Consider the following 230,686-nt stretch of genomic DNA (forward strand, 5'->3'; position numbering starts at 1 on the left):
TCAGCAAACCGTTTATGGGGCGTGAAAGTCATTACTTTGGCTTTTTCAGTGCCCAGGGCGACAACATTTTTAAGGTATATCTGGGACGTGACGAAAAGCGTGAGCTGTTATCGGATCAGGTCATCCGCTTTAAAGCATTGCAACAACAACTACAAAAATAGTGATCGGTTTTAGGAGAAAGTAAATGGATCAGCAAGTTAAGCAGGAAAGACTGCAAGGACGTCTGGAGCTGGAAATTCAAGAGTTCCGCCAGGAGCGCTCAACGCTGCAATTGGCGACGGTCGATGCTGATGGGCGTCCAAACGTGAGCTATGCGCCGTTTGTGCAGAACCAGGAAGGCTACTTCATTCTGATCTCGCACATTGCCCGCCACGCTCGCAACCTCGACATCAATCCACAGGTGTCGATCATGATGATTGAAGATGAAAGTGCCGCGAAGCAGTTGTTTGCTCGCAAGCGTCTGACTTTTGATGCCGTGGCCAAAAGTGTTGCCCGTGACAGTTTGTTATGGCAACAAGTGATTGGTCAGATGAAAGCGCGCTTTGGCGAAATCATCGATGGACTCAGCCAGTTGGAAGACTTTACGCTCTACTGCCTAAAACCGGAGAAAGGTTTGTTCGTGAAAGGGTTTGGTCAGGCGTATCAGGTGTCCGGTGATGATCTGGTGGACTTTGTTCATCTGCAGGAAGGCCATCGCAAAATCTCTAACGGCTAAGCGTTTAAACCACATTGTCAGGGGCTGCATTGCAGCCCTTTTTTGTTTCTTTCGCCGGGCCGTTATCTCTTCACCGCTTCCAGCGATTCGAGCTCATTTCTGTGCAGTATGGCGCTGAGCTTCACAATAATGGTGCGTTACGGTCAATAAATCGTCAATTCATGCTTTGAGTTGGTGCAAATTAAAATTAAACAATTCAATAACATAAGAGAATATGACTGCATTACTCATTAAGGAGTAGTGAAGTTGTTTTGAGAGAATATGAAATTCAGCACAGCGTATGGTTTCTCGGTTTTTGGAACAGGCTTTGCATTTATTAATTGAATAATCATACACATGGATGGTGAATTTATGCAGTTAAAGGCAGCGGAGCGAGGATGGCTCCCTTGGCTGGGAAGTACCGGTAAACTGGCGATGCGCAAAGCGTGTTTTATGAATCGTAAACGCGTAGCCTCTCTTGAACAAACCTTTGAAAATATTGCCAATACGCGAGTACAGATCCTCACAACCTGGGCGGAAAACGAGTGGTCTTTTTTACACGATGCGGCGCTCTATCTGGCAACCAAAGCGACGCATGAATACCGCGAAACCCTGCATCGCTTGCTCAAGCGCAGCAGCGATTTTTCTGAACTGTTTATCGTGTCGCCGCAAGGACAGATCATCGACTCCACCTACCCGCCCCAACAAGGCAAGTCGGTCGCTTCGATGCCAGCTCTGCGAGCAGGGCTGACGCAGCCTTTTCTGCATGGACCTTATCGTGACGATGTCACGTTGGCGATCGGCCCGTCGAGCTCATTGTTTCACGATGAAGTGACGCTGATGTTCTATCAACCGCTCCGCAATGACGGCGAACTGATTGGCTGTTTGTGCGGCCGTGTTCCCAATGATGTGATTGGCGACCTGATCCAGCGCGAGGCAGGTCATATCTACAGTGAATCGGGCGACAACTACCTGTTTATGGTGCAGTCGCAATTTGACCCGTCAATTCAACAGGGCGTGGCTCTGTCGCGCTCCCGTTTTGAAGACAACCGTTTTTCCCACGGCGAAAACCTCAAAGAGGGCGTCAATACGCGTTGGGGAGTGGTCAAAGTTCAGCGGCACACCGAATTTGAAATTGTGTTCAACGATCCGGCAACCAACAAATTGCATCCCGGAGTTCGGGAAACGATCAACCACGGCAGCAACTTATTTGTGGAATATCCGGGCTATTCGGACTATCGCCACATTCCGGTCATCGGTAAAGGCGTGACTTTCACCATGCCGGGCTCGGTGGATCGCTGGGGCATGATGTGTGAATCGGATCTGGAAGAGGTGTATCGCCACCGTTCACTGGCGCAAAAGCTTGATCAACAGTTTACCCTGAGCATCTTTACGCCGCTGCTATTCCCGTTTCTGGTCAGCTATTGGTACCCGTTGCAAGAGTGGCAACTGCTGTTTTGCTCGTTGATCATGGGCACGCTTGCAGTCGGAATGTTCCATATGGTGACTTCGCGTCCAATGGCCAAAAATTTGGAAAGCATGACGCAAGTGATGCAGGTGCTGGCGGAAGGCGATGGCAACCTGACCCGACGACTGGATGCCAGCCGATTCAAAGCCGATGAAACGGGCGATTTGGGGCGCTGGACCAACAGCTTCATTGACAGTTTAGAAGGCATCATTAAAGAGCTGGTGTTTGCCAGCCGGGAAGTGCAGAGCGTATCGGAATCGATGTTCCGCCGCAGTCAACTACTGCTTTCGACCAGCGACACGACGGCGACGTCCATCACCGATATGTTGTCACTGGCCGGCATTCAGAGCCAAGAGATCAACAGCGCCAACGATACCGCGAATGAGATGAACCTGTTAATGCAGGAAACCGTAGAAGCCGCGCAACTGGAGTATCAAAAAGCCGCGGAAAGTGCGCAGTCGATCAAAACCATCGTTCAATCTTCCGCGCAAACGGTGAACGAAGTGAACAGCGAAATGCAGAAAATTGGCGGCATAGTCGCGCTTATCACGGAAATTACCGCGCAAACCAATTTGCTCGCTCTCAATGCCGCGATAGAAGCGGCGCGAGCGGGAGAACACGGACGCGGCTTTTCCGTGGTGGCCGATGAAGTGCGGGTGTTGGCGAACAAAACCTCGCAAGCGGCGAACAACATTGGCGAGTTGATGAAAGCCCTACACAGCCAGTCGGAACTGGCGGTGAAATACATGCAGGAAGGGATCACGAACGTCGAAAATAGTACCCAGATCGTGGATGATTCCGCGCGCAGCGAGCAGTTACAGTCATCGGCAACGGGGCTGTTTACGCTGATCCAAGGAATTGCTCGCAACAGTGAAGAGCATCGGCAAACGGCGGATTCTGCTCAGCACACCGTAGTGAAATTGCAGGAAGCGTCATCACAACTGGCGCGGCGGACAACGTTAATGCAAAACTCGCTGCAACGGCTCGATCAATTGGTGGGCCGCTTTGAAGTGAGTAAAGCGTCGTAATATCAATAGGTCAGAAAAGAGAAAAGGCGGGAAACCCCGCCTTTTCTCTTTTCTGTTATTCGGATGTCGCTCGTGGTGAACGGGCCGATTTCTTCCATGGTACGGCGAGCAAAGTGAAGATGCCCAGAGCATAAAACATCGACCAACCTAAACAGATAAAAACACCCGTACACAGCAGCAACGCGATGGCGGCCAACACTTTGGCAAAACCGCTGAGCAACTTGTATGCGGCAAACATTGCCAGCAGGTAAACCAGCACAAAGATGCCGTTAGCCAGTTTAAGGAAAAATTCCAGATCCAGTCCCGACCATTCACCGAACACGCATGAGATCAGCAAAATGATACCCACTATCCAGGTGGCGTGAGCCGGGACTCCGCGGCTGGAAAGTTTGGCCGCGGCGCTGTGCGGGCGATATTCGCGCGCCTGCGCCCATACCATACGAGACAAGCTCTGGGTATAAAGGTTGATGCTGGCAAAGCAGGCGAAAAAGCCAACCAGACTGATCAGAGTGGCTGCTTTGGCACCGAACAGTTTGTCACTCAGCCAGGGAATTGAGGCGCTGTCAAATTGCGGGCTGCCATAAGCGCCGAATTTGAGAATGACCACCGAGCACGCCCAGTAAGTTGCACCGGCAACGAAGCAGCCCACCAGAATCGCGATAGGAAAATCGCGCTGTGGATTCTTAAACTCTTCCCCCATGTGGGCAAAGGCTTCGATGCCGACAAAACACCAGAACATCACGCCCAATGCTGCACCAATCGGCCACAGAGCTGTTTGAGTCAGTGCTGGCATCACCAGATCGTCACGTCCCACATCGCCGATAACGAAAAACGAGGCAACCAGAGCGAAGATACTCAGCGCGATGACCGTCTGCAGACGGCCGGAGGACTTGGTACCGGCCAGATTGACCCCAATCAGCAACGCAACAGTGATCCCCTGTGCTAAAAGTGCATGATTGAGTGGTGCCGGTAACAGTTGCTGTAAAAACCCGGCAGCTAAAGCAACAGCTGCAGGAACGCCTACAGGAATGACGCTAACAAAAAGCCAAGCGACGGCGCGCTCAAGGCGGGCATTAAACGCTTGTCGGACGAAATAGGCTGTGCCACCGGCGTTGGGATAGCGTTTACCCAGTGCGGCGAAAGTCAGGGCAATGGGACAGATGGCAACAAACAGGATAAGCCAGGCCCATAATGAAAACTCGCCAGCGATGCCTGCCGCGATGGCCGGAATCATAAATAAGCCGGTACCCATAAGCGTCGTGGAAAGCTGACCGATACCGGATAGCAGCGTAATGTCTTGTCTGAGTTGTTGCACGTTCTTGTTCCCTGATTTTTATTCTTCTTCCCGGCCTTGATGGCGTTGAACCTGCGGCGGGTTTATGGCTGAAAGGATACTCTGAAGCGCAATGTGATGCAGCTGACAAAATGGCTGGCTTTCACGTCAAAGTGACGCATTTTCTCGGTTTGGCCGTCAAATTGACGGTGAAACTGATTGGATAGTGTGAGAACAAGTGGTCTCGTGTGAAAATTTGTGTCAAATTAGCGAGGAATCAACGGGATAAGTTGGTGGTTTTTCGACGTGGAATAGAGCAGAAAAACCAGTTTGTGTGGAAATAATAACAATGGATAAATTTGACAATCAGATCATCGACTTACTTCGGCGCGATGCCCGTATGTCCGTTAGCGACATCGCCCGTGAAGTCAGTCTTTCCCGTTCTGCCGTGACCGCTCGGATCAAAAAGCTCGAACAGGATAAAGTCATTCTGGGCTATCACGCTCAGGTGGCGCAGCCAGAAAAAAACAACAATGTGTGCGCTTACTTCGCGCTCAAGTTCGATACCTCGGCCAGTTTGCACTCGTGTGAGCGCTATGCTGAAAAGCTGTATCAGATTCCCGGCATCAAGTGGTGCCATGCCATCAGCGGCGAAACGGATTTGATGCTGTATGTGGAAGTGGAAAGCATGGCTGAACTCAATGCCATTCGCGATGAGCTACAGCTCAATCCTCAACTGCGCAATCTGATGACACATGCGGTACTCAAAGAATTTTTTAACACCACTAAGCAGGTCTGAATGAACGCACAACAAGTCGTCGAACACTACTGGCAAGCGATGGCCAGCAACGATTTCTTTGAGGCCAGCCAATGGCTGAGTGAGGATTGTGTGATTCATTGGCCGCAATCCAAAGAGCGCATTCATGGCCGCGATAATTTCGCTCGTATCAATAGCGAATATCCTGCCCATGGACGTTGGACATTCGCGGTTGAGAAGCTGATTGGCAGTGGCGACGAAGTGGTCACTCACGTCCAGGTCAGCGATGGGGTCATTCAAGCCACGGCTATTACGTTCCATACGATTGCCAACGGGCTGATTTGTCGTCAGGTCGAGTTCTGGCCGGATGACTATCCGGCTCCGGAGTGGCGCAAAGCCTGGGTCGAGTATGAATAACATTAACCTCAATCTGCTGCGCTCACTGAAAGTGCTGCTGGATGAGTGTCACGTCAGTCAGGCCGCCTACAAACTCAACATCACTCAGTCGGCAGTCAGTCGCCAGCTCAGCCAATTACGAGAACTGTTTGCAGATCCTCTGCTGGTGCGTGACGGTAACCAGCTGATCCCGACTCCGAAAGCGCTGCAGCTTCAGGCCAAATTAGAACACTGGTTTGTGGAACTGGACGAACTGATGGTGGAAGCTGAGTTTGAGCCTGCGCAGTGGAAAGGGGAGTTTGTCCTTGCTTCCAGTGATTACGTGGCACAGTTTATTTTGCCGGAGATTGTCGAAGCAATGGCCGTGCAGTCACCGCAGGTATCGGTGAAATATTGTCTCTGGCAACCGGATTTGCTGTCACAGATGACCGAATCCGATATTCAACTCGCTTCTACCATGTCGCCGGAGCCGCCGGTTGGCGTCTCCTCCGTGTTGATTGGCGCTGATTACCCGGTAGTCGCGATGCACAATCAGCACCCGTTGGCCGCTCAAACCGAGCTCAGTGTGGAAGATTTGCTCAATTTTGCCCACATCAAAGTGATTGGGGGCGGCGACAAAGATACCTATATTGATCAAGCGCTGGCTAAACTTGGTCACCAGCGCCGCATTGCGCTCAAAGTTCCGTTCTTCTCAGCGGCGTTTCGTTCCCTATGCCTGAGCCAGCATTTGATGGTGGTTCCGGAGCACATTGCCAGCAATCTGCAACATCATTACGACGTCGTCTACAAACGCCTGCCAGTGACGACGCCGCTGCATAAATACTGGTTGTTGTGGCATGCCAAATACGACAATCAGGCTTCCCATCAATGGGCGCGCAACCTTGTCCACGCCATCATGACAGAAACCTCGTATTCGATTGGTTATGACTATAAATCATAGCTTTTATGAGAATTGTTGATTTCAATTGATAGTTAATGCTTGTTAATGTCGTGGCTCCAGTAAGGAGTTTTGTATGACGTTTACCGTTTGGCTTTCCCTTTTCACGATTTGTATTCTTGGCGCGATGTCGCCTGGCCCTAGCTTGGCGATGGTCGCTAAACACAGTTTGGCTGGTGGACGCAAAAATGGTCTCGCAACGGCGTGGGCGCATGCCTTTGGTATCGGGGTGTATGCGTTTATCACGCTGATTGGTCTGGCTGTGGTGTTGCATCAGTCGCCGCTGCTGTTCAAAACCATCAGTTACGCCGGGGCGTTTTATCTTGCTTATCTGGGTTTGAATGCACTGCGCTCAAAAGGCGGCGTGGCTGCGAAGCTGGAATCGGGCGAGAGTGTCAGTGTATGGCAGTCGGCGCGTGAAGGCCTGATGATTTCACTACTCAGTCCTAAAATTGCGCTGTTTTTTATCGCACTGTTCAGCCAGTTTGTCGCGGTAGGTAACGAGTTTTCGAGCAAAGCGCTGATTGTCGTGACGCCGTTTGTGGTCGATGGTTTGTGGTATACCTTCATCACTTTTTTGCTCTCGAGCCCGAGACTGTTGGATAAACTGCGTGCCCGAGCGGTGCTGATTGACCGTTTGTCTGGTGTTGTGTTGATTGCGCTGGCACTGCGAGTCGTGATGACGGTGTGATCTTTTCCGTGGCTTGTTGCTACCTGTATCTGCAAGCCATGTTTTTTATCGCCAAAGAAAAGCCGCTGACAACTGAGTTGTCAGCGGCTTTTGCGTATTAGAATGGCTTATCGGCGTTGGCCTGAGACTTCTTCAAACTCGCCGTCAATCACGTTGCCTTGGTTACCCTGTGCCTGATAGAAAGGGCGGCGTTTCAGTTGCTTTTCCAGACGTTTGCCTGTGATGATGGCTGCGATTGTCAAGGGAATCGCCAGCAACAGGCTGAACATCAAAGCGAAGAATCCGGTGATCAGAGTCAGTGCGGTGACTAGAAATCGATACATGTTCTGCTCCTCTGTGTCATGAGTGGTTACTCTAACCGGGTCAAGATGAATCAAACATGAACAACATTATCCATGTGTTCATCAAGGTGAGAGTCATAATGACACGTATGAGTTATTTGGTTTGTTTTTTAGTAAGTCCAAATGACCTTGCTAAATGTAATGAAAATGATAATTTTCAATAAATTCATATGGATAAAAACTGGCACGTAATATGCCATTAGAGCTTCGGAAAGAAAATAAGCGAGATGAACTCGCATCATAACTCTGGAGCTTCAATATGTTCTGTATTCAATGTGAACAAACCATTCAAACCCCGGTTGCTAAAGGCTGTGCCTATTCTCAAGGCATGTGTGGCAAAACGGCGGAAGTCTCAGATCTGCAAGACGTGCTGGTGTATTCACTGCAAGGTGTCTCTTTTTGGGCGAACCTGGGCCGCGCTTGCGGCGTCACCATCGAAGAGATTGACCAGTGGGCACCGAAAGCGTTTTTCGCAACATTGACCAATGTGAACTTCGACCCGGAACGTATCATCGAATTTGCTCAGTTGTCTCATCAGTACAAACGTCAGTTAGAGCAACAGGTGCGTGCTGCGGCCACGCTGACTGGCTTTGAAATCCCGACTTTGTCGGCGGCGGCGCAGTTTGAACTGCCACAAGATAAGGCGGCGCTGCTGGCGTTTGCACCAACCGCTGCGGTTAACCGCGGCAAAGAGAGCCTGAATGAAGACATTATTGGCCTGCGTCTGCTGTGTTTGTACGGTCTGAAAGGCGCAGCCGCCTACCTGGAACATGCCCGCGTTCTGAGCCAGACTGACGACGCGGTTTACGCCGAATACCATCAGATCATGGCTTGGTTGGGTACTGACCCGACCGACATCAGCGAGTTGCTGAAGACAGCGATGCAAATCGGCATGATGAACTATCGCATCATGGAAATGCTGGATAAAGGTGAAACCGATACTTTCGGCCATCCGGCGCCGTCTCAGGTCAACGTAAAACCTGTCAAAGGCAAATGCATTCTGGTGTCAGGTCACGACCTGCACGATCTGGAAAAAATCCTGCAACAGACACAAGGCAAAGGCATTAACGTTTACACCAACGGTGAGATGCTGCCAGCTCATGGTTATCCTGAGCTGAACAAATACCCGCACCTTGTCGGTAACTACGGCAGCGCGTGGCAGAATCAGCAGAAAGAGTTTGCTAATTTCCCCGGCGCGATTGTGATGACGTCGAACTGCCTGCTGAATCCGAACGTGGGCCAGTATGCCGATCGTCTGTTTACCCGCAGCATTGTCGGCTGGCCCGGTGTAGCGCATGTGGAAGGGGACGATTTCAGCGCCGTTATTGAGTGCGCGCTTGCCCAGCCAGGTTTCCAGCACGATGAAATTGAGCACTACATTACGGTCGGCTTTGGCCGCAACGCACTGATGGCTGCCGCACCAGCGGTGGTGGATCAGGTTAAGCAGGGCAACATCAAACACTTCTTCCTGGTGGGCGGTTGTGATGGCGACAAAGCGGAGCGCAGCTATTACACCGACTTCACCGCACAGGCACCGCAGGACAGTGTGATCCTCACTCTGGCGTGTGGCAAATTCCGCTTCAACAAAAATCAGTTCGGTGACATCAATGGTATTCCGCGCCTGCTGGATGTAGGCCAATGTAACGATGCGTACTCGGCGATTCAGCTGGCATTGGCACTGGCTGAGGAATTTGATTGTGGCGTGAACGATCTGCCGCTGACTCTGGTGCTGTCCTGGTTTGAGCAAAAAGCGATTGTGATTTTGCTGACCCTACTCGCTCTGGGTGTGAAAGGGATCTACACCGGCCCGACTGCGCCGGCTTTCCTGACGCCAAATCTGATGGCGGTTCTGCAAGAACAGTTTGATTTGCGCAGTATCACGACAGTTGAAAACGATTTGGCGACCATTCTCGCCGCGTAACAATACCTGGCCCTGCTTGCAGGGCCTATGAGCAAGAGGAGAAACATATATGTCTGCCTGGGCAGAACAAGACATTCTCGAATTGGTATGCGCGCGTAAATGGGCCGAAACCGCCGATTGTGTCAGCTTTGAGTTGGCATCACCTGATGCGTCTGTTGGGTTTGACTTCAAACCGGGGCAGTTTGCCAGCCTGGGGTTTGATATTGCAGGACAAACCGAGTACCGCGCTTATTCCATCAGTTCAATGCCACAGCAGCCGGTATTACGATTCACTGTCAAACGTGTGGCTGGCGGCAAAGTGTCCGGCCATGTATTGGAGTCGCTCAGTCAGGGGGACGTGATCCGCGTGATGAAGCCGCAAGGACTATTTAACAATGTCGATTGCGTGGCGCGCGATAAAGTGGTGCTGATCAGTGCTGGCTGTGGTATTACGCCGGTCATGTCGATGGCGCGTTCGTGGCTGGAGCAGAGGAATGTGGACATCGACTTTCTGCATGTCGCGCGCAGTTTAACGGAAACGATCTACGCCAACGAGTTGGAGCAACTGGCTCAACAGTATCCGCAGTTTCATCTAAAGCTGCTGCTCAAAGAGGCTGGCAGCACTCAGCATGCGCAAGGGCGATTGGATCAATCCTGGCTCAATACGTTGATTCCGGATTTGCATCAGCGCACGGTGTATCTGTGTGGGCCAGTAGGTTTTATGCAGGATGTGAAGCGCTACCTTGAGGCGCTCGATTTCGATATGCAGCACTTCTATCAGGAGAGCTTTACTCCAACCGTGGCTGAGAACACGCAGGCTTCTGTGGCTGAATCGGTTCGTGTACGTGTCGATGCCTTCGGCGCTGACATAGAAGCGCCCAGCGAGAGTTTGCTGCTTGAAGCGCTGGAAACCGGGCAATTGCCAATTATCGCCGCGTGTCGCAGTGGAATTTGTGGTTCGTGTAAGTGCCGCGTCACCTCGGGAACAGTGCGCAGCCACAGTCAGGAAACGTTGAGTGCTGACGAAATAGAGCAGGGCTATGTGCTGGCCTGTTCAACAGTGCTGGAATCCGATGTAGAAATCGCTCTGAATTAGCTGAAGGCCAGTGACAGCTGGCCTTCACTCTCTTGCGCATTACCTGCCAGATAGTCAACAAATTCACGCGCAGGCAGAGGTTTCGAATAGAGATAACCCTGAATGTAATCCACCCCAAGTTCACGCAAAATGTCGAGCTGTTCCTGAGTTTCAACGCCCTCCACGATCACCTGCATATCCAAGCTCTGCGCGAGTTGTAGCATCGACATCAACAAGTTGTTGAGATGTGGCTCATGCCCCAGATTCTTCACGAATACCCGGTCAATTTTTAATGTATCGAAGTGGAATTGACGCACAAAGTTGAGACCCGAATAACCGGTACCGAAATCGTCTACTAACAAACGGATGCCAGCCTGGCTGAGTAGTTGAAAATTACGCTCAACCATGTTCAGCTCATGGTCGGTAAAATCGCCGTTTTCGGTGATCTCAAACGCGATGTGCTGGGCAAACTTCGAGTTGGTCATTACCCGCTCCACCATGCGATAGGTAAAGGCGACATCACACATCAGGCTACGGTCGATGTTGACACTGACGTATTTTCCCTGCATCAGATTCGGGTTGCGTTCAATCAACTTCAGCGCTTTCTCAATCACAAAGTCAGTCAGTTGTTCGATAAATCCGAGGCGCTCGGCGAGCGGAATAAAAATAGTTGGCGGGATCTGCCCTTGCGTCGGATGATTCCAGCGTAATAACGCTTCACAACCAGTTACCTTCTGCGTTGAAGCCTGAATAATAGGCTGAAAATGAACACTAAACTGTTTGTCTTTCAGTGCATGTAATATTGAGCTTTCCAGGCTCTGTTTCTGTATCACTTTTTTGCGTTTATACAGATATACAGAAAGAATGATGAAATAGACGCACAGTAAGATCCACGCCTCACTATACAAAAAATGAACGTAAGTTTTTGGGGTTAAATAAAATTCTAATACTAAAGGGAATACTTGAGATTTAAATCCTAATGTTTTAATTATCCCATCAGCTTGCTTATTTAAAACTGGGTTATCGTAGATTTTTATATCAAACGGAAGATGATGATGACCAATCATGTTGGTGACAAGTCTCGTCAGATAACGCGGTGGAATCACCATACTGACACCGTTTAAATCATCATCGGCATAGAGATATATCACGGAGTGTGTTTTTGTTATGGCGGTTTTCGTGAACGTCAGAGTTTCATGGGTTGGGGAGGCGACCACACGTTGAAATACCGAGTTATAAATACGTACCGAAGACTCACCTTGTGAGCTGGTGCAATAAATTAATGGCGAGCCATGAAAGATACCGATTTCTTTTGCGTAGTCTGACTTGAAGACAAACTTTCGAAGGTTCTCTGCTACGTTACTACATGGAACGTCTGTATGAACTTGGTCAATCAGGGATTGCGTTTGCTGGCGGGTGTGCTGCAGTGCCTGTTCAATCTGTGAGACTGATTGGTTACCCAAATAATCAAATAATCGATTGCTGTAAAATACGCAGATAAGTGCGTAGATTAATATTGATAAACCAAGCAAAAATATATGATGAATTAATGATTGGCGATTTAACTTACGCAATAAAAACTTAGGAGTTAATTGGGTTGTTAACATACAGTCGTGAATTCCGCCTCTGTCTCACTCTCACGGTGAGAGCGCGATATTCTTAAAGGTGGTTTAACCAGTCAACTTATTGTCATTGATAAATTTTTGACAAACGAGAGATCTGATTAAACGAACTGTCATCTTCGTATATATGGATAAAAGAGTCAATGACTGACCGTATTTTAGCGTATCAGTGAGTACTTATATAAAGCTATTATTGAATATAAATGGAAATAAGAAAATTGATCTGGCTTTAATCGGTTTTAATAAAATATTAATGGTACCAAAATAATAAAAAACGCCCCGGGTTATCCGGGGCGTCAGCGGGTTTTAGATAGAGTTAGTTGGCGCCAACCGTGAGCTCTGCGCCACTGTCTTCTGTTTTAAGGTGCGTTTTGCTATCAAGCAGGAATACACGCTCTGGAGCAATATTGGCTTGGTCCACCAGATACGCTTTCACGGCTTTGGCGCGCTCTTCTGCCAGATTGCCTAACTGGTTTGGCGTGATGTTGGTCGCGTTGACCAGTTGGTTGTAGAGGCCAAGCATTAACGTCGTCTGGATTTGCTCCTTGGTTATTTCCTTGCCTTCTGCACGCTCGGTCAGTTGTTGTTCAACCTTATTGCGTTCTTCACGAATGTTGAGACCCAGCTGCTTTTTGGCCAGTGATTCAACCGCATCGGCCAGTGGCGCTGATTCGGAAATTCGGCTCGCACTGAAATCGGTTGGCAGAGCATCCAGCCCACTTTGCTCCAGCAGTGCCAACTGCACCTGCTTTTCTGCCAGTGCTTTGCTGTCATCCGCTTCAGACACCGATGCCGCGATGCTCAGTTTCAGTCCTGGGCGTGAGTCCAGAGCTTCAGCCAACTTGGTCAGACGTTCCTGCTCATCTTTATCCAGCTCTGTCGCGCCAAATGCAAAGGCTACATGGTTGAGTTCTTCATCGGAACCCACCAGGTTGGCGAGCAGAGAGAATGGTGCTGTGACCGCTTTGACGATGATATTGGTCAGTGCCTTGAGAATGACACTGCCGAAACTGAAATCCGGGTCGTTAACGTCGCCGGACACCTGCACACCCAGATCAATGACTCCATCTTTGTCCTGCAAGATGGCGATAGCCAGTGTCAGTGGCAGGCTGGTCGCCAGATCGGACTCGCTCGGCTTACCCAGTTTGAGCTGGTCGATCACCAGATGGTTGTTACCTTCCAGCTGGTTGTTGTCCAGTTTGTAGTTGAGTGCCAGTGAAAGCTGACCTTTATCGATGTAGTAACCTGCGTAAGTACCGGAATACGGGTTAACGGAGGTCAGTTCAACGCTCTTAAACACTAGGTCCAGATCGAGATACGGTTTTTCAATCAGCGGGTTAATTTCACCTTTGAGTGTGACCGGTGCGTACTTATCGATCTTACCTGCGATGTCGACCTGAGCTTTGGTTCCCGGTGTCGACGAAAGGTGACGAATCGAACCCTGCAGTGACTCAATCCCTGACGCAAAGTTTGGCGTTAATGAGTTGTCCGCGAAATACGCCGAGCCATTGACCAGTTTGATGGCCGCAATGTCGATCGCCAGTGGTTGTTCTTTGGATTGGCTGGTGCTGGCTTTGACGCTGACCGCTTGTTTTTGGCTGCCTGACGCAGGTTTGGCCGCCGGCGCCTTGCTTTCAACGACAATGTTACCTATGTTGGTTCGTTTATCTTTGGCAATCATTACCTTAGCGTAAGGCGCATTGAAGGTGATGGTGTTGATTTTCAGCGCGTTTTTCTGAGCATCGAAATTGAGTGAATCGATGTTCATCGCCTGCCATTTCACCAAAGGTTGGTTCTGTAATGTGTCCCGAATGAGCAGATTATCAACCGATGCCGTACCTTGATATGTTGCTTTACCCTGACTGTCTCCGCTGTAGTTACCCGCAGTGGAAAGCTGACCTTTTGATAAATGCAGATTCACGTAAGGTTTGAGATAAGGTTGCAACTGGCTCAGGTCCAGATCGCTGATCGCGAGCTTGCCTTGTGCACTCAGTGCTTTCGCATCGACGCTGCCTGAGGTTTTGATTTCGCCTCGGCTCTTTTCTGGCTGTGAACGGCTACTTGAGCTCAGGGCCAGTGAGACATCATAATCAATGGGTTGGCTGAGATCGCTGACCACAGCACCCGTGGTAACCGACATCGGGAACACGCGCCAGAAGACGCCATCACTTTGTGCGCTCTCCTTGACGTTGATGTCGGTGTCGGTCATGGCAAATTGGTTCAAACGTACCAACCAGCTTGGCGCAGCGTTGTCTGTTGCATTGGTGCTTGTTTTCGGTGCCGCCACGGATGGCTCTTTCTTCGCCTGTTTCGGCTCGAACAACGTTTGCAGATCCAATCCCTGACGAGTGAATTGTGCATTGACCCACAGGCCTTTCATCTGAATATCGGCAATGTCGACAACCTGGGTTTCACTACTCAGCCCAATGCCGTTGACAGACAGAGAGGGCAGTTTGACTTTCGCTGCTTTACCATCGCTGACGACAAGATTAGTCAAGGAGAACTGACCATCGCTCAGCTGATAGCTCAGCGTATCGGCGTGGTGCGCAGCAAGATAATGAGCGGAGAAGTTGATCGCACCATCAGTCACCGCTGCTTTCATTTGATCAGCGGTAAATGGCCAGAATGGCGGCAGTGTCAGTCCTTTGAGGACGATGTCGCCCTCGATTTCCAATGGCGCCAGTTGGAATTGACCTTTCAGCGACAGCTCACTGTTGTCGACGCCCTGAATGACAAAGTTGTAGTGGTTGGCCGCAGTGGCGAGTTCGGTATTTTTGTCCTGCGCGTTTTGTGGCAGCGTGAGGCTGTATGCCTGACTGTCAAACTGAGACAGGTTCAGGTTCAGGCCGTCGTAGTTCAGATTAGCGCCGGTGACATTATCTTTAAAGTGGAATTTGCCTTGGGCAATCTGAATGTTGCCAATGCGAAATGCCGGGATGGCGGAATCAGCTTCGGAGGTCGCGGCCGTTTCAGGCGGTGTTTGCTGAGTACTCGCCTGCAATGTGTCGACGATATCGCTGAAATTGAAGCGCGCTTGTTCACCAGAACTGAGACGTTGCAGCGCGATTTTCGGACCCGTTAAGGTCACATGATCGACAGTTGGCGTCAGCGAGAACACGCTTTTCCAGAAACTGACTTCGACTTCCAATTGATCAAACTGAGTAAAGGCATCCTGCCCGTTTGCTTCCTGAATCGCAAATCCGTTGATGCGAGCGCGCAGCAGGAACGGGTTGATCCGAACTTCGTTCAGTACAACCGTTCGGCCCAGTTGCTGACCAAGCAGTTCGGGTACTTTAGCTTGCAGCACGGCGGGTGTGATAAGTCCCAGCGTGAGAGCGTACAGCCCATAAGCTGAGAGCGCATAGGTTCCATAGCGCACATATTTGGGTGCTTTCTTAAAGCGTTGAGCAAGATTTGACAAGGCGTTTGGCATATTAGGGGGTGATCCCTTTTATTTTGACTTCAGTGTTTTACCTGCGGGGAAGAAATTTCTGTGTCGTGGATGGTATGGCTGTATTTATTGCATAGCATTCATATGCTTATTGGTGTTGTTTTCGCAGCAGCACGACAATTTCTGCGCCTTTAGGCTTCGTATTAAGTGTATATCCTAACCCGCAACTTTTAAGAAAAGAGCCAGATTTTAGTCAATCTAACGGATTAGAAATATTGCGGGTAAGTGTACCTAAATTTACTGCTGAGGAATAAGAACCAGAACCAAAAAAAATAGGTAACCAGTGGAATAGTGGGGGAAAGTTAAGAAAAAAGGCCGCCCACATCAGGTAAGGGCGGCAAGCACGGGGGTGTGTATGCCGTCAGAAGGGAGTGTCACGAGAGGTATAAGTCGTCACACTCTCATCTTCAGGATTGGTTTTTATTATGTTGTGGAGTCTAAATTTTTACGCTGATGGATAAGTTTTGTAACGAACACCCATCATCTGTTCCATACAGTGAACGACCTGACAGCTGTAGCCAAACTCGTTGTCATACCATACATACAGTACGCAGCGGTTGCCTTGAGCGATGGTCGCAGCACCATCAACCACACCGGCATAGCGAGAGCCAACCAGGTCAGTTGAGACGATTTCAGTCGATTCGGTGTAATCAATTTGAGCCGCTAGTTTAGACTTCAGTGCCATATCACGCAGGTATGCGTTCAGCTCGTCTTTGTCGGTCTCTTTTTCTAGGTTCAGGTTCGCAACGGCCATAGAAACGTTTGGCGTTGGGACGCGAATCGAGTTGCCTGTCAGTTTACCTGCCAGTTCAGGCAGAGCTTTCGCGACGGCTTTTGCTGCGCCTGTTGAAGTCAGCACCATGTTCAGAGACGCGGAACGGCCACGGCGATCGCCGCTGTGGAAGTTATCGATAAGGTTCTGGTCGTTAGTAAACGAGTGAACAGTTTCGATGTGACCCGATACCACGCCATATTTGTCGTGCATCGCTTTCAGCACAGGCGTAATCGCGTTAGTGGTGCAGCTTGCCGCTGAAATGATGGTGTCTTCTGGCTGAATCACGGATTCGTTCACGCCGAAAACAACGTTCTTGATGTCGCCTTTGCCCGGTGCGGTCAGCAGCACTTTCGCCGCGCCTTTTGAACCCAGGTGTTGGCCCAGACCTTCAGAATCACGCCAAACGCCAGTGTTGTCGACAACGAGAGCGTTATTGATACCGTACGCGGTGTAGTCTACGTCTGCTGGAGAGTTCGCGTAGATAAACTGAATGTAGTTACCGTTAGCGATCAGAGCCTTACGTTCGTTATCAATGATGATGCTGCCATTGAATTGGCCATGAACCGAGTCACGACGCAGCAGGCTGGCACGTTTTTCCAGGTCGCCTTCTTTGCCGCCGCGAACCACGATGGCACGCAGACGCAGCGGGTAACCCGGACCACTTTTCTCAATCAACAGACGAGCCAGCAGACGACCGATGCGGCCAAAGCCGTACAGAACCACATCTTTCGGTTCATTCATCACTTCGCCATTCAGCGCGCCTTGCAATGCCGTCGCCAGAAAATCTTTCAGGCCGTGTTCTTCTTCATGAGCTTGCCAGAACTGGTGTGCCATCTGACCGATGTCAACGCGACATGGAGACAGTTCCATCTCAGACAGTTGTTGAAGGATTGGCATGGTTTGTTGCAGAGAGAGGGAGGAGCCAGTGTAGCGGCGAGCAATGCGATGAGTTTTGATGATGTCGATGGTGTCAGCGTTGATCAGTGTTTTACCGAACAGGATCACTTCCACCCCTTTTTGACGATATAGCTGACCGATCAGGGGAGACATAGCTTCAGCAATCGTTTGGCTAGTTTGCCATTCTAGGAGATGTTTCTCTGGACTCATTTTTACTCGGGACCTTTCACGTTTCGTTGAGCTTATTTGTCCATCTGTAGGGGGATGAACAACAGCGGTTTCTGCCCGCAGTTTGGACTGCGTTTGGCATAGGGGGAGTTTGTTATTTTTATGTGGCGGGATTGTAAGGGCTAACTGGTTATTCTGCTAGGAAAAATAATGGCCATATTTTCAGCTTTAAAAGTGTAAATGTGCAGTGGATGTAAATGGTTTCAGTCCGCATTTCTGCGTATTGACAAATCCAAAGCAGCACACTTATTTCGTGCTAATTTTGTTTCATATCTATTTCATTTGTAGGTTTTGCATTATTTGTTTCACAAAACTGTAATCTTTATCAAATTACCCCCTTAAAAGGTAAACGAAATAGCCAGAGAGATGATGTGGGCTTTGGTCTCAATCCCGGTCAGCGGGTTTTGCTCTCTGGTGAAGTGACCACTGATGATATTTTCTGTGCTGTTGACTACTTGCCATTCGCCGTTGATGGCGACATTTGGCACGACGTTGTAGCGCAGGCCGAACAAGTAAGAGTCATTGCTGTATAACTTGCGTCGCTGACCATACTGCGCATAGGGCTGCCATTTGCCAAACTGGCGCGCCAGGCCGACATACCAGTTGGAGTAGAGTTGGTTGTCATAGATGTATTCAGAAAACAGGTGGTAATCACCCAGCGCGTAGTTGATACCCAACGCCAGCAGATCCATATCGTAGTGCGAAATGTTATACGAGCCAGTTTTAAGATCCGCTTCGGCAGTAAGATAAGCAATGCGGAATACGTTATCGTCTTGATACCAGTCCATCGTCAGGCCATAAGCGGAGCTGGCATCCAGCGTGTACTGAGTGTTGTAAAGTCGGTAGTCGTTTTCACTCGGCAGTGCGGCAAAGGTTGAAATACGCAGCTGTGACGCATCGGTCAACATTTTATTCCACTCAAAAGAAGCACCATCGTAGTGCGTGATACCCAATAAACTGTCGTATACATCTTGTGGTGGACGAATCCAAGGATAGGCCACCGATACATAGTAGTATTCGGACATCATAAAGACGGGTAAACGCAGCCGTCCTACTTTGGCGCTATAGGCCCCCCAAGCCGATTCCAGATATGCCCATTCCAGCTCCGGGCTGGAAAAGTGGTCTTGCGGGCGTTTGACGGTTTGTACTGATGTCCGCCATTGATCGTTGATGATCCAATCAAGTTGCAAGCCCAGTGTGGTGTCGCAGTCGAAGCACCATTCGTCATCAATATTGCGATGAACAAAAATGGGTACGGAGGTGTCGGATTTGGTGGCCGATACCGTGCCGAAACCGCTGACCCGAACGTGTTCTCCGACGTTGATCTGACTCATCGCCAATGGCGAGAACAGTAATAAGCCGATGAGAGACGTTGTTTTCATAGTCCTTCCTCACTATCGAAGACATAAATGACGTTGACTGACTCGTTGACCCAACTGGCGGGGACATAGGCGATACCGTTTTTGTTGTGGGTTAGCCACGCCATGATTTCTTCCATACTGCTGCTTTTGGCTTCAAAAGGTGCCTTGCTGCGCCCTGAAAAAGTTTGCCTGGCCCAGATGGCTTGCATCTGTGCCGGGCTTTTGCCGAGCAGTCCATAATAGAACTGCTCACGCAAAGGTGAGCTATGGGGCAGATCCAGCAATGAGATGTTGTATTCATCAATATGGCTCAGGCGACCTCGATACAGCATTTTGACCTGACTGGACTTGAGTGGGGGAAGGTTGGGGTTGAGTGTGACAATAGCATAAGGCTCCGGATACGCAGCGGTGCTCCAGAGCAGAAAAAAGCCTATGACGATAAACCAGACTCGCTTCACCAAAAATGGTTTTCCTTAACCTAACTGACTCAACTTTCTTGAAATTATGGACGCAAACGGTGCGAAGACTGTCTACTCTTTAACCATAGGCTAGCTCTCTTCACAATCAAGGTTTAGGAATGCGCACTGCTTCTCGCTTCTCGATAAAAACTCGCCTGATGCTGCTTTGTTTAGTGCCGATGCTTGTGATTGGTTGGGGAACGTGGAATCTCTTCAGCCAGTTTCAGTCACAATTGTCGTCCTATCGTGTGATCACAGAAAAGATCACCATGCTCAGTCACATCACCAATGTGACGCATCTGATGTATCAAACCATGATTGGTCGCACCAATGGCGATGATATTCAGCCCTATCTTGCGCAACTCGATCAGGAACTGAATGCCGTGAATGGTTTGCTCGATACGCAGGCGTACACAGGGTTGATCGGTAACTCAGAACTGCTGATCAAAAACAACGTAGCAGAACTTAAAAACCTTGCGCGTGAGATTAACTCGGCGTCGGCTTCCAATATGGAAGATTACGGTCAGTGGTCGTTTGATCTGATTTACGAACTGTTGGTGGAAATTCAAAAACGCAGTAATCATCAGGCGCCGTCTGAGATTCATACGCTGGATGTGGTGTATGACGACTTGAGTTGGTTTCTCTACTGGATGCAGCGTGAAGTGTGGTTTATTCGCGGCGTATCGGAAACGGGGAATTTTGATCAGCAGCAGTTGGGTCAGTATTTTCAGATAGCAGAACGGGAACAGCAACATCTGGAGCGTTTTATCGATACCGGTGCCAGTACCGCACAGCTCGATCAAATCGTCAAACTCTTCGCGCAGCAAGATTTCAGACAAGGGGCACTGGTGCGCGATAAAATATTGCATCAGGAGGTGACACCGCAAGAGTTGACCGGATACGTGCAGTCAATTGAGAATCGCCAGGCGGCGGTGCAAAAGCTGTTCATGGGTTTTTCCGACCATCTTTCGCGGCAGATTGAACAACGTGTTACCAGCGATACGCAGCGTATCACAACGATTAGCGCAGGCGTTGCATTGGTCTTCGTGCTGCTGCTGATTCTGGGTCTTGGCACCTTTTATCGCATCTCATCCAAACTCAACCGCATTCTCGACACCATGGGACGTTTGCGCGAGCAACGTGACAGCGCAAAGCAGATCCCGATTGACGGGAACGATGAATTTTCAGATTTCTGTCGCAGCCTGAATCATATTGTGCAGGAAATGCAGGCTCATGAGGCCAAACTGATTCACGCCAAAGAAGAGGCGGTTGCGGCAAACCGCGCCAAGAGCTTCTTTCTGGCTAACATGTCGCATGAGATTCGCACTCCGCTTAACGGCATTATCGGTATGACTGAGATACTGGCCTCCACAGGCCTCAACACGAACCAGAGCGAAGTCTTAGCCGATATTGATACCTCTTCCCATTCGTTGCTGATGCTGCTCAACGACATTCTCGATTTGTCGAAAATCGAGGCGGGCAGTCTTACGCTTAACCCCAACAGCTTCAATTTTTCGGAAATGGTGTATGACACCGTCAACATGGTGAACTCAAAAGCGGTCAGCCAGCATATTGCGTTAAATATTCAGCTCGATCCTGCGTTGCCTGAATTGGTGATTGCGGATGAATATCGGGTGAAGCAGATCCTGATGAACCTGCTCTCTAACGCGGTGAAGTTTACCCAGGATGGTTACGTCAATGTAGAGGTGAACTATCTCGACCAAAGCCCTCCGATGATTCGGTGCAGTGTGACAGATACGGGCAAAGGCATTGAGAAGAGTAAGCTGGCAACGATTTTTGAGCCGTTTACTCAGGAAGATGGCAGCATTACGCGCCGGTATGGCGGCACGGGGCTGGGGCTCGCGATTTGTCACGAACTACTGGAGATGATGCATGGCTCTATTCAGGTTCATTCCACCAAGGGATTGGGCAGCCAGTTTGAGTTCATTATTCCGGTGGATTTGCCAACGGATCAGCCCGCTATCGCGGCCTTGGGCGAATACACGTTGCTGATCAACAACAATTCCAACTATTCCGCGGCGATTCGCCGTGAGTGCCAACGGTTGGGGCTGGATCTGGTCGAAACCAACACGGTTGCTCAGTTGGCTGAAATAGCCTTTACCAGCAGTGTGGTGAACGTGTTGTATTGCTATAGTCTGGCGCAAAGCTGCCGCGCAGATATTGCGGTACTTAAACAGCGTTTTCCACACGCTAAACTCATCATGTTGCAGCACCATCTCTTCACCAATAAAGAAGTGGCTGAACTGGTGAATGGCCGAATCACACTGCCGTTTTTGGGCAGCCGTTTCGAGCGGATGATCCGCATGCCGTTAGTATCCAGCGAAGCGTCGCTTAATCAGGAACGCCCTTTGCTGACGGTCGATGCTGATAGCACCTCCCGCATTCTGATTGTCGAAGACAACCTGATGAATCAGAAAATCGCGACGTTTTTTCTCGAGAAAGCAGGGTTGGAATATGTGATTGTCAGCAATGGTCAGGAAGCGGTGGACATTGTTACTCAGGGCGGCCAGTTCTCTGCGGTGCTGATGGATTGCATGATGCCTGTCATGGACGGATTTACCGCCACGCGCAAAATTCGTGAGTGGGAAGCCGAAAAAGGGCTGAAGAAAATACCGATCATCGCTCTCACGGCCAGTGTGCTGGATGAAGATATCGCTCACTGCTTTGAAGCGGGGATGGATGCGTATTTGCCCAAACCGTATAAGTCAAAGCAGCTATTCGATATTTTTAATGAGCTTGAAGTCGCGTAGGCTCCGGATATTCGATGCGCTCGATGCGTTCAATGAATTGATTCGCAGGGAGCGGTTTTGAATAGTAGTAGCCCTGATATTCGTCGCAGCCTTCAATCGCCAGCAAATGCAGTTGGTTGTGGTTGTTCACGCCTTCGGCCGTAACCACTTTACCCATGTTGTGGCCCAACTGAATGATGGTACGCACCAGCATATGGTCGTCGTGGTTGTGCACGCAGTCATCAACAAACGATTTATCGATTTTCAACACATCAACGGGCAATTGTTTCAGATAGTTCAGGGACGAGTATGCGACACCAAAATCATCGATCGCAATTCGTATCCCCAGCGTACGTAAATCCTGACAGGTTTCACACACGCTCTCCGGTTGCTGCATTAATGTGGTTTCGGTAATCTCCAGTTGCAGTAGTTTCGGATCTAACCCGGTTTCACGCAGGGCTTTGGTCACCACGTGAAAAATATCATCGTATAAAAACTGCACCGTAGAAACATTCACGGCAATACAGATTTCGTGCCCTGCTTGTTGCCAGGCTTTGGCCTGTTTACACGCGGTTTCAATCACCCAGCGACCAATCGGAATGATCTGCTGGCTCTTTTCAGCCACACCTACAAATTCTTCCGGATTGACCAACCCTAAATCGGGATGTTGCCAACGAATCAACGCTTCTGCGCTATGCACCTGGCCTGTAGCAATGTCGACTTTTGGCTGAAAGTAAAGCGCAAGCTGCTGCTTGTCGACGGCGTTACTCAATTCTCTTTCCAGTTGGTAGTTGCGGATCGTTTCGCTGATCAGCTCTTCATCAAAATGCTGAATGATATTTTTGCCCTTTTGCTTGGCGCGCAGCACAGCGATGTCCACATTGCGGCACCAGATGTCGCTGTCGTGCATGGCATCCTCGAACAGGGCAATGCCGATACTCATGGTCATGTGATACGTACGGTTGTTAAGGCTAAAGCCTTTATTGCACGCTTCCAGAATGTAGTTGGCCACCTGATCGGCGTAGAAACGAATATCGAACTTGTCTTTGAGAATGATCGCGAATTCATCGCCGCTCATGCGATAGAGATTCACCCGCGAAAAATCCAGCTCACGCAGGCGTTTCGCCAGTTCCGCCAGCAGCTTGTCACCTTGCTGGTGGCCAAGGCTGTCGTTGATGAGTTTGAAGTCGTCAATATCCAGTTGCAGCAACGCGTAATGTTCCGTGGGATCACGGTGACGCTCCAGCTCTTTGGTTTCGTGGGTAAACGCTTTGCGATTGGCCAGTTGAGTCAGGAAATCGGTCTGGCTGTCGCGGCGATAACGTTCCAGCTGGCGCTGCAGCTTCTGTTTGTAATAGACACCGACCGTGGCAAAGAAGGCGATGGCCGTCAGTTCAAGCGCATCTTCAGTGAATTCGCTGAAAGCTGGCGTTCCCACTTTTTGGTATTGCAGGTAGCTGGCGATCAGCAGGATTGCTGAAGCAAACGGCCACAGTGAACCGGGGTAGAGCACGATGTAGGTCAGGGGGATCAGAAGAAATGCTTCTTCTATCGCATCCAGATTGAGCGGTTCAAAATAGCTCCCCACCAGAATAACGGCAATAGAAGTGATGGACGCCAATGCTTTCAGCCACCGCGGACGGGCAACCAGAGCGATCAGCATACAAACCGGATAGCCATAGTAGTAGTGCACCGCGACGTGATGTTGGGTGAGCAGCGTGTAGCTGATGACGGAAACAGCGAGCAGATACAACAGCGTAATGATAAAACGCGTACCTAATCCTGAAACAGCCTTATTTGACGTTGATGCCATAGAGATCCTGTTTTAGTCGCGCTCGGGCTGCAGAGAAAGCGAGTTGCAGCGAATCGGGTTTATGAATGGAATTGTAGCCCCAGTTTGTCTGTCACAAAGCAGACTCAGGTCAAAACGGCAGACAAACACGGCAAAGTTACCGCTCAGTCTCATTTAAGAGACGGTCAAAAAAACGCTCTTAACTTTTGTTTTAATTCGAAAGATTGAAAAGACAGCGTAGGTAGAAAAATAAAGCCCTCCAAAAGGAGGGCTCATATTATTTGTTGATTTCGCTGATAGGTTGCAGCTCATTAATTGGCAGCCAGTTCACTTTAACCCCTGCCTGCAGGAACATATCCTGACTCACTTTAATTTTGTCGCCCCAGCGCGACAGAAAATCTTCCGACTGCTCCGGACAATGCACGGCAGAAATACCAGTTTGAATGATTTTGGCTGCGCAGTTTGGACAAGGGAAGTGGGTGACGTATATCTCACAACCATCCAGATCTCGTTTCGCGAACAGAATGGCATTCTCTTCGGCGTGCAGTGTCTTGAGATATTTCATGTCACGATCATCAGTATTGGCGCTGTCAGAGATACCGTGTGGATAGCCGTTAAAGCCAACCGAGACGATGCGATTCTGTTTAGTAATGACGGCTCCTACCTGCGTGGAAGGGTCTTTACTCCACGAGCCAACAAGTTCTGCCATTTGGTAAAAGCGTTGTGCCCATTTAGAAATCATGTGGTGGTTTCCTCAACAGAGTTAGCGGTGAGTTTTGTCAGTTATGTGATTAAGATCGGTAATAATATCCTTAATTTAACAGGGTGAGTCTAGGAAAATCTGGCCTTCAGCCGCCAAGACAGCCTGACTGCTTCCTTATTACGCTTTTTAGAGTGAGAGCTCCATCAACTTTTGTGTTCGAGGGACTTTTTGATGACAGGGATGATTTAGGATTGGCTTTGTGCGAGATCTCTTACACATGATGTGAGAGATCGGCGTTTGTAACTATCATCAAAAACGGAAGTTTAACTTTAACGTATTGTAATTATTTACTTTTATTTGATTTGAGAGACTTTCTCAATATCTATCGTGTTGTAAGCCGCTTGCTGAAAATCGCCGATGTCGTAATCTCAAGTCGTCAGCAGGAAGCAGACACGGAACAGGAAAGACCCAAGGACAGGTCATCTTCAGGACGAAGATTCGATTATTCAGGATGAATGGTCGGCATGGAAAGCGAAGGACATTAGCTGGACGCTTGCTAACTAGGATGGTTACAACGGAAGGTCGATGGACAACCTAAAGGATTAAGGCGTAAGTCTGTCAGGATGACGGAAACAGGGACACCGCTAGGACGGCGATGAAACGGAATGCGCTGAAGGATACAGCAGACTATCAAGGAATAGATGCAGGGAGCACCTATTAGTAGCCGGATTGCTGCGAGTAAGAACTGAACCCCACTAAGCGAAAGCTTAGTGGGGTTTTCTTTTATCTGCGCTGACAAAGCGCAACAGTGATTATGGCAAGTTGTCGTAAAGACAATAATCTCGATTGCGTGAGGCGAGAAGGATGAATGATAATGCGCCCATCCGCCTGATTCCGTCAGGCCAACAAAATAAAGAGAGCGATCACTACGTGGAGAAAACCTCTGAGTTTCTGGTTAAAACTTTAAAAGATCACCCTGAACCTTATTTGTCGATTGGCACCTTGCTGGAGCTGCTTAAGCGACGCTCTTATGGCGCGCTGCTGATCATGCTGAGTTTAGCTGGCCTGATTCCTGGTATCTCTTTTTTCGCCGGGTTTGCGATTTTCCTGCTTGGCCTGCAATTGGCTCTGGGTTTTCAGGCCCCACGTCTGCCTCGCATCATTCAAAAACGTAAACTGCACCGTCAGAAAACCATTCGTTTTATTGAAGAGCTTTTGCCTTGGTTTGAACGCATTGAGCATTACATCAAACCGCGTTGGGAACCGCTGTCGAATAAGATGGCTCGTCGTGTCATTGGTATTATTATCTGTGTTCTCGCGGCGGTCGCAGTGCTGCCGCTGCCGTTTGTGAACTTCCCGCCGAACATCGCGATTATCTTTTTTGCACTGGGGATTATTGAGCGTGATGGGCTGTTCTTGATAGTCGGTAGCGCGATCAGTCTGTTTGCGGTGTGGATAGGCTATATTCTGGTTCGTATAGCGATGAACTCGCTGATGTTGGTATTATGACGCCAAGTTCTGGCATAGATGAGTAGTAAAAATGGAAGCACAAGTTAAGTGGGTTGAAGACTTTAAGTTTATCGGCCAGTCACAATCGGGCCATTCTATTGTGATGGATGGCAACGGCGGTGCAACAGCGCCAAGCCCAATGGAGATGGTGCTGATGGCGGCAGGTGGTTGCAGCTCAGTTGACGTGGTGGATGGTCTTAAATCTGCGGGTGAGAAGGTTCGTAGCTGCACGGCTAAACTGACGACAGAGCGTCGTGAAACGGCGCCGCGTCTGTTCACCAAAGTAAACGTTCACTTTGCTGTGTCCGGTGAAAACCTCAGCGAAGAAGTGGTCGCGCGAGTCACCGCCGATTCACTGGAGAAATATTGCTCGGTGTGCCTCATGTTGGGCAAAGGGGTCGAAATGGCCCACAGTTGGGAAATCATCACTGAATAAAAAAGCCGGGCAAAAGCCCGGTTTTTTATTGGGCGGCATTCGCTGTTGCTGCCCGCTTAGCTATGCTTAAAGCACGTTGATAGAAAACTCAGCAAATCATGGCGGTCAAAGGACGAATCACAGAGTGGTATGCAGACAAAGGTTACGGCTACGTTACTCCGGAGGCCGACGCGTTGCGCATCAAATTTTATCAGCAGGATGTGTCTAACTCAGTCGATCTGAAAAGCCACTCAGGACAATAAGTGCGGTTTCGCATTGTTCAGGATGAAGAAGGAAAGCGGCGCGCCACTCACCTTGACGGAGTGCGTGCGTTTCCGTGGTCGTCACTGACCGCCATGTGGTTTTTTGCCGCATTAGTCGGCTGTGTGATCTATTGGGATTATCCGCCGGTTGTTGGTTATTACTACCTATTGGCCAGTATTCTGGTGTGGTTTATTTACGCATTGGACAAACGAGCAGAAAAACGCAGCAAGCCGCGAACCGGTGCATCGGCCGTGCTCTTTTTGTCTTTGCTGGGTGGCTGGCCGGGTGCACTGCTTGGGCAATACCACCTGAACCTTTCACCTCGGTCATTGCTGTTCCAATTGTTCATGTTGTGCATTGTGTTAGGGCACATTGTTTGGCTTATTTGGACGCTGACGCCTAAGGGAATAACGCAGCTACACGCTCTCATCTCAACAATTTCGTCTTTGCTTCTCAAATAGGGGAAAGTCAAACTGTCGGTTTTTCTCTTTTTTCCTGACTAAAAGCCGTTACCCTTTGTGAACTTAGCAAAGGAAAACAAAATGACAGAACGAGAAAAAATGATGGCAGGTCAGGTGTTTGACGGCAACGATCCTTCGATTATTGAGCTCAGCCAGCGAGCGACAGAACTCAAAGTGCGCATCAATCAATCTATCGATGCACAAGAGCGAGGCCGTTTGCAAAGCCAATTGTTTGGAGCTTTCGGCCCGGAAAGTATTGTCCAGCCCCCCTTTCATTGTGAATTTGGTCAGACGATTCGAATTGGTCGTCATACTTTTTTAAATATGAATATCGTCATGCTGGATAACGCTCCGATTACCATTGGCGACAACGTGCTGATTGGACCAAGCTGTCAGTTCTATACCGCTTCCCATTCGTTGGATCATCGTAGCCGTCGCCTTTGGGAAACGGTATGCAAGCCAATCGTGGTGGAAGACGATGTCTGGATCGGCGGCAATGTCGTGATCAATCAAGGGGTGACGATTGGCGCTCGCTCAGTGATTGCGGCGAACTCGGTCGTTAATCACGATGTGCCACCGGATACGTTGGTAGGCGGCACGCCAGCGAGGATTATTCGCTACCTCAAGTCGAGTGAGGAGGCTTCTCTCTTCTGAGGTTTTCCGCTACAGTGCACTTCTCTTCCTGCTAGTATTCGCGGAGCATATCTTGGCACGTCATCGTTATACCCTGTTTGGTGTTGCAGCTATCCTGTTGTGGGGTTGCTTAATGGGGCTGACTCGCACGGTCGCTGAACAATTCGGGCCAATAGGCGGTGCGGCACTGATTTACAGTGTGGCGTCTCTGTTTTTGCTCGGTGTCATGGGCGTTCCCAAGTTTCGCGGTTTCTCACTGCGCTATGTTTTGATCGGCGGTACGCTGTTCGTCAGCTATGAGATATGTCTTGCGTTGGCGCTGGGTATGGCTAACTCGCGCCATCAGGCTCTGGAAATGGCCGTCATCAACTACCTTTGGCCAGCATTAACGGTGCTGTTTGCTGTTCTCACCAGTCGTAAAGCGGTCAGTCTTTGGGTGTATCCGAGTATCGTGTTGGCGTTTGTCGGCGTTGCCTGGACGATTACGGGCGAACAAGGGTTGTCTGTCTCTCTCATCGCCGATAATGTCGCGACGAATCCGCTCACCTACGCGATGGCCTTCTTTGGCGCCATTATCTGGGCGGTTTACTGCAATGTGACCAAGATTATTGCCAACGGTCAGAATGCCATCTGTGTGTTTTTTCTGGCGACGGCGGCGGTGCTTTGGGGCCAGTATGCGGCCAGTGATGAAGGGCCGCTGGTATTTAACGGCACCGGCACCATCAGTTTACTATTGACCGGTATTGTCATGGGGAGCGGTTATGCGCTTTGGAATCTGGCCATTTTGCGCGGCAATATGCTGTTGCTGGCGACCTTATCGTATTTTACGCCAGTGATTTCCACGCTTTTCTCATCGCTGATATTGGGCGTTCTACTGGGCGCCAACTTCTGGCAAGGCGTGGCGATGGTGACGTTGGGTTCACTGATTTGTTGGTGGGTGACCCGTGAACGCGCAGCAGAGAGCAGCGCTACCCATGCGCCGCAAGAATCCGTATGACAAGGCAGTGCACCGCAGCGTTATTCTGTGGCGCAGATGTGGCTATGAATGGGTATGCCGCTGAACGAAATGATTGAGCTCTTTCAGAGTTCTGATCACGTGCAGTTGCTTATGATTTGACTGCACTTGCAAGCGACTCAAAAAATCATCATTCCAGAAATTAGGACAAAGCTTAAGTACCTTATAGCTTTGCCAAGTGCCTTTGAGAACAGAACTGCCATCAGGCCAGCCTTCAGGTTTGACCAATAATCCTTTCAAACAGCGCTTCGTCACCAGCCAATAGCTCAATGCGTAGGGCAGATCGATGTACACCAAAGTATCCGCCGCTTCCAACCGTTCATTGAACGAAGCCAACGGGCCGAAACCATCAATGATCCAACGCTCCGACGCTAAGATTTGTTGATGCGCCTGGTTAAATATTTCGCGATCTGTAAGCGTTCCGTCAGCCTGATAAACAATCGAATCCAACTGATGAAGCGGGATACCTGTAGACTCCGCGAGCGCTTTGCTGAGCATCGATTTTCCGCTACCGGGCTTTCCAAAAACGGCGATTTTATTCATGTGATCTCCTGTGGTGTTGTCAATTCCCACGAGGCAGTGACACAAAACCCACCTCTGAGGGTGGGTTCGACAAATCAAAAGCACAGCACAACCCCACCATTCCTATGGAATGATGATAATTCGTGCGTTGAGGTGTTTCTGATTCGCTTTCATACAATCAATTTCATACATGTGCTGCGGCTTGTCAATGCTAAAGAGGGTATTCACAAAAGTGGGAATAAAAAACCCGCCGAAAGGCGGGTTTGCGATTAGCTTGCGATGTTGACGGTAATCTGCAGTTTCAGCGGCAGTTTCGACAAACGTTTTTCGATGGTATTGCGTGTTTGTTCGATATCTTCTACCAGAATTACTTCGCTGCTGTCTGGGTAAATATCCACGTCGACCCACAGCTCGTGACCGACTTTAGTCACGCCTGCCAGTTCAATGTCCTGTTCCGATTCTTTACCAGCCGCAACCACACTTTGGTCGACGGTTTGACAAATCTCTTTACTCGGTGCCATCAGGAAGATTTCACGCATTGCAGAGCGTAGCATCTCAAATGGTACTTTGATGAAGTAGAACGACATTGCCAGCATCATCATCGGGTCGGCGTATACCGCGTATTTTGCCATTGGCGTCAGAGTCATCAGCCATGCGATAACGAAACCAGCAGTTACGGCTACGCTCAACATGGTGTCCATTTGCCACTGTTTAACTTCAGCGTCAATCAGACCTGATGCGTGACGTTTACCCAGTGATTTCATATACCACCAAGCCAGGCCACAACCTACAACGTTGATGGCACCAAAAGCGGTCGCGACAGACGCATCGACTGGGCGGCCACCAGTAAACATGGAACCGATAGCAGAATACAGTGAATAACTGACGATCAGTAGAATCACAGCACCTTTCACGGCGATTACCGCCGGTTCGAACACTGCGCGGCCAAAAGGAAATTGGGCATCAGATGGTTTTCTGATGTAGCGAGCAGCGACTAGCGACAATAATGTTAACAGTAAACTGACGAGAGAATAGACACCGTCAAACATGATAACCAGTGAGCCTACAAGCAGACCGACAATCAAGCCACCACCCGCAAACATTGACGCAAAAAGAGCTGAGAGGGTCAAGACACGATTTTCGTTAAAACTTGTTCGAGCACACATTTTATTTTTTACCTGTTGGAAACTGAGGATATTTTGGCTGAACGGCGTGGCTTTACAACGACGATTTGCATATTCAACAGGTTAATGTTTGAGCTGTTTTGTTTTATTTATTTAAAATCAATAAGTTGCTTCGTGTTTTTGCTGTCATTATTATTGACGCTGACTGGCTCATTGGCAAGTCGGGCATCCCCAAAGCAAGAATTTAGAAATCAAACAAGTAGTCGCTGATCTTATCGGCGAGCCAAAGCATCGCCGGGTTTTCAGAACTGCCCGCAACGCTAAACATACAAAAATCCTCTTGTGTCAAACCATAGGTGTGGCGAATTACCGCAAGGCGTTGCTCGCGCAAGTGGTGACGAATCAGCGGTTCCGGCAGTACGCCCCAAGCACTTTCCGTCAGAATGGTACTGAGCATGTACTCAAAGCTGGAAAAGCCGATATAACGGCGCGAAAAAGGCTCCAGACTCGAATTGTCTTGTTCATTCAGATACACCATCACCGCTTGCATGGATTTTCGCAGATCTTCGTCTGTTACCCGTTTGATTTTGGTTAGCGGGTGGGTTGCGCTACACACCGACATCATACGGATTTTGCCCAGCGGCTGATAACCGATACGAGGATCGTCCAAACGTTCGTAGTCAACTCCGAACGCGAAATCCACTTGTTGAGTCGCAACCAGGCTTGCAAGATCACCACTCGAGGCAAGCACGATGTTAAACGAGGTATTGGGAAACAGTTTATTGAGTGAATGCGCCAGATCCTGCCACAGTGTATCGGGCAAAGAGTCGTCACGGGCGATCCACATTTCTGCGGCGAACTCATCAGACACTTGTGAACAGGTGCGGCGAATGCGCGTCGCGGTGATCAAGATGCTCTCGCAATCTTTGTAAATCGCTTTGCCAGCTTCAGAGAGGGTGAGGTTATTTCCGGTACGTGCGAACAGTTCCACGCCCAATTCGGTTTCGAAAGCTTTGATTGCCATGCTGAGTTTGGTGCGATTGCACTCCAACTGACGGGCGGCTTCTGAAACCGAACCCGTATTGGCAATGGTGCAGAATGCTTCGATTTGTGACAGGTTCATAGCGTGCTCAACTCAATGAAAGTCTCGGAATCATAAACAATTTTTGTGTGGCTGCCTATCTGCTCTAATAATCGCCAATTGAGCCAAATTCAGATTTTCTTACGCAAGATTGCGTTGTAACTCTATGAACTTCACTTCGTTTTGGTTTAATCTTGGGGAGTTCAAGTTGCCTCAAACCGACGGGTTCACAGAAAATCTATCGATTTTCGGCCATGAGCCAGCCATTTTGAGGTCACTTGGGCAGTTTGCCCGAATACAAGAAGTAACACGGAGGCCATGATGGCACACGACTGGGACGAATACGCAGCGGATTGGGAAAAAGACGAAGCGACAACCGTTTTTGCGCAGAACGTTTTTCAGCAACTGAATAAGCTCATTTCGCTTGAAGGCAAGCATGTGCTGGATTTCGGTTGCGGTACGGGTTTGCTAAGTCAACTGATGTCACCAGTGGCAAAAGATATTGTGGCTTTGGATGCATCCGAAGCCATGATCGAAGAGCTGGATAAAAAAGAGCTGGCCAATGTTGAGCCAGTAGTGGATCACTTAACACGCGGTCTGGTTGCGCAGCACCCGGCATTCCGCAAACAATTTGATGTGGTCGTGGCGTCTTCGGTGTGTGGTTTTGTACCCAACCAGAATGAAGTTGCCGACATCATTTATACCTTGTTGGATGAGGGTGGTTTGTTTGTTCACTGGGATTGGCTGGTGGATGATAACGACCCTGAATTTGGTTTAAGTGAACGTGATGTGGAAACCATGCTGACACAGGCTGGCTTTGCGACGGTCGAAGTGAGCAAGGTGTTTGAAATCAGCACTCCGCAAGGTGTCATGCCAGTCGTCATGGGCGTCGGCAGAAAATAAAAATTTTGTAATCAATCCAAGCCGCTACAGGGTTCCTGTCGCGGCTTTTTTGTTTTCTTAAGTCTCTTAAGTTTCTCTTAAGCTTGCCTCCTTAAGCTCAGTGGGTAAGGCACCACAGAGGGCTTCTCAATGAGAGACTTTTTTCAGGATCATGCACTTGATCTGGCGATCATTGATCGCAACCATCCCAAGCGGGGTGAGGTCGAACACTACATTGCTCAGCGTTATTCGCTGGCGTTTGATGCACGTCTCAATTGCTTTATGCCAACCTTCATGGCGTTGATGGATAACGACCACATTAAGTCTCTGTGTGGTTACCGTGTTGCCAGCGAAGAGGCACTGTTTCTCGAACAATATCTGGATCATCCGGCCGATGAACTGCTCGCTTCGGCGTTCAGTCGTCCGATTGATCGCGCGCAGCTGATTGAATTTGGTCAGCTTGCATCATTTTCCAAAGGTTTTTCTTCACTGCATTTTCTGCTGATGACACAGAAGCTGGTGGAGCAGGGGTATGAATGGTGCATTTTTACCGCCACAGATCCCCTGTACGCCATGATGTGCCGCCTTGGTTTGGATCCGACCATTCTGGCCGAAGCCGATCCGACCCGCATTCCTGATGCCCACAGCATTTGGGGCAATTACTACCAATATCAGCCACGTATTGTTGCAGGCAATCTCAAAGGAGCCCTAGCGCATTTACAGGCTCTGTTTTCCGACCGCAAACATCGTTTAAGCGGAGGTTTTTCATGAACAAGATTTTACAGGCGTTAGTCCAACGCGCAGAGCAGACACCGGATGCCACGGCGTTTACCGGATACAGCGAGCGCACGCAACAAATGGAATCGATCAGTTATCTGAGTTTGCTGGTCAGAGTGCGGGAAGCGGCGGATCAGCTTAGTCGTTTGGCGGCTCATTGTATTGCGCTGAGAGCAGAAAACAGCCTGGACTGGGTCATCGCTGACCTTGCCGCGATGCAGGCGCAGATCCCGTCTGTGCCTGTCCCGATGTTTTTTAGTGATGCGCAGGTCGCGCACACGTTAGAGCAATCCGGTGCGGATGTATTGATCGGAGAGTGGCACAGTTGGCAGCCTGAGCTGTTGGGGCAAATCGAAGGTATGCCACTGTGGCGTAATGAGCATGCGCATGGCGCGCACTGGTTGCCCGGCAGCAGCAAAATTACCTTTACCTCCGGTTCAACCGGGCAGCCGAAAGGGGTCTGTTTAAGCGACGAGCAACTGGCACAGGTGAGTGCCGCGCTGGCTGATTCGATTGCAACCGAAACCTGTTGCGAGAAACATCTGATACTTCTGCCGCTGTCGACGCTACTTGAGAACATCACCGGCGTCTATGTTCCGCTTCTGCTGGGTGCCACCTCAGTCGTGGTTCCGGGACAAGCGGTGGGATTGTCGGGTTCAAGCCAGTTCAATCCGAATCAGTTCGCGGTAGCCCTGAGCCAGTATCAGCCAAATAGCCTGGTTCTGACTCCGGCGTTACTGATGGCGCTTATCCACATTGTGACGCTCAATCCAATGCTGTCACGTTCGCTCAAGTTCGTGGCCGTCGGTGGTGCACGTGTGACACCAGCCTTACTGCAAAAGGCGCAGTCGTTGGGCATTCCGGCCTTTGAAGGCTACGGTTTGTCTGAGTGCGCATCGGTCGTCAGTCTCAACACGCCAAGTGCTCAAAAGCCGGGAACCAGTGGCCGGGTGCTTCCCCATGTGGAAGTTAAAATCGCGCAAGACGGCGAAGTGCTGGTGCGCGGCAACGTGGCGTTGGGCTACATCGGCGAACCCTTCGCTCAGCCTTGGCTGGCAACCGGGGATCTCGGTGAGTTAGATGAACAAGGTTTTCTGACCATCAACGGGCGTAAAAAGAATCAAATCATTACTGCCTACGGACGCAATATCTCACCGGAGTGGCTGGAATCGGAAGCGCAATTGCTCCCTGCTCTGCAAAGTATGGTTGTGGTTGGCGAAGGACAGTTTTCGCTGACAGCGGTCGTGGATGGCAATCAACCTGAAATCGTGGTGCAGAGCATCCACAAACTGAACAACACACTGCCGGATTATGCCCGCATCGGCAAAGTGGTGACGGTCGCCGGGCTCAAGCAGCAGCCGGGGCTGTTCACCAGTAATGGGCGTCCGGTACGTCAACAGTTTGAAAACTGGCTGGCAACACTGCCAGAAAGTGACAACAAAATCGTCACGACCCAGCTCCAGCAATCTTGTTAACGCATTGAATTGAAGCATTAAAGAGGAATACAGGATGAGTGAATTTTTTCAGACATTGAAACAGCAGACCTTAGCGGCGCAGCAAACCATGTTGCAGGCACCGATTTTTGCCCAGTGTGCAAAAGGGGATATCGACCGCGAAACCTACGTTGCGTTTCTGACCCAAGCATACCATCACGTGAAACACACCGTACCACTCTTGATGGCTTGTGGTGGGCGCTTGCCGGAGAAATATGAATGGTTGCGTCAGGCGATTGGTGAGTACATCGAAGAAGAGAAGGGCCACCACGAGTGGATTCTCAACGACATCAAAGCGTGTGGTGCAGATGCAGGTATGGTGCGTGCGAATCAGGCTCAAGGGAGAGTCGGCGCACCGATCGAACTGATGGTGGCTTACCTCTATCACCAGATTGACCGGGTCAACCCGATGGCTTTTTTCGGTATGGTTTGGGTGCTTGAAGGTACCAGTGTGGGCGTCGGTGGTCAGGTGGCGGCGTTGGTCAAGGATAAACTGAATTTGCCGGACAGCGCGATGAGTTATCTGACATCGCACAGCGTGCTCGATCAGGACCACATTCAGCTGTTTGAAGGGTTGATGAACCAAATCACCGATCCGCTGGATCAGCAAGCCATTATCGATTCGGCCAATATGGTGTTTCGCTTGTATGGCGATATGTTGCGTGGCCTGACGCCTGATGCGTTACAGCACGCAGCGTAAGGAGAGAGAGATGAATTTGCAAGGTAAACGCGTACTGCTGACGGGGGCCTCCGGGGGAATTGGTCAGGAGATCGCACACGCGCTCGAAGCGAAAGGCGCATCGCTGGTGCTGGTGGCGCGTAACCGCAACAAACTGGAAGCGTTGAAGAACAGCCTGAATGACCCTGAACGTCATCAGACACTCTGCATTGATTTTCAGCAACCGGACAGTGAAGAGCAGCTCAAAGCGTTCGGGCTTGAGCAGGTGCAAAACGAGCAGCGCATTGATGTGCTGATCAACAACGCGGGCAACAATCAGTTCAGTTTCCTCGCCCAGCGCAGCGCCAAATCGCTGCAAGAGGAGATTCACCTCAATCTGATGACGCCGATTCTGACCAGCCAGTCGGCACTGAATTGGCTGCAAAGACCAGGGATCATCCTCAACATCGGTTCTACGTTTGGCTCCATCGGTTTTCCCGGATATACCACCTACTGCGCGGCGAAAGCGGGCGTGCAGCGCTTTAGTGAAGCGCTGGATCGTGAGCTTGATGGTGCAGGCATTCGCGTGCTGTATTTGGCGCCGCGTGCGACGAAAACCGATCTTAACGATGATCGCGTGACTGAAATGAATCGCCAGTTGGGTAATCACAGCGATGCGCCAAGTGTGGTTGCCAAACACGTGGTCTCTATTTTGGAAGATGAACAGGCGTCGAGATGGATTGGCTGGCCAGAGAAGCTGTTTGCACGCCTCAACCAAATCATTCCCGGAGTGGTGTCAAAATCGATTCGCAAACAGCAGGACACCATTCATCAATACATCAATCAGGTTCACGGTAAATCATGAGGGAACAAACAATGAAACGGAATATGGCAATGTTCGCAGCTGCGCTGACGCTGGGGACTTCTCTTTCGGTATCAGCAGCGAGTGCTGATCCGCTGCTGACTATTCAGAAAAAATGGGCCGTGTGTCAGTATCAGTCCAAAGACAAAGATCATCAGGTTTACTGTCTGGAAAACCTCATCAAACGCAATGAAGAGGCGTTGACGCAGGAGCCGGAGCGCCAGGATCTCAAAGTGTGGCTGGCGATCAATAAATCCTCACTCGCTGGAGCGAAAGGTGGTCTGGGGGCGTTGTCGTTGGTGAAGGAAGCGAAAGTACTGTTGGAACAAGTTATTGAAAAAGCGCCGGAAACGTTAGATGGCTCTGCGTATACCAGTTTAGGTTCGCTATACTATCAGGTACCGGGCTGGCCTATCGGCTTTGGTGATGATGACAAAGCGGAAAAAATGCTGCATAAAGCGTTGGAAATAAATCCGGAAGGTATTGATCCGAATTACTTTTATGGTGACTTCCTGGCTCAGGATGGTCGCAAAGCAGAAGCGATTCAATATCTGATCAAAGCGCAGCACGCGAAGCCACGTCCGGATCGTCCGCTGGCTGATCAGGGCCGACAACAAGAAATTGCCCAAAAACTTGGAGAACTCAATTAGTAATGCGTTTGTTGCTTGTAGAAGATGATGTCCTGTTAGGACGTTCAATGGTGACCTCGTTAAGTCGCCATGGATACACCGTCGATTGGGTTGAGCGCGGTTCCGGTGTGGAAACCGTGCTCAAAACCGAACAGTTTATCGCGGTGATCCTCGATCTCACGCTGCCGGATATTGATGGTCTGGTGGTGCTACGCAACATTCGCCGCGCGGGTTTTACTTTGCCGGTGCTGATTCTGACTGCGCGTGACGACATCGAAGATCGGGTGAAAGGCCTTGATGGCGGTGCGGACGATTACCTGATCAAGCCGTTTGCACTGGAAGAGTTGATGGCGCGCCTGCGGGTACTGATTCGCCGTCAATCGGGCTACTGCGACACGCGCATTGAAGTGGGAGAGTTGTCACTGTCGCTCTCTGAACAGTCGGTCGATTATCAGGGAAACCGACTGAAACTGACCAACAACGAATTCAAACTTCTGGCGTCTCTGATGACACATGCTGGCCGAGTGATGAGCAAAGAGCAGTTGCAACAATCACTGCATGGTTGGGATGAAGGCTCGAGCGATAACGCCATCGAAGTTCACATTCATAACCTACGCAAAAAAGTCTCCAATGAGGTCATCAAAAACATTCGCGGCGTGGGTTACATCATTGAAAAATAATCACGTAAAAGCGTTTTCGATCAAAAAACGCCTCACCATTGCGGTTGTTCTGCTCTCCAGCGGACTCATTCTTCTGTCGCTGTTTTTCAGTTTCAGTGCCTCCCAGCACGAAATCGAAGAAGTGTACGATGCACGCTTGGGGCAATCGGCCAAAATGCTGCTGCTCGGCATGCCGTTCAAGGAAGAAGGGTTGGAAGCCAGACGAGCCAGCCAAATTCTCGATACCTGGATGCAGCGCATCAAAGCGCAGGCTGGAAGTGATGATTCACCTACCACGTTTGGACACCCGTATGAACGCAATATTCTGATTCAGTTCTATCACAGCGGTGAACTGGTGTGGAGCTCCATTCCTGATATCGCCCGCACGGCCCACGACCCACGTTATGCCGGCTTTGGTTATTTTGATATTGATGGCCAGACATGGCGTTATTTCCAATTGCCACTGCCGGATCGTTACCACACCAAGCCTGAATACGTGATCGTGGCGGAAAAGCAGTCGATTCGAAACGAGATGAGCCGCGAACTGGCACTTTCAACTGCACTGCCGCAATTGATTATGATCCCTTGCCTGGCTCTGGTGATGACGTTATTGATCGGCAAGCATTTCCAACCGATTTCCGAACTCAAACGCGCCATTACACAGCGTAATGCCAACAAGCTCGACAGTATCTATGTGTCCAATCCAACGGTGGAGTTATCGCCGCTGGTTGATGCCTTGAACGTATTGCTGACGGAACTGGATCATGCTTGGCAACGGGAGCGACGATTTACCCGCATGGCTGCGCATGAGCTGAAAACGCCGCTCACGGTCCTGCGCCTCAACGCAGAAAACGCATTGTTGAGCCAGAATGAGGATCAGCTCAAATCTGATTTGAACAACATTTTGCGCGGTATAGAGCGTACCGACCGCCTGATTCAACAGCTGTTGATGCTGGCTAAAGTGGAGAGTATTCACGACCTCGCGTTCTCAAGCATTAACCTGACTAAACTTGTGCAGGGTGTATTGGCGGAACTGGTGCCATTTGCGCTGCGTCATCAGCAAGAACTGTCGCTCGATGGTGATGATATCTATGTGCTGGGGGATGAGTCGCTACTGCGCATTCTGTTTACCAATCTGGTCGATAACGCCATTCGTTATTCTGGCCAAGGTTCGCAAATTAAAGTCACGCTGAACGAGGCGGGCGGTGCAGTCAACGTGTGGGTGAGCGACAGCGGCGCAGCGTTAAGCGAAGAAACCCGCGAGAAACTGTTTGAAAACTTCTATCGTGCGAACACCGAAAAAGGCGATGGAGCGGGACTGGGTATGTCGATTACTAAAGACATCGCCAAGCTGCATCGCGGCACGATTGAACTGATGCCACGAGAAAATGAACTCAATACATTCTGGGTAGCGTTGCCCAAAGCCTAGGGCCGCAAGGTTTTTCCAAATCGTAAATTGACTATTTACGTAATTTCACTGTCGGAAAAGTCCTACAATACATACACTGCAAATATGAATTTGGTTATTAAGCAGTTCCCCTGACCATTTTCATACCAGAATCTGTTTATTGACTAACAACTCATGGCTAGGGTTTGAAATAAATAAAAGCAAAAACAGAATAAAAAGGTCAGCATGTGCTGACCTTTTTACTTTTCCCGTATCGCTTGCCGCTGATTAGCAACCGCACTGACCTTTGGTGAGGCGCTTACACAACCACTTCATTGCCTGATCATTCATGCTCGGCTTATTCCATACCAAACTGTAAGCCACCGTTCCGTAGTCAAACGGCAGCGTCTTGTAAATCAACCCTTGCGCCTGATGAGCTCTGTCTGCCCAGTGTTTAGAGCAGGTAAACAGCAGATCCGTATGTTGGCACATGATTGCCGCTGCGCCGAAGTCTGCGGTGGTGACCGCAATCTGGCGTGACTTATGACGCTGAGCGAGATTCTTCTCAAAATAGGGCTCACTGAGCTCCTTATCGAGAATGGCGATGTGTTTGTAAGACAGGTAGTCTTCGGTGGTCATTTCGCCTTGAGCCAGCGGATGGTTGGGATTCATCAGGCACACCATTTCGTCGTCGGCGATAATATGCCAAACCAGATCCTGAGCGTGAGTCGGAGGTTGGCTGATGTCGTGCGGCAAAATCATGAAATCAATCACACCGCGCTGAAGTGCTTCAAATCCGTAATACTCCTTAGAATGGATCGTCAAAGAGAGATTGGGTGAGCATTCGGAAATGATGTTAGCGATGTCTTCGGCGAAGAGTTCGAGCGTGCTCTCACGCATGGCGAGCCGATAGTGGCCGTTATAGAGTTTGGGATCAAAGTTGGCCTGATGAAGAAGACCGTTCATGCTGGATAAAATGCTGTGAACCGCAGGACCCATTTGCAGGGCATAGGGCGTTGGAATCAACTGATTGCTGTCGCGGTAAAACAAGTCGTCATCGAGCAGTTCACGTAACTGAGCGAGGATTTTACTGATGCTGGAGGGGCTGACGCACAGTCGGGCAGCGGTCTGCGTGACACTGCGAGTGCTGAGCATGACGTGCAGTGCCGTCAGGTGCTTTAAACTGAATCTCGATAGATGAATATAATCCATAAAATAAATAAAGCAGTATACGGTGGCGCAAGCATATCATTATTAAAGAAAAATAGAGTAATGAAAAATACTCACGCCAGCATGATATCCGGTTCATCTTGCCCGGTTATGGTTGCTCATTTTCAAAGATCTGTTCGATTTCATGCAGCACCGTCGGGTTGGCAATCGCGCCCAGATTCTTTACCGGTTGTCCTTGCAATGTCTGTTTCACCGCCAGCTCGACCAACTTGCCTGATTTAGTGCGTGGTACCTCACTGACGGGATAAATTCGGGCTGGTACATGGCGTGGCGAGCAGTGGGTGCGCAGTGTTTTGCGAATTTTGTCTTTCAGTTCGTCGGTCAAAAATGCCTTATCGTGCAACTGAACAAACAGGACGATCTCTTCATCGTTGCCTTGCTTTTGGCCGACGGCAATCGAATCGAGCACTTCTTCTAACTGATTGACCTGCTGATAAATTTCCGCCGTTCCGATGCGCACGCCACCCGGATTAAGCGTGGTGTCACTGCGGCCGTAAAAGCGGTAGCCGCGGTGAGCCGTAAGCTCTATCTCATCGCCGTGATGCCAAACGCCAGGATATTTGTCCCAGTATGCGTGGTGGTATCGTTCACCATCATCGTGCCAGAAACCGATGGGTTGGTTGGGAAAACTGTTTCGGCACACCAACTCACCGCGCTGCTGACTCACGGCCACACCTTCGTCATCAAACACCGCGATGTCCATTCCGAGACCGGCTCCCTGACACTCACCGCTGTAGACGGGGGAAATCGGATTGCCCAGAACAAAGCAGCCGCAGATGTCAGTGCCCCCGGAAATAGATGCCAAGTGTAAATCGGCCTTAATGTCGGCATAGACGTATTCAAACTGCTCAGGGTAGAGCACTGAACCAGTTGAGCAGAGCGTTTTCAGCGCGCTTAAGTCATAAAAATCACTGGGTGAAAAGTGACTCTTTTGCAGCGCTTCAATGTATTTGGCCGAAGTGCCGAACAGCGTCATCTGCGTTTCCTGAGCCAGTTCCCACAATACGCTCGGTTGGGGATACATCGGACTGCCATCGTAAACAACCAGAGTCGCGCCGCTCGCCAGTGCGGAGACGTGCCAGTTCCACATCATCCAGCCACAGGTGGTGTAATAAAACACGCGGTCACCCGGCTGAATGTCACAATGCAACTGATGTTCTTTGAGGTGATTAAGCACGATACCGCCAACGGAATGCGCAATGCACTTTGGCTGACCCGTTGTGCCGGAAGAATAGAGAATAAACAGCGGATCGTTAAAACCGACCCGCTCGAATTCGATGCCACGTGGCAGATAACTGGCGAGAATCGCCTGCCAGTCCGAAAATGTGTCATTGAAATCCTGACTGTAAGTACGCTGTTGGAGATACTCAATCTGGCAGGTGTTTTCGATGGAAGGGATCGCTGCGACAATGCTGGCGTTGCGCTCTTCCATCACATGGGTTTTGCCATTGAAGCTGTAGCCATTGCAGCAGAAAAGAATTTTAGGCTGCACTTGGCCAAAGCGCTCCACCACGCTGTCGACACCAAAGTCCGGTGAGGTGGATGTCCAAACCGCACCGAGACTGGTGGTTGCCAGCATGGCAACGATGGTTTCTGGCAAGTAGGGGAGATAACCCGCGACCACGTCACCGCGGCCGACCCCATTTTGAGTCAGCCATTGCTGCACGACAGAAACCTGATCGCACAGTTGTTGCCAGGTCAGTCTGCGGCTCTGGCCATTTTCGTTTTTAAACCAAATAGCCACACCGTCGGGCTGCTGATACGCGTAGGAGAGTAAATTCTCCGCGTAATTGAGTTGTGCCTGAGGAAACCAGATAGTATCGCGAGCCGGTACAAATTCATCCCAACGCGCAATGCCTTCTCCGTGAATGCAGTCACCGCAATACCCGATCACGTCGCAGAATTGCCACACTTCGAGCCAGAATTTTTTCTTATCCGTGACCGACCAACGATGTAACTGCTCATAGGCATCTAAGGCTTCACCCTGCATGTTGATATGGCGGAGAAACTGCTGCAGGTTGGATGATTCAATTCGGTCCTGGCTGGGAGTCCAAAGGGGCGTGGCGTGTGGCATAACATCCTCGATGAGTGTGTGATCTTTTTTTTGTAATGCATCAAGTTTTGACCATTTTTCAGTAAAGTCAAACCTGCGCCCAATAATCAGCTTGCTGATATATAAGCAAAAAAACTGACAATGTAAATAAAATGTTACACTGGTTTTTGGCGGTATTCTGAACAGATCATTGGCAGCCAATTTCGAAGGCGATAGGCTTAATGTAACGGAATTGTTAAGGAGAGGGATGATGACCAAGTATCATTCCAAGCCAGTGAATAGTAAGGGATTTGTCGACTGGGATTCGCAAGAAGATGCCATCTGGCGCGACCTGGTCCAGCGCCAACAATCTGTGATTCGTTCACGGGCTTGTCAGGCTTATCTTGATGGATTGGAAATGCTCAATCTTCCCGTTGATCGTGTTCCACAACTGCCTGAAATTAATGAAGTTCTGATGCGAGAAACGGGCTGGCAGGTTTCGCCGGTCCCCGCACTGATTAATTTTGACCGTTTTTTTGCCCTGCTGGCGGACAAAAAATTCCCTGTTGCGACGTTTCTGCGTAGCCGGGAAGAGTTCGATTATCTGCAAGAGCCGGATTTCTTCCATGAAATCTTCGGTCACTGCGCAATGCTCACTCATCCGGATTTCGCCGCGTTTACTCACACCTATGGACAACTGGGGAAAAACGCGACGCCACAGCAGCGGGTCTATCTCGCTCGCCTCTACTGGTTCACGGTAGAGTTTGGATTAGTGAAAGAGGGCAGCAATACCAAAATTTATGGTGGTGGTATTCTTTCCTCACCGGGCGAAACCATCTATTCACTCGACAGTACCATCCCTGATCGGGAAAGTTTTAACTTACATAATGTCCTGCGGACACCGTATCGCATCGATATCATGCAGCCGGTCTATTATGTACTGGATGATATCCGCCAGTTGTATCAGCTTAGTCAGACCGATCTGATGAGCCATGTAGAAAAAGCCATGGCGGCAGGTTTACTGCCACCATTATTCACACCGAAGGAAGAAACTCATGCTTGATGAATTACGCTGCGAAGCTTGCAGTGCCGATGCGACCGCTTTGACACAAGATGAACAGCAAACGCTTCTGAGCGAGCTGGAAGGGTGGGCGCTTATCCATCGCGATGGTATTCCGCAACTTGAAAAAGTGTACCGTTTTAAGAACTTTAAGCTGGCTTGGGCGTTTGCAAATCAGATTGCACAGTTAGCTGAAGAGGAATTTCACCATCCGAGTATTTTACTCGAATGGGGTAAAGTGACGGTGACATGGTGGAGTCATTCGATTAAAGGCCTGCACAAGAACGATTTTATTTGTGCGGCCAAATGTGACCACTTAGCGCAATAGCGCGCGGTGAAGTCACATTGCAAACACAACAACAATAAAGTTACACGACCCTCTGGCCTGACTCGCGAACTCCCTCCCTCGTCCGTCAGGCTTTTTTCATCGTGTTTCAGGCAGTGAGAGTGGGTGAGTCACCGTCATTGATGAGGTTGTTAATCCATCGTTTAGAGAAAATGCGTTGTGTGGTAAGAAAAATTTTTGCCCCTTCTTCCAGCCAAATAACCATCAACACCCAGTGCAACGGCCAGCCCAAGACTAAACCAGTGAAATAAGCGAGCGGGATACCAATGGCCCATTGACCGAACAGGTCGATGAAAATGCTGTAGCGAATATCGCCGCCGCTTTTCAGTACGCCGCCGATGCCAACCATGTTGAACACCCGCAGCACCATGCCAAACGCCATGACCAGGCAAACATTGAGTGCCATCGCTGAGTCTTCCAGCGGACTGTGGCTGATAAGCCAGGCAAGCCAAGGTTTGGCGAGATAGCACAACAGAGCGAGTAGCAAGGCCAGTGTGCAGCTGGTAAGCACATACCACCAGGCAGTACTTTCCACCCGTTGATAGTTCTGGGCGCCTATCTCGTTGCCCAAAATAATTGACGCGGCGACGGCAAAGCCAAGGAATGCAGAAATCAGCACACTCTCTATTGGCGAAAGCAGGGAGATGATCGCCAGCTCCGAGACACCCAACTGACCGACAATCACGTTGTAGACCAGAATGCCCGCTGCCCAACCAGTGTCGTGCACGATCATTGGCCAAGCCACTTTGTAATAGCGTGCACGATGCTGAGGTGACTTTGCTTGTCGCCAGTTGTCGCGGGTCGGCAACAGATGCGGGTAGCGACGGCGCAAGGCGTAAAAGAGCATTGCGGTTTGACATAGACGAGAAATGGATGTGCCAATCCCTGCTCCCAGCACGCCAAGCTCCGGAAAGCCAAACAGGCCGAAGATCAGCAGCGCATTAAGAATCGCGTTAATGATGATGGCGATGATGCTGACTCGCGTAGGCAGTGTCGCCTCGCCAACCGAGCGTAAAGCGCCTTCAACGGGGACTACCAATGCGGTGCAGAACAGGCTGGCGCCAGTGACCCATAGATAGTCTGTCGCCAGCGAGACGTATTGTGGATCGGATGCGATGACAGACACCACCGACTGCGGCGCAATCAAATATAGCATCATAAATGGCACAGTAAACAGCAGCGCGACCACCCAAGATTGCGCCAGAACACGGCGCACACCGTCGAGATTGCCCGCTCCGAAATATTGTGAAGCCAGCACACTCACCGCACCGCTGGCACCTACGATGACGATCAGATTGAAAAAGAAAATCCGGTTACCGACACCGACGGCGGCGGTCGCGGCTTCACCGAGCTGACTGACCATAAATATATCGACCACGCCCAACAGAGAAAACAGCATTGACTGCAGGGATACAGGCACGCCGATTTGAATTAATTTTTGCCAGAACGGACGGTCCAGCTGACGAAAAGAGGCCATCATGGGTGAGATCTCACTCGAAGGAATTAACGCTGCCAGTGTAGGGGCTGAGTGGATCTTTGTATTGTTCAATTCCCTCTCAAATGTTTGCCAAACTCTCATGATTCAGGATAAGCAGGAACATTATCGAATTTCCGACAAAACGACGCATCAGATCATCGATCAGGAACATGCACTGCATCTGGAACAGAGTGGCATCGTGCAGTGTGGTCTTGCGACGTGTCGCGAATCGTTCAGCGTGTATCGGAAATCTCCGGGCCAGCATATGTTGCTGTTTACGGTGAAAGGCAAAGGCTGGCTGCAAAGTGGGCAAGAGCGTTACGTATTGGAGCCCGGATCGCTGATCGTCGTCCCCGCGGGTTGTGAGAATGGCTTTGGTATCGAAGAGGAAGATTGGCAGCTGGCGTGGTTGTTTTTGACACCGCGTCACGAATGGCGATGTGTCGCCGGTGCACACCTACAATACGATTTAACGCCAATCACCGACGTGATGTTTTCCTGTATTCAAACGCTGGTACGCACCATGACACTGCCACCGGAATTAGGACAGCGTGTTGCGCAGCATGCGGTGGAACAAATTAATGACTTGCTCAGTTCACCTGCACCAAACGCGCAATCACGCATGCACGTGCGTTTAAACCGTGCGTTTGAACAAGTACAAAAACAGCTGCATCGAGATTGGACGGTGGATCAAATTGCCGCTTTGGTGCCGTGCTCGGTACCACATCTGCATCGCTTAAGTCAGAGTTATTATCACCACAGCCCGAAAGCACATCTGACCCGCCTGCGTATGGAATATGCGGCACGATTGCTGGCTCGCTCAGACTGGTCGATACAACACATCGGCGAAATGGTTGGCTATGCAAACAGTGCTAATTTCAGTACCCGCTTTAAACGCTGGAGCGGTAAGACACCGCGTGAACATCGGTACGATAAGAAAAACACATTCCTGTTGTGAATCGTATGCAAAACAAGATTGGTCCGTACGATATTTACATAGCTTGTTACAAATGGAGATCTTGTCGTAAATCTCGCCGAATGATTTACTTATGCCTCCTAAGTAACAGAGGTTATTATCACTAATGGACGACCCCTTCAGGCGACCAATCCCATTCCTTTCTTCGTTTTACTCCGCTTCCTTGACTAAGGAGGCCACATGCTAGAACTATTCCTACAACCGGAAACTTGGGCCATTTTTGCCACATTGTTGGCATTGGAAGTGGTGCTTGGTGTCGACAACGTTGTATTTATCTCCGTCTTGTGTGAACGCTTGCCGCAGCATCAGAGAGCGCTGGCGCGTAATTTGGGTATTGCGCTGGCCGTGACCGCGCGTATCGGTCTGGTGTTTTCGATCAGCTGGGTGATGTCTCTCACCAGCCCTATTGTCACACTGTTGGGTAACGAGCTGTCAGGCCGTGACTTTATCCTGATTGGTGGCGGTGCATTCTTGTTCATTAAAGCCGCAAAAGAACTGTGGTCTTGGTTGACCCACGTCGAGCATCAGAAAAGCGCGAATGTCAGTGCCGGACTGACCGTTGTACTGCTACAAATTGTCGCAGTTGACGCGGTATTTTCTATGGACTCGGTGATCACCGCTGTCGGTTTGACCAACGATATCCCAGTGATGGTGGCAGCGATTCTGGTGTCGGCGGTGATCATGATCCTGACCGCGGCCAAGATTAACGCGTTAGTCAGCCGTTACCCTGGTTTCAAAACGCTGGCGCTGTTGTTCCTAGTACTGCTGGGCGGCCTGCTGATGGCTGAAGGCGTTGAATGGCACATCAACAAAGGCTATGTCTACTTCGCGATGGCGTTTGGTCTGGTAATGGAGCTGTGTCATATCCAGTGGAAGAAAAAGCAGTCGTTAACGATAAAACGTGCTCGTCCACTGCATCTGGATAGACGTCATCCGATTCTGCGTTAATTCGGCATGAATAAAGAAAGGGGAAGCGATGGCTTCCCCTTAATGTTTCCGGACGATGCGTGTATTTAACGAATCGCGGTGCAGAAGCTGACGTCAGCAACGCCAGTTTCTGGATTGCATTCATGGTAGAGCTCAAAACAGGGACGATCGTCAGAATCGAGCCCTTGTTCCACCACTTTTTCCATCAACTCATCCCAATACAGAACATACTGCGATTTGTCGGTTACTGTGCGGCGAATAGTTGCGTATTTGCCCCCAGAAAACTCGGTGTACTCAATGTGAGCGGGTACTTCTGTACCTGATGGAACCAGCAGGCAGATGTCCGTACGGCATTTGTCAGCGGGTGTCAGTTCCGGGTTGTCGTGATAAATGAAAATAGAGGTGTGGTGCGCCAGTCCCGCTGGCCCCGCCCAACCATATAAACTGCCCACGGCGGGCTCGTATTTTTCGCCATACGGTCCGGTTACGCGTACAAATGCCAAACCGCTCGGTTCGAAAGTCTGTAGATCCATTTGGTGACTCCTTGTTATCAATGTCTGGTGATTATAGGCAGCCTCTGATTCTGAATCGTGTCCATACTTGCGCAGCATGTGTCCTATCTTGCTGTTTTGTAGCAGCAGAGTAAACGCCTCCAGATTATCGCATTCGCGAACCTGACTCGCTGTCAGGCCAAAATGTTGCTTGAACGCTTTGGCAAAGGCTTGCGAACTGGAAAATCCCATCGATAACGCAACATCGACCACCGACAGTTTTTTATAAAACAGATGGTTGGCGGCCTTTTCCATTCTCAAACGACGTAAATAGTCGTTGAGCGTTTCGCCCATTACCGCTTTGAAAATACGATGAAAATGGTAAGGAGAGAGGTAAGCCATGCGCGCAACTTCTTCCAGATTAAACGGTTGATCGAAGTTGGTTTCGAGAAAGCGAATGACGGGTAATAAGCGTTTGTGGTAGTCCGTTTTCATGGGCACACATCTGTGAATGTTGACGTGGTCACTTTACTGCGGAAATCAAAGAGGTAAAGCGTGGTGTCGAGAAGTGTGCAATGACTCTCAACTGCGTATGGCAGATAAAAAAAGAGCCAATCGTAATAATCACGATTGGCCGATATAGATTGTGAACAAAATGCATTCACTAACAACGTCAGTTGGCTAGGTGACCCTCGGCTTAATAAGGGTCGACTAATATAATGCAGTATATGTGCCAAGTTTTAGAGCACTGTTTTGACTATATCTTGCGCGTTTTTCTCTGCTTTTGGCACTATTTCAGCCGTAACGGTTGCATTCTGCGAATGCAAATTGCGAAATTCATTCAAATTGCTAGTGACAGCCTTGTTATTTATCCAGTCTGACATGTCATTGTAAGTAAATTGTCATTTTAATTACACGTCTAAATATATTGTCTGTTTTGGTGCACTGTTGTTTCTTACATTAACTTATTGATAAAAAATAAACTTATGAGTTTTCTGTAATATTTTGTCGAGTTAAGGGGTTGAAATATTCATTTGAGCTGTTAGTTTATAAAAGGAATTTGTTTAGAGTTCAAATTGAATTGATATGTGGCCGACAATGATTACAGCAGCACCATGGGTTGCATACCCAGAAATTATGCACAATGCTCAGGAAGAGTGGTCGTTCCGAATTCCAAGCCGAACGGATGGCAAACGCGTACATGAATTGGTATCGCAATGTTCACCGTTGGATGAGAATTCTGCCTACTGTAACTTCCTGCAATCTACACACTTTCAAAGTACTTGCGTGGTCGCCGAACGTAATGGCGACATGGTGGGATTCGTCTCAGCCTATTGCAAGCCGGATAAGCCAAACGAGCTGTTTGTTTGGCAGGTCGCTGTGCATGAAAGCGCACGCGGAATGGGTCTGGCTTTCCATATGCTGAACGAACTGTTGACCCGCGATGACCTGGCCGACATTGACGTGCTGGAAACCACGATTACCCGAGACAACAATGGCTCTTGGAGTCTGTTTAAGAAATTGGATCGGGCCCACGGTGAAAAGGGTGAAGTGTCAACGTTTCTCGATGAAACCCGCCATTTTGATGGCGAGCATGACACCGAATACCTGTACCGAATTCCTCTTAATCCACGAACTAACCGAAAAGGATAAATCCCATCGTTATGGATATCTTTAAAAAGAAAGAATCAAACGTTCAATCTTATGCCAACCATTTCCCTGTGGTGTTTTCCACCGCCAAAGGAAGCTGGCTGTATACCAAAGATGGTGATGCTTACCTCGATTTTCTGGCGGGCGCTGGCTCGCTGAACTATGGCCATAACAACGCCATTTTTAAACAAGCGCTGCTTGAGTACATCGACAAAGATGGCATCACGCACGGCCTGGATATGCATTCGGAAGCGAAAGCGGAATTCCTGCGTGCTTTGCAAACCTACATCTTTGAACCTCGCGACCTGAATTACAAAGTGCAGTTCACTGGCCCAACCGGCACTAACGCCGTTGAAGCGGCGATGAAGCTGGCACGCAAAGTCACCGGGCGCAGCAATATTGTTGCCTTCACGAATGGTTTTCACGGCTGCTCATACGGCGCTCTTGCGGCGACGGGGAACCAGCATCATCGCGGTGGTGCGGGGCTTGGCCTTTCTGGCGTCACGCGTCTGCCGTACGACGGCTACGCCGATATTGATGGTCTTGCTTTGTTTGAAACCATGCTGAGCGACAACTCGTCAGGTCTGGATAAGCCAGCGGCGGTTCTGGTTGAAACGGTGCAAGGTGAAGGCGGTCTGAACGCGGCATCCAATGAGTGGTTGCAACGCCTGAGTAAAATCTGTAAAGCACATGGCGTACTGGTGATTGTTGATGACATTCAGGCCGGCTGTGGCCGAACGGGTACCTTCTTCAGCTTTGAACCTGCCGGCATTGAACCCGACATCGTCACGCTGTCGAAATCGATCGGCGGATACGGACTGCCTTTGGCCGTGGTGTTGTTCAAGCCAGAGTTGGATCAGTGGAAACCGGGCGAGCACAACGGCACTTTCCGTGGCAACAACCACGCCTTTGTCACCGCTGCCAAAGCGCTGGAAACCTATTGGGCAAACGATGATTTTGCTCAGCACATTCAATTGCGAGCTCAGCAGGTGACCCGCACCATCCAAACGTCGCTGCGCCGTTTCCCTGAATTGTTCTCACGCCTGAAAGGGCGAGGCTTGATGCAGGGTATCGAGTGCCAAAGTGGTGAGGTGGCTGAAAAAATTGCCCGCGAATGTTTCCGTTTGGGAATGGTGATTGAAACCGCTGGCCCAAATGATGAAGTGGTGAAGTTTTTCTGCCCGCTGACCATCAGTGAAGCCGAGCTGGAACAAGGCCTGGAGATTTTCGAACGCGCGGTGGAAAACATCGCACCTCAATTTATTAAAAAAGCCTCATAAGGAAGAGTCATGATCGTAAGAACCCTGGATGAATGTCGCCAAAGTGAACGCCGTATCGTTGCTGAAACCGGAACTTGGGAAAGTGTCCGTATGTTGCTCAAAGACGATCAGATGGGCTTTTCATTCCACATCACGACCATCTACAAAGGCACTGAAACCCACATTCACTACCAAAATCATCTGGAATCGGTCTACTGCATGTCTGGTGAAGGCGAAATTGCCGTGGTTGGTGGTGAAACTTACCCGATTAAGCCGGGAACGCTCTACATCCTGGACAAACACGATGAACACTACCTGCGTGCTTACGATGGCGCCGATATGGTCATGGCGTGCGTGTTCAATCCACCGCTGACAGGGGCGGAAGTGCACGATGAAAACGGCGTCTATCCCATCGCCGATTAGTGCTGGCTGAATGAGGTTGCGGACATGACGTCGCAACCTTACTTGAGCGACACCCTGTAAATTCAACATAACGAGGAGACCCCATGTCTTACACCGTAGAAAAGATCGGTGGTACTTCCATGACTGCGTTTGACGCGGTCCTTGATAATATTCTGCTTAAACCGAGTAATCCGTATGACCGCGTATTTGTTGTCTCGGCCTATTCGGGCATGACCGATGCTCTGCTGGAGTGCAAACGCACCGGCAAGCCTGGCATCTATCAAATGATCGCGAAACGCGACGACAGTTGGACGGATGCAATGTACGAGCTGGAACAGCGTATGTTGCTGACTAATGAAAACTTGTTTGCCGATCCCATGAGCCGGATTCGCGCCGATAAGTTCATTCGTTCCCGCATTTCTGAAGCGGTGAACTGCATCAACAATATTCTCGAAACCTGCCAGTACGGGCAGTTTTCGCTGCGTCATTATTTGCCTCAGATCCGCGAATTTCTCTCTTCGATTGGCGAAGCGCACAGTGCGTATAACACGACACTAAAACTGAAAACGCTCGGCATTAACGCCCGTTTTGTTGACCTGTCGGGTTGGAACGAAGGCACTCGGGGCAATCTGGATGAGGTAATTCTGCGCGCTTTTGAAGAGATAGATGTCTCGACGGAGCTGCCGATCGTGACGGGTTATGCCTACTGCGACGAAGGCCTGATGAAAACCTATGATCGTGGGTACAGCGAGATGACGTTCAGCCGCATTGCTGCGCTGACCCATGCTGATCAGGCGATCATTCACAAAGAGTATCACCTCAGCTCGGCCGATCCGCGCGTTGTGGGGCCGGAGAAAGTGCGCCCGATGGGGCTGACCAACTTCGATGTGGCCGATCAACTGGCCAACCTTGGCATGGAAGCAATCCACCCCAATGCGGCGGCGGGTCTGCGCAATCAGGAGATTGAACTGCGGGTGAAAAATACCTTTGAACCGGACCATGCGGGCACGCTGATCTCCAATTATCATCAGCCTGAAGATAACAAGGTCGAGATCATTGCCGGGCGCAACAAGGTATTTGCGCTGCACATGTTTGATCAGAGCATGGTCGGCAAAGTGGATAACGTGAGCTATGACCTGATGGAAATCATTGCCGAAGCCAAAGTGCATCTGGTTGGAAAAGAGATGAATGCCAACTCGATGACCTATTTCCTCAGCGGTTCCAGCGATAACCTCAACCAGTTGCTGTATAAAGCGGAGAAACGTTATCCGAATGCGTCGATTTCCGGAAAAATGGTGGCGTTGATTTCAGCCATTGGTGCGAACATCAACACCAACCAAGCTTTGGCGCGCGGTATGCACGCCTTGGCGGAACTGAATGTGAATCCGATGGCGGCACATTCTTCAATGCGTAATGTCAATGTGCAATTTGTGGTTGAAGACAGCGATTACAACAGTGCGATTTGCGCACTGCACGAAGCGCTAATTAGTGAGAAAACGCGCCAAAGCGCGGCGAACGCCAAACCGGTTAAAGCCGCATAAGGTTGCATCTTCAAGCCAAAAATAAAGCCGCCGCAGACAATCTCTGCAGCGGCTTTTCTTATTCTTATCGTGTTCAGTGATACTTAGCTGTTTACCGCCAGGTAAAGAACCAGAAACGAAAAACCAAAGCTGATGGTGGCGGCGCAAGTTAGGTAAAACAGGTAGGCTTGTTTAAAGCTCATAATGACACTTCCTCAAATAAATCTGCTGACAAACTAAACATTTTTTGAGTTCATTACAAATATTTTTGAGTTTTAATTGAGAGTTCAATAAATATCAACGAATTAGTGGCTTGGACGTCAGACGCTCGGCCGAAGGTATTCTGACAGCAAACTGAATAAGCCGCGACGGAATATGATAGGATGAGCGGGCCCACGCATTTTGAATCTACGAGTCTTCACTTTATGTCACAACGAAACATCAAATTCATCGCAACTGATATGGACGGCACGCTTCTCGACGAGAAAGGCCAGCTCGACCCAGAATTTTTCCCCCTGTACAAGCAATTGGATGAACGCGGCATTTTGTTCGCTGCGGCGTCTGGTCGCCAGTACTACAGCTTGCTCGACACTTTTGCCGAGATTCAGGATCGCATCATGTTTATCGCCGAAAACGGCACTTTGGTGATGTACAAAGGCGAAGAACTCTACAGCAGCACCATCGATAAATCAGCGGTTGCTGCGATCATCAACGAAGCAAGAAACATTGCCGGAACTCATGTTGTGCTGTGCGGTAAGCGCTCGGCGTACATCGAGACAGAGGATCCACAGGCAATGGAAGAGATTCAGAAGTACTACCATCGCTGCGAGTCGGTGTCGGATCTTCTGGCGGTTGAGGATGACTTTATCAAGGTCGCGATTTGCCATTTTGATGGCACTGAGCAATGGGTTAATCCGAGCATTAACGCGAAATTTGGTCACAGCCACAAAGTGGTGGTGAGTGCGAAAATCTGGCTGGATGTGATGAACGCAGAAGCGTCGAAAGGCACTGCCATCAAGCAGTTGCAGACGAAGTTTGATTTTACTGAGCAGGAAACCATGACCTTCGGCGACTACTTCAACGATGTTGAAATGTTGCAGGCGAGCTACTACTCATACGCGGTTGATAATGCCCATGAACAAGTCAAAACGTACGCCCGTTTCCGCGCGCCAAGCAACCGTGAAGGCGGTGTGCTGACCATCATTAAAGAGCTGCTGAGCCAAGCTTAGTCGTTTATATTTCAATTGGTGAGCCGGCCTGGACGCTGGTTTACCACTTTTCCTGTTCTTCCCGCGCCGCTCTGGCTTGCACTAATGTGCAGCCGGTTTTTTCCATCAGCTCAGCCAGGGTCATCGACGGGTTGTCCTGCACCAACTGAGCCAATCTTTCGCTTAACGTTTCTTGCCGATAGGGCTTGATGCCCGCTTCCAATTTGCTTGTTACCGACGCGACGGCCAATGCGATGTCGCTGGCTTGAATAGCGCGCAGCAACAACAGCAAATCTTCCGGTTCGCCCTGACATTGCCAGTTGCGCGAACGACGAACACGCTTGATGGTGCAGCGATGCTCAGCCGCGAACGCTTGTAAGGCTGTAGCGTGTTCACGGCCGATGCGATGGATCAGCGAAGGAAGGGCAATGGTGACAATCGATTCCGAGTGTTTGGTGGCCAAATATCTGTGTCCTGATTGATGGAACCTCCGACCCGGCCTCGCCGTGTCGACAGTATGCGTTGTTCAACCCCGCTGATCTTAAAGCAAATTGTACGGCAGAGAAACTCCGCCATCGCCATGCCTGATTTGCTCACACATGAAATCAGTCGCAGTTTTCTGCGTGTCTTTGTGATGCGATGGCCTATCTTTTTATTAATAGATAGACTAGCTCGAAACCGATGATTCCTGTATAACTAATGGCTCATTTAAGTGATTGTTATGCAATCATTTTGTGACCTAGGAGTACATAATGAAGCTACAGCAACTGCGCTATATCCGAGAGATTCAGCGTAATGGATACAATATTTCGTTAACGTCAGAAAAATTATTCACCTCTCAGCCGGGTATCAGTAAGCAAGTTGCGTTGCTGGAAGATGAGCTGGGCGTGCAGATTTTTGAGCGTCAGGGTAAGCACTTATCCGGCGCAACCGAAATAGGCAGCCAGATCATTCGTGAAGCAGGAAAAATGCTGGAAATTGAAGAGCGTATCAAGGCGCTTTCTGCCAGTGTCACCTCGCCGGATATGGGACGAGTGAACGTCTACACCACCAATGCGATCGCGAAATTCCTGTTGCCGGAAACGGTGCAGTTCTTCATGAAAAAGTACCCGAAAGTATCACTGCACATGGGAACCATTGAGCCAGAAACCCGTGGGAATACGTTGCCGTCCGGCCCTTACGATTTCTCTATTGTGGCGCAGGATGTCGATGAGCAGATGGATCTTGCGGTTCTGCCTGCTTACAAGTGGTCACTGGCGCTGATTGTGCCATCAAACCACCCTCTGGCTAAAGCGGAAACCATTACGCTGGAACAGCTGGCGCAGGAAAAGCTCATCAGTTACGAACTCAAATCGACCGGCCGTGGCGCGATTGATAACGCGTTTAAGCAGAAAGGCCTGACGCCGAAATACATCGTCACGGCGATGGATGCGGAAGTGATCAAAGAGTACGTGAGTCTGGGGGTCGGGATCGGCATTATTGCCTCGGTTGCCACCCACAAGCTGAGTGATTCCATTACCGTGCGTTCGCTGGAAGGGCTGGTGCCGGATTGTTACGCTTGGCTGTGTTACAACAAAAACACCTATCTGCAGCAATATATGTATGACTTCATTGAAAAGTTTGCGCCGCATCTGACTAAAAATGTGATTCAGAATACCTCACATCTGCCACGAGCAGAGCTGATGAAATGGTTTGATGATCGCGAGCTGATGACTTATCAGTAGACCCCGATTCTGCTTTTCCAAGTGAAAGACATACCGCTTGCTGTCGGTATGTCTTTCTTTCAGATCACAGCTTTTGTCCCTGCTTAATCGCCGCTTCCAGCTCTTTACGAGCATCTGCTTCGCCAATCGGTGAGACCCGTTTTTCCACATCCATCAGCAGGAAAGACGTTTTGTTGTTCTTGTTGTCCTGAACACCTTGCTCAACCACAACCAGATTCGGATACACTTTCTCCAGCACACAAGCCCCAATCGCCGCGGTGCCATCCGGCATTTCGCCGTTTGAGACGCGTTGTGCCGCTGCTGCCGTGCCTTCTGGAACGGCCAGTTCTTTCGCATTCAGTGTCTGTTTCCAGCTATCGATTTGCTTGAGAGCGGCAGGGTGCGAGGCAATTAATGCAATCGAGCGTTTCGCCTTCACATCTTTACTGTTCATCAGTACACACATTTCAATCGGGGTAGTGATAAACGCTTTCACACCAACGACTTTGTATTGCTGCAATGCTTCAACCGTAGCCTGGACCAAGCGGCCGTTAATGGTGGAGTTCTCAACCGCGCTGAATGCCAGTGCATCATTAAGATCGGCCTGCATAAAGGTGTTGAGCGGAGTGCCGGAAAAATCCACTTCTGCTTTCAGAGCGGGTTGTTGTTCGAACAACTTAGTGATGGCGGCATCGTTAAAACTGCCTTTTGACGCCTGAACGTAGATGTGGTCGCCTGTCGTCGCCATCGCGTGGGAAGCCAACAATGCGGAACCGAGAATAACCAGAGGTAGCAATCGTTTCACGACAAATTCTCCTTATTATAGTGTGAAACCATGAGCTTATTATTTAATCAATCGGTGGAGAAGGGTTACCGCTACATTTTTTTACAAACCACGATCTGGCTTCACGCAATCAGACGGGCGAAGTACCGCCTATTTTGCGTGACTCCGTCACTAAGCTTCACCTGTGGCACGAACAACATGCAACATGTGAGGCTTATTCCAATCGCTTTGTGAAGTAGTGCAAATACCTTCATAAAAACGGGCGCTGGTTAACTGGTCGTACTTTATGCAACGTGAGGCTTTTGCTATATCCACACATTAACTGCACAAATGTTGTGGTCTTTTATTGTGCGGATGATGAATAACAACAGTCAAAGTCAGGTGTGTGATGGAAACGGCTTTTAGCTCAGAACCAGAGAGCGCAATTCGTCGGTGGGCGTCGTATTTGGTCATCGATCAGCAAACGCTGAATACGCTACGCGAATTCTACTGGGTGATGGAACAAAATATTGATGACATTCTTAGCCATGTTTATGCCCATTTGAGCTGCAACCGGGAAACGGCGCATTTTTATCAGGATGAACAGTCAGTCAAACGGGCTAAAGCCCACCAACGCGAGCATATGATGCGCTATGTATTTCGTGGCAACTTTGGCGCTGAGTATTACAACGCAACCAACCGCATCGGCAAAACCCATCATAAACTCGGTATCGACTTTAAGATCTATTCTGGTGCTTATTGCATTGTGCTGAGCCAGCTTGCCGGAGTGGTGTATAAAGTGCTGGCGCCAGAAATAGGGAACGTTCAGCGCTACATGACGGCACTCAACCGAGTCATTTTTATGGACATGGGACTGGCCACCTCCGTCTATTACGACACCGCTTGCCTTGAGCTGGAAGAACTGGCTCATGAGCTCAACTTTGCGCTCGCTAAAGCGGGCGAATTTCGCGATAACGAAACCGGTGAACACATCAAACGCATCAGCCGCATGAGCTTTGAACTGGCGAAAGCGGCGGGGCAAGAGCCGCACTGGTGCAAGATGATTCAAATCGCCAGCCCGCTGCATGACGTCGGCAAAATTGGTGTGCCGGACGGCATTTTACTCAAACCGGGCAAGCTCGATGAGCAGGAGTGGAACGTGATGCAACAGCATCCGGCAATGGGTGGCGTCATCATTCCCGACAACAAATCTGAGCTGATCCGCATGGCGCGCCGCATCTCTCTTACGCATCACGAGAAATGGGATGGCTCCGGCTATCCGGCTGGCTTGAAGGGAGAAGAAATTCCGCTGGAAGGACGTATTGTAGCTATTTGTGATGTGTTCGATGCGCTGCTGTCTACCCGTCCTTACAAGCGCCCCTGGAGTATGGAAGAGGTGGTCACTTATCTGCGTGACAACCGCGGCAAGCATTTTGATCCACAGTTGCTGGATATCTTTATTGAGAATCTCGCCAATATGCAGCTCATTCGCCGTCAATTTGAGGATGCGGTGTCCCCTGAAATTGTGGCAGACTAGCGTTACTACGTTAACTATCAATCACGCCCATGGAAGAACAGCAAGATCGCATTCAGCACCTGGAACAGCAGGTTGAGCAATTAACCCGTGAAAAGCAGCGCTTAGAAGAGAAGCTCAATGCCGCCCTTGATGGCACCGGGCTCTGCCTGTGGGAGCAACATGTGCCTACGGGGCGGTTGCGCATTTTCAACATGGAGTGGGGCAAGATGCTCGGCTTTCAGCCCAATGAACTGGAAGCAAATCTTGATACCTGGAAAAGCAAGCTGCACCCCGATGATTATGATCTGGCGGTCGGCGCGTTTGAAGATCACCTGCATGGCCGCGCTGATACTTATCAGGTGGTGCATCGTATGCTGCACAAAGATGGCAGCCATAGCTGGGTGTCGGACCGTGGGCGGATTGTCGAATACGCCGCGGATGGTTCGCCGCTGCGTATCATGGGCACTCACATCGACATCACTAACGAAAAGCGTTATGAGCAGGAGCTATCGCGTCTGGCGCGTCAGGATCCGCTGACCAATTTGCTTAATCGCAAAGCACTGCAAAGTGAATTTAACCGCATCAATCACTCCGAATCCGATTCGCTGGCGGCGATGGTGTTTATCGACGTCGACAACTTCAAGACGGTCAACGATCATCTTGGCCATAAAGCGGGCGATGCGGTACTGGTGGTGGTGGCCGAATGGCTAAAACGGTTTGCGCCGCCACAGTCGGTGATAGTGCGCCTCGGTGGCGACGAGTTTGTTCTGCTGTGCGAAAAAGAAGAAACGCAGGCGCTGAATACGTTTACCGACCAGTTGCTGACTCACGCCGCAGAACCTGTCGTGCTGGAAAACGGTAAGGCGCACATCGGTTTTAGTATCGGTGTGTGTGAATTTGTGCCGGGGAAGCATGACTTTGAAACCCTCTATGAACGGGCAGACGAAGCCATGTATCAAGTGAAGCGCAGCGGTAAGAATGGCGTTCGGTTGGTCAGAACCTAAACGCTACCATCCAAAAATTGCCCGTAACAGTGACGGGCAATCGGTTTATGGCGAAATTATTCACTCAGCCACTGCGCCAGCTCTTTCGCGTAGTAGGTGACAATCACACTCGCCCCAGCGCGTTTAAAGCCAATCATGGTTTCCAGCACTGCGCGTTTCTCATCCAGCAGGCCGGCTTGCGCTGCCGTTTTCAAAATTGCGTACTCACCGCTGACCTGATACACCGCCAGTGGCAGGCGTGTGTTATCACTAAGCGACTTCAGCACATCCAGATACGGTGTGCCGGGTTTGACCATCAGAATGTCTGCGCCTTCTTCTTCATCCAATGCAGCTTCAACCAATGCCTGACGACCATTGTGCGGATCGGCCTGATAGGTATCACGGTTACCTTCCAACGTACATTCCACCGCTGAGCGAAACGGACCATAGAATGCAGAAGCGAATTTGATCGCGTGCGCCATGATGCTCACATTTGGAAAACCTGCGGCGTCCAGACCACGACGAATCGCACCGACCTGGCCATCCATCATCGCTGAGGGAGCCAACATATCCGCACCGGCTCTGGCGGCGGCGACGGATTGTTTCACCAGATTTTCGACCGTTTTATCGTTATCGACATAGCCTTCGTGCACAACACCACAATGGCCGTGAGTGGTGTACTCACAAAAACAGATATCGGGAATCACAATCATGTCTGGGCAGGCGGTTTTGATGGCTTTGATCATGCGGCTCAGCAAGCCGTTGTCGTGCCAGGTATCAGAGCCACATTCGTCTTTGTGATGAGAAATACCAAACGGCATCACATAGCGAATCCCCAGTTCGTACAGTGCGATCACTTCGTCGGCGATATGGGACTCCGGAATGCGTTGGATGCCCGGCAGCGCGTCGATCGCCACCGGCGCTTCGATGCCTTCTTCGACAAAAATCGGTTGAATCAAATCGCTCTTGCTTAGTTGGGTTTCCTGCACCATGTGGCGAATATGCTGATGCGCGCGCAAGCGGCGTGGACGTTTCATTAACGGTTGATGAGACTGACTTTCCATTGGAGACACCTTTTTTCTTAGAATCTGGAATATGCCAATAGCCACAGCGCCTGAGAGGCGGGAGTCCTTCGCGGCATTGAGCGTGTCTTCATGACGGATTGGCAACAAGGAGTGCTTGAGAGGCAACGAGGTTGCAGAAAGCCCGACCATAATGAACCTCTGTCCGCGTAATGTGTAGTGTTATATGGATATTGAATGGGAGCTTTTTATTTATTCTTGTTGTGAATTTTCAGGTTTACTGGAGCCAGTGAACGAGTAAAAGCGGCCAGCTTAATGCTGGCCGTGTCGAATCATCAGTGAAGCGTCGGGTTTAGCAGCTCGGCAAGTTTGCGTAGATCGAACGTCACCACCCAGACGTTTGCTTTGGGTTGTGGTACTTGAGCCTGCGGCAGCGAGAATATCGCGTCGCGGCAAACCCGGGGGAAATTTTGTACCACAGGCCAGTTAGGGCTGGATGGTCCCGCGGCAGATTCGGCAATTTCTAAATGCAAAGCTGGATAACGTTTCATCTTCACCTCACGTCATTGAGGGTGAGGATTCACCCTCAATGCATTGGGCCGATTAAGCGGCGTTCTCTTTTGGCGCGTCAGTCACCATCGCTTCGGTGGTGATCATCAGGCCAGCCACACTAGCGGCATATTGCAGTGCAGAGCGAGTGACTTTCGCCGGGTCAAGAATACCCAACTCAATCATGTTGCCATGTTCGCCAGTCGCTGCGTTGTAGCCGTAGTGTTCATCGCCCGCTTTCACGGCATTGGCCACCACAGAACCTTCGTCACCCGCGTTGATGGCGATTTGACGCAATGGCTCTTCCATCGCACGCAACGCAACGCGAATACCGACATTCTGGTCGTCGTTGTCGCCTTTCAGATCCTTCAGTTCATTGGCGATCTTAATCAGTGCCACGCCGCCGCCAGCAACGATGCCTTCTTCGACGGCTGCGCGAGTGGCGTGCAGCGCATCATCAACGCGGTCTTTCTTCTCTTTCATTTCGACTTCGGTTGCCGCACCAATCTTGATCACCGCGACACCGCCAGAGAGTTTGGCGATGCGCTGTTGCAGCTTGTCGCGATCGTATTGCGATGTGGTGTTGTCCAGCTGGTGCTGAATTTGTGCCACGCGATCTTTGATTGCACTTTCATCCGCTGCGCCATCCACAATGGTGGTGGTGTCTTTGCTGATGGTGACTTTTTTCGCGCTGCCGAGATCGTCCAGTGTTGCTTTCTCGAGTTCCAGACCGATCTCTTCAGAGATCACGCGGCCTGCGGTGAGCACGGCAATGTCTTCCAGCATCGCTTTGCGGTTGTCACCAAAGCCCGGTGCTTTCACCGCAGCAGCTTTGACGATGCCGCGCATGCTGTTCACCACCAGCGTTGCCAGCGCTTCGCCCTCGACATCTTCGGCAATGATCAGCAGTGAGCGAGACGCTTTCGCGACGGCTTCCAGTACAGGAATCAACTCGCGAATGTTGCTGATTTTCTTATCAACCAACAGGATGTATGGATTATCCAGTTCCACACTGCCGGAGTCGGTATTGTTGATGAAGTAGGGCGACAGGTAACCACGGTCAAACTGCATGCCTTCAACGACGGAGAGCTCATTTTGCAGAGCCTGACCTTCTTCCACGGTGATGACGCCGTTGCGGCCGACTTTTTCCATCGCCTCGGCAATGATTTCACCAATCGCCGCATCGCTGTTGGCCGAAATGCTGCCGACCTGAGTGATGGATTGTTTGTCGCTGCAAGGTTTGGCCATCTGGTGCAGTTTTTCTACCGCGGCTTCAACGGCTTTATCGATACCGCGTTTGAGATCCATCGGATTCATGCCTGCGGCAACGGCTTTCAAACCTTCGTTGATCAGTGACTGTGCCAGCACGGTTGCTGTGGTGGTGCCGTCACCGGCTTCATCGTTGGCTTTGGAAGCGACCTGTTTAAGCATTTGCGCGCCCATGTTCTCGAACTTGTCTTCCAGTTCGATCTCCTTGGCCACGGAAACACCATCTTTGGTGATGGTTGGAGCGCCGAAGGATTTATCCAGTACCACATTGCGACCTTTCGGGCCCAGGGTTACCTTGACGGCGTTCGCCAGCAGGTTCACCCCGGTCAACATTTTTTGTCTAGCGTCGTTCGAGAATAAAACGTCTTTTGCTGCCATTGTGTATCTCCTTAAAAACTCACAACAAAATTATTCAACAATCGCTAATACGTCCGATTCAGACAGGATGAGATATTCACGCCCGTCCACTTTTTCGGTTTTCACGCCATAACCATCGTTAAAGATGATCTGGTCGTTCACTTTGACTTCCAGCGCAGCGCGTTCGCCGCTGTCGAGCAGACGGCCTTTACCCACCGCCAGCACTTTGCCGCGGTTAGATTTTTGCGCAGATTTGGATGTCAGTACGATTCCGCCCTCAGATTTGTTTTCGACTTCGAGCCGTTCAACAATCAATTTGTCATGTAAAGGACGAATGTTCATTGGGAGTGCCTCCTACTTAAAATCGCTAAATCGAAAATAAAAGACAAACGTATTGGGTCGCGTATGGCTGGAAGTTCCAGCGCCTGAAAGGAGAGCGAACCCAGATACGGTGGGGCATCACTGCCGCTCGACCATATAAATAGGGTGAAAAAATCGAACTTCAAGAGGGAAAAAATAAATTTTTTTAAAAAATTTTTTGGCCTGAATACGTAGTGAAGGATGGAAGAAGGGCAGATGAAAGAACGCCCCGCGAAGCAGGGCGTCAGGATTACAGCATGACCAGACTGGCGGTACCGAGGAAGGCGAAAAAGCCAACCACATCGGTCACGGTTGTCAGGATAACCGAGCCGGCTAAAGCCGGGTCGAGTTTAAACTTATCGAGGATGATAGGGATCAGCACGCCAAACAGCGCGGCGGTAATGATGTTCACCACGATGGCCAGCGAGATGGTGAAGCCAATCAGGGTGGATTGGAACCAAAGACCGGCCACACCGCCGATGATCAGCGCCCACAACACTCCGTTGATGGCACCGATGCCCACCTCGTTTTTCAACAGCGCAAAGCGGTTACCTGTGGTGACCTGATTGAGCGCCATGGCGCGAACCATCAGTGTCAGTGTCTGGCTGCCGGCAATACCGCCCATTGAAGCCACGATGGGCATCAACACTGCCAGTGCAACCACCTGGGAAATGACGTTCTCAAACAGACCTATGGTCATCGACGCCAGAATCGCCGTCAGCAGATTGATCCCGAGCCACACGCCGCGGCGCTTGGAACTGCGTACAATCGGCGCGAACAGGTCGTCGCCTTCATCCATACCGGTACCGGCCATCAAACGCGATTCGTAGATTTCACGCTGGGTGCCCAAAGCAAACTGCCAGTCGATTTCGCCAATGAGCGTGTCATCGTCGTTCACTACAGGCACCACAGGCAAGCTCGCGTGTTCCAGCGCTTCTACCGCATCGGAAAGTGATTGATGGGCGTTAATCAGCACCAAATCTTCTTTCTTCAGCTCTTTAAGCTGAGTTGTGCCTTCGGCTTGCAGAATATCCGTAAAAGCGACCACACCGCGGAATTTCTTCGCCTTGTTGATGAGGTAGATGTACTGCGGCGATTCGAGGTGATATTTGTCGAGCAGGATCTTGGCGCGATTCACGCTGATACTGAACGGCAGGGTATACAGCTTACGATCTGCCCAGTGGCCGATTTCGTTATCTTCAAACTCATTGGCCTGGTCGTAAAGTTCCAACTCGTCGCGGCTGATTAAGCGCAGCGCTTCACTGACAATCTCATCTGGCAGCGAGTCTTCCCACTCAATCAGCGACAGGTTGTCCAGTTTCGCCAGCGTCAGCTTCAGCTCAATTTCGGACAGCGCTTTGATGATCGAAACACGCACATCGGCACGCATTTCGGTCAGCACGTCAATGTGCATTTCCAGCGGCAGGCTGCGCCACATGCGGACACGATCATCGACCGGGAATGCTTCCAGAATCAGCGCCAGTGAACCTTCATCCAGACCGTTGTCAACCATTTCGCCCAGCAGCGAGACCTGCTGGGCATCATCTTCCGCTTTCGCGAGCGCTTCGATTTGTTGGGATAAGTCCTGATACTCGCTCAACGTTTAACTCCAATTGGTAACTGTTTTTTCTCGGGTTTCTTCACGGCTTTTTCCGGGGCTTTGTTAAGCACAATCACCGGACGGACAATAAACAGGTTATTGGGGTAAAGAATGCGGTTGCCATCGACCGTTTCCAGAACCACGTTCAGAAACGTCATGTCGGTAATTCTGCCTTCGACAAAGTTGGCGCCATCTACCACGCGTACCCACAAACCGATTCGGCAGTAATTCTGCACGAAGAGGGTGAAAAACGAGGTGACATTGCTCAGCAGAGACCAACTGGCAAATAAGCCGACGCCCAGCAGTGCAAAAATGGAGGAACCGACCACCAATAACCCACGTAATTCAATGCCCCACAAGATCATAATGGCCATCAGCAGCATGATGAACAGCGCGGTTTTTATCAGCCAACGCGCCCGTTTGACGCGGTGCACATCGTCGCGGCCAATCACGGTCTTTTCAAACACACGAAGAGTGACCTTAGCCGCTTTAGGGTAGATGAGCAGAATCAGCAGCGTTAACAGCCACTGATAATAATCTTGCATGACATTGAGTAAGGCGATGTAGTCCATAGCACATTGAGAAACAGGGTTTTGTTCAAAATAACTGAACTGTGATGAATTACAACCGTATTTCTGTGACAAAAAAGGCAAGCGCTGCTTTCCGCAGCAGCCTGATTACAAAATGGTTTACTCTGGAATCAGCTCTTCGTCTTAAGGCTCTTTTAAACGCACAACCTTGGTGCGATATCGATAGGATTAATAATAATTAGAACGAAGCAATCAAGTTCATATGTGATAAGTGTCACTAAACCATCGCCTGCTCTGTCTGCGCGGAGTGAATTGGGCTAAACCTTAGCATGAGCGGGAATCGATCATGCAAGGGATGGATGGATGAAATTACGCAGCAAAATGTTTATCAGCTATGTGGTGGTGGCGGTAGTGTTTACCGCGGTGAGTTGCATCGCATTGGGATGGTTGGTGTATAAAGACGCCTCAGAAGCATTGGCTACCTCCGCGAAAGAGCGTCTGGTCATTTCGCGTAATGAATCGGCCTCGCAGATTGAGCGTTATTTCGATACGGTCGCCTCACAGGCGCAGAATATGTCTCACGATCTGAGTATTCTGGCGGCAGTGAAAGGTTTTACTCAAGCCTTTATGGACTATCCCGTCCGTTCTGATGACAGTGAAGCGCTGCGTAACTACTACCGCAATGAGTTCGTGAGGCGTTACCACGACATCAACACCATCGACAGCATCAGCGCAGACAACTTGTTTGGCAAGGTGTCTGACCGCGCCAAAACGCTGCAAAACCAGTATATCGCACTCAACCCCAATCCATTGGGCAGTAAAGATAAGCTGGTCTCAGGCGAGCAGGGCGGTGAGTACGATGCGCTGCATCAAACCTATCATCCCTATTTTTCTGATTTTATTAAGAACTTTGGCTTTTACGACGTATTCCTGGTCGATGCGAAAAGCGGCTATGTGGTATACAGCACCTACAAAGAACTCGATTTTGCGACGTCACTTAAATCAGGCCCTTATAAAGACAGCGGCCTGGCGGATGCTTACCGCGGCGCAATGAAGCTCACTTCCGGCAGTTTCTTCACCGATTTCAAACCTTACACTCCTTCTTACGAAGCGCAGGCTGCGTTTGTCAGCGCGCCAATTCGCGATAACGGTGAAACCGTCGGTGTGTTGATCATGCAGATGCCGCTTGATGTGATTAACGGCATCATGACCCACAACCAGAATTGGAAAAAGTCAGGCTTGGGTCAATCGGGCGAAACCTATCTGGTGGGGAGTGATAAGCTGATGCGCTCTAATTCCCGCTTTGTGCTGGAAGATAAAGCGGGTTATCTGGCGCTGATGAAAGAGTTGGGCACCGATAGCGCGACACTGGCCAAAATGGATGCGCTCTCGACGTCGATTGGTTTGCAGCCCGTGAATTCGGACGCGGTGGCGAGAGGTTTAGCCGGCGAAACAGGCTTTGAACTGATACGAGATTACCGCAACATTCCGGTGCTTTCAGCTTACATGCCGCTGAATCTGCACGGTTTGCAGTGGGTACTGCTGAGTGAAATTGATGAGTCGGAAGCGATGGCGTTTCTGACCACGCTGAAGTTGCACATCAAAAACTCGGTGCTGTTTATGCTGCTGCCCGCCATCCTGATTGGTCTTGGCATCGGCTGGATGATGTCGCGTTCGATTCTCGCTCCGCTCAATCACATGCTGCAAGCGGTTAAACAGCTGGGTTCGGGATCGGGCGATTTACGTTACCGACTGGAAGAGAAAGGTAACGATGAAGTGACGGAGCTGTCGCGCAGCTTTAACGCTTTTATCGATCACCTGGATGCCACGTTCTCGACACTGCTTGGCTCGATAAAACGTATGGAGCCGATGTCGCAGGATGTGAACGATGTCAACGTGAAGCTGACCAAGGCGTCAAACTCGATGCATCATCAGTCGCAGCAGGTGCAGGATCAGATGACGCATTCTGCGGAAATCAGCCAACTGGTGAGTGGCGAACTGGAAGGGATTCAGCAGGCATCAGGGGCGACGGTGAAAGTACTGGGTTCCGGACGTGCATCGGTGGTTGAAACGGTGTCGCAAATGGATCAGCTCAGCAACGATTTGTCGCTGGTAGCGCAAGCGGTAAGCAACCTCACTGTCGATGCAGAGAAAATTCGTCAGGTAATTGTGGTGATCAACGACATCGCCGAACAAACCAACCTGCTGGCACTCAACGCTGCCATCGAAGCGGCGCGCGCTGGTGAACAGGGCCGGGGTTTTGCTGTGGTGGCTGATGAAGTGCGCAATCTGTCGGTCAAAACCCGCGCCTCGACCGACAGCGTCAGTGAACTGATTGGTGCCATCCGCACCAGTACTCAACGGGTTGAGAATGTGATGAGCGACAGTCTTGAATCGGCGACCGCGTGTGCTGAACGAGTCAACAACGCGCAGGATACCTGGCACCAGGTTGAAGAGGCGATTGCTAATATCTCATTGCATGTCGAGAAGATTGGCGGCGCGATCAGCGAGCAGGATCAGCAGTTGAATGTCGTCTCCAGTCACTTCTCGCACATGGATCAACAGTTCGATGTGATTCAGCAAGCAATAGAAGAGAGTGCGCTGATTGGGGAAGACATCGACAAGATGGGCTCCAAGCTACAGTCATTCGCCAGCCTGTTCCAGGTGACGAACGACGACTTTGCTACTGCGCGCCGTGCAAAAGTGCGTAACGAAGGATAAGTTTCCTTATCCGCACTGTGTCAGGAGAGGTTGAACGGTTCCGTGTCGATAGCCAGTAGTAGCGGCTCGACCGCAACGTCAGCCTCCGGCGCATTCATCATGCGTGACAGGCGTTGCAGTGACGACAGCAGCAGCGTCTGCTCCCAGGCATCCAGCGCTTGAAATCGTTGAACAAAATCATCCTGCAACAATTGCGGTGCTTGTGACAAAATCTGTGCTCCCAAAGCCGTCAGTTTGGCGTGCACTTTACGTTTGTCGATGGTGTCACGCTCACGCACAACCAGTTCGCGTTTTTCCAAGCGATCGAGAATGCTGGTGGCCGTTGCCTGACTCATGTTGGTGGCGACGGACAGTTGGCGAATCGTCATGCTTGGCGCGGCTTTGATGGCTCTCATGAGCAGCAACTGCGGGCTGGTGAGACCATAATCTTTGTTGAGCTTTTTAGAATGCAGATCGATGGCGCGAATGATCTGGCGAATTGAGACTAATACTTCCTCGTGAATATCCAAGTCATCCTCCGTGCGGAAAATGAGGCGGCGTGTTTGCAGCACACCGCCTTATCCGTAGTTATTATTGGGCGGCTTGTTTTGCAGTGGCGATCCAGGAATCAAACAGTTTCTGGTGCGCTTTGATCCAGCCGTTGGCATGCGCCTCGATGTCTTTTTCAGAGTTGTGTCCCTGACTCATCATCATATTTTCGGCACTGACATCATTGATGTTGAGTTTCATGATTTCAAACAGTTTGGCCGCGGCCGGGTTTTGCTCAGCAAATTGTTTGTTGGCGACGATTTTCATCGAGTTCATCTGGAAGCCATAGTTTTTGCCGTTTGGCAGCGTGGTATCGACATCTTTACGATCGCCCGGTAACGCTGAGAATGGCACTTCCAGCCACACCACATCTTTACCCGGAACTAAAACGCCACTTACCCAGTAAGGTGTCCAGGTGTAGTACAAGATGGAGTCGCCTTTTTTGTAGCGCGAGATGGTATCAGCGATGATCGCCGCGTAGTTACCCTGATTGTGGGTGACAGTGTCACGCAAGCCAAAAGCATCCATCTGATGTTCAATCACGCTTTCACAACCCCACCCTGGGTTACAACCGGTCAAATCGGCTTTGCCATCGTCGTTGGCATCAAACAGTTTGGCGATTTTAGGATCTTTCAACTGCTCAATATTGGTGATGTGATACTTATCGGCGGTCTTTTTATCAATCAGATAGCCCTGTGCGGCACCGGAAATGTAATCCCCTTTGCGATAGAACTTGTCGTCACCGCCGGCGGCGATGTACTTGCCTTCATGCAGCGGCGCCCAGTTCACGGCCAGATAAGTGGCATCTCCCTCGCTGATGGAGGTGTAGCCCACGTTGTAGTCGACTTCTTTGGTGGGTAGTACGGTGTAACCTAGCGCTTCCATCGCTTTGTTGACGATCAGCGTTTGGAACGTCTCTTCAGCCACTGTCGACTGAACAGGTTGCACTGTAATACCATCACCCGGCAACTTGGCCCAAGCGGGGGCTGAGAGCGTTGCACCTGCCACAAGTCCTGTGGTGAGCATCGTCTTCCATGCTACGTTCATTTCTGTTCTCCTAGTTTTTTATTACCTTCGGTGTGTGTGAATTTCAGTTTCAGTTGATACACGAGTGAGGCGGGGCCTTTCTCGTACCAATGGGTTTTCTTATCTCGGCTATTCGCGCCGATGGTCTGAGTAATGCGGTCAAGCAGAATGGCCAAAATCACGATGCCCAAACCACCCACGGCAGCGAGGCCCATATCCAGTCGGCCAATGCCGCGCAGCACCATCTGACCTAAACCGCCGACGGCTATCATTGAAGCAATCACCACCATTGACAGTGACAGCATCAGTGTCTGGTTGACGCCCGCCATAATGGTTGGCATCGCCAGCGGCAATTGAATGCGGTACAGCATCTGTTTCGGGCTGGCGCCAAATGCGTGGCCTGCTTCGATCAGTTCTTCCGGTACCTGCTGGATCCCCAAAATGGTCAGGCGCACAATCGGTGGCAGAGCGAAGATGATGGTCACGACCACGCCCGGTACATTACCGATACCAAACAACATGACGATGGGCACCAGATAAACGAAAGCGGGCGTGGTTTGCATTGCATCGAGTATGGGTCTGACAATTTTGGCCGCGGTATCACTGCGCGCCAGCCAGATGCCGAGTGGCAAACCGATGAGCAGACAGAAAAAGACCGACGTCATCACCAGCGCCAGTGTAACCATGGCTTGGTCCCAGGCACCAATCAGGCCGATCACCAGCAGCGAGCAAAATGACGCAATCCCCATGCGCGACCCCGCCAGTTGCCAGGCGAGCAAAAAGAGGATCAGCAGCATGATCGGGGCTGGCGTAGAGACCAGTGCGGTCTGAAATGAGCTGAGAATGAAATCGATCGGTAAGCGAATCGCCTGAAACACCGGGCGACCGTGGGTCACCAGCCAGTTGAGAGCGGTTTCCACCCAGCTATCAAAGGGCAGAATGGCGTCTTTGAAGGGGTGCATCCAATCAAAAGGGACGTCCGTTGGTGCGGTGTTGAGCCAGTCGTTGCCGGCGGTTGCCGCATCGCTACCGGTTGACCAAGGGTCGGCCGTGGTTGTCGTTTGTGCTGCAGCGCCCCACGGGTCTGCGGGTTGCGCCGCTGAAACCGTTGTTTCCGTTGTCATGATTCTTTCCTGTTTTCCAATAGGGTTTAACTACGCGCTTTCTGAGCGGTGGTTATTCGCGATCGAGTGTTTGTAACAAGCGGGTCTTAGTGATAACGCCGTAGTAGCGTCCGTCATCATCGACCACCGGCACGGAATAAGGCACTTGCGCGACCTGACCAATTAAGTCTCCGACCGAAACGTCGGGCGAGATGGTGACGGTGTCTGCCAGCAGTGCGCTGCTCAGGGAGCGTTGTTCGCGTTTTGCCTCTTTGAGTGAATCGAGCGAGACAATGCCGGTGTATTTGTTGGCGCGATCCACCACGATGCCGAACTCACGGTCGTTGTCGAGCAGCATTTGCATAGCGGCTGCCGGACCGTCGTTGTCGTGCTTTTTAAACACAGCGGCGGGGTTCTTGCGGGCAATGTCTTTGGCGCAAAACACACTGGCGACATTCACGCCACGGAAGAAAGAGCTGACGTAGTCATTGGCGGGCTGATGCAGGATTTCATCGGGTGTGCCGACCTGAACCACCACACCATCTTGCATGATCGCAATCCGATCGCCGATGCGCATTGCTTCGTCCAAATCGTGGGAGATGAACACGATGGTCCGTTTGTCATCATTTTGCAGACGAATCAGTTCATCCTGCATTTCGGTTCGAATTAGCGGGTCGAGGGCGGAGAATGCCTCGTCCATCAGCAAAATGTCCGGATCGTTAGTCAGCGCACGCGCCAGACCGACCCGCTGTTTCATCCCGCCGGACAACTCGTCCGGATACGATTCGCAATAGGCATCGAGCCCAACGCGCTCCAGCGCCGCTTTTGCCGCCTGATGACGTTGCGCTTCTGGCACGCCAGCCAGTTCCAGACCAAACGCAGTGTTTTCAATCACTGTCATGTGCGGCATCAGCGCAAAGTTTTGAAACACCATCGAAATGTTTTGACGACGAACTTCTCGCAGCTCGTGATCGGAGATATGGGCGATATCGCTGCCTTTGAGCAGAACGCTGCCACGGGTAGGCTCGATAAGGCGATTGAGCAGCCGCACCAGAGTCGATTTTCCTGAGCCGGACAGACCCATGATGACGAAGATTTCCCCTTCGTTGATCGACAGTGATACGTCTTTAACCCCCACGGTCAGGCCGGTTTGCTCAAAAATCTGATCTTTATTGAGCCCTTGTTCGATGAGAGTAAAGGCGTCCTCGGGTGTCTCTCCAAACACTTTAAAGAGGTTCTTCACTTCAAGCATAGTTGACATCATTTACATCCTTTGTTGTCGTCTAATTGTTGAGACGATAAATTGTAAATATTAATAGTACACTAAACATTAATCTGGCGATTATCAAGCTGATATTACCGTTACCTATAGCGAATTTATGATTAATTTGTTGATTTTAATGAAAAATAAAAATAGCAAAAAACTCACATATAATTTGAGTTAGAATGTTTCGTATTGGTTTTAATATGACAAGGCGAATTAGAAATACGTTGCCGTTGAGAAGAGACAAAAGAGGAGTGATACGTGCAGAAAATTTGGTTGGTAGTCGGAGGTTTGCTGACGATAGTGGCGGCAAATGTATGGGCGGCGTCGGAATCGCAAGGCGCAGATAGAACGCCGGCGTATTCAGAAACGGCGGTGCTCGATCGCCCTTTGATGGAGCGCTACATATTAGATGAATTGAAATCACTGCGTCAGGACCAACAGGATCTCGAGCGCAGAGTCACAGTGCAGATCACGGACCGTGAACTTGCGGTAGCGGACAAATCGATGAACTACGCCAACGTGACGGTCACCTATTTCTTCTACATCATTGCTGGCGTCGCGTCGTTAGTTGCGTTGGTGGGGTGGCAATCGCTGCGCGAGGTCAAACACAACACGCGTGAAATGGCCGACAAGCGGCTCAACAAAATTGCGATGGAATATGAGAAGAAATTTGTTGCGCTGGAGCGGGATCTGAAACGTAAGACACGTATCATCACCGAAAACAACCGCGAAATCGAAATCATCAACGAAATTCACAACTTATGGCTGCGCGCCCAAAGTGTGCAAACGGCGGATCAACGCATCGAAGTGTACGATGAAATTCTCAAAATTCGCCCGGGCGATTTGGAAGCGTTGACTTATAAAGCTGATGCGGCGATGGAAATCCGCGAGTACCACTGGGCGATGAGCCTGTGTAACCGAGTGTTGGAGCTGGATGAAAGCAATGGCCCGGCGCTGTACCAACGCGCGTGTGCGTATGCCCGCTTAGGGGCGGAAGAGCAGGCGTTGGAGGACATTCAGCGTGCGATTGATACCAGCCCGTCGCTACGTGATTTGGTTGCGGATGAAGCGGATTTCGAGTCTTTATACGGCAACAAAAAATTCGATCTTTTGGTCAGCGGTTCACAAACAGAATGAATGGTTTACACAGAAATTTGAAAAGTTATGTGTGATAACCAACACTTGTCCTAACGACAAATTATTATCATTAGACACACCCGGGGTTTTCACCGATAAAGCGCGTGACATCAAGGGTGTCAGGCGTGGTTTCGGTCCCGGAGCCACTACATTCTCTTTGTTCTTGCGAGATATGATGTGGAACAACAATCCAAATTAGACAGCGTTCGCGCTGATTACAACGTTCATTACTGGAGCCAGGGCTTCTTCGGCATTGATGATCACGGTGAAGTGTATGTGTCACCGAGAAAAGACGGTGCTCACCCAACGCAACTCAGTTCGATTGTAAAGCAGCTTGAAGCGCGTAATTTGAATTTGCCTGTGCTTGTACGTTTTCCGCAGATCCTGCACCAACGTGTGCACAACATCTGTGATGCCTTCAACCAGGCGATTGAAGAGTATGACTACCCGAACAAATACCTGTTGGTTTACCCAATCAAAGTAAACCAGCAAAAAGAAGTGGTTGACGAAATTCTGGCCAGCCAGGCTGAGTTGGAAACCAAACAGCTGGGTCTGGAAGCAGGCAGTAAGCCAGAGCTTCTGGCGGTGCTGGCGATGGCGCAGCAAGCGAGCTCAGTGATCGTATGTAACGGCTACAAAGACCGCGAATACATGCGCTTGGCACTGATCGGCGAAAAGCTGGGTCACAAAGTCTTTATCGTACTGGAGAAGCTGTCTGAGCTGGATCTGGTGCTGAAAGAAGCGAAGAGCCTCGGCGTGAAACCGCGTCTGGGTCTGCGTATTCGTCTGGCCTCTCAAGGCGCGGGCAAATGGCAGTCAAGCGGCGGCGAAAAGTCGAAATTCGGCTTGGCGGCGGCGCAGGTTCTGACGGTGATTGAACGTTTGAAAGCGGAACAACAGCTGGACGCGCTGCAACTGGTGCATTTCCACCTGGGTTCGCAAATGGCGAACATTCGCGACGTGCGTAACGGCGTGAACGAAGCGGCACGCTTCTACTGTGAACTACGCGAACTGGGTGCTCAAATCCAGTATTTCGATGTGGGCGGTGGTCTGGCGGTCGATTACGACGGCACACGCAGCCAGTCTTCGAACTCGATGAACTATGGCCTGCTGGAATACGCCCGCAACATCGTGAACACCGTGGGCGACATGTGTAACCTGTACAGTCAGCCAATGCCGACCATTATTTCAGAATCTGGCCGTTCGCTGACTGCGCACCACGCCGTGCTGATCACCAACGTGATTGGTGCCGAAGCGTACTCGCCAGAAGCGATCGAAGCGCCTGCGGAAGATGCACCACTGCTGATGCAGAACATGTGGCGCAGTTGGGAAACTCTGCGTGAAGGTACCGATGCGCGCGCGTTGATTGAGATTTACAACGACACGCAAAGCGATCTGTCTGAAGCGCACAGCCTGTTTGCCACTGGCGTGATTAACCTTCAGCACCGTGCGTGGGTCGAGCAGCTATCACTGCGTATTTACCACGAACTGCGTTTGAAAATGAGCAATAAGAACCGCTTCCACCGTCCGATTCTGGACGAGTTGCAGGATCGTCTGGCAGACAAGTTCTTCGTGAACTTCTCGCTGTTCCAGTCGCTGCCGGATGCGTGGGGTATCGATCAGGTGTTCCCGGTGCTGCCATTGTCTGGTCTGGAAAAGGTGGAAGACCGCCGTGCAGTCATGCTGGATATTACTTGTGACTCAGACGGCGCTGTTGAGCAGTACGTTGAAGGTCAGGGTATTGAAACCACGCTACCAGTACCAGCGTGGACAAACGATCAACCATACCTGATGGGTTTCTTCCTGGTGGGCGCGTATCAGGAAATTCTGGGCGACATGCACAACCTGTTTGGCGACACGCACAGCGTCGTGGTGAACATCACAGATAAAGGTGAATCCGATATTACTTTCATTAACGAAGGTGATACGGTCGAAGACATGATGCGTTACGTACATATTGATGTGGACGCGATTCGCACCAACTACCGCCAGCTGGTTAGCCAGCGTGTAGCGGCAGAGGAACAAGAGACCGTTCTGGCAGAGCTGGAACAGGGCTTGAGCGGTTATACCTATCTAGAGGATTTCTAAATGAATGATTTGTTTACTAAAACTGATTATTCACTGTATTCAAATGCGATGACGTTTGTGCGTCGTCCTTACGAACGCAACCCGATTGACACTGACGCCGATGTGGTGGTGCTGGGTGTGCCACTCGACATGGCGACATCAGGCCGTCCTGGTGCGCGTATGGGCCCGGACGCGATTCGTCGTGCGTCGGTGAACCTGGCGTGGGAAGGCAAAAAATTCCCTTGGGATTTTAACCTGTTCAAACGTATCAACGTGGTTGATGCGGGTGATTTGGTGTTTGACTGTGGTGACGCAGAAGATTTCACTTACCGTCTGGAAGCAGCGACGAATGAAATTCTGAAAAGCGGTAAAACCATGCTGGCTCTGGGCGGAGACCATTTCATCACTCTGCCAATCCTGCGTGCTTACGCGAAGCATCACGGTGAAATGGCGCTGATTCATTTTGACGCGCACACGGACACTTACGCGAACGGCAGTGCGTACGACCACGGCACCATGTTCTACCATGCGCCGAAAGAAGGCCTGATTTCACCAAAACACTCGGTGCAAGTCGGCATTCGTACCGAGTACAAGCAGGAAGGTCATGGCTTTAACGTGATCAACGCGATGCAGGCGAACGATATGTCGGTGGACGAAATCGTTGGTCAAATCAAACACATCGTGGGTGACAAGCCAGTCTATCTGACATTCGATATCGACTGTCTGGATCCTGCATTTGCCCCAGGTACAGGTACGCCAGTGTGTGGCGGTCTGACTTCAGACAAAATCCTGAAGATTATCCGCGGCCTGAAAGGCATCAACATGGTGGGTATGGATGTGGTAGAAGTCTCACCGCCGTACGACCAGAGCGATCTGACGTCACTGGCTGGCGCGACCATCGCACTGGAACTGTTGTATGTTTGGGCATCGAACAAAGCCGCCGAATAAATATAACCTGAATATGAAAACCGAGGCCATCGCCTCGGTTTTTTTATGTCTGTTTATTTCTCACTGACAAGATTTAGCTAAGCGGCACGTATAAGCTTCTCTTTGGCGTATCGAGCACCACATTGGTGTTGACGCGGCGTATCTGCGGGTAAAGCGCCATGATCTCTTCCATAAAGCCATCGTAGGCTTTGGCGTTGGGGGCCGTGATCACCAGCATCAGGTCGACACTGCCCGTGACATAAAACACCTGCTGAATGTGGCTCTGCTGCTCCGCCCAGCGACGAAACTTGCTCAACACCGCATAGTTATCCCGGTCGATTTCCAGCCCGGCGAGAAAAGTCATGGCGTGCGTCGTTACTGCCGGGTCGACAATCGCCACCTCCGCCTGAATCACGCCCTCTTCACGCAGTCGTTTGATGCGTCGCTGCACCGCAGACGGCGACAACCCGACCTGCTCAGCAATCAGGTCGCTGGCAAGACGACAGTTACGTTGCATCAGCTCAAGAATTTTGTGGTCAAAGGCATCCAGGGTCGGGGTCATACTCATCCTTGCGCGGCTGAGCCGCAAATCGCGCACTAAAACGCGGGGTTTCTGCATTCTGCTGGCTAGGATAGCCGATTTTTGTGAGTGATTGAAATTCACAATAGCTCCAGAGGTAAAGTTAAAATTTAACAAATGGAGTTGCGTAATTATGCACAAAGATGAGGCTCAAGTTTCCTGCTTCCAATCCTGCTCGCCACAGACGCAGGCTGTTCATGCGATGATTGCGGCAGACCCGTCTACCGCCGCGATTGCGCCCAATATTGTGATGTCGGTGAATCATGTGTTTGACCCGGCGCAAGGGGCGTTCTCGGCTCAAGGTGTGGGTGATATCACGGAGGCGCCGTATCTCTATGCGGGGTGGACGAATCCCACGGTGCGCCTGCTGGAGCAGCGTTTGGCGGTGCTGGAGCAGGCGGAAGACGCCATGGCGACGGCGACAGGCATGGCGGCGATGTCGGCGGTTTTTCTGTCCCTGTTACGTGCTGGCGATCATCTCATCATCAGTGATGTCTGCTACGCAGGCGTGTACGAGTTTGCGACTCAGGTGCTGCCTCTGTATGGCATCGAAGTGTCCGTGGTGAATACATCGTGCACTGATAATGTGCAACGCGCCCTGCGGAAAAGCACAAAACTGGTGCACATTGAAACGCCGTGTAATCCGCTGCTGCGACTCACGGATATTGCCGCATTGGCGACACTGCTTAAAGCGCACGATGTGTTGCTGTGCGCCGATTCAACCTTCTCAACCCCGGTCATTACCCGACCACTCAGCCTCGGTGCTGACATTGTGGTTCATTCGCTGACTAAGTTCATTAATGGTCATGGTGATGTGCTGGGTGGCTGCGTACTGGGTTCTAAGTTATTGATCCAAAAGATACGGGCGATGGCTGGCGTTTACCTTGGGGCTTCGTTGGCCGCGCAAAGTGCTTGGCTCATTATGCGCGGTATGGAAACCCTGTATCCGCGGATGAAAACCTTATGCGAATCGGCGCTTCAAGTGGCGCAGTGGCTGGAAAATCATCCCCGTGTAGCACGGGTTCTTTACCCCGGTTTGACCTCACACCCACAATTTCCTCTGGCTCAACAACAAATGGATCTTTTTGGCGGCATTATTGCATTCCAGGTAGATGACATCGATTTGATTGAGCAGCGTTTTGCGCACGAATCGGCCATGTTTTATTACGCTTTTTCCATTGGTCATCAACGTAGTTTGGCGGTGGTGATGAGAACCGATGATCTTGATGCATCGACTTATCGATTTACTCCGGAGCAAAAAGCACATTTCTGTCGTGATGCCGGACAGGGCATCGTCAGGCTGTCAATTGGCTTGGAATCACCGACAGATTTAATCCGGGATCTCGAAATGGCTCTCAGATAATGGTTGCATATTTATTCTAAAGTATTAGTGATAAATTCGAAAAGTTGTTGAAATGTTGCCATATTGTATCGCATTATCTTTAAGGATCTGATGTCAATCGCGTTTGCGTGACATGCAGTAATACAACATCGTATTTGTCATTGGACGAACGACAAAATAACAATTCTTACATAAGGGATAATATGAAAAACTTCATTAAATCTACTGCAGCCGGGCTGGCCATTGCTTGCTCACTACTTGGTGCCAGTCAAGCGATGGCATCTGAGTCTGCGTTAGAAACCGTTCTGAGCACAGGTGAATTAAAAGTTTGTTTTGATGCGGGCTACATGCCGTTTGAAATGAAGACCAAAGACGGCCGTTACATCGGTTTCGATATCGATCTGGGTAAACACATGGCCCGCTCTATGGGCGTGAAATTCACGCCAGTGAACACGGCGTGGGACGGCATCATTCCTGCTATGTTGACAGGAAAATGTGACATCATCATGGGTGGCATGACCGTTACCGCAGAACGTAACCTGAAAGTAAACTTCGCAACGCCTTACATTGTTATCGGCCAGTCTGTTGTGTTGTCACCAAAACTGGAAGGTAAAGTGAAGAGCTACAAAGATCTGAACGATCCGAAATTCACTATCGCGACTAAACTTGGCACCACGGGTGTAGAAGCGGCGAAGAAATACGTTCCAAACGCGAAACTTGACCTGTACGACACCGAAGTGGACGCGGTACTGCAAGTGGTGAACGGCAAAGCGGATGCTTTCATCTACGACTTCCCATACAACGCGATTTACAGCGCGCAAAACCAAGGCAAAGTGGTTCACCTGGCTGAACCGTTCACATACGAGCCTCTGGGGTGGGCGATTCGTCAAAACGATCCTAACTTCCTCAACTTCCTGGACAACTACCTACGCCAAATCAAAGGCGACGGTACTTACGATCGCATCTACGACAAGTGGTTCAAATCAGACAGCTGGCTGAAAGAAGTTCAGTAAGCTAAGCCATTTATCGTCAGACAGTGATCTGTCATAACCGGGCAGCCCCGTTGCCCGGTTCATTCAAAAGAATAAAGAGAATCTGAGTGATGCAGTCAAAATCCTCAAAATTGGTCGGACACGCCATTTATGTGCTGATCATGGTGCTGCTGGTGGGAGCGGTTTATTTCTCCGGACGCAGCATCAATTACAACTGGCACTGGGATCGTTTGTGGCCATACGTCGTTAACACCGAAATGCAGGAAATTCGTGCAATGGGTGACGGCACCGCATCGATCAAAGATGGTCAATTAGTCATTGCACTTGAAGGGCAGAATTCGCCTCAAGTTATCGAGAATTACACACAACTCATGGTTGGTGAGGGTGACCTGGTATTTCAGGGTGACACCATTGCCAAACTCAATGAATGGAAGTTCGGGCCGATTGCTCATGGCCTTTGGGTAACCATTGAAATCTCGTTTATTTCTCTGATCTTTGCCGTTCTGCTGGGCCTGGTCTTTGGCCTGATGCGGGTCGCCAAAAATCAGACCGCAAGGAATCTGGCGTTAACCTACGTTGAATTGATACGTGGCACACCGCTACTGGTGCAAATCTTCATCGTTTACTTCTTTATCGGTACGGTTCTGGATTTCGATCGCTTTACCGCGGGCGTGGTCGCGTTGTCGGTATTTACTGGCGCGTACGTGGCTGAAATCGTCCGAGCGGGTATTCAGGCGATTCCGAATGGGCAGATGGAAGCGGCGCGCTCGCTCGGTATGACTTATCCGAAAGCGATGCGTTACGTCATTTTGCCTCAGGCGCTGAAACGCACACTGCCGCCATTGGCTGGTCAGTTCATCAACCTGATCAAAGACTCGTCACTGGTATCGGTTATCTCGATCACCGATCTGACCAAAGCGGGTCGTGAAGTGGTGAGTGGCAGTTTTGCTCCGTTTGAAGTGTGGTTTACCGTCGCAGCGCTTTATTTGCTGGTGACCGGTACCCTGTCTTGGGCTATTCAACGTTTAGAGAAGAGGTTATCGGCCAGTGACTAGTGAATACAATGGCGTCGATATGGTGTACGCCAACAACGTCGACAAATTTTATCCAAACGGCTGTCATGCGCTGAAATCCGTCTCAACTACGGTTAAACGTGGCGAGGTGGTGGTGATCATCGGCCCGTCAGGCTCAGGCAAATCTACGTTTTTGCGTACGCTGAACCAGTTGGAAGAGATCTCTTCCGGCACCATCATTGTGGATGGTTTCGACATGTACGCCAAAACCACAGACATAAACGTACTGCGCCAGAACGTCGGCATGGTGTTTCAGAGCTTTAACCTGTTTCCACACATGACCGCGCTACAGAACGTGATGCTGGCACCGCTGAAAGTGTCCAAGCGTCCGACAGCCGAAGTGGAAGCGGACGCCAAGCAACTGATCAAGCGCGTCGGTCTGGAAGATCGCATGAATAACTTTCCGTCGCACTTGTCGGGTGGTCAGCAGCAACGTGTGGCGATTGCCCGCGCGCTGGCGATGAAGCCGGATCTGATGCTGTTTGATGAACCGACATCCGCGCTTGACCCGGAAATGGTGGGTGAAGTACTGGACGTTATCAAAGGACTGGCAAAAGAGGGCATGACCATGGTGATCGTGACTCACGAAATGGGCTTTGCCCGTGAAGTGGCGGATCGAGTGCTGTTTATGGAAGACGGTAAGCTATTGGTGGATGACAACCCGAAAGCGGTCTTCGACAGTCCGGATCATCCACGCTTGCAGCAGTTCCTGGCGAAAGTTTTGTAACGATTTTCTCGTGGATTATTGACAAACCGAGCCTCGACAAGGCTCGGTTTTTTGTTAAGCAAAGCACAGTTTTTGGCTCTTTGCGCTGAATTTGTGTCCAGATTGGCTCATGCTTGCTGCTTGAGTTCATGGCCTTGTTACGATCATTTACACCTCTGTAAGAGTAAGTAAAGATGACGCGTGGCACTGCGCCGCTTCGCTATACTGGCACGCCCAAGTAGCTGAGCGAATTCAAGCTGTGAGCTGGCCTGAATCGGCATTATGTCGTCAGCCAGACAGGAGCAAAACGCACTACTTGGAGTTTTTGGGTTTACACTCTGTGATTCTTGGATGCGGGATATGAAAAAAACTGGATTAATTGTCGCGCTGTCCGCGACCTGTATGTCTTTACTTCCTACCATGAGTACCGCGGCGCCGGTCGTTGTTCCCAACCCACCTCAATTGTCGGCCAAAGGCTATGTGCTGATTGACTACAACACCGGACAGGTATTGGTGGAACACAACGCCAATGAAAAAATGAACCCGGCCAGCCTGACCAAACTGATGACCTCTTATGTCGCGGGTCAGGAGATGAAACGCGGCAACATCAAACCGACCGATCAAGTCACCATCAGCCAGAAAGCGTGGGCCAAGAATTTCCCCGATTCATCGAAAATGTTTATTGAGGTTGGCACCAGCGTCAACATGATGGATCTCTATCGCGGTCTGATTGTGCAGTCGGGCAACGACGCGAGTGTCGCGATTGCCGAACACGTCGCGGGCTCTGAAAATGCGTTTGTCGATCTGATGAACTCCTGGGCGCAGCGTTTAGGGCTGAGCAATACCGCGTTTACCAACCCTCATGGATTGGATAGCGACGGCCTTTACACCACGCCTTACGACATCGCGAAGCTGGCGCAAGCGATCATTCGTGATTTGCCGGACATCTATCCTATCTACAGCGAAACGTCGTTCACCTACAACGGTATTACTCAGTACAACCGCAATGGCCTACTGCGCGATCGGAGTATGAACGTTGATGGCATGAAAACCGGTTATACCAGCGGTGCGGGCTACAGTTTGGTGACGTCTGCAACCAGCGGCAATATGCGCTTGATCTCCGCCGTGATGGGAGCCAACAGCATGAAGAGCCGGGAGTCGGACAGTAAACAACTGCTGAGTTACGGATTCCGCTTCTTTGATACGGTTGCGCCGCACAAAGCGGGCGAGACCATTGAGACGGCGCGGGTCTGGATGGGGAATAAAGATGACCTGCCGATTGGGGTCGCACAAACCACCTACCTGACTTTGATGAAAGGCGAACTGCCACAGCTGAGCGGGATGATTGAACTTGACGGTGAACTTAAAGCACCCATTGAGCAGGGTGACGTGGTCGGCAAAGTGATTTATCAGATTGACCAACGTAAAGTGGGCGAAGCGCCGTTGATTGCGCTGGAAAGTGTTGATACCGGCAGTTGGTTCAAGCAGGCAATGGATTGGGTGAAGCGTTTGTTCGCCAGCCTGTTTGCATAGCAATCTGAGAGTTAGGTAAAGACTGGCCCGCGTTTTGCGGGCCTTTTTGCTTGCGCAATCGCGTTGTCGACTGACTGTTTCTTCATCAACCTGAGCATGACATTGGTGGCGATCTGGCTTCCATAACCATGGACTGTGGGAAATCTTGGACAGAAACTCACTTTCGATTGACATACGGTTTATGGGTTTTTGTCATTTTCATAGCATTAGGTGATGAATTGAGGAAACACAATGGAATTTGGCCCAGAGGATCGTATTGCTCTGTACGATGTTTGGATGTCCCAAAAAGCAAAAATGCATCTGACGCAGATGGAAATGACCAAAAGACTGGGGGTCAGTCAGGTCGAGTTTTCAAACATTTTGCGTGGCAACGCACCGCTGACGATGGCGTTTGTTACTAAGTTTTGTCAGCAACTGCATGTGGAGCCACATAACGTGCTGCCGACGCTGAAGAATAAGTTCATCTCGGGTGAGCATCTGGTTCACCTGCAAAACCGCGTCACGGTCGATGGTGAAATTCAGCGTGTTCTGATTGATGGTAATCAGGTCATTATTGAATACACGCATCTGGCACGATGAGCAGCGCGTAGGCTTCTGATATGAAGAACAAAACCGGGATCTGCCCGGTTTTTTTGTCACCGGATTAGTGACGATTTTTTCTTTGTCGTCACGAGTGTGCGTCCTGATTGGTGCTTGTCCGGAAAGAAACGCTGGCGCAAACTAAGACCAAACTTAGAATAAAAACAGTCGCCAGCCGTCAGTTTAGTTACGCTCAACCGTCTTACTTTTTGTTGCCGGACTCTTTCCTGAAATTCCTTAGTCATCATTGCGTTGATGCTTGCTGCACAACGTAGAGACTTCGGCTAAGGCAAAGAGCCCGCCGCTCTGCTTGCCACGCTGCACGTCGCCGCTGACTCCGCATTCTTCGTTCCATATTCTGATTTCTGCTGTTCTATACTTCTAATCTAACCCATTGAGATTATTTCGTTATGTTTGAAGAATTAGCACTGGGAGGCTTACTGTTCAGTCCGTTGGTGGTGTTTGTGCCCATGGCGTTCATTCTTTCCTGTCTGACCCGCTTCGTGCTGCATACAACGGGTGTTTACCATCTGCTGTGGAAAGCCGCCTGGTTCGAAGTGGGGCTGTTTGTTTGTTATCTGGCTGTAGTTGTTCATTTTTTCGGGAGTTAATGTTGCGCATGGGAAAATTATTTCGAATTTCGCTGACTCTGGCGGTGGTCATTATTGCCGTCATTGCTGGCCATTGGGTCTGGAACCACTACCTCTATTCTCCCTGGACACGCGACGGACGCATTCGCGCCGAAGTGATCACCATTGCGCCGGATGTTTCCGGCTGGGTGAAAACACTCAATGTGAAAGATAACCAACCAGTGACAAAAGGCGACTTGATTTTCAGTGTTGATGACACCCGTTATCAGGCCAAAATCAAAGAGTTGACCGCGCAGGTTGAAAATAAACAATATTCACTCGATTTGGCTCGCCATCAGTACCATCGCCGCCAGCAGTTAACCGATAAAAAACTGATCAGTGAAGAGACAGTGGAAAGCGCGCGCATCAATACCGAACTGGCACAAGCGAGTCTGGATATCGCTAAAGCGCAGCTGAACAGCGCGCAAATCAACCTCGACCGTACTCAGGTTCACGCGCCGGCCGACGGTACCTTGATTAACCTCAATTTGCGTGAAGGCAACTACGTCAGCCAGGGCAGTTCGGTGATTTCGCTGGTCAAAACAAATTCGTTCTACGTGACCGGCTATTTCGAAGAAACCAAACTTCCGCTGATCAAAGTGGGGCAGAAAGCCAAGATTAGCCTGATGAGCGGCGGTGAGCCGCTGACGGGCTCTGTGGTGAGCATCGGCAAAGCGATTGCCGACAGCAACACCAGCAGCAACGGGCAGTTGTTGCCTCAGGTGCAACAAACTTTCAACTGGGTGCGACTGGCACAGCGTATTCCGGTCGATATCAAACTGGATCCGCTGCCGGAAGGCATCAACATCAGCGCCGGGATGACGGTCTCCATTTATCTGCAAGAAGCTGAGTAAAGCCCATGGGTGTGTTACTTAACAGCTTGTTAATGCCGGATAAACGGGCGGTGTTGTTTGCGATCAAAGGGGTCATTGCGATGGCGTTGTCGCTGTATATCGCCATGTTCCTCAATCTGGATCGTCCTTACTGGGCGCTGGTGTCGGCGGTGTTTTTGCAAATCCGTCCGGAAGGCGGTCTGGTTATCGAAAAAGGTTTGTGCCAAATCGTCGGTACGCTGGTCGGGGGTATCGTCGGGATTGCCATTCTCAACTGGTTTGCGCCGTATCCGGAAATTGCCCTGCCTTTGCTTGTGCTGTGGCTGGGTTTTAACTCCGGTATGGGCGCAATGGTACGTCGTACCAATTTCATTTACGCCTTTGCGATGGCGGGTATTACCGCCTGTCTGATTGTGTTGCTGGTGATGGTGTCGCCGTCGACCGCCAGCAGTCAGACCATCTTTCAAGTCGCTCAGGCGCGCGTGAGCGAAATCATCGTCGGTGCTATCTGCGCGGCGTTGGTGAGTAAACTGATCTTTCCGATGGAAGTAAAAGATGGCCTGCGCACTCATGCGCGCAATGTCATCAACCAAACGCTGAGTTATCTGAGTCTGGAACTGGACAAAGAGGGATCCCACGAAAACCGGCATCAGCACATTGATGCGATCCTGGAATCGATTGCGGTGATGAGCGATGACTTGAGCGCGGTGGTATACGAAGGTCCGGAAGGCCCGGGACAGAGTAAAGCCGCCAGCCTGATTTGCAATAAAACACTGTCGCTGCTTGCGGTGATTCAGATTTTTGGTCGTCTGCAACGCAAACACTCGGAACTGATCGGCGATGATTTGGCGCAGATGATGGCGGAAATGGGCGAAAGCTTCAGACGCATGCAGGCCACAACGGATTATGAAGCGTGCTACAAACTGGCTCAGTCACTGCGCCGCCGTCAGTTGGTGTACAGCAATCAGGCTGTCGACCTCACGCCGTTACAATCTCGGTTGATGAAAGTCTCGCTGGAACTGAGTGCCGATCTGGTGATGATCCTGAAAGGGTATAACGCGCTGATCAGCAAAGAGCCGGTCTTGCTCAATGCACCGAATCTAAAGCCCTACAAAGACCCGCTGGTGGGATTGACGACTGGCCTGCGCACCATGGTGGTATTTTCTGTGGGTGCTGGCGTGTGGGTCGGAACGGGCTCGAGTGCCGCGCTGATGATGATGATCCTGCCGGTGACTTTCTCCATCATGATGGCGCGCTTACCGCTCACCATATTGATGATAGTGCTGCAACGCCTGCTAATGGGAGTGATGATCGCGGTCCCCGTGGCGATTTTTTATGGCCTTGGTTTGCTGGCGCAAAGCAGTGGTGATTATGAGCTGCTGGTGATGATTCTCGCTGGTCCGTATTTCTTTGGTTTGCTGGCGCTGGCGAACCGTCCGACTCTGCCATACGGCCTTGGCTTTTGCATTCCGTTTACCATCTTGATTAGCCCCAGCAACAACATGACGCGTTCGTTTTCGATTGATTCCACGCTCAGCAACGCGCTGTCGATTTTTGTCGGCGTGACGGTGCTGTACTGGATGTTCAAGATGATTACCGGCCCTGGGCTTCAGTTGATGCAACACCGCCTGATGCGCGCAACGCAAAAGGATTTGCGAGAGCTGATGTCTCATCCCGCGCCGGATCACTGGTTTAACGCCCGAATGGGGGACCGCTTGCTGCGCATTGCTACCTACGACAAAAGCATGGCCAGTCGCACGCGTGACATCACGGATTTAGCGTTGACGGGGCTTAATCTGGGGCATGTATCGATTCGTCTGCGCCGTTTAATCTCAGGGGTGCAAAGCAGCAAGGTAGAAACAATGCTTGATGACTGGCAGCAGGCGCTGGCGGATGCCTTCTTCCTCTGTTCTAAAGGCAAAACGACACGTCGGCTCAGCCAAGTCAGTGATGCACTGTTGCAAGCGCTGCGTGAAGAGAATCTACCGAAAGGTCAATTTGAAGTGGTGGAAGGGATGTTTGAGCGCCTGGCGATGACCTTCGAGCGCAGCGCCCAAACCATCGCCGAGAATCAGGCTCAGTGACAAGATTAAGTCCCACAGGGAAGTGAACTCAGGCAGTGCTCCGGCACTGCCTTTTTTATGCTTGTAGCACGTAATTCTACTGATAAAACAGGTGGTTAATGAAACAAGGCGTCCCCATCATGCTTGGCTTGTGCGCGCATTGAGAACACCCTTCCAATTTCCGGCATCAATCTAATTTTTCAGCATACACCCAGATTGAAAAGGGTCATTACTATGCAGCGTTCACTGTGACGGTGAACTGGGTATCGAGTGCGAACAAACAACTGCAAGGAAAAATGATGAAAAAATTATGGTTGGCAATGTCAGTAAGCGCGCTGTGCGCGGCAAATGTACAAGCGTCTGAGTGGGGGTACGAAGGTGCTCACGGGCCTGAACACTGGGGTGCGATATCTCCGGTATGCGCTGCTGGTGTGAACCAGAGCCCGGTTAATATTGATGACGCAGTTGAGGCACAACTGGCGCCTTTAGCTGTGCATTATGCCGGTGTGGTGACCTCTCTGATCAATAATGGCCACACGTTGCAGGCTAGCGTCAGTGGCAACAATACGCTGAGTGTGGATGGTAAAACCTTCACGTTGCAGCAGTTTCATTTTCACACTCCGTCAGAGAACCTGATTAAGGGGCATCAATACCCGCTGGAAGCACATTTTGTTAACGCCGATGCCGAGGGCAATCTGGCGGTGTTAGCCGTGATGTTCGAGGTTGGTAAAGAGAACTCCGCACTAAGCCAACTGACTCAGACATTGCCGAAAAAAGGTCAGTCCCAGCTGTTGAGTAACACATTTCCGGTCAACGATTTGCTACCACAACTGAATGATTATTATCGATTTAATGGATCGCTGACCACACCACCGTGCAGCGAAGGGGTACGTTGGTTTGTACTTAAACAACCGCAGGTGCTCTCTGCGCAGCAGGATCAATCACTGATGCAAGTGATGGGACACAACAACCGACCCGTTCAGCCTCACCATGCCCGAGTGATATTAAGCAACTAGTCGCACTAAAAATAAAATAAATAAGAGTAAAAATGAATAACCTCGTTAATTAAAATAACGGGGTTATTTAAAATTTGTTTAAATTAACTGCGATATAATAAATCCCGAACAAAAAAGAACCACTCTAAACAACGTGTTTAGAGTGGGATTCTGGTAAATCAAAAAAATTAGCTTTTATTTGGGTTCATATTACCAACACATAATAACTCGCGCCGATGGGTTCACAATCCATGTGATAGAGCTATGTCTGCATTGCTGTACAAACTTGCTTTTTAATCTATCCCCAAAAATTGAGAAAAACAAATAAATATCACCTTCAAAAATGGAATGATAATTTTCAGCTTTTTGGGATTCAAACCTTTCGAATTATGGGTGTATATTTTTTTGGACTCGAGGGAAAGGTTGTTTATCCCGAGTTATTCTTATTCTGTGAAATATAATTATCAATCTGAATTTAATTCTGTGAAATTTAATTATCAGGATATTTTAAATTAAACTTAATAAGGACTTTTTGTGAATTTTAATTATCAGAATAAATTGTAATTTTAATTAACAAGGTGGTTTATGGAAGCAAGTAGTACCAGCAATGCCATTATGGTGGCAGGCAAGAGGATACTGTGTGCTCAGACGCTCTTAGGGTTGTTATTCATTGGATTCGAGTATTTTCGATATGGAACGTTAAGCGCAGAGTCTGCGTTCACCGGTGTCGTTATCGCCGTGGTGCCGTCCTTGATCGGAATGTTACTGGCGTCCATTAAATCGAAGTTCAAACCCACGGAGAGTTTACGCGACTTAATGAACTTAAGCCGCAACATCAAAGTGATATACACCATCCTGATGTTTGTATTGACCTTTCGATTCATGGCTCTGCGCAACATAGTGGTCTTGATTGCATTCAGTGTGACAATGCTCGGGCATTTCTTCACGCCGATGTTTAAGGACAAGGCCGAAAGGAAAGCATAGATGGAGAAGGTTCAATCGGCTCATGAATACATTGAGCACCACCTGACCTTTCTTACCTCTGGCGAGGGTTGGTCAGGCATCAATATCGATTCCATGATCATGGTTTGGGTTCTGGGAATTGCCTTCATTCTGGCGTTCCGCTTTGCAGTCAGCAAAGGAACCAAAGGAGTACCAGGCCGTTTCCAATGTTTTATCGAATTGATTTTTGAATTCGTCGAAAACATTGTCAGCGAGATTTTTCTGGCCAAAGACAAGTTGATTGGCCCGCTGGCTCTGACGATATTTGTTTGGGTATTGCTGATGAACGCAATCGACTTATTACCGATTGATTTTATTCCAGCTATCACTCGAATGTTGGGGATTGGTCACTTTAGAGATCTACCGTCTGCAGACGTGAATATTACGATGTCTATGGCACTCGGTGTATTTGCTTTAGTGATTTTCTATACGTTAAAAAACAAAGGAATTAAAGGGTTTATTAAAGAGTTAACTACGCAACCTTTTTCTCATCCTTTGTTATATCCAGTTAATTTTGTGTTAGAACTGGTAACGTTAATTTCAAAACCTATTTCATTAGGTTTGCGATTATTCGGCAACATGTACGCAGGTGAAATGATATTTATCCTGATCGCATTAATGCCGTGGTGGATGCAGTGGGCATTAAGTGTTCCATGGGCATTATTCCATATTTTAATCGTTGTTCTTCAGGCCTTCATATTCATGGTTTTGACCGTAGTTTATTTAGGTATGGCAGTAGAAGAACACCACTAATTTATTTCTCAAATTTATTTAATTTTAACTTGTTGATTCAATTCTAGGAGTTGTTATGGATATCGTTAGCGCAGTTCTGTATGTAGCCGGTGCACTATTGATTGGTTTAGGTGCCGCGGGTGCAGCCGCAGGTATCGGTAACCTGGCAGGTAAATATCTGGAAGGTGTCGCGCGTCAACCTGATTTGACCCCAATGCTTCGTACCCAGTTCTTCATCATGATGGGTCTTGTGGATGCGGTACCAATGATTGGTGTGGGTATCGGTTTGTACATCATCTTCGCCGTAGCGTAATTCGAAATTAATCGTCAAAAACACGTTATGAATGTGAGGGTGCTATGAATATCAATGCCACTATGCTCGGCCAAGCGATCTCGTTCGTGATCTTCGCGTGGCTGTGCATGAAATACGTCTGGCCACCACTCGTCAAACTGTTGGATGAGCGCCGCGCCGAAATTGCTGAAGGTCTGGCTCAGAAAGAGAAAGCCGTAAAGGAACTTGAGCTGGCGAAAGCCAACGGTGCCACCGTGATTGCCGAAGCGCGCGAGAAAGCGCAGGCCATCATTGCGCAAGGTCAGCAGCGTCAGGACCAATTGGTCGCTGAAGCGGTGGAACTCGCCAGACAAGAAAAAGACCGCATCATTGCGGAGGGCAAGGCGGAAATCGATAACGAACGTAACCGCCTGCGTCAGGAACTGAAAGCGGAAATGGCCGACCTGGTGATCGAAAGCGCCAGCAAGCTAATCAGCCGCAATCTCGACAGCACTGCGAATCGCGATCTTGTGAACCGATTCATCAGTGAAATGTAGGAGGACGCATGTCTGACTTAACTGTCGTCGCTCAACCTTACGCCAAAGCCGCGTTTGATTTCGCCAAAGAAACCGACGCGCTGGACGAATGGCAGCAAACGCTGACCATCGCCGAGATGATTCTGACTCAACCCAACACCGTTCTGATGCTCAATGAGCTGGACGAAGAGAGCTCTGAACAGCCGCTGCTGGAGATGATGCTGCAAGTGGGCGGTGAGTTTATGAACCAGTACTTTCAGAACTTTCTGAAAGTACTGGCAGAGAATCGTCGGTTAAAAGCGCTGAGCGAAGTCCTGAGCCAGTTCCGCGAGTATATGGCGGAATTCCAACAAACCATGAATGTGACAGTGTGTACCTCCGAGCCGCTGGATGATGAGCAAGCATTGCAGCTTACTCAAGCATTAACGCAGCGCTTTGGCAAAACCATCACGCTGGAACAACAACTGGATCCATCCCTGGTAGGTGGTGTGGTGATTAAAGCCGGCCAAACCGTGTTTGATGGCAGCGTCATCGCCAATATCGGCCGCCTCTCGACCAACCTACATGTGTAATGGGGTAAAGAAATGCAATTAAATTCAAACGAAATCAGTGAATTAATCAGACAGCGTATCGTCAACTTCGACCTTGAAAGCGAAGCACGTAACGAAGGTTCTATTGTCTCTGTCAGTGACGGTATCATCACCATTCACGGTCTGTCTGACGTGATGCAAGGTGAGATGCTGGAACTGCCGGATAACCGCTTTGCACTGGCGCTTAACCTGGAGCGTCACTCGGTCGGCGCGGTGGTCATGGGCCCTTACGCGGACCTGTGCGAAGGCATGAAAGTGAAAGGCACCGGCCGCATTCTGGAAGTGCCAGTAGGTAACGGCCTGCTGGGTCGTGTGGTGAACACGCTCGGTCAACCTATCGACGGTAAAGGCGCGATCACGTTCGATCGCATGGAACCCGTCGAAGTGATTGCACCGGGTGTTATCGACCGTAAATCGGTCGACCAGCCGATTCAAACTGGCTACAAAGCCGTGGATTCTATGGTGCCAATCGGTCGTGGTCAGCGTGAGCTGATCATCGGTGACCGTCAAACGGGTAAAACCGCGATGGCCATTGACGCCATCATCAACCAGAAATCTCTGGGTGTGAAATGTATCTACGTGGCAATTGGCCAAAAAGCGTCAACCATTGCCAACGTGGTTCGTAAACTCGACGAGCACAACGCACTGGACAACACCATCATCGTGGTGGCCTCTGCTTCTGAAGCGGCGGCGCTCCAATACCTGGCACCTTACGCCGGTTGTACCATGGGTGAATACTTCCGTGACCGCGGTGAAGATGCACTGATCGTTTACGATGACTTATCTAAACAAGCGGTAGCGTATCGTCAAATCTCCCTGCTGCTCAAACGCCCACCAGGCCGTGAAGCATTCCCGGGCGACGTGTTCTACCTCCACTCCCGTCTGCTGGAACGTGCAGCTCGCGTGAACGAAGCGTACGTAGAACGTGCCACCAACGGTGAAGTGAAAGGCAAAACCGGTTCATTGACGGCGCTGCCAATCATTGAAACCCAAGCGGGTGACGTGTCAGCGTTCGTTCCGACCAACGTGATTTCGATTACTGACGGTCAGATCTTCCTGCAAACCCAACTGTTCAACTCGGGCCTGCGCCCGGCGGTTGACCCGGGTATCTCGGTCTCTCGTGTCGGTGGTGCAGCGCAAACCAAAGTCATCAAGAAACTGTCTGGTGGTATTCGTACTGCACTGGCGCAGTATCGTGAACTGGCGGCGTTTGCTCAGTTTTCTTCCGATTTGGATGAGACTACGCGTCGTCAGCTTGACCACGGTGAGAAAGTGACGGAGCTGATGAAGCAGAAACAGTACTCACCGATGAGTGTGGCCGAGCAAGCGGTGGTGATTTTCTCTGCCGAGAAAGGGTTCCTGAGCAACATTGAGCTGCATGACATCGCCAAATTTGAAGACGATTTGCTGGCATACGCGCGTGCAAACGCGGCAGAACTGCTGCAAACCATCAACGCGACCGGCGATTACAACGGCGAAATCGAAAGCCAGTTGTTTGCGCTGATGGAAGCGTTCATGGCACTGCAATAAGGGCATTGCATCACTCAGTAGGAGGCCTTTATGGCAAATACGAAAGAGATCCGCACCAAGATTGCCAGTGTTCAGAATACCCAGAAGATCACCAGTGCGATGCAGATGGTGGCCGCGAGCAAAATGCGCAAGGTACAGGACAACATGGAAGCATCGCGTCCTTATGCCATCAACATGCGCAAAGTGATCGGCCACGTGTCATCCGGCACGCTGGAGTACAGCCATCCGTTCCTGCAAGAGCGGGAAATCAAACGTGTGGCGTACATCATCATCTCTTCAGACCGTGGTTTGTGCGGCGGTTTGAACTCCAACCTGTTTAAGCAGGTATTGACGGAGATGCAGGATTGGCGAGCCAAAGGCGTCGAAGTGGATACCACACTGATTGGTTCAAAAGCGATTGGTTTTTTCCAGTCGATGGGGAAATCCATCGCGCAGACTTCGGGTCTGGGTGACAAGCCAAAACTGGAAGAGATGCTGGGCACCGTGAACGCCATGATGGAGCATTACTCCGAAGGCAAGATCGATCGTCTGTATATGGTGTTCAACCAATTTGTGAACACCATGGTGCAAAAGCCCCGCGTACTGCAACTGCTGCCGTTTCCGAAAGAGGATATTGAGCGTGATCAGAACAGTCGCTGGGACTACATCTACGAACAGTCACCTCAGGACATCCTCAACCATCTGATTCACCGTTACGTGGAATCACTGGTGTATCAGGGTGTGGTTGAGACTATCGCCTGCGAGCAGGCTGCGCGAATGGTGGCGATGAAAGCTGCGACCGATAACGCGGGCCAACTGATTGAGAACCTGCAACTGGTGTACAACAAAGCACGTCAGGCTGCGATTACCCAAGAGCTGAGCGAAATCGTTGCAGGCGCCCAGGCGGTTTAGAGAGAAATTTGAGGTTTTTATTATGAGTATTGGCAAAATCGTCAAAGTGATTGGCGCGGTTGTTGATGTGGAATTCGAGCAAAACCAAGGGCCGAAAGTCTACGACGCGCTGAAAGTCATCGGCGGCAACAACTCGTCACTGATGCTGGAAGTACAGCAACAAATGGGTGGCGGTATCGTACGTTGTATCGCTATGGGTTCATCGGATGGCCTGAAACGTGGCATTCAGTGTGAAACCACTGGCGGCCCGATTACCGTACCTGTGGGTGAGAAAACCCTTGGCCGTATTATGAACGTGCTGGGTGAGCCGATCGATGAATGTGGCCCGATTGGTGAGGAGCAGCAATACGAGATTCACCGTCCGGCGCCAAGCTATGAAGAGCAGGCCAACAGCACCGCGCTGCTGGAAACCGGCATCAAAGTCATTGACCTGATTTGTCCGTTCGCAAAAGGCGGCAAAATCGGTCTGTTCGGTGGTGCGGGTGTCGGTAAAACCGTCAACATGATGGAACTTATTAACAACATCGCTAAAGCGCACTCTGGCTTGTCCGTGTTTACTGGGGTAGGGGAACGTACCCGTGAAGGTAACGACTTCTACTACGAGATGAAAGACGCTGGCGTACTGGACAAAGTGGCGATGGTGTATGGCCAGATGAATGAGCCACCGGGTAACCGTCTGCGCGTGGCGCTGACTGGCTTGACCATCGCGGAGCGTTTCCGTGACGAAGGCCGTGACGTGCTGCTGTTCGTCGATAACATCTACCGTTACACACTGGCGGGCACCGAAGTATCGGCGCTGCTGGGCCGTATGCCTTCAGCGGTAGGTTACCAGCCAACATTGGCGGAAGAGATGGGCGTGCTGCAAGAGCGTATCACGTCAACCAAAAATGGCTCGATCACCTCAATCCAGGCGGTATATGTACCTGCGGATGACTTGACCGACCCCTCGCCAGCCACCACCTTCGCGCACTTGGATGCGACGGTAGTTCTGTCTCGTAACATTGCTGCACTCGGCCTGTATCCTGCGATTGACCCACTGGACTCCACTTCGCGTCAGTTGGATCCACAAATCGTCGGTCAGGAGCACTACGATGTGGCGCAGCGCGTGCAGATGACTCTGCAACGCTACAAAGAGCTGAAAGACATCATCGCGATTCTGGGGATGGATGAGCTGTCGGAAGATGACAAGCGTCTGGTTTCTCGCGCCCGTAAAGTAGAGCGTTTCCTGACTCAGCCTTACCACGTGGCTGAAGTGTTTACTGGTCAGAAAGGCGTGTTCGTTCCGCTGAAAGACACCATTTCAGGCTTCAAAGCGCTGCTGAATGGTCAGTACGATGACATTCCGGAACAGGCATTCCTGTACTGTGGCACCATCGACGAAGTGCTTGAAAAAGCCAAAACGCTGTAATTGGCAGGAGGCAACATGGCGATAGCTGTTACACAAAACACGTTTCAACTCAACGTAGTGAGTGCTGAAGGCACCTTGTATTCTGGCCCCGCGCATGGCCTGGCCATCGCTGGCGCAGATGGTGAACTCGGGATTCGCCCGGGCCACTCTCCGCTGATCAGCAAGATCAAACCGGGTGTGGCGCGTATTGTTGGTGACTTGCATAAGCCAGAGGAGATCCTCTATGTCTCTGGCGGGTTGGTGGAAGTGCAACCGGATATCGTCACTGTACTGGCCGATACCGCGCTGCACAGTAAAGATATCGACCGGGCTCGCGCAGAAGCGGCACGCAAAGCCGCGGAAGAGAACATTCGCCACCACGGTGACGATTTCAGTTTCGCGCAGGCGCAGATTGAGCTGACCAAAGCGCTGGCACAGCTGCGCGCGGTAGAGCTGGCCATGCAAGCCCGCCGTTAATCTTCACTGCAAAGCCAATAAAAAAGGCACGTTCACTTTTTGGTGACGTGCCTTTTTGTTTTCGCGAAAGCGACTAGCGAATCGGCAACATGCCGCTTTCTGTGGCCAGCAACAAGGTCAGTTCGGCGGCGGAGATAGCCACGCAGCCAGATGTGTTTTGCCCGCACCAGAGCGGAGTGAAATCGTCACGGCCTTGCTGTTCGGCTAACGTGCGCAGTGCGGACATCTCGGCTGACGCATACGGAAACTGCGGTGCGAGTGAAGAAAGATAGTTGAGATCGCGCATGGCGCGGTTAACGATACCGCGCGCTGGTCGGCCGGAGAACACATTGGTTAAGGCGGTGTGCTCGGCGCGAATGCACGAAATGGCGCTGCGGTGCAAGGGGGAGGTTTTGGCTTCGCTACACAGCATATAGGCTGTGCCCAGTTGCACGGCTTCGGCGCCCAGTGTCATGGCGGCTTTAATACCACGGCTATCGGCGATGCCGCCAGCGGCAATCACGGGAATACGCACATTGTGGGCGATTTGTGGTACCAGCGCGAATGTACCGAGTTGCGTGGTCACATCGTTCGTCAGGAACATACCCCGATGTCCACCCGCTTCCGCGCCCTGCGCAATGATGGCGTCGGCACCGTGGACTTCTAACCATAGCGCTTCCTGTAAAGTGGTGGCTGAAGAGATCACCGCGCACCCCCAGGATTTTACTCGCGCCAACAGATCCGGTTTCGGTAATCCGAAGTGAAAACTGATCACGCGTGGCTGGTAGTGTTCAATCGCGTCAGCAATTTCATGGCTAAATGGCAGTCGGCTGGCGCCGCCGCTATGGTTTTCAGGTTCGCTGCCGAGCTCGTTAAAATAGGGGCGCAGGGTATCACGCCAGATTTGCTGCTGCCGCGCATCCTGCTCAGGCATTTCATGGCAGAAGAAATTGAGGTTGAACGGTTTGTCTGTCGCAGCCTGAATCGTCTCGATTTCGGCAACAATCTTATCCGCACTTAACATTCCGCACGGCAGTGAACCTAAGCCACCAGCTTCACACACCGCGATGGCTAGCGCGCTGTCTTGCACGCCTGCCATCGGGGCTTGGATTATCGGCAGTTCGCTGCCGAGCAATTCGGTGATCTTACCTTTGTACATCGTACATCCTTTCGTTTCGTATCGGATTCAGTGGTTGGCTTAACGGTCGCTGACAGCAATTTTGCCCGCCAGACCAATCAGCAGCACGCCCGATACGCCTTCCATGACTCGTGAATAACGACTCGCTTTTGGGCTCCCTAACAACCAACTGCCAGCCGTGGCGTAGAGCACATTGCACAGCGTCGCCAGCACACTGAATACTAAGCCGAAAGTAAACAGTTGCATGCTCGCGGAGCCTGCCGACAGGTCGATAAATTGCGGAAGAAAGGACAAAAAGAACAGCGCTACTTTCGGGTTGAGTACGCTGACAATAACGCCTTGCATAAAGATATTTTGCGGCGCTTTTGCTTGATGGTCGAGGCTGAGCTGGCTGCCGCCACGCCACATCGCCAACAGAGATTTTATGCCGAGATAGACCAGATACGCCGCCCCAAGCCATTTGACGACAGTAAACGCCATTGCTGAGCTGAGAATCAGCGCCGACAAGCCCAAACACGCAGCCAACGTGTGAACCACATAACCCACACCGAGCCCGAGCGCGGCTTTCATACCCGCGGCCATTTTCCCTTTCATGGTGTTCGAGACGATATAAATCACATCGGGGCCTGGGATCAAATTGATCGACAGACAGGCGATTGTAAACAGCAGTAACGTGTGGTGTTCCATTCCTAAGTTCCATGTGGTTTGACATCGATTCACGTTGCGTGATGACTGGAAATGAGTCAAATAGATTGTGATTTAGGCGACTGAAACTTTGATAGCAACGACAACATGGTGCATAAAATGCGACGCATTGCACTTCAAAAAATCAACGGCTTGCGCACATGGCTTGACGTTCGCGGCTTAGAGATGGCCTTGAAGTGAGCTTTTTACACCAAGGAACCATTTACAATGTAAACCTACTTGAAAGCGCAGCATTTAGGCGCTGCTTGCTTTCAGCGCCTAAAATAGGATGGTTCACCCCGTAGATTGTGGTAGAGTCCGCGCCTGCGTTTTCCCGCTTTTTATTGTTTCTATTGCCTCTTCAACCCAAAGCACAAGGTTCCGCTAATGCCATTTTCTACTCTCTCATTGAGTTCTGAGCTAATTCACGCACTGCCAAAAGACGTCAAGAAGCCGACCGATATTCAAGCGTTAGTTATTCCAGAGTTATTAGCTGGCAAAGACGTGTTGGCATTGGCGAATACCGGCAGCGGCAAAACGCTCGCTTATGCTTTGCCGTTGTTAGAAAAACTCAACGCAAATCCTCAGCAAAAAGCGCTGATTCTTGTGCCAACGCGTGAGCTGGCAATCCAAGTGAGTGAAGCGATCAACCAAGTTGGTCAAGCGCTTGAACTCAACGCGGTGTGTTTGTGTGGCGGCGTTGATAAAGCGCAACAGCAGCAGGCGCTCGCGACAAATCCTCATATTCTTGTCGCGACGACCGGTCGTTTGGTTGATCTGGCGAATAACGGCTTGGATTTGAGCCATATTCATACCCTCGTATTGGATGAAGCCGACCGTTTGCTAGACATGGGCTTTTGGCCGGATGTACAAAACATCGCGATGCAAACCGCCAATCAGCGCCAAACGGCAATGTTCTCAGCGACCTTCTCTGATGCGTTGAAGGAAAAAGCGAAGCAGTTGATGCGCGCACCCAAACAGGTGGCTGCGCATCAAGAAAACAGCACCAATCAAGACATCACTGAAACGCTGTTTTTAGTCAATAAAGGCAGTAAAACCAAAGCGTTGATTGAACTTGTCCAACAAAATGCTTGGACGCAGGTGTTGGTCTTTATCGGTGCGAAAGAGAACGCCGATGGCTTAGCGAAGAAGCTCAATAAAGCGGGTGTGTCAACCACTGCGCTGCATGGTAATAAGAGTCAAGATGAGCGAGAAGAAGCGCTGGCTCAGTTTAAATCAGGTCAGGTAAACGTACTGATCGCCACGGATCTGTTAGCGCGCGGCATTCACATTGAACAGCTGCCAGTCGTGATCAACTTTGAACTGCCAATGCATGCCGAAACATACGTTCACCGAGTGGGGCGCACTGCCCGCGCAGGCGAGCAAGGTGTGGCGATGTCGTTGGTCTGTCATGGTGAAATGGACGCACTGAACGCGATTCGTCACCTCACTCAACGTGCATTACCAGTGCAAGATTTGGCAGGCTTTCCTGTGACGGACAAACCGTCAACAGGTGAGAGCAAACGTGCGCCACGGGATAAAAAGGCCAACCGTCGCACCAACAATAAGAGCAGTATTAAACAGTTTCAGGGTAAGGTGAAACGCCAAGCGCCGAAAGCCAAATAGTCGAAGAGCCAAGCCTTTACGCCTCTAAGTGAGTCGCGTGGCTCTGTGTTATCTGGCGTTTGCTGGTGTCGTTAACACTTGTTGATGTCGCACCAACGCCTCATTCGATGTGACGGGCAGGATTTGTATAGGTTTAACGTTAACCAACAATCCGTGTTGAACGCTTGTCTCACGCGTGGTCACTGACTCGGTGGCGCTTCAAGTGTTCGGTGCGCGGGACACCGAACCACTCAATCAGCGGGATGGGTTATTTCAGCAGGCTGGCGTAGATCTGCATGCCTTGTGCGGTCAGCGAATACACCCGGCCTTCTTCTTTCGATACCAAGCCACTGTTGACCAGTTGGCGCAGATGGAAATTGAATTTGGTGTGGTCTTCAATTCCGACCATACGGCACAAATCCATGAACTTCACTTTGCGGTGCAGCTTGAGCTGCTTGACCACCGTGCGACGAATCGGATTCGACAGGGCACTGAAGATCTGATCATGCTCGCTTTCGGCAATATCTGCTTTCGGTGCGTGCTCTGCGTGGACGCGCTTTAGAGTGACTGATAAAGCCGCGAGATTAAATGGCTTAGTCAGAAATTCATCGGCGCCTTTCTTCATCGCATCGACGGCAATATCCACCGTCGCAAACGCGGTTGTGATGATGATGCCGATGTTCGGTTGCAGGCGACGCAGAGTCGTCAGGGCATCAATGCCCGTCATCCCGCCCATCACGACATCGAATAGGGCCAGATCAAACGGCTGCTTGGCGGCGATGTCGAGGGCGTCTTCTGCGTTGTCACAGGCGGTGACCGCGAAAGATTCTAAAGTCAGCGCTTCGATGAGCACTTCGCGAAGCTGCGGATCGTCTTCTGCGAGTAACAGTTGTAACGTCATTGCATTTTCCTCGGGATGCGAACTTCGACTGTGAGTCCATTATCGTGGTTATAAAGTAACAGTTCGCCGTTGTGTTGCGTAATGATTTGTTTGCACAGCGCCAGCCCCATCCCCGTGCCTTCCCCTTTGGGCTTGGTGGTAAAAAAGGGCTGAGTCGCTTTGGAAAGCAGAGATTCAGGCATGCCACCACCGCAATCCGTAAAAGTCAGAATGGCGTTAAGCTTATTCTGAAACCCCTGAATGCGCAGTGATTTGTGAGTCTGGCTGGCATCGACGCTGTTGCCGATAAGATTACTGAACACCTCTTCCAGTAACCCGGCATCGCCAAAAATCTTCAGTTGGCGATCGACATTCACCAGCAAGTCAAAACCTTCTAAGCGGTAATGATTGAGTGATAACGCCTGATCAATCACTTCCGCCAGCATTACTGGTTGGCGGTCAATTGGCTTGTGGTGTGCGTAGTTAAGGACTTCCTGGCTGATTTCCGCCGCGCGGCTCAGGCCATAACGAATACGGTCGATTTGGCGCTTGTGATTGCTGTCGTGCGAGAGCTGATTTTCCAGTAAATCGCAGCTCATCATCGCACTGCTGATGGGCGTTTTGATTTCGTGAGCGATGGCGGAAGTCAGTTCACCCAATTCGCGGAGTTTGGCGTCTTGCAAGGAGAGTTGTAGCGCCGATTGCAATTGTTGGTCGTGTTCACGGTCAAATACGCGCATCGCATTCCACAGGCTGAGCAGAATGCCGTAAGCACACAGCAGACTAATCACTTGCACCCGCTGCGCGGCATCGTCGGTCAGAAAACCGGCGCTGAACGCATAACCAATCAGCGCAATGCCCAGCAGTTTGAATGCGCGTGACGAACCAAAGCCTTCAAACTCAACGCGGTCGGCGTAACTGTATGTCGCCAGGCCTGCCAACGTACTGAACCCTAAGCCGAATACCCAGCGAATATGGTTGCTGGCGTAATGGATAAATACGGGGAAAGAATAATGGGTGTAGAGCCAGTAAAGGCTGGCCACAAGAAGAAACAAAAGCAGAATGATCGCCTTTTTAATCAATGCGATATGCTGCTGCGGCCACATGCTCAGCGGTAGCATTCGCCAGGCGAAATAGGCGAGTGGTAAAAACGACAGCCCCAGTTTGAACACGCGAAACGCGTCGATGCCGCGGGTCAGAATGAATTCGTGTTGGTAGAGATCGAAGTAGAGTTCGGTCCAAATGTGAAAAGCGTGGACAAGGCCAAACAGCGCAAAAATCGGCAGGACTTTGGCGATTCGAATGCTGCTGTTTTTGAGGTTTCGCGAGAATATGGCAAAGGAGGCGGCGAAAAAAGCCAGACCGGAAAGCAGGTAAAGTTTGAAGATGATGAGCATGTCCATTGCGCGAGTCTAAATGACATAAAAGACACTATCAATTGAGGAAATTACTCAAAACGTCACAGTTAGATTGCACGAATCGTCAGTGTGGCACGTGAATGTCACGGAATCGAATGAACAGGAAGCTAAACACGGATTAGCGAGGCGAATGGCCTGCGACGTGTGATGGCACGTCGCAGGTCAGCCGCCAGAGCGGATTATTGCGGCGGATAGTAACCAAGGCGCATGCCGCCCCAATGTCGTCCGTTAACCATTACAGGCACAGAAATGTCATGCATCACTTCGCCTGTATCGCGTTTATAGGTCTGCAGCAACATGGTGTGAGTATGCTTGCCGCAGCGCAGGCCGACGCGGTCACCAAAAATCCGTTTGGTGCGGTTTCTGGCCATGTCCACTTTGGGATCGCCCGTCAAAGCCTGACAGAACTGATTATTGTGGGTCGGTACGTAACCGTGATCGTCGGTGGCGATCGCGTACACCATTTCGCGGCGCTGTTTGATGATCGGCTCTTGCAGTTCAGGCAATACGGCATCGCAATATTGATCAAACGCGGTGTGATACTTGGCCGGCGAAGTATTGGCAATAGGCTTGTGCTGACGATCAAACAGAGCTTGTTCGGCGATCTTGCCCGATGCGATATCGGCTTCAAAACGCTCGCCTACCGCCTTCGCCAGTCCGGCGGCTAAATCGTAAAACGGACGGTGAATGCTCTCTTCAAAGTGTTCCACCAACACCGCATTACTGTGTTCCGCAATCTGCATCAATTGCTCAGCTTCGCTTTGTAAATCAGACAGCTCGTTGTCGCTGTCGGACAATTCGCGCTGAATATGTTCAATTGATTCAGCAATCTGGCGCAGGCTATGTTCGTTGGCAATCACATCCTGACTGATGCCGCTCATTTGTGACTCCACTTCCTGCGATTGGTGGGCGATGCTGTGCAGCCGCTGATTGACGCTTTCAACCTGAGTCACGCCTTGTTCGACTTTATCGGACAGCGCGGTGATGGTGGCCGTCACTTCCTGCGTCTCATCAAAAATTTGTTGCACAATGCCGGATACTTCATCGGTGCTGCGCGAAGTGCGTTCGGCAAGGCTGCGAACTTCATCCGCCACCACCGCAAACCCACGGCCACTTTCGCCTGCGCGCGCCGCTTCAATGGCGGCATTGAGCGCCAGCAGGTTCGTTTGCGCCGCAATATTTTCAATCACTTCGGCGACAGTTTTGATGCGGTGGACTTGCTGATCCAGTGTCTGGATTTGAGCCACAGACGTGGCTGTTTGCGCACTAATCTGTTGCATGCCTGCGATGGCCGATTCCAGCTCGCCGCGGCCTTCCTCGCTGGTATCGCGCATAGTCTGAGTGGCTTCCAGCGCAGATTGCACGCTGGTGGCCGTCACGGCAAGCGTTTCGGTAATGGCATTCGAGGTGTCAGCAATGGTGTGAATGGAGGCGACTTGGCGCGAGGTTTGCGCTTTCACCACATCAATTGCGTAGGACACATTGGCCGCGCTGACGGCGTTATTGTTGAGTTCGGCGGCAATCAACGGCGCCACAGCGTCTGCCTCTTTCGTGAGTGGGTGCGAAGACACAGCGGTTTGCCCGGCACGCTGCAATAGCAGCACGACAGCGGCGGTGAGAATAATCAGTGCGGCACTTTCAATACCAAGCCAGAGGCCGCCTGCCACTGCCAAAATAGCGCAGGCAGTCAGGCTCAAGCCAATACGTTGTTGAGCGGATAGCATACTTCGTCCTAGTCATTATTATTGTGATTTTTTATCCCTGCAGCTCCGTATTGCCGACAGCCGGGTCAGCGTTGAAACAGCAGAGTAGCGCCTAAACTATAGCGTGATTTTTACCTGTAGAACGTTGAGCTTGTGCCGCCTTTCACTAAAGTATGATTGCGCTGGATAGCGAATATGTTAGGCCGCCATTTGGCGCTTCACCCTCTATTCCGTCCTGTGCTAACACCGTCCAAAAATCATCATTAATTATTTTCATGTTGAACATGAAGTAATGCCACTTTTATTCATATAACCGCACATGTATAAAAAATACAGCGCTCATAACTCTAAATAATATTGATGTGGCTGGTTAACCCAACCCAATCACGCAGCCCACGTCGAATAACAACAGTGAAAAGTACAGAGAGAGCAGTAAAGTCAATCAGGTTTAGCTCAAGCAATAGGAAGGATGATTACGATGAATACAGGCTTTAAATTTACGATTAACAGTGTGGTCTTTGATGAGAATTATCATCCTTCTGATAGCACCCGCATTACCACGAACTTCGCCAACCTGGCGCGCGGCGAAAGCCGCCAGTCGAACCTGCGCAATGCGCTGAAAATGATTGATAACCGTTTCAACGCGCTGGCGAACTGGGACAACGCCACCGGCGATCGTTACTCTGTTGAGCTGGAAATCATCTCGGTGGATTTAGATATCGAAGGCAGCGGCCAAACATTCCCATCGATTGAGATTCTGAAAACCAACATCCTTGACCACAAAACCAACGAACGTATTGAAGGTATTGTTGGCAATAACTTCTCATCTTACGTGCGCGATTACGACTTCAGCGTATTGCTGCTGGAGCACAACAAGAACCAAGCGAAATTCTCGATTCCAGAAGGTTTTGGCGACCTGCACGGCAAGCTCTTCAAAACCTTTGTGGATTCCTCAACCTACAAAGAAGCGTTTGCTAAGCCGCCGGTGATTTGCCTGAGTGTGTCAGACAGCAAAGTCTACGATCGCACGGAAAATTACCATCCGATTCTGGGCTATGAATACCTGCCGAATGAGTCGTCATTGACCGAGCAATACTTCAAAAAAATGGGTTTGCAGGTGCGATACTTCATGCCTGCGAATAGCGCCGCGCCTTTTGCATTTTTCTTCTTTGGCGATCTGCTGAATGATTACACCAATCTGGAGTTGATCAGCACCATCAGCACCATGGAGACGTTCCAAAAGATCTATCGCCCGGAGATCTACAATGCGAATTCGTCGGCAGGTAAACGCTACCAGCCGAATTTAAAGAATCTCGATCATTCCATTACCCAAATCGTGTATGACCGTGCAGAGCGCAGCCAGTTAGCGGTTGAACAAGGGAAGTTTGCGCAAGAGCACTTTATCAAGCCTTATCAAACCATTCTTGAACAGTGGTCTGCCAACACACCTTTGTAATTCACTCAAATTGATAGAAGAATTGACTATGAAAAAACTATTACCCACTTCAACCTCTGGCAGCCTACCGAAACCAACGTGGCTTGCTCAACCGGAAACACTTTGGTCGCCTTGGAAACTGCAAGGTCAGGAACTCACCGACGGCAAGCACGACGCGCTGCGTGTGTCACTGCAAGAGCAGCAACAGGCGGAAATTGATATCGTCAGCGATGGCGAGCAGACGCGCCAACACTTTGTGACCACCTTCATTGAGCACCTGAGCGGCGTTGATTTTGAGAACCGCAAAACGGTCACGATTCGTAATCGCTATGAAGCGAGTGTGCCAACCGTGGTGGGACCGGTGTCACGTCAAAAATCGGTGTTTGTCGAAGATGCCAAGTTCCTGCGTCAGCAAACCGACAAGCCGATCAAATGGGCGCTGCCCGGGCCGATGACCATGATCGACACCCTTTACGATGATCACTACAAGAGCCGCGAAAAACTGGCGTGGGAATTTGCCAAAATTCTGAATGAAGAAGCGAAAGAGCTGGAAGCTGCGGGCGTGGACATCATTCAGTTCGATGAACCTGCGTTTAACGTCTTCTTTGATGACGTGAACGAGTGGGGCATTGCGGCGCTGGAGCGTGCGATCGAAGGCCTGAAATGCGAAACCGCGGTCCATATCTGCTACGGCTACGGCATCAAAGCCAACACCGATTGGAAAAAGACGCTCGGGAATGAATGGCGTCAATACGAGGCAGTGTTCCCGAAATTGCAACAATCGAACATCGATATCATTTCGCTCGAATGTCACAATTCACGTGTGCCCATTGAACTGCTGGAACTGGTGCGCGGCAAGAAAGTGATGGTGGGTGCCATTGACGTGGCGACCAACACGATTGAAACCCCAGAAGAAGTAGCTGACACGCTGCGCAAAGCGCTGCAATTTGTCGATGCGGATAAGCTCTACCCATGCACCAACTGCGGTATGGCGCCTCTGTCACGTGACGTTGCCCGTGGTAAGTTGAATGCCCTGAGCGCTGGCGCTGAGATTATTCGCCAAGAGATTTTGGCTAAATCATAAACTCACTTGAACACTGTGATTGAATAAGTGGATCCGGTGACCAGACTTCTCCATACTGACGATAAAAAAACGGGCCTAAGCCCGTTTTTTTATCTACATACTCCACAGGATCAGCGCCAGGATTTGCGGCGAGAGGATCCTTAAACACATCACCAGTGGATAGACCGTAGCGTAGGCGAGGGCAGAAGCGCCGCTCTCTTCGTGAATGGCGTTGGCAAAAGCCAGCGCTGGTGGATCGGTCATCGAACCAGCCAGCATGCCGCAGATAGTCAGGTAGTTAATGTGGCCGAGTACGCGAGCCAGAATGCCGACCGTGATGAGCGGAATCGCGGTGATCAACACGCCGTAGCCCATCCAACTTACGCCGTCACCTTGTACCAGCGTTTCGACAAAGTTCCCGCCGGATTTAAGCCCGACCACGGCCAGAAATAGCACGATACCGATTTCACGCAGCGCTAAGTTGGCGCTTGGTGGCATAAACCAGTACATCTTACCGATGCTACCAATACGGGCGAGGATCAACGCGACAATCAGCGGGCCGCCCGCTAAACCAAGTTTAATCGCGGCAGGAAAGCCCGGCAGATAGAACGGAATCGAGCCCAGCAAGACACCTAAACCGATACCTACGAACACTGGCAGCATTTGCACCTGTTGCAGCTTTTGGTGCGCGTTACCCACCATGCCACTCACGGCTTCAATCGCTTCCTGACGACCAACCAGATTGAGAATGTCACCAAATTGCAGCGTTGAATTGCTGGTGGGAACCAGCTCGATACCCGCACGGTTTAAGCGTGACACGACGACGTCGTACTTCTCTTTTAAATCCAAATCGCGCAGCTTTTTACCCAGCACAATTTCATTGGTCACCACCAAACGCTGCACGCGCAGTTCGGTGCCACGGGTAGAGAGTGAAGCATCGACTTCTTCCCCAATCACCAGACGGGCTTTTTCCAGCGCTTTTTTGTCGCCGACCAAATGCAGCAGGTCGTTCACTTCAACGCGGGAATCGGGTTTTGGTACATGAAGTTGTTCACCGCGTTTGAGGCGGGAGCAAACAATATCGCCTTCGCTAAGCGCAGGAATGTCTTTCAGCAGCAAGCCGTTTAAGTTGGGGTTTTTGATCGCAACGTTAATGGTGTGCAGGCTCTCTTTTTTGTGGCCGTTGTGGGTTTCAAACTCCTCGGCTTCGTTGTTGACGTTGACGCGGAAAATCATGCGCAGCAGCCACATCGTGAGCAGAATGCCGCAGATACCGAACGGATAAGCGATAGCGTAACCCATACCAGTGAGATCCAGCAGGTTGCTCTGCTCACCCAGTTCGGTCAGGATTTGCTGTCCGGCACCGAGCGATGGCGTATTGGTCACCGCACCGGAAAAGACGCCGAGAATGACGGGCAGTGGGACATCAAACACATAGTAAAGCGCGACGGTTACCGCACAACCGAGCAGAACGATAAGGGCCGCAAAGCCGTTGAGTTTGAGCCCGGAACTTCTCAATGAAGAGAAAAAACCGGGGCCGACCTGTATTCCGATAGTGTAAACAAACAGAATGAGGCCAAACTCCTGAATGAAGTGAAGGGTTTCGTAGTTGAGTTTGACGCCCCAAGCACCGGTGAAGTGACCAACCAGAATGCCGCCAAACAGCACTCCGCCGATCCCCAAACCGACGCCATAAACACGCCAATTCCCAATCCACAGACCCAACACCGCTACCAGCGCGAGGATGCTGATAGAGAGCGCGATATCACTCATAGCGAGTCTCCTGATCAATTAAAAATCATGATGGGCAAACGTGATTGAACAGCAGACAGGGGTAGGCGTAAGAACTGCGACAGTAAAACTGCAAGCGTGGTTAGGTCTACAGCTGAGGGGTTCAAATACGGAAGGTGAGAAATGGCTCTCGGTTCCGTTTTGTTGTTGCCCTGAACTGATTACCAGTAATACTGCAATGGTGCATAAAAGTTAACCGTGGTTATGCAAAATTGTGCACCTTAACGGATATTGGCTTATTGTGATAACTATTTGTTACTTAAGGGTAAAAAGAGTTTAAGAAAAGTGCCGAAAGTGAATGGAATGCGACAAAATATCCAGCCACAACGAGCCACAAAAGTGTGTGACACATGACGGTTTTTACGCCGTCATAGGAGGATGAAAACTGGAAAATTAAAGACAGGTTTTGCGTGGTTTAATGGTTACGGATTTTGCTTCGCCAGTATTGATACAATCCATCGATATCGCCGGAGGTCAGCAGTTTCATTGCACCTTTAAGCTGTGCATCACACCAGTGCCACCACTGCATTTCCAGTAGCTTTTCGATTTGCTCGGGCTCAAAACGAAAGCGAATGTGTTTGGCTGGGTTTGAACCGACGATTTCATATGGCGCGACATCTTTGGTCACCACCGCCCGACTGGCAATCACGGCACCATCACCTATGGTGACACCGGCCATGATCATCGCTTCTGAACCAATCCACACATCATTGCCAATCACGGTATCGCCCGAGCGGACAAAGCCATCAGCGGCATCGGTGAAGTGTTCGTTTTCCATATAGAAAAACGGGAACGTACTGATCCAGTCCGTGCGGTGGCCCTGATTGCCCGCCATCATGAATACCGCACCAGAACCGATGGAGCAGAATGCGCCGATGATCAGTCGATCCACATCATCGCGATCTGGGTTCAGGTAGCGGACACAATCGTCGAAACTGTGGCCGTGATAATAGCCGGAATAGTAACTGTGGCGGCCAACGTGAATATTGGGATTGGTCACCTGCTCAGTTAACGGTTTGCCTGAAAACGGGCTGTCAAAGTAGTTGCTCACAGCGGTTCCTGTTGGTTAGTTTGCCGTTTTGTCGCTCGAAACATAATGGGCGAGTGTAAATGATTAGGCCGACAGTTGCCCACTGGCGTGTTGCAGTAGCTGGCTGATCAGTTCGGTGTTGTAGGCTGGTTCACCCAATTGGCGGCAGTTTTCAATCACCGGATCGCAGATTTCGTGAATCTCCATCGGGCGGCCTTTCTCGCGATCGACCAGCATGGACGTTTTGATCGGGTCAAACTGACAGATCAGTTCGAACATGGCATCGACATCCTGCTTAGTCATTGTTACACCTGCGACACTCGCTGCGCGCGCGGTTTCCTGCATGATGGCATGCACTGTGCGGCGTAGCACCGGATCGCGCGTCACCACGCCAGTGTCTTTCATCGTCAGCGCGGTAATCGGATTGACCGCATTATTGATCATCAGTTTGCGCCACAATGCGTAACTCACATCGTCATACAACTGGTTGGGGATACCTGAATCGCTGAACACGTTCGCAAGCTGCTTTAGAAATGGCTGCATAGCCGGGTTTTGCGCGGCGTTCGGCCAAGCACCGAAATCAATCTGCGCCATGCCGGTGGCTTCCACCACTCCGGGCTTGAGCACATGGGCGCCGATTTTGACCGCCAGGCCACCAATCGTGCGCTCAACGCCGAGCGCATCGGCAATTACTTGTTCGTTGGTGACACCATTTTGAATCGATAACATTGGCACCGGGCTGGATGCGAGCCAGCTTTGCATCTGTTCAAGAATCGGCGCCGTGGTGCTGCCTTTGGAAGCGAGGATCAGCAGATCGAAATCAGCGGCGTTAGAGTGCTCGCAAAGGCCTGCGATGTCAGTGGCGTTCACTTTGCCTGCAAAAGAAAAATCGGGATGAGTCAGCGATAGCCCTTGGGTTTTCAGAGCCTCGAGGTGCGCGCCACGGGCGACCAGAACCACATCGTGCCCCGCGTTGAGCAAGCGCGCTGCGTAATAACATCCAATGCCGCCAGCGCCTAAAATTGCGAATTTCAAGGTTCTCCTCCTGTGACCTTGTTAATCTGAGTCAACAGGTTAAACCTTATCTGCTTACGCGACCAGCGCTTTGACTGGGCATACAAAGCTTTGAAATATTGCACACCGGGTAAAGAAGTTGTGGCGTATCATTAGTTATTGCTACCAAACGGAACGGATGATGAGCTCAGATAAACGTTGTTTCTTCGCACTGACTTTTGCTGATGAAGCCAAGGCGCGGCTTAGCCAAGAGCGGGACACGCTAAAAGCACATGCAGACAACGGCACGTTTACCCACAGCGAAAATTTTCATCTCACGCTGGAATTTATCGGTGACGTTGCAAGTGAGCATTTACCCACGCTCAAAGGCTTATTGCATGAGCTTGAATGTGCGCCGATGGTGCTGCGTATTGATCGTCTTGGCCATTTCAATATCAAAGGCCGTCAGCTTGTCTGGCTGGGAGTGGCTGAACACCTGCCACTGATGACGCTGCAATCGGAGTTGAGAATGAAGCTGGTTGATACGCCTTTCAGCCCGGAAAATCGATCTTACATTCCGCACATTACGCTGGGCAGACATGTGGTACTTAATACCAGCTTGAAAGCGCTGCATATTAAACCCTTTACGTTACCTGTACACTCCATTGCGTTGATGGAAAGCAAGCGGGTGGACAACAAACTGATTTACGAAGCGCTGGAGGAAGTTCTCCTCTCACCATGAACAAAGACTGTTCATTTATGAAATCAATGACATAATGATTGCTGTTCGGAATTCACTCAATGCAGGATAGCGCTTATGTTTGTGGTCTCTCTGACTTATCTGGTTGACTTGGCGGATGTGGAACCGCATCTCGCGGATCATATTGATTATCTGGATCGTTACTACGCTTCGGGGCATTTTCTCGCCTCTGGACGTAAAGAACCACGCACTGGTGGTGTTATTCTTGCTCAGGCTGAAAGCCGGGCGGATCTCGATGCGGTGCTGGCGCAGGATCCGTTTTTTGTGCACGGGCTCGCGGCTTACGATGTGACCGAATTTGTCGCCAGCAAAACGGCGCCGCAATTAGCGTGGTTGCGCACAACATAAGGCGATAGAGAGAATGAACCAATTTCTGAAATCCATCCTGCAATCGCTGGTGGTGATTGTGGCGATAGCGGCGGCAGCAAAACTGACCATTCCTTATTTTGCTGATATCACTTGGGTTGATTATATTGCCTTCACTGGTGCGGCTGCGATTGGACTTGGCTACATCACCTACGATAAGGTTCCTGGTCAGGCGGTGTCGTCTTCTACCTCAATGGCTGATGTTGATTTGGCGAGATATGATAGGGATAGCACAGAAGTGTACAACAACCTGAGCTTTTCGCTGTCTGTGGGTATCGCTGGCTTTTTATTGTTACTTATCAGTGGCCTTATGGTGTGGCTGGGGTAAGCGTGTGTTTTCAATCAAGGAAGAATGATGAGTATTGAACTGTGGATGATGTTTGCTCTGGCGTATCTGGCGACCACGTTGACACCAGGGCCGAACGTACTGCTAGTGCTGAAAAATGCGGTGCAGTATGGCTGGCGCACCACCTTTGTCACTGTGTTGGGTAATCTCAGCTGTCAGTTGATTATTGTCTGCTTGGTGGCTCTCGGCGTGGGAGAACTGCTGAGTAAAATGCCGATGTGGTTTTTGGTGATGAAAGTGCTTGGCGGCGCCTACCTGATTTACCTTGGCGTTAAAGCTTTGCGTCAGAAACAACAAGGCTTGCCGATCATCGAACGTAAAGCCAACGGCGCGAAAAAGAGCAATCGCCAACTGTTTCGCCAATCTTTTCTAGTGTCCGCCAGTAATCCGAAAACTATGATCTTTCTGTCAGCTTTTTTACCACAGTTTCTCGATGTAACGCACCCGCATAGCGAGCAGTTTGCCGTGATGTTTTTGACCATCGCGGTGACGGTAACGTCGGTACATCTGGCCTATGTGTGGTTAGTGACACAACTGGGGCAGAAAGTCAGTCGTGGCCGCTTTGAACAGGTCATGGCTAAAGTGAGCGGCAGCTTGTTCATTACCATGGGTGGCGGTGTGCTGCTGAGTTCACGTTCCTGATTTGACTCGTCTTCCTTATAAATTGGCCGTTGGTCTTCACGCTTCTGCTTGTTAAGATGGCGGCCTGATCCTTTCAACGACAATTCCATACGATGAGACTAGACAGCCGCCTTTCACGAGTTCTGCATATTCTGTTGCATCTGGTTAAACAGCCGATGACGTCAGAGCAGTTTGCCACCATGCTCGGCACCAATGCGGTGGTGATTCGTCGCACCATGGCGGGCCTGCGTGAAGCGGGTTATGTCACTTCGGCCAAAGGGCAGGGCGGGGGTTGGACACTCTCTTGTGATTTACAGCGTGTGACGCTGTTGGATATTTATCAGGCGGTCGGGGAACCAAAGATTTTCTCGATCGGTTTTGATAACGCCAACCCCAACTGCGTGGTCGAAAAAGCGGTGAATGCTTCGCTGCGAGAAGTGTTGCAAGAGGCCGAATCGCTGTTGCTTAAGCGTTTTTCGCAAATCTCTCTGGCTGACCTGAGTCAGGAATTCATCGCTCAACTTGAGTAGATTCTCTCAAACCATGCTGCTTAAAAAATAACCTTGTAAATTTTGGTGTTGATCTCGCTTATCTCATATTGTAACTTTTTGAGTTACGTTAGGAGGCGTGCTTATGAATACACTAATTGACCAAGAATTACTGCACAGTATTTGGGTTTGTTTGGTACTGGCCATCGGGGCCGCCAGCATTTCCATCACCATCACTCAAACCGAGCTGTTTGCACCGCTGCGTGCGTTCACTGAACGTTTGGGACACATGACAGGTTACCTGTTTCGCTGCTTTTACTGCATGAGCCATTGGGTGGTGATTGCCGGTGTTGCGATATACCAGCCCGTGGTGGTCCAAAGCTCATATTGGCTGGTGGATCTAATTGTGTCGGCATTTTTTACCATCACGCTGAGCAGCTTTTTCAGCGGTCTGATGTTTAAGGTTTTTCAGGCAGCGATGGGTAAGAAAATCAAGGAAATAGAGGTCAAAGCACTGATGGCCGCGCAGGCTGAAAGTACTGCTGCACCCGTTTCTGACGCAGTCAAAGCAAAAGCGTAATATTTGGAGTATGCAGAGCCAAAAGGAATTGGATCTGCACACTCCACGCTGTCGAAGGTTGAACTACACTGTAGGAGGTATTCAACCGGAACAAGCGAGAATGACGATGAACAAATGGACAACGGCATGGCTGATTGGTTTAACCTGCAGTTTCTCGGTATTTGCATTTGCTCATGCCAACGAGAAAAGTAATTCGATGATGTCGGACAATGCTCAGCAAGGCCAAGGCATGATGCAAGGTCAAAGCATGATGATGGACGACGAAGACATGGATGCCATGCATGAAAAGATGGGTATGTCGGATGAAGAGCGCGAAGAGTACATGAGTAAACTCAAAGCGTGTGAGAAAGATGGCCGCAGTGCGAAAGAGTGTGAAGCGAAAATGGACCGTCAGATGAAGCAGGATGGTAAATCGGGCTCAATGCACAAAGAATCCAAAGAAAAGAGCAAAGACAAAGCCAACAAATCGATGGATAAAGCCAATTCCAAAGCGATGACGGCACAAGAGCGTGAAGAGTACATGATGAAACTCAAAGCCTGTGAGAAAGATGGCCGCAGCGCGAAAGAGTGTGAAGCAAAACTCGACCGAAAAATGGATCAAGACAAAATGATGAAGAAAGACAAGGAACAGAAAAGTAAAACATACTGAGCCGAACGTGTTCTTTCATCCCGGGGCGAACGTAGCGTTCGCCTTTGTTTTGTCAAAGATTTAACCTTCCTAAGGATGCCGAAACGGGGCAAGCGTGGCACAATATCAGCCTCAATTTCATTCTCCCGAACTTATGAACGACCTTCATTTTTATGTGGCCGCTATTGTGGATCACAATGCGCTTGTGACCATTGCCAAGCGTGAAATCACCGAAGAAATCACGTTGGATGACAACGGAGAACAGCTCTGTACTCGTGAGCAGACGGTAACGTTCTCCAACGGGGTTGTCGTTCACCAGTCGGTTGAGCAAACGTTCGAGCATTCATTGAATGAGATGGTGTGTGCGGAGTGCTGGATCAGTTATCACGTCGTGCATGAACCTGAGACAATAAATATCACGCCCAAGCGCAAGCATTTTATTAATACGTGTCAGCAGTCATTCTGGTTGAACATTCGTCGCATGCAGTAATAGTGACGGTAATGTCATTGCTAGCGTTCAGGCTGAAGTGGTTTAAGCTTACTAAAAACAAACATTGGCTGAGATATAACAATAAGTGAAAGGCAAAATAACACGTTGGCATGACGACAAGGGGTATGGATTTATTACTGCTCCGGACGGCAAGAGTAAAATCTTTGTTCATGTTTCAGCCATGAAAAGCAGATCCAAACGATTGGCGAAAAACGATACCGTGCTGTTCGATATTGAACAGGACAGTAAAGGTCGGTTGAATGCGGTCAATGTGGAGCTGACAGGGTTGAAAGCCTTATCGCTGACCACTTTGTTCGGTGGCACGTTTTTGGTCTTTGTCTCTGGCGCTACGCTGTTGCTGGGCGGATCCGTGCTGTTTATTCCGCTTTACTTGGTGATGAGCATCCTGACCTACAAGGCTTATGCAAGCGACAAGCGGGCTGCCGAACATGGCAACTGGCGCACTCCAGAAAGTCAGTTGCACGCTATGGCGCTGGCGGGTGGCTGGCCCGGAGCGCTGCTGGCACAAAGTCAGCTTCGGCATAAATCGAAAAAGCAGCCATTTAAAACCATTCTGTGGCTGACCATTTTCATCAATATCGCCGGATTTATCTGGACGCTTTCCCAACCCGGACACGAAGTGATCAGTCGGCTGACGCATCTGATTCTGTGATTCGCGTTTGCGAAACCCATTTCAAAAACGCCCGCGCGAAATCAATGCAGCGGGCGTTTTAGGTTTGTAGACTGAACCTTCTGTTACGGAGGTTTATTCAGTGAGCGACAAGAACATTCAGCAGATCATTGCCAGTTTCACGTCGATTGAGCAAGCGCTGACCTATTTCGACATCGACTTTGATAGCCGATTTATCGAAGAGTATCGTGAGCCGCTCGTCAAACGTTTTAATGGCTATTTACTGCTGGAAAAGCCGCAGGATTGGTTTGCGGCCCGGCGGGCGCTGAAAAACGCGTATTGCAAAATTCAGCGTGGCCGATTGGATCCACATACGCGTTCTGCGTGTCGGGGCTGCACATCCTGTCAGCGCCGCTGAACTAAGTTTGGTTAGATGTTCTGTTATTGAGATAGCGATAAAGAAAGCGGGTATCGAGCCCTTTGAGCCGCATGCGCAGCTCTATCTGGCGAAGTTTAAAGAGCGCGTCAACATGCTCGTCACTACCTGACTGACACTGGGCCAGCAAATCACACAGTTGCAGTGCCTGATTGCGCTCTGCCAATTCGGGCGGAATATAGCCAGCATTTTTCAGAATCCGATACCCCATTCTCAGCTCTGGCGGCACCATGCTGTCATCGTCCAAGCTCAACGGCTCGCCCTTACCGGGTAGGTCACTGAGTTGACCCTCATCCAAGGCTGCCTGAATGCGCTGCTCTGCAATTCTGTCGACCAATAGGCTCATGGTTGCGCTCCTTCTTATCCGGTCAGCTTACGCCTGCAATCCGTCAGGTCAAGCCGGGTAATGATTCTCGGTGTCGTCAGCTTCGTATATACCAAGTGGTGAAGGATTTCCTAATCCGAAAAGGGTCTGATAAAGTGACTTTCGAGCGTAAGACAGGGACAACAGGAAGTGTGAACATGAAACGAATCTATCGCGTTGCTGAGAAACCGCTTAAACAGTCGGCGAAATGGCTGGTGTTGGCAACGGGTGCGCTGCTGAGTGCCTGTACGCAAAGTGACTGGCGTACAGCAAGCCGTGAACCTGCTGGGATCGCGCCAGACCCACAGAATAATCGCCAGGCAGTGATAGAGTTTTACGCCGCAGACGCGTTTAGCTGGCGTGGCTGGTTTGCGGTGCATACCTGGATGGCCGTCAAACCACAAAACGCTGAGGAATACACCGTGTATGAGGTCGTGGGGTGGCGAGTCGATCGCGGTCAGCCTGCTTTGTACCAGTATCAAACCGCTACGCCCGACCGCTATTGGTATGGCGCGCGACCAGAAAAAGTGCTCTCCATTCAGGGTGAGAAAGCCGCACAACTGATCCCGAAAGTGCAGGATGTGGTGGCGGTTTATCCGTGGGCGAACGAATACACGCTGTTTCCCGGGCCGAACAGTAATACATTCCCGGCTTGGGTTGGGCGTCAAGTACCGGAGTTAGGGCTGAAAATGCCGTTTAGCGCCATCGGCAGTGGATATGGCAAGTAGAAAATTGCTGACGAGTTTGGAAGGTGTTCATCAGGTCGCTTTATTTGCAGGGGCTGAGCCGATAGAATGCGCAAAACGCAAAAGAAAGTAGACATCTCATGGCAAAACTTACGCTCCAGGAGCAAATGTTAAAAGCAGGTTTGGTGAACGAGAAGAAATTCAAGAAAGTCACCAAAGGCGCAAAGAAATCGCGCGTTCAGTCGCGCGAAGTCAAAGCTGCGGTTGAAGAGCAAAAACGCCAACAGCAAGAGCGCGATAAAGAACTGAACACGCAAAAGAACGAAGCACGTTTGAGTAAAGAAATTCAGTCGCAGGTGAAACAGCTGATTGAACTCAACAAGCTCAACACCAAAGATGGCGACATCAAATACAACTTCACCGATGGTACCCTGGTGAAATCCCTTTACGTCACCTCGCTGCTTCGTGAACAACTGATCAAAGGCATCGTAGCGATTGCCCGCTACGAAGACACTTACGTGGTCATTCCTAGCAGTGTGGCGAACAAAATTGCCCAACGTGATGAGCAAACCATCATTGAACAGCAGGTTGCGTCCAGTGATGTGGTGGATGAAGATGATCCATACGCAGAGTTCGTCGTGCCGGATGACCTGATGTGGTAGTGACGGTGTTGTGAAAGGAAAAAGCCCGGACAGTGATTGTCCGGGCTTTTTTTGGGCGGGGATTAAGCAAACTTATAACAGGTCAGTGATGGCAATCCCTAAGCCAAAGCGCTGCTGATTGTGGTTGTAATCAATCAGGTTTTCGCCGTAGCCAGTGGAATATTTCGCGTAGCCACGGACTTTGCCCCAAATCGGGAACGTGAGACCGAGTTCGGCATAACCTTTGTTAGTGGCGAAGTTTTCCCGCCCGGTGAAGTTAATTGCCAGATCATCCCATTTGTAGGCACCAGTCAGCTCAAAGTGGCCCATGTAATCGAGGATATCCGGGTTGTCATCGCCATTGGGATCGTCCGCGCTGGTTTTGTCTTTTTCCGGAATACGCCACCACGGGCGCAGGTTGAGAGCCAAGCGATTCTTCTCGTAGGTCAGTGACGCATAAATGCGGTTCCAACTGCGTGAGAGATCCTGCCTTTGGCCATTCGATTGGTGCTCAATACCGAACCCAAGCCAGGTATTGCCACCAAACGGTTGCCAACGGGTCGGCGTGAAATAAAACAGCTCGGGCTGATAATCGGTTTCACGGAAAGGGCGCGAAATCGATTCAGAATAGACCTGCCAGTACGAGCGCAGGGTAAATCCAAAGAACAGCGCATCATCTTCAAACAGCAAATCGGTGTAGTTGAGCGGGACTTTAAAACTGATTTGAAACTCCGATTCTGCTTTGCGCAGCCCATCGGCCCAGCCAGTGTCTTCATACGCTTTACGATTAATGCTGTCGGTATAGACGATAGGCAGAATGTAGTTCATGCGGTGCGCCGTCATTACAAATGGGCGGAACTCGGTGCTTTTTTCCGATTCGCGCCGCTGACTCAGCAAGTCTTCCTGTTCTGCCGGGGCGGGCTGTTCACTCATCGACTGGCAGCGCTCACGCACCTGATCAATGGTCATTTCACCGCTGTGTGATTTGGTGGTGGTCAGCAGACACTGGTCATACTCGCTGAGTTCTTGCGCCTTCAGCAAAGGCGACATAAGCAGCGTCGTGGCTAGCAGTGTCGTCTTCATGGTTGCGTCCATGTCACTTCCTTAGCATTCAATTAGGGTAAGCCTCTGTATTATAAATGGGCTTTGAAAGCAGGACGTAAGAGTATTGTTATTCGGACGCTAAAAACGATAACTGTGATGGTTGGTCAGCCTTGAATCCATCCATTAAGTCTGAATAGGAAACATTACCTATTGATAATGTCATGATTGACAGCATAGCGGTTGGCCTTGCATCATGCCGGATTATCTTAAGCGGAAAGTGCGCCCATCGCCGGGAAAGCTGCCGCAATTTGTCCGAGATGTACTCATGTCTAAGTTGTTTAAATGGTTGGTGTTGCTGAGCACGGGTTTTCTTGTGGTGTTTGGCTATTTAGGATTTCATTCGTATCGTGCGCTCACGTTCATGGACCATGGCTTGCAATGGTTCTGGGTGGACAGTCAGTTCATCAGCCTGGATACCACCGCAATGCAGAGCGCGCGGGAACATCATTCCAAACAGCTGATATACCGCCAGGTCGATGTTGATCATCATCTGGCGATCTTCCTCAACACCACCAACAATGGGCATTTCTTGTTTACCTTCGTGAAGGATGCACCATGCGATTCGGCGATGCCGTATCAGGCTCAGCTTACCGTCAACAATGAAGCGAGTGAGACCGTCACATTTGATTGTAAAACGCCGGAGAGTGCGGTTTATCGTCTTGCCAAACCGAAGTTCACTCAACTGCAACTAACCAATGCGGATTTTCACTTCAAGCTTGATCTGAGTCTGTGGGATCTCAAAGCACTGAAAAAAGACGATTACATGCAGCACAACTATCGCTTTTTCCAGCAACACAGCAACGAAACGGTGTACCCGTGGGATCGCGACTAAGCGTTTTTGCTTATCTTGTCTGGCGTTCAAGCCAGATGTTATGCAATCCCTGCTCAAAGGTTGTGATCTGAAAAGCGGGAAAGCGCTGCTTGAACTTGTCTGAAACAAAAATATTGTCGGTTTTGTAGCGGGGTAACAGCTCTGCCGCGTCGCGAATGGTTGGACTGACTTTGCCGGCTAACCAGAGTTGCCACTGTTTTAACTCGCGATATTTGGGCTGTGCGCCGAAAGTTGTGGCAGCCAGAGCGACAAATTCACGGTAAGTCAGACGGTTATCATCGCACGGCAAGTGCCATGTTTGGCCATAAGCATCGGGTGTGTTGCCCAGCAAAGCCATCGCACGACTGGCATCCGGAGTGTAAATCAGGCTGCGTTTGACATCATCACGCAGGAACACTTTGGCTGTTTTGCCTCTCAGCAAGCTGTCGATGATGGTGGAATTGGTAACACTCTGCGTTTTTCCCGGACCGTAAAATTCCGGAGCGCGGCAAATCACGGCGTTTACTCTTCCTTGCTCCATCGCTTCCAGCAGCATGCGCGTAATCAGAGCGCGAACGTTTCCTTTACCACCGTTTGGTTGAAACGGCGTGTTTTCATGTTGTGGCACGTTGGTTTGCGGATACATGTAGGTATTGTCGAAATAAACCAGTTTTGCCCCTTGTGTTTCACATGCCGCAATCACATTGCGCATCAATGTCGGCCATTGCGCCATCCATAGCTGTGTATCCATTGGTAGTCCAGCGGTCAGGTAAACAGTCTCTGAACCTTCCACTGCGCGCAATGTTTGTTCCGGGTCGAGCAGATCGGCCTGAAATAGCTGGTCGGTGTCATTCACTTTCTGCGGGCGACGGCTGACCAAGCGAATGTCGCTGGTGAAGTCTCGTCTGAGGCTCAGGGCCAGTTCACTGCCAATTTGTCCATTGGCGCCTAATATTGTTTGCATCGTTAACTTCTCTTCAATCAGGAGTGGTGATGAGACATCCTAAGGTTAAAGTTAAGTTTAGAGTCAATCCTGATAGTGCTGTTGGTGTGTATTCATCTTAGGCCAATAAAAAAGGCGAACCTTAAGGTTCGCCTTTTGCGTGTACGTTAAAAACGTAATTACTCTTGGTAATTCTCAATGCTCGGGCAAGAGCAAATCAGGTTACGGTCGCCGTAGACGTTGTCGACACGGTTGACTGTTGGCCAGTACTTCGAGGCTTTCGCTTGCGCGGAAGGGAAGCAGGCGATTTCGCGCGAGTACGGGTGAACCCATTCGTCGCTTGAAAGGTCAACTTGTGTATGCGGTGCGTTCACCAGTGGGTTGTCTGCCAGTGGCCATACACCAGAATGAACTTGGTTGATCTCTTCGCGAATCGCGATCATCGCATCACAGAAGCGATCCAGCTCCGCGAGATCTTCTGATTCTGTTGGTTCAACCATCAGCGTGCCCGCAACCGGGAACGACATAGTTGGCGCGTGGAAACCGTAGTCCATCAGACGTTTTGCGATGTCTTCTTCGCTAATGCCGGTTTCTTCTTTCAGCGGACGGATGTCGATAATACATTCGTGCGCAACGCGGCCATTCGCACCACGGTACAGAACAGGATAGTGAGGACGCAGACGCTCCATCACATAGTTCGCGTTCAGAATCGCCACTTCAGTCGCGTTGGTCAGGCCTTCTGCGCCCATCATCGCGATGTAAGCCCAAGAGATTGGCAGAATAGAGGCGCTACCCAGATCCGCGGCAGAAACAGCGAAATCTGTGCCTTCCAGGCCGCCTTCAATGTGACCCGGCAGGAATGGTGCCAGATGCGATTTCACACCGATAGGACCCATACCCGGGCCGCCGCCGCCGTGAGGAATACAGAACGTTTTGTGCAGGTTCAGGTGCGAGACATCAGAGCCGATAAAGCCTGGCGACGTCAGACCAACCTGAGCGTTCATGTTCGCGCCGTCCAGGTAAACCTGACCGCCAGCGGCATGTACCATTTCGCACACCTGACGAACCTGTTCTTCGTACACACCGTGTGTAGAAGGGTAGGTGATCATGATGGCAGACAGGTTGTCTTTGTGTTTTTCGATTTTCTCTGCAAGGTCAGCGATATCCACGTTACCGTTGTCATCACATTTCACCACCACGACTTTCATCGAAACCATCGATGCGGTTGCCGGGTTAGTACCGTGCGCTGAGCTTGGGATCAGACAGACGTTACGATGACCTTCGCCACGGCTTTCGTGGTAGCGCTGAATCGCAATAAGACCTGCGTATTCGCCTGACGCACCCGAGTTTGGTTGCAGCGAGAATGCATCATAACCCGTGATTTCACACAGTTTCTCTTTCAGATCGCTGGCCAGAGCCGCATAACCTGCTGCTTGATCTTTGGGTGCGAATGGGTGAATGCAGCCAAATTCTGGCCAAGTCACCGGAATCATTTCTGCCGCTGCATTCAGCTTCATGGTACAGCTGCCCAGTGGGATCATGCCGTGCGTCAGAGAGAAGTCTTTGTTTTCCAGCTTTTTCAGGTAACGCATCATTTGCGTTTCGCTGTGGTGCGTGTTGAATACCGGGTGAGTCAGGTATTCAGACGTACGGCGACAGTTTTCTGGAATCGCAGCAAACTCGTTCGCTTCAATGGAGGCAGACAGAGCCTGAACGCTTTCGCTGACGCCGAACACGCCAAACAACGCTTCGATATCAGCGATGCTGGTGGTTTCATCTAAGCTGATGCCCAGTTGAACAGGCAATTTACGCAGGTTGATGTCGGCCTGCTGTGCTTTCTGGTACAGCGCGTCAGTGTTGGCACCTGAATTGATGGTGATGGTGTCGAAGAAGCTGTTGTGAGCCAGTTCGAAGCCAGCTTTGGTCAGTCCAGCGGCCAGAATCGCAGTCAGGTGGTGAGTGCGGCGAGCGATAGTACGCAGACCTTCAGCGCCGTGGAATACGGCGTAGAATGAGGCCATGTTTGCCAGCAGCGCCTGAGCGGTACAGATGTTGGAGGTCGCTTTCTCGCGGCGAATATGCTGCTCACGAGTTTGCATCGCCATACGCAGTGCCTGGTTGCCTTTAGCATCGATAGACACACCGATGACGCGGCCTGGCATGGTACGTTTGTACGCATCACGTGTTGCCATGAAGGCTGCGTGCGGACCGCCGTAACCCATCGGCACGCCGAAACGTTGTGCAGAACCGATCACTACGTCTGCGCCCATCTCGCCGGCAGGTTTCAGCAGCGTGCTGGCCAGCAGGTCAGTCGCGACCGTCACCAATGTCTTGTTCGCGTGCGCTTTATCGATGATGTCCGTCAGATCGCGAACTTCACCCGTGGTGCTTGGGTATTGCAGCAGAGCACCGAACACGTCTTGTTCTGCAAGGCAATCGATTGCGCCAACCTGAACTTCAAAACCCAGGAAAGCCGCACGAGTCTTCACCACTTCGATGGTTTGCGGGTGAACGTCGTCTGCCACATAGAAGACATTGCTCTTGCTCTTACCCGCGCGGTGACACAGTGCCATCGCTTCCGCAGCAGCGGTCGCTTCGTCCAGCAGAGAGGCGTTCGCGATTTCCATCCCCGTCAGATCCATCACCATTTGTTGATAGTTCAGCAGCGATTCAAGACGACCCTGAGAAATTTCTGGTTGGTATGGCGTGTAAGCGGTGTACCAGCCCGGGTTTTCCATCACGTTACGCAGAATGACGTTTGGCGTGAAAGTGTTGTAGTAACCCTGACCGATGAAAGTACGTTTGATTTGGTTTTGTTGTGCGAACGCTTTCATGGCAGTCAGCATGTCGGCTTCGCTTTTCGCTGGTGCAAGGCTCATTGGCTTTTCCAGACGAATGTTCGCTGGAACGGTTTCTGCAATCAGCGTTTCCAAAGAAGCCGCGTTGATCGCTTTGAGCATTTTCGCTTGGTCAGCGGTGTTTGGTCCGTTGTGGCGGGCAACAAACTCATTTTGAGTGCTTAGGCTGTGAAGTAATTCAGTCATTTTCCTTTACCTTGAAAAAAAGCCGCCCGCAGGGGCAGCTTTATTCTGAGACATTAGTCTTCTTCGATAGAGCTCAGATACTCTTCGGCGTCTTTCAGATCGTCCAGTTCGGCCGCGTCAGACATTTTCACTTTAACAATCCAGCCGCCTTCGTATGGCTGTTCGTTGATTAGCTCTGGGCTATCCTGAAGGTCTTCGTTCACTTCCACAATCACACCAGATACAGGCGCGTAGATATCAGAAGCTGCTTTTACAGATTCAACCAGTGAGAAGCTTTCGCCAGCATCGCATTCGCTGTCTACTTCTGGTAGTTCAACAAACACAACATCGCCCAGCATTTCCTGAGCGTGCTCAGAGATACCGATTGTTACTGTACCGTCACCGTTGTCGCGCACCCATTCATGGCTGTCTGTAAACTTCAGTGTTTTGTCCATTGCATAATCTCCAAAATGTATCGAATTTGCTGCCTAAGGTGAGCATAAACGTTTGAATCGGGTTTGACGTTTATGCGCCTTAGGCATCATTAACTGTTTATTGGTAAAGCGGGAAGCGCTGGCACAGCGCCTTAACCTGCTTGCGAACTTGTTGTTCCACTTCCGGGTTACCTTCAGGGCTTTCAACTAAGCCATCCAGCACGTCGCCAATCCACTCACCAATGAGTTTAAATTCTTCACGACCGAAACCACGACTGGTTCCAGCAGGCGTACCTAAACGAATGCCCGAAGTAATCATAGGCTTCTCTTCATCAAAAGGGATGCCATTTTTGTTACATGTGATTCCCGCACGCTCCAGTGCTTGCTCAACCACGTTGCCTTTCAATCCTTTAGGACGCAGGTCAACCAGCATCAGGTGTGTATCGGTTCCGCCAGTCACAATGTCACAGCCGCGAGTTTGCAATACTTCGGCCAGAACTTTTGCGTTATCGATCACCGAATCAATATAACTTGAGAACTCAGGTCCCAGAGCTTCGCCAAATGCAACCGCTTTTGCCGCGATCACGTGCATTAATGGACCACCTTGCAGGCCAGGGAATACTGCCGAGTTGATCTTCTTAATGATCTCTTCGTGGTTGGTCAGAATCATGCCGCCGCGCGGGCCGCGCAGGGTTTTGTGTGTGGTGGTGGTCACAACATGTGCGTGTGGCAGCGGGCTTGGATGAGCGCCTGTGGCAACCAAGCCGGCGATGTGCGCCATATCAACCATCAACAGCGCGCCGACTTCGTCAGCGATGTCGCGGAATTTTTTGAAATCAATGATGCGTGGAATGGCTGAGCCACCAGCAATAATCAGCTTCGGCTGGCTTTCCAGCGCCAGTTTGCGCACGTCTTCGTAATTGATTTCCAAGGTTGCGCGGTCTACACCGTACTGGACGGCGTTAAACCATTTGCCAGACAGGGCTGGGCGTGCGCCGTGCGTTAAGTGGCCGCCAGCGTCCAGCGACATACCCATAATGGTATCGCCCGGTTGCAGCAGAGCCAGCATCACGGCACCGTTCGCTTGTGCGCCAGAGTGAGGTTGAACGTTTGCGTACTCGCAGTTAAAAAGCGACTTCGCGCGTTCGATAGCAATCGCCTCAACGCTGTCGACGTGCTCACAACCGCCATAATAACGACGACCCGGATAGCCTTCAGCGTATTTGTTGGTCAGGCAGGTGCCTTGTGCTTGCATGACTGCTTTAGACACGATGTTCTCAGAAGCAATCAGTTCGATTTGTTCGTTTTGACGGGTGTATTCGGCCTGAATGCCGGCAAATACCGCATCGTCCGTAGCTGCTAGGTTCGTGGAGAAGAAACTCTCCAGGCTGTGATTTTGGTAAGCTTTGTTCACGTTTGCGTTCATGGTAGATGACCTTCCCATAATCTGACGAGCGATTGAGCGTCTTGCTGCTCGTCGGTCCTTCTTATTCGATTCTGCCTGAGCAAAATCCTGCATGTGTTGGTTGTTCCGTAATCACTGCTATCGGTTCAATCGCGAGTGAGCCCCAAGGCTTCTCGTGGTGTTTGCACTGATAACTGACCCCAAAAACAGGGTCCAAACCCGCAGCCAAATGTTAAATCCTTGCCACTTGAACGCGGTAACTTGCATCTCTTCATCTAACAAGGACGTAACATACTCCCTGTAAAAAGAACAATCAATCAAAAATTTCCTATAGGAAACATGGTTTCTGTTTTTGCTACCTAAAGCACGCTTTATTTCCCATTGTGGTCTTTAATCAATCTGTAGCTTCGTGCAACAATGTTTTTTCACTACAGGAAGAATAAATATTCGAGGGAAAGCATGTCAGAAGACATTTATGATGAGTACCCATCATTGACTCTCGCCAAGGAATCCGGCGACCAAAACATTGAACCGCTTAAGCTCGGTCAGCGTATTAAAGACATTCGCGCCAAGCTCGGCATCACGCTGGAAGAAGCCAGTCAGCGTACTGGATTGGCACGTTCAACACTCAGCAAAATCGAAAACGAACAGATCTCTCCAACGTTTCAGGCGATGCAGAAACTGGCGCATGGTTTACAAATTGACATGCCACAACTCTTTGAGCCACCTAAGAAAATCATGGCAAGCGGCCGTCGCGATGTGACCAAGAAAGGGTTGGGTAAACCGCATCCGACCCAAACTTATGAGCATGAATTGCTGGCTACTCAGCTGTCGAATAAAAAGATGATGCCGTTCAAAAGCCGGGTTCGGGCACGTGCATTTGAAGAGTATGGTGACTGGGTTCGCCATGACGGTGAAGAGTTCCTGCTGATCCTCGAAGGTGAGGTGATGTTTTACAGTGAGTTCTATGAACCGGTTCTGCTGGCAGAAGGTGACAGTGTGTATTACGACGCCAATATGGGGCATATGTTGGTCTCGGTGAGCGATGAAGATGCGCTGATCTTGTGGGTCACGGCCAAATAAAGTGAAAAACTGAAAAATTTCCTATAGTGAAGGCAACCGTTTGCTTTTTGTTGTGAATTGAAGAAAAATGCGCCGCAGTGATGAGAATATCGTCGTTGCGGCGTTTTTCTTTTGCAGCCTTAAATGTGATTGAGTTGTTAATTATGACAATTCGCACTGTTTTGAACTTGTTAATACGCTAAAACAGGCGCATCCTTGTTTACTATTGGAAACATGGTTTCCTGATAGGAACTTTTGCTACAGTTTTTGCTAAACACTAGCGGCTACACTCGAAAGACTGAGTCTGGCTTAATGGAGAAGAAAATGACTCAAGAACATGCGACACAAGAACTCCTGATCACACCATTGCACGCGCTTCATTTGGAAGTTGGCGCGAAGATGGTGCCTTTTGCGGGTTACGATATGCCGGTGCAGTACGCTCTGGGCGTAAAGAAAGAGCACTTGCACACTCGTGAAGCAGCAGGTCTGTTTGACGTTTCACACATGGGTCAGCTTCGTCTGCACGGTGAAGGTGCGGCGGCGGCGCTGGAAACTTTGGTTCCAGTCGATGTGGTCGATCTTGCCGAAGGTAAGCAGCGTTACGCATTCTTTACTAATGAGCAGGGCGGTATTCTGGATGACCTGATGGTGGCTAACCTGGGTGATCATCTGTTTGTCGTCGTGAACGCAGCGTGTAAAGAACAAGACATCAATCACCTGCAAGCACATCTGCCATCAGGTGTTGAGCTGGAAATCATTGACGACCGCGCTCTGTTGGCTCTGCAAGGCCCAAAAGCGGCTGAAGTGTTGGCTCGCCTGCAACCAGCGGTCGCTGACATGCTGTTTATGGATATCCAGCAAGTGCAAATCGATGGCATCGACTGCATCGTAAGCCGCAGTGGTTACACGGGCGAAGATGGTTACGAAATTTCTGTGTCGGCTGACAAAGCAGAAGCACTGGCTCGTACGCTGACGGCGTTTGAAGAGGTAGAGTGGATTGGTCTGGGCGCGCGTGACTCGCTGCGTCTGGAGTGCGGTCTGTGCCTGTATGGTCACGATCTTGATGAAACCACCACGCCAGTTGAAGCCAGCCTGCTGTGGGCAATTCAGCCAGTTCGTCGCACGGGCGGCGCGCGTGAAGGCGGTTTCCCAGGTGCGGATATCATTCTGTCTCAAATCGCAACGAAAGATGTGTCACGTAAGCGTGTGGGTCTGGTTGGTCAAACCAAAGCACCAGTGCGTGAAGGCACTGAATTGTTTGATGCTGAAGGCGCAAAAATTGGCATCGTGACCAGCGGCACTGCCGGTCCAACTGCGGGTATCCCAGTCTCTATGGCTTACGTGCGCGCGGATCTGTCTGCAATTGGCACGGAAGTGTTTGCTGAAGTACGCGGTAAAATGCTGCCAATGTTGGTTGAAAAAATGCCGTTTGTACCGCAACGCTACTACCGCGGTTAATCTGAGATACTGAAAAAACAGCCCCTCTTGAGGGGCTGTTTTTTTATTTATCATTCATACTTTGGTTTAGCAATGTAAAGACGCGTAAAGAGAGTTTTGCTGAATATTACGTATCAAGTACTATCTGAGAACTTTTACTTAAAGGATATAGACATGAAGAAATGGAAGGCTTTGGCGGCGCTCACGTATTCCCTTTCTGCAATTCCCTCATTCGCGGCCACCACCGATGTCACGACTTATATTGTTAATGGTACGTCGACCAGTGTCAGTACATACGGATCTTTTGTCAGCCTGTTTTACGATCGTATTGAATTCGACGGCGTGTATGGCGTCGGCAGTTACTGCGGCGGCACCATGCTTGACGCGACGCATGTGCTCACGGCCGCGCACTGCATCTTTGATGGTTCGGGCAATCTGGACGAAGATTACATGCTGTTTACCGTGGTCGGTCAAACGGATGATGAATCTGCTTTTCCCAACGGCAGCATTGAGACTGTGCGGGCTTCGGAGTTCTATTACCATCCTGATTACGAAGACTCATCCACCAATTTATGGCCAAACGACATCGCTATTATCAAACTGGAATCGAGCCTCAATGTGGTTGACTATACCGATATCCCCAGTGATGACACCTATCGCTTAGGAACAAATGGCACAGATGATGATACCAACGACAATGTCTTTGAGGCTGTTGGTCACGGCAATACAAGCACTGGGGTAGACAACACCAATGATCTGTTAGTCACGGATATGACCTATGTGTCGAACACAACATGTCAATTGGATTTGCCTTCTTTAACCAGTAAACAGCTTTGCTTTAAAGGTGACTATAGCGTTTCAACAGGGCTCGACAATGGTACGTGTCAGGGTGATTCTGGCGGCCCGATATATCGAAATGTCAGTGGTTCGTTAACCCAAGTTGGTATTGTCAGCTTTGGTCCAACGACCTGCGGTACTGGCTGGACTAACTCTGATGCGGATGCCGTGTTTACTGAAGTGTACGATTACACCAGTTGGATTAACAGCGTGCTGGCCGGAACGGAAACACCTGCCTTTACGGCGACTGATGCGAAACGCTTGGCTTATCTCGGTCTGAGTTCGACGTCGTCGGACAGTGGTGGCGGCGGTTCTCTGGGGCTGGCTGGGTTTGCATTGCTGCTGGCACTTGGCTTATGGCGAACGCGCAAACGCATCTCTTCAGAACACTAAGCGCTTTGTATCGGGTAGATAAACAGGCAGGCAGTAATCGCGTCTGCCTGTTTCTTTTGGCATCGAGTTAAGCGGCTTCGCTCAAAATGGTATTACGCCCGCCTTCTTTGGCCATGTAGAGTAAGCGGTCGGCTTGCTTAATGGCATCGTCGACAGACTCTACAACCGGCCAGACGCCACCGGAAATCGTCACTTTAGGAGCCTGAACAAAGCGCGCAACATCTTCGCGAATTCGATCGAAGATACGTACGGCCTGTTCTGTTGAATCGGTTTTGATCACCACCACAAACTCTTCACCGCCAAAGCGGAACGCATAATCGGTTAAACGGATGCGGCTTTTAATGACGGATGCCACACGCTTAATGACTTGGTCGCCGATATCATGACCATACTTATCGTTCACCGATTTAAAATGGTCGATATCGAGAATGCACAAGTAATAGCGGCCGTCTGGCGTCAATTGACGACTGACTTTTTTCAGATAGTGCCGATTATGCAGCCCGGAAAGTTCATCGGTGAAAGTGATTTTGCTCAGCTCCAGCTTGTCTTTGCGAATGCGATAGAGGTAGAGGCTGACACCGGCTGTGATACTGCCAAACATAAGAATCAGGTAGAAATAGGGCGGAACCAGTTCGTGATTATCGACAACTTTCACCAGATAAGTTTTGCTGTTATCGATCAGATCTAACTTACGGTAAATAAAGCTGAAGTCGTCATACTCCAATAACCCGGCAAAGCGGCTACTGCGCTGTAAATCCTGCCATACCTTAGGAAAAGTATCGCCCAGATTGCTCATACTCTCGATGCCGACACGAGAACTGGAGTAGACCGTACCCACATCGTTAACCAGCAGCATGTTGTCTCTGCCAATATCAGAAAACTCTTTCAGGTGGATCTCAAGCACCAGGTAACCGATATGACGTTGGTCGCGGTAGATAGCTTTAAATTCAGTAAATACACCCCATTGAGGCGCGATAAGCAGTTGGGTTTGCTGGCGGTTGAGGCTGCTTGCGTAGTAGCTGTTATAAGCATTGACCCATTTCGAATAGCGATAACCGGAAGGAGGATTCTTTGAAACGATTTCCATCGACTTAATCAATGATTGCGCCGAGAGGAGTTGCTTGGATAGGTCAAGGAATGCGGACTTAGAATCAAAATATTGTTCGGCGACTTGCGAGTCACCAATAGCAAGAAAGCTGGCGGCCAGATTGCGTTTGAGGATCAATGTTTCCTCCAGTGTTTTAAGCTGGACGGCGAAATCGGATTCTTTGTCAGATTTCACATAGCGCATCGGAGTATTGATAAGAAATACGATGACGAGTGTAAACAGAAGGCACTTGACCTCCAGATTAAAGGACGACGATGTGGAAATTGGGGTTTGATTGAGGATCATGCGCCTGAAACACTTCCGTATGTTTCGGCGATATTATGGAGCAATCTCACTAAAATCCAGCCACTTAGATGAAGGATTTATGACCATGAAAGGTTATCGGAGCTACTTCACACCCTGTGGTTTAACCAGAGGTCAGGTTACTTGAAAGTGTATAACGGCTCGCACTGGCCAGCGACAACGGCTTGGAGAACCAGTAGCCCTGCAGATAAGAAGCGCCCATCTCACGAAACTTCTGGTACATGCCGCTGTTTTCGATACCTTCAATGACGATATCAACCCCTTTACTGCGGCAAAGCTGAATAATGAAGTTTAAGTATTGTTCTGATGCACGATTGGTCAGCGTCTTGGTCGCCATCGAGCGATCAATCTTGATCTGATTGAGTGGCAGATCAAAGAAACTGTGGATCGAACTCAATCCTGCGCCAAAATCATCCAGAGAGAGCTGAAACCCCATTTTACTCAGTGTATCGAGTTGGTGTAACGCATTTTTGTTGCCATCGAGAATAACCGTTTCCGTCAGCTCGAGCACAATCGACTTAGGGGCAATGCCGGCTTCATCCGCCATCATTTTGATGTTAGATGGAAATGTGCTGTTGAGGAGCTGCAAAACGGAGACGTTGATATTCACGCGAATGTTCACACCATTGACCTGGTTGTAACGGCTGATGAATTCGCATGCTTTTTCAAACACTTGATAACCCAGTTCGGTGATCAAGCCCTTCTTTTCCGCAACCGGGATAAACTCATCCGGAAATATTTCGCCAAACTCTTTCGAACGCCAGCGAACCAATGCTTCAAAGCTCGACACCTGGCCGCTTTGTGCGTTGAGAATCGGTTGGAACTTGACGGATAAAGAGCGGGACTGCAGTGCCTCTTTCAAACCTCGTTCAATGTAGAAAAAGCGATCAACCGCGCGCTGAGTTTTACCGTTGTAGATCTCGATGCGTGAGCGATTTTTCTCTCCCGCGTACTGACATGTGCGAGAGGCGATATTGATGATTTGCTCGGCGCTGTATTCGGAAGAAAACTCCGGATACACCCCGATGCTCATACTGTCTCCGAACAGATGGCCGTGCTCTTGCGCTGATTTTGAGTAGCGCTCGAGTATGTCCTGGCACAGTGCCGCCAGGTTTTCACTACTAACCGGGTGGTTAAGCAGGATGGCAAAATCATCAGAACGAACCCGATAGAATTCAGTATCGTGGCTGGTAATGGCATTCAGCGCAGATATCAAATGGTGCAGAATGTGCTGAACGACTTCGGTACCGTATTGGTTTAGGTACGATTTGATGTCGTCAATCTGAATGTAAACCAGTGTGCCGGACTGAGTGTCGTTAAGCTTTATCTGGTCAATGTCTTTAAGGAGTTTGGTTGCGTTCGCCAAGCCTGAAACATTGTCGTAAAAGGCGGCCTGATTGAGGTATGACTCCATCAGTTTCTGGTCGGAAATATCGCGATGACTGCCGACCATAAATGTTTCGCCGTCGTGCTCCTTGGTCACCGCGGTGCCAAGAATCCAGACATACTGTCCATTCGTCTTACGTGCGCGATATTGGGTGGTAACGCGACCTTCGTGGATCACATGGTCGTTGACTCGCTCTTCGAGTTGAATCCTATCTTGCGGGTGCACGACAGAATACCATTCGCTGAGTGTGATGGTGGAGGCGTTAAAACCAAATTGTTGATAAAAGCCTGGGTTGTAAAATGTCATACAACCCTGTTCATCCATGTGAAAAATCCCTTCACTAAAGACGTCAAAAATATGGACCAAACGCTTTTGGTGAGCGTCCGAAAACATATTGACTAAGTGCGGGGTTTTCTCCTGCGTCAATGACATATCAATGCACCTGGCTCTACTGAATCATTTGGATTCTGAGCAATCAATGTTAAAGCAACTAAATAGGGAAATAGAAGGTGTTGATAACAAATTTATTAATATATTTCTTTTAAGCGTCAACTATATACTTTACGAAAGAATGTCTCAATTATGAAATTTTATGTAAATAATAAGCGTGCGTATGCGCATGATTTTGACGCAACAGAGTTTGATTTGATAATGATTTGTGTTAGCAAATTTAAACCACAAAAAAAGCGGCATAAAGCCGCTTTTTATAACCAAATCAGGTAATGCGTAGGGTATCAACGATCCCAGTAAGTCTCTTCCAGACTGTCTTCACGTTCAGGTAGAGCACGAGACAGACGTGGTGAGTGCTGCGTCAACACTTCATAGCTGACGCGGTTAGCGTACTTACACACCTGCGACAGCGAAGAGTAAGTCAGGTATTCACGGTCATGTTTGGCTGAATTCGGCACGTTGCGAAGGTGGTAGCTGTTTGCTGCCATGTCGTGCAACAAGGCGGACAATGCGCCATCGCCGGCGCCATTGGTATTTTTGATTTCCAGCGGGCCGCCCAGATAAGGGCCGATGTGTGAATAAACACGCAGTGGATGGTCGCAATCTTGCTGGCGCATCGCGCGGCTGAATTCGTATTTATTGAACTCAGCAATATTACCCGGCAGAAGCGGCAGTTCGGTTTCGCGTTTCACCGCTTGGTCAACATAACCTGCCATGTAAAGGCCAACCGGACCGGCGGTGCATAGCACCAAATCCACCCATTCCAGTGCTTTGTCAGCAGCGAGAAGCGGATCTTTCTCGCCTGTCAGCGCTTCACCTTCTTCTTCGTTCATCGCCAGAACCGTGACATGCTCTTTCAGGTAGTCCTGCCACCATTTTTCATTACCTTCGATCACGTACTTAGTGCCGAGAGTCAGCACCACAGGTACAGATTTCGCTTTGGCAATTTCAATGGCACGTTGCACGGCTTTTGGCATTGGATCTTCAGGCTTGCCACGCATCAGATAAGAGGAAACAACCAGCGCTGATGCTTTATCAAACACCTCTTCCGGAATGCTTTCTGGATGCAGTTGATTCATGTGACCTTCGTTGATGGCGAAAGTGCGTTCACCGTCTTCTGAGATCAACGTGTAGCAACGTCCGATCGGGCCGTCCACAGTCTGCAGGTGGTTCAGGTTCATGCGTGAGGAAGTGCGACACAAATAGCGATACGCATAAGACCCGACCTCGATATTTTTGGACATCACCCCCAACAGCACAGATTTACTGTCTGCCAGCACAGAGTAGTTGTGCAGGGTGTTACCGATGGTATCGCCCGGGTATTGGTGCGTGATCAGTCCGCGTTCTACCAGTTCGTCGTAAAGCGCATCGGCTTTACTCTCTTCCAGTACCAGAGAGTGTCCTTTACTCAGGTCATATTTTTCTAAGAATTCATTATCCACACGCGCTTCAATATCAACGATAGTCTGGCCGACACCGACGACAGTAGGGCGATGGAGATGAGTAGATTGTTGGATTTGATTAACCAACGGATCACGAGCGTGCGTGGGAAAATAATGCTTAGATTTGCGCTGTCCAGGAAACTTCATGTGTTAAGTGGGCAATGGTGAAAAATTTTCGCGAATAATATCACAAAAATTTATTTGAAGTTTCACTTTTACGACATAAAAGAGCGACTCAGATCAAGTCGCTCTCTTTTTATACAATAATTACTTGTCGGTAGGGGCTGGGAACGCGTTGTAAGCTTTGGTTCCCCATAATGGAACGGTCGACAGGCTGTGTTTGAAGCTGCCTGATGTCTCTTTGGTCGAATAAGAGACGTACATCAGCGTTTGTGTTTGTGCATCGAAAATTCGACGGATCTTCATGGTTTTGAAGAAAATGCTTTTCGATTTTTTAAACACGACATCGCCCGCTTTCGACTTGTCGATTTTCGCGATCATTTCTGGAGTGATTTCGCCCGTTTGACGGCAAGAAATCGAAGAATCGGAAGGATCAGCCAGACTCAGATCGGCTTCAATGCTGGCAATGTGGCAAGTCACGCCAGGGACATCAGGGTCAGTCAGGTTGTTGAGCTTAATATCTTGGGTCGTAAACACGCCCAGACTCACATCGCCGACTTCTGAGCTGTCACAAGCGGCAAGAGCGAGAGTGCAAAGGGAAACCACGGCTAATTTCTTGATCATTTTATAATTCCAACTGTTCGTGTTGGATTTATGATAGCAGTATGTTTCGATAAAAACAGACAAGAATTGTGCTAGACTCCGGGTTTGCGACGCTTTGCCAACTGTTTCACTCGATGTTTGATGGATGGCCAGCACTTGAACTTTTGTTAACGATAAGAAGTACGCCTTATGACGCCGTCATCTCACGCGATTGTTGAAATCAAAAACCAGTGGCTCTGGAGTCAAGTTGACGTAGAGTATCCAACGCCGGAAAGCATTAAAGGGCGCGCGCTATACCAAACGTTGAGCGAGCAGCGACAAACTCAGCCTCTGCTTGACCAACCTGTTCAAGGCCAGCTGGATGACATCTATTTAGTTGATTTCCATCGACTGACCATTATGTTTGCTCTGCTGCAAGCCTCACAGATGGCTAGTGAAGAGGAACAAAACCTGCTGGTCGAATTCTTTACTCAAATCATCTATTCCGAACCTTGTGCCCTTTATCTGGGTTTCTCCGAGTCAGAGCCTGTGGCGGCTGCGATTCTTACCGCGCAAGCTGATGCCGTCTTGTTGTCGGATGTTGTAGTACGTTCCGTGAACGCATTCGGCGATGAACGTGAGTTCGCCAATGCTGTGGTAGCGAAATGGCTTCAGAATCATGCATTTAGCGGTGATGTATTCATCGAGCTTTGATCCCCAATGATGTGACACTGTTAAGACAACGCTTGGTGTGTAAAGCCAGAAAAGTGATGTCGGTTGATAAATTGATGTTCACTGTGTGAGAGCGGTTTCATTTCCTTTAATGCGTTGTTTCGCCTGTCCCTCTGCCGTATACACTGCTTGTAAAGAGGAGCGTATATGGCTGACAAAAAAACGAACTGCGTTATTTTTGACTGTGAAGGTACCTTAGTTGACAGCGAGCGCCTGTGCTGCGAGGCATTGGTCCGTATTTTCAACGATCTTGGTGCTGAATTATCTATTTCAGACATCGCGCAGAATTTTGAAGGTGGCAAGATCGCCGACATTCTCAATACTACCTTGGAATTGGCTGGTATGAGCGCGGATATTGACGTGCTGGAAACCCGCTATCGCGAAGAGTTGGAAACTCTCTTTGCTGCTGAACTGAAACCGATGGACGGCGTGATTACTTTATTGGATACGCTGAGCAACCATGATATTGAGTTTTGCGTCGCCTCCAATGCTCCCCGGAAAAAAATCGAATCCATTCTTCAATTAGCTGGCTTAATGCCGTATTTCACCGGCAAAGTGTTTTCCGCGTTTGAAGCCAACAGCTGGAAGCCTGAGCCGGACTTGATTCGCTATTGCGCGATGAATATGGGATTTCTCTTAGATGAGTGCATTTACGTTGATGATACGGCAAAAGGGGTGGAAGCCGGGGTCTTGGCTGGCGTCACAACGTTTCAGGTGCAACCAGTAAACCCCTCAAACCGAACGACTTACGATGAAGTCGTGATCCTGTCAAAACTAGAACATCTCACAGAGTATGTTTGCTAACGCACTTTTAATGCATGGTTTTTCTGTGTGTCGATGGGCAACGTAGCGCTGAAGCACTTTGCAACAAACTCAGTTGCATCTGGATGCTTTTCAGGTGGTCAGTTTTAAATCCGCATTGTCCGCAGATAAACTTTTCCCCGTCTTGTGAAACAAAATATTCGTCGTGTTGGCAAAGAGGGCAACCATCGGTGGATGAAATGTCGTCGTAGTTTTTAGTCATAGAGAAATACTCGGCAGCGATAAAAGAATCAAATGTATTTAATTATGGTTTTAGAATAATCCGATTCCTGGCCACGTACTGTTACAGTGACAAGGTTTGTGCTGATTTTGAGAGTGATTTCATAATTAACAATGCTACCGATTGCATTAAGAGCGAGTTAGCCATTTGGCTACAAACGGTTTTACTGGTCAATACCGGGCTCTCAGCTTTAGGTCGATGCACTGACGAAATACGATATTTCGGTATATGCTGTTTCTGGTTAGCGAGTGAAACGCATCAATACGCTGCAAAGCGAGGAGGCTTAGATGGACAACCATGATTTCTGTATTGTATTGACCACCACAAACCGCCAGGAGAACGCTCAGCAAATCATTCACAGTTTGTTGTCAAAACAGTTAGCCGCCTGTGTGCAAACTATGCCAATTCAAAGTCACTACCTGTGGAATGGCGAAGTGTGCTGTGACTCAGAAATTCTGCTGATCATTAAAACGCGTAAAGCCTGCTACGCTGAGCTGGAGCAGGAAATCGACCAGCTACACTGCTACGAGGTGCCTCAGATTGTGCAAGTGCCGATTGTGGACGGTTTTAATCCTTACCTCGCTTGGATAGAACAAAACACACCGCGTTAAGAGATAAAGTTAAGAGATAAAAAAAGGAGCCATTTGGCTCCTTAATCGAATTCTAAAAAGCGCTTCAAGAGACGACAGCAAAGCGCTTGGGTTGCACGCGGCACTGCCAACTCATGATAAACAGTGCCGTTATTGCACCAAGGGTATCGCATAGCATGTCTTTTTGCGCATCCCAGATATCACCTTGTGAACCCAGGAACGCGATGCCTTCTTCGCCGCCTGCCAAGTCAGCGTACCACCATTCAATAATTTCATAGCCTGCTGCAATACTCATGATGCAGAACAGAGCAAAGGCGCCAGCAATCCAACGGTTGGCCAACTGGCGGCGTATCAGATATTCCGCAATCGAGTAGGCGTATAAACCGATAGCAAAATGCGCAACTCGGTCAAAGTTATTGCGCTCTGACCCAATCAGTTGGTTGAACCAGTCAAACGGCACTTCTGCGAAGGTATATTTAGCCCCGATCGTATGCAGAGTCAGCCAGATAAACATCAGGAAGTAAGCCGTTTTGCTTAATCGCTGATGGCTGGAAACCCACCAGATCCAGGCGAGGATCAGCATCGCTGGCAGAATTTCAGCAATCCACACGGCACGAGAGGACGGAGCAATAGCGGAGAACACGAACACCAAGGCATACGCCAACGTAAAACCAATCAAACTTTTCGGAAAATTCATGTGGTTATCATTCCCTTGTGAAGTAACGTACCTATGTTGCCATTATTATGAACGCTGTTCAATTGTGTTTTCACGCGTTCGGGTCAGTGGTACGTAAACGTTTACTGTTGAAAGTGTAGTTAGTCGCTCAGATTCAGCGCATTCAAACATGATCATTTCATTAAAGTTTGATTTACCCCATGGTGACTTTTAAAATCCCGCGTTCAAGTCCCATAACAAAAAAAGTAAAGTCATGAAACTGGAAACTGTCGATTATCTTGCTCCGGATGCCGCAGAGCAATTTGTAAAGTCACTGCGTGAAACCGGATTTGGTGTTCTGAAAAACCACCCGATTCCAAAAGAGCTGGTCGAGTCCATCTACGAAAACTGGTACCAATTTTTTATGTCTGAGCGTAAAAACGAGTTCCAATTTAACGTAGAAACTCAGGATGGTTATTTCCCGCCAAGCGTATCTGAAGTGGCGAAGGGCCATACAGTGAAAGACATCAAAGAGTACTTTCATGTTTACCCTTGGGGCCAGATCCCGCAAGAGCTGAAAGAGCAGATTCTGGATTATTATGACCGTGCGAACGCGTTTGCTTCTGAGTTATTGAGCTGGGTTGAAGCTCATGCACCTGCTGAAGTTCAGCAACGTTTTTCCATTGCGCTGTCTGAGATGATCAACGGCAGTGAAAAAACGCTGCTGCGTGTGCTGCATTACCCGCCAATGAGTGGTGAAGAAGAGCCGGGGGCGATTCGTGCGGCGGCGCATGAGGATATTAACCTGCTGACGGTTCTTCCTGCGTCAAATGAACCTGGTTTGCAGGTGATGGGCAGCGATGGTGAATGGATCGATGTACCGTGTGACTTTGGTAACCTGATCATCAACATTGGTGACATGCTACAGGAAGCGTCGGGTGGTTACTTCCCATCCACAACGCACCGAGTCATCAACCCAACGGGTGAGCGTCAGACCCAGTCGCGTATTTCTCTGCCTCTGTTCCTGCATCCAAAACCAGAAGTTGTGCTGTCTGAGCGTTACACAGCGCACAGCTACCTGATGGAACGCTTGCGTGAGCTGGGCGTAATCTGAGCATTACCTACTTAATGATAAAAAAGCCAGCGTGATGCTGGCTTTTTATTTTGTCAGCGTTGCATCAGAAACAGACGCTAGTTCAAAAACTTGCATAGTAAAGAAAAGTGCAACTCGACAAATGGCTGAGTTTGGATTTGAATTTATGCAAGGGATTGAAAAACGAGCATCGTATGTCTGAAACACAACCGCTGAGCGCAACTTTCCAAACGTACATGGAAAATCCGCTGCTATGGCCAATTCTGGAAGTGCTGAAGCGACAGCCCTCCGGCTGGAAAGTCCACACCTTGGCCGCTCATCTGGGCGAGTTAGAACTGGTTCCGGTGTTAGACAGTGCGCCAGAGAAAGATCTGTTTAAACGCAACTTTCTGATCATGAATGCGCTGTATCAGTTGCAGGAAATTCTCTATCCGCAAAAATGGCTGCAGGTCGAAGCAATGGATATTGTGCTGATGCCGATGTTTCGTAACGCCAATCATGTCATAGACCCGGACGAGCCATTGCGTGATTACTACACGCATTGGGAGCATTATGAAGCCAGTGAAGGGGAAGTGAAGCGGCTGCTCAATGAATTTTGGACTCGTTATCGTCGATTTGTCGGCGGAGAAGATGTCAGCAATCTCAACCGTAGTGAAGCACTGCGCTTATTTGAACTGCCCGGCGATGCAACGTCGTTTGAGATTCGTAAAACGTGGCGTAAATTGGCGCTGCGTTGGCACCCTGATCGCGATAATGGTGACGCAGAACGTTTTCGTGTGTTGTGCGCAGCTTGGAACGTGCTAAGGCAAGAATACTGAATCTGTTTGGAATACCAATAAAAACGCCCGCGATACTATCAGCGGGCGTTTTTATTGGCTTACAGTTTTAAGAGGCTTACGCTTTAAACTGCGATTTGCGCATGCGGTTTAATGCAGCCATCGCATCCAGAATGCGTGGTTTCGCCAGATCGCCGTGATTTGGCATCGCGGTGTGCCACTGCTCAGTCAGCATCTCTGCCATCTCTTTGGTCGGATTTTTCGACCAACCCGGTAATTGCGCCAGCTGGAACCACAGCCAGCCGATTGCATTCACTTCAGATGCAGATTCCAACTGCTCCAGCGCAGAGATATCGGCAAACTCCTTACCGAAACGCAGTGCGTCAACCCCTTTCGCCGACACACGGAATTTGCCATCAACCAGAATTTTTTGCAGAGCTGCACGATTGAATGAACGCGGCGGGAAAGTTGCCAGCGGCGTTTCACACTCGTTGCGACGCTCGGTTGGGTGCTGGGCAATCACTTGCTGTGCTTTTTCTGTCACATCCACCGCTTGGTAATCGTGCATCTGAATCACGGTGTCTGCCACATCCAGATAGTCGCCAGAACCGCCCATAACAACCAGCGTTGAAATGCCGAGTTCATCACGCAGCTGACCGATACGGTCAACCAGCGGCGTGATAGGTTCATCGCCTTTACTGACCAGCGCCTGCATACGTTCATCACGAATCATAAAGTTGGTTGCTGATGTATCTTCGTCAATCAGCAGCGTCGTTGCACCTGCTTCAATCGATTCCTGTAACCAGGCGGCCTGAGACGTCGATCCAGACGCATCTTGCGTGCTGAAATCGCTGGTATTCTTAGCCATCGGCAGATGGTTAATGTAATTCGACAGATTCAGGCTGTGTACGCAGCGGCCGTCTTCGGCGCGAATCTTCATCGCATTGCCATCGGTCACGATACGTTCACGGCCATCACCCGGAATGTGGTTGTAAATTGAGCGCTCCAGCGCTGTCAGCAGGGTCGATTTACCGTGGAAGCCACCGCCGACAATCAGAGTGATACCTTTGCGAATACCCAGGCCGCTAATGTCACCTTGGTTTGGCGTGCTCAGTGTCACTTCCAACTCTTTCGGAGCGGTAAAAGGAACAGCTTCTTTCATCGGCAGGTCGCAGTTACCAGCCAGACGTGGCAGTACGCTACCGTTGGCGACAAACGCTACCAAGCCTTTGTCTGCCAGTTGGGCACGCAATGCATCCTGATCTTCGATGATTTCGCAGTGCTGAATCAGCGCCTCTTTGTCCAGTTCACGTTCGATAGTGGCGCGGCGAATAAACTTCGGCATGTGGAAGGTCAGGATATTGAGGGCCTTTTTCGCCAGAATATCACGGCCTTCTGCTGGCAGACTCATGCGAAAACGCAGCTCAATACCGTGATCGTTAAACACCACAGAGGTGCTGTCGAGCACGGTTTGACCCGTCAGCGAAATGGAAATGGAGTTTTCCTGCTTGGCAAATTCTGCAAATGAACGCGCAATAAAGTCACGTGCAGCGCGTTGATAAGACGGCGATTTTTCGCGTAGCCAATCCAAGCCGGTCAAAGACCAGGCGCGGGTGGCGCGCAGACGAGATGCGGATGCGTAAGGATCCGACTGAACGTAGTCGATATACAGGGTATAGTCACCAAAATCATATTGGCCTTTAATTTGCTGATACGCTCGGTAATTCTGTTTTTCGAGTTTTTTCAGTATAGATGTTAATAAATCCATCTCGTTTATCGCTCATTGAGAAAGAGAAAAGGGGGCGATTATAGGGAGCGCCCACCTATGAGTAAAGGGATGATAAGCAATTCAAACCAGAGGGGAAACCTTTAATTGATTCCCTGCGATAGAGCGATTGGCGTTTGTTGGCGCTATAAGCTGGTTTACTTTGCCGCCTGACTGGTTCCGTTTCCCAAAGGGGCAAACGAGTAACTTTGGTTCAGCATGGCCAATTCAAATTCTTCTGTGGCAATCGGGCGACTGTACAAATAACCTTGCGCAGAATCGCATCCTTCCTCGACAAGAAACGCGTCCAGCTCTGGGCTATCAACCCCTTCAACGCCGACTTCAAGATGAAGTTTCTGAGCAACATGAATCACCGAGCGCAGGATTTCCTGATCTTCGCTGTTGCTGACAAGCTGCTGAATGAACGTCTTATCGATTTTGATCGCATCAAACGGGTATTTCTTCAGATGATGGAATGAAGCAAAGCCGGAGCCAAATTCGCTTAATGTCAAATGCACGCCCAAATCATGCAAGGCTTGCAGAGAATTACGTGCCACCACTTCGTCAGACAGCAAAGCGCTTTCGTTGACCTCTAAGTCGAGTTGAGATGGCAGCACATCGTGCGCGTTCAGCAGCGCCTCTATTTGCTGTGCCAATTGGCCATTTTGCAGTTGGACCGCAGAAATGCTGGCAGTGAGTTTCAGATCCGGATAGGCGGTACGCCAGCGACTCGCTGTTTCAATGGTGTGGCGCAAAATGAAATGGCCAAGTTCAAACATCAGTCCATTTTGTTCCGCCATCGTCATTAACGCTTCGTGGGAGACGTCTCCGAGCAGAGGATGGCTCCAGCGCAATAACGTTTGCGCTCCAAGCCAGCGACGAGAATCCGGCGCAACTTTAGGCAGGAAAGAGAGCAATAAATCATCGTTCTGCAACGCCTGAAGCAGGTAGCTTTCAAACGCATTGGCCGACGAGACATTATCGAACGCCGATTGCGAGTGATAGTAAAACGAGTAGCCGGAGTCTTTACAAGTTTGCATCGCCTCTGTGGCGTACTGAATTAATTCACTGCTGTTGTCGCTGTCTGCACTGGTTGCAATGCCAATATACGCGTTGAGATGGAACCGTTCGCGGTCAAGCTGAAATTCAGCCTGATGGATCCCGGTTAAGCGATGGCACAGCAGTTCTAAGGTTCTGTCGAGCGATGCCGATTTCACCAACAAGATGAGATCAGTGACGCTCGGTCTGGCAGTGACTATCTCTACACCTTCAAAATGACCCACGCGTTCACGATAGCGTTTAAGTACCTGCTCCCAGCGCTGATAGCCGAGACGTGACTGCAGATGACGAGCATTGGCAAAACCAATGTATATCAATGCAAGTGGTTGCTTGCTTTGCAACGCTTGTTCCAGCTCGGATTCTAATCCTGTGCGGTTTAAGAAGGCCGTACCGCTGTCGTGATGCAGTTGAAAAGCGACCAGTTGTTCGGCGGCTTTACGTTTATCGATTTCCTGATTCAGTGAGTAATTCATATCGGCCAGGTCCTGAGTGCGAATTTGAATTCTGGCCTGTAAATCATCGTTCAGCAGTTTCAGTTTGTGATGCTGATAAATCACGGTGAGCTGAGACTCAACCGCGGTGCGAAAACAATGGAGTAGCTGCCGATAAGTCGGGGTGAAAAAATTCTCTTTGTTGTCGAGCACGCAAATCGTGCCGAAAACGTCTCCGTTGGGCCACAGAATGGGGATGCCGCAATAAGCGACCATACCCAGTGCGATATCCGGATTCTTCCGCCATTGCAGGTCGTTGAGCGCGTTTGGCACCACAAGCTCCTTGCGGCTGTGCACCACCGTTTCACAGTACAGACCGTGGCCTAATGCCTCCGTATCTCCGCTGTGATAGGGCTGACGAACGTTGTTGTTGGCGCAGAATACTTCTATTTCTTCATCGTGGATGCGCATGATCAGCGCGGCAGGAACATGGAGAATATCGGCAAGCAGGTTAACGATGGTTTGCCAGCCACTCAGCATCTCTTGGGGGACAGTTAATGCATGCGTATTGATTCTCGACATACAGTCAATCCTTTGAAAGTCGGCAGAGGAATCTGAACAATCCTTGCTCAGCATGCGCGCTGCTTAGGGTTGCAGCACGTCTTTATCAGTATATGAACAGCTTTATTGTTCGACAAAAAAAGTCCCGACAAATACTCGGGACCTTCACAAATTGACAGAAATTGTCACGAACGACTCGCGAAATCACTTATAGCGTTCTAAGTCGATATCTGCATCGTAGTCGACATTGTCAAACCCAAACCCGTTGAGACGCAGAAACTCCGCTTTGAACCCGGCGTAATCGCCAACCTGCTTAAAGTTGTCACAGTTCATATCCGACAGCAACTGGCGCACTCGCTCTTGCGTATCAGGATTGAGTTCCCAATCGTCCATACGAACCAAGCGTTCACCATCAACGGGAACGGGAGTTTTGCCATACAGTTTGTCACTGAACAGACGATGCATCTGCTCGATACAGCCTTCGTGCGTACCTTTCTCTTTCATGACTCGATACAAAGCAAGCAGGTACGGGCTGAGACCCGGAATAAATACGCTGGCTTTGGTCACGAGGGCTTTACACACGGTCGCGTAGGCTCCGCCGTCAAAATTCGCCAGTTTAAGATTGAGCGAATGGCTGGTTTGGTGCAGATCGATTTTCGCCCGGCCGAGCGTACCGTCCAGGTAGATAGGGTGGGTAATCTCAGGGCCCACATAAGAAAACGCGATGGTTTTACAGCCTTGAGCAACAGATTCGGTGTTGATTAACGTATCGATCCAGTCTTCCCAGTCTTCACCGCCCATAACACGCAGCGTGCTATCGATCTCTTCTTCGTTGGCAGGCTCTAAAGTGGCATCGACCCACTTATCATTTTCCAGCAGAATGGCAGCGCCAGATACGGGCTCACCGATGGGTTTGATTGCTGAGCGCCAGAAATCCTCGCTGCCGGGTTTGCGGCGCATGCCACTGGCGATACTGTAAATCACCAGATCCACTTCGCCTTCAAAATAGGTTTCAATCGCTTCGATGACTTGTTCACGGACTTGTTTAGAAAACACGTCGCCATTGATGTTGATGGCGATACGACCTTCTCGATCGGCCTGCTTCTTGAACGCCAGATTATTGAAGTAGCCAGCGCTGCCGACACCTTTGTCCGACGGGCCGCGCTCAAAGGATACGCCGATGGTATCGGCTTTGGCTCCGCCGAATGTGAGTGCAATGCGTGCCGCCAGACCGAATCCGGATGACGCCCCGAGGATCAGAACGCGTTTGGGCCCTTGTGTGATCGGTTTTGCCGATTTAACGCACTCAATTTGTTGTAAAACAGCTTGTTCACAGCCAAGTGGATGAGCGGTGCGGGCCACTACACCCTGAATAACGGGCTCAATGCGCATTGATGATCACCTTTGTTTCATTACAGTAGGGGGAGCGTTAACAATATCGTAAAGCTGCGTAAATTTTATTGAGCTAGACCATTAAAAACTGGGATTTTAAACAAGGAAGGCAGATTCCACCGCATTAGTGGGGCGGAATCTGGAAAGAAAAGGTAAGCAGCACTCAGAGTAGCGGTGCCAGTTGTTTTGCCATGTAATCGGCAATCCAAGGTTGAGCTTCCGATTTCGGATGCAAGCCATCTTTCATCATCCATTCTGGTTTGACGATGACTTGTTCAAGAAAAAACGGAATCAATGGAACGGCTTTTTCGTCCGACAGTGTCGGGTAGAGCTTGGCAATGGCATCACTGTATCGCTTGCCGTAATTGGGCGGAATACGAATTTGCATCAGAATGACTTTACTCTGGGTGGCCTGAATCTGGTCAATCATGCTGCGCAGGTTGTTCTCGACCACATTCGGTGGAAAACCGCGTAAGCCATCATTGGCGCCGAGTTCGATCAGAACCGCATCCGGTTGATGCTGTTTCAGCAATGAAGGCAGGCGGTCCAGGCCGTTAACCGTGGTATCACCGGAGATGCTGCCGTTAACAACAGAAACATTTTTGCCTTTTCCCTTCAAGGCGCGGCTTAGTAAACTGGGCCAAGCTTGCTCAATCGGCATCTGGTAGCCAGCGCTTAAACTATCGCCAAGTATTAAGAGTGTGTTACTACTAGCGCTAGCGGAAAAGAAAAGAACAAGAATCAAGGAAAGTCGTCGAATCATGCAAACACCTGTTATTTCAGCTCAATCGTTGTCCAAAGTAGTCTCCACCAATCAGGAGCAATTAACAATCCTTAAAGAGGTGAATCTGCAGATTCATCAGGGCGAAAGCGTTGCCATCGTCGGTACTTCTGGCGCGGGCAAGTCGACCTTAATGACACTGCTTGCCGGGTTAGATACGCCAAGCCACGGAGAAGTTCACTTACTCGGGCAGGCACTGTCTGAACTTGATGACGAAGCGCGTGCGGCGATCCGCAGTGAATCGGTCGGCTTTGTGTTCCAGAGCTTTCTGTTGATTCCCAGCCTTTCGGCACTGGAAAACGTCACGCTGCCATGTTTGCTGAAAGGTGAGGCCGAAGATCGCGACCGCGCGACCGCGCTGCTGGCGTCTGTCGGATTGGAACATCGCATTCATCACTCACCGGGGCAGCTTTCTGGTGGTGAGCAGCAACGGGTCGCGTTGGCGCGCGCCTTTATGATTGGCCCGCAGGTGCTGTTTGCCGATGAACCGACGGGCAATCTGGATCAGGAAACGGCCGCCAAAGTGATTGATTTGCTGTTTGAACTCAATTCGAAACATGGCACCACGCTGGTGCTGGTAACGCACGATCCGAAACTGGCGGCGCGCTGTGATCGCCGCTTTCACATGCAAGCAGGCATGCTGGAGGAGCGTACATGAGTCAGACCTCTGCCCCCGCGCTCAATCAGCGTTTAATTCGCTGGAGTCTGAGCGAGATTCGTCACGGTCAGTTGTGGCCCATTTCTGTGGCGCTGACCTTAATCATCGCTTGCGTATTTGCTCTCACGGCGCTGGCCGGACGCATGGAACAAGTGGTGGTGAAGCAGGGCAAAGATGCCCTGACTGCTGACAGCGTGTTTGTGTCCGCCAACCCGATTCCGCCCGCGCTGCAATCGCTCACTCAGCAGCAATCGATGGCAACCTCGAACATGACCCGCTTTGCGACCATGGCGTTCAGTGACAACGGCATGCAGTTGGTGACAGTCAAAGCGGTGGATAGTCAGTACCCCATTCGCGGCGAAATGCAGCTTTCCGACGGCAAAAGCATCGTCAATCATCTTCAGCCCGGTCAACTGTGGCTGGATGAACGTATTTTTTCCCAGCTCAACGTGGCGATTGGTGACAATGTGACAATTGGGGATGCGGATTTTACCGTCAGTGGTCGCATCGTCGAAGAGCCTGGTTTGAGTTTTAACCCGTTTCAACAAATGCCGTCGGTATTTATTCACCAGCAGGATGTGGCGAAAACCGGCGCCTTGCAAATTGGTAGTCGCGTCAGTTACAGCTTGTTTATTAACGGTGAACCTGCGCAAATCGAGGCGCTGAAAAAGGCGGTTGAACTGACACCAAGCGATCGCTGGCGCGATCAGAACAGCGCCAGTCGTACCAATGAAGTGTTTGAACGCACGCAGCAATACCTCTCTCTGACCGTTGCTATTGTGATCATCATGGCGGCGACGACGCTGGTGTTGACTTGTCAGCACTATGTCTCAACACGTCAACGCACCATTGCCATGCTCAAAAGTTTGGGCGCCAGCAAACGTTGGATTGGTCGCTGGTTAGCGGTGCAGGTACTGATGTTACTCGGATTTGCAGCAATTGCCGGCATCGTGATTGGTGTCGGGCTGGAGTACTTGTTGCGCGTGCCGCTGGTGGATCTGCTGCCCAATCCGCTGCCGGGTTACGGCTACAAGCCTGCCATCGTAGCGTTGGCCTCCAGCGTGTTGATTGCTGTGCCTGCGCTCGGTATTCCGCTTGGACATCTGCTGAATGTGAATGCCGTGAGCGTGCTGCAAGCGGCGCAAAAACAAAATCGCCACCACTGGAATGTGGCGCTGATTTTAGTGCCGCTGATCCCGATGTTAGCGGTGTACTGGCAAAACCGTTTGGTGTGGATTGTGTTGGCTGGCATTGCGGTTCTGTTTGTTGTGTTAGCGGTATTGAGCGTCGCCGTAACGCGCCTGCTCGGTCGTCTTCCGCTCAGTACGTCAATGAAATTGGCACTCAGCCGAATCAATCGTTCCAGCGTGGCGACGGGGATTCAGTTTGGCGCGCTGTCACTGTCGCTGATGTTGCTTGCGGTGATGTGGTTGGTGCGTACCGACCTGCTTTCGGACTGGCAGCGCACACTGCCACCGGATGCCGCGAACGCCTTTGCACTCAATATCGCTCCGTATGAGAAAGAGGCTTACCTCAAAACACTCGACGACGCCGGGATCGAACGCTCTCAGGCGTTTCCAATCATTCGGGGCCGTTTGGCGGACATTAACGGTGTTGATGCCAAAACATTGACTCAGGGGGAAGAGGGAACGGACGCGCTGCGCCGTGAGCTCAATTTTACCTGGGGAGAGTCGCTACCGAGCTACAACGAGGTGTTGGAAGGCAAATGGACCACACACGATGGTGTCTCGGTCGAGGAAGATGTCGCGCGCGATTTGGGGTTGAAAATCGGTGACAAACTGACTTTTGTCATCAACAGCCAAAAGATTGAAGCGGTCGTTAACACCATTCGCCACGTAGAGTGGCGCGAAATGAAGCCGAATTTCTATTTCATCTTCACGCCGGATGTCATGAAAGACATTACGGGCAGCTGGCTGGTGAGTTTCCGGGTTGAATCCCAGAATGATGCGCTGCTCAACCAACTGTCGCGCAATCATCCGACGGTGAGCTTGTTGGATATCCGCTCGATGGGAGCGAAGATCCAGACGCTACTGACGCAGATCGTTTGGTCGATCACCGTTCTGGCGGCTCTGGGAGTAGTGGCAGGCATCTTGTTGATCTTCACACTGCTGCGTCTGAGTTTGAGCCAGCGTCAACAAGAAATTCAACTCTATCGTACTCTCGGGGCGAGTCGACGCCGTGTGACACGCACGATTTGGGCTGAATACGGTTTGATGGCGCTGATTGCGGGTCTGGTCGCCAGTATCAGTGCAGATACCGTCGTAGCGAGTGTGATGAAATTTGGTTTTGAACTGACACCATCGGCGCATTTCCTGATGTGGCTGACGCTGCCGGTGGTGACGTTTTGCACACTTGCTGTCGTTGTGAGCAGTCTGATTAAGCGGTTATTAGTCCCTATAAATAAAGCGTTTAATTAGAAGTTACTTGAGTAATTAGTTTAGTTATCCACAAAAACAGTGGATAAAGTTTGGGATAACTCAGCCTGTTAATAACTCACCGTTTCGCGCCAGCCCCGTGCCGCCGAAGGATCCAGCCAATTCGTTATGCACAAGGGGGCGAAAACGCGGTTTTGGCAATAATGAGTCAAGCATTTTTTTTCATTTTTTTGTCTTGATTTGTTCATAGAGTGATCTAGCTCCTCTGATGAGTAGTAAGAGAAAAATTGACGACATAAATGTGTCGTTATTGAGATAAGACCGCGTAAAAAATGTGATTTTCATAGCGTTTTACAAGCATTAGAATAAGCAGTGAATAAATGACTATCGGCAGCGAAATGTTACAAACAACGCCAAATACCGTGTCACCCAGCGTCGCTATCATTGGTGGTGGTGTTGCGGGGGCGACTGCAGCAGTTCATATGAGTGAATTAGGGCTCAACGTGCTGCTGTTGGAAAAAGGACCGGGGTTAGTCAATGGCCCACCTATTTGTCACCTGCATGCGGGCGGTAACTTGTACCGGGAAATCTCGCAGCAACAGTGCGTTGAGTTACTCAGACAGTCGATTGAGACTGTGCGCCTTTATCCTCACACGCTGAATAAGCGTCCGACGGTGATTGCGGTTCCGCATACCGACCCAGGGCAGCCGGAGGAGATTTTGCCGCGTTTGTCAGTCATTCAGGACGCGTATCAATCGCTGGTGGATGAAGATCCCCGCAATCAAATTCTCGGCGCACCGCAAGCGTATTATCAGACGTTTGATCGTGCGCAACTTGAAGCTCTGGCGTTAAAAACTCAGACTCAGGAACCGACCACGATCGAGGAGTGGCTGATTCCGTTTGCTCAGCACGCGGATTTGTCCACCTTGAAATATCCGGTGGTTGCGGTTCAGGAATATGGCTGGAGTGTCTTTCGTCTGGCAGCCAGTGCCGAACTGGTGCTGGCGTCTTTGGACAACTGCCAAGTGCTGACTAACGCGACCTTAGTTGCTTCGGCGTTCGTGGATAACCAGTGGCAACTGACATATCAGGATAAAAACGGGCACCAACATCAACTGGTGAGCGATTATCTGGTCAATGCCTGTGGCTTCGAAACCGGTAAAGTCGATGACATGACGCGCTTTTCGCGCCAGCGCCTGGTGGAATTCAAAGCCGCTTATGTTACGCATTGGCCGCAGTGCCAGCAGCAGTGGCCAGAAGTGATTTTCCACGGGCCTCGTGGCACACCGCAAGGAATGGCGCAACTGACGCCGTACGCTGATGGGGTGTTCCAACTGCACGGCATGACTCAAGGCATTACCCTGTTTGAAGATGGTTTGGTTGCGTCCAACGGCATCTCTTCGCAGCCGCAATTACCGGGTTATCTTGCCAACAAGATCACGCAAGGCTGGCAGGCTGACGCAACTCGTGAGCGTACCGAGCGGGCGATTGAGCATATGAGCCAGTTTGTGCCTGACTTTGCTCGCGCTGAAGTCGGCGGTAAACCATTGTTTGGCGCGCAGCAGATCCCCGGAGAAGACGCTACGCTGCGTGCTGCGGATGTGACTTTTGAAGCGCGTCATTATGCGCGGATTGAAGTGGTTAAAGGCTCTTCAGCGCTGGAAGCTGCGCGTAAGATTGTCGCTGAATGGCAATTGGCGGACGAACAGGCTGCAGACTCGATAGAGGCGCAGCATCCGGTCAGCATGAGCCTTTCCGCAGAGCAGGTGGAGCGGAAAGCACTGCAATTGGCTGACGAACGTGGTTATCCACAAGCGCTGGCGAAAGTGGTAGGAATGGCTTAAGCCATGAGCATAGAAATAAAAAAGCCCTGATGAATCAGGGCTTTTTTTGTGCGTATTTGCGGTAAAAATGACCAATGTGGCTCCGCGGTTTTTTAGTAGCCGAAAAAGCGTGCCCACTGGCACCACACATCTTGTAAGCCTTCCAAATCGCCTCTGACAAAACGAACGCTCTGGCCGGGTTTGGCTTGTGCTAAACGTGGTAAGTCGATCTTCGCCACGCAACCTATTTTCGGGTAGCCGCCGATGGTCTGGCGATCATTGAGCAGCACAATCGGTTGCCCATCCGGTGGAATCTGAATAGCGCCGAGAGCGATCCCTTCGGACAGAATGGGCTCTGAGGGAGGCGTGACCTCTGGCCCGGTCAGTCGATAGCCCATGCGGTCGGCATGCTGGCTGACGGTGTAGGTACGGTTAAAGAAGGTGTGCAGACTCTCTTTGTCAAAGCTGGCGTTCTGGTAACTCTCAATCACCCGCAGTCGCAGTGGCAGGTTGTAATCTGGCTTGAGTCGAAACGTCATTTGTAGCGGTTTTGCGTCTAGCGAGTGGGGCAGGAATTGCAGCACGTCACCTTTTTGTAGTGGTTTGCCATTCTGATGCAATCCGCCCAGACCTTCTTTTTTTACGGTAGAGACGCTACCTAAGTGGGCTTTAACCACAAAACCGCCGCGTACCGCGAGATAAGAGCGAAGTCCGTTGCGCGGCAGGGAAAACTTAAGCCGTTGTCCCTTTTGCGCGCTGAACGTACACCAGTTAGTCAGTGGTTTGCCATCAAGTGTGGCATTGAGGTCGCCGCCCGTGATGGCCATCTGACAAGGATGCTGAAGCTCAAATTCGGCCTGGCCTAAGGTAATTTCCAGAGTAGCAGCATTGACCGAATTGCCCAGCAGGTGGTTAGCCCAACTGTAAGCATAATCATCCACCGGGCCTGATTGGGTAATGCCGACATGGCTAAGTCCAAAGCGGCCGAAATCCTGAATCAGACTGAGTTGACCTGGCTTGATTACTGTCATGCAAGTTTTCATCGTGCGCTTCCCCATTGAAATTGCTCAGGTGCGATTATTCCGCCTAGCTCAAGGAATTCATCCCGGCTGATGGCACGAAACGTCACTTGGCTGCCAATCCCCCAAGGTATCATCGGCGATGTATCTGGCGTAAAGAGTGGCAGAGGGCAGTTCCCGATGATATTCCACCCACCAGGCGAGGCGTTTGGATAGACCGCGGTTTGCTGCTCGGCAACCGCAACGCTGCCTGCTGGAAGAGAGAGTCTCGGCGTGGCATGTCGCGCCCGGCGCAGTGGTTCGGCCACTTCCGTCATAAACGCAAACCCTGGCGCGAATCCGATGGCGCACACAGTGTAGGTTTGCCTGCTATGCAGTGCAATCACGTCATCCAGAGAGAGACCCTGTTGCTGATACAGCGCTAAATCCGGCCCGACATCTGGGTGGTAATAAACTGGCAATTCAACGGCCGCCGCAGGTTGAGCGTCCTTCTCGGTGGCTTTCTCAACACACTGTATGACGCGTTTTGCGAACGTCTGAGGTGCAATGCGATACGGTAAGTAGTCAATCAGAATGGTGGTGTAAGAGGGAGTCACGTTCATCACGTAGTCTCCCAGAGTGAGGCGGATTCGTTTGGCTATCTCTCCGATGATGAGAGACAGTGAAGCATGGGCTTGATGATCAAAACGAATCAGCAGGCTACTTTCTGCAACCTGCTCGATAGAGTAATTGAGGCGCAATTAAAATCCTTTTCATATGTCCAGTTGGTCGCGAATTTTGGCGATTAAGGCAATGGCTTCGTCGTTGTCGCCGTGTACACACAATGTGTCGGCCTCGATGGGAATCACGAAACCATCGGCACTGGTTACCTTGCCATATTTTGCAATTTGTTGCACTTGGCTCAGAATCGCATCTTCGGTTTTGAGCACCGCGTTGGGCATGGAGCGTGGTGTCAGGCTACCGTTCGCCAGATAGGTGCGATCAGCAAACGCTTCAAACAGCAGCGGGACGTCATAGCTGTCGGCGATATCCAGATAATCCTGATTGTTGGATGAAGCTAAAATCATCAGCGGAACGTTGAACACTGACACGGCATCGACCACGGCGCGGAAGATCTCCTTATCGCGCATCATGTCGTTGTAGAGCGCTCCGTGTGGTTTGACGTAACTCAACTCGGCATTTTTGCTTTCACACAGCGCTTTCAAAGCGCCAATCTGATAGATCAGGATTTCGCAAATTTCCTCATCACTGAACGCCATGGAGCGGCGACCAAACCCTTGTAAATCGGGGTAACCCGGGTGAGCGCCAATCATGACATCGTGTTGCAGCGCCATATCAATGGTTTTGCTCATGACGTGAGGGTCGGAGGCGTGAAAGCCGCAGGCGATATTCGCCATATCCACATACGGCATCACCAGATCGTCGGCGCCCATTTTCCAGGCGCCAAAACTTTCGCCCATGTCGCAGTTGAGTTTGATTGTACGTGTCGTCACCGGATTCGCTATCCTTGTTGTGTAAGTCACGGTTAAGTTGCAGGAAATGCGCGCTGCAAACAGTGATCCTATTCATTGTTCCTGTATTGCAGTCTCCGGTTTCTCAGCGGTTTGTCCAGATTTTTACGCGTCCCTTGAAAAGAATAGTGAACCAGAAAAGATTCAGGAAAGTCGCTCGGTCTTATCCTGAGCCAAGATGCTCCCAGTTCGTGCGAGTGAGTGCGGGATTTTTGCGGTAAAATAGGTGAAAAACTGAGCGGGTACAACGCGGAGGACGTGTGGCAGACATAGCCGTTTAGAATTCGCAATTACTCAAAATCAATAATTTGCGCCTATCTTTATCGAAGGCAGTGGCAGAAATCGAGACAAATGAGACCTAACAACAGGCCCGCATTGGCCATAATGAATCTGCGGTATTTGACATTACAAGGTCGGCGGTATGGCTGATCTGTCATTGCGCACCAAACTGCTGTTTCCTATTTTTCTGCTGATGACGCTGATTTTCTTCATCGCGCAGGGATTCGGGCTGTATACCGCTACAGAATTACGCCAGACCAACCTCATCGAGCGGGTCAATGTGTTGTCGAAAGGCGTGGCATACAACCTTCAGGCGGCTGTGCTGTTTGATGATCAACTGGCGGCGCAAGAAGTGTTGTCGGCATTTTCCGCCGACAGCGATGTGGTGCGGGTCAAGCTGTATAACGAATACGAGCAGCTGTTTGCGATGTATGAGCGGCCAGACAGCAGCGCGCCGATACCAAACGAAGCTCAGCGAGAGCAGATCCGCCTGCATCAGTATGCGATTGGCGATGATTATATTTACCTGCGCGTGCCCGTTGCGATCGACACCGATCACATGGCGTCTTTGCGGGTCATTATTTCCAAGCAATCGATCGACCAGCTCTACGAATCGGCGCTGTATAACGCCAGCTTCTTTTTCTCACTGCTATTGGTAGGCGGCCTCATTCTTTACTGGATGGCGCAGCGCATGATTCTTTCTCCCGTGCTGGCACTTAATCAGGCGATGCAGGCGTTCATCGAAAAGCGTGAGCGCAGCCAAACACTGGTGAGTCGTTCGGACGATGAGATCGGCCATCTGGTCAATGCATTCAATACCATGCTGGATAAGTTAGAACAGCGTGAACGTCAGGTGTTGTTTACCCTCGATAAGCTGGAGCAGGAAAAATCGTTCGCGAACGAAGTGGTCGACACCGTGCAGCACGCACTGGTGGTTGTCGATGCGATGGGGATGATCATTCACTCCAATGATGCTGCCAATCATGTGTTCAAATGCACCAGTGCCTATCTGCGCGGGGCGAATCTGTTTCATGTGCTGAAAACCGAGGATATCGATCTGATTGAATCGGCACTGCGCAATGAAATTCAGCTCGATGAGCAGCTATTGGTTGCTACTGATGTGTACAGCCATCAGCTATTGTTGCGGGTGGGAAGTCGGGCATTGTCTCGTCCGGGGCAGACGCTGTTCGCCATTCAGGATGTCACTGAGGTTGAAATTGCTATGCGCCGTCAACGTCTGGCGGCCGGGGTGTTTGAGAACAGCCAGGATGGCTTGATGGTGCTCAACGCTCAGGGTGAAATTACATTAATTAATCCGGCGGTAACCCGGTTGCTCGGTTATAGCCGCGACTTAATGTTGGATAGACAACCCCAGAACAGCGTGGCGTGGCAGCAGCTTTCTGAGCTGTTACCCGTCATTTCGGAAGCGGTGGCCGTGCAGGGCCGTTGGCAGGGCGAAGTGTGGGAGCAACATCAGGACGGTCATCTGGTGCCGTTGCTGATCAAGGTGAATAGAATTTCTTTGCCGGAAGCGCCACACGATTACGACATGGTGTTTATGATTTCCGATTTGTCGAACATCAAAGAGATGGAGCGGTTGGAGTATCTGGCTCATCATGATTCGCTCACCGGGCTGGCCAATCGCAGTGAACTTTACCGTGTACTGGAAGATATTCTGGCCACCAATCGTAACAAACTGGTGCCGTTTGCGCTGGTTTATCTGGATCTGGATGGCTTTAAACAAGTCAACGACTCATATGGTCACGATGCGGGTGATGAAGTACTCAGGCAGGTGTCAGAACGTTTACTTTCTCAGGTGCGCAGCCACGATCTGGTGGTGCGTCTCTCAGGCGATGAGTTTGTCTTGGTGATTCATCCCAGTGAGCGTGACAGTGTCGCGTCGTTGGCAAGTCGGCTGCTTGCTTTAATTGCGCAGGATATTGTCTATCGCGGCCAGTTGCTGAGCGTCGGCGCGAGTCTGGGGATCTATTTTGTCGACTCTGTCGATGAGGACATCGATACCATCATGAAATCAGCGGACAGTGCCATGTATCAGGCCAAGTGTTCCGGAAAAGGGCGTTTTGTTCTCATTGATAAGGCACAGCGAGATCAAGCCGATTCCTGAGTGATTTCAGGGGCTAATGCCGCTACAATGACCGCAAATTCTAAGGAGGCTAGGCATGAACGTTTTAGTAACAGGTGGCATGGGCTACATTGGCAGCCATACCTGCATTCAAATGATTGCAGCGGGAATGACGCCTGTCATTCTGGACAACTTGTACAACAGCAAATCCACCGTATTAGCGCGTATTGAAAAAGTGTCAGGTGTGCGTCCTCAATTTATCGAAGGCGATATTCGTGACAAAGCACTGCTGATCGACGTGATGCAACGTCATCAGATCCAATCGGTGATCCATTTTGCTGGCTTGAAAGCCGTGGGCGAATCGGTACAGAAGCCACTGGAATACTACGATAATAACGTTAATGGCACTCTGGTGCTGGTGGATGCGATGCGTGAAGCGGGCGTGAAGTCGCTGGTATTCAGCTCATCGGCGACAGTGTATGGCGATCCGGCATCCGTGCCAATCACCGAAGATTTTCCGACCAGTGCGACGAACCCTTATGGCCGCAGCAAACTGATGGTTGAAGAGTGTCTGACCGATTTTCAAAAAGCGAACCCGGACTGGAGCATTACCTTGTTGCGTTACTTCAATCCGGTTGGTTCACATCCATCGGGCGAACTGGGTGAAGACCCACAAGGTATTCCTAATAATCTGATGCCGTTTATCTCACAAGTGGCTGTCGGCCGCCGTGAATTCTTGTCGGTCTTCGGCAGCGATTATCCGACCAAAGATGGCACTGGTGTGCGCGATTACATTCATGTGATGGATCTGGCGGATGGTCATATTGCAGCACTGCAAAAAGTAGGCGAGAAAGCGGGTCTGCACGTTTATAACCTGGGGACAGGCAATGGCTACAGTGTGTTGGAGATGGTGAAAGCGTTTGAAGCGGCCTCAGATAAAGCCGTGCCTTACCTGCTGGTGGAACGCCGTCCGGGCGACATCGCAGAGTGTTGGGCTGACCCGGCGAAAGCGCAGCAAGAACTGGGTTGGAAAGCGACGCGCACGCTGGAAGAGATGACTCAGGACACCTGGCGCTGGCAATCCAATAACCCGCAAGGTTATCCGCAAGCCTAGTGGCAAAGATAAAAAAGCCAGTCTGATGACTGGCTTTTTGTTTGTCTGCGAACAGTTAAGCTTAGTTAGTACGGTAACGTTCCAGAATCTGACCAAGGTTGCGCGTGGCTTGAGCAATGTTGGCAATACCTGCCGAGGATTGCTGTGCTACTGTGCGGATGGTGTTGGACTGCGCACGAATATCACTCAGTTCTGCCGCAATATCATTCGCCACTGAGCTCTGCTCTTCCGCAGAGGTAGAGATCTGCACGCTCATGTCGTTAATCATTTGCGCAGAGTCGGCGATCTGGTTGATGTCCTGGCCGATTTCAGACACCAGCGAACTGCTGCTCTGAGCTTGTGTCACCGTCTGCTGGGTCATCTTAGCGATGTTCTGGCTTTCGGTTTGCAGTTTTTCAATCATTGACTGAATCTCCACGGTCGCTGCCTGCGTGCGGCTGGCTAGGGTACGCACTTCATCCGCAACCACAGCAAAACCGCGTCCCTGTTCACCAGCGCGAGCGGCTTCGATCGCGGCGTTCAGTGCCAGCAGGTTAGTCTGTTCGGAAATTGCGTTGATGGTGGTGATCACTTCGTTAATCTGAATCGCGTTCTCGTTCAGGGTCGAGACCGAAGAAGAGGTTTGCGCAATGAATCGCGATAGCTGCTCAATCTCATTGATCGCTTGTTGTACGCGGCGACGGCTGCTATCGACCTGCTTTGAATCCTGCTCGGCCTGATGAGTCGCTTGCTGAGAAATGCTCGACACTTCCTGAGCAGAGGCGGTCATCTCTTCCATCGCAGTGGCAACAGAATCCAGTGACGCATACTGGTTTTGAATCTGGGTTTCGCTCTCTTTCATCTCTTTGGCAAACGAGTTTGAGCTGTCACTCAGAGTGGATGAGTTGTCTTTCACCGATACCACTAAGTCAGTCAGCGTATCCATGGCGTTGTCTAGTGCGCAGCCGATAGTACCAAACTCATCGCGGCCCGGGTGAAAACCAAGACGTGACGTCAAATCGCCTTCCGCAATTTTCAATGTGGTGGTGTAGAGCACCCACAATGCGCCGCCGATAAAGGTGGCTACCCAGTAAACGAAAATGGCAAACGGAATCGCCCACAAGTAGGCCATAAAGAAAGAGGTCAGGGCATCTGAGCGAGTTTGCTGTGCCTGACGGGTGAAATCTTCGCTGAGTGCATAGACTTTGCCGTCGCTCGCGCTCGATGTTGCGGTCACGCGGCCGTTGTTATAAGTGGTATCGGCAATGCTTGAGCGAGTTTGTAGCCCCGGAATGGTCGTCACGTCACCATGACTTAACATCCCTTGTAATTTGTATTCTACGGCCAGTTTTGACTGATCTTCAAAACGCGTCAGCGTGTCGAAGTAGCGAGCGCCAGCAATGGCAGTTAACGTGGTCAGAAAGAGGGCAAAAATCACCCACATTTTGTCGTTGATCGACATCTTAATGAACACGCGGTCAATCGTCCTGAATTGAACTTCTTTCATGGTTACTCCGGTGCAACAGAAATAGATTGGAATAGACGGGTATATCGTACCGCTGAATGTGTTTAACCTTGCATAAATTTATGAAATATATGTTGGGTTAATTAATGAAAGTGAGATGTTTGTCAAATTAGGTGGGCGAATAATAAAAAGGGTGAATACCGTAATATTCACCCTGTTGCGTTTACTCTATCGAAAGTAAGATTAGCCCAAAGATGGCAGAACCCCGACGGTAATGAGCAGCTGCGCGCCGACGATCAGGATGCCTACGACACCGGTGATCGCGAGAGCCGGAGTGCCACCCATTACTTGGTAGTAGTCGTTGTTATTCGCCTGACGACGTACTCGGGCAACCATCACCAACGGCAGGAAGATAGCCAGCACAGCCAGTGCGATAGCGGCGTAGCCCAGTGCCATGATAAAACCTTGTGGGTAGAACAGCGCAAACATCAACGGTGGAGTGAAAGTGACCAGCGACGCGACGATGCGGTTCATGTTGCCATCTTTCTTACGGATGGTGTCACCCATGAATTCAAACAAGCCGAGGCTGACACCCAAGAACGAGGTCAGCAGTGCCAAATCGGCAAAGATACCAATCACATGGCCTAAGTTCGACTGATGAACGGTTTGCGACAGTGTGCCGATAAGCGCACTCAGACCCGCGTTATCAACCAGATCCGGTTGGCTTACGACACCCAGTGTCACCACTTGCCAAAATACGTAGATGACCAGCGGTATTGCAGAGCCGACGACGATCGCTTTACGCAGAGAAGGCGTGTGACCGTCCAGGTAGTTAACGATCGCCGGAATACTGCCGTGGAAACCAAAGGAGGTGAAAATGACCGGAATAGAGGCGACGATAAGGCCTTGGCCCAGCGGCATACTCAGCAGGTAAGACTGACTGACATTCGGTGCAAGGAAGGTTAACACCATCACCATGGCCACCATCTTACCCGCAAACAGCAGGCGGTTGACGCGATCCACAGTACCCGTACCGATGGTAACGACCGCCGCGACAATCAGGGTGAAAATCAGTGTGCCAGTCGGCCCGCTCACTTCAAGGCCGGTAAATTCGCTGATGCGGTTGGTAAACTGCGCGCCGCCACCGGCAATGTATGCTGCGCAAAGTGCGTAGAAAAGGAACAGCATAGCAAAGGTCGCGACCCATTTACCTTTATTGCCAAGGATCTGTTTAGCAAGCGTGTGCAGTGTTGCGTCTTTGTCTGCGTATTGGTGAATTTCCACCATCAGCAGCGCGGTAAACGCCATGAGTGCCCACAGTGCGAGCATAATCATCAGGGAAGTGGAGAAGCCGATTCCGGCTGAGGCTAGCGGCAGAGCCAGCATACCAGCACCAATGGTGGTGCCAGCGATAATCAAAGTACTGCCTAAAAGCTTTGATTGCATCATAATGTAAACTTATATGTACGATTGTTGTGGTTGCATAAGTGTATTGTGCGAATAATAACCAGTTAATAACGTCATAATCGCTGGTTTTGAGCTATTTTGTAGCACCAAAGGGTTTTGGTCAACGTGTTTGTAAAAATAAAAATCCATAAGTGTAATTAAAAGTGTACGCCTTGGGCTGTGCTGATTGATGGGGTAGCAAAAGCGGCACAACCTATGATAAACATCATACTTTGTTGCAAGATGACTTTCGGTTTTCACAGGAGTGTCATATAAGCAATATAGAAAGGAAACGGGATGGTGAATCCCGCGTTTTATTAAGGAGGTCGACAATGAGTGACCAAACAACATACCAAGAAGACAGTCTTGAGCTGCTTGATGCGCTTGAAATTGGTTTTGATCTGTCTGAATACGAGTCAGCTCGTGAAGAAATCAACGACGATTTCTGTCTTCAATAATCCCGTCAGATAAGCCAACCTTGGTGTTGGCTTTCCGCTTATGAACTATCTAGCCCATCTCCACATCGCGGATCATTGTCAGAGTAGCCTGCTCGGTAATCTGTTAGGTGATTTTGTCAAAGGTGACCCCAGCGCACAATTCTCTCCCGAGATTGCGCGTGGTATTCGTTTGCATCGTTTGGTTGATGCATACACAGACAGTCATCCGGTTATGCAGCAAGCCAAAGCTTGCTTTTCCTCGCAAACCCGCCGTTTTGCGCCGATTGCGCTGGATATGTTCTGGGATCACTGCCTGGCAAAAGAGTGGCGCCTGTACCATGACCTTTCACTAAGAGCGTTCGTAAACGGCGCGCAGCGACAGGTTCAGCAGGCGTATCCTGCGGAGTTACCCGAGCGCTTTACCCGCGTTTCTGAACATATGTGGCAGGGACGTTGGCTGGAGTCTTATGCTGACTTCGATAACATCGAGTTTGCGCTGCAACGCATGTCGCAGCGCAGTGCACGTATGGCGACTCTGGCTTACTGTTTTGACAGTATGAACAAGCACTACCAACCTTTGCGCCAACTGTTTTCCTCTCTCTATCCGGACGTATTAGAGAAAGCCAAACGCGCAGAGGTCTGATACAATCCGCGGCCCATTGTTTTTCGAGTAAGTAACATGTCCGCAGAATCTTCAACTTTTCTTTCATTAGGCATTGCTCCGGCGCTGGTTGAGCGTCTGCAGCAGCTTGGAATCCAAACGCCAACGGATATTCAGGCTCAAGCAATTCCGCATGTGCTGGAAGGGAAAGATGTGTTAGCGGGCGCGCAGACTGGCACCGGGAAAACCGCCGCGTTTGGTCTGCCACTGATTCAGCGCTTTCTCGATAACCCGGCGCCTCGTGAAGCCAACAGTAAGGATATTCGCGCGCTGGTTCTGGTTCCGACCCGTGAATTGGCGCAGCAAGTGTTCGATAACCTGCAAGCGTATGCTCAGGGCAGCGAGCTGAAAATCGTTACTGCCTATGGTGGCACCAGTATGAACGTTCAAAAGCAAAATTTGCGTGGCGGGGCGGACATTCTGATCGCAACCCCAGGCCGGTTGCTTGACCATGCCCACGTGAAAACGCTCTATCTCGGCAACGCAGAAGCCTTAGTGCTGGATGAAGCCGACCGCATGCTCGACATGGGCTTTATGCTGGACATTCAGCGCGTACTGCGTAAAATGCAGCATGATCGCCAAACCCTATTCTTTTCCGCGACGTTTGATAGCAAAATCAAAGCGTTTGCTCATCGCATGATGCAAACACCCGTTGAAGTGCAGGTGGCGCCGAGTAACTCTACAGCTGATACCGTTGAGCAAATGGTGTACCCGGTGGATAAGAAGCGCAAACGTGAACTGCTGGCGTATCTGATTGGTTCACGTAACTGGCAGCAGGTGCTGGTGTTTACGCGCACCAAGCAAGGCAGTGATGCTCTGGCACAAGAGCTGAAACTGGATGGCATCAAGGCCGCATCGATCAACGGTGATAAAAGTCAGGGCGCACGCCAAAAAGCATTGGATGATTTCAAAGCAGGTAAAGTTCGCGCGTTGATCGCGACTGATGTCGCTGCACGCGGGATTGATATCGCCGAACTGGAACAAGTGGTGAATTTCGATATGCCGTTTAAGGCCGAAGATTACGTTCATCGCATTGGCCGAACGGGCCGAGCTGGCAAATCCGGCTTTGCGGTATCCTTGATGAGCCACGATGAACAGCCTCTGTTGGAAGCGATCGAGCGTCTGCTGGATAAGCGTCTGCCGCAAGAGTGGCTAAAAGGGTATGAGCCGTCGCCAGTCGTGATGACTGATGAGAGCAATGCGCCTCGCCGTAACAGCCGCTCGTCGGAAAAGCGTAAAATGAAAGCCAAACTGAAGATTCATGCCAACCGTGGCAAAAAGCAGTAAGCATTATTGAGCTGGAATTGACTCGATGTCACACGATTAAAAAAGGCTGCCCTCGGGCAGCCTTTTGTCTATTCTTCCGCTATCTCACACATCTGCGCGCACTGTTTTTCCCAGTTGTAGTCCAGATTGTAAACCAGATCCGTTACCGCCTTTGGTTGTAATACATTCTCTGAAGGTACATTAAATTTGTGCACCATAATGTCGTTAAACAGTTGCCAGTGGCGCAGCAGACAGACATCCAGATCGTCGGTTTCTTCGATAAAGGTCTCTCGCAAAAACGGCGTAAGGCTTGCAGCACCATGGGTGTACATAATCATTTGCCACTTCAGCTCCCAGATTTTAATTGGGGAATCCGGGTATTCAGTGTTGTATTGGTTGGATAAGTCTTCAATCAGACACTCCAGTTCACCGGCTGTATCAATGAAGTAGTCGAACAACGCATCTTCCTGACGCACGGCATCGGCGATCAGTTGGATCGGTTGTTTGACGATAAGACCATGAGCGAGCAGGCGCATGATAAAGGTATACAGCTTGACGTTCACCGGAGTGGTGTCGGGAATGTTGTCCAGCACCTTGCGAATGTAATGTTGCATGTAAAGGTGCAGACCATCACTGATGCTGTGCCAAATCTTCTCTTTGCTGCCAAAGTGATGACGAATGAGACTGTGCGATACGCCGGCCTTTTCACTGATATGACGCAGAGAAACCCGGGCATAGCCGAGCTCGCAGAACATTTCTGCTGCCACTTTTAAAATGTGATATCGGGTTTTCTGTGCATCTTGAGCGCTGCGGCGCCCTTGTCTCTTTTCTGTCATTGCTTCTTTTAGTCCACCTTGTCGGCCGTTGTTTTACCAGATCTGATCCGGAGTTTCACGGAAAAAAGCACAGTGATAGCGACTGTTTGCTCATTTAATCGCCCTGTGAAGCATAAAATGCAGCAATGTCACGCAAGTCTTCATCATTGAGCTTTTGCAACTGCGCTTGCATCATCTGCGCTAATGGCCCGGAACGTTCACCATTTTGGTAAGCCTTCATCGACGAAAACAGGTAGTTTTCGCTCTGGCCTTTGAGATTAGGGTAGCTTGAGTTAACGGCTTTTCCATCAGAGCCATGACAAAATATGCAACTTGGCGCCTTTTGCTGGCCAAGAACGGGATCGCCTTCAACGGCCTGAGCGTTGAGTGACACAAAGAGGACTGGGAAAAGTAGCCATAGGCGCATAATGGAATCTCCATGAAAAAACTGCGCCTATTGTAAAGCTTCCCCTTAGGGGAAGCGCAAGAGGTTCTAGAGCAGAGCGGCTAACTCTGCGAGCAATTGGTCGATATCGCTACGCGTCACGTCTTTATGCGTGACGAAGCGCACCGGATTGCCGGCAGACACCAGAATGCCTTTGTGTTTTAGCTGTTGGCAAATGGCGCTGATATCGACCTGACTGTCGAGTTTGGCAAAGACGATGTTGGTTTGTACGTGCTCTGGATTAACGTGAAAGCCCGGTAAAGCAGCCAAACCTTGTGCCAGATGTTGCGCGTTTTCATGGTCGGTCGCGAGCTGGGCAACCTGTTCGGTGAGTGCCAGTTTGCCAGCCGCTGCAAGAATCCCCGCCTGACGCATACCTCCGCCCAACATTTTGCGAATGCGACGTGCTTTTTGAATGAATTCGGCCTTACCAAGCAACAACGAGCCAATCGGCGCGCCAAGTCCTTTAGACAAACAGATCGTCATTGAATCAAAGTGCTGCGAGATTTCGCGAATATCGACATCCAGCGCCACGGCTGCGTTGTAGACGCGTGCCCCGTCAAGATGCAGCTTAAGGTTGTGCTGATCGACAAATTCGCGCGCTTGTTTCAGATATTCCAGTGGCAGCACTTTTCCGTTAATGGTGTTTTCCAGGCTCAGCAGGCGAGTGCGGGCAAAGTGGAAATCATCCGGTTTGATGGCGGCTTTGAGCTTGGCAAAATCCAGAGTGCCATCCGGATTGTTTTCAATCGGTTGCGGCTGAATAGAGCCCAGGACGGCCGCGCCGCCAGCTTCATATTTGTAGTTGTGGGCTTGCTGGCCGCACAGATACTCGTCGCCGCGTTCACAGTGAGACATCAAGCCAAGCAGGTTGGCCTGCGTGCCGGATGTGGTAAACAGCGCCGCTTCAAAACCATGACGCTCAGCGGCCCAGCATTCGAGCTCATTAACCGTCGGGTCATCCCCATAGACATCATCGCCCACTTCCGCGTTGGCCATGGCATCCCGCATCGCCTGAGTTGGTCGGGTCACAGTATCAGAACGAAAATCCATCTCTACTCCTTGTCTCGATTTTTTATAGATAGCCACAAAGCTTGGCTTTGCTTAAACACGCGATGGTTTTGGAATCGCTGATTTCACCTTCAATGATCTTTTGTTCCAGCTCGTGAATCGACAATTCCAGTACTTCGATTACTTCATCGTCGTCGCATTCTAAACGTGCGGTTTTGCTGAGCTGTTTCGCGACATAAAGGTACTGAATTTCGTCGCAGAACCCGGCCAGTGGTGTGACTTGGCCCAGTTCGATAAATTGGCTAGCGCTATAGCCCGTCTCTTCTTCCAGTTCGCGTTGAGCGCAGGCCAATGGTTGCTCACCTTTCTCGATGGTGCCGGCTGGCAGTTCCAGTAACCATTTTTTCAAAGAGGGACGGAACTGACGGATCACGACCACTTTGTTGTCTGTTGTGACAGGCAGGATCACCGCAGCGCCCGGATGTTCAATCGTGGTGTGCGTGACGGTCCGCCCGTTTGGCAGTTGCACCTCTTCTTCAATCAGAGAAATGGTTTTCCAGGTGTGTATGGTTTTGCTCATGCAAATAATCTTCAGGTTGGGTGAGAGCCGCGTTTGGTTATTAATAGCATTATTTATTAATATCAAAGAGTTGCTATTCTCGACTGTCATGAATCAGTGTAGGAATCTGTCTGTTTCCACCTTAACTCAATTTGTTTTCATAACCCAAACACTATCTGATGGGATTGTGTTATCCGTGCGGTGATTGGTCGTTCTGCGTCCGATGTGAAGCGGTGAGGTTAAAGTGGCACTTAGTCCTTGTTTGTATTAGGGTTAATTAGTGAGCTAACTCTCAAATCTGCAAACATTGATTCCGTGATATTTCAGGGAAAGGAGATCTGATATAAGGATGCGTTCAGATAAAAATACACTTGTAACAAAGTGATAACAAATGTATAAGTCTTTCTACTATTATTCTAATGTCCAAGCCTGCCGTGGAGCGATTCTATGATCAATCCGTCTTCTGCCTCTCACGCACAAAAGGCGCTTCTCTCAGAACGTATCAATAAATTAGCCAAAGCCCTGTCTGATGGCGTGTACGAACGTGAAAGTACCATCAAATTGTGTCTTCTTGCCGCTTTGTCCGGTGAGAGTGTATTTCTGCTCGGTCCTCCGGGCATTGCCAAAAGTTTAATCGCCAAACGACTGATCCAAGCGTTCGATAACAGCAGCTATTTCGAATATCTGATGACTCGCTTTTCCACGCCGGAAGAGGTGTTTGGTCCACTCAGTATCCAAGAGCTTAAAGACAACGGTCGTTACGTGCGTCTGACGCAAGGTTACCTACCTACCGCGCAAGTGGTGTTTCTGGATGAAATCTGGAAAGCCGGCCCGGCAATCCTCAATACGCTACTGACCGTCGTTAACGAAAAAACGTTCAAAAACGGTAGCGATATCGAACGCGTGCCGATGCGCCTTTTGGTTTCTGCATCCAACGAATTGCCGGATGAAGACAGTGGCCTTGAAGCCTTGTATGACCGCATGCTGGTGCGTGTGTTCGTTAACCGCATTCAAAACAAGCAGAACTTTAAATCCATGCTGACCGTCGGTACGCCGCAGGAAGCGCGTATTCCTGACGGGCTGGCGATCACTGACGAAGAGTATCATCAATGGCAGTCTCAACTGGATAAGCTGGAGCTGAGTGATGATGTGTTTGAGAAGTTGTATCAGCTGAAAAATATGCTGGAGAAGGCGGTTGAGGATAGCCATCTGCCACAAGCCGATGTGTATGTGTCTGACCGCCGTTGGAAAAAAGCAGTGAAGCTGCTCAAAGCCAGCGCGTTCTTTAATGGTCGCGATGCGATCAATCCGCTCGATTTGCTGCTGTTACAAGACTGTCTGTGGAACAGCCCGGAATCTCGTGAAGTGGTGCGCGAAGTGATTCGCGAGTTTGCGCTGCGCTATGCATTTGACCAACTTGAGGTCGAGCAGCAAATCGAACTGTGCCGCGAAGAGCTCACCGCGATTCAGGATGAGCTGGAATCTGAATTCGGCATGATGTTGTCGATGGAAACCTCAACCGGTCTTATCAAAAAGCAATTCCACCAATATGACATCAGTAACGCCAAGAGCTACAAAGTCGGTTCGGCGTATGACTTGGTGAAACTGGTCTTGCTGCAAAGCAACATGTCGGTTTCAGAGTCGGAGAAAGGTGACAGCCGCTGGGTATACGTGCCAAAGAACGAACTGGAGCGCGTGATCAAAGAAGGCCGTGGCGATGTATATGGTTACGTCAATCAGAACACCAACCTGTGCCGTCTGCGTTTTGATGTGGATGCAAGCAACAATCTGGTGATCAAAGACATTGCCAACCGTTCGGTGCTGGTGTCACTGGTCACAGCGCAAGGTCTGGACGCTTCTTTGTATCAGGATTGGTTGGTCAAGGCCGAGCAGGCAGTGACGCAACTGCAGCATGCTGAGCACCACTTGCGTAAAGTTCGTTCTAAATTCCACGGCGCGCTGCCACACAACTTTATCGATCCGGAACTGCCGACCGCAATGGAAGCGACATTGCAGCAGCTTCAGCAGCAGCTCGAAGGCACTCAGACCGAGTGCGAGAAAAGCGTGCAGCGTTTTCGCAATCTTGACCAGTTCTTCTCGTAGGTGGCCTGAATGCTCGGTGTAGACGGACTGAACCTCGCGCTGATGATTGCTGACTCCGGGATCATTGATACTGCCGTCAGCGATTTAATGGGTCGTTCTCAGGTCATGATGATGGCAGAAAGCCGTGGCGTAAAATCGTCGGTGAAAAGCCATCTGCTCAAATGGCGCGGTAGCGTGAAAAAACGCATAACCCGCGTGTGCGAAACCGAGCGTTTTCAGCAAGAATTAGGACTCTATCAGGAAGTGATTCACTGGGATGAAGAGACCTTCTTTGAACGCATCCCTGACGTGGTGAAAAAGCTGGAATGGCATTCGGCGTTCTATTTGCCCGCCCGCCGTCTGCTGGAAAAAAACAAAGGCATTCACAACCCGATGTTTGCTCATTTCTTTTGCGATCAGTGGTACAAGTCGCTGTCTGATGCCATTCGTCAGGCGCAGATTCTCGAGCTGGAAGCCAACAAAGAAAAGCTGCTGGCCGATCTCTACCAGCGCATGGAAACCATCCGTAACATGGACAAGGTGACCGAATCGGGTGACGAGGCCAGTGTCGGGCGCTTGTGGGATATGGCGGCTGCCAAGCTGAGTCGCGGTGATATCTCGGTGATGAAACGTCACGCGGAGTTTCTCAAAAAGAATCAGGGATTGCAGGAAATTGCTGAACAGTTAGGTCGTATGGCCAGCGATATTGATGATCCGGATCTTAACCGTGCGCCAGCCGAAGAGCTGCAAATGGTGGAAGAGAAATCTGATGAGGCGACCGATGACATCGTCGGCATTCATGAAAGTGACGATTTAAACAAGCTGCTGCCCAACGAAACCATGTTCCTGGCTTATCCTGAGCTGGAAGTGGTGTTCTACAAACATTTGGTCGACAAACGTTTGATGAACTATCGCATGCAGGGTAAATCACGCACGCTGCGCAAAGTGCGTGCTCACCGGCCGGATAACAAGCAGGCCGATATTGAGAAAGGTCCTTTCATTGTGTGTGTTGATGCCTCTGGTTCGATGAACGGGTTTCCTGAGCAATGTGCCAAAGCGATGGCTTATGCCCTGATGCAGATTGCGCTGGCCGAAGATCGCGACTGCTTTGTGATGCTGTTTTCGACCGAACACATTACCTATGAACTGACCCGTCAGGACGGCTTGCGTGAAGCGAGCGACTTTCTCAGTTACGCGTTTCACGGCGGCACCGATCTTGAACCTGTGATGCTCAAATCCATTGAGCTGATGGAGGGCGGCCGCTACAAAAACGCCGATATGGTGGTGATTTCCGATTTCATCGCGCCAAAACAGGACGAAGAAATTCTGGCCAAAGTACAGCTTCTGAAGCAGAAAAAGAACCGCTTTCATGCCATCAGTTTGTCCAAATATGGTAACCCTGAGCTGATGAGTATGTTTGATCACTGCTGGCACTATCATCCTAATCTGGTCGGGCGCTTAATGCGCAAGTGGTGAGATAACGCGTTTCAGGCGGCGTGAGCGCTGAAGAACTGGTCAATCTGGTGTAAATCTCAGCAGGCGAACTAAAAAAGTATTTTTTTGTTTGACTCTCGTCGCTCAATCCGTAAAGTGTGCAGCGAACGCAACGGGGAACGCCCCGAATGATGTTCAAGGTAAGGCGCGTTGGCAGAGTGGCCATGCAGCGGATTGCAAATCCGTGAACCTCGGTTCGACTCCGGGACGCGCCTCCATTCTCTCCTTGAATATCAAGTCCCAGCCAGCTTAATGCTGGTTTTTTTATGCCTGAAATTCGGCGCTTCACGGATTCTTGTTTGAATACGACGACCCGCTAAAGGTCGAATCGCCGTATTGTCTTTACTTCTCTGCCTGCGACTCACCATCAAAGTAATCTTTCACTGCTTGCGCCTGGTTAGCATCAATTTGCATTTGCGGCCAACGTTTGGCTTTATTGATCACCATGTTGAGGTAGTCGCTATCTGGCGTCAGCTGGCTACTGAGCCTAGAGTTGAGTGCCTGATAATCGGCAACGACTTGGTCACGGTTCAATTCGCCCGGTGAGAGATCCAACTGATAGCCGCGAAACAGCCACTGTAACCCTTGATAAACCGCCGGATGATAGACCGAGTGGTGATCGTCGTTTTCGTAGTAGTGGAAAGTGACATCCAGATTGGCTGCCGGGTGAGCGTTGACGCTCTCAGCGAAGGCTTTGAGATGATCGCGGTGAAAGGCTGAGCGGCCAAAACCTGGCGTGTAGGGGTTATTGGCGACGGCGATGTACAGCGAAGAGCGGTGTTTGAGCGGCGTAATCAACGCATGTTCAATGCGCTGATAGTTGCTTGGGTAGTCAAACCATAGGCTGGCATCAATGGAGATATAGCCCTGAAAAGCGCCTTTGTCGCGCGCCACAGAGTCGAGTGCGAGCAGCCCGCCTAAAGAGTGCCCCACTAACAGGTTGGGTGCAGTGGTACGAAATTGGCGTTCAATGTCTGGGCGCAGTTCCTGAGTCAGATATTGCAGGAATTTGGGTCCGCCTCCGGTATGCGCATAGCTCGGGCCCGCTGATTCGCCATTGGGGAGTTGAGTGGTATGGCTGGGGGTGTAATCACGCATACGATCCGTATTGTGTATGGCGACGATGATCATCGCCGGTATCGCAGGCGTCAGGCCGGAACGAAATGAATGGACGATCCCCGCAACCTGCAACAGGCGCTGATCGCCATCGAGCAGATACAGTACCGGAAAATGCTGATTGGGATAGCGAGCATACTCTTGTGGTAAATAGACGCTGTATTGGCGGTCTTCGTTGAGCAGCGACGAGTGATGAGTGTATAGCTGAGCGTAGTTGAGCGGGGCTGATTGGACAGATGACAAGCTCAGCAAGGCGGCGAGCGTCGTGATGATTTTCTTCATAAACAGATGGGTTCCAGTGTAAATCAGTGCGAAAACCCAATCGGTGTGAACACCGGTTGGGTTTTGCAATCAAGAAGAGCAGGGCTATCGCCCTGCAGACAGGCGTTATTTGAATTTATAAGTGAAGCCTGCCATAACGTTCGCCGGTTCACCGTACATGTTGAATGTGGTGGTTGTGCCGACACGGTAGAAATATTCGCGGTCAAACAAGTTGTAGACGTTAAACGTCGCCTGCATATTGTCGGTGATGTCGTAGCGAATAGCGGCATCGAATAGTGCGTAACCGCCCTGATGTGTGGTCACTCCATTCTTAGTGAAGGAGTAATCGCTCACTGCGGTCATACCGCCGCCGATGTGCAGGCCTTGCACCCAGTCTACCAGATGGTAATCAGTCCACAATGACAGTGAGTGGCGAGGAATGGCATCAAATTTGGAGTTGTGGTCGCCGGATTTTTCGTCGATATCAGTGAAGGTATAACCTGTCATCGTCATCCAGTTTTGGGTCAGGTAGCCAGTGGCTTCCAGTTCCACCCCTTTGGTTTCCACTTTACCGGTCGCCCAGTAGGTGTTGGTGATAGCGACGCCGCTGTCATCGTATGCTTGCGCAGCGATATTGTTGTCTTTCATCAGGAATACGCTGGCGCGTGTGTTCAGACGGCCATCAAGCAGTGACGATTTTACGCCCGTTTCCCACTGGTTGCCTTCACGTGGTTTGAGCATGTCGCCGTTTCCGTCCTGGCTGGTTTGCGGCTTAAACACTTTTGAATAGCTCGCATACAACGCGTGCTCATCAGTCAGGTCATACACTACGCCGGCATAAGGGGTGATCTTGCCATTAAAGCTATCGGTTTCGCTGCTTTCTGCGCCAGTAGAGAGTGTCGTGGTGGTGCTTTCCAAATCGTACCAGGAAACACGAGCTCCGGTGATGACGGCCAGAGGTTCCAGCAAACGCCACGTCACTTTACCGTACAGGCCGAGCTCCGATTGCACTTCATGGACATTGCTGGTGTAGCTGTACGTTGGTGTGGTAACGCTGGTTGGATCATAATCAAACACGTTAATCGACGCGAACTTGCGGTTGGTGTAGCTCTGTGTGTCTGATTCGTAGCGTTTGTAATCCGTACCGACGACAAACTCGCTTTGATGGCCCAGCAGGCCGAACATCTGGCTGTAGTTTGCATCAAATGCTGCGTTTTTCTGTTGGTTTGCCTGCGCACTGAACATCAGACCGGTATTGCCATCGGCATCCACGGCACCATTGGTGTAAGTCTGCTCCAGCGACATGTCGTGGTCCATATAACGCGCGGAGATCTGACCGACACCGCCATTCGGGAAAGCGTGTTGCAAGGATGCGCCGACGTCAGTGGTCTTGGCGTTAAAATTGTCGTCCGCAGACCCCAAATACGTGCTGCGGCTGACGTTAAGCATTGAACCGTCGCTGTAGGCTGGCAACCCATTGGTTGGCACAATGTCCTTGGTTTGATGCAGAACATACACCGACAGCAGGGTGGTATCAGACAAGTCGAATTCCATGGTGCCGTAATAGGTGCCATTATCGTTGTCGTTGTAATCCACCTGGTTTTTGATATCGGCGTTCGCGACAACAAAGCGGCCACGCACGGTGCCATCTTCATTCAGTGAACCTCCCATATCTGCTTCAAGGTAATGACGATCCCAGCTGCCGTAACGCGCCGTCACCGAACCGCTGAATTCCTCCGTTGGGCGTTTCAACACCATGTTGATCACGCCGCCGAGTTCACTGGTGCTGTTGAACAGGCCGGATGGACCACGCATGATTTCGACGCGGTCGACCGCCGCCAGAGAAGGCAGGTTACCGTATTTGCTCTGCATCGGGGATGGCAAACCGTTCAGGTTCACTTCATCGTATTCGTAGCCGCGGGAGAAAATGGAAGAGCGGCCACTGTCGTTGACCATAGTGCGCAAGCCCGGGGTGTATTTAGCGAGATCGTCCACGGCGACAAAATTACGTTCTTCAATGTAATCGTTGGTCAGGACAGTGATCGACTGAGGAATGTCTTTCAATGCCGCGGGTGTTTTGGTGCCTACCGTAGCAGAATCAACGCTGTAGCCGCCCGTTTCTTCTGACGGCGCCATGCCGTACAGCGGGTTACCATAAACCACAACCGTTTCGTCGGCTTTGTCCTGAGATTCTTCAGCCATCGCTGGTTGAAGGGATGCGAAACCAAGGGCAACTGAAATAGCCAGCGCCACTGGATTCAATGCTTTGTTTTGAAAGACCACCATAAAGCGATTAACTCCTTAAATCTATATGATAATTATTTTCATTTGATTTTGTGGGCGTTAATATATCACTCATTATCGGGACAATATTTTGCGTTCTGTTCATTTAGTTTTTCAAAATGGTCAAAGTAGTGATGAGTAATTCAGTGGTCGGAGAGTTCAACGTTCGTCAGCGCGGTTTGTTTACCGGCAGGGTTGAAAACCTGAAAGTGCAGGACGGAGTTCTGTTCCACAATAAGGACATCGTACACAAGGCCGATTTTTCTACTCAGCGCGAGATTCCGCCGCAGTTGATCATTGCCATTCCGCTGGAGAGCAAGGCGTTAATGACCTACGGAGAAACTCATCAGCTCAAAGGGTGTCGTTTCCATAAGTCCGATCCGATCGTCGCGACGGCCATTAATTACCTCGAACCCGGATTAGTGCGCGGCGCGGCCAAAGCCTATGTGCGCAGCCGCAGTATTGTGCTTTCATTTTCAACCCATTGGCTTGATACGACGATGAATGACAAAACCCGAGAGCACTTTCAGCAGGTGCTCAGCCGCCATTTGAGTCGTTTTGACTGGTCGTTGCCACCGCATATCGGCCAGATGGCGGAAGCGCTGAATCTGACCAGCAGCCAAAGTGCGGCGGAATCTCTGATGCGTGAGGCATTTGCATTGGCGGTCTGGGATAACCTGATGACGAACATCAGGCAACGGTCGTTTGTGTCGTCTTTGCGCCATGACGCCCAGTCAACCCGGCTGAAAATGTTTCTGATGGAGGAAAAAGTTGACGACATGCCGCTGACAACCATTGCCCAGGAGCTGGGAATGAGCGTTTCAACCCTGCAACGTGCGGCAAGAAAAGAGCTTGGCATGAGCCTGCAACGTTACCTGCGTGAGCGTAAGCTGCAACAAGTTAAGGTAAAACTGGAAAAACGCAGTGTCACCATTCAGGAAGCGGCAGAAATAGCAGGTTATGCGCATTCAGCCAACTTTATTACTGCGTTTCGTAAGCTGTTCGGTTTTTCGCCAAATCACATGAAAAAGGGGAGGTAAAAGATAATCTTTTGCAATCGATTGCCTTAATTTAATACCCCTAAAGTGGTAGTTTGCAGATTTTGTTGCATATCTGCTTGCGAGTGTTAAATGAATCCATATATTTGTCGCTATAGTTTATGTGGGTTTTATCACTAGTGGTGAGTAATCGTGAGCACAGAAAAGGAAGTCTCGTTTGGCCGCGACGAGATGATTATAAGTAAAACTGATCTTCAAGGCCGTTTAACCTACGCGAATCGCACTTTCATGCGCGTCGCTAATTTCTCTGAAATCCAGCTGCTGGGGCAGAATCACAACATCATTCGTCATCCTTCGATGCCCCGGGGTGTTTTTCATGGTTTATGGAAAACACTCAAATCCGGTCAGGAGTTTTTTGGTTTCGTCAAAAATACAACCGCCGATGGAAACTACTATTGGGTTTTCGCCAATATCACCCCGGACGTCATTAATGGCAAAACGGTAGGTTACTATTCCGTGCGTCGCACACCGCCTAAAGAGTCGATTGAGGTCATCAAAAAAATCTATCAGCAGATGTCTGAGAAGGAACGTCACGCAGACAGAAAGCAGGCTCCGGAGCTTTCCTGGAACTGGATGGTGAACACCGTTGAGCGAGAGCAAGGCATGAGCTACGAGCAATACGTTCTCGATTTGTACAAACGGCATCGATAAAAAGGACAGCGTGATGAATAACAGTCATATCAGTAAAAATATCCTGCTGCTCAGACAAAAATTTCTGGTGCTGTGCTGCGTCTTTGTGGCAGTGATCATTGGGTTGTCGATCGCCAATATCTTTTTGTATGGATTTAATTGGCTCAACTTAGTGGTGCCAGTGTTCACTGTCGGGTTTGCGTTTTATGCCTATCGCGATCAGATTCGCCCGATTATGGTGCTGGGGCGTATTTGTGATGCGCTCGAAGAAGCCAAGCAAGGCAATATTCACGTACGTATCACCCAAACCAAAGGCTTGGGTGAAGTCGGTCAGGTGGCATGGGCACTGAACGATTTTCTCGACATTGTCGAAACCAACTTCAAAGAGCTGTCGAACAGCTTTCAGCGCACTTCGCAAAAGCAATTTCATCGCAATGGTTTATCCGATGGTATGCCGGGCGAATTTGCCGCGACGATGGACAACATCAACATTGCAATTCGGTCGATGCACGATGCTCATATCTTTTCGACCCAGAATCGTTTGAAAAGTGAGTTGCACCATATCAACACGTCGAACCTGTTGGTCAATCTGAAAAACAACCAGCAGGAACTGGTGTCGCTATCGCAAAGGATGGACGATGTGCTGTCGATTGCGACGCAAAACCGCGATGGTGCGGAGGGCAGCCGTGAAACGGTGAAAGAGCTGAAATACGCGCTCGAAGACATGAACCAGCGCATGACCAGCATGGAAGAGACCGCCCAACGCCTTGGCAGCAATAGTGTGCGTATTTCAGACACGATTAAAATCATCACTGATATTGCCGAGCAAACCAACTTGCTGGCGCTCAACGCGGCTATCGAAGCCGCGCGTGCGGGAGAAGTGGGACGTGGTTTTGCCGTGGTGGCCGATGAAGTGCGTATGCTGGCGGATCGCACCCGTTCCTCGACAGCCGAAATCAGCAATGTGGTAACGTCGTTGACGGAACAGATTCAAGATATGGTGTCGCAAACTATGGCAGTAGGTGAGCAAACCGCTAAGGTGGGCGATGAAGTGAATCACTTCCACACCAACTTTGATCAGGTGGCGAATTCGTCGCAGGAGACCATTGCTCTGATCAACCAAACTAAAGACATCGCGTTTGCAACTCTGGTCAAACTGGATCACATCATCTACATGCAAAATGGCTACATCGGTCTGGAGAGCAACGGTGAAGGCAATGAGGCGCATGCAGTGAGTGTTGATCACCATCATTGTCGCTTGGGTAAATGGTACTACGAAGGTGAAGGCTATGAGTCATTCAAAGACTTACCTGCCTATCGCCGCCTAGCGAGCCATCACAAAGAGGTGCACAGCAAAATGCATGTGGCGATGGACTTGGTGAAACAAGACTGGCTCAATGACGACAGCGTGCTGCACTCTTTGATTGCTACGATCAGTGATGCCGAGAAAGCGAGTAACCACGTGATGGGCTGTATTTCTGACATGGTGGCGGAAAAACACGGCTAACTTAACGCAAAGACAACGAAGTAACGTCAGCCGCAGTGTCATCATTGCGGCTTTTTAATGTCTTATTTGCGCCGATGAAGCTTGTGTAATGAGTGGAGAATACGTTGTTTGTTCTGCTTATGACGTTCTAACGTATGCTCAATAAATTCCGCGATCGCTCCTGAGGTTTGAACTTCGTATTGCAAAGGAGCCAGATGGTCACGACAGAAGACGATTTGACTGGCGGTGTCGTTGAATTCTCCCAACTCAGTTTGCAGCTGTTTGAGTTTCTTGAGTGACAAACCAGAACGGGTATTAAGTTTGAAAGCCAGACCAAAATCGGCCAGATAGCGTACTTTTTTACCCGCGATTCGCACGTTGTGGATGGCTTCGTCGGAGCTGTGGGCATCGACTTTGTCGATGCGTTTAAGAAGCCGTTTATGGTGCTCATTCCATTGTGTTTGTGCGAACTCGGCGATATCACCGAGGCCCATATCACTAGGATGTTGGGCGCAGTCAAGCAAACTGGCGTAGGTGGCTTGTTTCAACTCCCGGTACTCTTTGCCTTTCAGCCACAAGGTGAGCAGTTCAAAAGCCTGAGCTCGTTCAGTCTGAACAAAAGGTAGCAGCGGCGTCAGCTTCGCGAAGATCGCGGCGTCATGTGATTGAGGGTTAATAAATACATCCAGATCACGTACTTTCCCGGTCGGTTCCATCAAGGTTTTGAACTGTTGCAACAGCAGGTTGACGGGTTTGCTTTGATACAACCCGGCCATGATTGAGAGGAGCGAGCGGCAGCGGCGCAGGCTGACCCGATATTGATGAAGATATTCACTCTCCTGATCACGCAAAACTCCCGGCTCGTATAGCTGAGCAAGTTGAAACTCATTCACGAGATACTGACTGAACAGCCAGAAAGCGGGTGTGCCAGGCTCGTTGCTAAGCTGCGTAATCGGGTTGGACAGGGTTAAGGGAGAAAACTCGCGCATGATTCACCTCCGGTACACAGAGTGTAGCGCGCGGAAAAGCGCTTGCGCATGGCAGACAATAAAAAACCGGGCCAATGACCCGGTTTTGTCTTTATCTGACACAATCGCCTTAGCGAGGCATGGGCATTGAATAGCGCTGGATGCGATCCGGCGGTGTACAGGTCGGCGTCAGGCTATCCTGACCAAACAGCATCCAGCTTTGGCGGTGGCCATAGCCCAGTAACTTGGCTTTGCTGTTGTCAAAACATTCTACGTCATCACGTTGTGCCATCATGATGAAACGATTCGGCTTCTCTTTCATCCACAACCAAGCGTTGCGGAACTGCTGGTCAGGTTCTGCGAGATAACTGAATTGCGTCAACGGAATCGGAGAGAACAGCAGGAACTGCTCCTTAAATTTCACCAGACCCAGTTCGCCATCTTGACCAATTTGCTGCGCGGCATCGGCCATGATCTCTTTAGCGGGCGTTCGGAGCGGGTTGAGCAAAGTGTATCCCCAGGTGCTGTAGAGCAACCAGGTACACGCCAATACGCTACCAAGAATGCAATACACTGATTTTCGACGCAGAAACACCAGCAACAGAGTCCAAATCACTCCAGCGCTGGCGAGAAACAGAGTCAGGGATGTGGTATCTATTTCATCTTCGAGGTGCTTGGTAATAATATGGCTATCAAACAGCGCCAGCCCCGCACCGACCAACAAAATAATGCACACCAGCCACAGGAAGCCTTTAATAAAGCCGCTGAGAACACGATGCGGTTTGAAATTGGTCATCCATGGTGATACCGCGAGAACCAGCATCGGAATGGCAGGCAGCACATAAACGCCGCGTTTACCCGGACTGATACTGAAGAAAATGATCACCAGTACTACCCAAATCAGCAGTGACTGAATCACTGGTGTTGCGCGGTAGTTTTTCCAGTAACTCTTGCTCATCAGCATAAACGGAACCGGGAACCAGAACAGCGGGATCACACCAGTGATGTAGTAGTGCCATGGCTTGATGTGGCCCCAGGAGTTGGCGTAACGCTCACCAGTTTGTTTAAACAGAATATTGTTTTTGTAAGCAGTAAAGTCCGGATTGCCGCTGATATCGGCGTAATGCAGCATCGGCAGTAGCCACATGGCAATCACAGCCAGCATCGCTAGCGGCCCCAGCGCATATTTGACAGCATTGGCCAACGAGAAAGGTGTTTTATGGCGGATTGCCTGAATGATGACGGGAATCAGGAAGAAGACTGGCAGAAAGCCAACCCCTTTGGTGATGATGCCCAGCCCCATAAAGGCCCAGCTGGCAAAGTACCAAATCCAGTTCTTCTTGATGTAAAAGTGATAAACAAAACCATACATCGCCAGAGTCACCCAGCAGGCGACCATCGCATCAATCTGAGCGGTTTTGGCTTGCAATACAAACTGCGGCACGATCAGCATCAGCAGGAAAGCATTGCGTGCGACGCGCACGTTCCACAGCTTGGCTGCCAGGTCGTAAACACACAGCAAAGTAATCATGCCGGCTAAGGCGTTCGGGATCATGAACGCCCAGTCCATATTGCCGATCCATGAGTAAACCAGAGCGATCGCCCACATGAACACTGGTGGTTTGTCCGGATACAGCTCGCCACCGCGCATCGGGAAAAACCAGTTTCCGGATACCACCATTTCACGAGCTACTTCAGCAAAGCGTGGTTCATCGGCAGGCCAGGGCGAGCGCAATCCAATACCGGCAAAAATAATGATGAAAGCGAAAACCATCAACAAAGAGAGCACTTTGTAGTAGTCATCGCTATGAAAACGTTCAGAAATCTGTTTGATCATAAAAGGTAGAGTCCTGTTAGATGGTCGTCCTGGTGTGTGATTTACGGTATTTCTGGTAGAGATGCCCGGTCAGCACCATGCTGATGATGCCAAGCGCAATACTAATAATCAGCTGCCATTCATTGGCGGAGCCGACACCGGATCCCGCCAAGGCAAAAATCAGAGTTTGCGGCAGATAGCCAATCAGTGATGCGCCGATGAACGCCTTGACCGGCACACTGGCAATGCCGGAGAGCAAATTGGTAATCAGGTTGTTGCCAACGGGAAACAGGCGAATAATGAGGATTTTCGAAAACGGTGCTGAGCCGACAAATTGTCGGAACTGCTCTACTCGGCGACCAAATTTTCGCGTCAGTGTCGGCTTGAGAGTAAAGTGTGCCACCGAATAGCTGCACAGCGCGCCACCGAGCGTACTCAGTACACACAGCGCGGTGCCCCAAACACTGCCGAAAGCAAACCCAAAGGTAAAGGCAATCAACTGACGCGGGCCGCCACAACCGGTAAACACGGCACCAAACAGCAATAAGGCCATGGTACCGGAGATGCCATGACTGATCAGGTAGCTTCGCACCCAGTTTTCATCGGCGATGTTTTGCCAAAGTTCACTGTTGGATTCGCGATAGATCAGAAAAGCGATCGCGATTAACAGCGCAATTTTAACGATTTTCATAATCTACTTTTGTGTAGGCCAGTTCGACTTCGGGCCATTTAGTGCGGCGACGCAGCCACATCACGCCAAACAAGTCGACGATACCCACCCACAAACGATTCCAGACATTGTATTTGGAAACCCCGGCAGAACGCTGACGATGATGAACCGGGTGGACCACAATCGTACCGTTCATACGACGGATCAACGCGGGCAGAAAACGGTGCATGTGATCAAAGTAGGGCAGCAACAAAAATGTTTCTTTAGGGAAGAGCTTCAGGCCACAACCTGAGTCCGGTACACCGTCGGCAAGAAACGCCTGACGAATTCGGTTCGCCACTTTGGATTGGAAATTCACCCACGCGGTGTCTTTGCGTTTGTTGCGATAGCCTGCGATACAGAAGTGAGGCTCAGTCAGCTGGCTGGCTTTGTCCAGCATCGGAATGATATCGGCCGGGTCGTTTTGGCCATCCGCATCGAGAGTCGCGATTAACTTGCCTTTTGCGTTACGGATTGCGGTATGCACCGCAGTACTCTGACCGCAACTCTTGGGATGGCGCATGACCGTCAGCGCGCAGTCCAGTCTGGTTGCGGTGTCGATCGCTTCCTGTACGGTAGCATCATCACTGCCATCATCCGTGAGGACGACTTCGAATTCGATATGGGTATTGAGCGCGTGATGTATTTCTTCAATCAGGGGGCCGATATTGCCGGCTTCATTTTTTGCGGGAAGAACAACTGACAATTGAGGCTGCATATTGAAATAAAAATCCTTTTTGTATGAACTGCGTTAGTTTAGCCACAAAAGTGTGAAAAAAAAGTGAATGCCTACTGATAAAATTGAACAATTAATTTTCATATTGCTCAATGCATTTAGTTGTTATCACTATCAATTGTGACGCGGTAATCCATTACTTAAGTAAATACTGAAGTATCGAAATGGATTAAGCAACTGAAGTCTCTGTGTAAACTAACCGTAACAACTCAGAACTAAGCTTGCTCATCGCGATTCTTAAAGGATTTGAGAGAATGAAATATTCAGCACTACTTTTCACGTTGTTTGCGACGTTAAACACATCTGCTTGGGCCGTTGATCTGACCAAGGTTCATCAGGGTGATGTACTCCCTGTGATGCTGGCGGAACTAAAACCTACCCAACCTTCCGTGGGCTATGACCAGATTTATTACAAGTTAGGACGCTATCAGCAGGATGCAGAAAAGCAATTTGATGAAATTTGTGAAGCCAACGGTCAGAAGGGGGTCAGCCATTTTGATGCGCAATCCCAACCCGCCATTGCAACCAGTTTTGAGTGCAAGGAACCAGTAGGTGCCGAGCGCAAGGATATGAAAACGGTGGTCATTGCGCCGAACAGTCAACTCTATCTCACCGATGGTCATCATACCTTTAATACCTTCTGGCATATGGAAGGTGGTGGCAGTGAGTTTCCGGTCAATGTGCTGGTGGACAAAGATTATCGTGGGTTGAAAACCATGGATGCGTTCTGGAAACAATTGGATCTGGACAAAAACACCTGGCTGTTTGATGTCAGCGATCAACCGATTTCTTATCAGCAACTGCCAACGATGCTCGGTATGGAAAACTTTGCCGACGATCCGTATCGTTCACTGATGTACTTTGCGCGCGATGTCAGTTGGGACAAGCCAGCTCAGCCCGTGCCGTTTCTTGAATTTTACTGGGCGAAGCAACTTAAGCCGCAGTTACCGCTGGCGCCATTCGATCTCAACACCGAGCAAGGCTACTTAAATGCCATCGAGGCGGCGTCTAAGCTGCTCCTGGCTGAACAGAGTAACGATATTGGCGGCTCTGGCCTGTCGGCGAAAGCCATGGGACAGTTTGATCATTTTGATGCGAAGAAGTTTAAAAAGCTCAGCAAACAGAACAGTAAACTGAGCTACATGTTGGGCTATAAAACCGCTCAGCAATAGCCAGTGTAGCGATGAAAAGCAGTGAGTTGGCGAGGCTAGCTCACTGCAAAGCGCTGTATGACGAACTCAATGAACAAACGCACCCGCAGCGGCAAGTGGTCTCGATCGCGATAGAGCATAAACAGTGTTCTGACTTTGCTGCTCCAGTCGGGCAGGACATGCGTCATCTCCCCTTGGGCGATCATGGGTAATGCGAAGTAATCCGGTACATAGCCGATGCCAATCCCTGTCTTCACGGCATGGGTAAGCATTAATACTTCATCCACTTCGAGACGAACACCTTTCTGCGGGTAATAATCAAATTCCTCGCCACTCGCTTTATTCACCAATTGCCACGGAATCATCGGACGACAAATGATGGTCGGATGCCCGCACAGCTTCTCTGGTGTGGTAATGGTGGAAATATCGTAATCGGGATGCGCGCACAAAATGAAATGGATGTGTTTCAGTGGCCGCGCGATCCAGTTATCGACCACCGGGCTTCCTACGCGAAACACCACGTCCATGCCTTCTGCTTCAATATCAATCAAAGAGTTGGAAAAACTCAGGTCTAACTGAATATCCGGGTACTGCAACAGAAAATCATAAAAAATGGTGCGCAAGAACTGGGAACCGGCATTGATCGGCGCAGAGATGCGAATTTTTCCTTGTGGCTGATGTTTATCCCGGTGCAGATCTTCATCGATATCATCAAGTTCATCAAACAGCGCCACCGAACGTTGGAAATATTGCTCACCCGTGCTGGTTAACACCACACGATGCGCATCGCGATTGAGCAGACGAAGCTGCAAATCGGCTTCCAACTGGCGGATACGACGACTTAATGTTGAGAGTGGCATACCCAATGATTGGGCGGCATCTTTGAAGCTGCCGGAGCGTGCTACAGCACAAAAACAGCGCAAATCGTCTAACGAATAGCTAGGTTTCATTATTGGCATTTACTGTCTTAATTTTGCTTGTTTATCCAGTTATTGAAATCAATACACTAGTGAAACTGTTTTGACAAGTCATTCGGAGTGACGATGAAATCTGATTCAACGATGAAAGCGATTGTTCTGCTCATTATCTGTACCTTCTTTTGGGGCAGTTGCTTTCCCATTGGTAAACACGCGCTGGACGAGGTGCATGCGCTGACACTGGTGTTCTGGCGCTTTGTGATTGCGGCTGCCTGCTTAGGTCTCTATATCAAAGCGGCGCGGATGCCCAAGCCTCAGCTAAGTTCGCGTCAGTGGTTGTGGGTGATTGCGGTCAGTGCCGTTGGGGTTGGCGGGTTGAACCTCGGGTTGTTTACTGGTCTTGCGTACACCAATGCGACCAACGGCTCATTGATCATGGCGCTCAGCCCACTGATGACGTCGCTCATTGCCTGTATTGCGCTGCGCACCCTGCCTTCGTTTGCCCAGTGTTTTAGCCTGCTGGTGAGTTTAACCGGCGTGCTGATGGTGATCACCAACGGTCACTTGGAAACGCTGTTTTCGATGGAGATCAATCACGGCGATAAACTGATTTTCTGCGGTATGCTGGCCTGGAGTCTTTACACTTACTTCAGCCAAGGCATCAGCCGCTGGATGCCAGTGATTCCTTATACCTTTGTCGGCATGTTAAGTGGTGCGGCCGTCATTGGTGCGATGTGCCTGGCATCGCCAGAAGTACACCCGTTTGCCGAGCTGTGGAACAGCAGCACGCTGGGGGTTTCAGAAGTGGTGTACATCGGTGTGTTTGGTACGGTGGCGGGGTATCTGTTGTGGTTGAACGGTGTGCGTCACCTTGGTTCGGCCAATGCCGCGCTGTTCTTCAACTTTGTGCCTATTTTCTCTGTGCTGACCTCTTTTATGCTTGGTCAAGCGGTCACTCAGCTACAACTGGTCGGGATTGCGGTGGTGATCGCAGGCTTGTTGCTGCCACGTCTTCGTTTGATTAAACGCCAGTCAAAAGTGTGCCCAGATGCTTGACTGTCGAGTGGCTTGTTAAATCCAAAAGGCGAGAGAATTTCTCGCCTTTTTTTGTCTCTGGCGTCCTCGCTGCGAAAGTTCGCAATTTTGTTCTATTCAACCACGGCGTGCGTTCCTATACTGGCTTTATTGATTAACGCGAGTGAATGAACCTCATGCAAGAGCAGTTTCAGTATCTTCCCAGCCAACATACCGATGGTCTGAGCGCCTTTTCTGCCCGAATGAAGGAGTTCAGCTACGATAAGCATGCGCATGAAGAATACAGCATTGGTGTGACTCGCAAAGGTCGTCAGGATTTTTTCAGCGGCGGGACGTATCACAAAAGCAATGTGGGCAATGTGATGATCTTCAATCCTGAGCAGGTGCATGACGGCTGTGCCGGGGAACGCTCGGCGCTGGAATACGAGATGCTTTACATTCCGCAGCACACGCTGATGGAGATGATGCAATCTTTGGGGCAAATTACACCCGATCAGGCGCGTCTCAAGCAATCGCTGTTTCATGATGAACAGCTGCGCCATCAAGTGCTGAATCTAAGCCAGATGATGCGTCAGCCGACGCTGTCTGCGTTAGAGGAAGAAGCAGCGCTGCTGGCGATTGCCCAATCGATAATTCGTTTAGGTGGCGGTTCGCTCAACGCCGGACATTATCATGGCCGCAAAGACACACTCTTGCTGCGCGCCAAAGAGTACATTCTTAGCAACCTCGATCAAAAGCTGAGCGTGGATGACATTTGCCAAGCCGCCAATATGTCGAAGTTCCATTTTATTCGCCTGTTCAACGAACAGTTCGGCATGACGCCGCATCAGTACGTGCTCAACTGTCGGGTGAACCGCGCCAAGCAAGCGCTGGAAGTGGGCGACAAAGCGTCGGATGTGGCGATCGACTTAGGCTTTGCTGATGTTAGCCATCTCAATCGTAAATTCAAACGGGTTTTTGGCATCACGCCGCATCAATATCAGCGACAACTGCATACCAGCAACTGCTGAATATCAACGACAACGGATCGTCTGATTCGTCAATCTTAACCACTCTCAGAGCGACCCATGACAGACATAATTCTTTATGCCTTTGGCGTGATGTACACGCCTGGGCCGGTGAATGCTATTGGCCTCAATAATGGTATTCAAAAACAACAACGTATTTTCGGCTTCTTCTCCGGTGTTGCGGTCGCGATGTTCATCCTGTTTTTCAGCGTTGCCATGATTGGCGAGCGGATCATGAACGAATCGCTGCTGCAAGGTGCATCGGTGCTGGGCGGGCTGTATATCTTCTGGCTGGCCATCAAAATATTCCGCTCTCAAGTGAGTCAAAACAACACTGGTGAAGATAAAAATAGTGAGGTGCGCGCGCTGACATTTCGCGATGGATTGATGATGCAACTGCTCAATCCCAAAGGCATCACGGTTGCGCTGCCTGTGGCGACGGTGCAATTTCCTGCGGCGGGGATTGCGGGTGTGAGTCTGTTTGCCTGGTGTGTGGGGCTCGCAGTGTTTGCCTTTGGCGCGCCTTGGTCTTATTTCATTTTCGGCCGATTGCTGGGCAACAACATTCGTCAGGCGAGTTACCTCACGCTAATCAATAAACTTATGGCACTGTTTCTAATGTTCGTGGCCGTGAGCATGGGGCTGAGCCCGTTTTTATAACACCATCATGAATCAAGTCTATTCAAAGGGAAATAGCATGCAGTTTGATACCAAATTCGCCATTGTGGTGGCGGACGATTTGCCAACTTGGCAGAAATTGAATGTGGTCAGTTTTCTGTCCGGCGGCGTGACCGGTAGCCCGCAAGTGAAAACCGGGGAATGTTATCGCGATGCCTCAGGCAATGCATACCTGCCTCTGTGCGTGCAGCCGATCATCGTGCTCAAAGCGAGCCGAGAAAAGCTCTCCACTTTTGTGCAGCGCGCGAATCGCCAGCAAGCAGAGATGGCGATTTTTGTCGAAGACATGTTCGCCTCCGGTCATGACGAAGCAAACCGCCAAACGGTCAGCCAATACACGAGCGAGCAATTACCGTTGGTCGGGCTTGGGATGTTTGGTGATAAGAAACAAGTGGATAAAGTGTTTAAGGGAGCAAAGTTGCATGATTGAACATGCATGATGTGCGGTAAACAGCAGAGTCGACATTTAATTCCTTTTATTAGATAAAACTCATTTATAGTTAATCAAAGGTTCACCTTGGTGAACTAATAATAAAATTCAATCAATTACCTGGGATTTACTGGGTGAATAAGGGATTCAATGTCGGCGAGGAAGCAGGTGTTCTCGATAGCACCAAACATTCAATATGCAGTTTTGGCACTGATGGTTGCGCTGTTTTTTATTTCAGTGAACGTTTTATTCAGACCCATCTTCCCAATTGATGAAACACGCTATGTGTCCGTTGCCTGGGAAATGTGGCTGGATAACAACTGGTTGGTGCCCCACATCAACGGTGCGACTTACGACCATAAACCACCATTCATGTTCTGGCTATTCAGCTGCATCTGGGCGCTGTTTGGTACCTCTGAAACCGTCACCCGCATGGTTGTACCGGGTTTTTCACTGATTAACCTGTATCTGGTAAGCAAGCTTGCGCAAAAAGTGTATCCGGATTCACCGCAAGCGAAATGGTTATCCCCGTTGATCCTGATTAGCTTTCTCGGCTGGTTTTTGTATTCGGGTATGATCATGTTTGATCTGATGCTCACAGTCTTTATCCAACTCGCTGTTATCAGCGTGTGGAAATTCGCACAAACCGATCGCATTTTTTGGGCTCGTTTGAGCGGCGTGTTTCTGGGATTGGGCATGCTGACCAAAGGGCCAGTGGTGTTTGTGTATTTCATCCCCTTTATTGCTCTGGTTCGTTTATGGCATCCATCGCCGTCAAGAATCAATAAAGCGTTTTTCAAAGCGATTGTGCAGAGCGTATTCATTGCGATTGCGGTCATTCTGGCCTGGGCGATTCCCGCTGCGATTGCCGGTGGCGCGGAGTACGCCAAAGCCATCTTCTGGGGGCAATCTGCGGGGCGCATTCAGGATTCGTTTGCCCATGCGAGGCCATTTTATTGGTATGTCATGCTATTGCCAGCGCTGTTGTTTCCTTGGTTCTTCCTGACGGGCTTCTGGCGCAGCCGCCCTTGGCTGGGGGGAGAACGCAGCGATACCTTCTGTTTGGCGCTGTTCGTCATTGTGGTCGCCATATTCAGTTGCTTCAGCGGTAAGCAGATTCACTATCTGTTTCCGGTGTTTCCTTTCGCTGCTATCTGGGTGGCGAACCGCCTCAGTCCTGAAAAATTCACGACGGAACCTGCGGTCATTGCCATGCTGGTTTTTGTCGCGATTGCGATTCTGAGCTCGCCATTGTGGGTCGAGAAAGTCTTTCGCAGCGCGCAAATCACCGAGGTATACCAAAGCTGGGCGTTGTTGCCTGTTGCTTTCATGGCATTGTTGCTGTGGAAAAGGCCTCTGCCGTTTGAACGTCTGGCGCTGAACCTTGGCGCACTGATGCTGAGCTTATCTGCGCTGTTGGCCAGCCTGTCACCAATCTTGAACAATCTTTACGACGTGACTGACATTGGTCGTCATATTCATCAGTTGCAAGCCAGAGGTGCCAGCGTGTCGTTTGTCGGTAAATACCACAACACCTTTGGTTATGCAGGCAGACTGGAAGCGCCGTTGAATCTGATCTCCGGGTCAAAAGAGCAGCGGGATGCGTTTTTGAGTACGGAGCCGGGTTATACGGTGTGGATTCAACGTAAGAAAACCGACCCAATGGCAGAGAATGCCGTCTACATGACACCGTTTCGAGGCAAGTGGCTGTTTATTATGGATAACCAGATGCTTGAAAAAATACTGCAAGAGAACCAGACCAATAATTTGGTGGTGGCGGAAGATTCTTAACTTTTCGTCATAGCGGCATCGCGTTCGTATCTGACTCAACATTGCCCGGCGAATACGTGCAGTTCGACTACACTCAAAGTAGAGTTTTGTATCGGAACTGCGTATGTATCGTCGGGTGATGGAAGTGCTGCTCACCAGCCTTCTGAGTTTTTCAACACTGGCGACGGCTGATACAACGAATGCGCCAGCGGCGCCTTCTCAAACCGTTCCAGTGATCGCCATCAGTGGTGCCATCGGCCCTGCTGTAGGGGATTACGTCATCAAAGAGCTTCAGCGCGCCAATCAGCAAGTGAATGCTCCTGCCGTGATTGTGACGCTCGACACCCCGGGCGGCCTCAGCTCGACCCTTCGTGATATTAACCAACATATTCTCGCCTCCGACATTCCGGTGTTGTGTCTGGTCTATCCGCCGGGCGCACGCGCCGCCAGTGCCGGTACCTACATTCTCTATGCCTGTCATATCGCTGCCATGGCGCCAGCGACCACGCTCGGCGCTGCAACCCCGGTTCAGATTGGCGGCCCGTCACCGGGTGGCGGTGAGCAGCAGGATAAACCGAGCGAACCGACCGCGATGGAGAAAAAGGTACTCAATGATTCGATTGCCTACATTCGCTCGCTGGCACAGCTGCGTGGGCGCAATGTGGAATGGGCTGAAAAAGCGGTGCGCGATGCGGCTACGTTGTCTGCGATTGAAGCGTTGGAGATGAATGTCATCAATGTGATGGCCGAATCTCCGCAGGATTTGCTTAATGCCGTGAACGGGCAAACGCTGGATGTGAATCACCGCGCTGTCAGTCTCAATGTCGACAAGGCACAACTCGAGATTCGCGAACCGGATCTGCGCAATCAGTTTCTTGCCACCATCACCGACCCGAACGTGGCTTATATCCTGATGATGATTGGCGTGTACGGTCTGCTGCTTGAGTTTTACACCCCAAGTTTCGGCATTGCCGGCATCACCGGGGCGATTTCATTGTTGATTGCGCTCTATGCCTTCCAGCTGCTGCCAGTGAACTACGTCGGCATGGGACTCATGCTGCTCGGGATTGCACTGTTTATTGCCGAATCGTTTCTGCCGAGTTTCGGTTTACTGGGCATTGGTGGGATCGTGGCATTTGTACTCGGCTCGGTGTTTTTGATCGACAGCGATTTGCCAGAACTGCAAGTGTCTCTGGGGCTGATTTACAGCATCGCGGCCGTCTCGGCGGCGCTGATCATCTTCGTTTTAAGCCGGGTGATGGAGCTGAGACGAAAACAAGTGGTCAGCGGCCAGGAAGCGATGTTGGGTATGGAGGGCATGGCGCTCGATAGCTTTGAAGGCCAAGGTTTTGTCCATGTCGATGGGGAGCGTTGGGAAGCGTTGAGCGATGTTCCGCTGCGCAAAGGTGACCTGATTCGGGTGATTGCCGTAGACGGATTGACCTTACAAGTGACCAAAAAATAAGGAGGCGGCTATGCCGGGTATTCCAGTAAACACTGAGCTGCTGACACCAATTCTGCTTCTGGTGTTGATCGTGCTGATTGCTGTGCGGCTGTTTCGAATTTTACGCGAGTATGAGCGTGGCGTGATTTTCTTTCTTGGTCGCTTCCAGAAGGTCAAAGGTCCGGGGCTGATTATCGTCATTCCGGTCATTCAACAAATGGTGCGGGTGGATCTGCGCACCGTTGTGATGGATGTGCCGAGTCAGGATGTCATCAGCCGTGACAACGTCTCGGTGCGCGTCAATGCGGTGATTTATTTTCGCGTCGTCGACTCGCAAAAGGCGATCATCAACGTAGAAAACTATCTCCAGGCAACATCGCAGATAGCGCAAACCACCTTGCGATCCGTACTTGGTCAACATGAACTGGATGAAATGCTGGCCAACCGCGAAATGCTCAATGCGGACATTCAGGCGATTCTGGATGCGCGCACGGAAGGGTGGGGCATTAAGGTATCGAATGTAGAAATCAAACACGTTGATTTGAACGAGTCGATGATTCGCGCCATTGCCCGTCAGGCCGAAGCGGAACGGACACGTCGTGCGAAAGTGATTCACGCTTCGGGGGAAATGGAAGCGTCTGAAAAACTGGTGGAAGCGGCGAATCGCCTGGCGGCAGAGCCCAACGCGATATTGCTGCGCTACCTGCAAACGCTGACGGAAATCGCGGGTGAGAAAAGTTCGACCATTCTGTTTCCCATGCCAACGACATTGATGGAAGGCTTGTTTCAGAAACTTAATCAGCCGGACAAAAAAGACCCCGAGTCATAACGAGATTTTCCGCCGTGCAACTTGGCGCAAATCGCCTATCTTTAAGTGTGGTGATTTGCGCTTTTTCAATGAGATAGCGCAAGTCACCGCATCCCCATAATGCTATTCATAACCAAGGAAGTTTGCATGAGTTTACAGCCGTTTCATTTGGCCATTCCGGTTTACGATGTTTCGCTTGCACGTCAGTTTTACAATCAGGTGTTTGGTCTGGAAGAGGGGCGCTCGGCTGAGAGTTGGGTCGATTTCAATTTCTTCGGTCATCAGTTAGTGATTCACTACCACCCGAAAACGGCCGATCAGGAGCGGGCAGTGACCAACCCCGTCGATGGCCATGATGTGCCAGTGCCGCACTTTGGTGTGGTTTTGGCGTGGAACGATTGGGAAGCGCTGGCAGAGCGGTTGAAATCGCATCAGGTCGAGTTCGTGATTGAGCCATATATTCGCTTTCAGGGGCAGGTTGGCGAGCAGGCCACGATGTTTTTCTTCGACCCGTGCGGCAACGCGTTGGAATTCAAAGCGTTCAAAGATATGAGCCAGCTGTTTGCTAAATAGTTTTGCTCGCAACAAACCAAAAGCCGTGTGTTCACACGGCTTTTGACGTTGAATGCTGACTCCCCTGACACGGGGTGTGCCAGAAGCGTTTAGCGCAATTCCGCCAGCAGTTCGTAAGAACGCAGCTTCTCCTGATGATCATAAATCATCGCGTTGACCATGATCTCATCAGCGCCTGTGCGTTCAACCAGCTCTTCAATGCGGCGACGCACCGTGTCCGGACTGCCGTGAATCGATTCCCTCAGTTGACTTTCCACCTGACGCTGTTCGTGGGGCAGCCACAGTGGATCCATGCTCATCACTGGTGGCGGCAGCTTGTCGCGCCCACCACGAATCATCTTGAGAAACTTCTGTTTTTCCGTCGTACCCAGATACTGCGCCTGACGGTCGGTTTCCGCCACAATGATGTTCACCCCAATCATGGCGTAAGGTTTATCGAGTTGCTCCGACGGGCGGAAGTGTTCGCGATAAATCTCCAGCGCACGCAGCATCGCATCCGGTGCAAAGTGAGCCGCAAAAGCAAAAGGCAGTCCCTTAATACCGGCAAGGCGCGCGCTGTAAGTGCTTGACCCCAATAGCCACAAAGGCACCTTGGCATTGTTTCCCGGGAACGAACGGACCGGCTGGTTATCAGAAATCGGCCCCATAAAAAACTGCAGCTCTTCCAGCAGTTCATCAAAATCAGGATCCATTCGCTCAGGATCGCGGCGCAGTGCATGCATCGTCGGGTAATCGGTGCCCGGTGCACGGCCAAGTCCCAAATCAATCCGGCCCGGATACAAGGCGTCCAGCGTGCCGAATTGTTCAGAAATAATCAGCGGCGCATGGTTGGGCAGCATAATGCCGCCGGAACCCAGGCGAATGGTGTCGGTTTGCGCGCCAATGTGGCTGAGCAGCACAGCAGTCGCGGCGCTGGCGATGTCTGGCATGTTGTGGTGTTCGGCCATCCAGAAACGTTGATAGCCAAGCTTTTCGGCGTGTTGAGCCAACGAAACGGACTGTTTAAATGTCTGATGGAAATCAGAACCTTCTGAAACCGGAGCCAAATCCAGAATCGAAAACGGAGGTAAAGGCATGACGACTCATTCTTGTTATCAGTAATGGTGAGACTATGCCTGTTTCTTTAACTAAGATAAACTGCCTTCAAATCGATTCTATGTTGAATTCAGTTCTACAATTATGCGTAAAGACGATCATTTCAGCGGCATCACAGCGTTTGTCTGCACCGCTCAGCACAAAACGTTCACTGCCGCTGCCGAGCGGCTCAACCTGACTAAATCCGCGGTGGCGAAAAGCGTGTCGCGCTTGGAAGAGCGCCTTGGCGTCAAGCTGCTGCATCGTTCCACGCGCCAACTGACACTGACGCCGGAAGGGGAAGCGTACCTCAAAAGTTGCCTCGATATTCTGGGTCAGCTTGAGTGCGCTGAAGCGCTGTTGCAAGCCAAAGTCGACAAGCCATCGGGCAAGCTGCGGATTGATCTTCCTGCGGCATTCGGGCGCAAAAAGGTGCTGCCTTTGCTATTGACCATGAGCGCGCAGTATCCGGAACTGTCGCTGGCGGTGACGTTCAACGAGCGCTTTGTTGATATCGTCGAAGAAGGGCTGGATGTGGTGGTGCGCATTGGTGACCTGCAGGAAAGCAGCGGGCTGGTTGCGCGTCATCTGACGGTACAAAAAATGGTGATGTGTGCTGCGCCGGATTATGTGGCGCGCCGCGGCGTGCCATCCAGTTTTGATGATCTGAAAAATCATGACTGCGTGGTGAGTTTAAAGCAGAATCAGCCGCTCTCGTGGGTGGTGAAAAACTGCGACGGCGAAACTGTGCGTTTTAAGCCGCCAGCGACCCATGAATTCAGTGACGGCGACGCGATACGTGAAGCCGTGATCGCGGGTTGCGGAATTTCGCAGTTGCCGCTGTGGCTGATTCGTGACGATTTGCAAGCGGGCCGATTGCAGGAGGTCTTGCCGGGCCATTGTGCAGGTTCATCGCCGATTCACGCCGTATGGCCGAAGAACCGCCATTTATTGCCTAAAGTCCGCTTTGTGATTGATGAGTTGGTAGCGTTCGCGCAGCAAGGCCAATTCGATTAATTCGTCAGACGTTCGTGATGAAAAATGAATAAATTTATCGATGGTTCAACGCATTATTTTTAATGATTGATGGTATCGATGAGTCTATTTATTAAACTGATTTGACCCAAGTGACGCGAGGATTAATATGGATGAATCAAGTCTGTATTGATTCGGCTGACGGAAATAACTTTCCGTTGGTGAATCTATTATTGGGAGTCGTTCATGAATCATCATTTGAAAGAGAAACCGCGTTCAACGGCGATGGACCTGCTGTGGATGGGCGCCATCTGGACGGGCAGTGTGCTGACGCTGGGCGTTGTCGCCATGGGCTTTCGTGCCCTGATGTCTGCTGCTGGGATGAGTAGCCACTGAATCGTTGGCAAACGAGATCTTAATGTTTCAATTGTGCGAGAAGAAATAAGGCGAATGACGATGACGTTGTTCGCTTTTTTATTATCGGTCGTCAGGGTAAAAAAAAGAGATAAATCATTCCGTCGGAAAAGGAATGATTTATCTCAGGTCGTTGCGAAGAGGAACAACGTAAAAATACCCTTGTGACTCAAGGTGACTGGGGTATCAATTATCGAGAAAGTGAAAATAATCGTGGAGCACGTAGTCTTCGCAGTAGAAATTAACGGTGCAGATCGACAATATTGTTGCTGACCGGGGCCGGGCTGTATAAGCGCGGTGCGCTGCCTTTTGGCAGGTGAATCAGGTTCAGATGATGGCGACGTGCCCACTGCACAGTCAGCGCCGTTGGCGCCGACAAAGTCACTAAGGTGGCAATTTTGGCGCGCACCGCTTTGTGAATCAGTTCCAGGCTGCAGCGACTGGTCATCACCACAAAGCCGTGTTGTGGATTCACTTTGTCATTGACCATCGCACCAATCAATTTATCCAATGCGTTGTGGCGGCCAATATCTTCGCGGCATAGTGTAATGTCGCCTCGTTCGTTGGCATACAAAGCCGCGTGCAACGCGCCACTATGACGGGCCAGAACCTGTGCTTGTTGAATACGATCGCGCAATCCGTTGAACAGAACCGGGTTCGGCGGTGCAACAGGAGACAGCGGCGTTAATGATGGCAGCGCTTGATCCAGCGCTTCCACACCACAAATGCCACAACCGCTGGTGCCGGCCAGTTGGCGACGCTGGGTTTTCAGCGACCAGAAGGCGCGATTGGCGATGTCGACGGCGGCATGATGAGACTCCGCCCCCATGCTCAATTGCACGTCGTGGATTTCGCTGGCAGCCTCGACGATGCCGCTGCTGATGCTGAATCCTTTGACGAAATCTTCAAGATTGCCGGGCGTCACCATCATGACAGCGTGGCTGATGCCGTTGTAGCTGATCGACAACGCCGTTTCACTGGCCAGCGCATTGACGCCTTGGGTGTGTTCGGCATTCATTTCAACATAGCCATATTGATCAGGGGCGGGCGGCGCGAAATTCGCTTCAGCCAGTTCGGTCAGTTGAGTCACAGTGCACGTCATGGTGATCTCCCGGTTTAATCCGACACGTTGTGGTCGGCAGCAAAAATTTTCTGTGCTTTGGCAAAGCAACGCTCAGCCAACGCGGAGCGCGGTTCGGTTTTGCGCATCAGTAAGCCGATGCGTGAATGCACTTCGGCCTGTGCAATCGGAATCATGCGCAGGTGCTCGTTCATGGTCTCCATACCGCTGTTCAGTGGCATGATGGCGCAGCACAACCCGGCATGGACCGCTTGCAGTAATTGAAAGGTGGAATCACTCTCCACCTGAATATGTGGCTCAATCCCCTTGCTGCTAAAGCTCATGTCAATCGACTGGCGGTAATGCATCCCTTTGGTCAGCAAACCCAGCGGAATATGGCCGAGGCTTTCCCAATCCATTTGCGTGTCAGCAAATCCGAAATGACGGGTATCGTGCAGCAGCCCCATGCTGGTAGCCGCCAGTTCAATCACTTCAAAATGGGTGGTATCGACCTGATCGAGATAGCACAAGCCCAAATCCAACTGATTGCGGTTGAGGCCGTCAATCACCTGTTCAGACGTCACCGAGCACAACTGATACCGCAGTTCAGGGTAGCGTTTTGACAGCGGTTCGAGCAGCGCCATTGGGTTTAGGCTCGCCAGCGGCACCATGCCAAAACGAAGGCTGCCCACCAACTGGCCGCGGCAATTGGCTGCTTCTGCCTGTAATCCATCGTGGGCAGCGAGCACGCTGCGCGCCCAGGCCAGAATGCGGTCGCCCGCCTCAGTAAACCCTTCAAAACGCTGACCGCGGTTAATCAGGGTCAGTTGCAGCTCATCTTCCAGATTGCGAATGCGCATCGACAAGGTGGGCTGCGTGATGTGACACATTGCAGCGGCTTGCCCAAAGTGTTGGGTTTCGTCGAGCGCAATGAGATATTTCAATTGCTTAATGTCCATAATGCTTCCTTAAGCGGCCAGTGTTTTTTACTTGGGCGGCACGTTGTCGTGCTCGTATTGTTATTTGGCCACTTGTGTTGAGACTGACAGACTGAGTGTGCTCAGTACTTATTATCTTATACCCGCCTGACTTGAAGTGGCAGCGGTGTCCGCTGCGCCAAAGCCGTTGGGGTGGTCATACGTTGCGACTAGTTGAGCACATAATCAACCGGTTGCAAAATCGGTGGCAGCTCCGCCACGTTGAGCGCGTCCAAAACGTCACGTTCAATAATTCTGACCAGCGCATCCATTGGCAGATCGTTTTCATCACGACCAAAGGGATCTTCCAGTTCGTCCCCAATCGCATCTAAACCAAAAAAGGTGTAGCTGACGATGGTGGTAAAAATCGGCGCAATCCAGCCCAGCGGTTCTGCCATCGCAAACGGCAACAACAAACAGAAAATGTAGTTGGTACGGTGAAAGAGCAAGGTGTACGGAAAGGGCAGTGGCGTGCTTTTAATGCGTTCACATGTCGCTTGTGCCTCCGACAGGCGTTGCAACCGCTCTTCCAGCATCACATAGCGCCACTCACTGATGCTGCCTGCTTTGGCGAGCTTGGAATAGCCGCGACTGATATGGCGCAAAATTCCGTCGCTGACGTTGTGTCCGTATGCCTCTGCCCCTTGACTGAGCCAGTCTTTCGCAGCCTGATACTCGTCTTCGTTGCGCAGCCGAGCCGCCAACGCGTGGGTAAAACCGCACAGCTCTTTTAACAGCGACGTACGCAACGCTTCATCGTCAATCACTTCACTGGCGCGAGTAAATGAGCGCACTTCGGTAATCACGTGTCCCCACGCCTGACGACCTTCCCACCAACGTGAGTAGCAGGCATTGTTACGAAAACTCATAAAGATGGACAGCGAAATACCCAACAAAGTAAACGGAGTGGCATTCATATGGGTAAAAAATGTCGGCAACATCCCTTCCACTAACACAATTAATGACGCCAGAGCGGTGATCATAAAACTGCGTTTAGCAATACGTTTTGCAATGGAACCTTTTAATGAAAATAAAATATTCGTTAAATTAGGTTTAGGATGAACGATCATGATTTTTCCATGAGTAATAGTTTTAACGTTACTTTAAGTAGAATATTATTGTTGAAGTGTTTAATGGCGATAATATTCTATTTTAATCCTATTGATGATGACGGTTTAATGGCATCTGACATGCTTTTTAAAAGCACTATTTCTCGACAGGTCTGATTCAGCACATTGACAAAAACGGACTCGGTTGTGATTAAAATCTGCATGTTTCTTGATCTGAATCAAGAATAAGATCGAAAACACCCCGGGTCAAATCAGTTGTTTTTATCGCGTGATAGAGCGTTTCTATCACGCGCAACCCATGGTCGGTTCAGTGCTTGAAGTAAAAATAAGTGCCGAATTTAGAGTGAGTTACTCGAACAAATGCATCGGTGTGCTTATTAGAAATGTATGCGTCTGGAGCGTGAGTCGAGATTAAAAATAACGTCTGCCTTCATTTAAGAATGAATCAATAAATTACTTTTTGTGTGGTTATCTCTGCTTTATCTGAGTGATAGATTTCGTCGATGATTAATTCAATAAGTTCAATTGGACGGTCGTAAAAATACGATTTACGCTCTAGGAAAATAAAAGTCACGACCAAAAAATATCGTTGGTTGTGTTTAATTACAACTCAATGAACCTTATTTATCTCGTGCATATTTGTGCATAAATATAAGCACAAATGGTCGAAATAATATTTGCCATCGCTCACCGGTAAATAACGCATCGTTCATTGAAATTCCTAGAGAGGAGTGTCGTCATGAACCAAAAGGAACACATTAAAGAGTATCCCGGACCTGCAGCAGGCTGGGGCGCGCTCAAAGCGGTCACCAAAAGCTGGTTAGGCAGTGAGAATGCGTTTCGTAACCTGAGAGCGATGTTGAAAACCAACCAGAACGGCGGCTTCGACTGTCCGGGATGTGCGTGGGGCGAATCGCCTGAAAACGGGATGGTGAATTTCTGCGAAAACGGCGCAAAAGCCGTCAACTGGGAATCCACCAGCCGTCTTGTGGATCCGGATTTCTTTGCCAAATACAGCGTTTCGGAACTGGCGAAACAAACCGATTACTGGCTGGAATATCAGGGCCGCCTGAGTCATCCGATGCGTTATGATTCTGAAACCGATCACTACGTCGAAATCTCCTGGGACGATGCGTTTGCGATGGTCGGACGCCACCTCAACGCGCTGGCGTCACCGGACGAAGCGGAATTTTACACCTCTGGTCGTGCCAGCAATGAGGCGGCGTACATTTATCAACTGTTTGTGCGAGCGTTTGGCACCAATAACTTCCCTGACTGTTCAAACATGTGCCACGAAGCCAGTGGGATTGGCATGTCCGACACCATCGGGGTCGGCAAAGGGACGGTGGTATTTAAAGATTTGGAATTGGCGGATGCGATTTTTGTCATCGGCCAGAACCCAGGGACCAACCACCCGCGTATGCTTGAACCTTTGCGTGAAGCAGTCAAACGCGGCGCACAAGTGATCTGTCTGAACCCGCTCAAAGAACGCGGTTTGGAACGCTTCCAACACCCACAACACCCGATTGAAATGTTGAGCAACGGCTCGGAGCCGACCAGCAGTGCTTATTTCCGCCCCGCTTTGGGTGGTGATATGGCCGTGTTCCGCGGTATGGCGAAGTTTCTGCTGCAATGGGAGCGCGAAGCGCAAGCATTGGGTGAAGCGCCGGTTTTCGACCACGATTTTATTCGAGAGCACACAACAGGCGTGGATGCTTACTTAAACGTTGTCGATCGCACCTCGTGGAAACACATCACTCAGCAATCGGGTTTGGGACTTGATGAAATCGAAGTGCTGGCGCGCATGTATCGCCGTGCTGAACGCGTGGTGATGTGCTGGGCGATGGGGCTGACTCAGCACCGCCACTCCGTGCCGACTATTCAGGAAGTGGTGAATTTGCAACTGCTGCGCGGGAACGTCGGCAAACCGGGTGCTGGGCTGTCGCCGGTGCGTGGTCACAGTAACGTGCAGGGTGACCGCACGATGGGGATTGATGAACAGCCGCCGGAGTTTCTGTTGGATGCGCTGGAAAAACGTTTCCAATTCAAAGTGCCTCGCGAACATGGTCATAACGCTGTGCTTGCCATTAAGGCGATGGAAGAGAAGCGCGCCAAAGTGTTTATCGGCCTTGGTGGTAACTTTGCGCAAGCGACGCCGGATACACCACGTACTCATGATGCGCTGCGCAATTGTGAGCTGACCGTGCACATCGCCACCAAACTGAACCGTTCACATCTGGTGACTGGTCGCGATGCGTTGATCCTGCCATGCCTTGGCCGTACTGAAATCGATATTCAGGCCAACGGCCCGCAGGGCGTAACGGTTGAAGATACCTTCAGCATGGTGCACCTCTCCTATGGTCAGCTCAAAGCGCGCTCGCCATCTCTGCGTTCTGAGCCTGCGATTCTGGCGGGGATTGCCAAAGCGGCACTGGGTAATTTCCCGATCGACTGGGACTGGGCGATTGCTGATTACAGTCACATTCGTGATTTGATTGCTGACACCATTCCCGGGTTTGAAAACTTTAACCAGCGTTTGCAGCATCCGGGCGGTTTCTACCTGGGCAATACGGCGGCCCGTCGTGAGTGGAATACCGCCAGCGGGAAAGCGCAGTTTGCTGCGCCAGCACTGCCGGATCAATTGGTGAACGAAAACGTGATTCAACGCGGCGATGCGCCGGATCTGATCCTGCAAACCCTGCGTTCTCACGATCAGTACAACACCACGTTGTATGGGCTGGATGACCGTTATCGCGGCGTGTTTGGCATGCGCGATGTGGTGTTCGTCAACGCAGAGGACATTCGTCGTCTGGGCTATGGACCGGGCGATAAAGTGGACTTGGTGACCTTGTGGGACGACGGGTTGGAGCGCCGTGTTAGCGGTTTTGAACTGGTGGCGTATGACATGCCAACCGGGCAGGCCGCGGCGTATTACCCGGAAACCAATCCGCTGGTACCGCTCGACAGCTATGGCGATCGCACCTTTACGCCGACCTCCAAGTTTGTGGCCATCAAACTGGAAAAAGCCAAACCAAGCAGCGTGATTCCAACCACTGCACTGTAATTCGGTTTACTTCTGTTTATCTCATTGGCCCTGCCTTGTGTTGTGCGGCAGGGCCAGCGACCTCTGAAAGATTAAGGATTCTGGTATGTTTCATTTAGAGGCTCTCGACCTGGCGCGCATTCAGTTTGCGTTCACGGTGTCGTTTCACATTATTTTTCCGGCGATCACCATTGGGCTGGCCAGTTTTCTCGCGGTGCTGGAATGGCGCTGGATGAAAACCGGCAATCCGGTGTACAAAAACCTCTATCACTTCTGGTGCAAAATTTTCGCCGTTAACTTTGGCATGGGCGTGGTGTCCGGCTTGGTGATGTCGTACGAATTTGGCACCAACTGGGCACGCTTTTCTGATTTCGCCGGCAGTGTCACCGGCCCGCTTCTGACCTACGAAGTGCTGACGGCCTTTTTCCTCGAAGCCGGATTTTTGGGTGTCATGCTGTTTGGCTGGCACAAAGTCAGCCGCCGCATGCACTTCTTTGCCACGGTGATGGTGGCGATCGGGACGTTGATTTCAACGTTCTGGATCCTGTCGTCCAACAGTTGGATGCAGACTCCGCAAGGCATTGAAATTGTGGATGGCCGCGTGGTGCCTGTCGACTGGTTTAAAATCGTGTTCAACCCGTCATTCCCTTACCGACTGGCGCACATGGCATTGGCTGCCTTCCTGTCGACGGCATTCTTTGTTGCCGCTTCAGCGGCCTGGCATTTACTGCGCGGTCGCAAGAATGCTGAAGTGAAAAAAATGTTCTCCATGGCTATGTGGATGATTCTGCTGGTGGCACCACTGCAAGCGGTGGTGGGCGATGCACACGGTTTAAATACGCTTGAGCATCAACCCGCGAAAATTGCGGCGATTGAAGGGCACTGGGAAAACAAACCGGGCGAAGCGACGCCGTTGATCCTGTTCGGGATTCCGGATATGGACGCGGAGAAAACCCGCTTCAGCCTTGAAGTGCCGTATCTGGGCAGCTTAATTCTGACCCACAGTCTGGAGAAACAGATCCCGGCGCTGAAAAGCTTTGCGAAAGAAGACCGACCCAATTCAACCATCGTGTTCTGGAGTTTCCGCGTGATGGCTGGCCTTGGCATGTTGATGATTCTGTCTGCCCTGACTGCGTTGTGGCTGCGTCGCAAAGGCAAACTTTACGACACCAAACTGTTCCATCGCTTTGTCCTGCTGATGGGGCCATCGGGACTGATTGCGCTGCTGGCGGGCTGGTTCACGACGGAGATCGGCCGTCAGCCATGGGTGGTGTACGGCATGATGCGCACCCGCGATGCGGCGTCGAACCATGATGTATTGCAGATGAGTATCACGCTGGCGCTGTTTGTCATCATTTACTTCTCGGTGTTTACCGTCGGGATCACTTACATGATGCGTCTGGTGGGCAAAGGCCCGACAGCGGTTGAGCAAGAACGCGTGAGCGATGACCCGCTCAGTCTGGCGAAATAAAGGAGCACAACATGACCATTCAAGGTATCGATTTATCCGTGATTTGGGCCGTGATCATCGCGTTTGGCTTGCTGCTGTACGTGATTCTCGATGGCTTTGACTTAGGCTTAGGCATTCTTTTTCCGTTCATCTCCGACCCGAAAGAGCGTGATGTGATGATGAACACGGTCGCGCCAGTGTGGGATGGCAACGAAACCTGGCTGGTGTTTGGCGGTGCGACGTTGTACGCCGCATTCCCGCTGGCGTATTCCGTCATTCTGGAAGCGCTGTATCTGCCGCTGGTGCTGGTATTAGCGGGGCTGATTTTCCGTGGCGTCGCATTTGAGTTTCGCTTTAAAGCGTCAGCCAAATCTCGTCACTGGTGGGATAAAGCGTTCATCGGTGGCTCGATCATGGCGGCGTTTTTCCAAGGCGTCGCGCTGGGCACTTACGTCGCGGGCATTCCGGTGGTGAACCGTCAGTTTGCCGGGGGTGATTTTGACTGGTTGGCGCCGTTTCCACTGCTGTGTGGGTTGGGTTTGACTCTGACCTACGCGCTGCTGGGCAGTACCTGGTTGCTGATGAAAACCGACGGCATGCTGGAGAGCAAAATGCGCCACTACAGTCGCCCGCTGACTTACGCGTTGATCGTGATGATTGCGATGGTGGCGGTGTGGACCGCGTGGTTAAACCCGCACCTGGCTGACTTGTGGCTGAGCGGTCATCACTGGGTCTTTACGGCGTCAGTGGAAGTGTTGGCGGTGATTGCCGTGGCGCTGATTCTGCGTAATCTGCGCAAACGCCACTCTTACAAACCGTTTGTTGCCACGCTGTTTTTGATTGCACTCGGCTATGTGAGCCTGATGATCAGCATCTGGCCGACCATCATTCCGCCATCGGTTGACTTCTGGCAGGCGGCGTCACCGCTTTCCAGCCAACTGTTTGCGTTGATAGGCGTGCTGTTTATCCTGCCCGCGATTCTGGCGTACACCGCTTGGGGTTACTACGTCTTTCGCGGCAAAGTGCAGGTGGGCGAGGCGTATCACTAACACCATCCCGCCAATAAAAAGGGCTTCAGATGACTGAAGCCCTTTTGGCGTGAGTGCGGAGAATGCTCTTCTGGCTTGAAGAGCTGGATTGATGGATTAGCGCGTCAGAGCAACGGCTTCGCGGGTCAGGCGCGCCAGTTCTTCCCATTCCCCGTTTTCGATCAGCGACTTTTCGACCATCCAGGTACCGCCGCAAGCAATGACGCGCGGGATCGCCAGATAGTCATTCACGTTGGACGGTTTGATGCCGCCGGTTGGCATCAGCTCCAGATCGGTATAAGGCGCAAGCAGAGATTTCACCATGCTGATGCCGCCAGAAGGCTCGGCCGGGAAAAACTTCATGGTGGTCAGGCCCATTTCCAGCGCTGCTTCAACGGCACTTGGGTTGTTGACGCCGGGGATGATCTCAATGCCCAGCTCCTGACAGGCGCGCACGGTATTCGGGTTAAAGCCGGGCGAAACGATGAACGTGGCGCCGGCTTCTTTGGCGGCAATCACTTGCGCGCGGTTAAGCACTGTTCCCGCGCCAATTAACATCTCCGGTTGAGATTCACGCAGCAAACGAATCGCTTCTTCGGCTGCATCGGAGCGAAACGTAATTTCAGCCACCGGCAGGCCGTTTTCGACCAGCACTTTACCCAGAGGAATAATGTCCTCCGCGTTGTCGATAGCAATCACAGGAATAATTTTAAGAGCTTTAATTTGTTGTTTAATGTCAGACATGGTTGTTCCTTATTGGGCCAGCAAAGCGGCCTGAGTATGTACTTTGTCGATAATCGCGCCGCGATGCTGAATGACAACGCCAGCAAGTTGGTTACCACGCTGGCACGCGTCAACCAGTGAGTGACCCGCCAAATAAGCGGAGAGAAAGCCGCCATTGAACGAATCGCCAGCGGAGGTGGTGTCAACCACGTTGGCTACGGGCGTTGTCGCGACACTGTGAGTGACTGAGCTGCGCTCCTGAACCGAACACCCTTGCGCTCCGTTTTTGACCACACAGCGGTTTACGCCGAGCTGGGTCAGGCGACTGAGCGTTTGTGAAGGCGTGACATCACCCCATAACAGTTGTTCGTCATCAAAGGTGACCAGCGCGAGATCGGTGATCTGATACATGGCTTCGTAGATGAATCTGACGGTCGCGTGTTGGTCGTTTGGCCACAGAGCCGGGCGAAAATTGCTGTCGAAGGCGATTTCCACCCCTTGCTGACGCAGCTGTGCCAGCAGATGCAGCAGTTCAATCCGATCCTTTTCTGGCAATATGGCGAGGGTGATGCCGCTTAAAAACACCATGTCCACCTTCGACAAAGCGCACTTGATCGCCGCGAAATCGGCATGTTGCATCAGATAGCGCGCGGCAGATTGATTGCGCCAGTATAAAAAGGTGCGCTCTCCCTGCTCATCGAGTTGGATTAAGTACAACCCCGGTGTTCGTTGTTCATCCCGCAGAACCCACTGCGTCTCGATACCTTCATGCTGCCAGCGCTGGATCATGCCCTGACTGAGCGGGTCGCTGCCCAAAGCGGTAACGTAGGAGACGCGAATATCCTGAGTTGCCCCGTTGGCTTCGCGGCCGCGGCAGAGGTAAATCGCGGCGTTGAGGGTATCGCCGCCGAATGTTTGCTGCATAGGGCCGAACGGTTTCCCGTTCAGCTCAATCATGCATTCGCCGATGATGGCGATGTGTTTCATCGCTCAGCCCCTCACTTCGAAATAACGCTGGGCGTTGCCGAAACAGATGTTTTCGACCATCGGGCCGAGTAGCGACAAATCGTTAGGCACTTCGCCATTTTCTGCCCATCGGCCAAGGATGTCGCACAGAATGCGACGAAAGTATTCGTGGCGCGTGTAGGAAAGAAAACTGCGTGAGTCGGTCAGCATGCCAACAAACTGGCTAAGCAGGCCAAGCTGAGACAGTTGCTCAATCTGGCGCTGCATGCCGTCTTTCTGATCGTTAAACCACCATCCCGAACCAAACTGCACCTTGCCCGCAATGCCGCCACCCTGGAAGTTGCCGATCATAGTCGCCATCATTTCGTTATCTCTGGGGTTGAGGCAGTACAAAATGGTGCGTGGCAACTGGTTCGATTTATCCATCTCATCCAACAGGTGCGCCAGTTCAAACGCAAACGGACGGTCACCGATGGAATCAAACCCTGCGTCGGCGCCAAGCAGCGCAAACATGCGGCTGTTGTTGTTGCGCTGGGCTCCAATGTGCATCTGCATCACCCAACCTAGCTGAGCATAACGCTGGCCAAGCCAGACTTGCACCGCGGTTGAAAACTGGGCGCATTCCAATTCGCTGGGTGTCTGACCGCTGAGGCGGCGCGCGAGCAGGGCATCCAGTTCCTGTTCCGTCGGAATAGGAGCAAAACGCACAATCTCAATCCCATGGTCGGCAGCGCGGCAGCCGTGCGCGTCGAAGTGCGCCAGACGTTTATCGAGTGCGCTGAGCAAATCGCCAAAGCGGATAATCTCAATATCCGCTGATTGCCCCAGTTTTTGCAGGTAATCGGCAAAGCCATCGAGTTCAATCTTAAACGCTCGATCCGGGCGCCAGCTTGGCAACACGGCGATGTTGAAACTGTCGTCCTGCGCAATGGCGTGGTGATGTTCAAGGGTGTCGGTAGGATCGTCGGTCGTACCTGCCATCACGACATTCATCTGTTGCATGATGCCGCGAGCCGAGAACTCAGGAGTGGCCAACAGTTCGTTGCACTGGTGCCAAATGGTTTCGGCGGTCTGCGGACTGAGCAGCGTACCAGTAATGCCAAAGGGGCGACGAAGTTCCAGATGAGTCCAGTGATACAGCGGGTTACCCAGCGTTTGCGGTACGGTCTTTGCCCAGGCAAGATACTTGTCATAGTCGCTGGCATCACCCGTGATCAAGGATTCTGACACACCGGCAGAGCGCATACCGCGCCACTTGTAGTGATCGCCAGCCAGCCAGATTTGCGTCAGGTTTTCGAAGCGGCGATCGCTTGCGACTTCCGCCGGATTGAGATGACAGTGATAGTCATAGATCGGCTGCTTGCTGGCGTGCTCGTGGTAGAGGCGACGAGCCGTTTCCGTGGAAAGTAAAAAATCTTCGCACATAAAGGTTTTCATCGTATCTCTCCTTATAGCGCCGCGACTGTCGCGCGGGCACCGTTATCCAATAGTGACTGATAGGCGCGGCTCACCGCGTCAATAACCTGCGGGTTCTGTCCCAGCTCGCGCGGAAAGATGGCTTCGATGCCGAGTAATGCTGGCACCACGGAGACATGAAAACCATGCTGATCACAAATGCGGCGCAGTTGTTCTGCCATCGGATCACGCACATCAATCTCGCTGCCCGCTTCATCAATCCCTGAAACGTAGCGCATCCAGCCCGCGATCGCGGTGGCAATCCAAGAGAAATCGGTGCCATTGGCTAAATGGTATTTCAGGCTGCCGCCCATGCGTTGCGGTATCTTCTGGCTGCCGTCCATGGCGATTTGCCACGTACGGTGTTTCAGGCTCGGATTGGTAAAACGTTCAATCAGCAGCGTGGCGTAGGCTTGCAGGTCTGTGCCTGCTGGCATGGTGAGAGACGGCGCCTGCGCTTTCATCATCATGTTGAATGCCGCTTTGCGATAGCCAGCATCAGTCATGGTGTCAGAGATGTGGTCGTAGCCACCAAGATAGCCCAGATACGCAAGGAATGAATGGCTGCCATTGAGCATTCTCAGTTTCATCTCTTCGTAGGGCACAACGTCTGCGACAAACTCTGCGCCAGCGACATTCCACTCAGGGCGACCTGCGACAAAATTGTCTTCGATCACCCACTGACGAAACGGCTCACAGGCAATCGCGCATGGGTCGTCACAGCCGAGTAAGGAGGCAATGTCGCTCAGTGTTTCTGGCGTTGCGGCAGGCACGATACGATCCACCATCGTGCAGGGAAACGTCACGTGCGTTTCAATCCAGTCACGCAACTCAGCATCAAGAGACTGCGCAAATTCAAGGATAGCCGCTTTGGCTACATGGCCATTTTCCTGCACGTTGTCGCAAGACATGACCGTAAACGGTGGCAGACCTCGTTCGCGGCGTAATTTCAGCGCCTGCACGATATAACCCAGCGCCGATTTGGGGTGTTGTGGAGTCAGCAAATCCTGTTGAACCAGCGGATTGTTCTTATCCAGCTTGCCTGTTGCCGGATCCGTGCAATAGCCTTTTTCCGTGATGGTCATTGAAACAATCGCGACCTGAGGTTCGGCCATTTTTTCCAGAATGGCTTGGATGCCATTTTTAGCCGGGTGCATCGCCTCGGTAACCGAACCAATCACTTTAACTTCGGTACTTTCTGCGCCTTTTTCGGCAACAGAATAGAGATGATCCTGTTTACACAGCGACTGGATCAGCGACTCTCCGCCAAATAGGTTCACTTCGCAAATGCCCCAATCGCTGTCGGTTTTCGCCAACATCTCATGGGTGAATAGTCCTTGGTGGGCGCGGTGAAAGGCGCCAAAACCTAAATGCACGATTCGGGTCACCAGACGGCTTCGGTCATACTCTGGCAGCGAGATGCCAGAGTTGAGCGGTGTATTTGCAATATTCTTCATCTTGTCAGGCTCTCAGATGGAAAAACGATAAGAGTGGCCGGCCAGTTCACCGTTGATAACCAGTTGCCGTGTTTCTGTTTGTGGCAGTCGAATCTCGATATTTGAGTAATCGGGTTTGAAGTCACCACGTTGAGTCAGCGATACATGAATGTTCTTTGCATCGCTGGTCACTGACAGCGCGAGTTCCAGATACTGACCATCCTGATAGGCATAGCTTTCACCGTCGTCATCGAAAATGGTCTGAGTAAAGCTGTGCGCGCCCTGGGCAGGGAAGAGCAAAATAGTACGCTGGTGATCGTCCTGAGTGTTCTGCACACCGACGTCGCGATTGAGTGGCAACGCGCATCCGGCTTTGACCAACAGAGGAAGGGTCTCCAGTTCAGCCGGCAACGTGATGGTTTGACCCGCGCTAAACCATTGATGAGTGTAAAAGTCATACCAGCCAGCGGTGTTATCCGGCAGATAGACCTCGCGCTCGCGCTGACCCGGTTCAACGACAGAGGCCACTAACAGGGATTGGCCCAGCATAAAGTCGTCATTTTCTGACCAGGTATTGGCGTCGTGTTCATGATCAAGAAACGTCGGACGCAGCATCGGCTGGTGATGGCGGTGTGCCTGCCAAAGCGCATCGTACAGATAAGGCATCAACTGGTAGCGTAAGGCCATCGACTTGCGAATAATCGGCGTCACTTCCGGATACATCCATGGTTCGTTGACGGTGCCGTCATCATTCCACGAATGAATCGTAAAGCGTGGGTGCATCACGCCATTCTGAACCCAGCGCACGAACAGTTCAGGATCCGGCTTGTCGCCAGAGAATCCACCGACGTCATGACCCAGGTTATAAAGACCGGACAGACTCATGCCCAGACCCATTTTTATGTTGTATTTGAGGCTGGTCCAGTTGGTACGGTTATCGCCACTCCAGGTTTGTACGTATCGGTTCATGCCCGGACAGCCGGAGCGGGAAATCAGATACGGGCGCAGGTGTGGCGCGAATTCACGTTGCGCATGGTACGAGGCTTTCATCATCAGCAGCGGCTGCAGTGGTCTGATCAAACCCACCGGAATCGGATTGCCGAAGCCGAAACAGCGCGCGTCTTGATCCCAGATCTCATATTCGTTGTTGTCGTTCCAGGTTGCATCGATGCCCTTTTCAAGCAGCTGCGTGGTGACATTATGCTTCCACCAATCAACGGTTTTCGGATTGGTGAAATCGAGGTGCGAGCCGTCTGCATCCCAGAACACCGAGATTTCAGGAGTGTCGCTTTCGGAATCCTGAATAAACAGACCTTGCTGTTTGACGTCCTGATACATCGGATGGTCGTGAAGTAAACACGGTTTGATGTTAGCCGCCAGTTTCATGCCGTGCTGGTGGAAATGCGCTGACATGCCTTGCGGGTTTGGTACTTTGTCGCTGTTCCAGTTAAACACGTAGCGCTTGTCACCGATGGAGGTATAGCCGGACGACAGTTGGAAAGAGTCGCAGGGAATCTGATGCTCCTGACATTGATCGACAAAACTCTCCAGCAATTCCTGAGAATTGGGTTCATCGGTATAGCGCATGGTTGAACCACTGTAACCCAGGCTCCATTTCGGACCGAAGAGGGTGCCGCCAGTTAACTTGGTGAATGCGCGGGTCACTTCAAGAACGCTCGGACCAAGAATGAAATAGAAATCAAGATCGCCATCTTCAGCGCGATAGCTGCGGTATTTGATGTGATAGTTGTCGAGCTCATTACCCAAATCGAACCAGCAACTGGCCAGGTTATCGTAAAACAGACCATAGCTGACGTTTTTTGGCGTGCGTGTGATGTAGAACGGAATGTGTTTATAGAGCGGGTCGGTTGAGCTGGCGTTGTAGCCCATCGCATCCAGGTTACGCATTTCAAAACGGCGCCCTTCGCGGTTCAGGTTGCCTGTTTTTTCACCCAGACCAAAGTAATACTCGTCATCACCGCGATGCATGAAGTGCGCGACGCCCTGTGAGCCGGTTGCTAACTGAATCGCCCCCGTTTTACGATCGTGAGCCAGCGGCTGCCAATCGCCCTCAGAGAAATGGCTCCAGTGCAGTTGCAACGGTTGAGTGATGGTCAGTTTGAGACGATCGGTGGCAATTTCGATCTCATCATCTGAACGTGTAAGTTGATAGTCAGGCAGTGAATAGCCTTGTGTGGAGGTTCTTTCTCGGCCGTTCCATGCGATATCGTCGGCTGAAGGCGAAACAGTCCAGGTTCTATCAAGGCGTAACTGCTGATTTTTCTTTACCAGCACACGAAAGATGTCTTTTTCGAGGATGAAGATGTGCAGCGTGTGTTTCGAATCGCATCGAAGAATCACTTCGTTATCTTGAGCTGAATCCCATTCCCAATGTTTGAGCGTTTTCATTATTTAGTCCTTAAATTGGAGCGCACAAGCTGTGCGCCCCGAGAATGCAAGCGAGATTAATAACCAAGGAAGGCGTGAGGCAGCGCCAGGCTGATCTCCGGAACGTAAGTGACGAGCATCAGCGCCAGCACCAACACTGCGTAGAAAGGCAGCAGAGGTTTAATGACTTTATCGATTTTCACCTTGCCGACAGAGCAGCCGATGAACAGGGCGCTTCCCACTGGCGGCGTACAGATACCGATACACAGGTTGAAGGTCATCATGATGCCGAAGTGAACCGGATCCATCCCTAAATCCATCGCGATAGGCAAAAAGATAGGGGTAAAGATCAGCAGGGCTGGTGTCATATCCATAAAGACGCCCACAATGAGCAGAATCAGGTTGATGATCAGAATGACGACCATGGGATTTTCGGACACGTTCATCAACGCATCGCTGATCATGTAAGGAATATCGGCATTCGCCATGGCCCAGGACATGCCCATTGAGGCACCGATCAGCAGCAGAACAATCGACGTGGTAACCACCGATTCCAGAATGATGGAAGGCAGTTGCTTGAGGGTCACTTCACGATAGAACACCACCGCGAGAAGCAGGGTATAGATGACCGCAATGGCAGACGCTTCTGTTGCGGTAAAAATACCACCGATAATACCGCCCATGATGATGATAATCAGGCCAAGGCTTGGCAGCGCATCCAATGTTTTTTGCAGAACGATTTGACGGCTTGGCTTTTCGGAAACCGGGTAGTTACGTTTTTTGGCAATCAGCGCCGCGACAATCATGAGTCCCAAACCCATGATCAAACCCGGGATGTAACCGGCCAGAAACAGCGCACCAATTGACGTGCCGCCAGAAATCAGTGAATAGACAATAAAAGTATTGCTGGGCGGGATAAGTAAACCTGTCGGGCAAGAGGTAATGTTGACCGCCGCGGAATACGCCGGATCGTACCCTTCTTTCTTTTGCAGCGGAGACATGGTGCCGCCGACTGCGGCTGCAGAGGCGACTGCTGACCCTGAAATTGCGCCGAACATCATATTCGCCAGCACGTTAACGTGAGCCAGTGATCCCGGTAATTGGCCGCCAATCACTTTCGCAAATTCGATCAATCGCAGCGCGATGCCACCCTGATTCATGATATTGCCCGCGAGGATGAAAAACGGAATTGCCAGCAGCGAGAAGCTATCAAGGCCAGATGCGAGTTTTTGAGAAATCACGGCAATGGCTGCGTCAAACGGTAACGACAGCATCACGGTCAACAACGAAGAAATCGCGATACCAAATGAAATCGGCACCCCTAATCCCAGGAAAACAAAGAAGGTACCAAACAGAACGATAATAATTTGCCAATCCATGAGTAAAATTCCTATTTAAATTGGTTAGCCACAGAATCCACTTTGCGCTGCTTTCCACACTTCAGTGTTCTCAGGTTGGTCAAAAAATCGGCTGACAAGTAGATCAGCATGAACACGCCACTTAAAGGAATGGCGGAGTAAACGTACCCCATTTGCAGATTCAGAGCAGGAGAGACCTGACCACTGGCGAGGATTTGCAGCATCAGTTTCCCACCGCCGTAAATCATGATCACGCTGGCAAAAATGACGCTTACGATGTTGATGACGAGGCGAAGAACACTAAGCTTTGTAGGCTTGTTCTCTAACATTTGTTCAAGTAATTCAATCGCTAAGTGGCGTTTCTGCCCCAGGGTATAGGCAGCGCCCATCAGGCCGACCCATATAAAAAGGAAGCGGGCAAGTTCATCGGTGGTGGTGCTTGGTGCATTGAGCACGTACCGAGAAAAAACTTGCCAGACGACGCAGGCAACGAGAAAGCTGGATAACACGATGCAGAACGTCGACAGCCCCCGATTAATGATGCCTATTAACTTGTCCATAATGACTCCTGGTAAACCAATTTTTGTTATAGGTGTGTAGGGATAGGTTGTTTTCCTTAAAATCGGTTGAGATTAGAGCATGTGAAGACAAAATGGCCTGTGATCAAACTCTCATTAATATTTGGTCTGAACAGTTGGGTGTGGTTTTTATGATATTGGTCAACCAATTTGAAGTTTTTGGTTGAAATTGGTTTGCTTTGGCAGATAAGTTAATAGGGAATTACTGCAGATGAGATAGGAATACATGCAGTACTCATCCAGTGATCTGAAAGATAACGCATGAAAACAACATAATTCTAAATGGAGAACATTATGCGGTTTAGTAAAAAAACACTGTCTGCCGCTATGGCATGTGTGGCTGCTGCTTCAATTTCTTTTTCTGTCTCTGCTACCACTATTCTAAAACTGAGTCATAACCAGGATCGCAACCACCCGGTGCACAAGTCGATGCAATACATGGCCGACAAAGTCAAAGAGTACACCCACGGAGAGGTGAAAATTCGCATCTACCCGAATGGACAGCTGGGCACGCAACGCGAATCAATGGAACTGTTGCAAAATGGTGCTCTGGATATTGCTAAATCCAACGCCAGCGAGCTTGAGTCGTTTGAACCGGCTTACGGCGCGTTCAACATTCCTTATATCTTCCATGACCGCGACCACTTTTACCGCGCCTTAACCGGTAAAGTGGGTGATGAAATTCTCGATGCATCAAAGGGTAAAGGTTTTGTTGGCTTAACGTATTACGACGGTGGTGCGCGCAGTTTCTACGCTCAAAAGCCGATTAAGTCGCCGGCGGATCTTAAAGGGATGAAAATCCGGGTTCAGCCGAGCCCGACTGCGGTCAACATGATTAAGTTAATGGGTGGCGCACCGACACCTTTGGCTTACGGTGAACTGTATACCGCGCTGCAACAAGGTGTGGTGGACGGAGCGGAGAACAATGAAACCGCGTTGACGAACTCACGTCATGGCGAGGTGGCGAAATATTTCAGTATGGATGAACACACCATGATTCCTGATGTATTAGTCATCAGCGAAAAATCGTGGGACAAACTCACTCCTGATCAACAAACGGCAGTGCGTAAAGCGGCAAAAGAATCGATGCTGTATCACAAAGATTTGTGGACCAAGATGATTGCTGAAGCGCAGGAGCAAGCAAAATCCGCCATGGGCGTTGCATTTGTACCTGTCGAGAAGCAACCGTTTATCGATGCCGTAAAACCGATGCACGATGAAGCGCTGAACAATGAAGCGATTGCGCATTACGTGAAGGAATTTGATGCATTGGCATCAAATTAGTTAGCCAAATCAAAGGTTGACCTTAGATTGGTTGACCAATTATTTAGGGTTCGATTATAGTTGCACCTGTACAAAACAATACCGGTAGTGAATTAAGTGAGATCATATGGGTATTCAGACAAACTTGAGTGTTAGTGTTGGCATGATTAATCCAAAACGTCTTTATCAGGAAATTGGCCTCGGGCTGCAGAAACGTATCGCATCTGGTGAATTTGGTCTCGGGGATAGATTACCTCCCGAGCGTGAAATCGCCGAAGAGTTGGATGTGAGTCGCTCTGTCGTTCGCGAAGCCATTATCATGCTGGAACTTCAAGGGTTTGTTGAAGTACGGAAAGGGTCGGGAGTTTACGTCATTAAACTTCCGAGCTCTTTAAACGAAGATCAGGATCCTGAGTTAAATCGCAATAGCGATGTTGGTCCGTTTGAACTGTTACAAGCTCGTCAGGTTTTAGAAAGTCAGATCGCTAGTTTCTCTGCTTCTAATGTCACTAAAAATGATATTTCTCGTCTTCGTTCTTATTTGGACCAAGAGAGAATTAATCTCGAGAGTGATAAAGAAGATTACGAATGCGATCGTATGTTCCACTTAACGATCGCTGAAGCCTCTCAAAATAGCGTTCTGAGTGACATTCTCCAAGACCTATGGAATCGACGAGAAGAGAGTCCAATGTGGCAACAACTGCATTCACGCATTACCAGCAACACCTACCGTTACCAATGGTTAGAGGATCACGAAAAAATCCTCTTGGCGTTGCAAAAGCGTGACCCGGAAGGGGCAAGAAAAGCGATGTGGCAGCACATCGAAAATGTTAAGCAGACGTTGTTCAAATTATCCGATGTGGATGACCCTTCTTTTGATGGCTATCTGTTTCGCTAATTCTTTGGATATATCGCTGTAGCAGTCATACGACGTTGCTCAACAATATATAACTAGGAAACTATTATGGAACAAACTTGGCGTTGGTATGGCCCAAGCGATCCTGTGTCTTTGGATGATATTAAACAGGCAGGCGCGACGGGAATTGTAACCGCTTTGCATCATATTCCGAACGGGGAAGTGTGGAGCAAAGAGGAAATCCTCAAGCGTAAAGCTATTCTTGAAGCGAAAGGTTTCAACTGGTCGGTGGTAGAAAGTGTTCCTGTACACGAAGAAATTAAGACTCGCACAGGCCAATTCGCGCGTTGGATTGAAAACTACAAGCAATCGCTGATCAATCTGGCAGAGTGCGGCATCGATACGGTGTGCTACAACTTCATGCCAGTGTTGGACTGGACGCGTACTGATCTGGAATACCAGTTGGCAGATGGCTCGAAAGCGCTGCGTTTTGACCAGATTGAGTTTGCTGCATTTGAACTGTTTATCCTCAAGCGTCCGGGCGCCGAAGCCGAATACACTGAGCAGGAACAGCTGCAAGCGAAAGCCTGTTATGAAAGCATGTCTTCGGCACAAATCGAAAAACTCACCTCAAACATTATTGCGGGCCTACCTGGCGCGGAAGAAGGTTACACGCTGGAAGAGTTTCAGGCTCGTCTGGATACTTATCAGGGTATCGATAAAGACAAATTGCGCGAGCATATGGTGCTGTTCCTGCAAGAGTTGATGCCAACCTGCGAGCAGTATGGCCTGAAGCTGGCGGTACATCCGGATGATCCACCGCGTCCGATTCTGGGCTTGCCGCGTATTGTCTCGACGATTGAAGATATTGAAGCACTGACAACGGCAGTACCAAGCATGATGAACGGTATTACCATGTGTACCGGTTCTTATGGTGTGCGTGGCGATAACGATCTGGTGCGCATGATTGAAACGTATGGCGATCGCATTTACTTCACGCATTTACGTTCGACCTTGCGTGAAGAAGGCAACCCGATGAGTTTCCATGAAGCGGCGCACTTAGACGGTGATGTCGACATGTATAACGTCATCAATGCGTTGCTGAAAGAAGAGCACCGCCGCGAACAACAAGGCAACGTACGCCGCATTCCAATGCGTCCTGATCATGGGCATCAGATGATTGACGATCTGAAAAAGCAAACCAATCCGGGCTACTCGTGCATTGGACGCTTAAAAGGACTGGCGGAGATCCGCGGGGTCGAATTGGCGCTCAAACGTGCCTTTTACACCAATTAAATGTCATTAAAAAAGGAACGCTGAGCGTTCCTTTTTTTTTCTATCTATTGCGTCAACAGCCAGCGGGCGGTGGTTTCGTCGGTGACTAAACCATTGATCCAGCGACCGCGCAGCGCGGCGAGAATGGCGGGGCGTTTGTCTTCACCACAGGCAGCGCCAATGCGTGGGCAGTCGTTGCTGCGAATGTCATGGCTGGTGATGAAGGTGTTGATGGCGCAATCAATCACGTCACCTTGGGCGTTGATGAAGCGGCCGAGAATTTCTCCCACGGCGCCTTGTTGATTTAGCTCGTCGGCCTTATCGGCGGAGATAAAACCATCTTGGATGATTGGGCTTGCTTTACTCAATGAGCCGATACCGATAAACACCACGTTGGCATTGCTGGCTACGGCGGCGACTTCCTCAAACACGCGCATGCCGGTCCAGACTTTCAGTTCATCGGCTGACAGGGCGTAACGCGGCGCAGGTAACTGGTAATAGTTGGCGCGAATTTTCCGCGCCAGAATCAGCGGCACATCATCGTAGTAGTTACATTGACCATTCACTCCCATCGCGCTGATCAGCGCCACGCATTGGCTGTTGGGCGATTCGAAATCAATCCGGTTGATCGCTTTTTTCAGCGTCAGCCCCGAGCCGATGCCGATGATTTGATTCTGCTGGTCTTTGACGTATTTTGACATCAACTGAAAGCAGCCAAACGACACGTTATCTAAGGTTTCCTCGTCGCTGGTGGTGGGGACGATGTTGCACTCCACCAGTTGATACTTCGCTTTCAGCAGTTCTGCGTAATCTAAACAGGTTGAAATCGGGTGGTGCAGGCCAACCGAAACAATGCCTTCCTCTTTGGCTGCCGCAATCAAACGTTGCACCACCGGACGGGATAAACCGAGTTCAGACGCAATATCGCTCTGATTGCGGCCGGAGATGTAATACATCCAGGCGGCACGCACCATTTGGTCGGTTTTAAAACTGTCGTCTCTTGCCACATTTCATCCTTACTATTCAATGTCTTGCGCCTGTTCTAAAGCTTTGATTTTTCGTCTTGGGCGCGCGAATACCTCGTATCTTCTCTCGAACGTCTTCGGAGTGCAATAGTTATCAATTACCCACAAATGAACAAAAGACCTTTAAATGGTCTTTTGTTCATTTTGTTTTTGTGGCATAAATATCAGAGGATTTCCAATCGTGGTTATTCTATTTTCGCTCGATTAATTTGAGGTAAGTATGAACAAAAAAGCAGTAATTTTTGATATGGATGGCGTGATCATTGATTCCGAGCCGTTGTGGCAGGAAGCGCAGATTGAATCTCTGGCCGGGTTCGGTGTGGCGATCACGCGTCAGGATTGTGAACAACTGACCATGGGCAAGCGCATTGATGAGATTGCGCGCACGTGGTGTGAAACGTATTCGCTGGCGGTTGACTCAGAAGTGTTAGAAACCCTGATTCTGACCAAGCTGTGTCAGCGCATTTCGGCAACGGGCGAAGCGATGGCAGGCGTGTACGACGCTTTGCACTTTTTTGCCGAGCGAGGATTGAATATTGCGCTCGCGACCTCTTCAAACCACGTGGTGATCAAAGCAGTGTTTGACCGTTTATCGCTTTGGGACAAATTCAGCGTGATTTGCAGTGCGGAAGATGAAAAGCACGGTAAACCGCAACCGGATGTGTACCTGACCGCCGCGCGCAAACTCAATGTTGCGGTGTCTGATTGCTTGGTGATTGAAGACAGCTTCACTGGCTTAACTGCGGCCAAACGTGCTGGTATGACGACATATCTGGTCTCGCCTGAGAGCCAACAAGACAAATTTGCCATCGCCGATGCGCGATTTTTGGATCTTAACGCCGTGATTGCTTCGTTACGCAACGCGATTGTCGCTTAGTCCAATATTTCATTGCGGTTAAAGTGGCCGCAATCATTTAATTTATTATGGACTTTGGATTCCATAATGTTTGGCATGATTGGCAATCGAATTCCCGCAGAATGAATCGCATAATGCAATCACTTTGAAAAACACAGTTGCTCAATCGACTCATTCAGCGACTTAACCAGTTACACTACTTGCGGGAAACCACCATGTCGAACCAAATTATTGCAGACCTGACTAAACGTTATACAGCCAAGCGTTACGATGCGAACAAGAAAATCTCATCAGACGATATGGCGATCATCAAAGAGGCGCTGCGTCTTTCTGCCTCATCTATCAACGCACAGCCTTGGAAATTTATCGTGATTGAGAGCGATGCGGCGAAGCAACGTTTCCATGATACGTTTGAACGAAAACACCAGTTCAACCAACCGCATGCAAAAGCGGCGTCGCACACTGTGTTGCTGGCGTACAACCCTAAATTCACCAAAGACGATTATCGTAAAGTGGCCGACGTTGAAGTGTCATCGGGTCATCTGCCAGCGGATCGTTACGACGGTTTCCTCAATGGTGCGTTTACGTTTGCTGAAGCGAATACTGACGACAACGGCTTTAACGGTCACTGGACGAAAGCGCAAACTTACATCGCATTGGGTAACCTGCTACATGTGTTGGCTCGTTTGGGTATCGATTCCACCCCAATGGAAGGCGTAGACCAAGAGCTGATCGGTGACGTGTTCAGCGAAGAGCTGGATGGTTACGTGTGTGATGTGGCAGTGGCGATGGGCTACCACCTGGAACTGGAAGACTACAACCATGGCCTGCCAAAAGCTCGTTTGCCAATGGAAGACGTTCTGACTGTTCTTTGATTTTAGATAGATGCATGAGTACATGCATTAAAACGTGACTCACACTTTATCGAACCATGTCTTGGGTCTTTGAGTATCAGTGACAAAGCGTAGTGAGATGCTACGCTTTGTAGAGGAAAGTAAGATGAAAATAGCCATTGCAGCAGCCAGTGGACAATTAGGCTCAGCCGTTGTCAAAGCACTGCTTCAGTTTACGCCATCTCATCAAGTGGTAGCGCTCGCGCGTACCGTTGAAAGAGCGATGTCGTTGGGTGTTGAGGTTCGTCCAGGCGATTACAATCAACAGGCACAGCTTGAAAAATCACTGCAAGGCATTGATACGTTATTGATGGTGACGAGTATGAGCCATGCAGATGAACGCATGATTCAACATCGCAATGTCATTACGGCGGCGCAGCGAGCTGGTGTTCGTAAAATCGTTTATACCAGTATCCAAGGGGCAGAGCACGACACTGCGTTTTCTCCTGTGGTGCAAAGTAACCGAAAAACCGAGTTGATGCTTCAGCAATCTGGATTGGATTGGGTTATTGGGCGCAATGGGATTTACATCGAACCGGACGTGGAATATTTGAATGAATACGTTGCCGCCGGTGAAGTGGCAAATAGTGCTGGAGATGGCTTATGTGGTTATACCACGCGTGATGAATTGGCTTATGCCTACGCGAAACTCCTGACCGACGATAAGCACAATGGCAAGATTTACAATCTCAATGGTCAGCCAATGAGCCAGTATCAATTGGTGCATTATTTAAATGAAACTTTTAATACGCACTTAGTTTATGTTCCAATGGATACTGAAGCATTTAGATTGAGCCGTATTCCTGAATTGGGCGATTTCTTAGGGAATGTGGTTGGTGGCATATATGAGAGCATTCAGACCAACCAACTGAACAATGAAAGTCAGTTTTACGCTGCAGCGGGCAGGCAGCACATCACGTGGGATGAGTACTTTCAATGTTTGAAATCATAAATAAATGCCACGACAGGTGGCATTTAGACAACAAATTAAGATCAATACTATGAACTCATCAGTTACCCGACGCAGCTTTCAGCTACATTATGAGCACTATGGTTTCATTGTTGTTACGCTGTTATCTCTGGTTCTCATCGCATTTCCACGCTATAGCATTTCCGCGATTTCTCATGTCACGCAAACCTTCGTTGAACGTTTTGGTCTTAGCTTCTTGTTGTTCTCGTCCGCTACGATTTTTGTGTGCTTGCTGATTGCAATGAGCCCGATAGGGAATATCAAATTAGGGGGGCAAGCGGCCAAGGTTGAATTCTCAACGTTTAGTTGGATAACCATGCTCTTTACCTGTGGCATGGGATCAGGATTGGTCTTTTGGGGCGTCGCGGAGCCAACGTCACATTTTGCTCATATGCCTGCTTTTGGCATTTCGCCTGCAGATAAAATCGACAACGCTTTGGCGCTGACTTATTTCCACTGGGGGCTACATGCATGGTGTATCTATGCGTTGGCTGGGCTCACCATCGCGTGGTTTACGTTTAATCGCGGGCGACCTTTGTTCATTTCTTCCAGTGTGAATGCCGAGTCTAAACGCGGCTTATTTGTGACCATGGATTGGTTGGCCATTGTGGCGATTCTGTTTGGTGTCGCGGGGACGTTTGCCAATACCATTGCTTTGATTCAGGCGGGTGTGGAGAATATTTTTGGTGTCAATGCAGACTCTGTGCTGTTTAGGTACAGCATCATCTTTTTGATTTCTATCTGCTTTACAGGCTCATCATTACTGGGGTTAAACAAGGGAATTAAGCGACTGAGCCAACTCAACATCGTGCTTTTATTGGTGATGATGATGTTTGTCGTGATGTCATTTGACCCCATCACGATTCTAAATCGCGTGCTGTCATCTACGGCTCGCTACGTCGAAATCTTACCCGACGTTTCATTTTCACTTGCGCCCAACGATGAGCAATGGAGTGTGGGCTGGACGATTATCTATATTGTGTGGTGGATAGCTTGGGCGCCCTTTGTTGGCCCTTTCATCGCAAGAATTAGCCAAGGTCGGACGGTTCGCCAGTTTATTCTGTGTGTCGCGCTTGTACCGTCATTGGCCTCAGTTTTATGGTTCACGGTGTTTGGTGGCACGGCTTTGGAACAAGCCTCTGCTAGCCTAATTATTGATGCTGTGGATCTGGATTATACGCAAGGCTTGTTTCTGTTTTTGGACCAATTGCCGCATGGCAGCATGATTGCCTGCCTCGCGATTGTTTTGTTAATCACTTTTATCATTACCAGCGCTGATTCTGCGTTACTGGTTTGCGGTATGTTGGATGGAAAAACCGGGAAAAGAAACACCATGCTCTGGGCAGTTGTACTGCTGGGCTTATCGCTCAGTCTGATCTATATCAACGATGTGAACCTCAACAAACAGGTCGCCATTGCCGGAGCGCTACCTTTTACGTTTGTTCTCATTGTGCAAATCGTTTCTATGCTGAATGATATGGTCAAACAATATCAATCGTCGGCTTCCTAAGGCCGTCACTCACCATGCATTGTTTAGACATGCATTGTTTAGATAGAACGGCTTCACCCTTTATTGCTTTTTTGATTGGATAATCTATGTCAATTAGTCACCAGTTGTCTCTGTTTGTCGATGTGGTTCGTCAGGGCTCATTTTCTAAAGCGGCGTTATTGCATGATATGGATAACTCGGCGCTGTCAAAGCAGATCAAAAAGCTGGAACAGAGTCTGGGTGTTCAGTTGTTGAACCGCTCAACCCGTACCATTTCGCTCACACCCGTTGGCGATGAAATCTACCAGCAGGCGCAGGTGCTGGAAGATACGCTCATCAATATCCAACGTATTGCAGAAACCTACCAGTCAAAGCCCAGTGGCAGCATTAAAATTGCCGCTCCCAACTATTTCGGTCAGCGCTATCTACAACCGGTTCTCGATGCGTTTATCAGCAAATATCCGGAGGTGGAACTGACGCTAGTGCTGGATGATAAACGCGCCGACATCATTGCGGATAAGTTCGATATCGCGATTCGGATCGGCAAATTGGCCGATTCCAACTTGATCGCCAAGAAGATCACCAACACCAATTTTGTCCTGATAGCCTCGAAAGACTTTGTGGCAACACATGGTCTGCCGGAGACTCCCGAAGCTCTGATTAGCCTGCCTGCGGTGATTTATGCCAATGGCGATGTAACGTTAGATAAACTGACGATAAGCTTTGAGCCGGGCAGCCAAGAGATGCTCAATCTGACCATGAAAGGCAACTTCAAAGTCAACGATGTGAAGCTGGTGGTGGAGTCGATAAAAAAAGGCGTCGGTTATGGATTGATAGACATGTTTGGTTTGGAAGAGTCATTAGAAGAGGCGGGGTTGGTGCAACTGCTGCCCGGTTATGTGATTTCCACCATGAGTACCGGAATCTATGCCATCTACCCCAATCGCCAGCGCAGCCTGTTAGTCGATGACTTTGTCAGTTTGCTGATGAACCACCTCGGTGAACGGCCATTCTGGCTCGACTATGTCGATATGAACTAAAAAAGCGAGCTGATGAGCTCGCTTTTGACTTTAGAACGGATACTTATTTCACGTAAACCCGTGGGTTCGCACTGCCCCAAAGGGTGTAGAGTTCAGGGAAAATCACTTCCGCGTTGTTTTCCATTTCCGAGGCGGAAATGGTCTCGCCTTGTGATTGACCAAACAACACCACTTCGCTGCCCGCTTTTACGCCTTTGATGTGGGTTACATCCACCATGGTGGTGTTCATCGACGCCACGCCTACCACGTTGGCACGTTGACCGTTAATGATCACCTGCGCTTTGTTGCCCATTTTACGTGGGTAACCGTCTGAGTAACCGACCGGAATGTTCGCCATCAGGCTGTCTTGCTGCGTGGTGAAGGTGCTGTCGTAACCCACGGTGCTGTTTTTCGGCAGGTGATGCAGTGATGCCACGCGCGTCTTGAATGACACGATTGACGGGTACTCCGGATTGGTCGGCTGATCGCCGTACAGTACTCCGCCAGGACGCACCATATCCAGTTGCGCTTCTGGCACATTCAGCGCTGTGAACGAGTTCGCCACGTGCAGCAGAATGTCTTCGCGGTTGAGTTTCGCTTCTTTGATCAACCATGCTGAATGGGTGTTGAAAGACGCCAGTTTTTGGCGCACTTCGTCCGCGTCGTAGCTCGGGAAGTGCGTCATGATACCGACAATACGCACGCCTTTGGCGGCCGCGATTTGTAGTGATTCTTTCTTGCCGGCATCGGTAGTCATATCAATACCGTTACGGCCCATGCCACCGTCGTTCAGTGCCAGATGCACTTTGATGTCGTGTCCGGCCTTTTTTGCCAAAGCAGAGAGCGCTTTGGCTTGTTCTGCGCTACCGATCAGCTCTTCCACGTTAAGGTGCATCGCGTCTTTGATTTCGCCAAGGCTGGCTGAACGAACACGCATCAATTCACCTTTAAAGCCGCTGTCGCGCACTGCTTGCGCTTCCGCATTGCTGGCAATCGCGACACAAGGGATCTGCTGCTCAAGAATGGTTGGCATCAAACCCTGAATACCGTTGCCATAGGCGTTGGCTTTCATGACCGCGCAGATCTTTGTGTGGCTGTTCATTTTCGATTTGAACTGTTCGATGTTGTCGCGGAACTGCGTTAAGTTGATCTCAAGCCAGGCGTTGGCCGCTTGAATGTCTTGTTGCTGAGTGTCACCGCTGAAAAGATTTAAAGGCGCGCTTAATGCTGGTGTAGCGGTAGCGAAAGTGGCAGCGGCGATGGAGAAAGCCAGTAACGTTTTCTTTAGACGCATAACGTCTCCTTATACAGTTATTGTTGGAGGAGGGTAGAGATAAGATTCAGAAAGCGTTGGGGTTGGCACTCCGCGGGGAGTGCCAGACAGATTAATGCAGTTTAAAGCGTCCCATTACATCCTGAAGTGACACAGAAAGTTGGCTCAGTTCACGACATGCTTGCGCCGTTTGCTGTGAACCTTGCGCGACTTCCTGTGAAGCAAAGTGAATGTTCTCGATACTGCGGCTCAGTTCTTCAGCAACCGAATCTTGTTGGTTACAGGCGGTCGCGATTTGGCTACCCATGTCAGAGATATCGGCGATAGAACGTTCGATCTCGCCCATCAGTTGTTTCGATTGCAGGCCTTGTTGCGCGCAACCGGTAATGCTAGTGCGTGACAACTCGGTGGCTGACTTGGCATCTTTTGCCAGAGATTGCAGCTGCTCGATAATGGTGGTGATTTCGCTGGTCGATTGCTGAGTGCGTCCCGCCAGTGTACGAACTTCATCGGCCACCACAGCAAAGCCACGGCCTGATTCACCCGCACGCGCGGCTTCAATCGCGGCGTTCAACGCCAACAGGTTGGTTTGGTCTGCGATGTCGCGAATCACGTCCACAATCACGTTGATCTTGCTTGATTGCAGTTCCAGTTCGGTCACGGTGTCACCAGCGTTACCAATCACGTTAGCTACGTCTTCAATGGTATCGACCATGTGCTGGGTTTCACGCACGCCGTGTTGGGTACGCTCGTTTGCTTCACTGGCCTGGCTGGCCGACTCTTCGGTGTTGCGCGCAACATCCGCGACCGCCGCTTTCATCTCGGTCATCGCTGTGGCGATATGGGTGATTTGTAGCTGCTGATCTTTCATGCCGGAAGCCGACAGATCAGAGATTTGCGTCATCTCTTCCACTGCGCTGCTCAGTTGTGTGACAGCCGCGATGACGTTGTCGATCACCTGACGCAAATCATCTTGCATCTTGCTGGTGGCATCGGCCAGTTCACCCAGTTCATCGTTACCGATGGCCTGACGGTCAAGATCACTGGACAGATCACCGGTTGCAATGGCGTTCGCTTGCGCCACCACCAACTTCAATGGGCCGCAGATCAGACGCGTCAAGACATAAGTCATGGCAACCATGATGAGCAGAATGATGACGTTGCTGCCGATAGAAGAAGTACTTAAGTCATTTACCGAGGTAAGAATATGACGCTTATTGTCTTCCATGGCCTTCTTAAGAACCAGGATCAGTTCGCCCAGCTCAGAGTCAACGTCTTCGAAAGCAGATAAAGATGAAGAAAGAATAGGTTGTGCTTTGATTTTATCGTTAGCTAACATAGCGGCGTTATATTGATCCATCGTACCGAGATAAATTTCCCAGTTACGCATGATTCGTTTAAACGTTTGCTCTTCTTCTCCCGGCCATACGGTTTTTCCATAAGCTTCTAATTCGCGAGCGATTTCATTTCGTTTACGAATATTACTTGTAATTTGATTATTTATTTTATCAGCATTATCTAATGTATAAGCGACAAACTGTGAACGTCTCCAGCGAGAAAGATCATCGCGAATAGCATCTACACGTTCTACTGCTGGCAGGGTGTCATCGGTGTAGTTGAGGAGCTCTGCTTTAATGTTCTTGAGCTCAGAAGACAAAAATACGCCAAAGGCGATATTAATTAATGCTATGATCAGAAAGGAAAAAGAAATCTTTTTCGCAATGGAAAGATTCTTGATAAACATATGTTGATATACCTTGATTTTTTATTTTGACTACAAAGTAAACCATATCCGTATATGTAATTTTGATCCGTATTTTTACCGCAAGGCGCGCAAGTTAACACTTATTGACTAAATTTTCGATAAGGATATTGGATTAAAATTAAAATAAATTATGTCAATAATTTAATACAGATTTCGAACACGCCATTTTGACGCAGCCATAATTCTGACTATGTAGAATTAGTGTTAATTTCAATTCATTTCGTCCTTCGTTTATTTATTCTTTAACGGCACTTCTAACCCTAAATGGCTAGGTTGTTCATTGCATAGATATTTTTTAATCACGCAAACGAATGCGTGGAAAAGATGTTTTTTTCTCAATCGGATAAATCGGTGACCTACAACAAAACCACCATGCTGATTGAAGAAATTGAAGATAAAAAACGCGTTTATGGTTTGGAAGCCCTCGCGTCCTATTGGGTACACGAAAACATTCAGCTGGGCGCGTCGGGTCACTATGTTATTTCTGAAGTCAAAGGCGACGACGGTTTGGAAGATGACGCCGCCGCGTATGACTACAAAGGCCGCGGTCGTACCTACACACTCAACTACCAAGTGAAGTTCTAACAAGTCCCGTCACACCGATATTTGCGCCCAATAATTATCCGGATTGGGCGCAAAACATACCGCGTGGAGCGTTTGTTGCTCATTCAGTTGATAAATATGAATTATTTTGTTGACCTGAAAACTCAATCCGTTAAAGTACGCCCCGTTCCCGCGATGATGTCGCCGGAACGGATGGTGTTACCATCGCATGATTGCGTTGCCCTGGTGGTGAAATTGGTAGACACAAGGGATTTAAAATCCCTCGACTTTCGAGTCGTGCCGGTTCAAGTCCGGCCCGGGGCACCATCAACAAAAACCATCCATTGAGGCGCGTTGGCAGAGTGGCCATGCAGCGGATTGCAAATCCGTGAACCTCGGTTCGACTCCGGGACGCGCCTCCATTCTTTCTAACCAGCACTTTGCTGGTTTTTTTGTTTTTGCCTCTCACGATTTCTTATCTCTCTATGATATGTGCATTGCTTCAATGCGATGACGCTCTGCGCTTTGTTGTCTTCATTTCTAACGATGGGTTGTTCTCCAGCTAACTTACGCGTCTATGCCGAAAGGAATTGCGGTCGATGTTCCGTCATCTTCCTGAGCGAGAACTATAATGTAACAAGTTGTAACAAATTAATCCGAATTGTCGGGTTAACTCTTTCTGGAATAAGCACGTGGTGGTTTTTTTAGATCAATAAACAGGAGAGATTATTGTGAAAAATTTACTAAGAATGGCCGCGTTTGCCACGGTTGTCATGGCGGCTCAAGTTCCGGCTGCCAGTATGTCTGCTCAGGTTGTTCATGCTGATCTGTGGGATCAAATGGGCGTCATGGGGATTAAATTGGATGTGCCCAGCGTTGTTGAAGGTTCGGTGTCTTTTGAAGTGATTAACAGTTCTACGACCATGGTGCATGAAATGTTGGTGGTTAAGGTCAACAATTTCCATGAAAGCTTACCTTATCAAGCGAATGAAGCGCGCGTGATTGAAGATAAAGTACAGGATTTTGGCGAAGTGTCTGAACTCGAACCGGGTCAGTCTGGTTCACTGACGGTCAACCTGAAACCAGGTAAGTATTTGCTGCTGTGTAACATACCTGGGCACTATGAAATGGGAATGTTCACCCCATTTATCGTGGAACCCAAAATGGGCAAGTAAGAGCATCACGACACAATGGGTGAGGGGGAACTTGTTCCATTGTTCGATGGTTGCTACACCAGTGTGAGCGCGTGCCAGCCAAGTTCTCAGTGATGTGGGCACAAAAAAGGCCAGCCCAAGCTGACCTTTTATTTCCCTACTGCTGATAGAGCGCTTGTTCGGTTCGCAGACCTTTGATCAAACTGACACACATCAGCAATAGTACAAAGCTGAACGGCAATGCAGTGGCAACCACTCCAGACTGCAAAGCCTGCAGCGCTTCTTTACCACCAATCCAAAGCATAACTGCCGCGATAGCACCTTCAACACTGGCCCAGAAAATGCGCTGAGGAATCGGTGCATCGACCTTACCGCCCGCCGTAATGCTGTCTATGACCAGCGAACCGGAATCGGATGAGGTAATAAAGAAGATCAGAATCAGGACAATCGAGATCATCGAGATTGCACTGCCAAACGGCAACTGGTCGTAGACATGAAACAGGGTGAGCGAGATATCGGTCAGACCATGAGCGCCCAGTTCGCCGACTTTATTCGCCACTTGATCCAGAGCAATGCCACCAAATACCGCCATCCAAATCAGTGTCAGCAGTGTCGGAATAAACACGACCGCGCACAGAAACTCTCGCACAGTGCGGCCACGTGAAACACGAGCGATAAACATACCGACAAATGGTGACCATGAAATCCACCATGCCCAGTAGAACACAGTCCAGCCATGCATCCACACTTCATCTTCTCGGCCGTGTGGGTTGCTCAAACCAATGATGTTTTGCGCGTACGCCATAAAGGTATCCGGAATTGAGCTGATGGCAGTGTCAAAGGTAACCGCGATAATGAAGATGAGCAGTGCGAAAGCAAAGGCCATGTTGATGTTACTCAGCACTTTTACGCCGCCATCAATACCACGAATGACCGAAATGATTGCAATTAAAGTGACAAACACAATCACGGCGAGTTGCATGCCGATTCCGCCATCGGTACCGAAAATGTAATTGATGCCGCTGGTGGCTTGCTGCGCACCAAGTCCCAGTGAGGTTGCAAGACCAAACAACGTCGCCAGTACCGCCATAATATCAATAGCGTGACCAAGCCATCCCCAGGCACGATCGCCGAAAACCGGGTAGAACACGCTGCGGATCGACAGCGGCAGGCCTTTATTGAAAGCAAAGAATGCCAACGCGAGTGCCACAATAGCGTAGATGGCCCAGCCATGAATTCCCCAGTGGAACATGGTCGCACCCATCGCCAATGACTTTGCTTCTGGCGTATACGCCTCGACATTAAGTGGTGTTCCCCACCAGTCGGTGTAATAGGCGGTAGGCTCTGCCACACTCCAGAACAGTAGACCAATACCCATACCTGCGGCAAAAAGCATAGACAGCCATGATACGCGTGAGTGATCCGGAACGGCATCTTTACCACCGATGCGGATTTTACCGAAAGGGGAAACCATCAACGCAAAAGTGAAGAGTAAGAAAAAGTTGGTGGCCCACATAAAGAACGCATCAAAGTCTTCGATGATACCGTTCTTGAGAGTATTTAGGGCATCTTTGGCCGTCACTGGATCGACGACCAGTAATGATGCCAGAAACAGAATGATTAATCCCGCGCTGATCCCGAACACTGGGTTGTGGACGTCAAAGCCCCATTTCTGAATGTTGTCCTGACCGACCTGATAGTCAGTCGTTTCTATACTGTATTTCTTTAAAGCATCTTCCATAAAATCGCTCAAAATGTTTTGTGTACTCGTTAAGTGGTTGACTTAATCCGTACAGTTCTAGTTCGTCAAAATCAAAATTAATTTGTGTACGAATGAAATTTTGTGATGGGAATGGTAACGAAAAACGAACGCATAAGTCAAATTAAGGCGTCTGTCCTTGTTTTATTGGTTGTGTTTGATGCCATATGGAAAGTTGGAAAGGATTGTGTACGAAATATTATGATGTGTGGGTTTCTTCGGAAACCTTTGGCCGCAGAATATTTCTCTTTAAGGAATGGTATTCGGTAGGGAGATACGCTGCCTCTGTTCTTGACGGGTTCGTTGCCGCAGTAAATCGTTTGATCTTCGTCACAGTCTATTGGGGGAGATGTTTGTCAGGGTTTTGTCCGATTTGAGTCGCTAATTACCCATCCAACATAAGGGCTTTATTCGTCAACAAAATCGAAATGAATGGATGTTTTTTGCTCGATTTTGTTGTAGGTAATGTCTAATCGACTTCGTAGATTAGGTGAGTTATCTATGACTCTAAAACGACGGAATAAAATAGCGCTACAGGTAAATTGGCACTAAAAACAGTATGATAAATTATCATAATTCATATATTAAACTATCCCGAAACTATTTATTTTTTAATCTGTCATTGTACTTATTATATATTTTATAAATGAGCGATAATATTTTCTTTCAAATATATAATTAAACTTAAAATATAATGTGTGTTCTAATTTTTTCATTTATTTTTTTGCCATAGGTAAGTCATCATTTTTCTTGGTTGAAATGTTAAATTAATGTTTCTCATGATGGTTATTTGACGTTTTTATAAAAGTGTCAAACTTATGTCATTTTGTGATTAACTTTATGATGAGTATGATATTAATGACAAAGGAAAGTTGTCTTTCTTCGAGCTGTTAGTCTAACTTTTCATTCGGATTATAAAGTTTCAGCCAACAAATTATTATCATTTTTATCTTGATGATTTATCTGTTTTTTTCAAAAAAGTTAAATTTATTAGTTTTTGTTGGTTGAAATTTAATCAGTGTATTTGCTAGTATTCTCGCTCGATTGTTGGCTCTGATTAATTATCTCGTCACCGATTTATCGCTAAATTTAATTTAATAGTGATTGATTGATGTGACCATGGTTGAATATAAATAGAATTTAAACATTATTATTCGACCATAGATAAAACTTTATTGTTCTAGGTTCTGCAGATTCTCGCTGCGGGAACGGGCTTTTTTGTGAAAAAATTCTGTACTTTATTGGGTAAAAAAATGGCATCAAAGATTAATTTAAGTAAGTTTGGCTTAGGTAAAACCTTCTATTTAATGATGTTTCTTTTGGTATCTGTGCAACACACTTCATTCGCGTATGCAGCAGGTAGTACAACAGGCCAGCAAGACACTCTGGTGATGTTGTTGAACTTCCAGGAAGACCCGAATGATCAGCCGATTTCGGTGAGTGAAGCGACAGATCTGGTCTTTGGTGAAGTGAACAATTTTTACAAGGAAAACTCTTACGGGAAAACCTGGCTGGCAGGTCAGGTAGTCGGTTGGTACAACTTACCGATTTCAAATCAGGTGTGTGATTATCCGACAGTTCAGGCTGAAGCCGATAAAATGGCGGAAGCACAAGGCATCACCATTACAGATTATCAGCGCGTGATCTATATCATGACTCAGTCTGGCTGTGGCGGCGGCGGTTCTGCAACCACGGGCAAAACCTTCCCTAGTCGCGCTTATATCGATGGCACTTTATCTCCTAAGATCATCGCACATGAATTCGGACACAACTTAGGTTTGATGCACGCGCGAGCGATGGACTGTGGCGACACAAGCCTTTCTTCCAGCTGCAGCACAATTGAGTACGGCGATTCTTACGACGTGATGGGCGACCCGGATATGGGTTACATCAATACCTTCTATAAAGAACGTATGGGCTGGATCAACGATTCCGCTTCGCCAAAAGTGCTGACCGCCTCAAAAGATGGTCTGTACGAGATTGCGGCTTACGAATCTCAAGATAGTCAGCAAAACATTGCGCTGAAGATCCCTCGTGGCGTCAACCCACAAACGGGCTTGAATGAGTGGTTCTACATTGAATACCGTCAGGCACAAGGTTACGACGAGTTCCTTGCCAGTCGTTCTTATCTGCTTTACCGCGGTGATGTCACCGATGGTGTGATTGTGCGTCTTGCTCAGGAAAACGGTGACTATAGCTATATGCTGCATATGAAGCCGGATTCGGATTACAGCCAGGTTTATGGCCGCAAAGACTGGAAAGACACAGCGCTTCCTGTTGGTGCGACATTCACCGACCCAAGCTCTGGTATCTCAATCAATCTGGCCAGCGCCGCGAACGGTGTGGCAGATATCTATGTGTCAATGTCGGGTTCTGATCCTGGCAATGTATCGCCAGCGGTCTGTGAAATGGCAGCGCCGACGGTAACGGCGACGGCAGTGGGTGACAGCTCTGCAAACGCAGGTTCTACCGTTAACTACCAGTTGTCAGTGACCAATAATGCGAGTGCAGAGTGTGGCACGCTGGATTTTGCGGTGACGGCTCAAGTGGCTTCAGGCTGGACCGCGGATCAACAAACGGTTTCTCTGGGCGCTGGTGAAACAGGCCAAGTGGTGGTGGCGGTGACGTCATCTCAACAAGCGCAAGCCGGTGACTACACTATCTCGTTTGCTGCAACAGATACCCAGGACACCTCGTACAGCGCGGCAACTCAGTCGTCTTACACGGTGATCACTGACAGTTCTACGATTTCGGATATCACCGCGGTTGATGATGCGGTAACGATGAGTTCACTGACGACCGTGGATATCAATGTTCTGGGGAACGATGTGGTTGATGCGGGCGCAAGTGTGACGATTTCTGTAACGGCACCAAGCAAAGGGACGGCAAAAGTGTTGTCTGATGGTTCAATTCAGTACACACCGGGTAAGCGCTTCAAAAGCAGTGACAGCTTTACCTACACCATCAGCGATGGCAATGGTACTTCAACGGCGACGGTAAACGTGACGCTACAGTCTTCGTCTTCTGGTACTGGCGGTTCGCCGGGCAAAGGCAAAAACAAGTAACGAAAAAATCCACCTCTTAGAGGTGGATTTTTGTTTTATTGCGCATCATCACGCGGAGAGTGTTAATCCGCTGGACACAATGGACAGCTTGCTTCTACTGGTAAACCGGTATCGACAGTTTGACCAGTAATCGCGTTCACACCTTCTGCGATAACCGTATCTTTGAAGGTACGTACATCATGTGCCAATACCGGGCCACCCGCGACATCGGTTCCAGGGACTGGGACATAGTCGTCAGAGTATGGCATACACGCATATGGTGCCAGCGTACCGATACTAATGACTTGATCCGTACCATCATGTGTTTCTGTGATCGCAACGCCATTCATTTTCACAGCGCTGTCATTACATACTTCACCTGCGAATTTGACTCGTAGGCCATACGCGCCAGAACCATTCTGTTCAACATAAGTTGTACAGTTTTTGGTAATGCTTAATGAGCCCGGAGGGTTCAGAGGTGGACAGTCATCGGAATCAGATTTCGACAGGATTGGATCGCCGCCTGTTTTCAGCGCCGCAGTTGCAGTTGCGACGTTTTCAACCCCGTTGATGAGTGACACAAAGGAGCCCGTGTAGGTTTCAGTCGCGCCAGCCGCCAAAGAAGGTGTATAGAAAGTATCACCGGCAGTCACGTCTTCTACGTTAATGTCATACAAAGAACCGAAACCTGTATTGGTTACTTTGATTTCATAGTCGTAGATGATGGAGTCACCGGATGGAGACAGTGCGCCTGTTGGACAGGTTTTCACCATTTCCATGCCGCACAACGAGAATTTACCCAACACAAAGTCTTTCAGTGATGCGGTAAATGAACTTGAAGAGCGGGTTTCTGCCATAAAGCTACTGAAACAGGTATCGGTGCCGTTGAGCAGTTGAGTGATGTTAATACCACCTTCGTAGAAGCTTTCAAATGGGAACACATTTGGTGAACCTGCTTTAGGTGTGTATGACCAAGGAGAGGTTTCATCACCACTGTTGGTAGTTGCACACGCTAAGTCACCAGCTTGCGCGCCACATTCAGCAGGATGAGCACCGTCAGATTCAAGTTTCAGACGTAAGTTTGATGCTGCACAATCGCCAGGCATTGGGTCATTGCTATCCGCTTTTGAACAGCTTGGATCCCACAGAACAACGGCGATGTATGGCACTTCATTCGCACCTTGAGGGTAATCAACCAGAATCAGTACGTCGCCAATAGTGTGGACACCTGAGAAGGAACCGTCACTTTGTGCAACCACTTCATCCTGGAAGAACCAGAAGCCCATGAAGGCATCACCGACATTGGCAAAACGGTCAGCACCAAAGTAGATGATGAGATCTTCGCCACCCGCGCCATTATCGACACCATAGGCAGCGGCGTATGCATTGGTCAGATCATCTTTATCCGGTACAGAACCGTCTTTGTGGCTCCATTGGGGCACATCTTGAATGTCTTTTCGACCACCGGTAAATATCGATTTTGGAGAAGGGTCGGCAATAATACCGGTTGTCACATTGGCTGAATCGGTATCGTTGTAGATGTTGCTCCAGTCATCGCCGGCGGTGCCCGCTGCATCTACAGCGTTACCATCCAATTCGAAAACATCTTCGTCGTGAACCGCGAATACAGGCGTAGTGAAGAAGCCAAGAATCAACCCCAAACACAGCGTGCGTATCGCGAGTTTAAATTTACTAAAGTCCATCTTAATCACTCCTTTTTAAAGTTAAAGATCCGGACCTTTACCTGTTATCGAAGATAATCAGGATTTGCTGAATCAAATCACAATGGGAGTTTTAGTACTCTCGTTTGCTTGGTGTGGCATAAAGCAAGAAATAAACCGAACTGCAAACGATTGATATTTATTGAGTTTACGATTCTGATGGAAAAATATTGAACACTGAATTAAACACTTTGTATTGTGTTTGGAAATTTATTTATATTTTTCATTGAGTTAAAAAGTGTTAATCATCCTGTTCAGCTGGTTTACAGGTGAACAGACACGCATATTTTCTTCTACAGGTGGGACAATTAAACAGAAAGGCGATAACCGACGCCGCGAACGGTCTCGATGCAGTGCGCATAACCACAAAGTTTGCGACGCAGGGAGACAATAATAGTGTCAACCACATTGCTGGAGCCTTCAAAATGGATACCCCATACGTGCTCCAGCAGCAGTTTTCGGCTGACGGCTGCGCCTTGGTGGTGAAACAAAATGCTCAATACGCCAAATTCTAACGGGGTGAGGTCGATGGGGTGCTGATTGACTTTCAACTGCCGCGCGCCGCTGTCAAACCAGTGGCAATCCAGTTGCTGCCATTGCTGACTCAAATGCAATAAGGTTTGAAACCGTTCCGGATCGCGCGCTTGCAGCTGGCGGTTAATGATATTGCCCAGTACCGGAATTAAGCTGATGCCATCGTGATGAGTTTCTGTACTCCAGTGCTGGCAAAGGGTTTGATAGAGTTGGCTGCATTCGTCCTGTTGCGCCAGATAAGCCAGAGCCGGTTCGTTGGCGCGTGGCAAGAAAGACAAACATTCCAATGCACCTAACAGGCCTGGCGGCTCGGGTGAGGCAAAAAAATAACGCATCAGCGTATGGATCAGCTCAGTGGGCGGATAGCGCTCGACATTCAAGACGCGGGTATCGGCGCTGAGAATATTGAGCAACGTCGGATGGCCCAGAGCGAAGCTGTTGATGGTTCTTGCGGCACACTCTTCTACACCGAGGGATAATAAGTAAGCCAAGGCGTGGTCAGCGGACAGTGTGGCAAGTTTAATCGCGCGAAAACGCTGGTGCGGCGATTTGTTGGTCATCCAGCTTAAATGAGGGGGCTGACGACGGGCGAACACCATCTTAGTGTTGTGCGGTGTTCGGAGGAGGAATTCACATCGTAGCCAGGCTTCAAGCTCTGGCTGACAGTCCAGATGATCAAGCAGCAGTACAGTGTCAGCCGCCGCAGTTTGAATCCTCTTTTTCAGACTTTTGCGGAATTTGTCGCGATGGGCATTGCCGTCAGTACGACAATCAATTTTGCAGCAGCGTTTGTCGTTGAGGCGGGCAAAGTCTTCCAGCAGAGCGCTTTTGCCCACGCCCATTAATCCGTGCAGGCAAACCACGTCAGGATGTTGCGAACTCAATAATGAGCGCAACACATTAAGTTCCGGCTCGCGGCTTTTTGCTCGCTCATACGCCATTCGCCGATCCTCCGGCGCAAAACGTCATTCGCATCCCATCGAAATCTCATCAAATTCTCACCAATAGATTTATCAATAGTGCTTATGTTTACAGATGTAAAGCGAGTGAGGAGGAAATCCGATGAGACTAATTTGTTTATCGGCTTGCGCTCTGGCAGTGGTTGCGACATTCGCCACCGCTTCTATGGAAGAAGAAAAAGTGATGCGCGCGGAAAGCGCGGCGCACACCGATCTGAGTTCAACGGCAACGATTATGGACACAGACGGCACGGTGCTGCGCAAAGGCAGTAGCCACTGGCATTGTATGCCCGGCATTCCTGTGATGGAAGGTGATGCGCACCCCATGTGTAATGACCCGGTTTGGACGGCATTACTTCAGGCAGCCGCGGAAGGTAAACCGTTTGAAACCGATAAAGTAGGCTTCTCATACATGCTGCAAGGCGATGCGCTGGTCAGCAATGAGAGCCCGGCAGCAACCGACCCTAACGACGGCGGAGTCTGGGTCGAAGAAGGTCCGCACATTATGATTGTGGTGCCTCGGGCACTGCTGGAGGGGATCAGTACTGACCCTTATAACGGCGGCCCTTACGTGATGTGGAAAGATACCCCATATGCTCACATCATGATTCCGGTTGGAAACAAAACTAAGCCATGATTGGCCACTCCGGGTTCAGGGAGTGATGGGCTACCTTCGGGTAGCCTATTTTTTTGTCTGATACTTTCAGTTTGGTAAATATTTAAGGTCGAACCCGCCAATTTGTCGGAGGTTTTCTACATTCCACGCCATGGGTAGGCTGTTAATCGGTTGTTAATGGCGTTTCTACCCCTTTAGGGTAGTTTGATTTTGTAATTGATTTACATCATGAATTCATTTTCTTTCATAATTAACAATCTTGCTTAACGAAATATGACAATTATCTAGGAATCCGTATGAGCAAGTTGAAGCTAGTGATCATCGGTAACGGCATGGTCGGCCATCGCTATATCGAAGATCTCGTGGAGAAGATGGATGCGTCTGAACTCGACGTCACTGTTTTCTGTGAGGAGCCGCGCGTCGCTTATGACCGTGTGCACCTTTCCTCCTATTTTTCCCACCATACCGCGGAAGAACTGTCGCTGGTTAAAACGGGTTTCTACGAAAAGCACGGCATCAAAGTCCACATTGGTGAACGTGCGATCAACATCAACCGCGAGCAGCGCACGGTCTACTCCAGTGCTGGCCGTGAAGTCCAATACGACAAACTGATTCTGGCGACAGGTTCTTATCCGTTCGTACCACCAATCAAAGGTAACGAAGGCAAAGACTGTTTCGTTTACCGTACCATTGAAGATCTCAAAGAAATCGAAGCGTGTGCGAAGAAGAGCAAGAGCGGCGTGGTGGTCGGCGGTGGTCTGCTTGGCCTTGAAGCGGCTGGCGCGCTGAAAGCACTCGGCGTGCAAACCCACGTGATTGAATTTGCGCCTGTGTTGATGGCTGAGCAGCTGGATCTGCAAGGCGGCCTGCAACTGCGTAACAAAATTGAGCGCATGGGCGTTCAGGTGCACACCAGCAAAAACACGCAAGAAATCGTGGCGCAAGGCACCACGGCGCGCAACACCATGAAGTTTGCCGACGGCTCTGAGCTGGAAGTGGATTTCATCGTGTTCTCAACTGGTATTCGTCCGCAAGACAAGCTGGCGCGTCAAATGGGGCTGGACATCGCGCCGCGTGGTGGTATCGCCATCAACGATCATTGCCAAACCTCGGATCCGGATATCTACGCCATTGGCGAATGTGCGTCGTGGAACGAGAAATTCTTCGGTCTTGTCGCACCGGGTTACAAAATGGCGACCGTCGCGGTGGATCACATCGTCGGCAACGACAGCCGTTTTGAAGGCGCAGACATGAGCGCCAAACTGAAATTGTTAGGCGTGAAAGTGGGCTCAATCGGCGATGCCAATGGCCGCACACCAAATTGTAAAAGCTACGTTTACCAGAACGAAGAAGAGGAAGTGTACAAGCGCATCATCGTGTCTGAGGACGGCAAAAAGCTGCTGGGTGCTGTGCTGGTGGGCGACACCTCTGACTACGGCGACCTGCTGCAACTGATGCTCAACGAAATTGAGCTGCCAAAACATCCGGATACACTGATTCTGCCCGCGCATGCCGGCGCAGAGAAACCGGCTCTGGGCGCCGACGCGCTGCCGGAAAGTGCGGTGATCTGCTCTTGTTTCGATGTCACCAAAGGCAAAATCGCACAAGCGGTGGCCAATGGTTGTCATACCCTGGCGGAAGTTAAAGCGGCGACAGGTGCTGGCACCGGTTGTGGTGGCTGTATTCCTCTGGTGACTTCAGTACTGAATGCGGAACTGGCGAAATCAGGCATCGAAGTGAAGAACGATGTGTGTGGCCACTTTGCTTATTCGCGCCAAGAGCTGTTCCACCTGATTCGCATCGAAGAGATCAAAACTTTTGATGAACTGCTGGAAAAACACGGCCAAGGTTATGGCTGTGAAGTGTGTAAACCGCTGGTGGGTTCAATCCTGGCCTCTTGCTGGGGTGAGCACATTCTGAAACCACAACTGGTGAAGCTGCACGACACCAACGACAACTTCCTTGGCAACATTCAAAAAGATGGCACTTACTCGGTCATCCCTCGTATGGCGGGTGGTGAAGTGACGCCGCAAGCCTTGGGTGCACTCGCGGCTGTAGCGGAAGAGTAC

At 50.2% G+C, this 230,686-nt stretch carries 208 protein-coding genes, 3 tRNA genes and 2 pseudogenes (2 of these 213 running past the window's edge); 126 read left to right on the top strand and 87 right to left on the bottom strand.

Translation table 11 applies throughout. The annotated features are described in order from the left end of the window. The 3 genes from hutX to JIG40_RS08625 form a co-directional block, all read left to right on the top strand. Nucleotides 1-161, top strand: the 3' portion of a protein-coding gene (gene hutX / locus JIG40_RS08615; RefSeq protein WP_172566469.1) for a heme utilization cystosolic carrier protein HutX. 343 nt of this gene lie to the left of the window's left edge; only the last 161 of its 504 coding nucleotides appear in the window; its start codon lies off the left edge, out of view; it ends in the stop codon at nt 159-161. A 23-nt stretch (nt 162-184) separates the two neighbouring features. Further along, complete coding sequence (hutZ, locus tag JIG40_RS08620) at nt 185-715, top strand: heme utilization protein HutZ (protein WP_199465161.1); 531 nt, start codon at nt 185-187, stop codon at nt 713-715. 351 nt (nt 716-1,066) lie between these two features. Next, nucleotides 1,067-3,190 carry a methyl-accepting chemotaxis protein gene (locus JIG40_RS08625; RefSeq protein WP_199465162.1) on the top strand — a complete coding sequence of 708 codons (2,124 nt, stop codon included), beginning with the start codon at nt 1,067-1,069 and terminating at the stop codon, nt 3,188-3,190. Between the two features lie 55 nt (nt 3,191-3,245). Here the strand turns inward: JIG40_RS08625 and yjeH are convergent, their stop codons facing one another. Continuing rightward, on the bottom strand, nt 3,246-4,505 hold the full coding sequence (gene yjeH, locus JIG40_RS08630) for an L-methionine/branched-chain amino acid transporter (RefSeq protein WP_020328985.1): 1,260 nt from the start codon (nt 4,503-4,505) through the stop codon (nt 3,246-3,248). 307 nt (nt 4,506-4,812) lie between these two features. Between yjeH and JIG40_RS08635 the strand changes: the two genes are divergently transcribed. From JIG40_RS08635 to JIG40_RS08650, 4 genes are all read left to right on the top strand, one after another. Further along, nucleotides 4,813-5,262 carry an Lrp/AsnC family transcriptional regulator gene (locus tag JIG40_RS08635; protein ID WP_020328986.1) on the top strand — a complete coding sequence of 150 codons (450 nt, stop codon included), beginning with the start codon at nt 4,813-4,815 and terminating at the stop codon, nt 5,260-5,262. Beyond that, on the top strand, nt 5,263-5,637 hold the full coding sequence (locus tag JIG40_RS08640) for a nuclear transport factor 2 family protein (protein WP_199465163.1): 375 nt from the start codon (nt 5,263-5,265) through the stop codon (nt 5,635-5,637). After that, nucleotides 5,630-6,556 (top strand): LysR family transcriptional regulator, encoded by a 927-nt coding sequence (locus tag JIG40_RS08645; protein WP_158146044.1) that lies wholly within the window; start codon nt 5,630-5,632, stop codon nt 6,554-6,556. Before JIG40_RS08640 ends, JIG40_RS08645 begins: the two co-directional genes overlap by 8 nt. A 73-nt stretch (nt 6,557-6,629) precedes the next feature. Beyond that, nucleotides 6,630-7,244: a LysE family translocator gene (locus JIG40_RS08650; RefSeq protein WP_024375202.1), complete on the top strand. Its 615-nt coding sequence runs from the start codon at nt 6,630-6,632 to the stop codon at nt 7,242-7,244. 107 nt (nt 7,245-7,351) lie between these two features. On the opposite strand, the gene JIG40_RS08655 is transcribed toward JIG40_RS08650, so the two are convergent. Next, nucleotides 7,352-7,567 carry a hypothetical protein gene (locus tag JIG40_RS08655; RefSeq protein ID WP_020328990.1) on the bottom strand — a complete coding sequence of 72 codons (216 nt, stop codon included), beginning with the start codon at nt 7,565-7,567 and terminating at the stop codon, nt 7,352-7,354. A gap of 277 nt (nt 7,568-7,844) precedes the next feature. Between JIG40_RS08655 and hcp the strand changes: the two genes are divergently transcribed. Continuing rightward, nucleotides 7,845-9,506, top strand: a complete 1,662-nt coding sequence (gene hcp / locus JIG40_RS08660) for a hydroxylamine reductase (RefSeq protein ID WP_024375201.1) — start codon at nt 7,845-7,847, stop codon at nt 9,504-9,506. Nucleotides 9,507-9,555: 49 nt separating this feature from the next. Further along, on the top strand, nt 9,556-10,581 hold the full coding sequence (locus JIG40_RS08665) for a hybrid-cluster NAD(P)-dependent oxidoreductase (RefSeq protein WP_199465164.1): 1,026 nt from the start codon (nt 9,556-9,558) through the stop codon (nt 10,579-10,581). On the opposite strand, the gene JIG40_RS23020 is transcribed toward JIG40_RS08665, so the two are convergent. The 6 genes and pseudogenes from JIG40_RS23020 to JIG40_RS08690 form a co-directional block, all read right to left on the bottom strand. Further along, nucleotides 10,578-11,393: an EAL domain-containing protein gene (locus JIG40_RS23020; RefSeq protein WP_348541336.1), complete on the bottom strand. Its 816-nt coding sequence runs from the start codon at nt 11,391-11,393 to the stop codon at nt 10,578-10,580. The two genes, JIG40_RS08665 and JIG40_RS23020, sit on opposite strands and share 4 nt — an antisense overlap. Nucleotides 11,394-11,690: 297 nt before the next feature. Continuing rightward, nucleotides 11,691-12,167: pseudogene (locus JIG40_RS23025) on the bottom strand (CSS-motif domain-containing protein); the annotation flags it as partial. A 331-nt stretch (nt 12,168-12,498) separates the two neighbouring features. Next, a complete protein-coding gene (locus JIG40_RS08675) occupies nt 12,499-15,615 on the bottom strand; it encodes a DUF748 domain-containing protein (protein ID WP_199465166.1) in 3,117 nt (1,038 codons plus the stop codon). A 463-nt stretch (nt 15,616-16,078) separates the two neighbouring features. Continuing rightward, nucleotides 16,079-17,515 (bottom strand): glyceraldehyde-3-phosphate dehydrogenase, encoded by a 1,437-nt coding sequence (locus JIG40_RS08680; RefSeq protein ID WP_024375360.1) that lies wholly within the window; start codon nt 17,513-17,515, stop codon nt 16,079-16,081. Between the two features lie 356 nt (nt 17,516-17,871). Continuing rightward, nucleotides 17,872-18,915, bottom strand: coding sequence for a hypothetical protein (locus tag JIG40_RS08685; RefSeq protein WP_044362682.1), 1,044 nt, complete (start codon nt 18,913-18,915; stop codon nt 17,872-17,874). Then, nucleotides 18,912-19,352 (bottom strand): hypothetical protein, encoded by a 441-nt coding sequence (locus JIG40_RS08690; protein ID WP_233920973.1) that lies wholly within the window; start codon nt 19,350-19,352, stop codon nt 18,912-18,914. Before JIG40_RS08690 ends, JIG40_RS08685 begins: the two co-directional genes overlap by 4 nt. A gap of 119 nt (nt 19,353-19,471) precedes the next feature. Between JIG40_RS08690 and JIG40_RS08695 the strand changes: the two genes are divergently transcribed. After that, a complete protein-coding gene (locus JIG40_RS08695) occupies nt 19,472-22,123 on the top strand; it encodes an ATP-binding protein (RefSeq protein WP_199465167.1) in 2,652 nt (883 codons plus the stop codon). Here the strand turns inward: JIG40_RS08695 and JIG40_RS08700 are convergent. Further along, nucleotides 22,101-23,915 (bottom strand): bifunctional diguanylate cyclase/phosphodiesterase, encoded by a 1,815-nt coding sequence (locus tag JIG40_RS08700; RefSeq protein ID WP_172558538.1) that lies wholly within the window; start codon nt 23,913-23,915, stop codon nt 22,101-22,103. The genes JIG40_RS08695 and JIG40_RS08700 overlap by 23 nt on opposite strands. A 256-nt stretch (nt 23,916-24,171) precedes the next feature. Then, nucleotides 24,172-24,636, bottom strand: a complete 465-nt coding sequence (locus tag JIG40_RS08705; RefSeq protein ID WP_020329000.1) for a cytidine/deoxycytidylate deaminase family protein — start codon at nt 24,634-24,636, stop codon at nt 24,172-24,174. Between the two features lie 825 nt (nt 24,637-25,461). Between JIG40_RS08705 and JIG40_RS08710 the strand changes: the two genes are divergently transcribed. From JIG40_RS08710 to yddG, 6 genes are all read left to right on the top strand, one after another. Continuing rightward, nucleotides 25,462-26,106, top strand: a complete 645-nt coding sequence (locus JIG40_RS08710) for an exopolysaccharide biosynthesis protein (RefSeq protein WP_032080750.1) — start codon at nt 25,462-25,464, stop codon at nt 26,104-26,106. A gap of 31 nt (nt 26,107-26,137) precedes the next feature. Beyond that, nucleotides 26,138-26,542 carry an OsmC family protein gene (locus JIG40_RS08715; RefSeq protein WP_143682419.1) on the top strand — a complete coding sequence of 135 codons (405 nt, stop codon included), beginning with the start codon at nt 26,138-26,140 and terminating at the stop codon, nt 26,540-26,542. 98 nt (nt 26,543-26,640) lie between these two features. Then, nucleotides 26,641-26,784 (top strand): hypothetical protein, encoded by a 144-nt coding sequence (locus tag JIG40_RS22840; RefSeq protein WP_244662651.1) that lies wholly within the window; start codon nt 26,641-26,643, stop codon nt 26,782-26,784. Next, nucleotides 26,785-27,246 (top strand): DUF1294 domain-containing protein, encoded by a 462-nt coding sequence (locus tag JIG40_RS22845; protein ID WP_348541335.1) that lies wholly within the window; start codon nt 26,785-26,787, stop codon nt 27,244-27,246. An 81-nt stretch (nt 27,247-27,327) separates the two neighbouring features. Further along, on the top strand, nt 27,328-27,900 hold the full coding sequence (locus JIG40_RS08725; RefSeq protein WP_044362697.1) for a sugar O-acetyltransferase: 573 nt from the start codon (nt 27,328-27,330) through the stop codon (nt 27,898-27,900). Nucleotides 27,901-27,952: 52 nt separating this feature from the next. After that, complete coding sequence (yddG, locus tag JIG40_RS08730) at nt 27,953-28,876, top strand: aromatic amino acid DMT transporter YddG (protein ID WP_199465168.1); 924 nt, start codon at nt 27,953-27,955, stop codon at nt 28,874-28,876. A gap of 42 nt (nt 28,877-28,918) precedes the next feature. Here yddG and JIG40_RS08735 read toward each other — a convergent pair whose 3' ends face one another. The 3 genes from JIG40_RS08735 to JIG40_RS08745 all read right to left on the bottom strand — a co-directional run bounded on the left by JIG40_RS08735 (nt 28,919) and on the right by JIG40_RS08745 (nt 31,663). Further along, a complete protein-coding gene (locus JIG40_RS08735) occupies nt 28,919-29,437 on the bottom strand; it encodes an adenylate kinase (protein ID WP_199465169.1) in 519 nt (172 codons plus the stop codon). Between the two features lie 248 nt (nt 29,438-29,685). After that, a complete protein-coding gene (locus JIG40_RS08740; protein ID WP_024375351.1) occupies nt 29,686-30,582 on the bottom strand; it encodes a cation diffusion facilitator family transporter in 897 nt (298 codons plus the stop codon). Between the two features lie 202 nt (nt 30,583-30,784). Next, nucleotides 30,785-31,663: a LysR family transcriptional regulator gene (locus JIG40_RS08745; RefSeq protein ID WP_020329009.1), complete on the bottom strand. Its 879-nt coding sequence runs from the start codon at nt 31,661-31,663 to the stop codon at nt 30,785-30,787. 279 nt (nt 31,664-31,942) lie between these two features. Here JIG40_RS08745 and JIG40_RS08750 point away from each other — a divergent pair, with 279 nt between their 5' ends. The 8 genes from JIG40_RS08750 to JIG40_RS08785 all read left to right on the top strand — a co-directional run bounded on the left by JIG40_RS08750 (nt 31,943) and on the right by JIG40_RS08785 (nt 39,010). Next, nucleotides 31,943-32,524 (top strand): class I SAM-dependent methyltransferase, encoded by a 582-nt coding sequence (locus tag JIG40_RS08750; protein ID WP_024375350.1) that lies wholly within the window; start codon nt 31,943-31,945, stop codon nt 32,522-32,524. Nucleotides 32,525-32,653: 129 nt separating this feature from the next. Then, nucleotides 32,654-33,274: a thermostable hemolysin gene (locus JIG40_RS08755; RefSeq protein ID WP_075990107.1), complete on the top strand. Its 621-nt coding sequence runs from the start codon at nt 32,654-32,656 to the stop codon at nt 33,272-33,274. Then, entirely contained in the window at nt 33,271-34,755 is a 1,485-nt protein-coding gene (locus JIG40_RS08760) for an AMP-binding protein (RefSeq protein ID WP_199465170.1), read from the top strand. The genes JIG40_RS08755 and JIG40_RS08760 overlap by 4 nt, the downstream gene beginning before the upstream one ends. Nucleotides 34,756-34,789: 34 nt before the next feature. Then, entirely contained in the window at nt 34,790-35,473 is a 684-nt protein-coding gene (locus JIG40_RS08765) for an iron-containing redox enzyme family protein (protein ID WP_100267741.1), read from the top strand. A gap of 10 nt (nt 35,474-35,483) precedes the next feature. Beyond that, nucleotides 35,484-36,296: an SDR family oxidoreductase gene (locus JIG40_RS08770; RefSeq protein WP_020329012.1), complete on the top strand. Its 813-nt coding sequence runs from the start codon at nt 35,484-35,486 to the stop codon at nt 36,294-36,296. A gap of 11 nt (nt 36,297-36,307) precedes the next feature. Further along, nucleotides 36,308-36,943, top strand: a complete 636-nt coding sequence (locus JIG40_RS08775) for a hypothetical protein (protein ID WP_199465171.1) — start codon at nt 36,308-36,310, stop codon at nt 36,941-36,943. A 2-nt stretch (nt 36,944-36,945) separates the two neighbouring features. Beyond that, complete coding sequence (locus tag JIG40_RS08780; RefSeq protein WP_143682425.1) at nt 36,946-37,602, top strand: response regulator; 657 nt, start codon at nt 36,946-36,948, stop codon at nt 37,600-37,602. Then, the gene (locus JIG40_RS08785) at nt 37,592-39,010 is read left to right on the top strand and encodes an ATP-binding protein (protein WP_199465172.1); all 1,419 of its coding nucleotides are present in this window, start codon (nt 37,592-37,594) and stop codon (nt 39,008-39,010) included. The genes JIG40_RS08780 and JIG40_RS08785 overlap by 11 nt, the downstream gene beginning before the upstream one ends. Nucleotides 39,011-39,256: 246 nt before the next feature. Here the strand turns inward: JIG40_RS08785 and JIG40_RS08790 are convergent, their stop codons facing one another. Further along, the gene (locus tag JIG40_RS08790) at nt 39,257-40,180 is read right to left on the bottom strand and encodes a LysR family transcriptional regulator (protein WP_024375478.1); all 924 of its coding nucleotides are present in this window, start codon (nt 40,178-40,180) and stop codon (nt 39,257-39,259) included. A 106-nt stretch (nt 40,181-40,286) separates the two neighbouring features. Beyond that, a complete protein-coding gene (locus JIG40_RS08795) occupies nt 40,287-42,272 on the bottom strand; it encodes an acetoacetate--CoA ligase (protein WP_199465173.1) in 1,986 nt (661 codons plus the stop codon). A gap of 229 nt (nt 42,273-42,501) precedes the next feature. Between JIG40_RS08795 and phhA the strand changes: the two genes are divergently transcribed. Together phhA and JIG40_RS08805 are read left to right on the top strand one after the other, a co-directional pair. Next, complete coding sequence (phhA, locus tag JIG40_RS08800) at nt 42,502-43,293, top strand: phenylalanine 4-monooxygenase (RefSeq protein ID WP_020329018.1); 792 nt, start codon at nt 42,502-42,504, stop codon at nt 43,291-43,293. Beyond that, nucleotides 43,286-43,618, top strand: a complete 333-nt coding sequence (locus JIG40_RS08805; protein ID WP_020329019.1) for a 4a-hydroxytetrahydrobiopterin dehydratase — start codon at nt 43,286-43,288, stop codon at nt 43,616-43,618. Before phhA ends, JIG40_RS08805 begins: the two co-directional genes overlap by 8 nt. A 106-nt stretch (nt 43,619-43,724) precedes the next feature. On the opposite strand, the gene JIG40_RS08810 is transcribed toward JIG40_RS08805, so the two are convergent. Beyond that, entirely contained in the window at nt 43,725-45,116 is a 1,392-nt protein-coding gene (locus tag JIG40_RS08810) for an MATE family efflux transporter (RefSeq protein WP_158143406.1), read from the bottom strand. A 97-nt stretch (nt 45,117-45,213) separates the two neighbouring features. On the opposite strand from JIG40_RS08810, the gene JIG40_RS08815 reads away from it, so the two are divergent. Further along, nucleotides 45,214-46,071, top strand: a complete 858-nt coding sequence (locus tag JIG40_RS08815; RefSeq protein WP_158143405.1) for an AraC family transcriptional regulator — start codon at nt 45,214-45,216, stop codon at nt 46,069-46,071. A gap of 198 nt (nt 46,072-46,269) precedes the next feature. Continuing rightward, entirely contained in the window at nt 46,270-47,037 is a 768-nt protein-coding gene (locus JIG40_RS08820; RefSeq protein ID WP_020329022.1) for a TerC family protein, read from the top strand. A 65-nt stretch (nt 47,038-47,102) separates the two neighbouring features. Here the strand turns inward: JIG40_RS08820 and JIG40_RS08825 are convergent, their stop codons facing one another. Continuing rightward, a complete protein-coding gene (locus JIG40_RS08825; RefSeq protein ID WP_158143404.1) occupies nt 47,103-48,002 on the bottom strand; it encodes an AraC family transcriptional regulator in 900 nt (299 codons plus the stop codon). A 591-nt stretch (nt 48,003-48,593) separates the two neighbouring features. Between JIG40_RS08825 and ectA the strand changes: the two genes are divergently transcribed. From ectA to JIG40_RS08850, 5 genes are all read left to right on the top strand, one after another. Continuing rightward, nucleotides 48,594-49,160 (top strand): diaminobutyrate acetyltransferase, encoded by a 567-nt coding sequence (ectA, locus tag JIG40_RS08830; protein ID WP_158143403.1) that lies wholly within the window; start codon nt 48,594-48,596, stop codon nt 49,158-49,160. An 11-nt stretch (nt 49,161-49,171) separates the two neighbouring features. Then, the gene (gene ectB, locus JIG40_RS08835) at nt 49,172-50,437 is read left to right on the top strand and encodes a diaminobutyrate--2-oxoglutarate transaminase (protein ID WP_047459884.1); all 1,266 of its coding nucleotides are present in this window, start codon (nt 49,172-49,174) and stop codon (nt 50,435-50,437) included. A gap of 9 nt (nt 50,438-50,446) precedes the next feature. Then, entirely contained in the window at nt 50,447-50,839 is a 393-nt protein-coding gene (locus JIG40_RS08840) for an ectoine synthase (RefSeq protein WP_020329026.1), read from the top strand. Nucleotides 50,840-50,922: 83 nt separating this feature from the next. Further along, entirely contained in the window at nt 50,923-52,359 is a 1,437-nt protein-coding gene (locus tag JIG40_RS08845; protein ID WP_199465174.1) for an aspartate kinase, read from the top strand. Nucleotides 52,360-52,763: 404 nt separating this feature from the next. Further along, nucleotides 52,764-53,567: a Cof-type HAD-IIB family hydrolase gene (locus JIG40_RS08850; protein ID WP_199465175.1), complete on the top strand. Its 804-nt coding sequence runs from the start codon at nt 52,764-52,766 to the stop codon at nt 53,565-53,567. 40 nt (nt 53,568-53,607) lie between these two features. Here the strand turns inward: JIG40_RS08850 and JIG40_RS08855 are convergent, their stop codons facing one another. Next, nucleotides 53,608-54,009, bottom strand: coding sequence for a ribosome recycling factor family protein (locus JIG40_RS08855; protein WP_100267737.1), 402 nt, complete (start codon nt 54,007-54,009; stop codon nt 53,608-53,610). Nucleotides 54,010-54,298: 289 nt separating this feature from the next. Here JIG40_RS08855 and JIG40_RS08860 point away from each other — a divergent pair, with 289 nt between their 5' ends. After that, on the top strand, nt 54,299-55,270 hold the full coding sequence (locus JIG40_RS08860; protein ID WP_020329030.1) for a LysR substrate-binding domain-containing protein: 972 nt from the start codon (nt 54,299-54,301) through the stop codon (nt 55,268-55,270). 64 nt (nt 55,271-55,334) lie between these two features. On the opposite strand, the gene JIG40_RS08865 is transcribed toward JIG40_RS08860, so the two are convergent. Continuing rightward, nucleotides 55,335-56,054 (bottom strand): prephenate dehydratase domain-containing protein, encoded by a 720-nt coding sequence (locus tag JIG40_RS08865; protein ID WP_020329031.1) that lies wholly within the window; start codon nt 56,052-56,054, stop codon nt 55,335-55,337. Between the two features lie 367 nt (nt 56,055-56,421). Between JIG40_RS08865 and JIG40_RS08870 the strand changes: the two genes are divergently transcribed. Then, nucleotides 56,422-57,549: an HD domain-containing phosphohydrolase gene (locus tag JIG40_RS08870; protein ID WP_199465176.1), complete on the top strand. Its 1,128-nt coding sequence runs from the start codon at nt 56,422-56,424 to the stop codon at nt 57,547-57,549. Nucleotides 57,550-57,578: 29 nt separating this feature from the next. Further along, the gene (locus JIG40_RS08875; protein ID WP_199465177.1) at nt 57,579-58,532 is read left to right on the top strand and encodes a sensor domain-containing diguanylate cyclase; all 954 of its coding nucleotides are present in this window, start codon (nt 57,579-57,581) and stop codon (nt 58,530-58,532) included. A 56-nt stretch (nt 58,533-58,588) separates the two neighbouring features. Here JIG40_RS08875 and hemB read toward each other — a convergent pair whose 3' ends face one another. The 6 genes from hemB to JIG40_RS08905 form a co-directional block, all read right to left on the bottom strand. Then, a complete protein-coding gene (gene hemB / locus JIG40_RS08880; RefSeq protein WP_199465178.1) occupies nt 58,589-59,575 on the bottom strand; it encodes a porphobilinogen synthase in 987 nt (328 codons plus the stop codon). Nucleotides 59,576-59,868: 293 nt separating this feature from the next. Then, nucleotides 59,869-60,084, bottom strand: coding sequence for a hypothetical protein (locus JIG40_RS08885; protein WP_044366043.1), 216 nt, complete (start codon nt 60,082-60,084; stop codon nt 59,869-59,871). 52 nt (nt 60,085-60,136) lie between these two features. After that, entirely contained in the window at nt 60,137-61,729 is a 1,593-nt protein-coding gene (groL, locus tag JIG40_RS08890) for a chaperonin GroEL (protein ID WP_199465179.1), read from the bottom strand. Between the two features lie 30 nt (nt 61,730-61,759). Beyond that, a complete protein-coding gene (locus tag JIG40_RS08895; protein WP_020429407.1) occupies nt 61,760-62,050 on the bottom strand; it encodes a co-chaperone GroES in 291 nt (96 codons plus the stop codon). Between the two features lie 268 nt (nt 62,051-62,318). Then, nucleotides 62,319-63,668 carry a magnesium transporter gene (locus tag JIG40_RS08900; protein ID WP_020329038.1) on the bottom strand — a complete coding sequence of 450 codons (1,350 nt, stop codon included), beginning with the start codon at nt 63,666-63,668 and terminating at the stop codon, nt 62,319-62,321. Then, nucleotides 63,665-64,240, bottom strand: coding sequence for a mechanosensitive ion channel domain-containing protein (locus JIG40_RS08905; RefSeq protein ID WP_024375159.1), 576 nt, complete (start codon nt 64,238-64,240; stop codon nt 63,665-63,667). The genes JIG40_RS08900 and JIG40_RS08905 overlap by 4 nt, the downstream gene beginning before the upstream one ends. 321 nt (nt 64,241-64,561) lie before the next feature. Here JIG40_RS08905 and JIG40_RS08910 point away from each other — a divergent pair, with 321 nt between their 5' ends. Beyond that, nucleotides 64,562-66,919, top strand: a complete 2,358-nt coding sequence (locus JIG40_RS08910; protein ID WP_199465180.1) for a methyl-accepting chemotaxis protein — start codon at nt 64,562-64,564, stop codon at nt 66,917-66,919. 20 nt (nt 66,920-66,939) lie between these two features. Here JIG40_RS08910 and JIG40_RS08915 read toward each other — a convergent pair whose 3' ends face one another. The 4 genes from JIG40_RS08915 to proV form a co-directional block, all read right to left on the bottom strand. After that, nucleotides 66,940-67,428: a MarR family transcriptional regulator gene (locus tag JIG40_RS08915; protein WP_020329041.1), complete on the bottom strand. Its 489-nt coding sequence runs from the start codon at nt 67,426-67,428 to the stop codon at nt 66,940-66,942. Between the two features lie 61 nt (nt 67,429-67,489). Beyond that, nucleotides 67,490-68,494, bottom strand: a complete 1,005-nt coding sequence (gene proX / locus JIG40_RS08920) for a glycine betaine/L-proline ABC transporter substrate-binding protein ProX (protein ID WP_020429402.1) — start codon at nt 68,492-68,494, stop codon at nt 67,490-67,492. Beyond that, nucleotides 68,491-69,597, bottom strand: a complete 1,107-nt coding sequence (gene proW / locus JIG40_RS08925; RefSeq protein ID WP_061055415.1) for a glycine betaine/L-proline ABC transporter permease ProW — start codon at nt 69,595-69,597, stop codon at nt 68,491-68,493. The genes proX and proW overlap by 4 nt, the downstream gene beginning before the upstream one ends. Before the next feature lie 52 nt (nt 69,598-69,649). Beyond that, complete coding sequence (proV, locus tag JIG40_RS08930) at nt 69,650-70,837, bottom strand: glycine betaine/L-proline ABC transporter ATP-binding protein ProV (protein ID WP_020429399.1); 1,188 nt, start codon at nt 70,835-70,837, stop codon at nt 69,650-69,652. A 306-nt stretch (nt 70,838-71,143) separates the two neighbouring features. Between proV and JIG40_RS08935 the strand changes: the two genes are divergently transcribed. From JIG40_RS08935 to speB, 3 genes are all read left to right on the top strand, one after another. Then, nucleotides 71,144-71,980 (top strand): hypothetical protein, encoded by an 837-nt coding sequence (locus tag JIG40_RS08935; RefSeq protein ID WP_348541337.1) that lies wholly within the window; start codon nt 71,144-71,146, stop codon nt 71,978-71,980. 177 nt (nt 71,981-72,157) lie between these two features. Further along, entirely contained in the window at nt 72,158-74,068 is a 1,911-nt protein-coding gene (gene speA, locus JIG40_RS08940; RefSeq protein ID WP_199465182.1) for an arginine decarboxylase, read from the top strand. Further along, on the top strand, nt 74,069-74,995 hold the full coding sequence (gene speB / locus JIG40_RS08945; protein ID WP_020329047.1) for an agmatinase: 927 nt from the start codon (nt 74,069-74,071) through the stop codon (nt 74,993-74,995). Between the two features lie 73 nt (nt 74,996-75,068). Here the strand turns inward: speB and JIG40_RS08950 are convergent, their stop codons facing one another. Further along, the gene (locus JIG40_RS08950) at nt 75,069-75,536 is read right to left on the bottom strand and encodes an Lrp/AsnC family transcriptional regulator (RefSeq protein WP_020329048.1); all 468 of its coding nucleotides are present in this window, start codon (nt 75,534-75,536) and stop codon (nt 75,069-75,071) included. 151 nt (nt 75,537-75,687) lie between these two features. Between JIG40_RS08950 and JIG40_RS08955 the strand changes: the two genes are divergently transcribed. The 19 genes from JIG40_RS08955 (at nt 75,688) to JIG40_RS09045 (ending at nt 93,715) form a co-directional block, all read left to right on the top strand. After that, nucleotides 75,688-76,917, top strand: coding sequence for an aminotransferase class I/II-fold pyridoxal phosphate-dependent enzyme (locus tag JIG40_RS08955; protein WP_199465183.1), 1,230 nt, complete (start codon nt 75,688-75,690; stop codon nt 76,915-76,917). Between the two features lie 182 nt (nt 76,918-77,099). After that, nucleotides 77,100-77,909, top strand: coding sequence for a transporter substrate-binding domain-containing protein (locus tag JIG40_RS08960; RefSeq protein ID WP_158148626.1), 810 nt, complete (start codon nt 77,100-77,102; stop codon nt 77,907-77,909). Between the two features lie 89 nt (nt 77,910-77,998). Then, the gene (locus tag JIG40_RS08965) at nt 77,999-78,943 is read left to right on the top strand and encodes an amino acid ABC transporter permease (protein WP_020329051.1); all 945 of its coding nucleotides are present in this window, start codon (nt 77,999-78,001) and stop codon (nt 78,941-78,943) included. 19 nt (nt 78,944-78,962) lie between these two features. Then, nucleotides 78,963-79,688, top strand: coding sequence for an amino acid ABC transporter ATP-binding protein (locus JIG40_RS08970; protein ID WP_020329052.1), 726 nt, complete (start codon nt 78,963-78,965; stop codon nt 79,686-79,688). Between the two features lie 339 nt (nt 79,689-80,027). Then, on the top strand, nt 80,028-81,200 hold the full coding sequence (locus JIG40_RS08975; RefSeq protein WP_047459926.1) for a D-alanyl-D-alanine carboxypeptidase family protein: 1,173 nt from the start codon (nt 80,028-80,030) through the stop codon (nt 81,198-81,200). Between the two features lie 231 nt (nt 81,201-81,431). Further along, nucleotides 81,432-81,779 carry a helix-turn-helix transcriptional regulator gene (locus tag JIG40_RS08980; RefSeq protein WP_020329054.1) on the top strand — a complete coding sequence of 116 codons (348 nt, stop codon included), beginning with the start codon at nt 81,432-81,434 and terminating at the stop codon, nt 81,777-81,779. A gap of 410 nt (nt 81,780-82,189) precedes the next feature. After that, on the top strand, nt 82,190-82,390 hold the full coding sequence (locus tag JIG40_RS08985) for a DUF1656 domain-containing protein (protein WP_020329055.1): 201 nt from the start codon (nt 82,190-82,192) through the stop codon (nt 82,388-82,390). Nucleotides 82,391-82,398: 8 nt separating this feature from the next. Further along, nucleotides 82,399-83,262, top strand: a complete 864-nt coding sequence (locus tag JIG40_RS08990) for an HlyD family secretion protein (protein ID WP_032080039.1) — start codon at nt 82,399-82,401, stop codon at nt 83,260-83,262. Nucleotides 83,263-83,267: 5 nt separating this feature from the next. Continuing rightward, on the top strand, nt 83,268-85,325 hold the full coding sequence (locus JIG40_RS08995; RefSeq protein ID WP_199465184.1) for an FUSC family protein: 2,058 nt from the start codon (nt 83,268-83,270) through the stop codon (nt 85,323-85,325). A 278-nt stretch (nt 85,326-85,603) separates the two neighbouring features. Next, nucleotides 85,604-86,320: a carbonic anhydrase gene (locus JIG40_RS09000; RefSeq protein ID WP_104965137.1), complete on the top strand. Its 717-nt coding sequence runs from the start codon at nt 85,604-85,606 to the stop codon at nt 86,318-86,320. Nucleotides 86,321-86,884: 564 nt separating this feature from the next. Beyond that, complete coding sequence (locus JIG40_RS09005; RefSeq protein ID WP_199465185.1) at nt 86,885-87,283, top strand: ATP synthase subunit I; 399 nt, start codon at nt 86,885-86,887, stop codon at nt 87,281-87,283. Beyond that, the gene (gene atpB / locus JIG40_RS09010; protein WP_020329061.1) at nt 87,284-88,054 is read left to right on the top strand and encodes a F0F1 ATP synthase subunit A; all 771 of its coding nucleotides are present in this window, start codon (nt 87,284-87,286) and stop codon (nt 88,052-88,054) included. Between the two features lie 55 nt (nt 88,055-88,109). Further along, on the top strand, nt 88,110-88,346 hold the full coding sequence (atpE, locus tag JIG40_RS09015; protein ID WP_004727739.1) for a F0F1 ATP synthase subunit C: 237 nt from the start codon (nt 88,110-88,112) through the stop codon (nt 88,344-88,346). Nucleotides 88,347-88,390: 44 nt separating this feature from the next. Further along, complete coding sequence (locus tag JIG40_RS09020) at nt 88,391-88,861, top strand: F0F1 ATP synthase subunit B (protein ID WP_020329063.1); 471 nt, start codon at nt 88,391-88,393, stop codon at nt 88,859-88,861. Between the two features lie 8 nt (nt 88,862-88,869). Beyond that, a complete protein-coding gene (locus JIG40_RS09025; RefSeq protein ID WP_199465186.1) occupies nt 88,870-89,412 on the top strand; it encodes a F0F1 ATP synthase subunit delta in 543 nt (180 codons plus the stop codon). A gap of 12 nt (nt 89,413-89,424) precedes the next feature. After that, a complete protein-coding gene (gene atpA / locus JIG40_RS09030) occupies nt 89,425-90,960 on the top strand; it encodes a F0F1 ATP synthase subunit alpha (protein ID WP_024374457.1) in 1,536 nt (511 codons plus the stop codon). 30 nt (nt 90,961-90,990) lie between these two features. Continuing rightward, nucleotides 90,991-91,851, top strand: coding sequence for a F0F1 ATP synthase subunit gamma (atpG, locus tag JIG40_RS09035; RefSeq protein ID WP_020329066.1), 861 nt, complete (start codon nt 90,991-90,993; stop codon nt 91,849-91,851). Nucleotides 91,852-91,873: 22 nt separating this feature from the next. Continuing rightward, nucleotides 91,874-93,259, top strand: coding sequence for a F0F1 ATP synthase subunit beta (gene atpD / locus JIG40_RS09040; protein WP_020329067.1), 1,386 nt, complete (start codon nt 91,874-91,876; stop codon nt 93,257-93,259). A gap of 15 nt (nt 93,260-93,274) precedes the next feature. Then, nucleotides 93,275-93,715: a F0F1 ATP synthase subunit epsilon gene (locus tag JIG40_RS09045; protein WP_020329068.1), complete on the top strand. Its 441-nt coding sequence runs from the start codon at nt 93,275-93,277 to the stop codon at nt 93,713-93,715. 73 nt (nt 93,716-93,788) lie between these two features. Here JIG40_RS09045 and JIG40_RS09050 read toward each other — a convergent pair whose 3' ends face one another. Both JIG40_RS09050 and JIG40_RS09055 read right to left on the bottom strand, forming a co-directional pair. After that, entirely contained in the window at nt 93,789-94,853 is a 1,065-nt protein-coding gene (locus tag JIG40_RS09050) for a nitronate monooxygenase (RefSeq protein ID WP_199465187.1), read from the bottom strand. Nucleotides 94,854-94,892: 39 nt separating this feature from the next. After that, on the bottom strand, nt 94,893-95,519 hold the full coding sequence (locus JIG40_RS09055; protein WP_047460374.1) for a LysE family translocator: 627 nt from the start codon (nt 95,517-95,519) through the stop codon (nt 94,893-94,895). 384 nt (nt 95,520-95,903) lie between these two features. Here JIG40_RS09055 and JIG40_RS09060 point away from each other — a divergent pair, with 384 nt between their 5' ends. Further along, nucleotides 95,904-97,142 carry a DEAD/DEAH box helicase gene (locus tag JIG40_RS09060; protein ID WP_199465188.1) on the top strand — a complete coding sequence of 413 codons (1,239 nt, stop codon included), beginning with the start codon at nt 95,904-95,906 and terminating at the stop codon, nt 97,140-97,142. Between the two features lie 247 nt (nt 97,143-97,389). Here the strand turns inward: JIG40_RS09060 and JIG40_RS09065 are convergent, their stop codons facing one another. The 3 genes from JIG40_RS09065 to JIG40_RS09075 all read right to left on the bottom strand — a co-directional run bounded on the left by JIG40_RS09065 (nt 97,390) and on the right by JIG40_RS09075 (nt 101,143). After that, entirely contained in the window at nt 97,390-98,022 is a 633-nt protein-coding gene (locus tag JIG40_RS09065; RefSeq protein ID WP_024374452.1) for a response regulator, read from the bottom strand. Next, nucleotides 98,019-99,404, bottom strand: a complete 1,386-nt coding sequence (locus tag JIG40_RS09070) for a HAMP domain-containing sensor histidine kinase (RefSeq protein WP_199465189.1) — start codon at nt 99,402-99,404, stop codon at nt 98,019-98,021. Before JIG40_RS09070 ends, JIG40_RS09065 begins: the two co-directional genes overlap by 4 nt. A gap of 194 nt (nt 99,405-99,598) precedes the next feature. Next, a complete protein-coding gene (locus tag JIG40_RS09075) occupies nt 99,599-101,143 on the bottom strand; it encodes a methyl-accepting chemotaxis protein (RefSeq protein ID WP_199465190.1) in 1,545 nt (514 codons plus the stop codon). A gap of 457 nt (nt 101,144-101,600) precedes the next feature. Here JIG40_RS09075 and JIG40_RS09080 point away from each other — a divergent pair, with 457 nt between their 5' ends. Together JIG40_RS09080 and JIG40_RS09085 are read left to right on the top strand one after the other, a co-directional pair. Beyond that, nucleotides 101,601-102,578, top strand: coding sequence for a DUF1852 domain-containing protein (locus JIG40_RS09080; RefSeq protein WP_199465191.1), 978 nt, complete (start codon nt 101,601-101,603; stop codon nt 102,576-102,578). A 28-nt stretch (nt 102,579-102,606) separates the two neighbouring features. Further along, a complete protein-coding gene (locus tag JIG40_RS09085) occupies nt 102,607-103,641 on the top strand; it encodes a methionine synthase (RefSeq protein WP_004727751.1) in 1,035 nt (344 codons plus the stop codon). Between the two features lie 93 nt (nt 103,642-103,734). Here JIG40_RS09085 and JIG40_RS09090 read toward each other — a convergent pair whose 3' ends face one another. From JIG40_RS09090 to JIG40_RS09100, 3 genes are all read right to left on the bottom strand, one after another. Beyond that, complete coding sequence (locus JIG40_RS09090) at nt 103,735-105,393, bottom strand: putative transporter (RefSeq protein WP_020329078.1); 1,659 nt, start codon at nt 105,391-105,393, stop codon at nt 103,735-103,737. A 433-nt stretch (nt 105,394-105,826) separates the two neighbouring features. Then, nucleotides 105,827-106,462 carry a type B chloramphenicol O-acetyltransferase gene (gene catB / locus JIG40_RS09095; RefSeq protein WP_199465192.1) on the bottom strand — a complete coding sequence of 212 codons (636 nt, stop codon included), beginning with the start codon at nt 106,460-106,462 and terminating at the stop codon, nt 105,827-105,829. Between the two features lie 63 nt (nt 106,463-106,525). Then, nucleotides 106,526-107,476, bottom strand: coding sequence for a 2-dehydropantoate 2-reductase (locus JIG40_RS09100; protein WP_199465193.1), 951 nt, complete (start codon nt 107,474-107,476; stop codon nt 106,526-106,528). A 160-nt stretch (nt 107,477-107,636) separates the two neighbouring features. Between JIG40_RS09100 and thpR the strand changes: the two genes are divergently transcribed. From thpR to JIG40_RS09150, 10 genes are all read left to right on the top strand, one after another. Next, nucleotides 107,637-108,176 carry an RNA 2',3'-cyclic phosphodiesterase gene (gene thpR / locus JIG40_RS09105; protein ID WP_199465194.1) on the top strand — a complete coding sequence of 180 codons (540 nt, stop codon included), beginning with the start codon at nt 107,637-107,639 and terminating at the stop codon, nt 108,174-108,176. A gap of 75 nt (nt 108,177-108,251) precedes the next feature. Continuing rightward, complete coding sequence (locus JIG40_RS09110) at nt 108,252-108,542, top strand: YciI family protein (protein WP_020329082.1); 291 nt, start codon at nt 108,252-108,254, stop codon at nt 108,540-108,542. A 13-nt stretch (nt 108,543-108,555) separates the two neighbouring features. Then, nucleotides 108,556-108,888 (top strand): hypothetical protein, encoded by a 333-nt coding sequence (locus JIG40_RS09115; protein ID WP_199465195.1) that lies wholly within the window; start codon nt 108,556-108,558, stop codon nt 108,886-108,888. 27 nt (nt 108,889-108,915) lie between these two features. Beyond that, nucleotides 108,916-109,548, top strand: coding sequence for a LysE family translocator (locus tag JIG40_RS09120; RefSeq protein WP_199465196.1), 633 nt, complete (start codon nt 108,916-108,918; stop codon nt 109,546-109,548). 92 nt (nt 109,549-109,640) lie between these two features. Further along, nucleotides 109,641-110,057, top strand: a complete 417-nt coding sequence (locus tag JIG40_RS09125; protein WP_075990141.1) for an Rrf2 family transcriptional regulator — start codon at nt 109,641-109,643, stop codon at nt 110,055-110,057. A 103-nt stretch (nt 110,058-110,160) separates the two neighbouring features. After that, nucleotides 110,161-110,595, top strand: coding sequence for a hypothetical protein (locus JIG40_RS09130; protein WP_020329087.1), 435 nt, complete (start codon nt 110,161-110,163; stop codon nt 110,593-110,595). A 106-nt stretch (nt 110,596-110,701) separates the two neighbouring features. Continuing rightward, nucleotides 110,702-111,244 (top strand): hypothetical protein, encoded by a 543-nt coding sequence (locus JIG40_RS09135; protein WP_199465197.1) that lies wholly within the window; start codon nt 110,702-110,704, stop codon nt 111,242-111,244. Between the two features lie 133 nt (nt 111,245-111,377). Further along, entirely contained in the window at nt 111,378-111,713 is a 336-nt protein-coding gene (locus JIG40_RS09140; protein WP_199465198.1) for a hypothetical protein, read from the top strand. An 85-nt stretch (nt 111,714-111,798) separates the two neighbouring features. Beyond that, the gene (locus tag JIG40_RS09145) at nt 111,799-112,386 is read left to right on the top strand and encodes a cold shock and DUF1294 domain-containing protein (RefSeq protein WP_020329090.1); all 588 of its coding nucleotides are present in this window, start codon (nt 111,799-111,801) and stop codon (nt 112,384-112,386) included. A 100-nt stretch (nt 112,387-112,486) separates the two neighbouring features. Beyond that, nucleotides 112,487-112,762, top strand: a complete 276-nt coding sequence (locus JIG40_RS09150) for a nitrogenase-stabilizing/protective protein NifW (protein WP_024375284.1) — start codon at nt 112,487-112,489, stop codon at nt 112,760-112,762. A gap of 1 nt (nt 112,763) precedes the next feature. On the opposite strand, the gene JIG40_RS09155 is transcribed toward JIG40_RS09150, so the two are convergent. Continuing rightward, the gene (locus tag JIG40_RS09155; protein WP_199465199.1) at nt 112,764-113,126 is read right to left on the bottom strand and encodes a DnaJ family domain-containing protein; all 363 of its coding nucleotides are present in this window, start codon (nt 113,124-113,126) and stop codon (nt 112,764-112,766) included. A 176-nt stretch (nt 113,127-113,302) separates the two neighbouring features. On the opposite strand from JIG40_RS09155, the gene JIG40_RS09160 reads away from it, so the two are divergent. Then, the gene (locus JIG40_RS09160) at nt 113,303-113,872 is read left to right on the top strand and encodes a DUF3750 domain-containing protein (protein WP_020430331.1); all 570 of its coding nucleotides are present in this window, start codon (nt 113,303-113,305) and stop codon (nt 113,870-113,872) included. Nucleotides 113,873-113,970: 98 nt separating this feature from the next. After that, nucleotides 113,971-114,492, top strand: a complete 522-nt coding sequence (locus JIG40_RS09165) for a DUF2058 domain-containing protein (RefSeq protein ID WP_199465200.1) — start codon at nt 113,971-113,973, stop codon at nt 114,490-114,492. Between the two features lie 72 nt (nt 114,493-114,564). Here JIG40_RS09165 and JIG40_RS09170 read toward each other — a convergent pair whose 3' ends face one another. Then, complete coding sequence (locus JIG40_RS09170; RefSeq protein ID WP_020329097.1) at nt 114,565-115,566, bottom strand: phospholipase A; 1,002 nt, start codon at nt 115,564-115,566, stop codon at nt 114,565-114,567. A gap of 274 nt (nt 115,567-115,840) precedes the next feature. On the opposite strand from JIG40_RS09170, the gene JIG40_RS09175 reads away from it, so the two are divergent. After that, nucleotides 115,841-116,407: a hypothetical protein gene (locus JIG40_RS09175; protein WP_233933373.1), complete on the top strand. Its 567-nt coding sequence runs from the start codon at nt 115,841-115,843 to the stop codon at nt 116,405-116,407. A gap of 10 nt (nt 116,408-116,417) precedes the next feature. On the opposite strand, the gene JIG40_RS09180 is transcribed toward JIG40_RS09175, so the two are convergent. The 4 genes from JIG40_RS09180 to JIG40_RS09195 all read right to left on the bottom strand — a co-directional run bounded on the left by JIG40_RS09180 (nt 116,418) and on the right by JIG40_RS09195 (nt 122,212). After that, on the bottom strand, nt 116,418-117,350 hold the full coding sequence (locus tag JIG40_RS09180; protein WP_199465201.1) for an SDR family oxidoreductase: 933 nt from the start codon (nt 117,348-117,350) through the stop codon (nt 116,418-116,420). Between the two features lie 158 nt (nt 117,351-117,508). Beyond that, nucleotides 117,509-120,373, bottom strand: coding sequence for an aminomethyl-transferring glycine dehydrogenase (gcvP, locus tag JIG40_RS09185; protein WP_199465202.1), 2,865 nt, complete (start codon nt 120,371-120,373; stop codon nt 117,509-117,511). A 53-nt stretch (nt 120,374-120,426) separates the two neighbouring features. After that, nucleotides 120,427-120,807 carry a glycine cleavage system protein GcvH gene (gene gcvH, locus JIG40_RS09190; protein WP_020329101.1) on the bottom strand — a complete coding sequence of 127 codons (381 nt, stop codon included), beginning with the start codon at nt 120,805-120,807 and terminating at the stop codon, nt 120,427-120,429. A 97-nt stretch (nt 120,808-120,904) separates the two neighbouring features. Then, on the bottom strand, nt 120,905-122,212 hold the full coding sequence (locus tag JIG40_RS09195; protein WP_020329102.1) for a serine hydroxymethyltransferase: 1,308 nt from the start codon (nt 122,210-122,212) through the stop codon (nt 120,905-120,907). A gap of 438 nt (nt 122,213-122,650) precedes the next feature. On the opposite strand from JIG40_RS09195, the gene JIG40_RS09200 reads away from it, so the two are divergent. The 3 genes from JIG40_RS09200 (at nt 122,651) to JIG40_RS09210 (ending at nt 125,920) form a co-directional block, all read left to right on the top strand. Further along, nucleotides 122,651-123,274 (top strand): helix-turn-helix domain-containing protein, encoded by a 624-nt coding sequence (locus JIG40_RS09200; protein ID WP_020329103.1) that lies wholly within the window; start codon nt 122,651-122,653, stop codon nt 123,272-123,274. A gap of 303 nt (nt 123,275-123,577) precedes the next feature. Continuing rightward, on the top strand, nt 123,578-124,711 hold the full coding sequence (gcvT, locus tag JIG40_RS09205) for a glycine cleavage system aminomethyltransferase GcvT (RefSeq protein ID WP_199465203.1): 1,134 nt from the start codon (nt 123,578-123,580) through the stop codon (nt 124,709-124,711). Nucleotides 124,712-124,864: 153 nt separating this feature from the next. Further along, nucleotides 124,865-125,920 (top strand): serine protease, encoded by a 1,056-nt coding sequence (locus JIG40_RS09210; RefSeq protein WP_199465204.1) that lies wholly within the window; start codon nt 124,865-124,867, stop codon nt 125,918-125,920. 67 nt (nt 125,921-125,987) lie between these two features. On the opposite strand, the gene JIG40_RS09215 is transcribed toward JIG40_RS09210, so the two are convergent. The 4 genes from JIG40_RS09215 to JIG40_RS09230 all read right to left on the bottom strand — a co-directional run bounded on the left by JIG40_RS09215 (nt 125,988) and on the right by JIG40_RS09230 (nt 131,354). Further along, nucleotides 125,988-127,211: a sensor domain-containing diguanylate cyclase gene (locus JIG40_RS09215; protein WP_199465205.1), complete on the bottom strand. Its 1,224-nt coding sequence runs from the start codon at nt 127,209-127,211 to the stop codon at nt 125,988-125,990. Between the two features lie 223 nt (nt 127,212-127,434). Next, complete coding sequence (locus JIG40_RS09220; RefSeq protein ID WP_199465206.1) at nt 127,435-129,150, bottom strand: EAL domain-containing protein; 1,716 nt, start codon at nt 129,148-129,150, stop codon at nt 127,435-127,437. Nucleotides 129,151-129,452: 302 nt separating this feature from the next. After that, the gene (locus JIG40_RS09225) at nt 129,453-130,757 is read right to left on the bottom strand and encodes an inosine/guanosine kinase (protein WP_038127727.1); all 1,305 of its coding nucleotides are present in this window, start codon (nt 130,755-130,757) and stop codon (nt 129,453-129,455) included. Nucleotides 130,758-130,877: 120 nt separating this feature from the next. Beyond that, entirely contained in the window at nt 130,878-131,354 is a 477-nt protein-coding gene (locus JIG40_RS09230) for a CreA family protein (RefSeq protein WP_020329110.1), read from the bottom strand. A 168-nt stretch (nt 131,355-131,522) separates the two neighbouring features. On the opposite strand from JIG40_RS09230, the gene JIG40_RS09235 reads away from it, so the two are divergent. Beyond that, nucleotides 131,523-132,026 (top strand): hypothetical protein, encoded by a 504-nt coding sequence (locus tag JIG40_RS09235; RefSeq protein ID WP_199465207.1) that lies wholly within the window; start codon nt 131,523-131,525, stop codon nt 132,024-132,026. A gap of 165 nt (nt 132,027-132,191) precedes the next feature. Further along, nucleotides 132,192-132,848: an HAD-IA family hydrolase gene (locus tag JIG40_RS09240; protein WP_020329113.1), complete on the top strand. Its 657-nt coding sequence runs from the start codon at nt 132,192-132,194 to the stop codon at nt 132,846-132,848. A gap of 7 nt (nt 132,849-132,855) precedes the next feature. On the opposite strand, the gene JIG40_RS22850 is transcribed toward JIG40_RS09240, so the two are convergent. Further along, a complete protein-coding gene (locus JIG40_RS22850; RefSeq protein ID WP_075990157.1) occupies nt 132,856-133,068 on the bottom strand; it encodes a hypothetical protein in 213 nt (70 codons plus the stop codon). Nucleotides 133,069-133,373: 305 nt separating this feature from the next. Between JIG40_RS22850 and cutA the strand changes: the two genes are divergently transcribed. Then, nucleotides 133,374-133,697, top strand: coding sequence for a divalent-cation tolerance protein CutA (cutA, locus tag JIG40_RS09245; RefSeq protein ID WP_199465208.1), 324 nt, complete (start codon nt 133,374-133,376; stop codon nt 133,695-133,697). A 64-nt stretch (nt 133,698-133,761) separates the two neighbouring features. On the opposite strand, the gene JIG40_RS09250 is transcribed toward cutA, so the two are convergent. Further along, a complete protein-coding gene (locus JIG40_RS09250) occupies nt 133,762-134,373 on the bottom strand; it encodes a DUF2238 domain-containing protein (RefSeq protein WP_199465209.1) in 612 nt (203 codons plus the stop codon). A gap of 232 nt (nt 134,374-134,605) precedes the next feature. Here JIG40_RS09250 and JIG40_RS09255 point away from each other — a divergent pair, with 232 nt between their 5' ends. Then, nucleotides 134,606-135,445, top strand: a complete 840-nt coding sequence (locus JIG40_RS09255) for a 2OG-Fe(II) oxygenase family protein (RefSeq protein WP_020329119.1) — start codon at nt 134,606-134,608, stop codon at nt 135,443-135,445. A gap of 173 nt (nt 135,446-135,618) precedes the next feature. Then, nucleotides 135,619-136,242 (top strand): DNA-J related domain-containing protein, encoded by a 624-nt coding sequence (locus JIG40_RS09260; RefSeq protein WP_020329120.1) that lies wholly within the window; start codon nt 135,619-135,621, stop codon nt 136,240-136,242. 76 nt (nt 136,243-136,318) lie between these two features. Here JIG40_RS09260 and JIG40_RS09265 read toward each other — a convergent pair whose 3' ends face one another. From JIG40_RS09265 to tesA, 4 genes are all read right to left on the bottom strand, one after another. Further along, nucleotides 136,319-137,968: an ABC-ATPase domain-containing protein gene (locus JIG40_RS09265; protein WP_199465210.1), complete on the bottom strand. Its 1,650-nt coding sequence runs from the start codon at nt 137,966-137,968 to the stop codon at nt 136,319-136,321. 155 nt (nt 137,969-138,123) lie between these two features. Continuing rightward, complete coding sequence (locus tag JIG40_RS09270; protein WP_199465211.1) at nt 138,124-140,037, bottom strand: GGDEF and EAL domain-containing protein; 1,914 nt, start codon at nt 140,035-140,037, stop codon at nt 138,124-138,126. Nucleotides 140,038-140,220: 183 nt separating this feature from the next. Further along, the gene (gene fabV, locus JIG40_RS09275; RefSeq protein WP_199465212.1) at nt 140,221-141,408 is read right to left on the bottom strand and encodes an enoyl-ACP reductase FabV; all 1,188 of its coding nucleotides are present in this window, start codon (nt 141,406-141,408) and stop codon (nt 140,221-140,223) included. A 163-nt stretch (nt 141,409-141,571) separates the two neighbouring features. After that, the gene (gene tesA / locus JIG40_RS09280; protein WP_199465213.1) at nt 141,572-142,171 is read right to left on the bottom strand and encodes a multifunctional acyl-CoA thioesterase I/protease I/lysophospholipase L1; all 600 of its coding nucleotides are present in this window, start codon (nt 142,169-142,171) and stop codon (nt 141,572-141,574) included. On the opposite strand from tesA, the gene JIG40_RS09285 reads away from it, so the two are divergent. The 3 genes from JIG40_RS09285 to JIG40_RS09295 all read left to right on the top strand — a co-directional run bounded on the left by JIG40_RS09285 (nt 142,170) and on the right by JIG40_RS09295 (nt 147,087). Next, nucleotides 142,170-142,847, top strand: coding sequence for an ABC transporter ATP-binding protein (locus JIG40_RS09285; protein WP_020329125.1), 678 nt, complete (start codon nt 142,170-142,172; stop codon nt 142,845-142,847). The two genes, tesA and JIG40_RS09285, sit on opposite strands and share 2 nt — an antisense overlap. Continuing rightward, the gene (locus tag JIG40_RS09290; protein WP_199465214.1) at nt 142,844-145,285 is read left to right on the top strand and encodes an ABC transporter permease; all 2,442 of its coding nucleotides are present in this window, start codon (nt 142,844-142,846) and stop codon (nt 145,283-145,285) included. The genes JIG40_RS09285 and JIG40_RS09290 overlap by 4 nt, the downstream gene beginning before the upstream one ends. A 338-nt stretch (nt 145,286-145,623) precedes the next feature. After that, on the top strand, nt 145,624-147,087 hold the full coding sequence (locus JIG40_RS09295) for an FAD-dependent oxidoreductase (protein WP_158143375.1): 1,464 nt from the start codon (nt 145,624-145,626) through the stop codon (nt 147,085-147,087). A gap of 92 nt (nt 147,088-147,179) precedes the next feature. Here JIG40_RS09295 and JIG40_RS09300 read toward each other — a convergent pair whose 3' ends face one another. From JIG40_RS09300 to JIG40_RS09310, 3 genes are read right to left on the bottom strand one after another with little or no spacing between them, the layout of a single operon-like run. Then, nucleotides 147,180-148,109: a biotin-dependent carboxyltransferase family protein gene (locus JIG40_RS09300; protein WP_158152249.1), complete on the bottom strand. Its 930-nt coding sequence runs from the start codon at nt 148,107-148,109 to the stop codon at nt 147,180-147,182. Then, nucleotides 148,106-148,825, bottom strand: a complete 720-nt coding sequence (locus JIG40_RS09305; RefSeq protein ID WP_199465215.1) for an allophanate hydrolase subunit 1 — start codon at nt 148,823-148,825, stop codon at nt 148,106-148,108. Before JIG40_RS09305 ends, JIG40_RS09300 begins: the two co-directional genes overlap by 4 nt. 12 nt (nt 148,826-148,837) lie before the next feature. Then, the gene (locus tag JIG40_RS09310) at nt 148,838-149,578 is read right to left on the bottom strand and encodes a 5-oxoprolinase subunit PxpA (RefSeq protein WP_020430315.1); all 741 of its coding nucleotides are present in this window, start codon (nt 149,576-149,578) and stop codon (nt 148,838-148,840) included. A gap of 439 nt (nt 149,579-150,017) precedes the next feature. Here JIG40_RS09310 and JIG40_RS09315 point away from each other — a divergent pair, with 439 nt between their 5' ends. Beyond that, nucleotides 150,018-152,000: a diguanylate cyclase gene (locus JIG40_RS09315; RefSeq protein ID WP_199465216.1), complete on the top strand. Its 1,983-nt coding sequence runs from the start codon at nt 150,018-150,020 to the stop codon at nt 151,998-152,000. A gap of 55 nt (nt 152,001-152,055) precedes the next feature. Next, nucleotides 152,056-153,072 carry a UDP-glucose 4-epimerase GalE gene (galE, locus tag JIG40_RS09320; protein WP_199465217.1) on the top strand — a complete coding sequence of 339 codons (1,017 nt, stop codon included), beginning with the start codon at nt 152,056-152,058 and terminating at the stop codon, nt 153,070-153,072. Between the two features lie 61 nt (nt 153,073-153,133). Here galE and JIG40_RS09325 read toward each other — a convergent pair whose 3' ends face one another. Both JIG40_RS09325 and JIG40_RS09330 read right to left on the bottom strand, forming a co-directional pair. Further along, nucleotides 153,134-154,558, bottom strand: a complete 1,425-nt coding sequence (locus JIG40_RS09325; protein WP_158152245.1) for a methyl-accepting chemotaxis protein — start codon at nt 154,556-154,558, stop codon at nt 153,134-153,136. A gap of 201 nt (nt 154,559-154,759) precedes the next feature. Next, the gene (locus JIG40_RS09330; protein ID WP_154183317.1) at nt 154,760-155,965 is read right to left on the bottom strand and encodes an aromatic amino acid transport family protein; all 1,206 of its coding nucleotides are present in this window, start codon (nt 155,963-155,965) and stop codon (nt 154,760-154,762) included. A 329-nt stretch (nt 155,966-156,294) separates the two neighbouring features. Between JIG40_RS09330 and JIG40_RS22945 the strand changes: the two genes are divergently transcribed. Genes JIG40_RS22945 through JIG40_RS09340 form a run of 3 tightly spaced genes read left to right on the top strand, consistent with a single transcriptional unit; the run spans nt 156,295 to nt 158,347 of the window. Continuing rightward, complete coding sequence (locus JIG40_RS22945; protein WP_020329137.1) at nt 156,295-156,420, top strand: hypothetical protein; 126 nt, start codon at nt 156,295-156,297, stop codon at nt 156,418-156,420. 40 nt (nt 156,421-156,460) lie between these two features. After that, the gene (locus JIG40_RS09335; protein ID WP_199465218.1) at nt 156,461-157,042 is read left to right on the top strand and encodes an ACP phosphodiesterase; all 582 of its coding nucleotides are present in this window, start codon (nt 156,461-156,463) and stop codon (nt 157,040-157,042) included. A gap of 36 nt (nt 157,043-157,078) precedes the next feature. Beyond that, nucleotides 157,079-158,347 carry a DEAD/DEAH box helicase gene (locus JIG40_RS09340; RefSeq protein ID WP_199465219.1) on the top strand — a complete coding sequence of 423 codons (1,269 nt, stop codon included), beginning with the start codon at nt 157,079-157,081 and terminating at the stop codon, nt 158,345-158,347. A gap of 68 nt (nt 158,348-158,415) precedes the next feature. On the opposite strand, the gene JIG40_RS09345 is transcribed toward JIG40_RS09340, so the two are convergent. The 4 genes from JIG40_RS09345 to JIG40_RS09360 all read right to left on the bottom strand — a co-directional run bounded on the left by JIG40_RS09345 (nt 158,416) and on the right by JIG40_RS09360 (nt 161,177). Next, on the bottom strand, nt 158,416-159,162 hold the full coding sequence (locus JIG40_RS09345; RefSeq protein WP_199465220.1) for a TetR/AcrR family transcriptional regulator: 747 nt from the start codon (nt 159,160-159,162) through the stop codon (nt 158,416-158,418). Nucleotides 159,163-159,256: 94 nt separating this feature from the next. Beyond that, on the bottom strand, nt 159,257-159,568 hold the full coding sequence (locus JIG40_RS09350; protein WP_020329141.1) for a cytochrome c: 312 nt from the start codon (nt 159,566-159,568) through the stop codon (nt 159,257-159,259). Between the two features lie 66 nt (nt 159,569-159,634). After that, nucleotides 159,635-160,639 (bottom strand): low-specificity L-threonine aldolase, encoded by a 1,005-nt coding sequence (gene ltaE, locus JIG40_RS09355; protein WP_100267696.1) that lies wholly within the window; start codon nt 160,637-160,639, stop codon nt 159,635-159,637. Between the two features lie 22 nt (nt 160,640-160,661). After that, nucleotides 160,662-161,177 (bottom strand): NUDIX hydrolase, encoded by a 516-nt coding sequence (locus JIG40_RS09360; RefSeq protein WP_020430307.1) that lies wholly within the window; start codon nt 161,175-161,177, stop codon nt 160,662-160,664. Between the two features lie 426 nt (nt 161,178-161,603). Between JIG40_RS09360 and JIG40_RS09365 the strand changes: the two genes are divergently transcribed. From JIG40_RS09365 to JIG40_RS09375, 3 genes are all read left to right on the top strand, one after another. Next, nucleotides 161,604-163,259 (top strand): ATPase RavA domain-containing protein, encoded by a 1,656-nt coding sequence (locus JIG40_RS09365; protein WP_172558586.1) that lies wholly within the window; start codon nt 161,604-161,606, stop codon nt 163,257-163,259. A 9-nt stretch (nt 163,260-163,268) separates the two neighbouring features. Further along, nucleotides 163,269-164,714 carry an ATPase RavA stimulator ViaA gene (gene viaA / locus JIG40_RS09370; RefSeq protein WP_020329146.1) on the top strand — a complete coding sequence of 482 codons (1,446 nt, stop codon included), beginning with the start codon at nt 163,269-163,271 and terminating at the stop codon, nt 164,712-164,714. Between the two features lie 162 nt (nt 164,715-164,876). Beyond that, nucleotides 164,877-164,950, top strand: a tRNA-Cys gene (locus JIG40_RS09375). 124 nt (nt 164,951-165,074) lie between these two features. Here JIG40_RS09375 and JIG40_RS09380 read toward each other — a convergent pair. Together JIG40_RS09380 and JIG40_RS09385 are read right to left on the bottom strand one after the other, a co-directional pair. Further along, entirely contained in the window at nt 165,075-166,130 is a 1,056-nt protein-coding gene (locus tag JIG40_RS09380) for an alpha/beta hydrolase-fold protein (RefSeq protein ID WP_199465221.1), read from the bottom strand. 105 nt (nt 166,131-166,235) lie between these two features. Continuing rightward, nucleotides 166,236-168,395, bottom strand: coding sequence for a TonB-dependent siderophore receptor (locus JIG40_RS09385; RefSeq protein WP_199465222.1), 2,160 nt, complete (start codon nt 168,393-168,395; stop codon nt 166,236-166,238). 131 nt (nt 168,396-168,526) lie between these two features. Between JIG40_RS09385 and JIG40_RS09390 the strand changes: the two genes are divergently transcribed. The 3 genes from JIG40_RS09390 to JIG40_RS09400 all read left to right on the top strand — a co-directional run bounded on the left by JIG40_RS09390 (nt 168,527) and on the right by JIG40_RS09400 (nt 171,587). Next, on the top strand, nt 168,527-169,432 hold the full coding sequence (locus JIG40_RS09390; protein WP_244662652.1) for an AraC family transcriptional regulator: 906 nt from the start codon (nt 168,527-168,529) through the stop codon (nt 169,430-169,432). 150 nt (nt 169,433-169,582) lie between these two features. Then, the gene (locus JIG40_RS09395) at nt 169,583-170,101 is read left to right on the top strand and encodes a PAS domain-containing protein (protein WP_199465224.1); all 519 of its coding nucleotides are present in this window, start codon (nt 169,583-169,585) and stop codon (nt 170,099-170,101) included. 13 nt (nt 170,102-170,114) lie between these two features. Further along, nucleotides 170,115-171,587 carry a methyl-accepting chemotaxis protein gene (locus JIG40_RS09400; protein ID WP_024374967.1) on the top strand — a complete coding sequence of 491 codons (1,473 nt, stop codon included), beginning with the start codon at nt 170,115-170,117 and terminating at the stop codon, nt 171,585-171,587. Nucleotides 171,588-171,649: 62 nt separating this feature from the next. Here the strand turns inward: JIG40_RS09400 and JIG40_RS09405 are convergent, their stop codons facing one another. The 4 genes from JIG40_RS09405 to JIG40_RS09420 form a co-directional block, all read right to left on the bottom strand. Continuing rightward, nucleotides 171,650-172,555, bottom strand: a complete 906-nt coding sequence (locus JIG40_RS09405; protein WP_158143366.1) for a CHAD domain-containing protein — start codon at nt 172,553-172,555, stop codon at nt 171,650-171,652. Nucleotides 172,556-172,664: 109 nt separating this feature from the next. After that, entirely contained in the window at nt 172,665-174,371 is a 1,707-nt protein-coding gene (locus tag JIG40_RS09410; protein ID WP_199465225.1) for a glycosyltransferase family 39 protein, read from the bottom strand. 16 nt (nt 174,372-174,387) lie between these two features. After that, entirely contained in the window at nt 174,388-175,041 is a 654-nt protein-coding gene (locus JIG40_RS09415) for a VTT domain-containing protein (protein WP_199465226.1), read from the bottom strand. Beyond that, a complete protein-coding gene (locus JIG40_RS09420; protein ID WP_199465227.1) occupies nt 175,028-175,777 on the bottom strand; it encodes a glycosyltransferase family 2 protein in 750 nt (249 codons plus the stop codon). Before JIG40_RS09420 ends, JIG40_RS09415 begins: the two co-directional genes overlap by 14 nt. 272 nt (nt 175,778-176,049) lie before the next feature. Here JIG40_RS09420 and JIG40_RS09425 point away from each other — a divergent pair, with 272 nt between their 5' ends. Beyond that, nucleotides 176,050-176,967 (top strand): ParB/Srx family N-terminal domain-containing protein, encoded by a 918-nt coding sequence (locus JIG40_RS09425; protein ID WP_199465228.1) that lies wholly within the window; start codon nt 176,050-176,052, stop codon nt 176,965-176,967. A gap of 35 nt (nt 176,968-177,002) precedes the next feature. On the opposite strand, the gene JIG40_RS09430 is transcribed toward JIG40_RS09425, so the two are convergent. Further along, a complete protein-coding gene (locus JIG40_RS09430) occupies nt 177,003-177,896 on the bottom strand; it encodes a LysR family transcriptional regulator (RefSeq protein ID WP_199465229.1) in 894 nt (297 codons plus the stop codon). A 93-nt stretch (nt 177,897-177,989) separates the two neighbouring features. Here JIG40_RS09430 and JIG40_RS09435 point away from each other — a divergent pair, with 93 nt between their 5' ends. The 8 genes from JIG40_RS09435 to JIG40_RS09470 all read left to right on the top strand — a co-directional run bounded on the left by JIG40_RS09435 (nt 177,990) and on the right by JIG40_RS09470 (nt 185,608). Beyond that, nucleotides 177,990-178,919: a DMT family transporter gene (locus tag JIG40_RS09435; RefSeq protein WP_199465230.1), complete on the top strand. Its 930-nt coding sequence runs from the start codon at nt 177,990-177,992 to the stop codon at nt 178,917-178,919. Nucleotides 178,920-179,074: 155 nt separating this feature from the next. Further along, the gene (locus JIG40_RS09440) at nt 179,075-179,908 is read left to right on the top strand and encodes an AraC family transcriptional regulator (protein ID WP_199465267.1); all 834 of its coding nucleotides are present in this window, start codon (nt 179,075-179,077) and stop codon (nt 179,906-179,908) included. A 57-nt stretch (nt 179,909-179,965) separates the two neighbouring features. Beyond that, nucleotides 179,966-180,565 carry a LysE family transporter gene (locus tag JIG40_RS09445; RefSeq protein WP_199465231.1) on the top strand — a complete coding sequence of 200 codons (600 nt, stop codon included), beginning with the start codon at nt 179,966-179,968 and terminating at the stop codon, nt 180,563-180,565. A 37-nt stretch (nt 180,566-180,602) separates the two neighbouring features. Continuing rightward, nucleotides 180,603-181,013: a DUF2000 family protein gene (locus JIG40_RS09450; protein WP_020430283.1), complete on the top strand. Its 411-nt coding sequence runs from the start codon at nt 180,603-180,605 to the stop codon at nt 181,011-181,013. 150 nt (nt 181,014-181,163) lie between these two features. Beyond that, a complete protein-coding gene (locus JIG40_RS09455; protein WP_199465232.1) occupies nt 181,164-182,804 on the top strand; it encodes a glycosyltransferase family 39 protein in 1,641 nt (546 codons plus the stop codon). Nucleotides 182,805-182,907: 103 nt separating this feature from the next. Next, nucleotides 182,908-184,248 (top strand): nodulation protein NfeD, encoded by a 1,341-nt coding sequence (locus tag JIG40_RS09460; RefSeq protein ID WP_100267682.1) that lies wholly within the window; start codon nt 182,908-182,910, stop codon nt 184,246-184,248. A gap of 10 nt (nt 184,249-184,258) precedes the next feature. After that, nucleotides 184,259-185,056 (top strand): slipin family protein, encoded by a 798-nt coding sequence (locus JIG40_RS09465; protein ID WP_020329167.1) that lies wholly within the window; start codon nt 184,259-184,261, stop codon nt 185,054-185,056. Nucleotides 185,057-185,182: 126 nt separating this feature from the next. Continuing rightward, the gene (locus JIG40_RS09470) at nt 185,183-185,608 is read left to right on the top strand and encodes a VOC family protein (protein WP_020329168.1); all 426 of its coding nucleotides are present in this window, start codon (nt 185,183-185,185) and stop codon (nt 185,606-185,608) included. Nucleotides 185,609-185,697: 89 nt separating this feature from the next. Here JIG40_RS09470 and JIG40_RS09475 read toward each other — a convergent pair whose 3' ends face one another. Continuing rightward, entirely contained in the window at nt 185,698-186,684 is a 987-nt protein-coding gene (locus JIG40_RS09475; RefSeq protein WP_024375381.1) for an LLM class flavin-dependent oxidoreductase, read from the bottom strand. Between the two features lie 103 nt (nt 186,685-186,787). Between JIG40_RS09475 and JIG40_RS09480 the strand changes: the two genes are divergently transcribed. Together JIG40_RS09480 and JIG40_RS09485 are read left to right on the top strand one after the other, a co-directional pair. Next, nucleotides 186,788-187,699: a LysR family transcriptional regulator gene (locus tag JIG40_RS09480; protein ID WP_158152236.1), complete on the top strand. Its 912-nt coding sequence runs from the start codon at nt 186,788-186,790 to the stop codon at nt 187,697-187,699. A 204-nt stretch (nt 187,700-187,903) separates the two neighbouring features. Continuing rightward, entirely contained in the window at nt 187,904-188,053 is a 150-nt protein-coding gene (locus JIG40_RS09485; protein ID WP_004726923.1) for a DUF2474 domain-containing protein, read from the top strand. Between the two features lie 259 nt (nt 188,054-188,312). On the opposite strand, the gene fdhD is transcribed toward JIG40_RS09485, so the two are convergent. The 3 genes from fdhD to JIG40_RS09500 all read right to left on the bottom strand — a co-directional run bounded on the left by fdhD (nt 188,313) and on the right by JIG40_RS09500 (nt 191,178). Then, a complete protein-coding gene (gene fdhD, locus JIG40_RS09490) occupies nt 188,313-189,173 on the bottom strand; it encodes a formate dehydrogenase accessory sulfurtransferase FdhD (RefSeq protein ID WP_047460510.1) in 861 nt (286 codons plus the stop codon). A 14-nt stretch (nt 189,174-189,187) separates the two neighbouring features. Continuing rightward, nucleotides 189,188-190,090: a LysR family transcriptional regulator gene (locus tag JIG40_RS09495; protein ID WP_044363684.1), complete on the bottom strand. Its 903-nt coding sequence runs from the start codon at nt 190,088-190,090 to the stop codon at nt 189,188-189,190. 188 nt (nt 190,091-190,278) lie between these two features. Continuing rightward, nucleotides 190,279-191,178 carry a bestrophin family protein gene (locus JIG40_RS09500; protein ID WP_199465233.1) on the bottom strand — a complete coding sequence of 300 codons (900 nt, stop codon included), beginning with the start codon at nt 191,176-191,178 and terminating at the stop codon, nt 190,279-190,281. Between the two features lie 739 nt (nt 191,179-191,917). On the opposite strand from JIG40_RS09500, the gene JIG40_RS09505 reads away from it, so the two are divergent. The 3 genes from JIG40_RS09505 (at nt 191,918) to cydB (ending at nt 196,720) form a co-directional block, all read left to right on the top strand. Continuing rightward, complete coding sequence (locus JIG40_RS09505; protein ID WP_199465234.1) at nt 191,918-194,242, top strand: FdhF/YdeP family oxidoreductase; 2,325 nt, start codon at nt 191,918-191,920, stop codon at nt 194,240-194,242. An 85-nt stretch (nt 194,243-194,327) separates the two neighbouring features. Continuing rightward, nucleotides 194,328-195,692, top strand: coding sequence for a cytochrome ubiquinol oxidase subunit I (locus tag JIG40_RS09510; protein ID WP_199465235.1), 1,365 nt, complete (start codon nt 194,328-194,330; stop codon nt 195,690-195,692). 11 nt (nt 195,693-195,703) lie between these two features. Then, a complete protein-coding gene (gene cydB, locus JIG40_RS09515; RefSeq protein ID WP_199465236.1) occupies nt 195,704-196,720 on the top strand; it encodes a cytochrome d ubiquinol oxidase subunit II in 1,017 nt (338 codons plus the stop codon). Nucleotides 196,721-196,816: 96 nt separating this feature from the next. Here the strand turns inward: cydB and JIG40_RS09520 are convergent, their stop codons facing one another. From JIG40_RS09520 to JIG40_RS09550, 7 genes are read right to left on the bottom strand one after another with little or no spacing between them, the layout of a single operon-like run. Then, nucleotides 196,817-197,443: a bifunctional 4-hydroxy-2-oxoglutarate aldolase/2-dehydro-3-deoxy-phosphogluconate aldolase gene (locus tag JIG40_RS09520; protein ID WP_020329179.1), complete on the bottom strand. Its 627-nt coding sequence runs from the start codon at nt 197,441-197,443 to the stop codon at nt 196,817-196,819. Between the two features lie 9 nt (nt 197,444-197,452). Further along, a complete protein-coding gene (locus JIG40_RS09525; protein ID WP_199465237.1) occupies nt 197,453-198,409 on the bottom strand; it encodes a sugar kinase in 957 nt (318 codons plus the stop codon). A gap of 3 nt (nt 198,410-198,412) precedes the next feature. Continuing rightward, on the bottom strand, nt 198,413-199,825 hold the full coding sequence (gene uxaC, locus JIG40_RS09530; RefSeq protein WP_143682486.1) for a glucuronate isomerase: 1,413 nt from the start codon (nt 199,823-199,825) through the stop codon (nt 198,413-198,415). An 11-nt stretch (nt 199,826-199,836) separates the two neighbouring features. After that, entirely contained in the window at nt 199,837-201,300 is a 1,464-nt protein-coding gene (locus tag JIG40_RS09535; RefSeq protein WP_199465238.1) for a fructuronate reductase, read from the bottom strand. A gap of 12 nt (nt 201,301-201,312) precedes the next feature. Further along, nucleotides 201,313-203,688 carry a glycoside hydrolase family 31 protein gene (locus tag JIG40_RS09540; RefSeq protein WP_024374296.1) on the bottom strand — a complete coding sequence of 792 codons (2,376 nt, stop codon included), beginning with the start codon at nt 203,686-203,688 and terminating at the stop codon, nt 201,313-201,315. A gap of 56 nt (nt 203,689-203,744) precedes the next feature. After that, complete coding sequence (locus tag JIG40_RS09545; protein WP_020329184.1) at nt 203,745-205,046, bottom strand: TRAP transporter large permease; 1,302 nt, start codon at nt 205,044-205,046, stop codon at nt 203,745-203,747. An 11-nt stretch (nt 205,047-205,057) separates the two neighbouring features. Beyond that, nucleotides 205,058-205,585: a TRAP transporter small permease gene (locus JIG40_RS09550; RefSeq protein ID WP_206769358.1), complete on the bottom strand. Its 528-nt coding sequence runs from the start codon at nt 205,583-205,585 to the stop codon at nt 205,058-205,060. Nucleotides 205,586-205,930: 345 nt separating this feature from the next. Here JIG40_RS09550 and JIG40_RS09555 point away from each other — a divergent pair, with 345 nt between their 5' ends. The 3 genes from JIG40_RS09555 to uxuA all read left to right on the top strand — a co-directional run bounded on the left by JIG40_RS09555 (nt 205,931) and on the right by uxuA (nt 209,018). Next, nucleotides 205,931-206,887: a TRAP transporter substrate-binding protein gene (locus JIG40_RS09555; protein ID WP_244662659.1), complete on the top strand. Its 957-nt coding sequence runs from the start codon at nt 205,931-205,933 to the stop codon at nt 206,885-206,887. 106 nt (nt 206,888-206,993) lie between these two features. Beyond that, nucleotides 206,994-207,764: an FCD domain-containing protein gene (locus JIG40_RS09560; protein WP_020329187.1), complete on the top strand. Its 771-nt coding sequence runs from the start codon at nt 206,994-206,996 to the stop codon at nt 207,762-207,764. A gap of 66 nt (nt 207,765-207,830) precedes the next feature. Continuing rightward, entirely contained in the window at nt 207,831-209,018 is a 1,188-nt protein-coding gene (gene uxuA, locus JIG40_RS09565) for a mannonate dehydratase (protein ID WP_158152226.1), read from the top strand. A gap of 44 nt (nt 209,019-209,062) precedes the next feature. Here the strand turns inward: uxuA and JIG40_RS09570 are convergent, their stop codons facing one another. Continuing rightward, the gene (locus tag JIG40_RS09570) at nt 209,063-210,004 is read right to left on the bottom strand and encodes a sugar-binding transcriptional regulator (RefSeq protein ID WP_024374301.1); all 942 of its coding nucleotides are present in this window, start codon (nt 210,002-210,004) and stop codon (nt 209,063-209,065) included. Nucleotides 210,005-210,242: 238 nt separating this feature from the next. Between JIG40_RS09570 and hxpB the strand changes: the two genes are divergently transcribed. The 5 genes from hxpB to JIG40_RS09595 all read left to right on the top strand — a co-directional run bounded on the left by hxpB (nt 210,243) and on the right by JIG40_RS09595 (nt 215,270). Beyond that, nucleotides 210,243-210,899 (top strand): hexitol phosphatase HxpB, encoded by a 657-nt coding sequence (gene hxpB / locus JIG40_RS09575; RefSeq protein WP_199465240.1) that lies wholly within the window; start codon nt 210,243-210,245, stop codon nt 210,897-210,899. 194 nt (nt 210,900-211,093) lie between these two features. After that, a complete protein-coding gene (locus JIG40_RS09580) occupies nt 211,094-211,753 on the top strand; it encodes an NAD(P)H-dependent oxidoreductase (protein ID WP_154183382.1) in 660 nt (219 codons plus the stop codon). A 124-nt stretch (nt 211,754-211,877) separates the two neighbouring features. Beyond that, entirely contained in the window at nt 211,878-212,723 is an 846-nt protein-coding gene (locus JIG40_RS09585; protein WP_154183384.1) for an SDR family oxidoreductase, read from the top strand. Between the two features lie 49 nt (nt 212,724-212,772). After that, on the top strand, nt 212,773-214,251 hold the full coding sequence (locus JIG40_RS09590; RefSeq protein ID WP_229601534.1) for a BCCT family transporter: 1,479 nt from the start codon (nt 212,773-212,775) through the stop codon (nt 214,249-214,251). Nucleotides 214,252-214,337: 86 nt separating this feature from the next. Beyond that, on the top strand, nt 214,338-215,270 hold the full coding sequence (locus tag JIG40_RS09595; RefSeq protein ID WP_154183388.1) for a LysR family transcriptional regulator: 933 nt from the start codon (nt 214,338-214,340) through the stop codon (nt 215,268-215,270). A 43-nt stretch (nt 215,271-215,313) separates the two neighbouring features. Here the strand turns inward: JIG40_RS09595 and alr are convergent, their stop codons facing one another. Both alr and JIG40_RS09605 read right to left on the bottom strand, forming a co-directional pair. Beyond that, nucleotides 215,314-216,543: an alanine racemase gene (gene alr / locus JIG40_RS09600; RefSeq protein WP_055453692.1), complete on the bottom strand. Its 1,230-nt coding sequence runs from the start codon at nt 216,541-216,543 to the stop codon at nt 215,314-215,316. 91 nt (nt 216,544-216,634) lie between these two features. Further along, nucleotides 216,635-218,266, bottom strand: a complete 1,632-nt coding sequence (locus JIG40_RS09605) for a methyl-accepting chemotaxis protein (RefSeq protein ID WP_024374305.1) — start codon at nt 218,264-218,266, stop codon at nt 216,635-216,637. A 348-nt stretch (nt 218,267-218,614) separates the two neighbouring features. Between JIG40_RS09605 and JIG40_RS09610 the strand changes: the two are divergent. The 4 genes and pseudogenes from JIG40_RS09610 to JIG40_RS22855 form a co-directional block, all read left to right on the top strand. Beyond that, a pseudogene (locus JIG40_RS09610) lies at nt 218,615-218,872 on the top strand (hypothetical protein); the annotation flags it as partial. A gap of 198 nt (nt 218,873-219,070) precedes the next feature. Continuing rightward, a tRNA-Leu gene (locus tag JIG40_RS09615) sits at nt 219,071-219,157 on the top strand. A gap of 21 nt (nt 219,158-219,178) precedes the next feature. Beyond that, nucleotides 219,179-219,252: transfer RNA gene (locus JIG40_RS09620), tRNA-Cys, on the top strand. 309 nt (nt 219,253-219,561) lie between these two features. Next, on the top strand, nt 219,562-220,005 hold the full coding sequence (locus tag JIG40_RS22855) for a sulfocyanin-like copper-binding protein (protein ID WP_199251778.1): 444 nt from the start codon (nt 219,562-219,564) through the stop codon (nt 220,003-220,005). Between the two features lie 136 nt (nt 220,006-220,141). On the opposite strand, the gene JIG40_RS09630 is transcribed toward JIG40_RS22855, so the two are convergent. Further along, a complete protein-coding gene (locus tag JIG40_RS09630; RefSeq protein WP_020432189.1) occupies nt 220,142-221,725 on the bottom strand; it encodes a BCCT family transporter in 1,584 nt (527 codons plus the stop codon). Nucleotides 221,726-222,996: 1,271 nt separating this feature from the next. On the opposite strand from JIG40_RS09630, the gene JIG40_RS09635 reads away from it, so the two are divergent. Then, nucleotides 222,997-224,808, top strand: coding sequence for an Ig-like domain-containing protein (locus JIG40_RS09635; protein ID WP_199465241.1), 1,812 nt, complete (start codon nt 222,997-222,999; stop codon nt 224,806-224,808). Between the two features lie 62 nt (nt 224,809-224,870). On the opposite strand, the gene JIG40_RS09640 is transcribed toward JIG40_RS09635, so the two are convergent. Together JIG40_RS09640 and JIG40_RS09645 are read right to left on the bottom strand one after the other, a co-directional pair. Continuing rightward, entirely contained in the window at nt 224,871-226,490 is a 1,620-nt protein-coding gene (locus JIG40_RS09640; RefSeq protein ID WP_055453115.1) for a hypothetical protein, read from the bottom strand. A 326-nt stretch (nt 226,491-226,816) separates the two neighbouring features. Then, complete coding sequence (locus JIG40_RS09645) at nt 226,817-227,983, bottom strand: winged helix-turn-helix domain-containing protein (RefSeq protein ID WP_199465242.1); 1,167 nt, start codon at nt 227,981-227,983, stop codon at nt 226,817-226,819. Between the two features lie 121 nt (nt 227,984-228,104). Between JIG40_RS09645 and JIG40_RS09650 the strand changes: the two genes are divergently transcribed. Next, nucleotides 228,105-228,638: a hypothetical protein gene (locus tag JIG40_RS09650; protein WP_020432181.1), complete on the top strand. Its 534-nt coding sequence runs from the start codon at nt 228,105-228,107 to the stop codon at nt 228,636-228,638. A gap of 275 nt (nt 228,639-228,913) precedes the next feature. After that, nucleotides 228,914-230,686: the 5' portion of a nitrite reductase large subunit NirB gene (gene nirB, locus JIG40_RS09655; RefSeq protein WP_199465243.1), read on the top strand. The gene runs 789 nt beyond the window's last position; 1,773 of the gene's 2,562 nt are visible here — the first part of the coding sequence; its start codon is at nt 228,914-228,916; its stop codon lies off the right edge, out of view.

Source organism: Vibrio sp. bablab_jr001, assembly GCF_016464285.1.
Taxonomy (GTDB): Bacteria; Pseudomonadota; Gammaproteobacteria; order Enterobacterales; family Vibrionaceae; genus Vibrio; species Vibrio fluvialis.

Bases quoted from the DNA above. Each gene is read 5' to 3' on its own strand.
- JIG40_RS09585 (WP_154183384.1), top strand. From the start codon at position 211,878: ATGAAAATAGCCATTGCAGCAGCCAGTGGACAATTAGGCTCAGCCGTT.
- JIG40_RS09260 (WP_020329120.1), top strand. From the start codon at position 135,619: ATGTCTGAAACACAACCGCTGAGCGCAACTTTCCAAACGTACATGGAA.
- JIG40_RS08815 (WP_158143405.1), top strand. From the start codon at position 45,214: ATGATTCAGGATAAGCAGGAACATTATCGAATTTCCGACAAAACGACG.
- JIG40_RS08700 (WP_172558538.1), bottom strand. From the start codon at position 23,915: ATGGCATCAACGTCAAATAAGGCTGTTTCAGGATTAGGTACGCGTTTT.
- atpD (WP_020329067.1), top strand. From the start codon at position 91,874: ATGAGTATTGGCAAAATCGTCAAAGTGATTGGCGCGGTTGTTGATGTG.
- JIG40_RS08910 (WP_199465180.1), top strand. From the start codon at position 64,562: ATGAAATTACGCAGCAAAATGTTTATCAGCTATGTGGTGGTGGCGGTA.
- JIG40_RS08745 (WP_020329009.1), bottom strand. From the start codon at position 31,663: ATGAACCTGTCACAAATCGAAGCATTCTGCACCATTGCCAATACGGGT.
- JIG40_RS09380 (WP_199465221.1), bottom strand. From the start codon at position 166,130: ATGAAGAAAATCATCACGACGCTCGCCGCCTTGCTGAGCTTGTCATCT.
- JIG40_RS08905 (WP_024375159.1), bottom strand. From the start codon at position 64,240: ATGGACTACATCGCCTTACTCAATGTCATGCAAGATTATTATCAGTGG.
- JIG40_RS09335 (WP_199465218.1), top strand. From the start codon at position 156,461: ATGAACTATCTAGCCCATCTCCACATCGCGGATCATTGTCAGAGTAGC.
- JIG40_RS09635 (WP_199465241.1), top strand. From the start codon at position 222,997: ATGGCATCAAAGATTAATTTAAGTAAGTTTGGCTTAGGTAAAACCTTC.
- JIG40_RS09550 (WP_206769358.1), bottom strand. From the start codon at position 205,585: ATGGACAAGTTAATAGGCATCATTAATCGGGGGCTGTCGACGTTCTGC.
- JIG40_RS09005 (WP_199465185.1), top strand. From the start codon at position 86,885: ATGGAAGCAAGTAGTACCAGCAATGCCATTATGGTGGCAGGCAAGAGG.
- JIG40_RS09165 (WP_199465200.1), top strand. From the start codon at position 113,971: ATGGCAAAACTTACGCTCCAGGAGCAAATGTTAAAAGCAGGTTTGGTG.
- JIG40_RS09055 (WP_047460374.1), bottom strand. From the start codon at position 95,519: ATGGAACACCACACGTTACTGCTGTTTACAATCGCCTGTCTGTCGATC.
- JIG40_RS08705 (WP_020329000.1), bottom strand. From the start codon at position 24,636: ATGATTTCTAAATGGGCACAACGCTTTTACCAAATGGCAGAACTTGTT.
- JIG40_RS09230 (WP_020329110.1), bottom strand. From the start codon at position 131,354: ATGATCAAGAAATTAGCCGTGGTTTCCCTTTGCACTCTCGCTCTTGCC.
- JIG40_RS09425 (WP_199465228.1), top strand. From the start codon at position 176,050: ATGAAATATTCAGCACTACTTTTCACGTTGTTTGCGACGTTAAACACA.
- proW (WP_061055415.1), bottom strand. From the start codon at position 69,597: ATGACAACGGAAACAACGGTTTCAGCGGCGCAACCCGCAGACCCGTGG.
- JIG40_RS09410 (WP_199465225.1), bottom strand. From the start codon at position 174,371: ATGATCAAACAGATTTCTGAACGTTTTCATAGCGATGACTACTACAAA.
- cydB (WP_199465236.1), top strand. From the start codon at position 195,704: ATGACCATTCAAGGTATCGATTTATCCGTGATTTGGGCCGTGATCATC.
- JIG40_RS09090 (WP_020329078.1), bottom strand. From the start codon at position 105,393: ATGAGTGATATCGCGCTCTCTATCAGCATCCTCGCGCTGGTAGCGGTG.
- JIG40_RS08895 (WP_020429407.1), bottom strand. From the start codon at position 62,050: ATGAACATTCGTCCTTTACATGACAAATTGATTGTTGAACGGCTCGAA.
- JIG40_RS09060 (WP_199465188.1), top strand. From the start codon at position 95,904: ATGCCATTTTCTACTCTCTCATTGAGTTCTGAGCTAATTCACGCACTG.
- JIG40_RS08665 (WP_199465164.1), top strand. From the start codon at position 9,556: ATGTCTGCCTGGGCAGAACAAGACATTCTCGAATTGGTATGCGCGCGT.
- JIG40_RS08675 (WP_199465166.1), bottom strand. From the start codon at position 15,615: ATGCCAAACGCCTTGTCAAATCTTGCTCAACGCTTTAAGAAAGCACCC.
- fdhD (WP_047460510.1), bottom strand. From the start codon at position 189,173: ATGACGTGCACTGTGACTCAACTGACCGAACTGGCTGAAGCGAATTTC.
- JIG40_RS08950 (WP_020329048.1), bottom strand. From the start codon at position 75,536: ATGACCCCGACCCTGGATGCCTTTGACCACAAAATTCTTGAGCTGATG.
- JIG40_RS09025 (WP_199465186.1), top strand. From the start codon at position 88,870: ATGTCTGACTTAACTGTCGTCGCTCAACCTTACGCCAAAGCCGCGTTT.
- JIG40_RS09110 (WP_020329082.1), top strand. From the start codon at position 108,252: ATGTTTGTGGTCTCTCTGACTTATCTGGTTGACTTGGCGGATGTGGAA.
- JIG40_RS09365 (WP_172558586.1), top strand. From the start codon at position 161,604: ATGATCAATCCGTCTTCTGCCTCTCACGCACAAAAGGCGCTTCTCTCA.
- JIG40_RS09645 (WP_199465242.1), bottom strand. From the start codon at position 227,983: ATGGCGTATGAGCGAGCAAAAAGCCGCGAGCCGGAACTTAATGTGTTG.
- JIG40_RS09225 (WP_038127727.1), bottom strand. From the start codon at position 130,757: ATGAAGTTTCCTGGACAGCGCAAATCTAAGCATTATTTTCCCACGCAC.
- JIG40_RS09405 (WP_158143366.1), bottom strand. From the start codon at position 172,555: ATGCGCGAGTTTTCTCCCTTAACCCTGTCCAACCCGATTACGCAGCTT.
- JIG40_RS09215 (WP_199465205.1), bottom strand. From the start codon at position 127,211: ATGCGCTATGTGAAATCTGACAAAGAATCCGATTTCGCCGTCCAGCTT.
- JIG40_RS22945 (WP_020329137.1), top strand. From the start codon at position 156,295: ATGAGTGACCAAACAACATACCAAGAAGACAGTCTTGAGCTGCTTGAT.
- atpE (WP_004727739.1), top strand. From the start codon at position 88,110: ATGGATATCGTTAGCGCAGTTCTGTATGTAGCCGGTGCACTATTGATT.
- JIG40_RS09080 (WP_199465191.1), top strand. From the start codon at position 101,601: ATGAATACAGGCTTTAAATTTACGATTAACAGTGTGGTCTTTGATGAG.
- JIG40_RS08760 (WP_199465170.1), top strand. From the start codon at position 33,271: ATGAACAAGATTTTACAGGCGTTAGTCCAACGCGCAGAGCAGACACCG.
- JIG40_RS09125 (WP_075990141.1), top strand. From the start codon at position 109,641: ATGAGACTAGACAGCCGCCTTTCACGAGTTCTGCATATTCTGTTGCAT.
- JIG40_RS09135 (WP_199465197.1), top strand. From the start codon at position 110,702: ATGAACAAATGGACAACGGCATGGCTGATTGGTTTAACCTGCAGTTTC.
- JIG40_RS08980 (WP_020329054.1), top strand. From the start codon at position 81,432: ATGGAATTTGGCCCAGAGGATCGTATTGCTCTGTACGATGTTTGGATG.
- JIG40_RS08710 (WP_032080750.1), top strand. From the start codon at position 25,462: ATGAATGATAATGCGCCCATCCGCCTGATTCCGTCAGGCCAACAAAAT.
- JIG40_RS08825 (WP_158143404.1), bottom strand. From the start codon at position 48,002: ATGAAAACGGACTACCACAAACGCTTATTACCCGTCATTCGCTTTCTC.
- JIG40_RS09590 (WP_229601534.1), top strand. From the start codon at position 212,773: ATGAACTCATCAGTTACCCGACGCAGCTTTCAGCTACATTATGAGCAC.
- proV (WP_020429399.1), bottom strand. From the start codon at position 70,837: ATGTCAACTATGCTTGAAGTGAAGAACCTCTTTAAAGTGTTTGGAGAG.
- JIG40_RS09485 (WP_004726923.1), top strand. From the start codon at position 187,904: ATGAATCATCATTTGAAAGAGAAACCGCGTTCAACGGCGATGGACCTG.
- JIG40_RS09540 (WP_024374296.1), bottom strand. From the start codon at position 203,688: ATGAAAACGCTCAAACATTGGGAATGGGATTCAGCTCAAGATAACGAA.
- JIG40_RS08790 (WP_024375478.1), bottom strand. From the start codon at position 40,180: ATGGATTATATTCATCTATCGAGATTCAGTTTAAAGCACCTGACGGCA.
- uxaC (WP_143682486.1), bottom strand. From the start codon at position 199,825: ATGAAAACCTTTATGTGCGAAGATTTTTTACTTTCCACGGAAACGGCT.
- JIG40_RS09345 (WP_199465220.1), bottom strand. From the start codon at position 159,162: ATGACAGAAAAGAGACAAGGGCGCCGCAGCGCTCAAGATGCACAGAAA.
- JIG40_RS09440 (WP_199465267.1), top strand. From the start codon at position 179,075: ATGCAAGAGCAGTTTCAGTATCTTCCCAGCCAACATACCGATGGTCTG.
- JIG40_RS08885 (WP_044366043.1), bottom strand. From the start codon at position 60,084: ATGAAACGTTATCCAGCTTTGCATTTAGAAATTGCCGAATCTGCCGCG.
- JIG40_RS08955 (WP_199465183.1), top strand. From the start codon at position 75,688: ATGCACAAAGATGAGGCTCAAGTTTCCTGCTTCCAATCCTGCTCGCCA.
- JIG40_RS08750 (WP_024375350.1), top strand. From the start codon at position 31,943: ATGGCACACGACTGGGACGAATACGCAGCGGATTGGGAAAAAGACGAA.
- JIG40_RS09415 (WP_199465226.1), bottom strand. From the start codon at position 175,041: ATGAAAATCGTTAAAATTGCGCTGTTAATCGCGATCGCTTTTCTGATC.
- JIG40_RS09495 (WP_044363684.1), bottom strand. From the start codon at position 190,090: ATGGACATTAAGCAATTGAAATATCTCATTGCGCTCGACGAAACCCAA.
- ltaE (WP_100267696.1), bottom strand. From the start codon at position 160,639: ATGGATTTTCGTTCTGATACTGTGACCCGACCAACTCAGGCGATGCGG.
- JIG40_RS08870 (WP_199465176.1), top strand. From the start codon at position 56,422: ATGGAAACGGCTTTTAGCTCAGAACCAGAGAGCGCAATTCGTCGGTGG.
- JIG40_RS08755 (WP_075990107.1), top strand. From the start codon at position 32,654: ATGAGAGACTTTTTTCAGGATCATGCACTTGATCTGGCGATCATTGAT.
- JIG40_RS08820 (WP_020329022.1), top strand. From the start codon at position 46,270: ATGCTAGAACTATTCCTACAACCGGAAACTTGGGCCATTTTTGCCACA.
- JIG40_RS09435 (WP_199465230.1), top strand. From the start codon at position 177,990: ATGAAATCTGATTCAACGATGAAAGCGATTGTTCTGCTCATTATCTGT.
- JIG40_RS08715 (WP_143682419.1), top strand. From the start codon at position 26,138: ATGGAAGCACAAGTTAAGTGGGTTGAAGACTTTAAGTTTATCGGCCAG.
- JIG40_RS08805 (WP_020329019.1), top strand. From the start codon at position 43,286: ATGCTTGATGAATTACGCTGCGAAGCTTGCAGTGCCGATGCGACCGCT.
- JIG40_RS09420 (WP_199465227.1), bottom strand. From the start codon at position 175,777: ATGCAGCCTCAATTGTCAGTTGTTCTTCCCGCAAAAAATGAAGCCGGC.
- JIG40_RS08795 (WP_199465173.1), bottom strand. From the start codon at position 42,272: ATGCCACACGCCACGCCCCTTTGGACTCCCAGCCAGGACCGAATTGAA.
- JIG40_RS09535 (WP_199465238.1), bottom strand. From the start codon at position 201,300: ATGAAGAATATTGCAAATACACCGCTCAACTCTGGCATCTCGCTGCCA.
- JIG40_RS09465 (WP_020329167.1), top strand. From the start codon at position 184,259: ATGCCGGGTATTCCAGTAAACACTGAGCTGCTGACACCAATTCTGCTT.
- JIG40_RS09195 (WP_020329102.1), bottom strand. From the start codon at position 122,212: ATGAACGCAAACGTGAACAAAGCTTACCAAAATCACAGCCTGGAGAGT.
- proX (WP_020429402.1), bottom strand. From the start codon at position 68,494: ATGAACGTAGCATGGAAGACGATGCTCACCACAGGACTTGTGGCAGGT.
- phhA (WP_020329018.1), top strand. From the start codon at position 42,502: ATGACCAAGTATCATTCCAAGCCAGTGAATAGTAAGGGATTTGTCGAC.
- JIG40_RS09140 (WP_199465198.1), top strand. From the start codon at position 111,378: ATGAACGACCTTCATTTTTATGTGGCCGCTATTGTGGATCACAATGCG.
- JIG40_RS09390 (WP_244662652.1), top strand. From the start codon at position 168,527: ATGAGTAATTCAGTGGTCGGAGAGTTCAACGTTCGTCAGCGCGGTTTG.
- JIG40_RS09520 (WP_020329179.1), bottom strand. From the start codon at position 197,443: ATGTCTGACATTAAACAACAAATTAAAGCTCTTAAAATTATTCCTGTG.
- JIG40_RS08875 (WP_199465177.1), top strand. From the start codon at position 57,579: ATGGAAGAACAGCAAGATCGCATTCAGCACCTGGAACAGCAGGTTGAG.
- alr (WP_055453692.1), bottom strand. From the start codon at position 216,543: ATGCGTCTAAAGAAAACGTTACTGGCTTTCTCCATCGCCGCTGCCACT.
- JIG40_RS09475 (WP_024375381.1), bottom strand. From the start codon at position 186,684: ATGCCTTTACCTCCGTTTTCGATTCTGGATTTGGCTCCGGTTTCAGAA.
- tesA (WP_199465213.1), bottom strand. From the start codon at position 142,171: ATGATTCGACGACTTTCCTTGATTCTTGTTCTTTTCTTTTCCGCTAGC.
- JIG40_RS08850 (WP_199465175.1), top strand. From the start codon at position 52,764: ATGTCACAACGAAACATCAAATTCATCGCAACTGATATGGACGGCACG.
- JIG40_RS08685 (WP_044362682.1), bottom strand. From the start codon at position 18,915: ATGAAAACAACGTCTCTCATCGGCTTATTACTGTTCTCGCCATTGGCG.
- fabV (WP_199465212.1), bottom strand. From the start codon at position 141,408: ATGCGCATTGAGCCCGTTATTCAGGGTGTAGTGGCCCGCACCGCTCAT.
- JIG40_RS22850 (WP_075990157.1), bottom strand. From the start codon at position 133,068: ATGACTAAAAACTACGACGACATTTCATCCACCGATGGTTGCCCTCTT.
- JIG40_RS09455 (WP_199465232.1), top strand. From the start codon at position 181,164: ATGTCGGCGAGGAAGCAGGTGTTCTCGATAGCACCAAACATTCAATAT.
- JIG40_RS08735 (WP_199465169.1), bottom strand. From the start codon at position 29,437: ATGAATAAAATCGCCGTTTTTGGAAAGCCCGGTAGCGGAAAATCGATG.
- JIG40_RS09605 (WP_024374305.1), bottom strand. From the start codon at position 218,266: ATGTTTATCAAGAATCTTTCCATTGCGAAAAAGATTTCTTTTTCCTTT.
- JIG40_RS09350 (WP_020329141.1), bottom strand. From the start codon at position 159,568: ATGCGCCTATGGCTACTTTTCCCAGTCCTCTTTGTGTCACTCAACGCT.
- JIG40_RS09130 (WP_020329087.1), top strand. From the start codon at position 110,161: ATGAATACACTAATTGACCAAGAATTACTGCACAGTATTTGGGTTTGT.
- JIG40_RS09200 (WP_020329103.1), top strand. From the start codon at position 122,651: ATGTCAGAAGACATTTATGATGAGTACCCATCATTGACTCTCGCCAAG.
- JIG40_RS09340 (WP_199465219.1), top strand. From the start codon at position 157,079: ATGTCCGCAGAATCTTCAACTTTTCTTTCATTAGGCATTGCTCCGGCG.
- JIG40_RS09525 (WP_199465237.1), bottom strand. From the start codon at position 198,409: ATGAAACACATCGCCATCATCGGCGAATGCATGATTGAGCTGAACGGG.
- JIG40_RS09160 (WP_020430331.1), top strand. From the start codon at position 113,303: ATGAAACGAATCTATCGCGTTGCTGAGAAACCGCTTAAACAGTCGGCG.
- JIG40_RS09070 (WP_199465189.1), bottom strand. From the start codon at position 99,404: ATGGACATGCTCATCATCTTCAAACTTTACCTGCTTTCCGGTCTGGCT.
- hutZ (WP_199465161.1), top strand. From the start codon at position 185: ATGGATCAGCAAGTTAAGCAGGAAAGACTGCAAGGACGTCTGGAGCTG.
- JIG40_RS09505 (WP_199465234.1), top strand. From the start codon at position 191,918: ATGAACCAAAAGGAACACATTAAAGAGTATCCCGGACCTGCAGCAGGC.
- JIG40_RS08725 (WP_044362697.1), top strand. From the start codon at position 27,328: ATGACAGAACGAGAAAAAATGATGGCAGGTCAGGTGTTTGACGGCAAC.
- JIG40_RS08840 (WP_020329026.1), top strand. From the start codon at position 50,447: ATGATCGTAAGAACCCTGGATGAATGTCGCCAAAGTGAACGCCGTATC.
- JIG40_RS08650 (WP_024375202.1), top strand. From the start codon at position 6,630: ATGACGTTTACCGTTTGGCTTTCCCTTTTCACGATTTGTATTCTTGGC.
- JIG40_RS08635 (WP_020328986.1), top strand. From the start codon at position 4,813: ATGGATAAATTTGACAATCAGATCATCGACTTACTTCGGCGCGATGCC.
- JIG40_RS08680 (WP_024375360.1), bottom strand. From the start codon at position 17,515: ATGAGTCCAGAGAAACATCTCCTAGAATGGCAAACTAGCCAAACGATT.
- JIG40_RS22840 (WP_244662651.1), top strand. From the start codon at position 26,641: ATGGCGGTCAAAGGACGAATCACAGAGTGGTATGCAGACAAAGGTTAC.
- JIG40_RS09630 (WP_020432189.1), bottom strand. From the start codon at position 221,725: ATGGAAGATGCTTTAAAGAAATACAGTATAGAAACGACTGACTATCAG.
- JIG40_RS08740 (WP_024375351.1), bottom strand. From the start codon at position 30,582: ATGTGTGCTCGAACAAGTTTTAACGAAAATCGTGTCTTGACCCTCTCA.
- JIG40_RS09240 (WP_020329113.1), top strand. From the start codon at position 132,192: ATGGCTGACAAAAAAACGAACTGCGTTATTTTTGACTGTGAAGGTACC.
- JIG40_RS09400 (WP_024374967.1), top strand. From the start codon at position 170,115: ATGAATAACAGTCATATCAGTAAAAATATCCTGCTGCTCAGACAAAAA.
- JIG40_RS08645 (WP_158146044.1), top strand. From the start codon at position 5,630: ATGAATAACATTAACCTCAATCTGCTGCGCTCACTGAAAGTGCTGCTG.
- JIG40_RS09220 (WP_199465206.1), bottom strand. From the start codon at position 129,150: ATGTCATTGACGCAGGAGAAAACCCCGCACTTAGTCAATATGTTTTCG.
- JIG40_RS09580 (WP_154183382.1), top strand. From the start codon at position 211,094: ATGTCGAACCAAATTATTGCAGACCTGACTAAACGTTATACAGCCAAG.
- thpR (WP_199465194.1), top strand. From the start codon at position 107,637: ATGAGCTCAGATAAACGTTGTTTCTTCGCACTGACTTTTGCTGATGAA.
- JIG40_RS09065 (WP_024374452.1), bottom strand. From the start codon at position 98,022: ATGACGTTACAACTGTTACTCGCAGAAGACGATCCGCAGCTTCGCGAA.
- gcvP (WP_199465202.1), bottom strand. From the start codon at position 120,373: ATGACTGAATTACTTCACAGCCTAAGCACTCAAAATGAGTTTGTTGCC.
- JIG40_RS09120 (WP_199465196.1), top strand. From the start codon at position 108,916: ATGAGTATTGAACTGTGGATGATGTTTGCTCTGGCGTATCTGGCGACC.
- JIG40_RS09385 (WP_199465222.1), bottom strand. From the start codon at position 168,395: ATGGTGGTCTTTCAAAACAAAGCATTGAATCCAGTGGCGCTGGCTATT.
- JIG40_RS09650 (WP_020432181.1), top strand. From the start codon at position 228,105: ATGAGACTAATTTGTTTATCGGCTTGCGCTCTGGCAGTGGTTGCGACA.
- JIG40_RS09545 (WP_020329184.1), bottom strand. From the start codon at position 205,046: ATGGATTGGCAAATTATTATCGTTCTGTTTGGTACCTTCTTTGTTTTC.
- JIG40_RS08860 (WP_020329030.1), top strand. From the start codon at position 54,299: ATGAAGCTACAGCAACTGCGCTATATCCGAGAGATTCAGCGTAATGGA.
- JIG40_RS08975 (WP_047459926.1), top strand. From the start codon at position 80,028: ATGAAAAAAACTGGATTAATTGTCGCGCTGTCCGCGACCTGTATGTCT.
- JIG40_RS09180 (WP_199465201.1), bottom strand. From the start codon at position 117,350: ATGCAAACAATATTAGGCGCCAATGGACAAATTGGCAGTGAACTGGCC.
- JIG40_RS09330 (WP_154183317.1), bottom strand. From the start codon at position 155,965: ATGATGCAATCAAAGCTTTTAGGCAGTACTTTGATTATCGCTGGCACC.
- JIG40_RS09315 (WP_199465216.1), top strand. From the start codon at position 150,018: ATGGCTGATCTGTCATTGCGCACCAAACTGCTGTTTCCTATTTTTCTG.
- JIG40_RS08655 (WP_020328990.1), bottom strand. From the start codon at position 7,567: ATGTATCGATTTCTAGTCACCGCACTGACTCTGATCACCGGATTCTTC.
- JIG40_RS09115 (WP_199465195.1), top strand. From the start codon at position 108,556: ATGAACCAATTTCTGAAATCCATCCTGCAATCGCTGGTGGTGATTGTG.
- JIG40_RS09300 (WP_158152249.1), bottom strand. From the start codon at position 148,109: ATGAAAACTTGCATGACAGTAATCAAGCCAGGTCAACTCAGTCTGATT.
- JIG40_RS09175 (WP_233933373.1), top strand. From the start codon at position 115,841: ATGTCTAAGTTGTTTAAATGGTTGGTGTTGCTGAGCACGGGTTTTCTT.
- JIG40_RS08640 (WP_199465163.1), top strand. From the start codon at position 5,263: ATGAACGCACAACAAGTCGTCGAACACTACTGGCAAGCGATGGCCAGC.
- JIG40_RS08970 (WP_020329052.1), top strand. From the start codon at position 78,963: ATGGTGTACGCCAACAACGTCGACAAATTTTATCCAAACGGCTGTCAT.
- JIG40_RS08990 (WP_032080039.1), top strand. From the start codon at position 82,399: ATGGGAAAATTATTTCGAATTTCGCTGACTCTGGCGGTGGTCATTATT.
- atpG (WP_020329066.1), top strand. From the start codon at position 90,991: ATGGCAAATACGAAAGAGATCCGCACCAAGATTGCCAGTGTTCAGAAT.
- JIG40_RS09270 (WP_199465211.1), bottom strand. From the start codon at position 140,037: ATGTCGAGAATCAATACGCATGCATTAACTGTCCCCCAAGAGATGCTG.
- viaA (WP_020329146.1), top strand. From the start codon at position 163,269: ATGCTCGGTGTAGACGGACTGAACCTCGCGCTGATGATTGCTGACTCC.
- atpA (WP_024374457.1), top strand. From the start codon at position 89,425: ATGCAATTAAATTCAAACGAAATCAGTGAATTAATCAGACAGCGTATC.
- JIG40_RS09000 (WP_104965137.1), top strand. From the start codon at position 85,604: ATGAAAAAATTATGGTTGGCAATGTCAGTAAGCGCGCTGTGCGCGGCA.
- JIG40_RS08985 (WP_020329055.1), top strand. From the start codon at position 82,190: ATGTTTGAAGAATTAGCACTGGGAGGCTTACTGTTCAGTCCGTTGGTG.
- JIG40_RS09020 (WP_020329063.1), top strand. From the start codon at position 88,391: ATGAATATCAATGCCACTATGCTCGGCCAAGCGATCTCGTTCGTGATC.
- JIG40_RS09295 (WP_158143375.1), top strand. From the start codon at position 145,624: ATGACTATCGGCAGCGAAATGTTACAAACAACGCCAAATACCGTGTCA.
- JIG40_RS09255 (WP_020329119.1), top strand. From the start codon at position 134,606: ATGAAACTGGAAACTGTCGATTATCTTGCTCCGGATGCCGCAGAGCAA.
- JIG40_RS09460 (WP_100267682.1), top strand. From the start codon at position 182,908: ATGTATCGTCGGGTGATGGAAGTGCTGCTCACCAGCCTTCTGAGTTTT.
- JIG40_RS09050 (WP_199465187.1), bottom strand. From the start codon at position 94,853: ATGTACAAAGGTAAGATCACCGAATTGCTCGGCAGCGAACTGCCGATA.
- cutA (WP_199465208.1), top strand. From the start codon at position 133,374: ATGGACAACCATGATTTCTGTATTGTATTGACCACCACAAACCGCCAG.
- JIG40_RS08845 (WP_199465174.1), top strand. From the start codon at position 50,923: ATGTCTTACACCGTAGAAAAGATCGGTGGTACTTCCATGACTGCGTTT.
- JIG40_RS08765 (WP_100267741.1), top strand. From the start codon at position 34,790: ATGAGTGAATTTTTTCAGACATTGAAACAGCAGACCTTAGCGGCGCAG.
- hcp (WP_024375201.1), top strand. From the start codon at position 7,845: ATGTTCTGTATTCAATGTGAACAAACCATTCAAACCCCGGTTGCTAAA.
- JIG40_RS09285 (WP_020329125.1), top strand. From the start codon at position 142,170: ATGCAAACACCTGTTATTTCAGCTCAATCGTTGTCCAAAGTAGTCTCC.
- JIG40_RS09500 (WP_199465233.1), bottom strand. From the start codon at position 191,178: ATGATCGTTCATCCTAAACCTAATTTAACGAATATTTTATTTTCATTA.
- hemB (WP_199465178.1), bottom strand. From the start codon at position 59,575: ATGGAAAGTCAGTCTCATCAACCGTTAATGAAACGTCCACGCCGCTTG.
- JIG40_RS09250 (WP_199465209.1), bottom strand. From the start codon at position 134,373: ATGAATTTTCCGAAAAGTTTGATTGGTTTTACGTTGGCGTATGCCTTG.
- JIG40_RS08780 (WP_143682425.1), top strand. From the start codon at position 36,946: ATGCGTTTGTTGCTTGTAGAAGATGATGTCCTGTTAGGACGTTCAATG.
- JIG40_RS09155 (WP_199465199.1), bottom strand. From the start codon at position 113,126: ATGAGCCTATTGGTCGACAGAATTGCAGAGCAGCGCATTCAGGCAGCC.
- JIG40_RS09510 (WP_199465235.1), top strand. From the start codon at position 194,328: ATGTTTCATTTAGAGGCTCTCGACCTGGCGCGCATTCAGTTTGCGTTC.
- JIG40_RS09555 (WP_244662659.1), top strand. From the start codon at position 205,931: ATGGCATGTGTGGCTGCTGCTTCAATTTCTTTTTCTGTCTCTGCTACC.
- JIG40_RS09290 (WP_199465214.1), top strand. From the start codon at position 142,844: ATGAGTCAGACCTCTGCCCCCGCGCTCAATCAGCGTTTAATTCGCTGG.
- atpB (WP_020329061.1), top strand. From the start codon at position 87,284: ATGGAGAAGGTTCAATCGGCTCATGAATACATTGAGCACCACCTGACC.
- JIG40_RS09210 (WP_199465204.1), top strand. From the start codon at position 124,865: ATGAAGAAATGGAAGGCTTTGGCGGCGCTCACGTATTCCCTTTCTGCA.
- uxuA (WP_158152226.1), top strand. From the start codon at position 207,831: ATGGAACAAACTTGGCGTTGGTATGGCCCAAGCGATCCTGTGTCTTTG.
- JIG40_RS09265 (WP_199465210.1), bottom strand. From the start codon at position 137,968: ATGGATTTATTAACATCTATACTGAAAAAACTCGAAAAACAGAATTAC.
- JIG40_RS09640 (WP_055453115.1), bottom strand. From the start codon at position 226,490: ATGGACTTTAGTAAATTTAAACTCGCGATACGCACGCTGTGTTTGGGG.
- JIG40_RS08775 (WP_199465171.1), top strand. From the start codon at position 36,308: ATGAAACGGAATATGGCAATGTTCGCAGCTGCGCTGACGCTGGGGACT.
- JIG40_RS09470 (WP_020329168.1), top strand. From the start codon at position 185,183: ATGAGTTTACAGCCGTTTCATTTGGCCATTCCGGTTTACGATGTTTCG.
- gcvH (WP_020329101.1), bottom strand. From the start codon at position 120,807: ATGGACAAAACACTGAAGTTTACAGACAGCCATGAATGGGTGCGCGAC.
- JIG40_RS09325 (WP_158152245.1), bottom strand. From the start codon at position 154,558: ATGAAAGAAGTTCAATTCAGGACGATTGACCGCGTGTTCATTAAGATG.
- ectB (WP_047459884.1), top strand. From the start codon at position 49,172: ATGGATATCTTTAAAAAGAAAGAATCAAACGTTCAATCTTATGCCAAC.
- JIG40_RS08770 (WP_020329012.1), top strand. From the start codon at position 35,484: ATGAATTTGCAAGGTAAACGCGTACTGCTGACGGGGGCCTCCGGGGGA.
- JIG40_RS09085 (WP_004727751.1), top strand. From the start codon at position 102,607: ATGAAAAAACTATTACCCACTTCAACCTCTGGCAGCCTACCGAAACCA.
- JIG40_RS09235 (WP_199465207.1), top strand. From the start codon at position 131,523: ATGACGCCGTCATCTCACGCGATTGTTGAAATCAAAAACCAGTGGCTC.
- galE (WP_199465217.1), top strand. From the start codon at position 152,056: ATGAACGTTTTAGTAACAGGTGGCATGGGCTACATTGGCAGCCATACC.
- JIG40_RS08625 (WP_199465162.1), top strand. From the start codon at position 1,067: ATGCAGTTAAAGGCAGCGGAGCGAGGATGGCTCCCTTGGCTGGGAAGT.
- groL (WP_199465179.1), bottom strand. From the start codon at position 61,729: ATGGCAGCAAAAGACGTTTTATTCTCGAACGACGCTAGACAAAAAATG.
- JIG40_RS08965 (WP_020329051.1), top strand. From the start codon at position 77,999: ATGCAGTCAAAATCCTCAAAATTGGTCGGACACGCCATTTATGTGCTG.
- JIG40_RS09045 (WP_020329068.1), top strand. From the start codon at position 93,275: ATGGCGATAGCTGTTACACAAAACACGTTTCAACTCAACGTAGTGAGT.
- JIG40_RS08810 (WP_158143406.1), bottom strand. From the start codon at position 45,116: ATGATGGCCTCTTTTCGTCAGCTGGACCGTCCGTTCTGGCAAAAATTA.
- speB (WP_020329047.1), top strand. From the start codon at position 74,069: ATGAATGATTTGTTTACTAAAACTGATTATTCACTGTATTCAAATGCG.
- hxpB (WP_199465240.1), top strand. From the start codon at position 210,243: ATGAACAAAAAAGCAGTAATTTTTGATATGGATGGCGTGATCATTGAT.
- JIG40_RS09075 (WP_199465190.1), bottom strand. From the start codon at position 101,143: ATGCTATCCGCTCAACAACGTATTGGCTTGAGCCTGACTGCCTGCGCT.
- JIG40_RS09445 (WP_199465231.1), top strand. From the start codon at position 179,966: ATGACAGACATAATTCTTTATGCCTTTGGCGTGATGTACACGCCTGGG.
- JIG40_RS09430 (WP_199465229.1), bottom strand. From the start codon at position 177,896: ATGAAACCTAGCTATTCGTTAGACGATTTGCGCTGTTTTTGTGCTGTA.
- JIG40_RS09480 (WP_158152236.1), top strand. From the start codon at position 186,788: ATGCGTAAAGACGATCATTTCAGCGGCATCACAGCGTTTGTCTGCACC.
- JIG40_RS09360 (WP_020430307.1), bottom strand. From the start codon at position 161,177: ATGAGCAAAACCATACACACCTGGAAAACCATTTCTCTGATTGAAGAA.
- JIG40_RS09170 (WP_020329097.1), bottom strand. From the start codon at position 115,566: ATGGACGCAACCATGAAGACGACACTGCTAGCCACGACGCTGCTTATG.
- ectA (WP_158143403.1), top strand. From the start codon at position 48,594: ATGTGGCCGACAATGATTACAGCAGCACCATGGGTTGCATACCCAGAA.
- JIG40_RS08995 (WP_199465184.1), top strand. From the start codon at position 83,268: ATGGGTGTGTTACTTAACAGCTTGTTAATGCCGGATAAACGGGCGGTG.
- JIG40_RS09560 (WP_020329187.1), top strand. From the start codon at position 206,994: ATGGGTATTCAGACAAACTTGAGTGTTAGTGTTGGCATGATTAATCCA.
- gcvT (WP_199465203.1), top strand. From the start codon at position 123,578: ATGACTCAAGAACATGCGACACAAGAACTCCTGATCACACCATTGCAC.
- JIG40_RS09450 (WP_020430283.1), top strand. From the start codon at position 180,603: ATGCAGTTTGATACCAAATTCGCCATTGTGGTGGCGGACGATTTGCCA.
- JIG40_RS09595 (WP_154183388.1), top strand. From the start codon at position 214,338: ATGTCAATTAGTCACCAGTTGTCTCTGTTTGTCGATGTGGTTCGTCAG.
- JIG40_RS08695 (WP_199465167.1), top strand. From the start codon at position 19,472: ATGCGCACTGCTTCTCGCTTCTCGATAAAAACTCGCCTGATGCTGCTT.
- JIG40_RS08960 (WP_158148626.1), top strand. From the start codon at position 77,100: ATGAAAAACTTCATTAAATCTACTGCAGCCGGGCTGGCCATTGCTTGC.